Origin of the sequence: Paenibacillus sp. PK1-4R (genome assembly GCF_030369595.1) — a bacterium.
Classification (GTDB): domain Bacteria; phylum Bacillota; class Bacilli; order Paenibacillales; family Paenibacillaceae; genus Paenibacillus.
In genome coordinates this window covers 5,881,509-6,112,194 of sequence record NZ_CP126535.1, presented here as the reverse complement: position 1 = coordinate 6,112,194, position 230,686 = coordinate 5,881,509, and the positions used below count along the sequence as shown (strand labels likewise).

Here is a 230,686-nt window from a genome sequence, read left to right as displayed (position 1 = left end):
GAGCGCAGGTTTTCTATACAACTAACCATCCGGATAACGAAGGTTTGGCTAATCTGCTTCAACAAGAGATGGTTCGTAATCTGGAGAATACAGATCGAATCGCAAAAACGGTGAATACGGTTTATCTGTTACAGGCTCTGAAGATCCCTTCAGCGTTGGTAGAAGTGGGTTTCCTTTCTCATCCGGAAGAGGCACGTATGCTTGCCGACGAAGCTTATCAACGCAAGGTAGCTGCTTCGATCTATAATGGAATTCTTAGATATTCCTCAGGAGAACGGCCTAAAAGTTAGTCAGAACAAGAAAGGTAATGATATAATTGGATCAGCATACCTAATTACATGCCAATAGATAAAGCTGAGGTGCTGTCTGATGTTATCAAAAGAACAGATACTTGAACTATTACAGCCATTACAAGAACCGCAATTGGGAGTAAGTCTGACCGAACTGGAATGGGTTCGAGATATTATGGTGAAAGAAAATCATGTGGCTCTGACCATAGTGACACTGGAAAATCGACCTGAGGATACAACAGCCTTGAGTGATGCAGCGCGTAATCTGTTGTCCCAGCACGGACTGAAGGATGTACATATTCGTGTGCGTGCAGCTTCTGAGCATGATCGTGAGAGCCTGAATATGGGACAACCCGATGATGAGCCAGATCGGGAAGAAGTGCTCGTAAAAGGTCACGCAGCGGGTCTAGATGGACATGAGTTGTTAAGTCCTGAATCAGGTGTTCGTTTTATTGCTGTGGCCAGTGGTAAAGGTGGCGTTGGTAAATCAACGGTAACCGTTAATCTCGCTGCAGCATTGGCACGACAAGGCAAGAAAGTGGGCTTGATTGATGCGGATATCTATGGCTTCAGTGTACCCGACATGATGGGGATTGAAGAATATCCGGTCGTTGAAGATGGCGTTATTCAACCGGTTGAACGTTTCGGCGTTAAAGTCATGTCGATGGGCTTCTTTATTCGGGAGAATAATCCGGTAATCTGGCGTGGACCCATGTTAGGTAGGATGTTGCGTCAATTCTTTACGGATGTCCAGTGGGGCGAATTGGATTATATATTACTGGATTTGCCACCAGGAACGGGAGATGTTGCTTTGGATGTGCATCAGATGTTGCCACAGAGCAAGGAAATAATCGTTACCACGCCGCATGCAACAGCAGCTTTTGTCGCAGCGCGTGCGGGTGCGATGGCCATTCAGACCGACCATGAGTTACTTGGTGTGGTTGAGAATATGGCTTACTATGAGTGTGGCAGTTGCGGAGAGAAGGATTATGTCTTTGGTCGTGGAGGCGGGGGAAGACTTGCGGAAAGTCTGCATACAAGCTTGCTTGCCCAGATTCCATTAGGCACACCGGATAATCATCCTTCCGAGCCTGATTTTTCACCTTCTGTATACAAAGCAGGTTCCCGTATAGGGGCTATCTACGATGAAGTTGCCCGGTCCATTGAATCCAAATTCTAATGGTATGAGTGTTATAAATACAAATAAAGCCTGCGTCCACCATTCGGATGCAGGCTTTTCAGTTTCTGTAATATACCAACATCTACTGTTTATGAACCTCCACCGCTGCCAGAATCTCCACTTCCACCATCTCCGCCATCACTACCACCTTCGCCCTGACCCTCTTGCTGTCCGCCTTGCTCTTGCCCTTGTTGTCCGCCACTTTCTACTTTGGGTTGCAATTCCTCCTGCACTACCTTCTTGAGCAAAGTGAGTACTTCCATGCGGAACAACGGGTTTTGCATCACTTCCTGCATGACAGTCATCGTCTGTTTACGATAATCCGGAGTCTTCGTCATATCCATGAACATCTTGGATACCTCAGGTGACTTCATGATGTCTTCAACAGATTTTTGATATGTGGGATCTTTAATTAATTGCATATGAAGTTGTTTGCTTTGTGCGTTTATCACTTTGGCAAATTCACCCGCAAACTGCGGATCAGTCATGATCTTTTCGAACTCCTTCTTATATTCGGGAGCTGTGATGGTATCTTTTACTGCAATACGTATTTGTTCCGAAGATTGCACAGGCATTAACATTTTCATACCAATGGATCCTGAAGCGCCACCCGAACCGCCGCCTTCTTCAGAACCGCTGCTTCCGCTGGATGAGCTTTGACCTGTAAGAGCTTCCTCCACCGCTTTCTTGCCTTCGTCACTTTTCAAAATATCTACAACCATTGTTTTCATCTCTTTATAACTGCCCTGAGGAGGCGAAGAACTCTGATCTGAACCGCAGCCGGCAAGCATGACGGATAGCCCCAGTACGACACAGCATAGCTGCCACAAAGGCCGTTTCATGTGTACAATCCCTCCTTGATTAGATACTGGATGTAGTATGTGATGGGAAAGGGGGAAATATGTTGAGCAATGATGGTTTTTTGCTGAGAAGGTTGGTAAAATAAACACTCGGGGGTGGAAAACTTTTGAATTTACGTAGATGGTTTTTCCTGTTTTGGACAGCCTTGCTTATCGGGGCCGCGGGAGCATTGGGTACAGGATTGATTATGATGCTGGTGAACGGGGAGAAAACAAATGGATTAAATGATTTTCTTCTGTATCTTTTGATCCTATTTGGATCAGGAGTTATGATCAGCGTGTATTCACAAATGGGTTTCTTTGCATATCTGATATTGAATTATATGGGTAAAGGTGTATTTCCAAAGCGCGGTTGGCAGATCGTGCAGATTGTACTAACGGTGTTAGCCCTGCTTGACGTGATGTTTTTACGCCTGTTTGTTGGGGGAGACCGGGAGCGCATATCGGATATTGTGTTAGGTATCATTATTTTGGCAGCCGCAATTGTTACCGCTTACGTTAAAGTAAAGCTCACTCATATCTCCGCGCTTGTACCTACACTCTTTTTCATGATTGCCGTCACCATAGTGGAGACGATTGGCGTATTACGTATTGATGTGAATGCTGCAACCATATTTATTGTGGTTCCTTTGCTCTTATGTAATGCATACCAAATGCTGATATTGCACAGGCTGGTGGATGTATCTACGAACCGGAGTGCAAGTGGAAAGGCAGAACAGTTGAAAGAAAGCCGAGCATAGTATTCGTTTTGCATAAAAACATACCAAAAAGAGCTAACCTGGTTAGCTCTTTTCAACTTTTACACTCGTATTTGAGCTGTAGCTCAAGCAATCTACCAATTATTGACCGCTGGCTTGATCACGAACTTCCTTACCTTCTACACTGGAATGGTTAAGCAACTCAGACACGGTTACGAATTCATAGCCCTGGTTTTTTAATTTGTCGATAATGACAGGGAGTGCCTCATGAGTTTGTTTAGAAGAATCGCTTGCATGCAGCAGTACGATGTCCCCTGGATGTGCCTTGCTTACTACGCGATCAACAATCGTCTGTACACCCGGGTTTTTCCAATCCAAGGAGTCGGTATCCCACTGCACAACCTGATAATTCAGACTATTGGCTACCTGAAGCACTCGCTTGTCAAAGTCCCCGTTGGGCAGACGTATTAATTTCGGTTCTTTTCCCGTTAAATCGGTTAAAATGCTATGAGCTGTCGAAATTTCTTTGCGAATTTCTTCCTCGGTCAGGCTGCTGTAGTTCTCATGTCTGTGACCATGGCTGCCAATTTCATATCCTGCCTCTTTGATTGCAGTGACAATTTCGGGGTGAGTCTTGCTCCAGGGGGAGGAAAGGAAAAAGGTTGCCTTCTGCACTTTATTCTCCTGAAGAACTTTCAGAATCGGCTCTGTCCGTTTATCTCCCCAGCTAATGTCAAAGGTAAGTGCAATGACCTTCTTCTCGGTTGGAACGCTGTAGACTGCTGAAGGTGCTTCCTCCGAGAATACGGAGACATTGCCACTCTCCAGATAAATAATACCGATCGCAAAGATGGCAGCAACGAGGACAATCAGGTACCGTTTAATCTTTTTGCCGCTAAATACATAGAACGAGTTCATTTCAATAAGCGCCCCTCTCCCATAAGAAATGCTTGTTTACTCTCCAATGTATGCTCGTACTCCCCAGTTATTCGTAACGGAACCTTGTTTGTCCATCATTTTAGATTCTACAGGAGGTTATTATGTTAAAATTCAGTACATTTCTTAGAGGTCTTGGCTCCATCCGCAGTGCATTAATCTGGTCCATTGTATTGTTTGCTGTTGGTATAGGGGCAGGATGGGTGAGTACAGGGCCACTGGAAGAACTATTGTTGAACCAAATCGGAGGATTACGTGAAGTCAGTAAACGGCTGGAGCAGGGGGGCAATGTGCAGTGGAACTTCTTCCTGTTCATCTTTTTCAATAATGCCATCAAAAGTGTACTTGTCATCTATGCCGGCATATTTTTCGGTATTCTGCCTGTTATCTTCCTGCTGATCAATGGGATGGTCCTTGGATTTGTGGTGCACACCACGATGAATTATGGGGCAAGCTTCTATGATATTGTGGTTAAAGGTTTACTTCCGCATGGCATTATTGAGATTCCGGTCATTATTATTGCTTGCGCCTTCGGACTGAAGTTTGGTGGTCTGGTTATCAAAAGCCTTGTACAACTTGGAAGTGACAAGCGAAATACGATGGGTACCCGGTGGAGAGCATTCATGAATAGGACGTTAACGGCATCTTTCTGGGTTGTCATCTTGCTTCTGGTTGCAGCAATCATCGAAAGCACACTTACGTATACTCTGGTGAGAGGATAAAATTTTGTGATGGTTGGCATTCATAAATTTTCAGAAAGTTGACCATAACAATAAAACGGGTTCCAGTAGCACTACAAAAAGCGAATGCACGAGGTGCTGCATGGAACTTCTGTAAGTGTGATAAAGAGGCTATGCACAAAAAGGAGAACTCTAATGCTGGGTATGTTGTTTAACGAGAAGGAATGCAAGGAACTAGACTATGTGCTGCGTAAAGAATTAGATGAAATGCTGTTCGATCTGAGTGATAATCGTCTTGACCAAGAGATCAAATATGCTATCGCGAGCCGATATAAGACTGTGTTCCGCATGTATGCACGCTTTGCCCCGCCAAAAGAGTTGTCCAAGTATGCAAGAGGTGGGAAGCTAAAAAAGTCGAAGCCGTAATGCTGAAGTTGGTCATATATTCGATTTACAATAGTGGAAGTGAGGTGCGGCTCTTAATAGTGGGTGCTGTACCTCTGAACCATGAGAATGTGAAATTGTTAAGGGGTTCATACTTTTTGTCGAAAAAGGGTTGACCTATCTGATTTCATATGGTAAATTAATTTTCGTTCCTTTTTTAGGAGCGGTTCACTGAAACAAGCACGAAAATAAAGCGATTGAAAATAATCGAAAAAATAATGCTTGCAAAGAGAACTTCAACATGATATATTATAAAAGTCGCCGCTGAAACGACGACAACATGAAAAACAGCACAAAATTGAATGTTTGATCTTTGAAAACTGAACAACGAGTGAGTAAACATTCTGCTTGCAGAATGAACGCGAAAGTTGGAGACAAGCCTTGGCTTGAATCGACTAGAGCACAAATGAGATTTTTAATCTCGTCAGATTCAAAATGAGCTTATCGCTCTTTTCAATACTTTATTGGAGAGTTTGATCCTGGCTCAGGACGAACGCTGGCGGCATGCCTAATACATGCAAGTCGAGCGGACTTGAAGAGAAGCTTGCTTCTCTGATGGTTAGCGGCGGACGGGTGAGTAACACGTAGGCAACCTGCCCTCAAGTTTGGGACAACTACCGGAAACGGTAGCTAATACCGAATAGTTGTTTCCTTCGCCTGAAGGAAACTGGAAAGACGGAGCAATCTGTCACTTGGGGATGGGCCTGCGGCGCATTAGCTAGTTGGTGGGGTAACGGCTCACCAAGGCGACGATGCGTAGCCGACCTGAGAGGGTGATCGGCCACACTGGGACTGAGACACGGCCCAGACTCCTACGGGAGGCAGCAGTAGGGAATCTTCCGCAATGGGCGAAAGCCTGACGGAGCAATGCCGCGTGAGTGATGAAGGTTTTCGGATCGTAAAGCTCTGTTGCCAGGGAAGAACGCTTGGGAGAGTAACTGCTCTCAAGGTGACGGTACCTGAGAAGAAAGCCCCGGCTAACTACGTGCCAGCAGCCGCGGTAATACGTAGGGGGCAAGCGTTGTCCGGAATTATTGGGCGTAAAGCGCGCGCAGGCGGTCATTTAAGTCTGGTGTTTAATCCCGGGGCTCAACCCCGGATCGCACTGGAAACTGGGTGACTTGAGTGCAGAAGAGGAGAGTGGAATTCCACGTGTAGCGGTGAAATGCGTAGATATGTGGAGGAACACCAGTGGCGAAGGCGACTCTCTGGGCTGTAACTGACGCTGAGGCGCGAAAGCGTGGGGAGCAAACAGGATTAGATACCCTGGTAGTCCACGCCGTAAACGATGAGTGCTAGGTGTTAGGGGTTTCGATACCCTTGGTGCCGAAGTTAACACATTAAGCACTCCGCCTGGGGAGTACGGTCGCAAGACTGAAACTCAAAGGAATTGACGGGGACCCGCACAAGCAGTGGAGTATGTGGTTTAATTCGAAGCAACGCGAAGAACCTTACCAGGTCTTGACATCCCTCTGACCGGTACAGAGATGTACCTTTCCTTCGGGACAGAGGAGACAGGTGGTGCATGGTTGTCGTCAGCTCGTGTCGTGAGATGTTGGGTTAAGTCCCGCAACGAGCGCAACCCTTATATTTAGTTGCCAGCACTTCGGGTGGGCACTCTAGATAGACTGCCGGTGACAAACCGGAGGAAGGTGGGGATGACGTCAAATCATCATGCCCCTTATGACCTGGGCTACACACGTACTACAATGGCCGGTACAACGGGCTGCGAAATCGCGAGATGGAGCCAATCCCAACAAAGCCGGTCTCAGTTCGGATTGCAGGCTGCAACTCGCCTGCATGAAGTCGGAATTGCTAGTAATCGCGGATCAGCATGCCGCGGTGAATACGTTCCCGGGTCTTGTACACACCGCCCGTCACACCACGAGAGTTTATAACACCCGAAGTCGGTGGGGTAACCGCAAGGAGCCAGCCGCCGAAGGTGGGATAGATGATTGGGGTGAAGTCGTAACAAGGTAGCCGTATCGGAAGGTGCGGCTGGATCACCTCCTTTCTATGGAGAATTGTTTCCTGCAACGGAAACATTCAAATACAAAATCTAGCCAGGTCGGCTAGTTACTCACTCGTTGCTCAGTTTTGAGAGTTCAAACTCTCAAACGTTTGGTGGCGATAGCGAAGGGGTTCCACACGTTCCCATCCCGAACACGACCGTTAAGCCCTTCAGCGTCAATGGTACTTGGACCGCAGGGTCCTGGGAGAGTAGAACGCCGCCAAGCGTAACCCATTTTGGGTTCAAATAGTATATATAATGTGGGCCCTTAGCTCAGTTGGTTAGAGCGCACCTCTGATAAGGGTGAGGCCGGTGGTTCGAGTCCACCAGGGCCCACCATCTATACCTTTAAACTTTATATGGGGCCATAGCTCAGCTGGGAGAGCGCCTGCCTTGCAAGCAGGAGGTCAGCGGTTCGATCCCGCTTGGCTCCACCAAAAATGTTTTACAAGTTTGTTCTTTGAAAACTAGATATCGAAACGAAACAAACGCGAATTAGAACATTCCTTTAAGCTGAACTTGTGCAAACAAGTCAAGTGTATAAAGGTAGTTAAATTGCTTTTGTGATGGTATCGGATGAGAGTGACTTTTGGATTTGGACGCAGTTCAAACCAAGGGAAGCGAGCGACCGAAACCGGAACAAAATGGTTAAGCTACTAAGAGCACACGGAGGATGCCTAGGCGCTAGGAGCCGATGAAGGACGTGGCGAACAACGAAACTGCCTCGGGGAGCTGTAAGCAAGCTTTGATCCGGGGGTGTCCGAATGGGGAAACCCAGCTGGGGTAATTTCCAGTTACTCATAACTGAATACATAGGTTATGTAGAGGCATACCAGGGGAACTGAAACATCTAAGTACCCTGAGGAAGAGAAAACAATAGTGATTCCGTCAGTAGCGGCGAGCGAACGCGGAGAAGCCCAAACCAGAGAGCTTGCTCTTTGGGGTTGTGGGACGTCTCACATGGAGTTACAAAGGAACCGGTTAAGCGAAGAGGTCTGGAAAGGCCCGCCAAAGAAGGTAAAAGCCCTGTAGTTGAAAGTCTGTTCCCTCCGAGACGGATCCCGAGTAGTGCGGGGCACGTGAAACCCCGTATGAATCCGGCAGGACCATCTGCCAAGGCTAAATACTTCCTAGCGACCGATAGTGAAGCAGTACCGTGAGGGAAAGGTGAAAAGCACCCCGGAAGGGGAGTGAAATAGAACCTGAAACCGTGTGCTTACAAAAAGTCAGAGCCCGTTTTAGGGGTGATGGCGTGCCTTTTGTAGAATGAACCGGCGAGTTACGTTCCCGTGCAAGGTTAAGGTGAAGAGCCGGAGCCGCAGCGAAAGCGAGTCTGAATAGGGCGACATAGTACGTGGACGTAGACCCGAAACCGGGTGATCTACCCCTGTCCAGGGTGAAGGTGCGGTAACACGCACTGGAGGCCCGAACCCACGCATGTTGAAAAATGCGGGGATGAGGTGGGGGTAGCGGAGAAATTCCAATCGAACTCGGAGATAGCTGGTTCTCCCCGAAATAGCTTTAGGGCTAGCCTCGGAAAACAGAGTCGTGGAGGTAGAGCACTGATTGGGTGCGGGGCCCGCAAGGGTTACCAAGCTCAGTCAAACTCCGAATGCCATAGACTTACTTCCGGGAGTCAGACAGTGAGTGCTAAGATCCATTGTCAAAAGGGAAACAGCCCAGACCATCAGCTAAGGTCCCCAAGTGTGTGTTAAGTGGGAAAGGATGTGGAGTTGCACAGACAACCAGGATGTTGGCTTAGAAGCAGCCACCATTGAAAGAGTGCGTAATAGCTCACTGGTCGAGTGACTCTGCGCCGAAAATGTAACGGGGCTAAACACACCACCGAAGCTATGGCTTGATGCTTTGCATCAGGGGTAGGGGAGCGTTGTATAAGGGTTGAAGGTGTACCGTAAGGAGCGCTGGACATTATACAAGTGAGAATGCCGGTATGAGTAACGAAAAGATCAGTGAGAATCTGATCCGCCGAAAGCCTAAGGGTTCCTGAGGAAGGCTCGTCCGCTCAGGGTAAGTCGGGACCTAAGGCGAGGCCGAAAGGCGTAGTCGAAGGACAACAGGTCGAAATTCCTGTACCACCGTAAGCCGTTATGAGCAATGGGGGGACGCAGTAGGGTAGTGACGCGGACTGATGGATGTCCGTCTAAGCAGTAAGGCTGATGTGTAGGCAAATCCGCACATTGTAAGGCTGAGCTGTGATGGGGAGCGAAAATTGTAGTAGCGAAGGTCATGATCTCACACTGCCAAGAAAAGCCTCTAGCCAGGTGAAGGTGCCCGTACCGCAAACCGACACAGGTAGGCGAGAAGAGTATTCTAAGGCGCGCGGAAGAACTCTCGTTAAGGAACTCGGCAAAATGACCCCGTAACTTCGGGAGAAGGGGTGCCCCGGTAGTGTGAATAGCACGAGGGGGCCGCAGTGAAAAGGCCCAAGCGACTGTTTAGCAAAAACACAGGTCTGTGCGAAGCCGTAAGGCGAAGTATACGGGCTGACGCCTGCCCGGTGCTGGAAGGTTAAGGGGAGTGGTTAGGGAGCAATCCCGAAGCTGTGAACCGAAGCCCCAGTAAACGGCGGCCGTAACTATAACGGTCCTAAGGTAGCGAAATTCCTTGTCAGGTAAATTCTGACCCGCACGAATGGCGTAACGACTTGGGCGCTGTCTCAACGAGAGATCCGGTGAAATTTTAATACCTGTGAAGATGCAGGTTACCCGCGACAAGACGGAAAGACCCCATGGAGCTTTACTGCAGCTTGATATTGAATTTGGGTACGATCTGTACAGGATAGGTGGGAGCCTTTGAAGCAGGAGCGCAAGCTTCTGTGGAGGCAACGTTGGGATACCACCCTGATCGTATCTAGGTTCTAACCTGGTACCGTAATCCGGTGCGGGGACAGTGTCAGGTGGGCAGTTTGACTGGGGCGGTCGCCTCCTAAAGAGTAACGGAGGCGCCCAAAGGTTCCCTCAGAATGGTTGGAAATCATTCGAAGAGTGCAAAGGCATAAGGGAGCTTGACTGCGAGACCTACAAGTCGAGCAGGGACGAAAGTCGGGCTTAGTGATCCGGTGGTACCGCATGGAAGGGCCATCGCTCAACGGATAAAAGCTACCCTGGGGATAACAGGCTTATCTCCCCCAAGAGTCCACATCGACGGGGAGGTTTGGCACCTCGATGTCGGCTCATCGCATCCTGGGGCTGAAGTAGGTCCCAAGGGTTGGGCTGTTCGCCCATTAAAGCGGTACGCGAGCTGGGTTCAGAACGTCGTGAGACAGTTCGGTCCCTATCTGTCGTGGGCGTAGGAAATTTGAGAGGAGCTGTCCTTAGTACGAGAGGACCGGGATGGACGTACCGCTGGTGTACCAGTTGTTCCGCCAGGAGCACCGCTGGGTAGCTATGTACGGACGGGATAAACGCTGAAAGCATCTAAGCGTGAAGCCCCCCTCAAGATGAGATTTCCCAGTATGTAAGACCCCTTGAAGACGACGAGGTAGATAGGCTGGGGGTGGAAGTGCAGCAATGCATGGAGCTGACCAGTACTAATCGGTCGAGGGCTTATCCAAATATGCAAGTTGTAATTCGCATGTTTCGTTTCGAATCTAGTTTTCAGAGAACAACACTCTGAAATGTAAGCTACGCGTTTGGTGGCGATGGCGGAGGGGTTCCACACGTACCCATCCCGAACACGACCGTTAAGCCCTCTAGCGCCGATGGTACTTGGACCGCAGGGTCCTGGGAGAGTAGGACGCCGCCAAGCGAACTCTTTCATCATACATAGAAAACAGGCTCTGCATGTGGACGTTGTACGATGAATTGCATTTGCCCTGCAAATGCATATTATTCCCTGATAGCTCAGTTGGTAGAGCACTCGACTGTTAATCGAGTTGTCACAGGTTCGAGCCCTGTTCGGGGAGCCATTTGCTCTCATAGCTCAGTAGGTAGAGTGCATCCATGGTAAGGATGAGGTCACCGGTTCGATCCCGGTTGAGAGCTTTGGAAATGGGGCCCGTTGGTCAAGGGGTTAAGACACCTCCCTTTCACGGAGGTAACAGGGGTTCGAATCCCCTACGGGTCATATAGTTGGAGGCTTAGCTCAGCTGGGAGAGCATCTGCCTTACAAGCAGAGGGTCGGGGGTTCGATCCCCTCAGCCTCCACCATATTTTTTATTGGGGATTAGCCAAGCGGTAAGGCAACGGACTTTGACTCCGTCATGCATAGGTTCAAATCCTATATCCCCAGCCATTTTAGTATGAGTCATTAGCTCAGTTGGTAGAGCACCTGACTTTTAATCAGGGTGTCGAAGGTTCGAGCCCTTCATGACTCACCATCATATGCGCGTGTGGCGGAATTGGCAGACGCACTAGACTTAGGATCTAGCGTCTTTGACGTGGGGGTTCAAGTCCCTCCACGCGCATCCTTTATTTGCGGAAGTGGCTCAGCGGTAGAGCATCGCCTTGCCAAGGCGAGGGTCGCGGGTTCGATTCCCGTCTTCCGCTCCAATATTTTGCGCCCTTAGCTCAGCTGGATAGAGCGTTTGACTACGAATCAAAAGGCCGGGAGTTCGAATCTCTCAGGGCGCGCCATTATTTTTTTAGTATCGGGATGTAGCTCAGCTTGGTAGAGCACCTGGTTTGGGACCAGGGGGTCGCATGTTCAAATCGTGTCATCCCGATTTTTTTGTTTATGCGGGTGTAGTTCAATGGTAGAACTTTAGCCTTCCAAGCTAATAGCGTGGGTTCGATTCCCATCACCCGCTTACAGGATATAATGAAAGAGCCTTTGCAGATGCAGAGGTTTTTTTATTTTTATTAACGTAATAATTAGTAGTTATTTTATATAATATTTTATGTAAGGTACAGTGCAGGTTTATTCAAAAAGAGCCAAGACCCCTTTGCAATCCAAATAGGGAGGTCTTGGCTCTTCTGTTTATCTCTGTGGATGAGCTGCTTCTAAGACGTAGCAGCTATTGTAACGTGACGTGAGTACAATTTAACGTTCGTTGTGATCCGTCACTCTTCTACGCATGCCCGCTAATCCAAGCAGTCCCAGCAAACCGAGCCAGCCCCAATCCATGCCGTTATCACGGTCGGTTGTTGTGGCGTTTGCACGAACACTGTTGGTACGATAGTCACCATTGTTGCGGTAGTTTCCATCCATATTCAGGTTGGTGTTTGTGCGATCCATGTAGTTGGTGTCCTGATAAGACCGGACACGTGATCCATTGGTGTTGGTATCCATTCCTTTGGACATTTGACCATCAGCTGCAGCAGGGCCAGCCATCGCGGCCACCAGAAGCACGGAAGCAATAATTGTTGTACCTTTCTTCATCATTTAAATTCCTCCTTTTTGGTTAGAGCTATAGATTAATCTGCCCAAAAAGCTAAGAACATTATGTAGAAATGGTCTGTTAAGATATCCCTACAATTACAGTAGGTTAGGAACATACATAAGAACCTCCCCTAATAAGCAGACTTGTAGTGGGAAGAAATTTATAATTACATCTTTAATTTATTGCGTCACTGTGGTAAAGTATACAAAAGCTTGCTTTGCCGGTCATGTTTCTTTGTATATCATCTGTTCTCAAACAATGAAATTATGCGGTTTAACCTTACAATTAGGTACATGGGATCATATCTAAAAGAACTGTATATTTATGAGTTTTTAAGAATAGGTATGAGACTTTTGATTTATCTAAAGTACGTGAAAAAGGTATCATGCGACAGTATATGACCATTAATTGAAGCAGAACAAGAAAATGAATAAAAAAGCGTGTTTTTTTGCTGTAAATCGGGGATAATCCCCATTTTTTCTAGTAGAAAAATAAAGATTTTCGTACCATTTTATTGTATGATGTTATGAAGGTGTCAAATTTACGTGTACGAATGGAACGATCAGATGGGAGGATAAGCATGACTGAAACTATGGTAACCGCCAGCAAAAGCCAATCCAACAACCTGCTTCGGCGAGACGTGCGGTTCCTGGGCAATATACTCGGAGAAGTTCTTGTCCATCAAGGCGGCACGGAGCTTCTAGATATCGTTGAGAAGATTCGGGAAACGAGCAAATCGTTGCGTGCAGAATTTCTGCCAGAACTCTATGCAGAGTTCAAAACGATGATCCAGGAATTAGACTCGGACAATCGTCACCAGGTTATTCGGGCTTTCGCTATTTATTTTCAATTAGTTAATATTGCTGAACAAAACCATCGGATCCGGCGTAAACGGGATTATGAACGTTCTGCAGGGGACGCTGTGCAGCCAGGATCGATTGAGAAAGCAGTACAGGATCTTAAGGAACGTGGACTGTCTCATACAGAGGTGGAAGAGATTCTCGATGATTTGTCGTTGGAACTCGTCATGACAGCTCACCCAACCGAAGCCATGCGCCGGGTTATTCTGGACATCCACAAGCGGATATCCGAAGATGTCATGTCACTTGATAATCCTACGCTGACGTTGCGTGAACGTGAACAGTTGCGTGAGAAACTGCTGAATGAGGTTATTACACTCTGGCAGACAGATGAACTTCGCGACCGTAAACCGACTGTACTCGATGAAGTGCGGAACGGGATGTATTACTTTCATGAAACGTTGTTCCACGTACTTCCGGATGTGTATCAGGAGCTGGAACGCTGCCTGAACAAATTTTATCCTGACCATGACTGGCATGTGCCGACGTATTTGCGGTTCGGTTCCTGGATCGGTGGAGACCGGGATGGAAATCCTTCGGTAACTTCAGATGTAACATGGCAGACGCTGTTGATGCAACGCAAGCTCGCTTTGCGTGAATACCAACGGATTATGATTGAACTTATGGGCCATCTCAGCTTCAGCACAAACATCATCCATGTATCGGATGAGCTGGTGCAGTCGATTGAGCAGGACCGTAATTCTGTTACATTGAAAAAAGTGGATATCTGGCGGAATGAAAAAGAGCCATACCGCATCAAATTGGCCTATATGATTGCCAAGCTGAACAATGTACTGGATGAGAACAAATTAGGTCAGCCTGACCGTTATCATAGCGCACAGGATTTGATTGATGAACTGATGATTATTGATCGAAGTCTGCGCCATCATTTTGCCGATTACGTAGCAGATACGACCATTCGCAAAATGATTCGTCAAGTCGAGTTGTTTGGTTTCCATACCGCAGCATTGGATGTGCGTCAGCACAGTAAGGAACATGAAAATGCGATGTCGGAGATTTTGGCGAAAATGAACATTGTAGAGGATTATGCGCGTCTGACTGAAGACGGTAAAATCGATCTGCTTGCTCGTTTGCTGGATGATCCACGTCCGCTTACTTCTCCTTATCACCAATACACGGAGGGAACCAAAGAGTGTCTGGATGTCTTCCGTACCATTAAACGTGCCCAGAACGAATTTGGGGACGGCTGTATCACAAGTTACCTGATCAGTATGACGCAGGGCGCAAGTGATTTGCTTGAGGTTATGGTATTTGCCAAGGAAGTGGGCTTATTCACCAAAGGTCACAACGGTGACGTTGTATCTACACTTCAAGCGGTACCGCTGTTTGAAACGATTGATGATCTACATGCGGCTTCGGACATTATGGAGAAGCTGTTCAACCTTCCTGTATACCGCGCAAGCGTAAAAGGACGGAATGAACTGCATGAAATCATGCTTGGTTATTCAGACAGTAACAAGGATGGCGGAGTGGTTACAGCCAACTGGGAACTGCGCGTAGCAATGAATGCCATCACGGCTGTAGGTAATGAACACGGCGTTAAGCTGAAGTTCTTCCATGGACGTGGCGGGGCTCTTGGACGTGGCGGCATGCCACTCAACCGCAGTATTCTTGCTCAACCACCACATACCATTGGTGGAGGCATCAAGATTACGGAGCAGGGAGAGGTTATTTCTTCCCGTTATTCCCTTCAGGGGATTGCATACCGCAGTCTGGAGCAAGCAACTTCGGCTTTGATTACAGCAGCACTTAATGGGCTAGAGCCTCAGGAGTCAGCATCCGAGCGCCATTGGGACAGCATCATCAAAGAGATTTCGGAAGTATCTCTGACGAAATATCAGGACCTGATTTTCCGTGATCCAGACTTCTTTACCTTCTTCAAAGAATCAACGCCGCTTCCGGAGGTTGGTGAACTGAATATTGGTTCCCGTCCATCCAAGCGTAAAAATAGCGATAAGTTTGAAGATCTGAGAGCGATCCCTTGGGTATTCGCATGGACTCAAAGTCGATATCTGCTTCCGGCATGGTACGCGGCAGGAACAGGATTGCAAAGTTACTATCAGGATAAAGAGGAAAATCTAATTGTCCTGAAAGAAATGTATGCAAGCTTCCCATTCTTCCGTACATTAATTGATACGGTACAGATGGCCGTAGCCAAGGCAGATCTGGTGATTGCCAAAGAATATTCAGCAATGACTTCGAACAAGGAAGCCCGTGATCGCATATACGGTCAGATCGAAGCCGAATTCAAGCTCACAAAAGAGCTGATTCTGAAAATTACCGGAGAAGCTGAAATTCTGGATGATGTACCGGTTATTCAAGAATCCATTCGTCTTCGTAACCCTTATGTAGATCCGTTGTCCTACATGCAGGTTCAACTTCTGAGCGAGCTCAGAGATATGCGTGAACGTGGTGAGGACGATACGGAGCTGCTTAGAGAAGTGTTGTTGACTATTAACGGTATTGCTGCAGGGCTGCGTAATACAGGTTGATGCCTGAACTGATGCATATGAATAATTCATATGTAACAAAGTACTCATTACTTTGTTAACTAAAAAGCTCCATTCTCTGCTCTACGGAGTGAGAGATGAAACGGGACTCCTGCTGGAGTTCCCGTTTTTACTGTTTTTGGCGGATATTTGTCATACAGTCTTGATTTTTGACCAAAGTTGATTTACGATTTGATTGGTGAATTACAAGTGTGGACGGGTATCAGAAGACGGAAGACCCATCAGCATGTCTGGGGGAATAAGGGTGGACAATTTGGAGAACAGGCTTGTGAAACTGGTGCTCAAGGGCGACCAGAGAGCCTTCGCAGAAATCGTTGAACTATATAAGGACAAGCTATTTCATTTGGCATACCGGATGCTGAACAATCGTCATGAAGCTGAAGACGTTGTGCAGGAGACGTTTTTGCGTGTGTTTCGTAATATGGAGAAGTACGATCCGAACCAGAAGTTCTCAACCTGGATCTACCGGATCGCGACAAATCTGTGTATTGACCGACTGCGCAGAAAGAAACCTTCATACTCTTTGGATGCTGAACTGAATGACCAGGAAGGATCTGATGGTTATGCGATGCTCCCGAGTGATGATCGTACACCGGAGAGTGAAGCGCTCCTGTCAGAAACGCAGACACTCATTCGTGAGGCCATTGACAGTTTACCAGCTAAGTATAAGTCCGTTATGATTCTGAGATATTTACAGGACTTGTCGCTACAGGAAATCAGTGACGTGACAGGTATGCCCGTAACAACGATCAAGACACGCGTTCATCGGGGCCGTGATTTTCTACGTAAAAAATTGGAGTATAAGTTATAAATGTTAAACGCCTTTAAATATGGGCGAAATTATTTGAAACATATCCGAAACGGATGCGTATGTAATGTATGCAAGTCTTATGCGTGCTTTTTAATGGCACATGGACTAAGTGATTTAAGAAAGGATTGGCTCTCATATGGATTGCAACTCGGCCGTCTCTTTAATGCATGAATGTTTGGATGAGTCGTTGTCCCCGGCCCAGAAGGTTGAATTGAAAAGTCACCTTGTGATCTGTCCGGATTGTCGCATGCGCTTTAAAGAGTTGGAACAGACGGAAATGTTACTCTTTGCCATGAAACACTATTCACCGTCTGCCTCTGATGAGCTGACCAATCGAATTATGAATGCTCTGCCCCAGCCCAAGAGACAGCAAGCATGGCTCAAATGGGTCAAAGGACATCCCGCGCTGACGGCGGCAGCCTTCTTTTTGGTCGTGATGCTCTTTAGCGCCTTGAATTTCTGGAATCAGAATAACGAAATGGTTGTTAAGGGAAATAATCTGGACCAGATCGTGATTCAGGGTAACACGGTTATTGTTCCTGAAGGTAAGTCAATTGCTGGCGATCTTACGATAGAAAATGGAACCGCACAAGTATATGGTGATGTGAACGGCAATCTGACGGTTATCGACGGACAACTGTTTCAGGCTTCAACGGCGCATATTTCAGGTCAGGTGAAAAGTATTGATCAGGCGCTGGACTGGTTCTGGTACAAAATAACCAATATGGTAAATGAAGTGGCTTATCGCTAGAACAGGGTAAAATCTTCAATGGTATATACCAAGCAGGGTACCTCCAGATTGCATGGGGTACTCTTTTTTTATACGCAAACTTTGTAATTCATGGTAAATGTGATGTTTATGTGCAGTTTGAGACTGCCGTAACTTGCAACCTGAACGTTAACGTTATAACCTAGATACTAAAGAGAACATACTACTACATATAGATACGCATTTTGCACAAATTGAATGATGCAGAAATGCGGAGACAAAGGATTATATAAAATCCTAATGGGTTAATATGAGATCAGGGTTTACTCATCAATGGGGATAGCGGGGGCTGGCTTATGAATTATTTTGCTGACTTAACGTGGACAGAGTCCATTAAGGACGTTATCGATATATTGATCGTTACCTATATTATGTACAAACTGATTTTGCTTGTGCGAGGGACACGTGCGGTTCAGCTCCTGAAAGGAATTCTGTTCCTTGTGCTGATCTGGGCATTAAGTACGTGGCTAAACCTGTATACGCTCAAATGGTTAATGAACCAGATGTTTACGTTTGGTGTTGTTGCGGTGTTCATTATCTTTCAGCCGGAACTGCGTCGTGGTCTGGAGCAATTGGGACGCGGTAAGCTGTTTGGACGTTCAGCGGCAGCGAGTGATGAAGAATTAACGGTTTTAATTGGTGAGATTATTAAGTCAGTTAATTATTTGTCACGGCGTAAAATTGGCGCATTGGTCGTATTTGAACGTGAAACGGGTCTGAACGATTACACGGAATCGGGCATTAAGATGCAATCTCTGGTCAGCTCGGAGCTGATGATTAACATCTTTATTCCAAATACACCGCTCCATGATGGAGCCGTTATTATACAGGGAAAACAGATTTCGGCGGCAGCTTGTTATTTGCCATTATCGGAGAATCCTTTTATCAGTAAGGAACTGGGAACACGTCACCGTGCAGCAATCGGGATTACCGAAGTTGCAGATGCGATCTGTTTGGTTGTCTCTGAGGAGACAGGACAAGTGTCACTTGCAATGAATGGACAGGTCGTTCGTGATATTAAGGAAGAATCGCTGATTGCCAAACTGTATGAGGAGTTGCGCCCTACATCCAATCTGAAAAAGAGTGGCTGGACAACCTTCTGGAAACGGAAGGGAGGACGTAACAATGGATAAGTGGTTTAACAATAATAACTTTGCCAAAATACTTGCGCTTGCGGTGAGCCTGCTGCTCTGGTTCATGATTCATCTGGATGAAGTACCAACCACCCCTACGATTACAACAGGGACAACCAACAAGGTTGTGGAACGTACGGTGCCTGTTCAACCTTATGGATTAGACAGCAACAGCTATGTGCTTACTTCATTAAGTACGGATGAGGTCCGGCTGGAGATCAAAGGACAGCGCTCGATGCTAACATCAATTTTTACGAATGACGATTACAAAGTACTGGTCGATCTGAGTCAGGTGAAAGATGGGTCCAATACACTGCCACTTGTACCTGATTTGCCTTCCGGGGTAGAAGTGGTCAGCATGGAACCTTCCATGGTTACGGTGAATGTAGAAAAATTGGGCACCAAATCCTTCAATGTGAATATTGTACCCGAAGGGGAACCATCCGCCGGATACAGCGCTGGAACGCCCGTAATTGAACCTTCGACGCCGGTTAAGGTAACTCTGCCCGAAGGACAACTCGAGGCTGTAGCGAAGGTTCAGGGCAGTGTGAGCGTGAAAGATGCCAAGGAAGATGTCATACAGAAAAAAGTGAAACTTCAAGCATACGATGCTGAAGGCAAGGTCCTTGAAAATGCGATTATAACGCCTCAAACGGTTGAAGTCCGAGTTCCGGTCAATCAGCCCTATACATCTGTACCCTTAAGAATCAAATATTCGGGACAGCTTCCGGAAGGCCTGGTACTCTCCACGGTAGAGCCAAGCGTGAAAGAAGTCTCGGTTTATGGATCAGAGGATGCGCTTGCGGGTATACAGGCCTACGACCAAGTAACCCTTGATCTTACACAGTTTGATCAGTCGGGTACATCGACAGTTAACGTGGACTTGACGCCGCCTTCCGGTTTTGAGAAAATCGAGCCTAGTTCGATTCAGATCAAGGTAACCATATCACCATTTGACGAGGCAGAGGAGACAACCAAAGTCTTTCCGAACGTCCCCATCACACTTACCGGTGCGGGGAATGGACTGGAAGGGACGCTGGTTACGCCTAGAAGCGGCGGTCTGAACCTTACACTCACAGGCTCAGCTAGTATGCTTGAGGGTCTAAGTAGTGATGATCTCACGTTGACCGGGGATCTCACTGGACTTGCGGTCGGAACGCATGAGATCAAGCTTGAAGCCGAACTGCCCCGTTATGCCAAACTGGATGAATCATCCAATGCTCTGAGTGCAACGGTCAAAATTAGCGAAAAGGCTGAAGACACCACAACTACTCCTAGCGAAGATCCGACTGAAGAGGGAACGGTAGCACCTGACCCTTCACCAGCCGAGGTCGAAAATGGGGAAACGGAGCCTGTTCCTGATGAAGAAGAAACGGAATCGAATACGGATACTCAGGATCAGGGTCAACAGGGGAGCACAAGCAGTCGAGGTAATTTAAATAATAATAACAGCGGTACTGGCAGTAAAAGTGGCGCGAATCCGTAAACGTTCTAATTTTAAAATTCTCAAAAAATAATAATAGTGCTCGTATATGATGCGAATAGAAGGAGTTAAATCATGGGGAAATATTTTGGTACAGACGGTGTAAGAGGGGTTGCCAATAAAGAGTTAACGGCAGAGCTGGCTTACAGCATTGGACGTTGTGGTGGTTACGTGCTTGCAGGTGGTGTGGAAAGACCAAAAGTGGTTATCGGCATGGATACTCGTATCTCGGGATTGATGTTGGAATCCGCACTGGTTGCAGGCCTGTTGTCCATTGGCGCTGATGTGATCCGTCTGGGCGTTGTATCCACTCCGGGAGTGGCGTATATTGCACGTTTGTTGAAAGCTGACGCGGGCGTGATGATCTCGGCTTCCCACAATCCGGTTGAGGATAACGGAATCAAGTTCTTTGGTGGAGATGGCTTCAAGCTGTCTGATGAAACAGAGAACCGGATTGAAGAACTGATGGATGCGGAGACAGATCAATTGCCACGGCCAGTTGGTGGCGGGCTGGGTACTGTAACGACAGATGAAGAATCCCGTTATCGTTACCTTGATTTCCTGAAAACGACTGTAAATGAATCGTTCTCTGGACTTAAAATTGTTTTGGACTGTGCAAACGGAGCAGCTTATGAACTGGCACCAAAATTGTTCAGTGAACTAGGTGCAGAAGTCATTGCCATTGGCGCTGAGCCTAACGGCCTGAATATTAATGAGCAATGTGGATCAACTCATCCAGAGAACCTGAAACAAGAAGTGCTCAAACATAAGGCAGATCTGGGTCTTGCTTTTGACGGGGATGCGGATCGTCTTATTGCTATTGATGAGACAGGCGCTGAGGTGGATGGAGACTTCATTCTGTGTATCTGCGGTGATGCGATGAATCGTGCAGGCAAGTTGAAGGACAGTACCGTTGTATCGACCGTTATGAGTAACATCGGATTCTACAAAGCAACGGAGAAACTTGCACTGAAAACAGCTAAAACGGCAGTAGGTGACCGTTATGTGATGGAGGAAATGCGTCGCGGCGGTTACAACTTGGGTGGAGAACAATCTGGCCATGTTATTTTCCTGGATTACAATACAACTGGAGACGGTATGCTGACTGCGATTCAACTCGTGGATACGCTCAAGGCTTCCGGTAAAAAACTGAGTGAACTAAAAGCGCTAATGACCCAGTACCCACAAGTATTGGTGAATGTGCGTGTTGAAGATAAGAGCAAATACGAGGGCAATGCTGCAATCGAGCAAGCTATTGCTACAGTAGAACAACAACTCGGTGATAATGGACGTGTACTCGTTCGTGCTTCAGGTACTGAATCTCTTATCCGTGTTATGGCGGAAGGACCAGATAAAAACGAACTTGAACAATTTGTGTCTCAAATCGCAGATGTAGTGCAAAAAGAACTGGTATAGGACTGAAAGAAATCCCTTGTGCATACGGTTTTCTAAAGGGAATTGTTGTGTATAAAGGGTATGATATAACAGGATTTAAGACATATAGTGCGTGTTCAAAAAGTCTGGTTTTCAGTACCGAGAAGATGGAATGAAGATAGAAATGGAGTAGCGGAGCGTAGGGAAACTACGTGAGCAACGGACATTTCGGCTGAATTTCATATTCGATGCTGATTATGCCAATAGGCATGATTCGTAATCAAAAGCGGACTTTTTGAATTTCCTCTAAAGATGAATATTCCTGCGTCCCGGCCTGATGAGACCATAGGTCCGTTTATCCGGTCGGGATTGTAGGTAAATATGCTAAAATTGTCACAGGTACTTTGCTCCATTGCAAAATGGACCTGACGTGCATATAATGAGTGGAGTCGTCATTCAGACACAGAAAGTGAGGAACGTAAGGTTACAGTTACACAAGCGCCAGAGCTTGGAGTTGCGCGGGATGATGTTGATCAGGATTTCTTCGGGTTGAAGAACGGCTGATTAAGATCAACGGCAATCAAGCTGACGAGGTGGAGGTGTTCGGATTGTTCGGCGGGGACCTCCCGGTGAAGCACCAGAGCCGTAAACCGGATTGCGGAAAATGGATAGGTGACTGTCCACACAACGCGCCGGTGCAGGTGCAAGAGTTAAATTAAAATTCAAATGAATGTGCGTGAAGAGCGTAAACAGTACGCGGACGGGAAAATGATGTACATTCATGATTGCATTCATAACAGCTTATGATGACTGCGGGGCGACACGAGGTCGCTCTGATCATTGATAATTGAATAAGTCCCAAGTATTCATGAAACGCTAGGCAATCACTCATTTTTCCGATATGCCGCCTCTGCCTGTTTCTCTTCGTGACACAGTATTCATATACAAACGGAGGAAATAAACTATGTGCGGTATTGTTGGATATATTGGTAATAAGAACACTCAATCGGTATTGGTCGAAGGATTGAAGAAACTCGAGTATCGTGGTTATGATTCTGCAGGTATCGCGGTATTTACACCGGAAGGTCTGCAAATCACGAAAGCTCTTGGTCGTCTTGCGAACCTTGAAGCCAAGCTGGATGGTGCACCTCTGGTAGGTAATGCCGGAATCGGACACACACGTTGGGCAACTCATGGTAAACCATCGGATGAGAACTCTCATCCACACACGGATGGAAGCCAGAAGTTCTCTGTTGTGCATAACGGTATTATTGAGAACTACCTGGATCTGAAGGACGAATTGATGGCTCAAGGTCACACGTTCACTTCCGAGACAGATACTGAGGTTATCTCTCACCTGATCGCACGTGAATACAATGGTGATATCGTCAAAACAGTACAAAAAGTGATCACGTTGTTGCGTGGCGCATTTGCACTGGGTGTATTGACAGAGCATGAGCCTGAGAAACTCGTAGCTGTGCGTCAAGCAAGCCCATTGATTATTGGTATTGGTGAAGGCGAGAACTTCATTGGTTCCGACATCCCTGCAATTCTGGAACATACACGTAACGTGTACATTCTGAATGATGGTGAAATGGCTGTTTTGACACATGATGCTGTCGAATTGATGACGATTGAAGGCAACTTTATTTCTCGGGAAATGATTCGTGTCGATTGGGATGCTGTAACCGCAGAAAAAGGCGGATTTGAGCACTTCATGCTGAAAGAAATTCATGAGCAACCAAAAGCATATCGTGATACTATGCTGGGTCGCATCGATAATGAAGGCAAAAAAGTTCAACTTCCTGAGTTGAAAATGACTGAAGAACAAATTAAAAATATCCGTAACGTTCAAATCATTGCATGTGGTACAGCGTACCATGCAGGTCTGGTTGGACGTACAGTGATTGAGCAATTGGTACGTATTCCGGTTGAAACAGATGTGGCTTCCGAGTACCGTTACCGTTCCCCAATCGTGCACAAAGATACACTTGTAATCGTAGTGAGCCAATCCGGTGAAACTGCCGATACGCTTGCTGCATTGCGTGAAGCACAATCCAATGGTGCACATGTACTGGCAATCACAAATGTAGTGGGTAGCTCCATTGCACGTGATGCAGATGATGTTATCGCAACATTGGCAGGTCCTGAGATTGCAGTAGCTTCTACCAAAGCGTATACTTCGCAGTTGATTGCTTTCAACTTGCTTGGTCTGTACCTTGCACAAGTTCGTGGTACTCAATCTGCAGAAGAGATTGCACACACGCTGGCAGCAATGCAAGCATTGCCTGAGCAAGTGGAATCCATGTTGGAGCAAGCGGAGGCAATCAAAGGGTATGCAGAGCAAATCTCCAAACATGAACATCTCTTCTTCATTGGTCGTGGTCTTGACTATGCAGTAGCTCAAGAAGGATCTTTGAAGCTGAAAGAGATTTCTTATATTCACTCCGAAGCGTATGCTGCGGGTGAGTTGAAACACGGTACGCTTGCATTGATCGAAGACGGTATCCCTGTTATTGCCCTGGCAACGCAGGAGAACGTACTTGAGAAAACAGTGAGCAACATTAAGGAAGTAAAAGCACGTGGCGCAGATGTATTGGCAATTACGTACGAAGAGCACGTAGCACCATTGCTGAAATCCGTAGACCAAGCGTTTGCGATTCCTAAGACGTTGCCACTGCTTAGCCCTGCTTTGTCTGTAGTTGCTCTGCAATTGCTGGCATACTATGCTTCCCTGGCACTGGGTCATGATGTGGATAAACCACGTAACCTGGCGAAAAGTGTAACGGTTGAGTAAGGTATTCTGTACAAATTAGTTTATTGTCCAATGATAAATAAGTATAGAACCATTAACAAAAGTATGGAACTACACGAACTAATGTCCAATGACATGGATAAATGGGTTAATCAATAGATTCAGTAAACTAATAAAGTATGAACAAAATAATGGTCCTGATGACTCTAAGTCGTCAGGACTTTTTTGATGTTTCAGGAGGGTGGTTCTGAATATTAGAACCATCTTATTTGTGTTTTTGCATTATAAATTGCGGTCATTCATTGAACGAAAATTCACCAGATTATAGAGTACCTTAGGAAGAGTATCTTTTTGTAATTCTCACATTTGAAATATTCTTCGTGCACGAATGGAATCAACTTCTTAAAGAGAGTCATGAACATTCGCAACTCGTAAGTGCCAATATATCCTCAAGCAGGATGCAGATCGGGCATATGAGATCATTTGAACAATAAAGAAAGGTGATTAAACGTGACTGGTACATCCTTCAGCGACTCACAAAATGGTATGCCAAGCAGCAACAATGCGCACGATGAAGGAGCTTATTGCGCGAAGTGAAATCATTGCCCGTTCAACTCGGATTCAGAACGCTATTGTAATCTTCATGTAAATGAGTGAAGACATCGGATAGTGTATAAGGGAAAACCTCACGTACGGTTTGATGAGGAGGAGCAGAGAAGAAGGCGTGATACAAAACTATGTCGGCTGCCATCCGTGCGGACGCTGTGGCCAGTTTCCAACCAGGCTTTCAGAAATTGGTCAGGTAATCATGTTAAGTTATTACAAAGTGCAAGGAATCGGAACACCGGCAAAAGAATATCTTAAGGGAATATATACCAAATTTACCTGTTCAATGGCTGAATGTCAACACTCGTCTAATTCCTCGATTGATGTCAAATCATTCCCAACGTTTCTTCTCCATTCACTTTTTTTAACGAAAAATGTTAACACATTATGTTTTACGAACCAAATTTAACAATATAATGACTATATTTAACAAAAAAATCACTATACATTCTTGTAAATTTTGATATAATTCAACCTAGGTCTTATTCCCTATTATTCTAATAAATGGAATTGTAGGGTTTTTTATACCCATCCAAGCTGTGTGCGAGAGACCAGTATACTGGCTAACCAACAAGCCGGCATGCGGGGACCAACAATTGTGGAAAATGACAGCCTAGAATATGTTGCTCCATGACGTCAGAAGGTTCAGAAAGGAAGGTTCAGAAAGATGGGGCCAACCTTATCCCAATTCCGATGGAGGATGAAGTGAGTGAGCATTTTTGAAAAGCTGGAATCCAACGTAAGATCTTACTGCAGAAGCTTTCCGGTGGTATTCGACCGGGCCAAGGGAGACCTTTTATATTCTGAGGACGGAAGAGCATATATTGATTTCTTTGCAGGTGCCGGGGCACTCAATTACGGCCATAACAACGATTATATTAAAGACCGGGTTCTCGATTACTTGACCTCCGACCGGATTATGCACGGTCTGGATATGTATACAATGGCCAAGCGTGAATTCATCCAGAGCTTCTCTGAGCGGATCCTGGAGCCAAAGAAGCTGAATTACAAGCTTCAATTCTGCGGTCCAACAGGGACGAATGCGGTGGAAGCGGCCCTGAAGCTCGCACGCAAGGCGAAGAAGAGAAGTGGAATATTCGCATTCATGGGTGGCTTCCACGGCATGTCGCTCGGCAGTCTGTCGGCGACAAGCTCCAAGTCTATGAGAGAAGGGGCGGGGCTTCCTCTGGACGGAGTTACGTTCATGCCGCACCCGAGCGGGGCTTTCGCAGAAATGGATACGCTCGGCTATATCGAGAATATCCTGACTGATTCGCACTCCGGAATCGACAAGCCGGCCGCGATCCTGCTTGAAACGGTACAAGCCGAAGGCGGAATTCACGTTGTCGACGTGCAGTGGCTACGCGAGCTGCAGCAGCTTTGCCGCAGGCACGATATTCTGCTCATTACAGACGAAATTCAAGTAGGATGCGGGCGGACAGGCGAATTCTTCTCCTTCGAACGAGCGGGGATTGAGCCGGATCTCATTACCCTGTCGAAGTCGATCAGCGGATACGGCCTGCCAATGTCCCTGCTGCTGCTGAAGCCCGAACTGGATATCTGGACGCCGGGCGAGCACAACGGCACCTTCCGCGGCAACCAGTTGGCTTTTGTGGCCGCGAAGGCTGCTCTCGAGTTCCGGGACAGAACCGAATTGGAAGCTAAGGTGAAACAGAAGGAAGAGTTTGTACGCTCGTTCCTTGATCAAGAAATCAAGCCTCTGCATCCGTCCATCGCCATCCGCGGACTCGGCCTGATCTGGGGCATTGACGTCTCGGGGTTCATGGATGAAGCCGGGGCGAAGCGGGTGACGGATTTCAGCTTCGACAACGGGCTCATCATTGAAAGAGCTGGCAGAGGAGACAGTGTGCTGAAGATCATGCCTCCGCTGACCGTCTCGATGGAGCATCTGGCTGCCGGCTGCGACATTATCAAGTCCAGTATGCAGCAGGTGATCTCTCAGGAGACCAAGGATTTGCTAGTTACGACCTAAGCTTGGCCAAGCCGTTGGCCGCCCCCGACAAGAGGCACGAAAGTGCCTTCTGGAGGGCGTGCGGACTTGATGTTAAGGTAGCGCTTTCACCTCAGTGGAAGACTTTCTCCTCATGCTACCTGCGGTAACGTCAATCAACATGGACTTCTCCGCCAAGGGCAGTCCCGTTCATGCCATACAAAGCATTCCTTGAGTCTCATGCAGTACCCTCGTTAAATTTAATCGTCAGGAAAAGCTCACAACCCCGCAGCCGAATCTTTACTTATCCACACCAGGGCTGTGGGGGAATAAGCAAATCGTACATAGAGTGTATCAATACCCCTTAAACATAGGCTTCGTCAAAGGCAGCTCGGGTGCCAAATCAGGAATTACGGTCGACTTCCTGCTGGACGGCCGGAACCCTGCGGCAAGCCTTACATCGACAGGAGGAACATTCCTTGTCGTTTATCCCCAAATCCAGTTCCGAACCCCATGTTAAACCAAATCCCGTCTTCGGGTGGCTCGTCCGCAGCAATCATATTGAAGCAGAGGAGTCCGAAGCAGCCGCATCTCTTGCGTAGAACGATGCTTGTTGTTGTCCTTTACGCATGGGAGCCGAGGGGGACAGCTGCTAGGCAGAGGATTGCCGCATGCGATCAACTGGGCAATCCAAGCGGTGACATGGCGCAAGCCATTGATATTGTTGTCAGATGTTTGAAAAGGAGATGAGCGAGGCTGGAGCGTTGCTTTGGCATATGCTCCGCCGGATTGCTTTTACCGATGAAGAGAGGGGAACGATCCAGATGGCTTTTGAAAAAGAAACGTTGTTTTGGAACGAAAAATTCGGTAGTGACGATTATACCTTGACGCGGTTGCCTTACAGCAAAGCTCCAAACTCCCTGGTGCCCAATGTGAAAACCGTTGGTGGTTCGCTTTCGGAGGAAGCGGCGCAGCGCGTCCTTCAAATGAGCAAGGGTGCTCCGCTGGCTGCTTTTATGATTTTGCTCGCTGGTGTTCAGGCACTCTTGCATAAATATACAGGAGTTTCAGACATTCTGGTCGGCATGCCAGTTGTGCGGAAAAAGGCGGAGACGCGTCGATCCGTTAATCATACGGTCATTTTGAAAAACTCGCTTTCGGTGGGGGCAACTTTTAAAACGCTGCTGAGCGAACTGAGGACTTCCTTGCCGGAAGCCATTCAGCATCAACATATTCCGTTCTTGAAAATGACGGAGAAGCTGGATCTGCAATATGCAGAAGGGATACCCTTCGTCCATACGCTAGTATCCCTTAAGGAGTTGCATCTGGACGAAATTGGGCAAAACGTGGTCACGGACTGTTCCTTTGAATTCAGTTTAACCGGCGGGACGATACAGCTAGCGCTGTCATATAACGAGCACTTATATGACTCCGAGTTCATGAATCGGGTCGTCGGCCATCTGAATCGCCTGCTGTCCGTGGGGCTTCATGAGCTGGAGCTGGACATCGTGCGAGCGGACATGCTGTCGGAGGACGAAAAATTTCAATTACTGCAAAGCTTTAACGATACCGAGAAGGACTATCCTCGTGATCAGACGATTCATCAGCTTGTGGAGGAGCAAGCGAAGCGTGTGCCCGAGGCGACGGCGGTTGTTTTTGAGGGGCAGCAGCTTTCATATGCAGAGCTGAACGAACGGGCGAACCAGCTGGCGCGTACGCTACGATCGGTCGGCGTGCTGCCTAATCAGTTGGTAGGCTTGATGGTCAGGAGATCGCTGGAGACGGTCATTGGAATTCTGGCGGTTCTGAAAGCTGGTGGTGCCTACGTGCCGATCGACCCGGAGTACCCGGAAGAACGTATCCGCTACATTCTTGAGAACTCAAACGCGCAGCTGCTGCTGACTCAAAGAGAGCTGTTACAGCAAGTCCCGTTCGAAGGGACCGTATTGGCGCTAGATGACAAGCAATTCTATAGCGACGATGGTTCCAACCTGGAGGCGGCCAGCGGTCCAAACGATCTTGCTTATGTCATTTATACGTCAGGTACAACGGGCAAACCCAAAGGGGTCATGCTGGAGCATCGTGGTTTGGTCAGCTTGAAGCTGATGTTCGCAGACAGGCTGGGCATCACGGAGCAAGACCGGATCGTTCAATTTGCGAGCTTGTCCTTCGACGCATCCTGCTGGGAAGTTTTCAAAGCACTCTATTTTGGCGCGGCTTTGTACATCCCGACGGCAGAGACAATTCTCGACACTCGTCTGTTCGAGAGTTATATGAACGAGCATGCGATTACGGCGGCGATTTTGCCTCCGACGTACAGCGCTCATTTGAACCCAGATCGTCTTCCCAGCTTAACAAAGCTTGTAACGGGAGGTTCGGCGGTATCAGCCGAATTCGTGCAGCAGTGGAAAGCGAAGGTTCACTATTTCAATGCTTACGGCCCTACCGAGGCTTCGATTGTTACGACGCTTTGGGATGCGGATGAGCAGCAGCCGGAGCGCAGAGTTATTCCGATTGGGCGCCCGCTGGCTAATCATCAGATTTTTATTTTGGATGCCCACCTGCAACTTGTGCCTCCGGGAGTGGACGGCGAGCTGTGCGTGGCAGGCGTGGGGCTTGCGAGAGGTTACCTGAACCAACCGGAGCTGACGGCAGAGAAGTTCGTGGAACATCCGTTTGCGCCGGGAGAACGTCTATACCGGACAGGAGATCTCGCCCGCTGGCTGCCGGACGGTAATATGGAGTACTTGGGCCGGATCGACCATCAGGTGAAAATCCGTGGATTCCGAATCGAGGTCGGTGAGATTGAAGAGCAACTTCTGAAGATCGACTCGGTGCAGGAGACGATTGTGATCGCGCGGGAAGGCAAAAGTGGGCAAGAACTGTGCGCTTACCTGGTCGCGAGCCTCCCTCTTACGCTCGGCGAGCTGAGAAGCGCGCTGGCGCAAAAATTGCCGAATTACATGATTCCGGCGCATTTTGTTCAGCTACCGCGGATGCCGCTCACGCCGAACGACAAAATCGATCGTAAGGCTTTGCCTGCCCCGGAAGGCAACGCACTGACCGGTGGCGCGTACGTAGCTCCCCGCAATGAAACTGAGCGAACGCTTGCTGATGTGTGGCAGGCGGTATTGAACGCCGATCGTGTTGGGGTAACGGATCATTTCTTTGAGCTGGGCGGAGACTCGATCAAGTCCATTCAAGTATCTTCGCGGCTTCATCAAGCCGGGTACAAGCTGGAAATCCGGGATTTATTCAAATATCCGACGATTTCACAGCTCAGCCTGCATGTGAAACCGATCAGACGTACCATCGATCAAGGCGAAATAACGGGTGAAACGGCTTTGACACCGATTCAGCATTGGTTTTTCGAGAGTTCCTTTGCGTACCCGCATCATTTCAACCAGTCGGTGATGTTTTATCGGAAGGAACGCTTCAACGAAGAGACAGTGTATCAGGTGCTGCAAAAGCTGGCCGAGCATCATGATGCCTTGCGCATGGTGTTCTGCAAGACGGAACAAGGGTTTAGTGCGTTAACCCGAGCGATTCAGGATGGTGGGCTGTTCACGCTGGACGTGTTCGACTTTAAGGATGCGGAGAATCCCACGCAGGTTGTGGAAGCGAAGGCAACGGGCATTCAAGCAGGCATCGATCTGGAGAACGGGCCCCTCATGAAGGCGGGACTGTTCCAGTGCGAGGACGGAGATCATTTGCTGCTCGCGGTTCATCATGCTGTGGTAGACGGCGTGTCTTGGCGCATTTTGATGGAGGATTTCGCTCTAGGTTACGAGCAGACTGGAAAAAGCGAGGAAATTCGTTTCCCGGCGAAAACAGATGCGTACCGCACTTGGTCCGAGCAGCTGGCTGCTTACGCGCAAAGTCCGGAGATAGCGAAGGAACGGGCCTATTGGCAGGCCGTGGAACAAATGGAGGTTCTGGCCGTGCCGAAGGATATGGAGGCGGACGTTACGACGCAGTATGACAGCGAATCGCTGTTTGTCCGTTTGACTCCTGAAGAAACGGAGCTACTACTGAAGCGGGTTCACCGTGCCTACAACACTGAAATGAATGATATTTTGGTAACGGCGCTCGGAATAGCCTTACACAAATGGACGGGGCACGAACGGGTGCGGATCAATCTCGAAGGACACGGACGTGAATCGATCGGAACGGATATCGACATCACGCGTACAGTTGGCTGGTTTACGACCAAGTTTCCGGTCGTACTGGAGCCGGAAACCGACCGAGATTTGGCATATCAGATTAAACAGGTCAAGGAAAACTTGCGTCGCATTCCGAACAAGGGGCTTGGGTACGGTATATGTCGCTATCTCTCGAAATCGGAGGATGGATTGGTTTGGAGCGCAGAGCCGGAAATTAATTTTAACTACCTCGGTCAGTTCGACGATGATGTCAACCAAGACGAGATCGGCATATCTTCTTATTCCAGCGGCAGCCCGGCTAGCGACCGGCAGGCCCGCAGCTTTGTGCTGGATATCAACGGTATGGTGCTGGACGGCGCTTTATCGCTCGATCTCAGCTACAGCCAGAAACAGTATCGCAAGGAAACGATGGAAGCCCTCGCTCAGCAACTTGAGCACAGTCTCCGAGACCTCATTATCCACTGTGCAGGCAAAGAAAACACTGAATTGACGCCTAGCGACGTTCAATTTAAAGGCTTGACCATTGCAGAATTGGAGCAAATCGCCCAGCGCTCGGGCCATCTCTCGGAAATCGAAAATATTTACTCACTTACGCCGATGCAGAAGGGAATGTGGTTCCACAGCGCGCTTGACCGGCAAACGTCAGCTTACTTTGAGCAGACGCGGTTTACGATGCGGGGAGCGCTCGACGTCAAGCTTTTTGAGAGGAGTTGGATGGAGCTTGCGAAACGTCATCTGGTGCTGCGGGCGAATTTTGTGAAAGGACCGGCGGGCGAGCCGTTGCAAATCATATACCGCGACAAGCCGGTCGGTTTTGAATATGAAGAGCTGCTTCATTTGCAGGTGGACGAGAAACAAGCTTACTTGGATAAAAAGGCCGAGGAGGACAAGCTTCGCGGCTTCGACATGGAACATGACGCGCTCGTTCGGTTCACGATCCTGCGCACCGAAGAGCAAAGCTATCATGTACTGTGGAGTTTCCAACATATTTTGATGGATGGCTGGTGCCTGGCTCAGCTGACACAGGAGCTGTTTGAGGCATACTCGGCCTTGACATCCGGCGAGCAGTCAGCGGGAGATAAGGGATCGGATTATGGGGCCTATATCGAATGGTTGGAGAAACAGGACGATCAGGCGGCATCAGCCTATTGGATGGGATTTCTGGCAGGTTATGAAGGGCAAACCGTACTCCCGGGACAAAAGGAACTGGCGCCCAACGGCAGATTTACGGCTGATCACGTCACCGCCGAGCTGGGCAAGGACTTGAGCGAGCGGATGGACCGGGTGGCGAAACAGCGCCTGGTTACGGTCAATACACTGTTGCAAGCTATCTGGGGCGTGATGCTGCAAAAATATAATGGAACAAACGATGCCGTATTTGGCAGCGTCGTGGCCGGAAGACCGGCGGAAATCCCGGGCATTGAGTCCATGATCGGGTTGTTCATCAATACGGTGCCGGTCCGGGTCACGAGCGAAGCGGACACCGTGTTCGCCGACCTGATGGCGAAGCTTCAAGAGCGGGCGCTGGAGTCCGGGCGTTATGATTACTATCCGCTGTATGAAATTCAGGCCCGCAGCGTGCAAAAGCAGAACCTGATCAACCATATCATCGCTTTTGAGAACTATCCGGTGGACGAGCAGATGGAGCAGGCGGGGGACCAGCAGCACGGCGACCTGACGATTGCTGATGTTCAGATGGAGGAGCAGACAAACTATAACTTCAACGTCACCGTCGTGCCGGGAGACGAGATTGAAATTCGGTTCGACTTTAACGCCGAAGTGTTTGATAAAGATAGTATTGAGCGGCTCAAGGGGCATCTCGTTCATTTGCTGGAGCAGGTGGCGGATAACCCGGAAATTACCGTGGGCGAGCTGGAACTTGTGACGGAGGAGGAAAAGGCTGATCTTCTCGGACGTTTTAACGACACCACCACGGAATTTCCACGCGGGAAAACGCTTATTCAATTGTTCGAAGAGCAGGCGGCGCGCATCCCGGATGCAGCTGCCATCTCCTTGAATGGGCAAGAGCTGACCTACCGCGAGCTGAACGAACGCGTTAACCGTCTTGCTCATACCTTGCGTAGCCACGGGATATCCAAAGACCGTCTGGTAGCTATTATGGCTGAGCGTTCCATCGAAATGGTGGTGGGTATGCTGGCGGCACACAAAGCTGGTTCGGCTTACGTACCGATTGACCCGGAATATCCCGAGGAGCGTATCCGTTTCTTGATCGAGGATTCGGGTGCGCAGGTCATGCTGACGCAAAGCCGATTGCGCGAGCGTCTGGCGGGTTCGGACTCCGTGATTTTCCTGGATGACGAGTCCTTCTATCACGAGGACCGCACAAATCTAAATCCGGGCAACGAAGCGACAGATCTGGCTTGCATCATCTATACGTCAGGCACGACGGGCAAGCCAAAAGGCAACCTTGTTTCGCACCGCAATATCGTGCGGATCGTGCGAAATACGAATTATATCGATATCACTGAGCGGGATCATGTACTCCAGCTTTCAAGCTATTCGTTCGACGGAGCGATTTTTGATATTTTCGGCGCTTTGACCAACGGTGCACGGTTGGTGCTGGTTCCCCACGAGACTTTGCTGGAGATCGGCCAGCTGGCGGATCTCATCCAGCGCGAGCGAATTTCGGTCATGCTGATTACGACGGCTTTCTTCAACGTCCTTGTGGATGTGAACGTCGACTGCCTGCGGGATGTCCGGGCGATTTTGTTCGGAGGAGAGCGCGTGTCGGTTGGCCATGTGCGTAAAGCGCTCGCTCATATCGGACCGGGCAGGCTCAATCACCTGTACGGCCCATCGGAAAGCACGGTTTATACCACGTACCTTCCAGTCGACTTTGTCGATGAGTCCGCGGTTACCGTACCCATAGGACGGCCGATCAGCAATACGACGGTGTATATCGTCGACAGCCAGAATAAACTTCTGCCGATCGGTGTGGCCGGGGAGCTGTGCGTCGGCGGAGAAGGCTTGGTAGGGGGCTACAATAACCGGCCGGAGCTGACGGCGGAGAAATTTGTGGACCATCCGTTTGTGCCGGGAGAGCGCATGTACCGGACAGGGGATTTGGCGAAATGGCTACCGGACGGCACGATTGAATACGTGGGGCGGACGGATGATCAAGTGAAAGTCCGCGGCTTCCGTATTGAGCTGGGCGAGATCGAAGCTCAGCTTCAGAAAGTGGAGGGAATTCGGAAAACGACGGTATTCGCGCGGGAAAACACCTCCGGAGAGAAGCAGCTTTGCGCCTATTATGAAGCGGACCGTGATCTTCCGGCGGCTGAGCTGAAGAGCGTGCTTTCCCAGGAACTGCCGGCCTATATGATCCCGGCTTACCTGATCCAGTTGGAGCGGCTCCCGCTGACGACGAACGGCAAGGTCGACCGCCGCTCCCTCCCGGCACCTGAGGAGAGCCTGCAGCCGGGCGAAGGACGTACTCCGCCTCGGACTCCGTTGGAAGCCAGCTTGGCTGAAATATGGAAAAGCGTGCTTGGATTGGAGCACATCGGAGTTCATGACAACTTCTTTGACTTGGGCGGCCATTCCCTGCGGGCAACGACACTGGTGAGCAAGGTGCATCAGGAGTTGAACGTCGAGTTGCCTCTGCGCGACGTATTCCGCTACTCAACGATCGAAGAGATGGCTCTCGCCCTCTCCCGGATTGAAGAGCAGTTGTTCTCGTCGATTCCGCTGGCAGACGAAAGAGCGTATTATCCACTTTCCTCAGCTCAGAAGCGGCTGTTTATCCTGAATCAGCTGGAAGGAGCCGATCAGAGCTATAACATGCCGGGAGTGCTGTTGCTCGAAGGATCGATTGACCATAGCCTGCTGGAGAAAGCTTTCCGCGGATTGATCAAACGTCATGAAACGTTGCGAACCGGATTTGAGATCGTACAAGGCGAAGCGGTACAGCGTATTTACGAAAGCGTTGATTTTGCCGTCGAGTGCCGTCATGCGAACGAGGAAGAAGCGTCTGCAGTCGTGCAGGCTTTTATCCGACCTTTCGACTTGGCGAAGCCACCGTTGCTGCGTGCCGAGCTCGTAGAACTGGCAGCCGATCGTTATTTACTGATGTTTGACATGCATCATATCATCTCCGACGGGGTTTCGATGGACGTGTTCGTTGAGGAACTCGTTCGTCTGTATGGCGGTGAGTCATTAGAGCCTTTGCACATTCAGTACAAGGACTATGCGGTATGGCAGCAATCGGACGAGCAAAAAGTGCAATTGAAACGTGAGGAAGCTTACTGGCTGGACCGTTACCAGGGCGAGCTGCCGGTTCTGGAAATGCCAACGGACTATCCGCGTCCTGCTGTACAGAGCTATGAGGGACATACGCTGACGTCCTTCGTGGATGAGGCAACGAACGAAGGCTTGAAGCAGCTGGCCGCTCAAAGAGGAGCGACGCTATATATGGTGCTGCTTGCCGCATATACCGTGCTTTTGCATAAATACACAGGTCAGGATGATTTGATCGTTGGCACGTCAATTGCGGGCAGAACGCACGGCGACATGCAGCCTTTGATTGGAATGTTCGTCAACACGCTGGCGATCCGCAATTATCCAGCTTCGGAGAAGACCTTCCTGTCGTATTTGGAAGAAGTGAAAGAAACGACCTTAGACGCTTACGAGCATCAGAATTATCCGTTCGAAGAACTCGTCGATAAAGTGCAGGTTAGCCGGGATTTGAGCCGCAACCCGCTGTTTGACACGATGTTCTCCCTGCAAAACCTGGAGGAGTCAGAGTTTGAGCTGGAAGGGCTGAAATTGTCCCCGTACCCTAGCGAATATGGTATGGCCAAGTTCGACCTGAGTGTGGATGTTACGGAAGAAAATGGCGGGCTGGAGTGCAACTTTGAATTCGCAACGGCTCTTTATAAAGAAAGCACGATCCGGCGGCTGTCGATTCATTTTGGACATTTGCTTGCGGCGATCGTAAGCCGTCCAGATGCGAAGATTGCCGAGCTGGACTTGCTGACGGCAGAGGAAGAAGAACAAGTTCTCAGTGCGTTTAATCCAGCGCAGCTAGAAGCGGCTCCTGCGGCTACGTTCCACCGGCTGTTTGAGAAACAGGCGGAGAGCACTCCGGAAGCTGAAGCTGTCGTGTACGAAAACGATCGGCTGACCTACACGGAGCTGAATGAGCGGGCGAACCGCCTGTCGGCAACGCTGCGCGCAAGTGGAATCGGCCGTGAGGAGATTGTTGGCATTCTCGCCGAGCGTTCGGTGGACCTGCTGGTGGCCGTGCTGGCCGTCTGGAAAGCGGGAGGGGCGTATGTACCGTTCGATCCTGATTATCCTGCAGACCGCGTGCGGTTCATGCTTGAAGACAGCGGAGCGAAGGTGCTATTGACGCAAACGCCGCTGCGAGAGCGTGCTGAAGCCTGGCTCAGCGAAGAGGAACTGGCACTGGCGACGGTGCTATATCTCGACGACGAAACGTCATACAGCGAAGACCGGGAGAATGCACCGCTTGACTCCAGCATGGTTTCCGGTAAAGTCTCCGGCGAGCTGACGGGTGCTGTGAACGGTGGTGGCGAAAGTCATCCAACTGATGTTGATGTTGTCGGTATGGACAGTTTCCATGAAGCCCGTCCTGAGGATTTGGCGTATGTCATCTACACATCGGGCACGACGGGCAAGCCGAAGGGTGTAATGATTGAGCACCGCAGCCTGGTGAACACGGCGGCGGGCTACCGGCGGGAATACCGGTTGGATCAGTTCCCAGTTCGGCTACTGCAACTCGCCAGCTTCTCGTTTGACGTGTTCGTGGGCGATATCGCACGGACGTTGTACAACGGCGGTACCATGGTCATTGTACCGAAGGACGACCGGATCGATCCGTCTCGTCTGCATCACTGGATAGAGCGGGAGCAAGTGACGATCTTTGAATCAACACCAGCACTGATCGTACCGTTTATGGAATATGTGCACGAACAGGGGCTGGATATAAGCGGGATGGAGCTGTTGATCACAAGCTCGGATAGTTGCAGCGTGGCGGATTACCGGACCTTGCAGGAACGTTTCGGCTCGTTGTTCCGCATCATTAACGCCTACGGCGTGACGGAAGCAGCAATCGACTCCAGCTTTTATGACGAGCAGTTGGCGAAACTGCCGCAGACAGGCCATGTGCCGATTGGCAAAGCGTGGCTGAATGCGAAACTCTACATTGTGGATGCGCATCTGAACCCTGTGCCAGTCGGCGTGCTGGGCGAGCTGGTCATCGGCGGCGTTGGGGTAGCACGTGGGTACTTGAACCGTCCAGAGCTGACGGAAGAGAAGTTTGTAGACAGCCCGTTTGTCGCGGGCGAACGGCTGTACCGCACGGGAGACTTGGCGCGGTGGATGGAGGACGGCAACGTGGACTTCATCGGGCGGATCGATAACCAGGCAAAAATCCGGGGTTACCGGATCGAGACAGGTGAGATCGAGTCGCAGCTGTTGCGGGTGGAAGATGTGCGCGAAGCGGTGGTGCTGGTTCGAAGTGATGCGAACGGGCAGAAGGCGCTGTGTGCGTATTACACACCAGATACCGGTGCGGAGCTGTTAGTGAACGATCTGCGCAGTGCGCTGGCGCAGGAGCTGCCGGGTTACATGATTCCGTCGTACTTCGTGGAGTTGGAGAGTCTGCCTCTGACACCGAACGGGAAAATAGACCGGAAGGCGCTGCCAGCGCCGGAAGGAGAAGCGGGAAGTGGAACGGAGTATGTCGCACCGCGGAATGAGCTGGAAATGAAGCTGGCGGTAATTTGGCAGGAAGTGCTGGGGCTTGCGAAGGAGATTGGTGTTCACGATAACTTCTTCGACATCGGCGGCCATTCCTTGCGGGCGACAACGTTGGTCAGCAAGATTCATAAAGAAATGAACGTGGATTTGCCGCTGCGCGACGTGTTCCGCCATTCCACGATCGAGAGCATGGCGGCCGTCATTTACCGGCTGGATGAGCAGACATTCGTTGCTATTCCGGTGGCGGATGACCGAGAGGTATACCCGCAATCTTTTGCTCAAAAACGTCTCTTTATCCTGAACCAGCTGGAAGGTGCGGAGCTTAGCTACAACATGCCGGAAGCGATGCTGCTGAAGGGTGCTTTGGACCGGGCAAGGTTTGAAGAAACGTTCCGTAAGCTCGTGGCGCGGCATGAAATGTTGCGCACAGGGTTTGAAATGGTGGATGGAGAAGCATCACAGCGGGTTTACCAGGACGTGAATTTTGCGGTGGAGTTCTATCAAGCGGATGAGCAAGAGGTCGAAGCGGTAATTCACGGTTTCGTCCGTCCGTTTGACTTGGCTAAGCCACCGCTGTTGAGGGTAGGCCTTGTTGAGCTGGCTCCGGAACGCCATATTCTGATGTACGACATGCATCATATTATTTCTGACGGCGTTTCGATGGAAATCCTTGTTGAAGAATTCGTGCGCTTGTATGGTGGAGAGCAATTGGAGCCGCTGCGCATTCAGTACAAAGACTACACCGTTTGGCAGCATTCGCAGGAGCAGCAGGAACGGCTTCAGCATCAGGGGGCGTATTGGCTGGACATGTTCCAGGGCGAGCTTCCAGTGCTGGAAATGCCGACCGACTATCCACGTCCGGCTGTACAGAGCTATGAGGGCCAAACGATGGAGTTTTTCTTCGACGCTTCAAAAACCGACGGCCTGAAACGGTTGGCTTCGGAAACGGGCACGACGCTGTTTATGGTGCTGCTTGCGGCGTATAACGTGCTTTTGCACAAATATTCAGGTCAGGAAGACGTGATCGTTGGTACGCCAATTGCCGGAAGGAATCATGGAGATGTGCAGCCGTTGATCGGGATTTTCCTAAACACGCTGGCAATTCGCAGTTATCCGTCTTCGGAAAAAACATTCCTGTCATATCTGAACGAAGTCAAAGAAACAACTCTGCATGCCTTTGAGCATCAGAACTATCCGTTTGAACAATTGGTGGACAAGGTGCAAGTCACCCGTGATTTAAGCCGTAATCCGCTCTTTGATACGATGTTTACGATGCAAAATACGGAGAACGAACAATTTGAGCTGGAAGGGCTTCGCCTGATTCCTTATCCGAGCGTACTGGATACTGCGAAGTTTGATATCAGCTTGGATGTGGGCGAGGAGAACGGCGGGTTGGATTACAGCTTTGAATATGCGACGGCTCTTTACAAAAGGGAGACGATTGAACGGCTGGCAAAACATTATGAGCAGCTGCTCGTGACAATTGTAAACCGTCCAGATGCGAAGATTGCCGAGCTGAACTTGCTGACTGCAAAGGAAAAAGAACAAGTTCTCGGTGCGTTTAATCCAGCGCAGCTAGAACCGGCTCCTGTGGCGGCGTTCCACCAGCTGTTCGAGGAACAGGCGGAACGCACACCGGAAGCGGAAGCTGTCGTGTACGAGAATAACCGCCTAACGTATGTGGAGCTGAACGAGCGAGCGAACCGCTTGGCGGCTATGCTACGCACAAGCGGCATCGGCCGGGAGTCAATCGTTGGCATTCTCGCCGAGCGTTCGGTGGAGTTGCTGGTAGCCGTACTGGCCGTCTGGAAAGCGGGCGGGGCCTATGTACCGCTCGACCCGGATTATCCGGCGGACCGGGTGCGGTTTATGCTCGAAGACAGCGGAGCGAAGGTACTGCTGACACAAACGCCGCTGCGAGAGCGTGCCGAATCCTGGCTCGGCGAAGAGGAACTGGCACTGGCGGCGGTATTGTATCTCGATGACGAAACGTCATACAGCGAAGACCGAGCGAATGCACCAATGGACTTCGGACAAGGCTCCAACAGTGCTTCCGATCGAGTCTCCGGCGAGCTGACGGGTGCTGTGAACAGCGATGATCCGAGTCATCTGAAGGTTGCTGGCTTGGACAGCTTCCATGAAGCTCGTCCAGAGGATTTGGCCTACGTGATCTACACGTCAGGTACGACGGGTAAGCCGAAGGGTGTAATGATCGAGCATCGTAGTCTGGTGAACACGGCAGCGGGTTACCGACGGGAATACCGATTGGATCAGTTCCCGGTAAGGCTGTTGCAACTCGCTAGCTTCTCGTTTGACGTGTTCGTGGGTGATATCGCGCGGACGCTGTATAACGGAGGCACGATGGTGATTGTGCCTAAGGAAGACCGGATTGATCCGTCTCGTCTGCACCACTGGATGGAGCGGGAGCGGATCACCATCTTTGAATCGACGCCGGCACTGATCGTACCGTTTATGGAATATGTGCACGAACAGGGGCTGGATATAAGCGGGATGGAGCTGTTGATCACAAGCTCGGATAGTTGCAGCGTGGCGGATTACCGGACCTTGCAGGAACGTTTCGGCTCGTTGTTCCGCATCATTAACGCCTACGGCGTGACGGAAGCAGCAATCGACTCCAGCTTTTATGACGAGTTGTTGGCGAAACTGCCGCAGACAGGTCATGTGCCGATTGGCAAAGCGTGGCTGAATGCGAAATTCTACATCGTGGATGCACATCTGAACCCTGTGCCAGTCGGCGTGCTGGGCGAACTGGTTATCGGCGGAGTCGGCGTGGCGCGCGGGTATTTGAACCGTCCAGAGCTGACGGAAGAGAAGTTTGTAGACAGTCCTTTCACCGCTGGTGAGCGGATGTATCGCACGGGAGATTTGGCGCGGTGGATGGAAGACGGCAACGTGGACTTCATTGGCCGGATCGACAACCAGGCAAAAATCCGGGGTTACCGGATCGAGACGGGTGAGATTGAGTCGCAGCTGCTGCGGGTGGAAGGCGTGCGTGAAGCGGTAGTGCTGGTTCGAAGTGATGCGAACGGTCAGAAGGCGCTGTGTGCGTATTACACACCGGATACCAGTGCGGAGCTGTTGGTGAACGATCTGCGCAGTGCGCTGGCACAGGATCTGCCGGGTTACATGATCCCGTCGTACTTCGTGGAGCTGGAGCGCTTGCCTCTGACGCCGAACGGAAAGATGGACCGGAAGGCGCTGCCAGCGCCGGAAGGGGAAGCGGGAAGTGGAACGGAGTATGTCGCACCGCGCAATGAGCTGGAAATGAAGCTGGCGGTGATTTGGCAGGAGGTGCTGGGACTTGTGAAGGAGATTGGCGTTTACGACAACTTCTTCGACATCGGCGGCCACTCCCTGCGAGCGACGACACTAGCGGGCAAGGTATTTAAGGAACTAAACGTCAACCTCCCGCTGCGCGACGTATTCCGTCACTCCACGATTGCGGCGATGGCCGATGCGATTGCCCGGATGGAACGGCGGGAGCATGAGGCCATTCCTCAAGCGGAAGAGAGAGAGTACTACCCTCTGTCCTCCGCGCAGAAACGGCTGTTTATTCAGCACACGCTGGATGGAGCGGATCAACTTTACAACATGCCGGAACTGGTGCAGGTGGAAGGCAAGTTTGATTTAGACCGGTTGGAAGCCGCATTGCGGAAACTGATAACACGGCATGAATCGCTGCGCACCGGTTTTGAAATGGTGAAGGGCGAAGCGGTTCAGCGGATTTACCCGCAGGTCGATTTTGCTATTGAGCATCATCAAGCGGATACAGAGGATGCAGCTCAAGTTGAGCAGATCGTCCGCAACTTCGTTCGTCCGTTTGATCTCGGCAAGCCGCCGCTGCTGCGCGCCGGAGTCGTCGAACTGGAGCCGAACCGGTATATTCTCCTTTTCGATATGCACCATATTGTGTCGGACGGCGTATCGATGGCGATTGTGATGGATGAGTTCTCGAGTTTATACGCCGGGGAAGAACTGCCGCCACTACGCATTCAATATAAGGATTATGCCGTTTGGCAGCAGTCGGAGGACCACCGAGAGCGGATCGGAAGGCAGGAAGCGTACTGGCTGCAAACCTTTGAAGGCGAGCTGCCGACGGGGGATCTGCCGATGGACTACGAACGTTCTACAGTTCGCAACTATGAAGGCGCGCATCTGGAGTTCGATGTCGATGCTTCTCTCTCTGCGCGACTGCGTGAATTGGCGGCCGAGCGTGAAAGCACGCTGTACATGATACTGCTTGCGGCATATACCGTGATGCTGTCCAAGTACAGCGGGCAGGAAGACTTAATCGTGGGCACCCCGGTGGCGGGAAGAACTAACGCCGATTTGGAGCCGGTCATCGGCATGTTTGTTAATACACTGGCGCTCCGCAATCGTCCGTCAGGCGAAAAAACTTTCCTGTCCTACCTTGATGAAGTGAAGGAAACGGCGTTGGGAGCTTTTGAGAATCAGGATTATCCATTCGAGGAGCTCGTGGAGCGTTTGAATGTTAAGCGGGAGCCTGGCCGCTTCCCACTGTTTGATGCCGTTTTCGACTTGCAAAATATCGAAGAACGAGACGCCGAACTGGAAGGGGTCAGCCTGAAGAATTACGAGCTTGACCAACTGGAAGAAGCGAAGTTTGATCTGACGTTGTTTATGTATGAAAACGAAGGGGCGCTGAGCGGGGGCTTTTTCTACGCCACCAAACTGTTCAAAGAAACGATGATCCGCACCTTAACCGAGGATTACCTGCGGGTACTTTCTCAAATTGCGGAAAATCCACAACTTGAGCTAAGCCGGATTGAATGTCATAAACCGGCGGCAGGCGCAAAGAGTGCCGTCGATACGATCGAATTCGCGTTTTAATATTACAAGCGCGCTCCGCCGTCAAGCGAAAGTGGTGCGCATCCCAAGGAAGACGTCGAACAACTTGCAAGTCCGTAAATCAAGCCCGTAAACGCGCAGGCCGAAAGCAAGCTCTTTAGGACCTGCGCCGGGGCATGCGGTCACTTCATTTTTAAGGGAGGTACGAATGAAATCTTTATTTGAAAAGGAAGAACGTTACTGGAGCAGCAAGTTTGACGACGATGACAGCCTGAGCTTCCTTCCCTACAGTCAATCCTCCAAATTATCTGCGGGCGGCGAAGCTGCGGCAGAGCCGGCCTTGCTTCACCGTACCCTGCCGAGTGAACTCTCGGAGAGAATCATTCGCCTCGCCAATGGTTCGGATCTGGCTTTGTACATGATTGTTTTGGCAGGAGTAAAAAGCCTGCTGTTCAAATATACAGGGCAGGATCAAGTACTGGTCGGCATGCCTTCTTATAGCGCGGACCCGGACGTGACTCAGCCGCCGCAAGACATCCTGGTGATCAAAACGTCCGTAAGCAGCCAGACTACGCTGAAAACGCTGCTCGGGGGCATCAAAGCTTCCATCGGCGAGGCGCTGGAGCATCAGCATCTGCCTTTTCGGAAAATGGTGGAGCCGCTCCATCTGGACTATACAGGGGAAGGAGTCCCAGTCGTCAACACCGTCGCATCCTTCGCCCCGATTCATCCTGAACCGCTGGGTAACCGGGTGGCGGCCGATACGGATTTTCGATTCGACCGCCAAAACGACTCTATCGAGCTAGAAATAAGCTTTGACGGGAATCGATACGAGCGTGCATTTGTGGAACAGACGGCCGACCACCTTGTTCGGCTTCTGTCCGTGCTTGTATTTCAGCCGGATCTGGAGCTTGGACAAGCCGATGTGCTTTCCCCGGACGAGAGGGAGACGTTGCTGAATCGATTTAATGATACCGAAACCGGGTTCGAGCGGGGGAAAACGATTCACGGTTTGTTTGAAGAACAGGCGGAGCTTTACCCGGACAACGTGGCCGTTGTCATGAACGAACGGCAGCTGACCTACCGCGAGCTGAACGAGCGATCCAACCGTCTTGCGCGCAGGCTGAGGGAGACGGGAGTCGCAGCGGACCAGCTGGTAGCGATTCTGGCCGAACGCTCACTCGATATGGTTGTCGGCATACTGGCGATTCTCAAAGCGGGCGGGGCCTACGTGCCTGTAGATCCCGACTACCCGGAGGAGCGCATCCGCTTCATGATCGAGGATTCGGGAGCACCGTTATTACTGATTCAAAAGCATCTGCACGGTAAGACCGACTTCGCAGGAACGCGCCTTGAAATAGATGATTTCGTTTGGGGCGACAGCGGGGCGAACTCGGAAGGTGCGCTGGACGCTTCGAATCTGGAGCCAATTTCCGGTCCGGAGAACCTGGCATATGTCATCTACACATCGGGAACGACTGGCAAACCCAAAGGCACGTTGATCGAGCATAAAAACGTTGTGCGCCTTTTGTTCAACGACAAGAACCTGTTCGACTTTGGGCCGTCCGACACGTGGACGTTATTCCATTCGTTCTGCTTCGATTTTTCCGTCTGGGAGATGTACGGAGCGCTTCTAAATGGAGGAAAGCTGGTTATCGTACCGCCGCTTACGGCGAAAAATCCGGCCGAGTTCCTGGCACTGCTGAGCCGCGAAAGTGTCACGATTTTGAACCAGACGCCAACATATTTCTACCAGCTGCTGCGTAAGGTCTTGGCGGATCATCCATACGATCTGCGGATTCGCAACGTCATTTTCGGCGGCGAAGCGCTTACTCCGCTTTTGCTCAAGGGCTTCAAGACGAAGTACCCGGAGACAAAGCTGATTAATATGTACGGAATTACCGAAACGACGGTTCACGTGACGTATAAGGAAATTACGTGGGTCGAAATGGAGGCGGCGAAGAGCAATATCGGCAAGCCAATCCCAACACTGAGGGTTTATGTCCTGGATGAAAACCGCCGCCCTGTGCCGATTGGCGTAGCGGGCGAAATGTACGTGGCCGGGGAAGGGCTTGCGAGAGGATACCTGAACCGTCCGGATTTGACGGCGGAGAAGTTCGTTGATTCCCCGTTTGCGGATGGGGAAAAACTGTATCGCTCAGGCGACTTGGCGACTTGGCTGCCGGACGGCAACATTGAATACCTCGGCCGAATCGACCATCAGGTCAAAATCCGCGGATACCGGATCGAGCTGGACGAAATTGAGACGCAGCTTCTGAACGCCCGGGGCGTGGAAGAAGCGGTGGTACTCGCCCGGGACGACGCGAACGGCCATAAGCAACTTGTTGCTTATTACGTCGCGGAAACAAAGCTGGCGGCGAATGAACTCAAGGAGCAGCTCGCCCAGCAGCTTCCGGGGTATATGATTCCTGCGCATCTTGTGCAGCTTTCGCAGATGCCGCTGACTGCTAACGGAAAAATCGACCGCAAAGCTCTGCCGGTGCCGGAGGAAGCTGCGGCTGTAGGAGCGGAATATGTTGCGCCGAGAACACTGCTCGAGATGAAGATCGCCCGTGTCTGGCAGGATACACTTGGCATTCCACAGGTCGGCGTAAAGGATAACTTTTTTGAGCTGGGCGGCAATTCCTTAAGTCTGATGAGGCTCGTTCAAGCCGTTTACGATGAAACGGGCATCGAGATACCGCTGAATCGCCAATTCCATCATGTAACCGTTGAAGCCATGGCTTTTGGAGAGGAGGATCTGGGCCTGGATAAAGGGGGAGATTCCTTCATTAAGCTGAATAAAACAGGGGATCTGAACGTGTTCTGCTTCCCTCCAGGCAGCGGCTTCGGCATCGGTTACCGAGAGCTTGCAAGCAGGCTAGACGGCCGATTCGTGCTTTACGGCATTGATTTTATAGACGATGTCATCGATTACGAGGCCATGCTGAACCGTTATGTGGATGAGATTGTTCGCATCCAGCCGGAAGGACCTTACGTGCTGCTCGGTTACTGCTTCGGAGGCAACCTGACGTTCGAAGTAGCCAAAATTATGGAAAGAAGAGGGTATTCCGTAACGGACTTGCTCATGGTGGACTCGTGGATTAAGGACACACTCACACCTTATGAAACGTCTGAGAAAGAGCTTGAAGAAATGCTTGCGGATTTCGACGAAGAAGAAAAGGAATTAATGAGCAATCCACTCGTGCGGGAGCGTGTTCATCGGAAAATCAAAGCCACCTTGACGTACGAAGCGCAGCTTATTAATTCAGGCACGATAACTGCCCGGATTTACGAACTGATTGCGAAGGACAGCGAAGCGTTCCGCCTGGAGCACCAGTTGCCCTCCTGGCAGAGGGCAACGACGCAAGCTTACGCCGATTACCGGCTGGAGGGCGCACACGAGGAGTTACTGGAACTTGCGCGTGTGGACGAAACGGCCGTTGTCATCCGTGACATCTTAGTGCAAATCAAGCGGCAGATCAAAGCGGAGGCCGGGGTCCTGCATGGGAGCTGACCGGCAGACGTCTGTTCAAGAACAAGGCACAGCGGCGCCTTCCAAGCGCCGAACCGCTTATGCCACCTGGAAAGCGTTCCGCTGGCTGATGTCCTATGTAAGCCGTCACAAAGGCTGGATGATCGTCGGTATCCTGTCCGCAATTGCCGCCGCGGTTATTGAGATATGGACGGGGCGTTTGGTCGAGCAGCTGACCACACAAGCCGAGAATGGGGCGGGGCCAATCGTTTTGCAGATCGTGTACACGGTCTTTGTGGTCATCTTGATCGGTGTGCCGGCGAAGTTTTTCATGAGCTTTGGTGTGGAGCGAAGCAGTGCCTCTGCGGTGCAGGATATCCGCAACCATGTCATGCGTCATATCGGCAAACTTCCGGTCCCCTATTTGGAAAAGCAGCACTCCGGCGACGTATTGTCGCGGATCAACAACGATCTGCAGCTCATCCAGCAATTTATGATTCGGGACCTCGCCCAGTGGTTTTATCATCCGCTATTATTTATCGGCTGTTTCGCTTATTTGATGTATCTCCAGTGGGAGCTGATGCTGTACAGCCTGCTGTTATTTCCCGTGGCACTGCTGGTTTCCCAATGGATCGGCAAGCAGTTGGAACAGTTGACAGAGGAAGCCCAGGCGAACATGGGCCGAATGAACGTCAACCTCCAGGATACGCTTGGGGGGATGCCTATTGTGAAAAGCTATCTGCTATCTGGTATGTTATCTCGCTCCTACCAAGTGTTGCTGCAATTGACGGCTCAAAAAAAGCTGGCCGTGAAAAAGCGGGAAGCCTGGGTCAATCCGCTGCTTTCTACGCTGATGATCAGCCCGATCATTTTCGCCGTCAGTTACGGTAGCTATTTGATCTACAACGGGCAGTTAGCCGCGGGAGAACTAATCGCCTTCCTGTACTTGCTTAATCTGTGCCTGGAGCCGCTGGAGCATATTCCCGAGCTCATCACGCGCACGTTCGAAATGACCGGTGCCCTGAGAAGGGTCTCCGAAATCGTCGAGCAGCCGACCGAAACGGAGAATGGCCGTTTGCTTCCAAAAGCGAGCGCCGCTCCCATCCAGTTTCAGAACGTAACCTTCGGGTATGAAGAGAGTTCTCCAATTCTGCGGAATGTTAGCTTCTCGGTGCCGGAAGGCAAGACGATTGCACTTGTCGGAGCGAGCGGCGGAGGGAAGAGCACGGTGTTTAAACTGGTATGCGGCTTTTATCCACTTCCGGAGGATAAGGGTGAGATCCGCGTGTTCGGAAGCCTGATCCACGGCGCTGATCCAGAGCAGCTTCGGTCGCATTTTTCCGTGGTAACCCAAGATTCATATTTGTTTAGCGGTACAATCGCCGAAAATATCGGCTATGGGCGGGAAGAAGCGTCGATGGACGACATTATCGAAGCCGCCAAATCCGCTCAGGCTCATTCTTTCATTATGCAGCTTAAGGACGGTTACCAGACATATGTCGGAGAGCGCGGCGGGTTTTTGTCCGGTGGGCAACGCCAGCGCATTGCAATGGCCCGGGCTTTTCTGAAGGATGCTCCCGTTCTGCTGTTGGACGAGCCCACATCGGCACTTGATCCGGAGTCGGAAAGCGCGGTTCAGGAAGCGCTGGGCGTATTGATGAAGCAGAGAACAACCATGGTTATTGCCCACCGGCTTTCTACGGTACAAAACGCCGATGAAATCTGGGTTATGGAACAAGGAAGTATTATCGAAAAGGGCACTCATGAACAATTGCTCGAGAGGAAGGGACTGTACGCCCAGTCGTACTACCAGGAGTTTACCGAGTCTGCCGAACGCAGGGAGGTGTCGTACACATGAAAAAGGGCGGATGGCTCTCGCAAGTGAAAGAACTCGGCTACTTGCTGACGTTTATGAACCGCAAGCGCAAAACCCAGTACGCGATTGGCCTTGCTGTAACGGCGCTCACCCAGACATTGTTTCTGGTCGCCTTCAGCATGGTCGTACATAACTTGGTTGATTTCGCCGTTTCCCGAGATACGTCCTTGATGGTGGAAGCCTTTATTATTTTGGGCGCGGCCCTGTTCCTGGAAAATATAATTTCTCCCTGGTTCATTTACTTATACCAGCGCAGTGTCGAGCTGACTGTGCTGAATATCCGCAAACGTCTTTATGACAAGCTGTGCCGGGTGCGGCCGAGATTCCTGGAGCAGACGCACCATGGGGACTTGCTGTCGCGGGTGAACAACGACGTAACGACCGTTGAGTTTACATTCTCGCAGGTTTACTTCGTTTTGCTGCTTCAAGTTGTCTTCTGCATCGGCTCTATTGTCTCCATGGTGGTGATCGATTGGCGGTTTGCCGGCGTATCCTTCGTCATTCTGCTGCTGTCCTCTCTGGTCAGTCTGAAATTTGCACGGGATATTCGTGCCTTGTCCGAACAAGGCTTGCAAACGCTCGGTAAAATGACCGAAAAATTCAAAGATTTTATGGGCGGCATTCAAATTGTGAAGCTGTTCCGCATCCGCACGATTTACGGCCAGTACGAGGCGTTGAACGAACAAATGACGCAAACGCTTCGGCAAACGGCGAAAAAGAACGGTATGCAGGCTGCAGTGAACCATTTTATCAGCTACGTCACGTTCTGCGGCATCATCGTCATCGGCAGTCTTCTTTATGCCTACGGATTGATGGGAATGGGAAGTGTCGCCGCTCTGGCAGTTTTGCAAGTGAACCTGACGCACGCCTTGTTGAACTTGGGGATGGTTCTGTCGATGACCCAAAATTCACTCGCGGGCGCTCACCGGATTCAAGAGGTACTAAGCGAGGAAGAGGAACCGGAGCGTCTGGGATCTTCTCGTAGCGAGCTTGTATCGGAGGCTGCGGTGGAGTTTCGCGATGTGGAATTTTCCTATCAGGCGGATAAAAAGGTACTTGTCGACATGTCCATGCAAGTGTTTCCTGGTCAGGTCGCTGCAATCGTAGGAGCCAGCGGCAGCGGCAAAAGTACACTGATCAAGCTGCTGCTCGGCTTTTATCCTGTGGACAGCGGAGATATCCTGCTCCAGGGCAAACCGTTCGGACATTACACGCTGGACGAAATCCGCAGGCAGATTGCATACGTTCCGCAGGAGCCGTTTTTGTTTACCGGCACGATTGAGGAAAATATCCGGTATGGCAATCCGGATGCAACGGATGAAGAAGTGGTTGAAGCGGCCAAAGCGGCGTACGCTCACCATTTCATTCAGGAACTTCCTGAACAGTATAAAACGCCGGTGGGAGAGAGAGGAGCATCGTTGTCAGGTGGACAAAGGCAGCGAATTGCGATCGCCCGGGCGATTCTCAAAAACGCCCCGATTCTGCTGCTGGACGAAGCAACTTCTGCATTGGATAACGAATCCCAGCATTGGGTACAGCAAGCTCTGAACGTATTGATGAAGGGGCGCACCACCATTCTGATTGCGCATCGTCTCAGCACGGTGGAACATGCGGATTTGATTACGGTCATGAATCAAGGAACGGTCGTCGAACGGGGCCGCCATCAGGACCTGTTGGCGCTCGGAGGTTATTACGCGCGGCTGTACGGATAGACCCGCTTTACGGTGGGCGGCTTCCTGCTGATATCCAGGTACAAAGCCTAACTACAAACAATCTCTAATACGGGAGTGTATCGATGTGAGAGAGAATACGAACAAGCAATATGGATTAACGCAAGCCCAGCGCCGGATATGGTTCATGGAAATTATGAATCCGGGCACATCCATCACGATGCTTTCCGCGACCTACCAGATTACGGGCGAGATCGACACCAAGCTGCTGGAGCAAGCGGCGGCAGAGATTGTCAAAACCTACGACGCTTTCCGAATCCGCATTGGCGGGGATTTGCAAAATCCAACGCAGTGGTTCGAAGTGACGGAGAATGTCCAAACCAGGATAAGCCACCTCGAAATAGGCACAACCGAACAATTCTATGCTTGGGTGAAAGAAGTAACCGAAAAACCGGCCAGCGTGTTCGACGAACACCTCTACCAATTTACGATGATACATTTTGCGAACGGCCAAGTATGGCTTAATTTGACTGTAAATCATATCATTGCTGATGGTTTGTCCGTCACTGCTTTGCTGCATGCGGTGATGGAAAAATACCTGGAACTGCGCAAAGGCATCTTCACCAGTTACCAGGCCCCTTCCTATCTGGATTATATTTCAACTGAGCATGAATATGAGCAATCGCAGCGTTATCAAAAAGGCAAGGAATACTGGCTGACCAAGTACAACACTTTGCCTGAAACGAGCGGCATTAAATCGGTTCCGCCATTCTCGATTGGCAGCGAATCGAATAAACGTTCAATCACTTTGGATGCTTCCCGCTACGACCGCATTCTGGCTTTTAGCGAACAATATCAGGTCAGTTTATATACGTTATTTTTGTCCGCCATGTACGTTTTATTGTATAAGCTGACTGACAGCACCGATGTGCCGGTCGGCACGGTTTTTGCCAATCGCACCAGCAAGAAGGAAAAAGAAACGATCGGTATGTTCGTCAGCACCGTGGCTACGCGGATTAGTCTGAATCCAGATGGGTCCGTGCTTTCCTTGATCCAAACGGTTTCCAAGGAAAATACGGCGGATCTGCGGCATCAGAAATATCCTTATAACCAATTGATCCAGGATTTACGTGAACAACACGGCCGCAACGATCTTTCGGAGCTGTTCCGCACGTCTCTGGAATATCTGCCTTTGAAAATCGTGGAGTACGAAGAAATCAAGGTACGTCTGGAGGCTCACTTTGCTAGGCACGAGATGGACGATTTACTGCTGCGCTTCGACCATATGCTGAATGAAGGCCATGTTATTCTCCATGCTTCCTATCGTACCGGCCTGTTCGAGACGACCGAGATTGATCGCATTATAGAACAGTATGTAACCGTTTTGGACCAGTTTCTTGAGACTCCCGAACTGCGAGTACGCGAGATTTCTCTACTGAGCGATGAGGAGAGACGCCGAATTCTGGACGTGTTTAACCCGCCGGTGGCAGCACTGAACGAGGGAATAGCGTTTCATCGGTATGTCGAAAAGTTTGCCCGAGACATTCCGGATCACCCGGCAGTTGTTTACATGGACAAAAAGCTGACTTACGGCGAATTGAACAAACGCGCCGAGCTTCTGGCTTCGCTCCTTCGTGAACAGGGCGTGGGAAGGGAGACGATTACGGGGATCTGGGCGGAGCGTTCCGTGGAACTGCTGGTCGGTGTGCTCGCTGTATGGAAAGCTGGCGGAGCTTATGTACCGCTGGACCCCGATTATCCGGCGGAACGTATTGAGTACATGCTCAGCGATAGCGAAGCATCGGTGCTGCTTACGCAGCGTCATCTGTTGGAGGGGGCCGGAGGTTGGTTGGCCGATGACCGGCTGAAGCTTCAAGCTGTCTATGCGATGGACGATGAACAGATATATAACGGGGATACCTCAGCAGCCGTGGCATTTGAATCTGCTGATAGTGCCCCGCAAGACTTGGCTTATGTGATTTACACCTCGGGTACGACGGGACGCCCAAAAGGCGTCATGATTGAGCATGGTAGTCTCATGAATACGGCGGATGCGTACCGCCGTGAGTACCGGTTGGATCAGTTCCCGGTGAGGCTGCTGCAACTGGCAAGCTTTTCGTTTGACGTGTTCGTTGGAGACATCGCGCGGACGCTGTATAACGGAGGCACGATGGTAATTGTGCCAAAGGATGACCGGATTGATCCGAACCGCTTATACGGCTGGATTCGGGACCAAAACATTACGGTATTTGAATCGACACCTGCGCTCATCCTACCGTTCATGCAGCATATTTATGAAGAAGGGCTAGACGTTAGCTCCATGCAGCTGCTGATTACCAGCTCCGATGCTTGCAGTGTCACCGATTACCGATTGCTGCAGGAAAGATTCGGCGGACAATTCCGCATCATCAACAGCTACGGCGTTACCGAAGCGGCCATTGACAGCAGTTTTTACGATGAGCCGCTGGACAAGCTGCCATCGTTGGGTCATGTGCCGATCGGCAAAGCCTGGCTGAACGCCCGGTTTTACATTGTCGATGCCGGGTTAAAGCCGGTTCCTGTAGGGGTTCTGGGTGAGCTTGTCATCGGCGGCGCCGGGGTGGCGCGCGGGTATTGGAACCGTCCGGACCTAACCGCCGAGAAGTTTGCAGACAGCCCGTTTGTGTCCGGCGAACGTCTGTATCGGACAGGAGATTTGGCCCGCTGGCTGGAAGACGGCAACGTTGACTTCATCGGCCGGATCGACTATCAGGTGAAAATTCGCGGGTTCCGGATCGAACTCGGCGAAATTGAAACGGCCCTGTTGCGTTTCCCGGGGATCAAGCAGGCTGTGGTGACTGACCGTACGGATGAGCAGGGGCAAAAGTATTTGTGCGGTTACGTGGCGGGGGATGTTTCCTTACAGCTGAGCGATCTGCTGTCCCAATTGAAGCAAGAGCTGCCTGCGCATATGGTTCCGGCCCGGCTGGTGTCTCTTGATCAGCTTCCGCTCACACCAAATGGCAAGATTGACCGTAAAGCGCTGCCTGAACCGACCGGAGAGGTAGAAGCGGGCCGTGAGTATGTGGCTCCTCGCACAACGCTGGAAACAAGACTTGCTCTTATTTGGCAGCAGGTGCTGGGTGTTGCGCGAGTTGGAGTCCAAGACGATTTCTTTGACCTGGGTGGTCATTCCTTGCGGGCCTCCGCGCTTGTTTCCAAGATTCGAAAAGAGCTGCAAGTCGAGGTTCCGCTGCGGGACGTTTTCCGCTACACCACGATCGAACAGCTGGCCCAAAGAATCGGCGGTTTAAAGCAGCAGGAGACGTATGAGATTACAAAGGCGGCAGAGGCCGAGTATTATCCGGTTTCATCCGAGCAAAAGCGTCTGTACGTCCTGCGCCAGCTTGACACGGCCGAGCGTAGCTACAATATGTCGGCGGCGCTTCTTCTCGAAGGCAAGCTGGACCGCACGCGCGTAGAGTACGCGTTCCGGGCGCTGATTCAGCGCCATGAGACGCTGCGTACCGGGATCGAGCAGGTTCAAGGCGAGCTTGTGCAGCGCATCTATGACGAGGTGGAGTTTTCTGTAGACTATTTCCAGGCGAGCGAGCGAGAAGTGGACCAAGTGGTGGAAGCATACTATCACCCGTTTGATCTGACCAAGCCGCCACTTCTACGCATCGGCCTGATCGAAGTCGCCGAGGATCGCCACATTCTGCTGTTTGATATGCACCATATCGTCTCGGATGGCATCTCGACAGCGCTGCTTTTCGATGAGTTCAGCCGCCTGTATCGGGGTGAGGAGCTGGCTCCGTTGCGTATTCAATACAAAGATTATGCCGTTTGGCAGCATTCCGAAGCCTACGGGCAGTTGATCCAGCCGCAGAAGGAGTACTGGCTGGAACAGCTGTCGGGCGAGCTGCCTGTATTGGAACTGCCGACGGACTTCCCGCGGCCTGCGGTGCAAAGTTTTGACGGCCGGACCGTGAAGTTTGATATTGGGAAAGAACGGACGGAGAAGCTGAAAGAACTGGCCGCACGGACGGGCACGACCCTGTACATGGTGCTGTTGTCTGCTTACTCGATCCTTATGCATAAATATTCGGGTCAGGAAGATCTGATCGTGGGAACGCCGATTGCCGGAAGAACGCAAGAAGAAGTGCAGCCAATCGTAGGTATGTTTATCAACACGCTTGCCATTCGCTGCCATCCGGAGCGTTCCAAGCCGTACCTTAAGTACCTGGAAGAAATGAAGGAAATCGCACTCGGGGCTTTTGAACACCAAAATTATTTGTTCGAAGATTTGGTGGAAAGTCTTCACATTCCGCGCGCGACCGGCCGGAATCCGCTCTTTGATACGTTCTTCTCCCTGCAAAATACGGAGAATGAGCAAATTGTCATCGAGGGGCTGGAGCAATCGTTTTATCCGTTGGAAAACCGAACGTCCAAGTTCGAGCTGCTTCTGGATATTTCGGAGCTGGATGGTCAGCTCGAATGCCGGTTGGAGTACGCTACGGCTTTATATAAACAGGAGACTGCGGAGCGGTTCGCCAGACATTATGACAAGCTACTCGAAACTATCGCAACAGCACCCGAAGGGGATATTGCTTCACTGGAAATGCTAACGGAGCAGGAAATCCGTGAACTGGTGCGCGGTTTCAACGATTCGGAGGCAGATTACCCACGGCAGCAGACGATTCATGGCTTGTTCGAAGAGCAGGCGAAGCTTTACCCGGATAACGTGGCCGCCGTCATGAATGAGTGGCAGTTGACCTACCGCGAACTGAACGAACGATCCAATCGGCTTGCACGTAAGCTGCGGGAGACGGGAGTCGAAGCGGATCAGTTGGTAGCAATTCTGGCCGAACGTTCGCTTGATATGGTCGTCGGCATTCTGGCGATTCTCAAAGCGGGCGGAGCCTACGTGCCTGTTGATCCCGACTACCCGGAGGAACGCATCCGCTTCATGATTGAGGATTCAGGCGCACCGTTATTGCTGATTCAAAAGCATTTGCATGAGAAGACCGACTTTGCAGGAACGCGCCTTGAATTGGACGATTTCGTTTGGGTCGACAAAGGGGCGGACTCCGCTGGTGCGCTGGACGCTTCGAATCTGGAGCCGATTTCCGGGCCGGGCAACTTGGCTTATGTCATCTACACATCGGGAACGACCGGCAAACCCAAAGGCACGTTGATCGAGCATAAAAACGTCGTGCGCCTTTTGTTCAACGACAAGAACCTGTTCGACTTTGGGTCGTCCGACACGTGGACGTTATTCCACTCGTTCTGCTTCGATTTCTCCGTCTGGGAGATGTACGGAGCGCTGCTAAATGGAGGAAAGCTGGTTATCGTACCGCCGCTTACGGCGAAAAATCCGGCCGAGTTCCTGGCACTGCTGAGCCGAGAACGGGTCACGATTTTGAATCAGACGCCAACATATTTCTACCAACTGCTGCGTGAGGTTTTAGCGGACCATCCGTACGATCTGTGGATTCGCAACGTCATCTTCGGCGGCGAAGCGCTCAGCCCGCTGTTGCTCAAGGGTTTTAAGACGAAGTACCCGGAGACAAAGCTGATCAATATGTACGGTATTACCGAAACGACGGTTCACGTGACGTATAAGGAGATCACATGGATCGAGATGGAGGCGGCAAAGAGTAATATCGGCAAGCCAATCCCAACGCTGAGCGTGTACGTTCTGGATGAAAACAATCGTCCTGTTCCGATCGGCGTAGCAGGCGAAATGTACGTGGCCGGGGAAGGCCTGGCGAGAGGATACCTGAATCGCCCGGATTTGACGGCGGAAAAGTTCGTTGATTCTCCGTTTGCGGAGGGGGAGAAACTGTACCGTTCGGGTGACTTGGCGGCCTGGCTGCCGGACGGCAACATTGAATACCTCGGCCGAATCGACCATCAGGTCAAAATCCGCGGGTACCGAATCGAGTTGGACGAAATTGAGACCCAACTGCTGAACGTGGAGGGCGTGGAAGAAGCGGTGGTGCTCGCCCGTCAGGACAGCGGGGGCGAAAAGGCGCTTGTTGCCTACTTTGTGGCGGACCGGACGCTGACGGTTAGCGAAATGAGAACCTCGCTGGCCCAGGGAATGCCGGGATACATGATCCCGTCGTACTTCGTGCAGCTGGAACGCATGCCGCTGACGTCCAACGGCAAAGTGGACCGCAAAGCACTGCCGGCGCCTCAAGGCGCCTTGCAAACGGGCGTCGAATACGTAGCGCCGCGTAACCTTACGGAGTCCCAGCTTGTGAAAATTTGGGAGGAAGTGCTGGGTTACTCCGGCATTGGAGTCCTGGACAATTTCTTCGAGCTCGGAGGGCATTCCTTACGGGCGACAAACCTTGTCAGCAAAATTCGGAAGGAAATGAACGTTGAACTTCCGCTGCGCGATGTGTTCCGCTATATGACGGTAGAGTCGATGGCTGGGGCTATTGCCAACTTGGAAGAATCGCAGCACAGCTCGATTCCAAAAGCGGAAGAGAAAGCATACTATCCGGTTTCCTCTGCACAAAAAAGGCTATACGTCCTGCACCAGCTGGATAGCTTGGAGCTGAATTATAACCTTCCAAGCGCCTTACAATTGGAAGGGGTTTTGAACGAGGCCAAAGTAGAAGATGTGCTGACTACTTTGATGGCCCGGCACGATATGCTTCGCACCGGTTTTGAAATCATGAATGGGGAGCCGGTTCAGCGTATTCATCCGCTCGTCGCTTTCAAGGTCGAGAAGCTTCAAGCAAGCGAAGATCAGGTTGTAGCCATTCTAGAAGGCTTCATTCAGCCTTTTGACTTGACCCAGCCGCCTTTGCTGCGCGCCCTGTTGATTGAATTGGAGAAAGAAAAATTCCTGCTCGCGCTGGATATGCATCACATTGCTTCCGACGGCCTTTCCATGGATGTGCTGCTACGCGAATTCGTGCGGCTGTACAATGGGGAAGAATTGCCGGAGCTGCGGATTCAATACAAGGATTACGCCGTTTGGCAGCAATCCGAGGAACAGCGTCAACGCATCAAACGACAGGAGGAATACTGGCGCGGGGTATTCAGCTCCGAGCTTCCGGTTCTTGAGCTGCCTCTTGATTACTCCCGTCCAGCCGTTCAGCAGTTTGACGGTCAAACGCTCACGTTTAGTCTAGATGCGGAGAAAGGTGAAGCTCTCAAACAGCTTGCCAGCGATTCGGGGGCGACGTTGTACATGCTTCTGCTGGCTGCGTACTCCGTATTGCTTCATAAATATGCGGGACAGGAAGATATCGTGGTCGGTACTCCGATTGCCGCTCGTTCTCACGCCGACTTGCCGCCGATTATCGGCATGTTTGTCAATACGCTGGCCCTTCGCTTGGGTCCGACGGCAGAGCTGACGTTCATGGATTACTTGCAGGAAGTGAAGGAAACGACGCTTGGAGCCTACGAACACCAGGACTATCCGTTTGAGGAGCTGGTAGAAGCTCTTCAGGTGAGCCGGGATTTAAGCCGGAATCCGCTGTTTGATACCATGTTTTCTTTGCAAAAGCACGAAAGCCTGGATTTAACCCTGGAAGGCCTGGAATGGTCGCTGTTTGACATCGAGGAAAAGACGGCGAAGTTTGATCTTAGCTTGGATATCGTGGAAGAGGGTAACGAGTTGGTTTGCAAGATCGAGTACGCTACCTCGTTGTTTAAACAGGAAACGATGGTACGGCTGGCGGGTCATTACGAGCAACTTTTGGCGTCGATCCTGGCTCAGCCGGGTGCGCAGATTTCAGATTTGGACATGTTAACAGACAGCGAAAAGGATAATTTATTGGTTGGGTTTGACGTGTCTTCTTCGGCTCTTGCAAAGCAATCCGCCACAGAGGATACAGGTTTGGAAGCAGAGGAGTCTTGGAGAGAGAGTACGTTCCACGAGCTGTTCGAGGAGCAGGCGGAGCGCACTCCGGGAGCGCTGGCGGTTGTCTACGAAGACAACAAGCTGACGTATGCGGAGCTGAACGCCAAAGCGAATCGTTTGGCGTATGTACTGCGGGCACGCGGGGTGAATCCGGAACAGGTGGTCGGCATTCTGGCCGGCCGTTCAGCGGAGCTGTTGATTGGGGTACTCGCCGTATGGAAAGCTGGCGGCGCTTATGTACCGCTTGACCCCGACTATCCAGCGGAGCGGATCGAATATATGCTCGCGGATAGCGGTGCATCGGTGCTGCTTACGCAGACCTGCCTGTTGGAGCAGGCGGAAGCTTGGCGCAGCGACGGAGCTCTAACGCTGCAAACGGTGCTTGCACTTGATGACGTCGCGGCGTACAGCCTCGGAGCGGCAGAAACGGCTGTGGGCCTACAAGCTTTAGGCGAAGCAGGCGCGGAGGCGGAGGCTTTGGTGCAAGTGGCAATGGCTGCTGTCGAAACATCTGCCACGGCAGAAGCTGAGCAGAACGTACAAGCGGCGGATCTCGCATCAAATCCGGTAAATGTAAACAAGCCGGGCGATCTGGCTTATGTCATCTACACCTCCGGTACGACGGGCCGTCCGAAGGGCGTGGCAGTGGAACACCGCAGCTTGGTGAACACGGCGGCGGGCTACCGGCGGGACTACCGTCTGGATCAGTTCCCGATCCGGCTGCTGCAACTTGCCAGTTTCTCCTTTGATGTGTTCGTTGGTGACATTGCACGGGCGCTGTACAACGGTGGCACGATGGTCATCGTGCCGAAGGAAGACCGGATTGATCCAAACCGCCTCTATGGCTGGATTCGCGACTACGCCGTGACGGTGTTTGAATCAACTCCTGCGCTGGTCGTACCGTTCATGGAGCATGTGTATGCCGAGGATCTGGATCTTAGCTCGATGCAGCTGCTGATCACAAGCTCGGATGCGTGCAGTGTAGCGGATTACCGCACCTTGCAGGAGCGCTTTGGCTCGCAGTTCCGTATTATTAACAGCTACGGCGTAACAGAAGCGGCGATTGACTCCAGCTTCTATGACGAGCCGCTTGAGAAGTTGCCGAAAACGGGCAGCGTGCCAATCGGGAAAGCATGGCTTAACGCCAGATTCTACATCGTGGATACAAATCTGAAGCCGGTGCCGATCGGGGTGCTCGGCGAGCTGGTTATCGGCGGAGTGGGTGTGGCCCGCGGTTACTTGAACCGCCCGGATTTAACGGCGGAGAAATTCGTAGATAGCCCGTTCACCGCTGGGGAGCGGTTGTACCGGACGGGTGATCTGGCACGCTGGATGCCGGACGGCAACGTAGATTTCATCGGCCGAATCGACAATCAGGTGAAAATTCGCGGTTACCGGATCGAGCTTGGTGAGATTGAAGCGGCCATGAAAAATGTTGCCGAGGTGCGTCAAGCGCTTGTCATCGACCGGACGGACGAGCGGGGGCAGAAATATTTGTGCGGGTATATCGTAGTGGATTCCAGCTTTGATCTGGAAGGGCTTGTGGCCCATCTGGACGCAGTACTGCCTTCTCATATGGTGCCTTCACGAATCATGCGTCTGGATCAACTACCGCTTACACCGAACGGCAAGATCGACCGTAAAGCGTTGCCTGTGCCGGAAGGAAGCATTCGTGCCGAGGCTGCATACACGGCGCCGCGTACTCCTGCCGAGAAAGCACTCGCGTTGGTCTGGCAGTCAGTGTTAGGCGTGGATCAGGTTGGCACCATGGATAATTTCTTTGCGCTTGGTGGGGATTCAATTAAAGCTTTACAGGTATCTTCTCGTCTTTTGCAAACGGGGTACAAGCTGGTCATGAAAGATTTGTTCCATTACCCGACGATTTCCGCCCTTAGTTTGCGGTTGCAAACGGCGGAGAGAACGGCAAGCCAGGCCGAAGTGACGGGAGAGGTTATCCTGACTCCAATTCAGCGCTGGTTCTTTGAACAGAATCCGGCCGATGTGCATCATAACAATCAGGCATTCATGCAGTTCTCCAAGCAAGGCTTTGATGAAAAAGCTTTACGCCAAGCGGTGCATCAGCTTATCGTGCATCACGATGCTCTTCGTACGGTTTATCGTCAAACCGAGAATGGTTGTTATACCGCCTGGAACCGAGGCGCCGGGGAGAACGAAGTGCTGTTCGATCTGGAGGTTGTCGATTTCAAGGGAGCCAGCGACGTGAAAGAAGCGGTAGAGGCTAAGGCAAATGACATTCAAGCAAGCATTGATCTGGAAAACGGTCCGCTGGTGAAGCTTGGCTTGTTCCGCTGTGACGACGGCGACCACCTGCTCATCGCAATCCATCACTTGGTCGTAGACGGCGTATCCTGGCGGATTCTGCTTGAGGATTTTGCTGCCGCCTATGAGCAGGCGTTGCAAGGGCAACCGATTCGCCTGCCGCTCAAAACCGATTCATTCCAAACGTGGGCGAAACAGCTCGCTGATCATGCGAACGGGCCAGCGATGGAAAGCGAAAGAGAGTACTGGCAGCATATTGAGCAAATGACCTATGAGCCGCTTCCAAAAGATTTTGAACAAGGCAGATCCAAACTGAAGGACAGCGGGCTCGTAACCGTTCGATGGACAGCGGACGAAACTGAACAGCTGCTGAAGCAGGCTCACCGTGCTTACCATACGGAAATGAATGATTTGCTGCTTACTGCGCTGGGCCTCTCCGTACAAGCTTGGAGCAGTCAGGAACGCGTGCTGGTGAATCTCGAAGGCCACGGCCGGGAAGAACTTTTGCCAGATGTGGACATTACGCGCACGGTAGGTTGGTTTACAAGCCAATTCCCTGTTGTTCTGAAGCTGGGTCACGCTCAGGCACTCGGTCATCAGGTGAAACAGGTGAAAGAAAACTTGCGCCGCATTCCGAACAAAGGAATCGGCTACGGCATCCAGCGTTATTTGTCGGCGCCGCGTGACGGAGAGAGCTTCGTTTTGGAGCCGGAGATCAGTTTTAACTATTTGGGTCAGTTCGATCAGGATTACGAAAGCAGCGGCTCGCAGCCGTCTCCGTTCAGTCCGGGCTCCGATTCAAGCCCAAATGCTGTGATGGATTATGTCCTCGATATCAACGGTATGGTGTCGGAAGGCGTGTTGGAACTCACGATCCGTTATGGGGAAACCCAGTATCAACGGGAGACGGTTGAGCGCCTGGGCACCCTGCTTCAATCGAGTTTGCGTGAAGTCATCAGCCATTGCGTATCCAAAGAGCGGTCGGAGCTTACGCCTAGTGACGTACTACTTCAAGATATGACGGTGGAGGAACTGGAGCAGCTGTCCGAACATACGGCGGCACTGGGCGAACTGGAGAATGTATATACCCTGACTCCGCTGCAAAAAGGGATGTTGTTCCACAGCTTGCTGGATGCCGATTCGGAAGCTTACTTCGAACAGGTGACCTTTGATCTGTACGGAAGCCTGAATGTGGAAGCCTTCACTCGCGGATTGGATACGCTGGTACAGCGAAATGAGGCGCTGCGGACCAATTTTATTACTGGCTGGAGAGACGAGCCGATTCAAGTGGTATTCCGCGAGCGGAAGTGTGAAGTGTATTTTGAAGATATTTGCTCGGCAAGAGATGAACACCCGGAGAAGACAATAGCCGATTTTGTCAGCGCGGATAAAGCGAACAAGTTTGATTTGGCCCAAGACTCTCTTATGCGTGTGACCGTTTTGCGCACAGGCGACGAGTCTTACCATGTGATTTGGAGTCATCATCACATTTTGATGGATGGCTGGTGCATGTCCTTCATGATCAAGGAAGTGTTCAACACTTACTTTGCGTTTCAGGAGAAGCGAGCGCCAGAGCTTCCTCCGGTTACCTCGTACTCCCGGTATATCGAATGGCTGGAAGCTCAAGATGTAGTGAAAGCTTCGGATTACTGGTCGGAGTATTTGGCGGGTTACGATCAGCAGACCAAGCTGCCGCAGGAGAGAACGCAGCTGAAACAGCATGCTTTTGAAATGGCTGAAATCGATGTGGAACTCAGCCAAGGACTGACTGGGCAAATTGAGCGTGTGGCGCGCCAGCAGCAGGTGACACTCAACACGTTTATGCAGACTGTATGGGGAATGGTTCTACAGATATACAACAACAGCGAGGATGTTGTATTCGGCTCCGTTGTATCCGGGCGTCCGGCGGAAATTCCGGGCATCGAAAGCATGATTGGCCTGTTTATTAATACGATCCCGGTCCGTATTCAAGGTAAAGCCGAGGAAACGGTAGCCGATATTTTGAGAAAAACCCAGGATCAAGCGCTGGCATCGGGAGTTTACGAAACGTTCCCACTGTTCGAAATTCAGTCGCTGAGCGAGCAAAAGCGCGACTTGATCAACCATATTATGGTCTTTGAAAATTATCCGATGGAAGAACAGATTGAGCAGGTTGTCGGCGGAGGACAAGAAGCGCTGAAAATCGCTAATATTCAATCGCCGGAACAAACGAACTACGATCTGGACATTACCGTCATTCCGGAAGAGCATATTTTGCTGCGGTTTACGTACAATGCACTGACGTTCAGAGAGCATGACATCAGGCAGATCCACGGTCATTTTACCCGTGCATTGGAGCAGGTTGCGGCTAATCCGAATGTTCGTGTAAATGAGTTAGAGCTTATGACGGCGGCGGAAAAAGAAGAAATTGTCGGCGCGTTTAATCCGGTACAGCCGGAAATGGCTCCTGTGGCAGCGTTCCATCGACTGTTCGAGCAACAGGCGGAGCGCACACCGGAAGAGGAAGCCGTCGTGTACGAGAACGATCGGCTGACGTATGCGGAGCTGAACGAGCGGGCGAACCGCCTGTCGGCAACGCTGCGTGCAAGCGGCATCGGCCGGGAGGAGATTGTTGGCATTCTCGCCGAGCGTTCGGTGGATTTGCTGGTGGCCGTGCTGGCCGTCTGGAAAGCGGGAGGGGCGTATGTACCGCTTGATCCGGATTATCCGGCGGACCGCGTGCGGTTCATGCTGGAAGACAGCGGTGCGAAGGTGCTGCTGACACAAACGCTGCTGCGAGAGCGTGCCGAATCCTGGCTTGGCGAAGAGGAACTAGCACTGGAGACGGTGCTGTATCTCGATGACGAAACATCATACAGCGAAGACCGAGCGAATGCACCAATGGACTTCGTCCAAGGCTCCAGCATGGTTTCAGGTCTGGTCTCCGGCGAGCTGACGGGTGCTGTGAACGACCGTAATGAGAGTCACCCAAATGATGTTGATGTTGTCGGTATGGACAACTTCCATGAAGCCCGTCCAGAGGATCTGGCGTACGTCATCTACACGTCGGGAACAACGGGTAAACCAAAGGGTGTAATGATCGAGCACCGCAGCCTGGTGAACACGGCAGCGGGTTACCGACGGGAATATCGGTTGGATCAGTTCCCGGTGCGGCTGCTGCAGCTCGCCAGCTTCTCGTTTGACGTATTCGTGGGCGATATCGCGCGGACGTTGTACAACGGAGGCACGATGGTGATTGTACCGAAAGACGACCGGATTGATCCGTCTCGTCTGCACTACTGGATAGAGCGGGAGCAAGTGACGATCTTTGAATCAACGCCGGCGCTGATTGTACCGTTTATGGAATACGTGCACGAGCAAGGGCTAAAGTTGAGCGGGATGGAGCTATTGATCACAAGCTCGGACAGCTGCAGTGTGGCAGATTACCGTACCTTGCAGGAACGGTTCGGCCCGTCATTCCGCATCATTAACGCCTATGGCGTGACGGAAGCAGCAATCGACTCCAGCTTTTATGACGAGGAGTTGGCGAAACTGCCGCAGACAGGCCATGTGCCGATTGGCAAAGCGTGGTTGAATGCGAAGTTCTACATCGTGGATGCACATCTGAACCCGGTGCCAGTCGGCGTGCTGGGCGAATTGGTTATCGGCGGAGTCGGTGTGGCTCGCGGGTACTTGAACCGTCCGGGGCTGACGGAAGAGAAGTTTGTAGACAGCCCTTTCACCGCTGGTGAGCGGTTGTATCGCACGGGAGACTTGGCGCGGTGGATGGAAGACGGCAACGTGGACTTCATCGGCCGGATCGATAACCAGGCGAAAATCCGGGGTTACCGGATCGAGACGGGCGAAGTCGAAGCGAAACTGCTGAGTGTAGGTGGCGTGAAGGAAGCAGTCGTTGTTGTCAGGGAAGATCAAGAGGGGCAGAAAGCGTTGTGCGCTTATTATACAGTGGAAAAAGACTTGACGGCGGCAGATTTGAAACGTGCGATCTCCAGCCAACTGCCGGGATACATGATTCCATCGTATTTCGTCGAACTGGAGCAATTGCCTCTAACGCCGAATGGGAAAATTGACCGGAAGGCGCTGCCAGCGCCGGAAGGGGGAGCAGGCGGAGGCCGCGAATACGTGGCGCCGCGCACCGAACTGGAGGCAAAGCTGGCCGCCATTTGGCAGGAAGTGCTTGTTCGGGAGAAGGCGGTAGGCGTAACGGACAACTTCTTCGACCTCGGAGGACACTCCCTGCGGGCGACAACACTTGTCAGCAAAATGCATAAGGAGCTGGGCGCCCAATTCCCGCTTCGCGACGTATTCCGCTACTCGACAGTTGAGGAAATGGCTGTGGCTATGGAGCGTTTGGAGATCGGCTCGTTTACGGCTATTCCGGCTGCGGAACCTAGCGAGTATTATCCTCTCTCTTCCGCGCAAAAACGTCTCTATATCTTGAACCAGCTGGAAGGAGGCGAGCTGAGCTACAACATACCAGGAGCTATGCTGCTCGAAGGGCAGCTCAACCGGCAGCGGTTTGAAGAAGCGTTCCGCGGGCTTGTAGCTCGTCATGAAACGCTACGTACTGGCTTTGAGATGGTTGAAGGCGAAGCAGTTCAGCGGATCTACGAAGAAGTCACCTTCCAGGTGGAATATGTGCAGATCAGCGAGGAGCAGGCGGAAGAAACGGTGCGCCAATTCGTTCGTGCGTTTGATCTAGCGAAGCCGCCACTTCTGCGGGTGGGCATTGCCGAACTCGCGCCGGACCGGCACATCCTGATGTTCGATACACATCATATCGTATCTGACGGCGTTTCAATGGACGTACTGATCGAAGAGTTCGTGCACTTGTACAGCGGGGAGCCGCTCAAGCCACTCCGCATTCAGTACAAAGATTATGCAGTATGGCAGCAATCGGACGAGCAGAAAACGCAGCTTGCCAAGCAGGAAGCCTACTGGATTGACATGTTCCGCGGAGAACTGCCAGTTCTGGAAACGCCGACGGACTATCCGCGCCCGGCTATGCAGAGCTACGAGGGCCGCACGCTGCAATTGTTTATGAATATTGAGAAAAGCGAAGGTCTGAAACGGCTTGCAGCTGAGAACGGCGCAACGCTTTACATGGTTCTGCTTGCGGCGTATAAAGTACTTCTGCATAAATATTCAGGTCAGGAAGACGTGGTGGTTGGGACGCCGATTGCGGGCAGAAATCATAGCGACGTTCAGCCGCTGATCGGGATGTTCGTTAATACCTTGGCCATCCGCAGTTACCCGGCTGCCAGTAAGACGTTCCTTGACTACTTGAAGGAAATCAGGGAGACAACGCTGAGTGCTTTTGAACATCAGAATTATCCGTTTGAGGAACTGGTGGATAAGGTAAACGTGGCTCGTGATTTACGCCGTCATCCACTGTTTGATACGATGTTTGCTTTGCAGAATACAGAAAATGTGGAAATCCAGCTTCCGGGCCTTCATTTGTCGACGTATGCCAGCGAAGAAATTGTTTCCAAATTCGATCTCAGCTTGGACGTTACGGAGATTGAGGACGGCTTGGAATATCTGTTTGAATACGCCACGGCTCTATATAAAACCGAAACGATGGAGAAGTTGGCTGCCCACTACTTGCAATTGCTTGAATCCATTCTCCGCAACCCGTCGGCGACTATTGCCGAGCTGAACTTGTTAACGGCAGAGGAAAAAGAGCAGATTGTCGGCGCGTTTAATCCTGCGCAGCCGGAAGAGGCTCCAGTGGTAGCGTTCCATCGACTGTTCGAGGAACAGGCGGAACACACGCCGGAAGCGGAAGCCGTCGTATACGAGAACGATCGGCTAACGTACGCGGAGCTGAACGAGCGGGCGAATCGCTTGGCGGCTACGCTACGCGGAAGCGGCATTGGCCGTGAGGAGATTGTTGGCATTCTCGCCGAGCGCTCGGTGGACCTGCTGGTGGCCGTGATGGCCGTCTGGAAAGCGGGCGGGGCCTATGTACCGCTCGACCCGGATTATCCGGCAGACCGCGTGCGGTTTATGCTCGAAGACAGCGGAGCGAAGGTGCTACTGACGCAAACGCCGCTGCGAGAGCGTGCCGAATCCTGGCTCGGTGAAGAGGAACTGGCACTGGAGACGGTGCTGTATCTCGACGATGAAGCGTCGTACAACGAGGAACGAAGCAATGCGCCAATGGACTTCGGCCAAGGCTCCAGCAGTGCTCCCGATCCAGTCAACGGCAAGCTAACGGGGGCTGTGAACGGTGGTGGCGAGAGTTATCCAAATGATGTTGATGTTGTCGGTATGGACAGCTTCCATGAAGCCCGTCCGGAGGATTTGGCGTATGTCATCTACACGTCCGGAACGACGGGCAAGCCGAAGGGCGTGATGATTGAGCACCGCAGCCTGGTGAACACGGCGGCGGGCTACCGAAGGGAATATCGGTTGGATCAGTTTCCGGTAAGGCTGTTGCAGCTCGCCAGCTTCTCGTTTGACGTGTTCGTGGGTGACATTGCGCGGACGTTATACAACGGCGGTACTATGGTCATTGTACCGAAGGACGACAGGATCGATCCGTCTCGTCTGCACTACTGGATAGAGCGGGAGCAAGTGACGATTTTTGAATCAACACCGGCACTGATCGTGCCGTTCATGGAGTACGTGCATGAGCAGGGGTTGGAATTAAGCGATATGGAGCTATTGATCACAAGCTCGGACAGCTGCAGTGTGGCAGATTACCGTACCTTGCAGGAACGGTTCGGCCCGTCATTCCGCATCATTAACGCCTACGGCGTGACGGAAGCAGCAATCGACTCCAGTTTCTATGACGAGGAGTTGGAGAAACTGCCGCAGACAGGCCATGTGCCGATTGGCAAAGCGTGGTTAAATGCGAAGTTTTACATCGTGGATGCACATCTGAATCCTGTTCCAGTCGGCGTGCTGGGCGAATTGGTTATCGGCGGAGTCGGTGTGGCACGCGGGTACTTGAACCGTCCAGAGCTGACGGAAGAGAAGTTTGTAGATAGTCCGTTTGTCGTAGGTGAGCGACTTTATCGCACGGGAGATTTGGCGCGGTGGATGGAGGACGGAAACGTGGATTTCATCGGCCGGATCGACAATCAAGCGAAAATCCGGGGCTACCGGATCGAGACGGGTGAGATCGAATCGCAGCTGCTGCGGGTGGTAGGTATACGCGAAGCGGTTGTGCTGGTTCGAAGTGATGCGAACGGTCAGAAGGCGCTGTGTGCGTATTACACAACGGATATCGAACTGACGGCGGCCGATCTGAAACGAGCGATCTCCAGCGAGCTGCCGGGTTACATGATCCCGTCGTACTTCGTGGAGTTGGAGCATTTACCTCTGACACCAAACGGGAAAATCGACCGGAAAGCGTTGCCGGCGCCGGAAGAGGGAGCAAGTGCAGGGCGCGAATACGTGGCGCCGCGCAACGATCTGGAGACGAAATTGGTCTCCATCTGGCAGGACGTGCTTGGGTCAGTTACGATTGGTGTGACGGACAACTTCTTCGACCTCGGCGGTCACTCGCTGCGGGCGACGACGCTGGTCAGCAAGGTGCACAAGGAGCTGCACGTGGACCTGCCACTGCGCGATGTATTCCGGTACTCGACTATTGAAGCGATGGCTGAAGTGATTAGCCGATTGGAGCAGCAGGAATTCCTCTCCATTCCGGTTCTGGATAAAAGGGAGTATTATCCGCTTTCCTCTGTGCAAAAACGGCTGTACATCCAGCAGCAGATGGAAGGTGCCGAGCTTAGCTACAACATGTCCGGCATGACGGTTCTCGTCGGGCGCTTGGAGCAGAATCAATTCGAGGCGGCGCTCAAAGGATTAATCGCTCGTCACGAAGTTTTGCGAACTGGCTTCGAAATGGTCGACGGTGAACCGGTACAACGGGTTTATTCGGACTTAGAGTTTGCCGTCGAGTATACAAAAGCGACGGAAAGTGAAACTAAAAGCATTGCGGATGCCTTTGTACGTGTCTTTGATTTGGAGCGGCCGCCGCTGCTGCGTGTGGGCTTAGTTGAATGGGAAGCGGAACGTCATCTGCTTATGCTGGACATTCATCATATCGTCACGGATGGCATGTCTATGGGTATCTTCATCGAAGAGCTGCTGCGCCTGTATAACGGTGAGACACTGGAACCGCTTCGGATTCAATACAAGGAATTCGCCGCTTGGCAGCAGTCCGAACCTGTAAAAGAACGGCTGAAACGCCAGGAAGCCTACTGGCTGGACATGTTGGAAGGCGAACTGCCAACGCTTGAGTTGCCTACGGACTTTGTCAGACCTGCCGCTCGCAGCTTTGAGGGAGATGTGTTGCCTTTCAGTATCGACAAGCAGATGACTGAAAGCTTACAGCGCATTGCCGATGAGAACGGTGCTACCCTATATATGGTGTTATCGGCTGCCTATTCCATCCTGCTCAGCAAGTACTCGGGACAAGAAGATTTCATTGTAGGCACACCGGTTTCGGGCCGCACACATGCTGACCTGGAGCCGCTCATCGGAATGTTTGTCAACACGTTGGCGATTCGCCATTATCCATCCGGGGAGAAGACGTTCCTCGCTTACTTGAACGAAGTCAAAGAAACGATGCTGGGGGCCTACGACCATCAGGATTATCCGTTTGAAGAACTTGTGAAAAAAAAGCAGGTGCCGCGCGATCAAAGCCGCAATCCTGTATTCGATGTCATGTTTGCGCTGGAAACGAAGGAAGATAACGTTCAAAGCTTCGGGGATATCCAGATCGAATCTTATCCAGAAACGCATGCGGTTTCCCAGTTTGACCTTACCTTGGTCATTTCGTTGCTGGATGAGGGAATGAACGGGCAGTTTGAATATGCAACCAAGTTGTTTACGCGCAATCTGATCGACAATTTCGCTCAGGACCTGCTCGTGATCATCACCCAAATTTGCGAACAGCCTTCGGTGCTGCTCAAGGATATTTCTCTGAACGGCCAATCCGAACAGGAGCAAGATGAGCTAGAGGCTATTGATATTATTTTCTAATCCTTTATCCGGCTTGGGTGAAGATGGATCATTTAAGCACGTTATATGCGACATTCGGTATATTGAGAAAAAGTGGTAATGGAAATTTGTGGTGGTTTCACGACTTTTTTATCACCTGACAAAAGTATTTAAGTTATGTAACAAAGGGTCCTGATGACAGTTGTCATCAGGACCCTTTGTTTATGAACGTATAATTAATGTTCCTATGTCCAAATCAGTATGAGGCTATTATAATGAGGGCCTTTAACTGATATAGGATGAGTACTCTGGTATTATGGGATGCACAGTGATTTTCATCTATTTTTCAGACTTAGTATTTACTATAGCATCATCCATAGTCATTTTAGTCTTGAGAGTAGCTGTTGGTTACGCCCAAGTTGTAATCGTTTCAACCGGGAGACGATAGGAAGGATAGCCATCTTTTGCTGCTTTACCTATGGAGATCAACATCACGGGCTGGAACCGTTCTTTATCCAGGCCGAACGCTTCGGCGATCTGACCTTTGTCATAACCAGCCATAGGGTTCGTATCATAGCCATGAGCACGGGCAACGAGCATGAGTTGCATGGATATGAGGCCTGAGTCAATGAGGTTCATGTCACGCAGTTCGGATGCGTTTATGTTCGCATAATAAGGTTGTACCTGCTGCATCTGCATATCCATGATGTCTTGTGGCATGTATCCAAGTTCCACTGATTTGCTGAAAATCTCTTCCATGTATTCAACGTTGTAGGCATCGTAAAACACGGCAATGACAGCGGAAGACGTTAGTGCCTGTGTCTGGTTAAAAGAGGCCAGTGGTGCAAGCTTCTCTTTGCCTTCAGCACTGTCGATAACAAGAAAACGCCAAGGTTGCATGTTAATGGCCGAAGGGGCACGGGAAGCTTTCGCCAGTATTTCGGTCATCTCCTCGCGACTGATTTTCACTTCAGGGTCGTAGACTTTAACGGAATGGCGCTCCAAGACGATGTTATCAAAATCATTTGTTTTGTTGAATTGACCGGTAATTGTGTTCATATTGAAATCTCTCCTCATATCTATATTGGTGAGAGTAGGGTATAAATTATATCTCCATCTGTCTCACTATGAGGATTGTAAACTATGAAGTATACTTTATAGCAAGAAGAAGAAACGGGGGAAATCCATATGAAGATTAGTGAAGTAGCGAACCATGTAAACCTTCCGATATCCACGATTCGTTACTACGAGAAAATAGGTATTATCCCGGATGAACATATGCTGAGAGATCATAATAACTATCGAATATATGCGCAGAGCATTATTCAGCATCTGGACGTGGTCAAACAATGTTTAGCTGTTGGTTTTACGATCCATGAGATCCAATCTATGATCTCTAAACATGGGTTTTCAAGTAATGATCAAGCAAGCATTATCCAAGCGAAAATATCAGAAATTGAAGAAACACAAAAACAATTAGAGAATTCCAAACAAAATCTGTACGAAATTCTTAAATCGGATATCACGTGTGAGGAAGGTTTTGGTAAGTATTAAGCCGGAAGTCCCTCTTGAGGTTTTCATTCAGTACGTTCTTACATCATATCGATTCAATCGTATACATATCGTCCTGTATACGCAGATTACCGGGCTGCCCAGTTTCCACCTTCACCTCTGTAGCAAATACACCAGGCATACGCCCGTCTGGGAACCAGGGCATCTGTTTATCAATGACAATAAACATGCCTTCTGCATCACCGGTGGGGGAGAATTGTTTTCCGTCCCCGGCAAATGGTTCAAGTTGATAATGCTCATTCAATGTGTTCATTGTCTCAGGAACATCATCGACAGGTAGACCGATTTCACTAATACATAACAGATGCTTCGCTTCGAAAGCTTCATCAACTGCATTATCGAGTGAATGGTGAGCGATAAATTCCATCAAGTTGCCGCTTGGATCATAGAAATAGAAGGCTGTTGCATCCCAGTAGGGGAAATAATATTCATCCTGTCCATCTTTGGAGAGCAACGGAATGTTACGGTCTTGAGCCCACCTTTTCGCATCAGCAAGTTTATTCGTTGGAATCGTAAATGCTACATGATAGTAGGGCTTCTCTTGTTCTGCCGCCTTCTTGAAAGATAGTACCGAGTTCCCCGCACGAAATGAAACGCATGTTGCATTATCCTCCACAAGCTCCAATTCCAGTAGTGTACCGTAAAACTCCTTTATGGCATCAATTTGATGTGTCAACAAACCAACTTCTCTTATTATCATTTCAATATCCTCCTTTTAATCTCACCTTTGATTGAAATACTCGATTGTTTTCTCAATAAATGCCTTGGCCGATTGCGTCAGGTAACGGTCGGAGCGATGGATAATCTCAAAGTGTCGGTATGGCGGATCGTCTGTAATTCGGATGCAACGTAGCGTGGGCTCATTCATGGCTTTGATCAGAGGATAAGGCAGCAGTGTTCCTCCGACGTTGGCTTTGACCAAGCTAATGATGGAGGTTGCCGAACTGGTCTCCATGATGGTATTTAGGGTGAATCCATATTTACGGCAATAGCCATCGACCAATTCTCTGCCCGTAAATCCTTCGGGGAACATCACCGTTTGGATATCACGTAGCTCCTGAATTTCAATTGTGCTTCGTTCAGCCCAATCATGATTCTCGGAAACGACGAGTACATATTCTTCACTGCACAAAGGAATGCGCACAAGCCGCCTATCAGGGGCAGACGTGATCTCGATGCCGATGTCGACTTCATTTTCCAACACTTGATTTACGACATAGATCGAAGAGATAACCTTCAACTGCACCTTGGGGAATCGAGCATGAAAATCAACGAGCAGCGGAGTGATACGGTAATCCAAATCGGATGGAAGAACACCAATAACCAATCGTCCCCGCTGATCATTGCGAAATTCAGCCAACGCATCTTGGGTATTCTGTAAATGCCGGATCATCTGTACACAGTGCTCCAGAAACAGAGTGCCTGCCTGGGTCATCACAATTTTTTTGCCAACACGGTCAAACAAAGGAACACCAAGTTCATCCTCTAACCCACGTATTTGTTGACTCAACGTAGGTTGAGATATGCCAAGTTTCTCAGCTGCCCGTGTAAAATGAAGCTCCTCACACACTGTAATAAAGTTTTCCATTTGACGAATCTCCATAAATTCACCTCTAATCATTGGTTTTAGTAATCATTTTAATAGAAACAATAGTATTGTTCAATCATTCTAATGATCCTATACTTAATCGTGTACCACCCGAAGATCTTGTCATTAACAATTGGGATCTTTGGTGAAGGCAACGATACTACTACCATGAGGTGATCCATAATGAAACTTTTTTATATTGTATTGGCGCTTATTCTTGCTTCACTGAACTTAAGACCACCGATTACTTCCATTTCTCCTCTGATGAGTACCATACAGAATGATCTGGGTTTGAGTGGCATGACCGCCAGTCTGTTAACTACACTACCGGTATTATGTATGGGCATATTCGCTCCATTCTCTGTAAGACTAAGTAGAAGGTGGGGGAACGAAGGTGCCATTGTGCTGGCTTTAATCCTTATTGGGATAGGTACGGGATTACGATTGTTCGTAGGCGCAACTCCGTTGATGATGTTCACTTCTTTTCTGTCAGGTGTAGGGATTGCATTGGCAGGGCCGCTGTTGTCAAGCTTCATTAAGCAGTATTTCCCTAACCGAGTGGCAGCCATGGTCGGCATCTACTCTACAGCGATGGTGATGGGGGCCAGCATTAGTGTGGGATTATCGGTTCCGCTCCAGCATACGCTAGGTGGATCTTGGAAAGGTTCTTTGGCTACATGGGCATTACTTGCAGCCATTGCATTGCCGATCTGGTTAAAATTAGCTTGGTCTGCGCGTACAGAGCGACAATCCGGACAAACTTCGTCTGTCATTCATGCAACACTTCCGGTGAAGAACAGGCGTGCATGGGTGCTGACACTGTTCTTCGGACTGATGGCCGCGATCTTCTATTCATTAACCGCCTGGCTTGCGCCAGCCATTCAAAGCCATGGATATAGCCAAGAGACTGCTGGCAACATCCAAACGTTATTTACATTGATATCACTGCCCTCAACGTTATTCATTCCCATGCTTGTACACCGATACCAAAAACGTGTCTTCTGGCTTGTTGGATGTGCGATGTTGGAGTTAACAGGTGTCCTGATGCTGAATCTCTCTGTCAGTCCGTGGCTCGCGGCGATTCCGCTCGGGATTGGTGCAGGTGGACTGTTCCCGATTGCACTTATGTTGCCGATTGATGAGACAAACAATGCTCAGGAAGCGAGTAGCTGGTCCGCTATGACTCAATCTGGTGGCTACATTCTTGGAGCACTTGGGCCGCTGGCGATTGGTTGGCTCCGCGATCTAACAGGCAGCTTTGTGCAAGCATTTTATGGTTTGGCTATCATCATCGTGTTGCAGATTATCGTTCAATTGGCTATTGGCAATAAAAAAAGCTTAAAAGTTAGCCAGGAGCAGAGCTAAAAGGCATGTGAAGTAAAATGGATATAGAAATATGATCTTTATACATGATCCAACAAGTCCAGATAGTACTGCCTTAATGCTTTCTGTAAGATGACGGGCTCTATAATCTTAATCGATTTACCATAGCCCGCAAGGTATCTCACTATGAAATCAAGCTCGTGAGGTTCATACGAACCGACAAGATACATGTATCCCATCTTCTCGATGATCTGCATAGATGGGAAATGTTCTTGCTGGAATAGCTCCATCCCGGCTTCATCAATCAGGCATTTGAATGGAATTGCTTGTTCCGATGGTTTCCATAGAGATTGGGCATCCTGTGAATAGAGTTCCTTTACATGAGTTAAAGGTTCAATCTCTGTTGTTTCGGCTGAAATGATGCGGTCGCAGCGGAATACACGATAAGCTTGTTTATGCAGATCATAGGCCTGACAATACCAATAGCCTTTCCTGGCATAGAGTGTGATGGGTTGAATGGTGCGGATATTGGTGTTTGCAGAAGATGGCCTTTGATCAGAGGATCTACGCTGATTAGCGTACGTAATCTGGATCACTATATTCTGAACAGCAGCCATCAACAGAAACTCCAAATGTGCACTGTCGCGGATCTGCTCGGTATGTTGGAAGTAAACCCGGTGTTGGATGTTTTCAATATCCTGTCGTTGCTTGTCGGATAACGCGCTCATAAATTTCTCATGAATGGTACGGAAAGAGACTTGAAAGGGTAAGCTGGAGAAGCTGCGGAGAGCCTGCATCGCAAAATAAAGGGCATGAAGCTCACCCGTATTAAACGAAATGGGAGGCAGCTGCATCTGTTGCAGCAGTCGATATCCGCCGTAGCGTCCATATTCGACATAGATGGGCGCACCTAACTCTTCCAATGAAGTGATATCTCTTAACGCGGTTCGTTTGGAGATCTGGAACTCCTGCATGAGATCTTGCAGAGTGAACTGTTGTTTTTGATTAATGAAGCGCAGCATCTGGTTCATACGTTCTGATTTTTTCATATCAAACCCTCTTAATGGTGCCATGGATTGGCACCTTTCGTTGTTATAGTGATAAGTGTAATCCAATAGGAACAAGGAGGCAATATAATGAATTTTGAAGTGATACCATTTTTGTCGATGAACGGGGATGCGGCGGCAGCCATTGCTTTTTATGAGGAGTTTCTGGGCGCTAAGGTGATATTCAAGAAAAGTTATAAAGAGATGAAGGAGATGAACCCAGGTTTCGAGTACCCTGCCGGTCAAGATGAGTATATTACACATTCGGTGCTGGAGATTGGGGTCAACAAAGTCATGATTGCGGAAGAAGCAATGGACACGGAGAGAGCATGGCAGCTGGGGAACAGCACTTCACTATGTATTCAATCCAAGGATAAAAATACAATCGATCAACTGTATCATTCTCTGATGCATCATGAGGGCGTGAAGGTACTGGTACCTTACGAGCAAAATGAATTCAGCCCAGGTTATGGCATTGTACGGGACCCATTTGGCATTGCGATTCAGCTGTGTGTAACTGTGCACGATTTTTAAAATGAGTTCAGGCCCCCGGTTAAGCACTTGGTATGTAAACCTGTAACTAACTTAAAAACATCAAAAAAAGAAGAGCCATGGATATCATGCGCTCTTCTTTCTTCGGTTTCTATGCAAGGTCGTTTGAACAGCCATCAGGATAAGTGAGACAGCTCGATGGTTATAGCAGACCTCTTTTCGTGTAAATCATATAGGTACGGATGTCGCCGTGTACAAGCAAGTTTAATGGATAAAGGAAAGAAGGGATAACATGATTACGAGAGGAATCGACCATATTGGAATAACTGTACCGGATATGGAGCAGGCGACACTATTTCTACAACAGGCGTTTGGAGCTCAACTTGCCTATGACCATATAACGCCGGATGATCCCCCACAGGAAGGACCTGAGGCAGAGCGTAAATTAGGACTGCGTTCAGGAGCAAAGGTTATTCATATTCGGATGTTATCGCTCGGGGAGAGTGCCAGTATAGAGTTATTTCAGTACGCGAATACAGCGCAATCAGAGCCAGTTAGGGCATCGGATTACGGATTGCAGCATATGGCGTTGTACGTGGACGATATGCAAGAAGCTGCACGACACTTCAAGGAAGCGGGCGGGGTGTTGCTAACAGAGCCTGGGGCGTTGACCGGTTATATTGAAGGCGGAGAAGGCAATCAGTTTGTGTATGGAAGGACACCTTGGGGGATGCTGATCGAGCTGATCTCCTATCCTGCGGGCATTCAGTATCCGAATCACAGTGAAGCGAAGCGCTGGACACCACGAAAAAAATAATAAAGATGAGACTGGATAAGAAACAGGACGATGCACGACAAATCGTTCTGTTTTTCTTGTATATAGGGGCTAAACGGTTACTAAAAAAACAGAAATTATGTTACAAATACTGAAGTGTATACCTCTTTGCCTTATGTTACGATACGTACAAGTAGATACAGAGATATTTTACGGATAAGATAGTTAATAACGTCTCTTTTCTGGACGATGAACATGCTCCGAAAGTATGTTGATGGAAGCCTTTTATCCAGGATATTGAAGAAACATTGAAACGAAGGAACAACTATATATTTTGACTGAACAGGTTTGCAATAAAGTGCAGGGATACTACTACAGCAAGCCATTGTCAGCGGATGAGGTGGAGCAGATTTTCTTTTGAAAAAATAAATAACAACAGGTGATCCAAAATGCTGCAAATCGGGTATCAATAGTAGAGCCATCTAGAACCTGATGGATACATATTTTATTGTGATCGTTGTTTGCTAGTTAAAAGGCTGTCTATTATGGAATGAACTGTGGGGGTTATCAAGTGCCTATATTAGCTATGGAAAAGAAAGATGTTGTCACCGATGCACTGGTCATCAAGGCGATGGAGAAAAGTCTGGCTATTATTCGATTCGATCTGGATCGACGGGTAACTTATGTGAATGAAGTTTTTGCCCAGACCATGGGATATACGGTAGATGAGATGTATGGAATGAAGCATCAGCAACTATGCTTCGGTAATTTTGCGAATACCCCGGAATATGATGCTTTTTGGAATAGTATATTAAATGGTGTCAGCTTCCAAGATAAGGTTGAACGCAAGGATGCAAAGGGGAATTCCGTATGGCTTGAGGCGACGTATATGCCGGTGTACGATGAGATGAATCAGAAGATACTGGGTGTCTCCAAGATTGCCACCAACATCACCAACCGTCAGAACAACATTTCGGTCGTAGTGAATGAGCTGAAAACGATGTCTCATGAACTAAATGGGCAGGCAGATGTAGGCATTGAACGCAGTCAGGAGTTAATGTCCAGTATCTCCTATATCTCAGAGGTGTCGGCTACTAACCGTGCAACGCTGACTCATTTGCAGGAACAGGCCGGATCGATTCAGGGTGTGGTACGAACGATACGCGAGATTTCGTCTCAGACGCAACTGCTCGCGTTGAATGCTGCCATTGAGGCTGCACATGCAGGAGAATTTGGACGAGGATTCGATATCGTGGCCAAGGAAGTTAAGAAACTATCCGCAATGGTGGAGAGTTCGATTAATGAGATTCGTGATAGCGTTACCGGAATAACGAAGGAGATTGGTAATATCACAGGCGGTACCAAAAAAGTAGAAGAATATGTGGAGCAGAGCCAGAAGCAGATTGAGATCGCATTGAATGATTTTACAGCAATTGCTGCTTCAGCTCACTTGTTGGATGCCAAAGCGGAGCATGTGACCAGAATCGTATAATTATAGAGCAAATAGTGGTTCCTAATACAGGAACCGCTTTTTTTTGTCGTTTAGTACACAAAAAAACGGGAATTATTGTGATCAAACGGGGACACAATACTTGGGAATACCTGCAGCTTCATCATGCAGAGAAATGTTGGGGTGGGAACATGTGGTCAACAATTGTATCCTACGTGCCGGATTGGTCCATATGGATTCAGGCATTCTTGGTCTTCATCATTCCAATTGGTATTACATTGAGCACACGCTGGATCAATGCTGCCATTAAGCGCGGAAGCTTCTCTCGCTCGAAGCAATCGTCCGTATCCTCGAAGGATATCTCGCCAGCAGCCAAAGGGCAGGGTGAAGGGACCGAAACAGGCCACTATGCCAATATTAAATTAACCGAAAAGTACAGCATAAATCTGACGAGTGTGAAAGAAAGCTTTGGTCTCAATGCAGACGTGCATATTCGGGAATTTATTATTAGGGGAACGAATACACGGGCTGCGGTGATCTATACCGAAGGCCTGGTAGATCAGGACTTAGTTGATGATCACTTGATTACACCGTTGATGTTCGAAGGTGTTCCTCTACTTAAGCAGGAGGGTTTCCTTCATCCAGACAACGCACACTTACTGTCGGCATATCTGCAAGATCAATTACTTCCTGTCAGTCTGGTTGAGGAGACGAAGTCCCTCCAAGAACTCGCAGTTGGTGTGTTGTTTGGGAAAAATGCACTGCTGGTTGATGGTTTGCCGGGTGCTTTATTAATTGGAGCTCATAAGATCAAAACACGTGGTGTAAATGAACCCCTGTCAGAGGGGCTGCTTCGTGGGCCACGTATTGGTTTTACAGAGCAATTAAGCGATAATACAGGCATTTTGCGTCGTTATGGAAGTGATCAGAGCCTGTTTATTAAGAAGTATGAAGTGGGTTCACGGATCAAAAAAGATTTGGCGATAGCCTATATTCAGGATATTGCCGATCCCAATCTCGTGGCTGAAGTATGCAAGCGAATTGAAGAGATGGATATGGATTCGATGTTGGAATCAGGTTATGTGGAACAACTCATCGAAGACAGTACCCTGAGTCCTTTTCAACAGGTACTGAATACGGAAAGACCTGACCGGGTGATGGGTGCCCTTCTGGAAGGTCGAGTGGCAATTTTGTTGGATGGAACGCCGTTTGTATTAATCGTACCAGTGACCTTTAGCATGTTGCTTCAGTCTCCCGAGGACTATTATGAACGCTGGATTCCCGGAACATTTTTGCGAGTGCTACGTTTTATGGCCGCGATGCTGGCATTGCTTGCTCCTGCGCTCTATATCTCGTTTATCTCGTTCCATCCGGGTCTTATTCCAACGAAGCTGGTATTGACGATTATTGAAACGCGGACAGGCGTGCCGTTTCCTTCGATCATTGAAGTACTGATCATGGAACTTTCGATTGAGATTCTGAGGGAGGCAGGGATACGGCTGCCTAAACCAATTGCGCCAGCGATGGGTATCGTAGGAGGTCTGATTATTGGCCAAGCAGCGGTGCAAGCGGGAATAATAAGCCAATTCCTGGTCATTGTCGTTGCGGTAACAGCCATCTCTTCCTTTACGATTCCGGTCTATAGTGCGGGATTAACGCTAAGAATTCTGCGATTTGCCGCTATGTTCAGCGCAGCCGTACTTGGATTGTTTGGCGTGGTTATGTTCTTTCTGCTTGTGTGTACACATCTGGCACGACTCTCAAGCTTTGGCGTACCTTATGTTGCACCAGCGGTACCTTATCACATGAATGAATGGAAGGATTTTGTTATCCGTGCACCGCTAAATATGATGAGAATGCGTCCCAAGATGACTAATCCGATAGATGATGATCGGAAAAAATAAATGGAATTGCATCTACTGAAGGTCTGGAGGTGAACTAAAGTGAATGGCTCCCAAGGAAAGCTAACCACGACACAGGCCGTTGTAATTATTGTCAATTACATGCTTGGTGCCGGGATATTGACGTTGCCTCGAACGACTAGCAAAGCTGTCGGAACACCGGATGTCTGGATTTCCATTATCCTATCTGGATTCATTATCATAGGTGTCGGAATAATTCTGGTTACACTGTGTCGCAGATTTCCGGAGAAAACCGTCTTCCAGTTCACTCGTGAGATTACGGGCAGCTGGATTGCTTACATACTGGGATTGTCTATGATTATGTATTTCATAGTGATTGCCGCATTCGAAATCAGAGTTATGGCTGAAGTAACCGGGATGTATCTACTCGAACGCACCCCCACCTGGGCAATTGTGATGGTCTTCATGTGGATCGGTGTATATATGATCTCAGGCGGGCTTGGCGTTATCGTACGCGTGTTTGAGATCATCCTTCCGATTACGATTATTATATTTGTGATTGAAATTTTGCTTAGTAATCAGCTATTCGAGATAGGCAATTTGAGACCCGTGCTCGGTGATGGGCTTATGCCCGTTTTCCATGGGTTGAAGCCTTCACTATTATCTTATACAGGCTATGAGGTGATGTTAATCATGACTGCCTATATGAAAAATCCGAAAAAGAGCAATAAAGCGATGACCTGGGGGATACTCATATCCACTATTATCTACTTGATCACGGTGGTGATGGTTATAGGCAGTTTATCGCTCGATGGCATCAAAACTCGAACTTGGCCAACGCTGGATTTGGTAAGGAGCTTCGAAATTCAGGGTCTGATATTCGAGCGTTTTGAATCCTTATTGCTGGTCATCTGGATTATGCAAATCTTTTCGACTACAGCTATTACACATTACTGTGCTTCGGTGGGTATTCGTGATTTGTTTCGTTCCAAAAAAATCAAAGGCATCATGTACGGCCTGCTTCCGTTCATTTATCTGACAGCAATGATTCCCAAAACCGTGGATGATACCTTCAAACTAGGAGATATGCTGGGCAATGTGTCCGTATTTTTGTTTGGCATTTTACCTCTGGTACTACTGTTGTTAAGTCTGATTCGCAAAAAAGGAGGCAAGCATGCATGATTCCACTCCGTATGTTGTTACGCTTAGCCACTGTATTATGCATTCTCTTAACGATATCCGGATGTTGGAGCAGTCGGGAGATAGAGGATCTAAGTGTCTACGTCGGTCTTGGGATCGATATCGGCAAAGAGACGGAATTTGAGAAAGACATCGCTAATCAGGGAGGAGCGTATTCCAAGCAGAACAATTTGACGGCCACGGTACAGATTGCTCCCGGTAATTCCAGCAGTCAAAAGAGCCAACAATCCGGTTCGCCTTCTTCTGGTAAAACGTCCTATTCCAATGAACAGCTTACCGGAGATTCCTTGCTGCAAATCTTTCGTCAGTTTGCACTGAGGCGAGATCATCCGCTCATCGGACATCATCTGAAGGTCATCGTTGTGTCCAAGGATATTGCCAAAAAGTATGGTCTGGATCAGCTGCTGGATTTTGTACTTCGGGATAACGATATTCGCCCTAACTGTCTGGTGTTGATTAGCCATCATCGCGCTGTTGATGTACTGACTTCAGATGATCCTTCCCGGATTCCAGCATTTTATCTGACAGGCATTACCGGTAATTCGTACTTGTCCAACAAAATCCTGGACCCTGTTCTACTCTCCAAATTAGATGCACAAATGCAATCTGGTTCCAGCTTCTTGCTCCAAAATGTACTGAACTCCAATGGAGAGGACAAATTCTCCGGTGCCAGTATCTTTGATGGGAAAACGACAAAATTCATCGGGGAACTCAGCCAAACGGATCTAGAAGGGCTATCGTGGATCAGACCTAAAGAAAAAGGAGGCATCTTGAAGACATACAATAAAGCGGGATTCACCGTGGTATATGAAATGAAAAAGAAAAAAACAAAAATAATTCCAAAAGTGGTTGGCGATGATATTTCATTCCATGTGAAGACTGAATCCGAAGGTTGGTTGATGGAGGATTGGCGTGCTCCCGAGGAAGAGGAAAAAGGTGCTTATCTCAGAGAATTGGAAAAAGAATTTGCTGAACTGGCCGAACAACAGATTCGACAGGTGTTATACAAACTTCAGCATACCTATAAAGTAGATGTTGCGGATTTTCGGGATAGCTTGCGTATCAAAGAACCCAAAACATGGAAAAAAGTCAAAGACGATTGGGATAAAATTTTTAGCACCGTGCCGATCACGTATGAGGTAAAGACCACCATCACCAATCCGGGGTCTTCCACCGAATAGCGAGGTGTGCCATTTATTATTTAAATGTTGACACATTCATGATAGATCGCTATATTAGTAAAAAATCATTTTCTTATCCAGAGAGGTGGAGGGACTGGCCCTTAGAAACCTCAGCAACAGATCTGAAGGATACTGTGCTAATTCCAGCGGGTGAAAGCCTGATAGATAGGAGCGTTTGTTTTTATTTGTCAGTAACGGCGCACTCTTTAGGCAGAGTGGGTCTTTTTTGTTTTTTCTGGATGAAGAAGTAGGGGAGCAGCAGGTATGGAGAACAACAACGACAAAGGGCATTTTCAGCGGAAAATGCAGGCACGGCATGTGGTCATGCTCTCTCTAGGAGGAGTCATTGGAACGGGATTATTCCTCAGCTCAGGTTACACCATTCAGCAAGCGGGACCACTGGGAACCATTCTGTCCTATCTGATCGGAGCCATTGTTGTATATCTGGTGATGCTCTGTCTTGGTGAACTGTCTGTTCATATGCCAGAGACGGGAGCATTTCATAGTTATGCAGCCAAATATATCGGACCGGCAACAGGCTACACGGTGGCTTGGTTATACTGGTTAACCTGGACTGTTGCGCTTGGCTCCGAATTCACAGCCGCCGGATTGCTGATGCAGCGCTGGTTCCCATCGGTCAACGTATGGATATGGAGTGCGCTCTTTGCACTGATGATCTTTCTGTTCAACGCTTTAACAGTGAAATTATTTGCGGAATCCGAGTTCTGGTTCTCATCTGTAAAAGTAGTGACGATCGTAATCTTCATTATTATCGGTGGCGCAGCCATGTTTGGTATCATTCCCATGGCGGATTCTGAACCGGCTCCATTTCTATCGAATATTACCGCATCCGGGTGGTTCCCTCATGGGGCTACAGCGATATTGATGACTATGCTTGCTGTAAACTTTGCCTTCTCAGGCACCGAGTTAATCGGCATTGCCGCAGGAGAAACGGAGAATCCGGAAAAGACGATTCCAAAAGCTATTCATACAACGCTGTGGCGTTTGGTTATTTTCTTCATCGGAACGATTATTATCTTGTCGGCCTTGCTGCCCATGTCGGATGCCAGTGTACTGGAAAGTCCGTTTGTAGCGGTAATGGAGCGGGTGGGAGTACCCTATGCAGCAGACATTATGAACTTTGTTATTCTAACGGCGATTCTCTCTGCTGCCAATTCGGGCCTATATGCATCTTCACGGATGCTCTGGTCTCTGGCTGATAAAAAAACAATCTCTCCGTGGTTTGCCAAACTGACCAAACGCGGGGTACCGCTGAATGCACTTCTGATCAGTATGGTGGGTGGTGCACTAGCTTTGCTGTCCAGCATCATTGCACCAGGTACCGTGTATATTACTCTGGTCTCCATCTCAGGTCTGGCTGTCGTTGCGGTATGGATGAGCATCAGTGCCTCCCAATACATGTTCCGCAGACAATATATCCGGGAAGGACATGCGGTCAAAGATCTGGTCTACCGCACACCACTGTATCCGGTGGTACCAATTGTTTCATTTATATTATGCCTGGCTTCATGCATAGGTATTGCCTTTGACCCGACACAGCGAATTGCGCTGTATTGTGGGGTTCCGTTTATCGCAGTATGTTACGCTGCTTATTATCTGACAGAACGTGTGAATAAGAAAAGAGGACAAGTACATGACGCAAGCACAACAGACTAACCCCATAGAACAGATCCTGCGTGAACATCCGGTCATGATTCTGGATGGAGCGCTGGCAACGGAACTTGAACAGCATGGATGTGATCTCGATGATCCACTATGGTCTGCTCGTGTGTTGCTTGAGAATCCGGATGTTATTGTTCAGGTCCATGCAGATTATTTTCGAGCAGGAGCCGACTGTGCGATTACATCCAGTTATCAGGCGACGGTGGATGGTTTCCGCAAGAGAGGGATTGATGAACAGGCAGCACTGGAGCTGATCCGCAAGACGGTGGAACTGGCTGCACAGGCGAGAGATGACGTGTGGGCAGAAGTGCAGGACGGTTTAGTAGGGAGAGAAAGCTCGACAGGTCAGCTTATAGGAGTTCCTTCGGTACGTTCCGAGACCGTGGAGAATGAGGAGCATATAACAGATCGTACAGGGGATCGCGAAGAAGACAGTCTTCGTCCACGTCCAATTATTGCCGGGTCCGTTGGACCGTACGGCGCCTATCTGGCGGATGGTTCAGAGTATGTGGGACATTACGGCGTGTCGGATGAGACGCTTGCCGCATTTCACCGTCCACGTATGGCGGCGCTGATTGAAGCGGGTGCTGATATTCTGGCGTTTGAGACGATTCCTTCCCTGCAGGAAGCACAGGTGCTGGTTGATGTACTGAAGGAGTTCCCTCATGCGTATGCTTGGTTATCTTTTTCTTTAAAAGACGGGACAAGCATCAGCGAGGGCACACCGCTTGAGGTATGTGCACAGACGTTTGGCTCCGAGCCGCAGATTGCAGCGATTGGCCTGAATTGTGCTCCCATGGAAGTGGTGACGGAAGCAGTGGGTATTTTGAGCCGTACCAGCGATAAACCTGTTATTGTGTATCCGAACTCGGGAGAAGTATATGATGCAGCAACGAAGACGTGGAGCGGACAGGGTACATGTGGCAGTATGAGTGATGCTTCGGAGCAGTGGGTTGCTGCGGGCGCAAAAATTATTGGTGGCTGTTGCCGTACTACGCCACATCAGATTGGTGAACTTGCGAAGAAGTGGCGGAATTAAAAGACTTGATGTAGGGTTGTACCCACTAGAGTACAACTAAATATGAAGAAGCCCACACGATCCATTAACTGGATTGGTGAGGGCTTTTTTTAGTGATTTAGCGTAAACATTAACATGAGGGAGGACATTCCTCGTCTGCTGCTTCTGATTAAGCTATTTAATTAACTGAGTGCTAACTAAGGTACGACCTTCGTCGCTTAGGATGTACAGACCCGTTGTGTTATTTAAAAATAGACGTTCCTTATTAAAATCAAATTCGCCATTTTTGTAAGTGTACAAAACGTTCAGGTTGCTTGTGTCCATAATAATTAGTTCTAGTTCATCTTCGTCATTCTTTTCAGATGTAAACATCAAACTTGTGCCATCCAAAGCCATATTGGGATATGATACTGGCAGGTATGCCTTCTCAGCAATTAATCTACCTGAAGATGAATATAGCTTGATTCGTTTATTTTTATAATCCACAAATATAAACCGATCTTTCAATGCAAAAAGCTCTGTTGAATTTTCTTTATAAGGAAGTTGTTTTGTCCACTTTAGCTGCCCCGTGCTGTTATAGCCTTTAAGCGTTAATGTTTTTTTGTAGATATTATAATATAGTAATGTGCCGTCAGATAGACTCTTAATCCCATTGTAACCTCTACCACCAGTGATCGTTTTAATTTTTTTTCCGGTTGTCAGGCTAATCAAGTATAAATCGGGATGATCGCCAAATGTACTGCCGACAATCACATCACCATGAATCTGTTGCATAAAATATGGAACCTTGAACTTTCGGCTTAAATTTCCGTTGGTATCATAATAGTAGAGTGTACTGCTTTTTGAATCATCAGAGTCTGCAATCACATACAAACTTCCATTTTCGCCTGGAATGGCTGACTCAGCCGAGTATAGTCTCCAATCTTCTGGCGGTCCGGGCAGAGAAGCTGTCCAACGGATCTGGCCCGTAGCTATATGCTTGGCATTGACTTGATTATCGTGGAAAATAAACATATATCCATCATCGGATAGCGTGTACTCGTTGTCCGTTGGAATCGACCAAAGTAGCTCCCCTGTTTTGGCATCCACACTGTCGATATAATAATCATTATTCTTGTCTACTTTAGTTACGAGCAGACTTTCATTCCCCATGGCATCTGTAACACTCTTCATTGAATATGAGCTTGTTGCACTCTGTCCACCGTTGGTAATATCATACCCCCATTGCAATTGCAGCAGATCTTTAGCCAGAGCTGGCTCGGATGGGATTGCAAGGAAGAAGCATAGGCTGGCTATAAGCCAATAGTTGATTCGCTTTAAACTCATGATTGGTAGACTCCTTATGTAATGTTCTCTGGATTATGGAAGTAACTGATACTTTCTTATCGTCTGCCCGTCAGAAGGCAGGAAAAATAATTCATTTTGCTTATTGAGGAACAATTCATCTCGATTAAACCGTACATCGTTCCAATCGTTCTGTGACACCCGATAGAGCTCTCTCAGATTATTTGAATCTCTAATCACGAGTTCTATTCCCTGTTCGGTGTATTGGATATACATAAAACTCTGTAAATCGATTGCCATTTTTAGAGGGCTATTTGGCTCACCTTGCATGTAGAAGGAATTTTCATTGACTCCTGTAATGAATTTTCCATCCGAATTCATAAGCATGATATTGCCTGCGGTTTGTTCCAGATACAGCACACGATTATGGATGATAAATATCTCGGGAGGCCCCTTTTTAAAAGAAAAATCATACTTCCATTTCAAAGCTCCCGTAGGCGAGTACGCCCTCAACTCAAGTTCACGGTTATTGATAAACTTCCGGGTTATTAGGGTTCCATCGTCCGTAACCCTATTCCCGTAGGGCAAGGTTGTTTCATTGGTCAGCACCGTTAGCTTCTTACCTGTAGAAAGATTAAAAACATGAGTATACGGACTTTTGTTGCCCGGTTGACCTAAAATAAAATTGCCTTCTATTGTGTAATATTGCATATAGGGGAGAACAAGCTTTTTGCTTCGATGTCCCTGTTCATCATAATAATAAAGAGTTACATATTTGTTTTTGTGATAAGTGAAAGAATAAACTGTTCCGTTTTTGGTGAAATCTGAGGACTGACCTTCACGAAAGTAAGGGTTTATTGAGGACCATATCGGTTTACCGGTTGTCAGATCCGAGACCGTAATAATATCATCTAATCTATTTTCATAGTCATCAGTTTCAGCAGGTTTGAAAGTATACATGTAACCATCACTAGTTGAACCATAATCAGATTCTGGCTTGGACCATCGGATGTCCCCGGTTTCGCCACTAATGTTCTCCACATAAATGAGGTCCTCATTCACAACCTTTCTCACCAGAATGTTTAGGTTGCCGGACGAATCCAGTCTGAAGTAATGCGGAGTGAATCCATCCCCCCATTGGCCAGAATCGACCTGCTTGACCCATTCAAGTTGTGGCACGGTCCTAGCCCAGGCCGAAGGCGTGCCAACCGACAACAATCCTACACTCAGGATGCTGATCAATAAACAAAATCGAATACAAAACCATTTCAAAATAAACAGCTCCTTAACAAAAATCGAGGTCAAACTTAATCTGGACCTACCGTTTCATTTTTAATATCCTGCACCAACCGTATGATCTCCGCAACACCTAGTAACAATAGTCCTGCTACAATACCGTTCATCATAACTGGAAGAGTCAAAGACCATTGAAAGCCATTGAACTCATTTTGCCCAACGAGGATACCGACAATAATGGATAGAATGATGCTAATCCAGGCTATCCACTTCAACAATTTACTCGTTTTATTTTTGTTGTACAAAGAAATTAACTCCTTTACCATAGTATGCCATTAAGTCTATCATATCTATCATTGCTAGGTATATAGGACTATTTCTGTGTCGGATTTAGAGTTTTGTTGAAATATATTGTCATGTATTTTAATGTCTGTCTGCTGCATGTTATTCAATAACAAGAATGCGCGGGGATGCCTGACGAATTACCTTGGATGATCTCCAGGAGCCAAAAGCTGCTGCAAGGGTACTCAGAGAAGAGAAAAGTATAATCCCCCACCAATTCAGAACCAACGGGATTTGTACAATACCGTATCCGGAGAGTACCTTTTCAAGCAACAACGGAAGAAGGTACACGCCAGCAATAACGCCAAACATCGAACCGATCAGGGATAACAATACGACTCCCAGTGTAATAGAGGACCGAATACTACCGGATGTCATTCCAATCGACTTATAAATGCCATACGTCTTGCTCTCTTTGCGAATACTGATCCGGCAGGTGCTGAAGATAATGATAAATGTAACCAAAATGAACAGCAGACCAATTAGAGCCATGGGGTACACAAGAATGCTTGCAGCTTCTGCATAAACGGAATCCAGCAGCGTTTTTTGCGTGACGATGGAAGCAGAGTCTTTGAACCGCTCATTCAATTGGTTAGCAATGGCTCCTGCCTGTGAAGGATCGTTGACATTGATAAACGCCACATTTACATCTCCGTAATCCGGATTCACGCTTCGAACCGCTTGAGCTGTGATTCTTCCGGATACCGACAAGTCGGAGATGGCCTGATAGATGCCCGAAATCATGAACGTGCGCTTCTCTCCTTCAATGTAGAGATCAATGAGATCTCCCATATCCTTGTTTAACATCTTGGCAACACTAACCCCGATTGAAATTTCATTTTCGAGTTCCGGATTGTTTCCTCTCAACGTCTCAAAACCAAGATCTTGATAGCTTCCATCCAGTACTCTTAGATAAAGACTGGTAGACTGGCTGGCCACGTCGGTTGAATCATCTGGAAGGATAACTCCGGTGATGTTCCCTTGCCAGCCCACATTTTTGATGCGAGGGTCTTCTTCCAATGCGCTCTGCAGCTCTGCTCTCGGAAACGTAGTTTTGTTCACAACAACTGCAGCAATGTTAGCATTGTCATAACCCCATTTGGCTGCCGTCTGATAGATTCCGGTAATGCTGGTCAGTACAACATAGCCGAGGACAAGTACGGAAGCAGCCATCGTTGTGAGCAATAACATCAGAACCGAGCTTTTGCTGTTTTTGATCAAATTGCGTATGCCGATTACAAAAGAGACGGGCAATCGTCCAAACAAGACCCGGTTTGCGAGCGGTGAATTCATTCGTCGCGCCATGCGTACATTGTCGCTCTCCGACATACCATACCGAATGGCCTGAACAGGCTCGATCGTGCGAGCTTTTCTGGCGTATAACACAACAAATGCAATAACCAAGACGAGTAACAGCAGCCCTACAACAATAGCAGCTCCAATGCCCTCAATTGGAAGATCACCCTGGCCAGTCCGCAGGGACGATACGGAGATGTTGATGATGAATTTGGAGACGAATACGCTAAGTACCAGCCCGGGAAGAACGGCGATGATGGACAGCAGGGCATATTGAATGACGTAGGTACCAATGGTGCCCCGGGAAGTGATTCCCAGCGATTTAAGGATACCTATCGTTTTGTAGTTGGCCAGAATGACATCGGATATGGTGAAGCCAATCGTAATGAGGGCAATAATCATCATGACGGCCCCTAAGAATATCATAATGAACCCAACGATCTGATTGATGATCAGATAAAAGGATGAGATACTTTCAAATTCCATTTTGGTTTCCAGAAATGGGGCACCTGTCTCGCTTGTATAACGATCCCAGTAGCTGGAGTTCGTACTGTAATCATCAAAATGGATGCCCATCATGTGAATATCTTTTCCTGCAAGCGTACTAAGATCATTTTGGTAATCCGTACTGTTCATCCAAATTCTTGCCGTATTGGTGAACGGTGCTCCATAAGGAACATCCACAACAATAGCTGAGACTGCGAGGTCAAGTGTGGAATATCCCGTTTTGAATTGAATGGTATCACCAACAGTGATGTTATAGCCATTCGCCATGGAAGTTGGGATCCATACGCTTCCTTGTTCAGGAGCCGAATGCTGTGTACCACTTGCAAATACAAGTTCATCTACACTCCACGGAGGAGGCGGGGTATTCATCATGTACAGATAAAGGTTAGGGATGTCAGTGCCGCCAAAAGTGATGCCCGACAAGATGCGGTAAGTAAGCAAAGGTGAGACTTGAACACCGTTCTGGGAAGCCCACCAGCCATGCACAGTTTGGGGATCATTCAGTCCTTTGTCGAACGTCAAGATCTGATGGGACCCGTTGGTCCGACTATGCATTTCCTTGAACTGGTTACCCGTATTGGCCAGAATGATGACAGATGTGGATACCAGTAGGGTAGACAGCAAAATAAGCAGCGCAATCAACGCATTTTGTATTTTGTTCCTACTCAGATACGACAAGCTAAGTTTAAACATGACTGCCATCGTTATTCCTTCCCCGTAACCAAAGCGAAGATAATCGCTTCACGATCCTGAATTTGATGTTCGTCATAGGTGTCAAACTCAAGGATTCCGCCAATCTTGCCGTCCAAAATGTAGATCAGGCGATCTGCCCGACAGGCGGCCTTGATATCATGCGTCACCATAACAACGGACTGTCCTTTCCGGTTGAGGTCTGTAAGGATATCGAGAACAGCTGTGCCGTGTTCCATATTCAAGCTTCCGGTCGGTTCATCCGCAAAAATGATATCCGGTGAATTGATCAAAGCCCGTGCAATCGCAGCTCGCTGCTGCTGTCCTCCGGAAGTTTGGGAGGGGAGGCGGTTACGCTGTCCATCAATATCCATGGCATTCATCAGCTCAGCAGCGCGGGATTGGATGTCCTTCTTTTTGTTTCCTGCGATATATCCCGGTAAAGCAATGTTCTCTTTGATGGAAAGGTCTGGGACCAGATTGATACTTTGATAGATATAACCGATCCGGCGGGTGCGGAAGTCGGACATTTGGCGTTCACTGTAAGCGTCAATCCGCTGGTCGCGAAAATAGACCTCACCTGCTGTAATCTGATCCAGTCCGCTTAGCAGATATAAGAGGGTTGATTTGCCAGAGCCAGAGTTACCCATGATGACTGTGAATTCCCCTTCATAGATGTCAAGATCAACATTACGGATGGCATGATGTTGTTCACTTCCGCTGTTGTATGTTTTGCACAGATTCTGTGCACGGATAATCACTTTTTTGGACAAGTCGAATCACTCCCGAGTGCAGTATAGGATTCATTCTAGAGGAGGGATGTTGAGGAAGCCTTATCAAATTATGAATAAAGTATTACAGCTGTGGAGGGTGCTCAGCAGATCGGCAGATAGAACCGGAAGGTTGTACCTTGGCCTTCTTTACTAGTAAAGGAAATATGGCCTCCATGTGCTTCAATAATGCTTTGGCAGATGGAAAGACCCAGCCCTGTACCTTCCTGCACATGTTGGTCTGCATGACTCGCCTGGCCTTTGAAATAACGTTGGAAAACAAACGGCATGTCCTGTACACGTATGCCCTGACCCGAGTCGGTGATGGTCACTTTCAAATGCCCAGATTCCAGTTCCGTGTCTATACGTATCGTATCTCCCTGAGCTGTATGTTTGAGGGCATTGGCGACAAGATTGGAGATGACTTGTTCAATTCGAGTGGGGTCGATAGCGATTAACACATTGGGGATGTAGTTGGGTCCTTTATAGATAAGCCCCTTTGTTAGGACAACATGTTCAATAGGTTTCAACATCGTCTCCAGTATAGGCCCACTGTACATTTCACGGGTTTCCACCGAAATCTGCCCCAATTCCCGAAGTGCATGAACCAGCAGATCCTCCACAAGGCGTGCCGTTTTATCCGTATGGGTCCGCATGACTCCCATATATTCCATCAGCGTCTCCTGATCGTTGCATAGTCCTTCCTCAATAGCTTCTATGTATGCTTTTATTGTGGTAATTGGTGTTTTAATATCATGAGATATATTGGTGATGAGTTCTTTTTGTGCTTGTTCCTGCTGAATACGCTGCTCGCTCATATGTTTAATCTCCGTGCGCATTAGATCAAACATGGCATATACTTCGAGCAATTCATCGTTCCGGTTGTACTGAATTTTTTCTTCATAATTGCCTTTAAGCATGGATTCCGCATGTTGCTTCAATTGATGGATGGGAGAGAGCAGGTGTTTGTCCAGTTTTTGTTTCATCCAGAATAGAAATAAGCTCAGAATCAGTGACAGGAGCATGAGTGCGCTAATCAATATAACCGGAAAAGTCATCGATTGCTGAACCGTAACCATGGCTTGGGGGATGGAAAAGATGGCATTACCGATCTGACTTCCCATCGGTCCGTCCATCACGGGAAACGCAATATCAAGCAAATCATTACCGTCCGCGGCCTGCGTGGCATGATGCAGATCATAATGAAGAGCTGTACGCAGATTAACTTGCGTTCCTTCAGAGGTGGGGTCGGAGGACAGAATGACTTTTCCATCCAAGTTTAGATAGGTAAGTAGAACTCCGGTCTCTCTGGCGGTGGAATGTATGTCTTCACGAATATTTTGTTCATTAAGATGCTGATGATTTTGCTCCAAAGCGAGTAAGATCGGATTGACCTTGAGTCGAACCTGATTCAGGGACAGATTGGATTCGCCTGAATTTCGATCTTGTAACAGCATCATCGACAGTGCAAGGATACTTAAAACGATAATAATGAGAAGGCCAAGTGTTGTTAACAACCAGCGTTTGGACCAGCTGTTCAATGACATGTGGGAGCCTCCAATCTCACTTATTCGTAATTGAATTTGTAACCGACACCCCATACCGTCTTCAGAACGGTCGGATGCGAGGCATCTGCCTCGATTTTTTCACGCAGTCTGCGAATGTATACGGTTACGGTATTTTCATCGCCGTAGGTTGCATATCCCCAGATGGCGTCAAGCAACTGGGCTTTGGAGAACACCTGATTCTTATGGCTTGCCAGATAATGAAGTAATTCGAATTCCTTGGCGGACAGAGAAACTTCCGATCCGTTCAAAGTAACTTTATAGGCTTTTTTATCAATCACCAGGTTTCCAAGATGCAGTAGATCTGTTCTGTCCCGATCTGATGTCATGCTGTCATAACGCCTGAAGTGGGCATTAATCCGTGCTAACAATTCGCTGAGCGAAAAGGGCTTCGTCATATAATCGTCTGCTCCAAAGCCAAGACCAAGTACCTTATCGGTATCACTGCCTCTGGCACTTAGAATGAGGATGGGGATATTGTTGCGCCGTCTAATCTCTCGACAGACCTCAATCCCGTCCATGTCCGGAAGCATAATGTCCAGAATGATGTAGTCTGGTTTAATAAGCTCCATAATCTGAAGTCCATCTTGGCCAGTGGCTGCCACGGCGGCTTCATATTGATTTTTGGTTAAATAATCTCGCAGAATGCGCGAAATATCTGATTCATCCTCGATGATGAGGACTTTGCGCTGGTGGGTTAGCATATGTATCGCTCCAGTATGATAGATGTTAATCGAATATATATGTATGAATTTGTAAAATGACTGTCTCTATAATTGTACAGTCTTGTTCTGTGGGAGTCACATAAAAAAATATTGAATTGAACTTCATTCTTATAAAAATGGTCTGACTTCTATTCGCACTAAAAGCTGATTACAGTTTACTGTATCAAAAATAACCCATGAACCTCTTTAAGGTCATGGGTTTCTGATCTGATACTGCTCGTCACACATGCTCCAGATCATCGATAGGCTCATGCTGTCTGGATTTGAGATACTCCGCCGGAGACACACCGAAGTGCGCCCGGAATACCCGGTGGAAATAGGAGTAACTTGCAAAACCGCAGGATTCGGCAATATGCTCCAGTGTCATTTCACTGTATTTCATTCGTTCCAGCGCCGCATTCAGACGGATCTCAATCGCATATTGAATCATGGTCTGATTGTAATGTTCCTTAAATAAACGGACTGCACGTGACAGACTGAGTCCTGCATAACGTGCCGCTTCATCAAGCTTGAACGTAACCGTGGCATGCTCCTCAATAAAACGTTTTAACTTCAGCGCAGAGGAAACTGCCCGATCGGTCTGAATATTCTCTTTAATTGCCCGGTCAATATACAGACATAATCCGCGCAATAACGCATCCTTTAGCTCCGCATTTTCCTCAAGAGGTCCGCGACGTTTCTCAAGTAACATATTTCTCCACAGGCTGATGAGTTTATCATCAAGTCCAATTCGGCTCACGGTAGATCGATGCTGCCTTTTCCACCAGTTCTCGATCCAGCTGCCCTCGCAGAACAGATAATAATCTCCGCTGGACAAGCGTCCTTCCTTATGTGGTTCATCTACAACGAGATGGTAGTCATCACCAGGCTTTAAGAGCAGCAAGTCCCCGCTTGTCATCCTGAATTCCTCATCCTGTACATACACCTTGCACGAGCCTTCAGTCTGCAGACGGAACAGATAGGTTTGCAGCTCGCCCTTCATATTATGTGTGAACGCCTTATAGTGGTATGAGTAGTCACAGATCAGTACAGATGTCTCTAACGTATCCAAAGATAAAATCCCCCAATATGTACATCCTGCATGCATTCAAATGGGCTACATTCAATAGATGCAAAATGATGGAAATAAAATTTGATCAGATAGTTCATGTTCTGACTATATTGTATATGTTCATTCTAGCCTGTTTTGCGTTAGGATGATACCAGATAGAGCAATGAAAGCAAATTTGAGAACAGAGGTGTATCCTACATGAAAAAACTTAATATTGGTTTGCAATTGTTTACACTCCGTGATGAAACTGCAGCAGATTTTCGTGGTACGTTGCGTAAGGTAGCGGCCCTTGGATATGAAGGTGTGGAGTTTGCCGGATATGGTGATATTCCAGCTGAGGAAATGAAAGCGCTACTAGATGAACTTGGACTGAAAGGATTCAGCAGCCACGTTTCACTACATGCGATGCGCGAAGACTTGCAAAAACAAATCGATTACCTGAAAACAATTGGTGCACAATATATCATTTGTCCTTACCTGATGCCAGAAGATCGTCCTGAGAATGCAGAAGGTTGGACCAAGCTATTCGCTGAGTTACAACAATATGGAGCTGAAGCAGCGAAACAAGGATTGATCTTCGGATACCATAACCATGACTTTGAATTCCACGGCCAGGTTGGCGATGCCAATGCCTTTGATGCCATGTTCGCTCAAACATCACCGGAAGCGGTAAAAGTGGAAATGGACGTATGTTGGGTACAATTTGCGGGACAAAATCCGATCGAGTATATTAATAAATATGCGGGTCGCTTGCCGCTGCTTCATCTGAAGGACTTCAGCAAAGACGAACAGGGCCAGATGAAAACACTGGAATTGGGACAAGGTTCGGTTGACCTGCCAGCTGTTATTGAAGGCGCTACGAATGCAGGTGTAGAATGGCTGATCGTGGAACAAGACGTATGTCAGAACCCTCCGCTTGAGAGCGTATCCAACAGCTACAACTGGTTGAAAGAAAACTACCTGAACCAATTCTAATGGGCCATCGAACCATGAAAAATGCTAATCTATTTGTCAAAGGAGACTTATGTACATGAGTAAAATTAAAGTTGCTGTATTCGGCTGTGGAGCCATTGCCGAGCGCAGACATATTCCAGAGTACGCTGCCAATGAGAACGTAGAACTTGTCGCTTTTGCCGATCCGATTGTGGAGCGTGCGGAGAAGATGGCCGAGACTTACGGCGGTAAAGCGTATTCCAATTACGAGGAATTGCTTGCAAACGAAACGGTGGATGCCGTTAGTGTGTGTACACCGAACTATCTGCATGCCCCAATGGCGATTGCTGCTGCAAATGCAGGCAAGCATGTATTGGTTGAGAAACCAATGGCAGTATCCACTGAAGAAGGCGAGCAAATGATCGAAGCTGCCAAGAAAAATGGCGTGTATCTGATGGTTGGACACAACCAGCGCTTGATGCCTCCTCACGTAAAAGCAAAAGAAATTCTCGACTCCGGCAGACTTGGAAAAGTTCTGAATTTCCGTACATCATTCGGTCACCCAGGTCCGGAAGGATGGAGTGTGGACGGAGCTGAAAGTTGGTTCTTCCGTAAAGAAGAAGCTATTATGGGCGCTATGGGTGACCTGGGCGTGCACAAATCAGACTTTATCCGTTACTTGCTGAATGATGAAGTATCTGAAGTGGCTGGTTTCATCAGCACACTGCACAAAGAAGGCACTAAGGTTGACGATAACGCAACTTGTTTGCTGCGTATGAAGAGCGGAGCGATCGGAACGCTCGTAGCGAGCTGGACACAATACAGAGCTGGAGACAACAGTACTGTTCTGTGGTGCGAGAATGGTGTCATGAAGATCGGAACAGTTGAAGGCGATGAAGTTATCGTTGAACTGACCAATGGCACAGTTGAGACGTACAAAGTTGGTGCCATGGCTACCAACGAGAAACAAGTACCGAGTGGTGTAATTGACGCATTTGTAGAGTCGATTGTAACCAAAACACCTCCAGCGATTTCCGGGGAAGAGGGCTTGCGTTCCCTGCAAGTGATCTTGGCAGCATTCGAATCCGAGAAAACAGGTCAGATCGTTAAACTGTAATCCATACAAATGACAGTGCAATTTCTAACATTCTATATGGCTTAATCTATGATATAAGGGACTTATCTTCAGAGAAGTGTTCTGGGATAAGTCCTTCTTTATTTGTTCCCGGGCAAGTGGGGGGAAAGTGAACAGGGATACGGTAATTGTGCAATAGGTTTTACAATAGTGGATCGCTTTTGCATAACAGAAAAGGCTGATATTATGCGCTATCGCGTAATATCAGCCCCTTAGAGTCATTAAAATTAATGATATAATGATTAACTTTCTTTAGATGCCAGCCGGTACATCACTGCCCAGATCCAGCCATGTTATTTCAGCAGGAGTAAGCGTGATGCGGGAACCTTCGTCACAGGACAGCAGCTCCGCCTGATTCTGGGCACCGATCAGGGCACAGGTTGGGAAAGTCTGATTCAATACATAGGCGAGTGCAATCTGAATAGGTGATGTTTTCTTCGAATTAGCCAATTGTTCAGCCCGGCGCAACCGTTCCCAGTTGCCATCACTGTAGAATACACGCACCAGGTCTTCGTTATCCCGAACTTCAGGTGTGAATCGTCCAGTGAAGAAACCACGCGCTTGAGAGGACCAGGATAGCAATGGCAGCTTGGTTTGGTCATGCCATGCCAGCGTCTCTGCATCTGCTGACACACAGCCTTCCCAGAACGGTTCGTTTGCTTTGGCGAGACTGAGATTTGGACTGCTGAATGTGAAGCCCTTCAGGCCATTTGCCGCAGCATATGCATTAGCTTCCTCGAGCCGCTGCCAAGTCCAGTTGGAGGCGCCAATTGCGCCGATTTTGCCGGATTCAATATGTTCGTTCAATGCTTCAAGAATAACACTCACAGGAGTATTTGGATCATCCCGGTGCAAGGCATACATCTCTACGTGATCTGTCTGAAGACGCTCCAGACTTTCCATCAAGTCACTGCGGATGGCATCAGCGTTCACGCGTGGCCCATTCTGGTCATGATGTGCGCCTTTGGTGAGAATGACGATCTGGTCGCGGTTACCACGTTCTTTCATATAACGACCAAGGACTTCTTCACTCTGTCCACCACAATAAATATGTGCTGTATCTACGGTGTTACCGCCAATCGACAGAAAAGCATCCATGTTCGTAGCTGCTTTATCGTAGGCATCATGCACGAAATAATCGGTTCCTTTAATCAATCTGGAGACACGTTTACCTGCACCAGCAATTTCGATATATTCCATAAGTCAGTTCATCCTCTCAATTATAGTGTAATTCGTGTACGTTCTTCCGCTGAACGAAGACAAGCTTCCAGCACTTTCATATTAGCTACCGCATCGGAAGGGGAGAAGCGCAGATCCTTACCCTGAAGTACAGCACGTGCCATATCATCTCCCTGTAGAGAGTAGTGGTTCACTTGTGGGACTTCAATCTCTCTGCGTTCACCACCAGCCGTTACATAGAAGTTGGAACTGCGGTCCTGTCCGCTGACAAATGCCGAAGGGACTTCGATAATCCCGTCGGATCCCAATACCTCCAGCGTGTTGCGGAAGGCTGCCCACATGCTGCTGTCAAACGTCACGCCAATGTGATTATTGAATTCCAGCAGTCCGGAAGCCATCATATCGACCTGATCATGCTGTGGGGAGAACATGCCAATAACGGTAACGGCATTTGGTTCTTGACCAAGCAGCAGACGTGCTACGCTGATGGAATAACATCCGACATCATACAGTGCACCTCCACCCCACTCTTTCCGAAAGCGGACATTGCCGGATGCATTGGAGTTATTAAATGAAAATGTGCTGTGCATACCACGAATCTCACCAATCTCACCGCTGGCAATGATATCCCTGATCTGCTCATATCGTGGATGATGGCGGTACATGAATGCTTCAGCCAGATGTACACCTGCATCTGCACAAGCTTGAACCATCTCCTGAGCTTCCTGTTCTGTCAGAGCCAGTGGTTTTTCGCACAAAATATGTTTGCCTGCTTCAGCAGCACGGATCGTCCATTCCCGATGCAGATGATTCGGCAGTGGGATATATACGGCATCAATGGAATCATCAGCGAGCAAAGCTTCATAACTGCCATAAGCCTTGTCGATCCCAAGTTGTTCAGCCGTTTGCTTGGCTTTATCTTCGTCTCGACTAGCAATCGCGGTTACTTCATTCAACTCGGATTGCTGCAGGCCTGGAATGACGGATTCCACAGCAATGCTAGCGCTACCAAGAATGCCCCAACGCAATTTTTGAACTGAATTCATGTGTTGTATCCTCCTGTGTATGAATGTATATTGTGATTATAAAGAATAGATCAATGAATTAAAATGATAATATATTGAGGTTAGTTAACACAATATTGTTGATCAAGGAGAACCGGCTATGATGAGACAAACCGTATTGCTTACCCTGCAGGATATTCCATATTTTTGTTATCCCGAGTCCGTTGGACATTATATGGACCACGTCCAGCATTCCGTGTTGCGGGAGGCAGGAGCACTGAACAACTTTAATATTCACTACGTCGCTGCGGGCAAAGGGTACGTGGAAGTGGACGGGGTGGTGCATGAGCTTCGCGCAGGTCAGGCCGTACTCTATTTCCCGCAGCAGCGACAGCATTATTATAGTAGTGAAGATGATCCGTGGGATGTACGATGGGTTCATTTTTACGGTGAACGTCTGCATGATTATATGATCGAGCGGGGGTTACATCGCAATCTATTATGGACACTGCGGCAACGCAGCTCTTGGGAAGAGGCTCATCTGGCCTTGCTCACTGAAGCGGAACAGAACACGATGCTGCGTCCGGCTCAACTATCCACATTGACCTATGCCGTACTCGCCGAGTTCGTGCAGCATGCAGTACCTTTAAAGAGTACACGTACCACAAGTAAGGCGGAGAGTCGGGTTCTTGCACTTCTTCCACAGATGCAGCAAGAGGCCTGTCAACCTTTCCTGTTACAGGACTGGGCGGATCTTGCAGGTGTGAGTTCGTATTACTTTTGCAAAATGTTCAAGAGTGCTGTGGAGATGACGCCTATGGAATTTATCACTCGTTCACGACTACAGATGGCGAAGCAATGGTTACTGGAACGGCCTGCGGCCAACATTGGACAGATTGCGGAGGAAGCGGGGTATCCCAATGCCAGTTATTTTAACCGCCAGTTCATGGCCCATGAGGGGATGACACCTACGGATTACCGCGGATTGTATCACAATTAACCCGTATCCTTTCGATGTTGCCAGTGTTTGAAATGTAGTGGTTTGACAGAGAACTCAATCAAGTCTATTATGGATAAATTAAATCCGTGTATAATGAGGTGCCCTCATGAAATATTCAAAAGCGACAAATTATGCTTTGCATACGATGCTTCATCTTGTAAGCACTGCTCCTGAGCAGCTGGTTAGTGTACACCAACTTGCAGAATTGCAGAAGGTATCACCAACCTACCTGTCCAAAATTTTGACCAAATTGGTTAAGGCGGGCATGATTGAATCTACTTCTGGTGCCAATGGTGGTTACCGACTTAGTCGTAAAAATCCGGACCCTTCTTTCCTGGAGATCATTCATGCGATTGAAGGTCAGGCGTCCCTGTTCGAATGTTCCCAGAATCATAACGCAGGCTGTTTGATCCAGCAGGTGATGGTGCAGGCGGAAGAAGAGATGGAAAGTTTTTTGAACAATAAAAAAATGTCAGAACTGGCTTCCCAGATGAAGGGTGCACATTCCCTGTAACTTGCACTAGAAGTGATCTTTCCCCAACCTCGCGAGAGGTAAGGAAAGATTTTTTTGTATCGTTGTACCTAATAGAAGGCGAATGGTACAATAAGGAAGGTATAGTATGCATACATACATGATCCTAATCTTACATCACATTTTACATCTCTGGAGGGACAACACATGAGCCAATCAACGATCACAGGACTGGAACAATTGCTCGCGCTTGAAAACATTCGGAACACCAAGGCGCGTTATTGCCGCTATATTGATACGAAGCAGTGGGATACCTTGGGTGATGTGTTTGCTCCGGATGCAGTGGCCGATTTCAGCACAGAGGGCAATCCAATTCCGGTATTAACAGGCCGTGATACGATCGTACAAGTATTCCGTGATCTTGTGGATGTTGCCGTAACTGTGCATCATGTTCATAGCGCCGAAGTTGAATTTGTATCTGAGAACGAAGCAAAGGTCATCTCCCCAATGGAAGATTGGGTCACGTTCCCGGAGGGCAATGAGAACAAATCCTTCCACGGATTTGGGCACTACCACGAGACTTTTGTCAAAATCGACGGCCAGTGGTACATCAAACATACAAGTCTGAAACGTCTTCGTTTGGACCTGTTTGAATAGTATAATCAGTGTAGAAGAATATAGAATTTGATCAACCGTAAAATAATAGCCCCGAGGAGCGTGATGAACGCATTCTTGGGGCTGTTTTGTGTTTGTGGGAGAGGGCAGCTGACACATGCACAGAAAAATGGGATAGAAAAAAGCCAGGTTCAGAACCCGAGGGTCCCTTCCTGACTTCTTTTGCTTAAATGAGATGTTAGATCCGGTTACTTGTTTCCGTAACTTTCCGTGACTGCATTCTCAGATACACCTGAGAGAAAATAACGGATGCCAGTGCAACTACGGTCATACCCCAGAAAATATTGGTGTACGCCGAGGATAGCGGCATGTTTTGCATCGCAGTTAACGCTACACCAGTGACAGCAACGCTGAAGGCACCGCTGAAGAACTGACTAAGTTGGAACAGTCCCATACCTGCGCCCACCTGATCCATGGTCAGATTGCCAGACAATTCATTGGACACGCTGGTGGTTAGGGAAGAGAAGCCAACGCTGAGCAGGACATAAACAGCCATAATGGCGTAGATGTTATTGTCTGCAAATAAGGCGAACAATCCGGCAGCAGCAAGTAGCAACCATGGTGCAAATTTCAACAGCAACGTATTGCCATGTCGGTCAATCATGCGGCCGATCCGGTTGGACAGCAGCATGGACACGACTGCACCCGGGAAGATGACTAGCCCGGATTGAGCAGGGGTCAGTCCATATAGATGTGCCAAAATTTGCGGCAGCAGGAACAACGTTGAGAAGTTATTGATGTACGATACAATCCCCAGCGAGCTGAGCATCATATATTTTTTGTCTTTGAACAAAGCAGGTTGAACAAATGGATCTGCCGCGCGCCGAATTCGGAGCCAGAACAGAAGCAGTGCTGCAGCACCGATAACAAGTGTGTACCACTGACGGGAAGTCAGGAATAACAGTACACCCGTAGTACCGATGGCAAGAAGCACGGCACCCAGCAGGTCAAATGAACCTTTTTGCGGTGTTTCCCGCGGAAGCAGTTTGAAGAATACAGGAATCAAGAATAACGTTAACCCCGTAACGATAAACAGATCATGCCATCCCAGGAACTGGGTAATACTTCCGCCGATGACGGGACCAAGTCCAAGACCCAGTGAACTGGCGGACATGATGACAGCCATCGATTTACCCCGGCGATCATGTGGAATGTACCGGGTAATCAGCACAATGGCGAGCCCCGGAACTGATGCAGCACCCGCAGCCTGGATCAGACGTGCAATGAGCAAAATGATGAAATGATTACTGAAGAACCCGAGAACGGATGCCGCACCAAGTAACGTAAGCCCGGTCGTGAATAATGTACGAATAGGTATGAAATCCGATAGACGTGAGAACGTAATCGAGGAAATGGCAAATACAATGGAATACCCTGTAACAATCCATGAGGAAGCGACGGATGTAAGCATAAATTCGGCTGCAATTTTGGGCAGGGCCAGATTAAACATCATTGTATTCATAACAACGAGTACAACGGTGAAACCAAGCAAGCTTACAATTAAACCTTCCTGTATTCCGGTCCGTTCCCCTGATGATGCGGTTGCGGTGTTGTTCATAAAAACCTCCTAAAGTGATGATGTGTATTTCGCAACATTTCAGAAACGGTGTGTAACATTTGCAAAATGTAGTATGATGTCAATCCCGTGCCTAACAGCAGGGGTTACATAACGAAATCATTAAAGTTCGATTGGTGTCGAACATTAGAAATATATCATGGATCTGTGTTAAAATACAATGGATAGTCTGATAAAAGGAGACTACAGTATGAAAATTTTACATCATCCACAGGTGTCAGATATTGAACTTTCCTCCGTATTGTATGCGTTAAGCGACCCGACCCGTCTTGGGATTGTTGCGGAAGCAGCGAGAAGCGGGGAGCAGCCGTGCAGTCATTTTCATGCACCTGTTGTGAAGTCAACGATGTCGCACCACATTCGCACACTGCGGGAAGCCGGAGTTATTCGGGTCAGAGTGCAGGGCACACAGCATTTTCTCACCCTGCGATCCGATGATTTGGAAACGCGCTTTCCAGGACTCCTGCAACCGTTATTGCAGGCCGCAGCTCAGTCGAGCACAGATCCTTCCTAAATGTTGTCCTTTCTTCAGGTCGAAGAGGGGACATTTTTATTTTCTGATACTGCATGTTCAAAAAGTTAACGATTCAGCACCGAGAAGGTTACGAGAACCTGAAGGAGGAGGAGCGGAGTGTAGGCAAATCTACATGAGCACCGGACTCCGAAGGTGAACGCAAGATTCGATGTCGAGTTCGCTTCGTGGTCTACTTCGTGATCAATTGGGGACTTTTTGAAATACTTCTAATACTGATGCGACATTCTGTGTCGTACCATGCCCTATATAATAACGGTGAACACACAAACCATATCGAAAAGAGGTTCACAACCATTGGCAAAAACCAAAAGAGGACGCGTCTTGTGGAGTCTTCCTTCCAGAGGCCGGGGAACATGCCCGGTGTGTAGCAGTACCCGAATTAAATTGTTGTATACGCAAACAAAAACAGACGGTACAAGTCTGAAAGTATGCAAGAAATGCTTCAAAGCCGTGCAATCCAGAGTGGATAAGGCACATGTATAACATAACTGGCCTGTTCTTCGGAACGGGCCATGTCTTTTGATATAATCGAATATATTAGGAATGGATGAGATGAGGGCGGGAAGATGAGTAACATGCATCGGATTCACTGGTTTGACGAACAGATTCGGGGTGGACGTTTTCCGAATAGCAGCTGGCTTGCCCGTGAGTTTGAAATCTCCCGTCGTCAAGCTCAGCGTGATATTGAATATATGGCAAGTTCCCTGCGAGCCCCTTTGGTGTATATGGCAAAATATCGGGGCTATTGTTATGAGGATCAGACTTTTCGATTGCCCCATTTGTATATGACCGAAGAAGAGCAGCGTGTGCTGAAATATCTGGCCCATCGCTATCGACATTACGATTATGATCAAGCAGACGCGGTGAAACGTGTAGCGCATTTGCTGGAGCGTTTTACGTTGGAGGAACAACAGATGGGAATTAGCGAGCTTCCGGTATTTTCGGCGCAACCGAAGCAACTGCAATTCTTTGAATTATTGTCCCATGCCATAACTGACTTGCGCAGAGTACATATTCATTACAGGGATCACGATGGAGAACGGCAGTTTTCCTTGTGTCCATTAAAGATGATATCCCAGTATAACGCCGATTACGTGGTGGGTTATGAAGCAGACCCTGTACAACAAGTGGCAATTCGCTTGGAAGGCATTGTTCATGTATCGATCTTGGATGAGAGATTTGAGTACAGGTCAGATGCTCTCCTAGGTGGATGGGAAGAACCACTGCCTGTGCGTAAACCGTTTGTAGCTGAGATTCGCTTGAAGGAATTGCAGCAAATGGACCTATGGCAAGGGTATCGTATCCAGGCTAGGCAAGATCAGATTTATTCAATTGAATTTTATGACACGGACGCTTTCTTGCAGCATTTGTTTATTAGCGAATGGGAGGAACTTTTGTCTCCTGGGTGGCTTAGACGCAAGCTTCAGCAAAGCGCAGAAGGATTAATTAACAGGCTCGCGATACAAAGTAAGATGGAATAAAGCAGCATAGAGAGGAGAAGATCCGTCCTTGGCTGAGAATATTTTAGATAACCTCATTATGAAGCGGGAGTCCAAATCGTACGTGGATAGTCTGCATGCGATACTCACCCATACAGGCCAGTTTAAAGGTTCCAAGGTTGTACTTGCCGGATATACGGGCATGGCTTTCAAGCTGTCGATACATCGCAGACTACTTCCCATGTCGGTTACAGCGTATGGACAATGGGGGGAGGCACATCGTCCCGGAGTCGATAACCTGGGGATATTCACGATTTGGGATGGGGGACGTACACGTCATTCCACGTTTGGTTATTACCAGCAGGATGCAGTGAATTGGGTGAGACGGAGTATTGATGAAGGCACTGGTGTGATTTACTGGATTCCTGAGTTCGGTGTTATTCATGGATATGATGACAGTGACCGCATCTTTTATGTGCAAGACGGATGGAGCAAGGAACCGCAGATTCTGTTGTATGACAATTTCGGCTTAAACTTTACCGGATTTTGGTATTGTCAGGTGTTTGGTGATCAGGTCCGCATTCCTGAACAGCAGATGCTGCTGGAATCCCTGCGACTGGCGATTGAGGATTGGGATATTCCCTATCGTCTGTTACCTGATCAGAATATTGCCTCAGGTAAAAAGGCATATGATGTGTGGGTGGAGGCCCTGCGGAGTGGGGATTTCGATGAATCCGGTGCAGGTTATATTTTGGAATCCTTCTGCCATTCGCGAACCGAAATAAGAATGTATTTGCAGGGTGTTCGAGGGATATGGAACGAACTGGACCAGGCTTGTGCATGTTATGAAAAGCTTGGAACGTTAATTGACCAAATGAAAGGATATATAGTTCAGCAGGAAAATAGACGTGTCTTGCGATCAGATACGACAGAAGATCTAGCACAGGTACTAGTGAAGGCGAAAGCATTGGAAGAGCAGGCTATTGATTATTTTCGAGTGATATCCCGGAAGTATCCTGACCGTAAAAGGTCCACTATACCACGGTGGGGAGCACATTCCGCGCGATAGGATGAGAGAGGAAGGGAGTGAAGGATGATGGCGACAAAAGTAGTATTGCAGGACTGGATTCAATCCCCGCAAGCTGTGAATTTTGCTGATGAATATAGATCATGGAGCGGTATGAGCGCGTATACAGATGCGTTGTATCGCATTTTATTACATAAACAGTGGACGGTTTTCCCACACCACATGATTGCAGGTATGACAGCAAGTGCATTCAGACTAGTGGTGGATCGGTGTCTGACGGCAGAGTCAATCTCCGCATACAACTGGATGGCAGAGAACTTTGTCGCAGCCGACTTCATTGGCGTGACGGCGAGCCAGGCAGCGGGCTTTTCGTTCGAACCGACTTTTCCGCTCTATCAGAAGCAGGCTCTGCTGGATATCAAAGCTTCCATTGACCGGGGCGTAGGTGCGATTCTTTGGCACGATCAATTTGTCATTGTTACTGGATATGATGAGGTGGAACGTGTGCTGTTCATCTGTGAAAGTAAAGGTAATGAAATCATTCGTCTGCCCTATGATTCGTTTGGGAGGGACAGTACACCCTACTGGTACTATCAGGTAATGGAAGCCTGTGCACCTATAGATCTATGGGAAGTCTGCAAGGAATCGTTAATACAGGCCGTCTACAAATGGGAAACCCATGACTATATGCTGCCGCCCCAAGATTATGCCTGTGGGGCGGCTGCGTATGCCGCTATTGCTGGTGCTTTGCAGTCAGGAACATATGACGCAGAACAAGCGGCAACAGTTCTTCGCTATTATGCCAAATCAAGATGGGATATTGCCTCTTATGTGGCAGGACTTAAGCATCTGTCCATTCAAATGGATCAGGTCATAGACGAGTATGAGCTACTCGCAAACCTGTATACAATGATCGTTGAGGAAATAGACAACTCCATCTCTTGGGATGCGAGAGAACCGGAATGTGTGCAAAGCTTGATTGAGCTTATCCGGAAGGCAGGGGCTACGGAACAACGTGCCATTGATGCCATTAAACTTGCCTTTCCAGAGACGATAGGCAATCGGTTTAAGGATGTTGGATTAAGATGAATATAACAAGTAGTTTATCTGATGTGATACCCCCCGGGTCGAAGTTCCATTTGATGCTAGAAGCGCAGTTTAAATATTTCTCACTTAACTTGGCGGGGTAACCATGCTGACCGCATTCTCAAATTCCACCTGCCAGTCGCCCTTGATGATGCTGCCGATGTAACCATCGGGTCGAATCAGTACCAGCGTGTCGCTGTGAATGCCATAGATTTCGGTCAGTTTTTTGGTGGTATCGTTGATAACATTCTGTTCGGCTTCATTGCCGGTACTAACGATGTATCTGTGCAATTCGGCACCGCTGGTTGGCCAGATCAACTCTGGGAGAATATGAGCGGTATTGGCTCCAAAGGCAAGCAATGTGAATTGTGGTCCACGAAGGATCTCAAATAGTCGTCTTACACCGCCTGGGCCGATGCATGGAGCATCAGGTGCTCGGTCTCCGACCTGAAGTGACTTGGTCGCTGATGCATGCTCAGAGCTAAGTGGACCACCATGATACGATAGTGCGAGCTGTCGTTCTTCGTCACCGCGTTTGAGACTGGCGAGACGTTTATTATCGAGCTTGGCGTACAACTCGCTGGATTTCCCAAGAACGCGTGCGGCAACAGGTTGACGTTCAGCTTCATAGGTGTCAAGCAGGCGATCGGGTGCGCCAGCAATGACCTGACCTATCTTCCAGCCGAGGTTGTAAGCGTCCTGTACACCGGTATTGAGCCCTTGCGCACCGGCTGGGGTATGGACGTGGGCTGCGTCGCCTGCAAGGAAGACATGGCCCGACCGATAATGCTCAGCAAGTCGCACGTTGGGACGGAATACGGAACTCCAGGTAATGTCGTAGAGTCGTAAACCAGTGAGCTTGTAGAACTGAGCGGCAAGTACAGCCTCGTCCAGATATGGGTTCTCGTCTGCTCCCAACCTGATCATGACCTGGAACTGGTCGGAGCGTGGCAATGGGCATGCTCCTACAAATTTACCTTTTGTGCGGGGCCACATATGCCAACGATTGCGAGACAAGCCATCGATTGTACCATCAATGATGAGCATACGATCTGATTCGTTGGTCTCTCCAACAAATCGAATACCTGTACCTTTACGAACGGTGCTGGAACCCCCGTCTGCCCCCACCAGATATCTGCTGCGAATCTTTTCCCCTGAAGAGAGCGTCACCGTCACCCCAGCGGCATCCTGTTCAAAAGTATCTACCGCGTTGTTAAATCCAATATTCAGCCCCTGACGTTCGAGTAGGCGGTGCAGGATGGCATCCGTGCGGTGTTGAGCCAGCAGAAGAATATTCGGATAGGGCAGATCTGGTGTAGGTTTATTTCGCTGCTGCATGCGCCACGGCACAGTGATCGGACCTAGATGGATACCTGCGAGCGGGTAAGAACTTCCCTCTGTGTGAGCATCACTCAGCACGCCTAGATCTTCAAAAACCTCCTGGGTTCGCGGCTGTACCCCCTTGGCACGAGAACCCTTAAAGGCATGGGGAGCCTTATCGACCAGCCGGACACGAAGGCCGCGGCGCAACAGATCTGCTGCTAATGTAGATCCGGTCGGGCCAGCACCTGCAACCAATACGTCGATATCGTAATCTTCCCTTGATGGACTCACATCCGGTTGTTGCTTCTCTTGCGATGGCTTGAATCGTATATCTGTCATTTGTAATGTTCCTCTCTGAATTATATAAATTGAACTAAAGATTATTTACACAGGCACTACGATGACAGAACAACCTTCCAATCGCTGTTACCCCGGATTTTTTCGATTCCCTTTCTCAAGGGGAAATCTGGTGATAAAGAAGAAGCGTATGCTTCCGAAGTAGCTTTCTTGCAGAAAGTTTTTAGCTTCGCTTTTTCAGGTTTTTTCTGTCCTCTTCGTTATCGTGTAAATGATTAGTTCAACTTATTGTTTCTTAGAAACAATAAGTTTCCTTGCAACAATAGTAATTTAAATTCTATTCTTTTGTCAATATTGTTTCCTGGAAACTTTAATTATGAACCTGTCCTTGATATACTGGGATGAAGTTCATTAGTGTTGGAGGAAAAAGGATGATCAAGCCATCAAACTATCACAATAAAGAGCACCTGATTGATGAAGTGCTGGAAGCTGTGAAAGACATACAGATTAAATTCCAAGCGGAAGATGACGAAGAGAAGGAATGGCTGCTTAAGCACAGCCCTGATCCGGAAGTTCAAGAGTTAATCGAAGAAATGACGGTTACGATGTTACATGTGCTGGATGCTATCGGAACACTTGAACCTGTAAATGGGATAACCATTTCAAAGCAATTTGGCTTTTCCAAAGGCACGGTTTCCAAAATCACCAAGAGGCTGGTACAGAAAAATATCATTTTGCCTGAATACCTGCCGGATAATAAAAAAGAAGTATTGTTTCGCATGACAGAACAGGGTCAAGACATCTATCGTTTACATCAAGCCATGCATCAACAAATTGATCTTGGCGCAAATCGTTTTTTGCAGCGATATACCGAAGATGAATTGCAGTTCTTAGCGCATGCTCTCCGTGATACGGCACAGGCGTCCTGGTTCAATTCGGAAAAAGATGGGCCATCCATCGTTTCTGGTGATGGGGGGGCTTATCCTGAAGAAGACTCAGAACTTAATGAGACCACAGGGGAGTTAACCGTTAACGAGGAAATGAATGAAATTATGGGGATGCTTCATACACTGAATACCCGTGATCTGAAGAAGGCCAAGGCCGTTCTTGAGGATGTTTTCTTTACGAAATATGAGGATTAACGTAAGTAAGCTGTTGAGCCTGCTCATATTCATCTCGGCATACGAAGTTGTTCTGCAATAAATAAACGCTATAAAACCGGACAGGCTGCAGCCGATCCGGTTTATTTGCTTTGAACATATATGCACATCAACTCATGTGATCCACGCTAATCATAACTTTTACAAGAAAAAGTAACCAAAATTTTAATTTTGGGGTAATCCAAATCCCCTCTTGTTCCGAATATTATATTAGATGGTCTTTTTTGGATGATGATATTCAAGGACAACAGGGGGCGGGAGTATGGTACATAATCCGGAAACCATTCAGGAATGTATCGAACATGCACGGCAAAGGCTCTACCAGATTGCAGCTCAATACCCGGAACTATGGCATCCAGAGGTTATTCGCCAATCCATGGTGCTGGATGAGTTAATTAATGAATATAACAACGCAACTCGCGGGAGAACGAACTCGAAACAACTGAAATCATGACCTTTCTGAACAAAGAATTTCATGTAGGGATTCCGTGTGTTTGCCTTACTCTTTTACCGCCCCGAGCACAATCCCCTTTACGAAGAAACGCTGCAAGAACGGATATACGAGCAGGATTGGCAGAGCGCCGATAAAGATCTGAGCCGCGTTCACCGTACGTTGAGACATGTTCTGGAGCTGCGTTGCATCCACGTTCATGTTGGAGAAATCTTGCTGTACGATTATGGTCTGCATTAACGTGGCGAGTGGATATTTGGAAGCATCATTCATATAGATCAGCCCGTCGAACCAGGAATTCCATTGACCTACCATCGTGAATAAAGAAATCGTCGCAATGGCGGGCATGGAAACAGGCAGATAGATTTTGAACAGAGTTGTGATATGGTTGGCTCCATCAATGAATGCGGCTTCTTCCAGCTCTTTTGGCACGTTACGGAAAAAGTTCATCATCAGAATCAGGTTCCAGACAGCCACCGCTCCTGGCAAAATCAGAGCCCACATCGTATTAATCAATCCAAGCTTCTGAATCAAAATATAGGACGGAATCAATCCCCCGCTGAACAGCATCGTGAAGATGAAAAACCATGCATATAACGAACGTCCCTTGAAGTGCAGACTCTCCTTGGATAATGGATAAGCCGTCAGGAAGACAAGTGTCATACTGAGCAAAGTACCCAAAACCGTACGCTGGACTGAGATCCAGAGTGCACTGAGAAAGTTACTGTTACCAAATGTTTTGGTATAAGCGTCCACCGTAAAATCAATCGGCCATAGTGTCACCAGATTGGCGGATGCTGCCGCTTTACCACTGAAGGAAACGGCCAGAATATGGACCAGCGGCAGGATGCACAGGATCGAGACGGCCGCGATGAATATCAGGTTGAAACCATTAAATATACGGTACCCGGTTGTTTTGTGATACACCTTGATTCCTCCTTAGCATTTTGCATAATTCGATTTGAATCGCTCGCGTGTACAAGATATAGACGAACTAAACCATTTCGATCTATATCTTGCTGATTGAAAGTCGCTGTCTGGATGTATGCAAAATGCCCCTTAAAAAATACGGTAATTGGCGATTTTGTACGCCATCCGGTACGCAGAGATGACCAGGAACATCGCGACAAATGATTTGAATAGTCCAACGGCAGTCGCAAAGCTCATTTTGCCATTCAGAATTCCCATCCGGTAGACAAAGGTATCGATAATATCACCTTTCTCATATACCAGCGGATTGTACAGATTGAAGATCTGGTCAAAGCCTGCATTCAGGATATTGCCCAGCGATAACGTACCTACCACGATAATCATCGGCACAAGTGCAGGCAGGGTAATATGCAGTGTCTGTCTAAGTCGTGTTGCTCCATCTACCTCCGAAGCCTCATATAATGCCGGGTTTATACCCGCAAGTGCTGCCAGAAATACAATCGTTCCGAATCCAAACTCCTTCCACACATCACTGACAACCACCGTTACACGGAACCAGTCTCCATCTCCCAGAAAGAAGATCGGTTCAACGCCAGCCGCCGCTAACACCTGGTTTACCAGCCCGCCTTCCGGTGATAACATATCGAGCAGAATGCCGCCCAGGACAACCCAGGACAGGAAATGGGGCAGATACACCAAGGTCTGTGAGAAACGTTTGAACGTAGAGTTCCGAACCTCATTCAGCAGAATGGCGAATACCACGGGGGCCACAAGTCCGGCCACAATTTTCATCGAAGCGATCAGTACCGTGTTCCAGATGACCTGAACGCTGTCGGGATATTCGAACATGAATTGGAAGTTGTCCCAGCCGACCCATTTGGAGCCAGTGAACCCCAGCCACGGTTTGAAGTCTTGAAAAGCAATGATAATGCCGCCCATGGGCACATAGGCGAACAGCAATGTGAGCAGTACAGCAGGCAGCAGCATCAGATGCAGCGGCCACGTGCGTTTGAAATTCCAGCGGGTACGTTTGCGTGGATGGGGTGTCATTTTTCGCACCGGCGTATTGGTTGTTAACGGTTGTTCCATAGCCATCAGGGTCCCTCCTTTATCTCGTCCAACCCCGACAACATGAGGCGAGTTAGCCTCTGCACAGAGTGGAGCAACTGAATTATAGCAACGGAAAAGGGCGGACTATAGAACAACATTTCAATGCGGATGTTGAAATATTAACTTGTTGATGGAAACAGCAAAAAAGAGCATCCGACTGTAAAGTCCAATGCCCCTGTCTTCAGGTTGTGCTCCTGCCATATGTTATTTTGCTTCCGATATGCCCTTCATGCTGAACGTGCCTATATTATTTCACAATCGAGCCATCATACTGCGCATCAACGGTATGAACCGCTGACTGCACCTCGGCCACTAAACGTTCCCGTTCTTCATAGAGGGGGGATTCCTCTGCCTCAAAATCAAACTGAATCGCTCGTACGCTACCTTGTGGCAACGTTAATCCCTGAAGCTGTAATTCAAACAATAATGAAGCATCAAAGGCCATGCCATCCAGGTCCCTGTAACAGTATAAGCTAGAAATATCATCTTCTTTAATATGCAAAATGCCTTGTTCTGTCAGTTGCATCACAGAGCCCCCTCACGAAATGTTGATTCACTCCCAGTATAAGGGGATTACAAGTTGCAGGAAAGCAGGCGAATATAAAATCATATAGAAATGTAAGGGTTTTCAATATAAAATAGGACTTCGGTGTAGAAGGACTTCAAATTCAGGAACAGGGTGAAACGATGAAATTCACAGTATTTGCGAAGACGGTCATTCTTTTAATCTGCCTGCTGGTACCCATTCTGCTGCTCTATACATACGCGAACCAGGCAAATGTGGACATGGTCGTTGAAGAGAAACAGCAGTCGAGTCTGAACCAGTTCAATTATTTCAGCTCCCAGGTGGATAAAAATATCGAGCAGCTCTCGCTGTATGGCCTGACATTGCTGCGAGATCCGAGTATTCTGCATTACCGTTACATGACGGACTCCACCAGCCAATATGAGAAAAACAGCATCTATCTGGATATTCTCGACAAATTATCATTGTACCAGTCCACCAGCCGCTGGAAGAACGATATTACGATTGTCCTGCCACAAGCGGAACTGGTGTTATCCACCATGTCCAGCCGGACAGTCTACGATGAGAAAATGTTGACGTTTCCGCAACCTGGACAATGGCAGCTGGAGCAGGGGAGTTTCACCTACTTTTTCACAGATAACTATGAGTGGAATGAAAAACCGGTGAACACAGGTGTGCGAACCGTGATGGAGATTAATTTTGACCCAATGAACGTGGTTGCCATGTTGGATGATTTTAAAGAAACGCAGGGAGGAGATCCTTTCTTGTTAGTACCGGGCAATGATCCGTTGCTGAACCGTACGGCAGACCCCGAACTGGTCGAAGCGATTATGCGTGATATGCCTTTTAACGGGTCGGAGAGGGAAGGTAATCATCAGCTTGAGGTAGGCGACAAGCAATATCTGGTCAGTTACGTGCACTCCAAACAACTGCAAGCGGTATACGTGAACCCGGTGGTATTAGATGATTTGTTAACCCCGATGGACAAGAGTCGAAATATGTTTATTACCTCTATTCTGTTATTGCTCGTGCTGAGTATCGGGGCCGCACTGCTTTTGTATCGAAAAGTTCAGGTGCCAATCCATCGCTTGATGAGAGGGCTGCAACAGATTCGCAAAGGGCAGTTGTCCACGCGGATTCCAGTCGATCACTCCCGTGATGAATTCGCGTATCTCACCCAGAGCTTCAACCATATGGCGGAGCAGATTCAGGAATTGATCGAGAAGGTATACGAGGAACGTATCCGCTCACGGGAAGCCACACTGAAACATCTGCAATCACAGATCAATCCTCATTTCCTGTACAACTGCCTGTTTTATATCAAAAATATGACCCAGCTTGGCAACCGCGAAGCGGTTATTGCCATGTCGCTAAGTCTGGGAGACTACTATCGCTACATTACGCGGGGCGAGAATGACATGACAACGGTGGAAGAAGAGATCCGGTTACTGGACCATTATCTGTCCATTCAACAGATGCGGACCAACCGGCTGACCTACGAGATCGCCGTACCGCAGCAACTGATGTTGCTTCACATTCCGCGGCTGCTCATCCAGCCGATCGTAGAGAATGCGGTGATCCACGGCATCGAGCCGATGGAAGGCAGTGGGCATGTCGTCGTAACGGGGATGGCGGTACCCGAACATATTGAGGGACGAAAATATACAAGATACAGCCTGTTTGTGGACAATGACGGTGTCACGCTGACAGCGGAAGAGATTGCCGAATTGGAACGGGAGATCAATGAACCGATGGGCGAGGAGATTGGAACAGGCACGTGGAATGTGCACCAGCGTCTCGTTACGCGATATGGGCTGTCGTCCGGGCTTCATTTTGGAGCGATTCCCTATGGTGGACTTAGTGTAGAAATTCGATGGTTTGAGGAGGAACAAATGTATGATGAATCTGATGGTCGTGGATGATGAACATTCCGCAGTAGAGTCGATTGCCGTCTCGATACCGTGGAGAGAACACGGGATTGGTCAGGTATTCAAAGCCTATTCAGTCAAAGAGGCCCTGGAACATATGGCATCACATCAGGTCCATATTATTATCACGGATATCCGCATGCCGGGTCTGTCCGGTCTGGATCTGGTCAGTCACATCAGGCAAAAGTGGGAACAGACGAAATGTATTATTTTATCGGGGCATGCCTCCTTCGATTATGCGAAGCAGGCGCTCAAACATGGGACGGTTAGTTATCTGCTCAAACCGGTCCGTGATGAGGAACTGATCGAATCCGTGCAGCAGGCTGCAGTACAGATTCGCCTGGAGGGTGAGAAACAATTGCTGCATCAGCGGGCCATGTATTCGGTAAGGGAACATCTGCCTGAGAAGCGGGCGGAGCTGATGAAGGATGTACTGTTAGGGCATAAATTTGCGGATGCTGAACTCGAAGGCAAGCTGGAGCAACTGGAGATCGGGTTCCGTCCACAAGATAAAATGCAACTGCTGCTCATCCGGTATGATGACCATCAACCCACACATAAAGCGTTTCGACTGATGAAGTACGCCATCTCAAATGTGGTGGAAGAGATCTACGGCAGTACCTATCATCTCTGCCATACAGATGACGCCTATGATGATCTGGTCTTCATGGCCAGTCCCAAACAAACCCAAGCCGAACCGGAAATGTTAATGGGCCGACTTGGAGAGCGGTTAATCCACAGTGTGAGGCAGTATCTGAACGCGACCATTTCCCTGTCCGTTAGTCGTATGGGGCGTTTCCCAGATCAGGTGCCGCAGCTATATCATCAAGCCGTGAGTGCGCTTCGAAAGCAAGCCGAGGCTGGAAAAGGATTACATCTGAATGCGGCGGCAGGAACCAATGGGGCCACGTTGAAGTCTCTTGCAGCTCTGTATGAACCGCCGGGTCTGACGACGTTACTGGAAGCCGGGCGCATGGAGGATGCACACCGTAAGATTGATCAGATCTTTGCCGAACTGTCAAACAGTGTGTTCCCGGAGCATGTGTATGTGGCTTTTCATTATTTGGCGGCGGCATTCTCCTATATGGCTCATCGGGAAGGAAGGCAGTTAACCGAAGTGCTTGGTGAGCAGTACCAGCAGTTGCTTAAAGACGGTTATGGCATCTCACTGCGTAGTCTGGAAACGTGGACCAGAAGTGTGATGCAGCAGTGGGAAGAGAGCACAAGCGATGCGGGACAGGATGCCGGATCATCGCTGATTCGGCAGGTGCAGCAATGGATTGACCATCATCTAGGCGAGGATCTATCGTTGCAGGTCATTGCTGGAGAGGTGCATTTGCACCCCGTATATCTGTCGAAAATGTACAAACAATCCACAGGTGAAGGCATTAGTGATTATATTATCCGTTCCAGAATGGAACGTGCGGTTCATTTGCTCAAGCATACGGCAATGAAGATCTATGAAGTCGGTCAGGAAGTGGGGTACAATAACACGCCTTATTTCATTCAGGTGTTCCGCAAACATTATGGACTGACCCCGCAGGATTTTCGGAACGGTTAACAAATCAATATGAACATTGAAATTGTGATATATGTTTGCCTCCCCGGCTGCACTATCCTTTTCATGTAAGGTGCATAATGCCACATGCAGAGGTGCATTTGGCATATAAGGGTATCCAAGTTACCTGAGGAGGGGTTAGTTCATGTATAGAAAAATGATGACGGCATTACTCGCAATAACGATGGTTGCTGTAACGGCATGCAGTTCGGGGGCCAAGGAAGAACCGGCCAAGGAAGCCGCTGCACCACTTGCTCTGCAAGACGGGAAATATGAACCGGCGGTACAGATGAGTTATTTGCGGGCCTGGAATGATGATACGAAATTCAAGAATGGGGAAACGGCACAGAACAATGTGCATACCAAATGGGCCAAGGAACGACTTGGCATCGATCTGACCACGCCGTGGGCTGTATCGGTGACCAATGATGCATTTTACACGAAATTACGCTTGTCGCTGTCTGCTAACGAAGAACTGCCGGATATCGTATCCATTCGGGGAGACTACAATCTGGTACGGGAATTAATTGAGTCCGGCAAGTTTGCGAATGCAGGCGAGCTGTTTGACAAGTATGCTTCGGACACATGGAAACAGGCATCTGAATCGGCGCCGGAGGAATGGTATCCGTACATGTATGAGGGCGAGCGTTATGGCATTCCAATCTTCGATTATGCCTACAACGGCGATTCGGTCATGTTCATTCGGGAAGACTGGCTGAAGAAATTGGGACTGGAAGAACCAAAAACCATGGATGAGCTGGTTATGGTCATGGATGCTTTTACAAATCAAGACCCGGATGGGAACGGCAAGAAAGATACGTATGGTCTCACTGTCGGCATGAAGAATGCGCTCAATACGTGGATGACGGAATCGGGCTGGATCTTCGGCATGTACAACACGATGCCTGGACAGTGGAATGATGCCGGAGACGGAACACTGCAATATGGCTCCATCCAGCCAGGTGTGAAGGAAGGCCTTGCAACGATGAAAGATTGGTTATCCAAAGGTTACCTGCCGAAAGAAGCAGGCGTCTATGACGAGATCAAGGCAGCAGAACTGTTCACCGCAGGTAAAGCTGGCATTATCGTAGGGCCGCACTGGATGCCAAACTGGCCGATTGATGATGTGAAGAAAAATGTGGATGGTGCCACGTATAAGGCCATTGCCTTACCTACAGGACCAACAGGCGAGAGCCATCAACATGGTTCTGGTGCAAGCAACGGGGTGGTGCTGATTAACAAAGACATGGCGAACCCGGAAATTTTCTTCACGTATCAAAATTATCTGTTCGACAACTTTGCCAATCCGGAAGTGGGCAGCGAGTTCGAACATGGCTTCGCGCAAGGATATGACTATGATATTGTGGACGGTGAAGTGGTTGGTGAAGCTGAAGTGAAGGATGGCGTATCACCACTCAAATATACAATTACGTATGATGGTGCCCGAATTCCGAATCTGATGATGGAGACGCTGGCGGAACTTGCGAAGGGCAAAGAGCCGGAGACTCCTTTTGAGAAAAATACGAAAATTGCCAACAAACCGGAAGTGTTTGTAGCCGCTGAGGTGGTCGTTGCGAATAAAGATAATGCCATCAAGAACAAGTTCACGGGAGCACCAACCGAGACGATGAAAATGAAGAAGGACGCGATCGACAAGCTGGAGAAGGATACGTTCAGCAAGATCATCTATGGTCAGGTGGGCATTGAGGAATTTGATGCGTTTGTGACGAAGTGGAAATCCATGGGCGGGGATGATATTACCGCCGAAGTGAACGAGTGGTATAAGACAGTCAATTAATAATCAAAGCAGGGGAGAACTGATGAATTCATCAGTCTACCCTGCTTTTTATGTAGACATTTTAATGACAAAAAACAACAAGGATAAGAAAAATAGAGCCTTTGAGGTGGATACCAATAATCTATATAAATTGAACTAAAACATTCACAAGAGAACGAAGAGGGCAGAAATAACCTGAAGAAGCGAAGCGATCGCCTTTATCCCTGGATTTTCACCTTTGTAAGAGTGAATGAAAAAAATCTGGGGATAACAGCGATCGGAAGGTTGTTCTGTCATTGGAGTTGTAAGTGTGAATAATCTTTAGTTCAACTTATATAGTACATGATCGACTATGACTCGCAGCGCACAAAAGTTACTTGTTTTCCTAGAATTACATTCTCAACCTTCCATCCGGCATTTAACCAGGATAGTGCCTGTGTATGATTCATGGAATTATTCACCCACCATTGTTCGCGATTATACGCTGTAGGGGGTAACGTAAATCCGAGAATTTCCTCAAGCTCTGCGTATGTAAGGGTGATCGAAACCTGATTCAAATAGTTTTCCAAGGGGAAGTATTTGCTGTAGCTCATTTATTCGAACCTCCTGAAAAGGAATACAATGATTATACAACGTCGGGATGATGATAGCGAGGGCAAGCCGAGAGCGTACATAGATATGAAAAAAAAGGAATCCGTAGATCTCTCTTACTAGCAAGCAACCGTGCGTAAGCCTTATTGTTCCGATTGTACTTGAGAGAGTAAAATAATAGGTAATATACGAACATCAATACGTATTTATAACATAGATGTCCCGGATTGATCCGGGATTCATAGAGGTTCAAGTGTGGTTGATGAATATCATAAGATGCATGGGGAGGCAGGAGATTAGATGAGTACACTTTATAACCAGGCGATGGAAGAGATGATCACGACGATCCATGAATGGTTTGATGAACAGGAAAAGCGGGATGATTTGGAAAGTGTTGTGAAGCGAACCACGCTGCAAATGGGTATTTTTAATGATATTGTACTGGATTACAAACCTGGACGGACCACGGTAGACAGCCTGGATCTGGGTTTGGATGATGATGTGAAATCAAAGCAGGCAGGAGCCTTTACCGAGGAACAGGTACGTAACGAGATTGGGCCTAAGCTTGTAGAGGTTGTTCAGGGAAGATTGGACAAGCTGGCAGATACTCCGTTGATTGACTACCGCTTCACCTTCCGCGGGAAATTTCCAACAACCGAAGGCAAGCTGCAACTGACTTTATTGGAATGGATAAACGATGAGAAAAGACATCTGCTCCTTGAGCGTATTCATACCTATGTAGACAAGAAGCTAGAACACGGTACATATCCAACGAAGCCATTGGAATCCTTCTTTTTGACGAGTCATCTGCTCGATCCAAAGCTGTTCCCGGAGTTGGATGTAGCATGGACCATCAGGCAGTATGACCGGATTCAAGAGTTGAATCAGGGTCGTCCGGAGGCACTTGCGGAACATCGTGGTGAGATCACTCGTGCAGTGACGGCATGGGCGGAGAATCAGTTTTTGCCACAGTATTATGATGTTCAGTCTTCGCCTTATCGTACCAATGAATACTCACTAAAACCAGGAGCAACGCTGGAGTCGAACGTTGAGACACAGGCAGTCCAACGTTTGGACGAGCATGAGAAGGCGCAAACATCCGGGACTCAACCAATCGATCTGCTGTTATACGCGGCGGTCATGATTCTGCGTTTTGAGCCGAGTTATAGCAAATCCAAAGGTGTGACTTTTCTGGAGCTCGCGAAACAACTCGGTAGCAAACGTGCAGCAAGCATGATGACAGAAGGTAGCGGAACGTATGCGAAGGACGATATTCATGTGAAAACGGAAGAAGTGGAATGCAAAGCAAATGATGTATTTGCTCTGATGACCATTCACATTCGCAAGGAAGAGCCGGGTGCCTATCAACAGGCACTTACCTTTATCACGCATTTATTGAAACAGGGATTTCCAAAAGGTTATAAGATCAAGCTGAAATCTGCCGTAAAGCAGTATTTGCCGATCAAGGGACTCGCGAAGTCGGATACCCACCGATTCTTTGCGAATGCACTGGAATACCCGGAGCTGCATTCACTCCTGGAAAAGTATGCGCGTGAGGCTATCCAGGAGTTTGAGTTCTACGAGGATACCGAGGGAGAGAAAAGCTGTATGCCAGGCAGTTATGCAACCTTTGGACTGGGGCTCGTGGATGAGCGGTATTTCCCGCTGGTTGAATTTTACATGGGTGAAGTGGATGATGAGCATCAGTTAATTCAGGACAAGTTTATTGCGGCATTTGTAGAAAAACAGGGTGTAACGGTTCAAGCCATACCTGCGTTAGTCGCCAGCTTGCGTCGTTCGACGGATAGTCTGAAGCTTAAGATTCAGACTGAGCTTGAGAGTGAGGAAATACTCGAACAGTTGGTTAGACAGATTCAAGAACTTGAGCATTATGAAGCGGAACGTGTACTCTATCCGATCTTTGGCAAGGTGGAGAAGCTCACAGCGCTCACTCGTAAAGCGGAGGGAAGACGGAAGGAATTATTGCTGGAACTGTTGCAAGCCGCAGGGAAATGAAGATGTACACAAGACAAATAAGATTGTGATGTGCGAGTCAGTAGAGCATTTTAGAGAAGTGAAAGTGTATAAGGAAAGGTGGGGAGAGTCATGGAGGCATTGAGACGAGACATGTGGCAGGGGTTGAATGCTCAGGACAAAGAGGCTTGGATGCGTAAGCTCGTTCGTCAGTTACCAGACGGTATGGTATATGAGGGTCTCGAGACATTTGAACGATTCGGTCAGCGGATGGAGACGGGTGTCTTTACGGAGGATGGGCTGAGATTTGTGTTTGTGCCTGGGGATCGGGTAACGCTCGGCTGGGATCGTTGGCAGCATGGTATGAACGAAGAGACATCAGCCGACCTGCATGAAACGGTCAGTGAGTATGGTGTGGAGGACGTAGATTCGTTTCTGGCGAGTCAAATGTCACCTGTAAGAAAGATCAACATTGCGCCGATGCTTGTGGAATGCGAACTGATTTCACTTGGTTGGATTGAAGTATCTGAGGAGGAAGCATTTGCACAGGAAAATCCTGATTTCCCGTCAGCCCTGGAGCAATTTAAGCAATCGGTAATACGTGAATATGAATTGCATCAACAATTTCGTCTGATTCGCCAAAGTGAGAATGGAGTCCGAATCCTGTGGTTCAACGAAGGAATCGAGTTGGAAGACGTCGTGAGGGAGGAAGCTGCGGCGGGTTTTGGTTTGCTGACCGAAGACGAATGGGAGTATATCTATGGCGGCGGTTGTCGCACGTTATTTCCCTGGGGTGACAGCTTCGACTATACGATGAGATTGAAGCACTTTGGAAGTCTGGAAGACGTGGATGAGAATGTGGATGAATCGATAGATCTAGACTCTACACGGGTTGAAGAAAAGGATGATCGTCCTTATGATCTGGCACTGCCGAATTTCTTCGGAGTGCAATTTGCCGGTGATCCCTACAAGTATGAGCTTACACTAGATTCGGCTGGGGATGTGATGCCCAAAGGCGGAGACGGCGGAAGTCTCATTTGCGGTGGTACAGGGCCGCTGGTTGGTTTCTTGCCTGCTGCTGCGGTATATTATCGAGACATTAATGCCAGTGAACTCGACTGGGAGGATTTGATGGATGCGATGTACTATCGCAGGGTTGTTCGTTTAACGGAACTGGCATTGAAGTCATGACGAAACGTATCTATCAAGGAAGAGTTATAATGGCGAACAATAAACGTTCAAATCCGTATGAGGATTCACCTTATGTCATCTATGCAGTAGATAGTATTCGGCTGAGTGCAGGCATACTTGTCCTGTTTTTTCTTAACGTATTTCTGCTTATTCCCGTGTTCAGTGTCCCGTTCCAATCACTGTATGCGTATATTCTCGTGCCACCGCTAGCCTTTATGAATATATGGGCGATTGCCCTGATTGCTGCCCCACGTAGACTCCAACTGAATTATGTATTGTTCCGAGGCGTATTTGGCATCGTTTGTTCTGTGGGATTTATGGTGATTATACAGAAGTTTGCTTACGGGACAATTGGTCTGACAACACCTTGGTACGCCATTGGATCATTTGCGGTATATAGTTTTGCTTTGTTCCAATACGTGAAGTTTCGTTTGCGTAAGCTGCAGCAGCCCCCTCAGCGTAAAAAAAGAGATAAAAGCACAGGTATGCCTGTTGCCACATTAACGATGATTACGGGCGGAGCATATCTTCTGGCCAATATTTCACTGGCCTTTGTTACACAGCAGACTGTGGCTGTTGTGCTAATGTGTGTATACATTATGTTGGCTTTTGTGGTGTTTCATTTTATCATGGACTTGCATCGGTATTACTGGCTTCGCCAGGTCATGAATAAGTCAGAGAGTTAATTGCAGGATAGGGACAGACGAACAGGAAGAGGTCTTTGCAGCAGAGTTTGAGCATACAAAACACACATCAAATCAGCCCCAGCTCATAGAGCGGGACCGAAATGATGTGTGTTTATTTTTGTTTATTTCACTTTTTGTACGGAGACCGCCATTTGCTCCAGTTGAGTGTGAGTCAATTGGTTATTTGGCGAGCTGAGTGTTACATAACGATCATCCAGCTTGAACGTGAGCATATCCGTTTTGTCTGGTGTGTACCATTTGGCTGATACGCCACTAGGCAGTTTTACCGTTTTGCCATCATAGCTGAAAGAGTAGTCTTTAGGGGATACCGTGACATTCATACGATTGAAAACAAAGTTTACACCATCACCGCCTGCACCTACGCTTTTGAACGTATCTCCAGCAACCATATGTTGTGGAGCATAGGCTGTGGTGAAACCGTCAAACTTCGCAAATGCCTTACGAATGTTATCCAATTGTTGTTTGCTATAATTCACATCTGCAAATGCAGTGATCCCTTGATCGTTGTTGCCAGTTGCCTTCTGAACAGAGACAGCGACTTGTTGCAACTGAGCTTGGCTCAGCTTATGATCCGGTGAGCTTAGGGTAACGTAGCGATCATCCAGTTGGAACGTGAGCATGCCCGTTTGATCTGGTGTATACCATTTGGCGACAACACCATTGGACAGTTTCACGTCTTTGCTTGTATAACCGTCCGAATAATCTCTTGGAGATACATCCACTTTCATATGGCTAAAAATAAAGCTAACACCATCGCCACCCGCACCTACACTTTTGAACGTGTCACCTGCGATCATCTGCTGAGGGGCATAAGCGGTCTCGAACCCATCGAATTGTGCAAAAGCCTTTTGAATGGCCTCTTTTTGTGCTGCACTATACGTTACATTTGTCAGAGCTGATGGATTGCTCGTAGCTTGGCCGATAATGACCTGTCCTTTTTTGCCGTCATAGGATACTGGTACATGCAGTGCATCGGCAAGCGCACGTACAGGCAGATAAGTGGAGTTGTTATAGGTAATTGGCGCAAGTTTGTTGCCATTGCCATCCGTTGGTGAGTAAGCCGCGCCATCAACATTAAAGCTGATTCCATGGTTAAGATATGCGGAGATTTTCTCCAGCTGCGTTCCGGCGAATACGCCCGTTGCTCCAGTTAATGTCATGCCCAGTACCATCATCGTTGCTACGGATTTCTTCATGTTTTTTTTCATCATATATCTCTCCTTCAAGTTGGGGTTTGGTTTGTTTAATGGGCTCGCTGTCCCTTATGGCTTTATATTAAACCCCGAACATATCCAGAATAATTCTGAATTATCTCCAACTTGTAAACATGTGTATATATACGGAGAATGTAAAACGAAACATGAAGCTGCTTGGCGTGTTTGAACGTATTCTTTGCCGAATCGAATAATTTCAGTTAAAAAGATAGAGGATTAGTCCGCCAAAACCAAGGACAATCGCACCAACGTATACATAGGAAAGTTTACTGAGGTTTTGCTTTGTGCGGCGGTCATATTCGGGGTTGCTGGTCTGATTGGCTTTGGAATTTCCGATGATCATGGTAGCAATACCTCCAAATAAGGCGATTCCCACAATTAAAACATAAGGCAACCAGGTCATGAATGGACCTCCTTCGCGAATAATATGATAATGTCTTTATTGTACTTCAAGTTAACCTTTGATGTAAGCTTCATTTGAGAAAATAAGGGAAATGAAGTATCTGTCTTACAGTATTTATGTAGTCTTGGATCGGAAAGATCACTATAATTTTATTATTTTTTAATATTAAAAAACCTTGATACAACAGGCATTCGCAGCTTTCTTCACTGAAGGTTGCGAATTTTTTTGCCCACAGAGTGATCCAGAATAGAGAACCCTGCGTTACACCCTATGAAGACAACGACGAGGAAAGAAATTATACACAAAACATAATCGAGGAGTGAACACGTAATGAAAATGAAAATGAAGAAGTTTATTGCACCTGTACTTAGCTTGACACTGTTGATGCCGGGGATCGCTGGAGCAGCTTCTGCACCACAGACACCAATGACAATGATGAAAGCATCCGTGAACACACCTGCGGCTGACCTGAGAGCAAACCTGGACCACCTGCTGTCCGAGCACTTTGCACTCGCAGTAACGGCAATGGCAAAAGCATATGACGGAGCAAAAGATGCAGATGCAGCCTACAAAGCACTCGACCAGAATGCACTGGATATGCAACCAGCCATCGCTTCCCTATACGGTGATGCAGGTGCCAAAGAATTCGAACGCATCTTCCGCGCTCATAACAAATACACAGATGATCTGGTGAAAGCAACCAAAATGGGCAACCAGGCTGGGATCAAACAAGCACAAGCAAACATCAACGGTTTTGTGGATGAGTTCTCCACATTCCTGAGCACAGCTACCGAAGGCAAGTTGCCAAAAGCAGCAGCCAAACAGGCGCTGCAAGTACATGAAGATCTCGTGCAAAAAGTATTCGATGAGTATGTAGCTGGAGATTACGCTGATGCATACAAGGCTTACCGTGAAGGTTTCAAAGAAATGTTCGACGTAAGTAAGGCACTCTCCACAGCCATTACTACACAAATGCCTGAGAAATTCGAAAATACCAAAGCGGATACAAAAGCAGCCGATCTGAGATCTGCACTCAACCACTTGGCTTCCGAACACTTTGCGCTTTCGGCTCTGCAAATGCAAGAGGAATTTGATGGACGTACACTCGCTTCCAACGCACTGATTACAGCTGAAGCTGGAAACACAGCTGACTTCAAAGCAGCGATTGCTTCCGTTTACGGTAACGATGGTGCCAATGCTTTCGAGAAAATTTGGGTAACGAACCACGTTAATGCGCAAAGCGACTATGTAAAAGCTGTTAAAAACAACGATGCTGCGGCTCGTGCGGCAGTAGAGAAACGTATTGATGGATTTACAACAGAGTTCGCTACATTCCTGGATTCGGCAACAGCTGGCAATCTGCCAAAAGCAGCAGGACAACAAGCACTAACAACGCATGAAAATCAAGTGCAAAACGTATTGAATCAATATGCAGCAGGTAACTTTGATGCTTCTTACACAACAAATCGTGAAGGCTTCAAAGTGATGTTTGGTGTAGGTCAAGCTCTGGGTAACGCTATTGTGACTCAATTCAATGACAAATTCCAAGAGTCAGCAACACCTGCACCAGCGCCAGAAATGACAACGGTGTGGATGCAACTGAACAGCAAAATGCTGAAAATTAACGACAAAACAACCAACATGGACACCACACCAGTGCTTTGGAAAAACACAACATACATTCCACTGCGTTTCTTGAGTGAAGGTATTGGCGCAACGGTGAAATGGGACAAAAAAGCACAACAAGTAACGGTAATGGCTGGTGATGATACCCTTGAATTCTGGGTGAACAACAACGTTATGGAAGTGAACGGCGTGAAGAAAAACGTGGGTGCAACTGTATTTGTAAATAAAGATGGACGTACGCAAGTGCCTCTGCGCTTCATTGCTGAACTTCTGAACTGGGACGTGAAATGGGCACAAAAAGATGGTTCCATTACGCTGACTAAATCCATGTAATAGTAAAGTAAAATAAGATTAAAACAAAAAGAGCTGCCCCATACGGCAGCTCTTTTTGTTCATCATAAGTGGGTCAGTGTGTTTCGATACATAATTTGATGAACGGGGTGACGTACCGTTTGATGTCCATTTTTCGTACCTTTACCAAGAGCGATCAGCATGACATCCAAGTATCTATCAGAAATATTCAAGCTTGCTTTTAATCGAGCGGAATCATAACCTGACATCGTGATGGTTTCGAAACCAGCCTCATTGGCGAGCAGAATGAATGACATGGATGCTAGACTTACATCTCGGGTTAATTCCAACTTCAGCTCTTCATCGGATTTATTTGCATAGTATTGTATTGCAGCATTCGCCAGATAATCTCTGAGTGATGCATCAAAATAGCCCGACTGAAAGCCTTCTTCGTGAATGTTGATAATATTATCCGCTTCAAATGCTCGATAATCCCCTAACATGACGATCAAAGCGGAAGCATCCATCACCTGTTGTTGATTGTAAGCTATAGGTAGTAATGCGCTCCGTAAATCAGGGTCATCAATAATAAGATACCGGGTCGCTTGAATATTATTCCCATTAGGTGACTTGCTTGCAGAAGCAATGAGTGAAGTCAAAGTCTCTGGCTGTATCGTATAATTTGAATCAAAATGTCGAACGGAACGCCTTTGTTCCAAAACGGATTGTACACTCATGGGATCATCTCCATCGTTGTTATTTAGGACTCCCTTGAATTATAGTAGGCATTAACAAATGAGAAAATAACGCACAAAAAGGTGGGATAGCCACTTTAAAGTATCTATTGGGGAGGGACGGCACATTGGTTAAATATAATACCGGAATAAATATTTTCATGGATATCGCTGGCGGGAAATGGAAGTGTCTTATCCTTTTTTTTCTGAGTCAACAATCGGTTCGAACTAAGGAGTTCTATGAATTGATACCTGGAATTACACAAAAGGTCTTAACCGACCAATTGAAACAGTTGGAGAGTGATGGCCTCGTTCATAGGGAAATATTCAAGGAAGTCCCGCCAAAAGTAGAATATAGTTTAACTGATCTCGGAAGATCCTTCGTTCCGGTCTTGAACACGATGTGCGACTGGGGCAATACGTACGCAAGGACCAAAGGTATGGAGCAGGATGAACATATTCAATGTGACCATGAATGAACCCAAAAGTTCAAATATTTGGTATAATCATCGGGTAATGACCTACATAACAGCTGGAATAGCCGATGGAGTCTAGAATGAGGTATGATAATTTGGTATAAGCAAAATGAAGAGGGGGGACATAGGAATGAGTACATCATCAAAATCGGAGCGTCCAGCGAGAAATGTGGATACCCGGTTATTTGTTGCTTGGGCCGTTTCCGTTATTGCAACAGGGGGGAGTCTCTATTTCAGTGAGATTAAGGGATATCTTCCATGTGATCTATGCTGGTACCAGCGTATATTCATGTATCCACTAACCATCTTGCTGGGCATTGCCTACTTTAAGGATGACGTGGGCATCACCAAATACGTACTCCCACTTAGTTTCGTCGGTGGCGGCATTTCGTTATATCATGTAACAATCCAGCGTATTTTTTCGGCTACAGGGAATGCCGTCGCGTGCGGTAAGGTTCCATGTTATACCGACTATTTGAATTGGTTTGGTTTCATCACGATTCCATTACTGGCACTGATCGCCTTTATTATCATCATCGTGATGCTGTGGGGTATCGGCAAAACACCAAAATCTTCTTAATAAGAAAGGATAGATGGTGATGAGCGGACAAGCTCGTTGGTTCATGCCCTTCATAATTCTGCTCCTCCTGACGGTGGGATGCTCTTATGAGGAACAGTCACAATCAGGCGAGATGCCAGAGATGATTAAAGTGAAACTTGACGTTCCAGAGAAGACTTCTCTTCATAAACCAACACGGTTGCAGGTGAAGCTTACACAGGGAGATGCACCGTTAAGTCAGGCTGACCATGTGCAATTCCAGATCTGGAATGAGCTTGATGATCCGCCTTCTGTATCTCCGGAACAAGGTATGATGACAGCGGACGAACTGGAGAATCAGGGGGCTATTACTGCCAATGAGTCAGAGGAAGGGCTGTATGAAATCCAGCATACCTTTGAAGAACCAGGTACGTATGTGGTACAGGTCCATGTTACGCACGGAGCTATGCATAGCATGCCGAGAGCGAGAATTGTAGCGGAATGAAGCAATGGGCGGGTACCAGGGTTTGGTTCAGGGTTAGCAATGGGTTTATAATGTTAAAGGTATGAAGAATGTTGTAGGAAAAGAGGGTGTTATGGCAACTATTCATGATGTTGCACTCAGGGCAGGAGTTTCTGTAACTACCGTCTCGCGTGTATTAAACAACCGGGGATATATCAGTCAGAAGACTCGGGACAAAGTGTATCAAACCATGGACGAACTTAACTATCGACCCAATGAAATTGCCCGTTCTCTTCTGCGTAAGCAATCCAATGTTATAGGCTTGATTATTCCTGATGTATCCCATCCGTTTTTTGGAGAACTGGCTAGCTATGTTGAGTATCATGCTTACCAGAATGGATTTAAAATTATGTTATGCAATTCCCACATGGACCCTTCCAAAGAGCGTGAATATGTGGAAATGCTCAAGGGTAATCGCGTGGATGGCATTATTATGGGAAGCCACACACTGGAAGTTGATGAGTACATGAATCTGCATTCCCCAATCGTGACCTTTGATCGTAAGATCGGTGAAGACATCCCGTTTATCTCATCTGATAACTATCAGGGAGGGGTCATGGCTGCTGAATTGCTGCTCTCGAAGAACAGACGGAATCTGGCACATATCTGCGGTAATTTGGAATTGCAAATGCTGTCCAATCGCCGGACGACAGGTTTCGTTGATACATTGCAGGCTCATGGAGTCAAACCGGTCATGATTCATGAAACCGATCTGAATGTGTTTGATCAGCATCAGTATACGGAATTGGTGGATAAGCTACTTGCACAACACCCCGAGGTGGATGGGCTCTTTGTAACGAGTGATCTGATGGCGGTGCATGCGCTGAAGCAGATCGTGTTAGGTGGGCGCAAGGTACCCGACGATATTGCTATTATAGGTTATGATGACAGTCGTGCGGCAGCGTATACGGTGCCTGGCATTACAACGATCAGGCAGCCGGTGGAGGCCATGGCTAAACTGGCGATTGATCTGATTCGGCGCCAACTCGCGGAAGAGAAGATCGAAATGGAGCATATTTTGCCGGTTACCATCGTGGAGAGAGAGACGACCTGATACAGGTCGTTTTTTCATATTCGTCCTTTTGCAATGTAAAAATCAAGGCGCGATATTTTTTTAAAATGGTATGTCAAACGATTGACATGTCAAACCTTTGACATTATAATTCGACTTGTAAGCGTTTCCTTTTAAACTATTGATCGGGGGACATAACAAGATGAAAAGAGAACAGAGATGGATGAAATTATTGGTATTGTCATTGATTATGATGCTTGTATTGTCGGCATGTGGAAGTAAAGCAGCGACGGAGTCCAACTCCTCCTCGGAGGGGAGCAGCAGTGAGAGTGTCAAAATCACGATGCTCAATTCCAAGTCGGAAATTAACAATCAGCTGGAGCAAGCGGCTAAAGACTTCCATGCCGAAAATCCAAATATCACACTCGAAATTGTACCTGTAGGCAGTGGACAGTCTCCGTTTGAAAAAGCGTCTGCTTTGTATGCCTCCGGCAGCCCTACAACGATGATGATGCTAGACACAGGGGATGTCGAGAAATTCAAGGATCGTGTTCTGGATCTCACATCCGAGTCTTGGATGAAGGATGCTGTGGAGAACAGCACAGCGGCTACAACGTTTGATGGCAAAAATTATGCCTTCCCGTTCTCTATTGAAGGATATGGATTCATCTATAACCAGAATGTATTGGATCAGGCAGTAGGTGGGACATTCGATCCCAAGTCTGTACAGACCACTGCACAGCTTGAGGAGCTGTTCCAAAAGATTGCTGCTACTGGAAAATCACCTTTGATTGTATCTCCGATGGATTGGTCGCTTGGTGCGCATTATCTGGGGCTTGCATATGGTGGGCAGTCGGCGGACCGTGCGAAGGTGGATCAATTCATTACTGATCTGAAGGCTGGTCAAGTGGACCTTGCTTCCAACGCCGTGTTTAATGGCTTGTTAGATACATTTGATCTGATGAAAACCTACAATATTGACAAGGCTTCTCCATTGTCCGGAACTTATGAGCGTGGACCTGAGGTGCTTGGCAAGGGTGAGGTTGGCATCTGGTTCCAGGGTAACTGGGCATGGCCACAAATTTCAAGCTTTGATACAGCAGATGGAAAATATGGCTTCCTCCCAGTACCTGTGAGCAATAATCTGGATGATTTCGGTAATACGCAAATCTCTGCTGCTGTATCCAAACGAATATTGCTGGATAAGGAGAAGAGCACACCAGCGCAGCAGGAAGCAGCGAAGAAATTTTTGGACTGGATCGTTTATAACGAAAAAGGTCAGGATTTCCTGGTGAATCAAGCCAGTATTATTCCGGCATTCAGCAACATTACATTGGAGCCAACCGATCCACTTGGCAAATCCATTAGTGAATACATTAAGGCAGGCAAAATCGAGGAATCAATGAGTACACTTCCTGCGGATCACTGGTCCAAACTGGGTGCATCCATGCAGAAATATTTGGCTGACGTCATTGACCGTGCCGGGCTTGCCAGCGAAATTCAGGCATACTGGAGCAATGTGAAATAAAGGAATTAATCTTAGCCCTGCGCAGCACATAGAGAGAGACTTGCGGTAGCCGGAGATGATGAATGTACAGCTTCCACATGAGGTCTGTTCAACTTGTTTCCGGCATAACCGTTAGGCTAATCATTTGGATAGAGTGGAGGTTGACAATGCTGACCGAAAAAGGATTATGGACACGTCTGCGCACCCGCCTGATCTTTACTGGCCCGACATTATTTGCGTTTGCTACAGTGATGATTATTCCATTTTTGTATGGTATTTATTTGACGTTTACGAACTGGGATGGCATTGCCATCGATCAAAGCTTTGTTGGCTGGGATAATTATATCAGTGTGTTCAAGGACACCGTGTTCTGGAAATCATTCGGGATGACGCTGGAGTACGTATTTATTACCGTTGTGCTGACCAATGCGGTTGCCTTCCTACTCGCTTACGCTGTAACTCGGGGAATGAAGGCACAGGGCTGGTTTCGGGCCGGATTTTTCCTGCCGAATCTGGTGGGCGGAATCGTGCTTGGTTTCATCTGGCAGTTTATTTTTAATCAGGTACTCGTTTTTGCAGGACAAAAAATGAACCTTACTCTGTTTTCCACCTCCTGGCTGGCTGACCCGGATAAAGCGTTCTGGGCACTCATTGTGGTGACCGTTTGGCAGTATGCCGGCTATATGATGGTTATCTACATTGCAGGACTAATGAATGTGCCGAAGGATGTTATGGAAGCAGCCAGCATTGATGGGGCAAGTAATCGCAAAATGTTGGCGCGCATTGTATTGCCACTGATGGTTCCTTCGTTTATTGTATGCATCTTTTTGTCACTGCAACGGGGATTCATGGTGTATGATCTGAACGTCTCCCTGACCAGTGGCGGGCCCTTCAAGAGCACAGAGATGGTATCCATGCATGTTTATGAGCAGGCATTTCTTGCTCGTGACTACGGATTGGGTCAGGCAGAAGCCTTTGTTCTGTTTATCCTTGTAGCCGCCATTACATTGCTCCAGGTCTATTTCAGCAAAAAACTGGAGGTCGAGGCATGATGGCTGGACAATCACGCATTCTCAACTGGATGAAGTTTATTGCATTAATCGTTGTGATGATTTTGTTTGTATTTCCTTTTGTACTTCTGATCGTCAATTCGTTCAAGGCTAACCAGGCAATTACCTCCGATCCGCTGGGCTTGCCAAGCTCCTTTCAATTTGATAATTACGTCAATGCGTTTGACAAAATGGGATATGTATCCGCCTTCAGCAATTCGTTGCTCATTACAGTTGCAGGTGTATTACTGATTGCTCTTTTTGCGGCGATGACAGCACATTACTTTGTTCGTCACAAAAGCAAAATGAATCAGTATCTCTTTTTCCTGATGGTAGCTGCGATGATTATTCCGTTTCAGGCCATTATGATTCCGCTGGTTAAAATATACGGCTCGCTCAGCCTGCTGGATAACAAGTGGTCGCTGATCTACATGTATATTGGCTTTGGCAGTCCGCTTGCCGTATTTATCTACCATGGCTTTATCAAAAGTATTCCCTTGGAGCTTGAAGAAGCGGCTTTAATGGATGGCTGCGGCAGAGTGCAAACCTTTTTTCGCATCGTACTGCCGGTGTTACTGCCAACAACCGTAACGATTAGCGTGCTGAATGTATTGTGGATATGGAATGATTTTCTGTTGCCTTCCCTGGTGTTGACTTCATCCGAGCAGCGAACGCTGCCGCTGTCCACGTTTTATTTTTATGGGACATACACCGTGGATTACGGCCCATTGATGGCTGGTCTGGTGTTGACCCTGCTGCCTGTCCTGATCGTTTATCTGTTTGCGCAGAAGTACATTATTCAGGGGGTCATGCAAGGGGCTATCAAATAAGTTCAGTTGGGTGATAGAGAGAGAGACAGGAGTGAAGGACATATGAATCAGGAACGATACGAGAAACAGGAAATAGACACAAGGCAAGAGACAGACCTTGGACTGACGAGTTCTTCGGCTCAAACGAAGGAGAGTTATACACTCGCCCGGGCCAACGCATATATCAAGGAGCATCGACATCAGGTTGATCCAACCTATCGAATGGCCTATCATTTGATGCCAGAGGTGGGCTGGATGAATGACCCCAACGGCTTCATATACTTCGGTGGGATGTATCATATGTTCTATCAGCATTATCCCTACGAACCGGTATGGGGGCCGATGCACTGGGGCCATGCGGTGAGCCGTGATTTGGTTACGTGGTCTTATCTGCCTATTGCACTGGCACCTGATCAGAGCTACGACAGTGGAGGGTGTTTTTCCGGAAGTGCAATCGTGCAGGATGGCAAGTTGGTGCTGATGTACACGGGGCATGTCGTGACTGGACCCGACAAGGATAACGATTACTTGCAGACACAGAATATCGCTGTCTCGGACAATGGGATTGATTTTGTCAAAAGCGCGATGAATCCGGTTATTCGGCTGGATCAAATCCCAGCGCATACCAGTCCCAAGGACTTCCGTGATCCAAAAGTGTTTGAACGAAACGGTGTGTACTATTGCGTCCTTGGCTCGAATGATGCTGCGGGCAAAGGTGTCATTCTGTTATACCGTTCAACGGACTTGCTGGATTGGAGTTATGTTAACATTATGGCCCAGAGTGACGGGACGCTTGGTGACAATTGGGAATGTCCCGATCTGTTCACACTGGATGGCCGAGATGTGCTGATCATGTCTCCGCAGCGCATGCCTGCTCAGGGAGATAACTATTGCAACTTGCATTCGACCGTTTATATGATGGGAACGCTGGATGAAGACCAAGGTGTGCTGAAGTACGAGCAGTACGTTCCGCTGGATTGTGGCTTCGACTTTTACGCGCCCCAGACGATGGAGGATGCACAGGGACGACGAATCATGGTGGCCTGGATGGATACGTGGGAAACGGAAATCCCGACACAACAGTCCCATGCCTGGGCTGGAGCGATGACGTTGCCGAGACAACTCATTCGCAGGGGAGAACGATTGATATTCCAGCCGCTTCCCGAACTTACACAGTACAGGTTGGAAGGCACCGAGCAGTATGATATACATTTAAATGGTGATGAACATGATTTTGATCTTGGAATCAGCGGAGACCGTTATGAACTGTATGCTGTATTCGAAGCGGAACAGGCACGACACTTCGGGTTGAAGCTGCGCACGGGTGAAGATGAAGAAACTGTGATTTCCTATGATGTAGAGCAGCGTCGTTTATGTTTAAATCGCGAGCAGGCCGGACAAGGGCCGGGCGGAGAACGAGCTGCGACAGTGGAACTGCTTGACGGGAAACTGGAACTTCATATTTTTATGGATGTCAGCTCCGTTGAGGTGTTCATTCAGCAGGGAGAGCAGGTAATGACAGGGCGAATATATCCTGGGCCGAACTCAACAGGTATTAAGGCTTTCTCGTCCGGGACGTGTACATTGACCGAACTTTGCAAATGGGATATACGAATTCCTTGATAAAATGTTTTCTATAATACAGCCTTGACCTTGAAGTATACTTCAAGGTTTATTCTTGATTCATCAAGGAATATTGGAGGCTGAATGATGAAATTAATGGAATGGATATTGGTACTTGTAACGATTGCCGCAGCGGCGTGTATACCCATGTATTCGAAGCGTCGGAAGCTCGTGGCAGGCATGTTTGCTGCCATGATATTGGCAGTGGCACTTCACGGCATACTGGATTCGTTTCGCGTGATGCTGCTGCCAACGTATCTTGTTGCAGGCATAATCTTCATCGTATTAATCATTAAGTTAGTGAAAGGGTATCGTAACAGAGTCACTGGGCAATTTGCAGAGAAGCAGAAACCGAAATGGCGTTCGTGGCTTCAACTCACGCTGGTTGGGATGCTGGCTCTGGTCTCTGGCGCCGGATCAGGACTGCTCACTTGGTATTTTCCAGCTTTTACAATGCCTGAGCCTACGGGGAAGTTTGCTATCGGTACGTTTTCGCAACAATTGGTGGATGAAACCCGTGAAGAGACGTTTTCTCCCGAAAGCGGGGACAAACGGGAACTGATGATTAACGTGTGGTATCCGGTAAACCCGGAGGATGCGAAGGAGGTATCTCCTGAGTCTTACCCGTCTGAACTCGGAGAAGCAATTAGTCTGGTATTTGGCATCCCGCCTAAGGTGTTCAGCTACCTCGATACCATTCCGACACATGTGGTTAAAGGCGCAGCCATGTCAGACGCAAGCCGTTCTTATCCGGTGGTGCTGTTCTCTCCCGGTGTCCGCTCGGCCCGTTATCAGAGCATGACTGCCATTGAAGAACTCGTAAGCCATGGCTATATTGTTGTAGGTATGGATCATCCTTATACCTCAGCTCGCGTTACCTTCCCCGATGGGCGTAAAGTGTCTTATGAAGCCGGGCCTGAATTTGCAACGTCAGAAGAACTGTATCAATATAATGTGGAGGGGGTAGGTATTCGTGCAGCAGATGCACGTTTTGTACTCGACACGCTTGAACAGTGGAACCTGAATGATCCCAATCAGGTGCTGGAGGGCAGGCTTGACCTGAATCATACAGGCATGATGGGGCATTCTTATGGCGGGGCTACAACAGCCGAAGCACTCGCACAGGATGAACGTTTACGTGCAGGACTCAGTCTGGAAGGCGGATTCTGGGGATCGGTATCCACGACAGCCCTGAAACAGCCGTTTATGTATATCATGTCTGGCGAAACGGCTAAAAGCTTCGATCCGAATGCTTCAGCCAAAGATAACGTGTTCTACCCTGAGTTTAAGCCTGATCTGGATCGAGTAATGACGAGTAGTCTTAATGATACCTATTATCTGACGGTGGAGAATTTCTTCCATCAGAGCTTTACGGATATTTCATTAATCTCACCGAAACTATTTGCCAGAGGCATGACGCCAGAACATAATGTGGATATAACAAGATCCTATGCGCTGGCATTCTTTGACCGTTATCTGAAAGGGGAAGAGCAGCCATTGTTGCAAGGATCTTCAGCACAATTTCCCGAGGCCACCTATGATGCCACATATACCAAGATACGCAACGAACAAACACAATAAATCCGCAGAAGGGTGGAGGAGTAGGCATGGAAACCATGACAAGAGGAACGTTGGCTAAGCGTACTGGTGTGAGTATGGCAACCCTCCGTTATTACGAAGATAGTGGAATTCTGCCTGCTCCCCGTCGTTCCTCCAACGGATATCGGGTGTATACCGAGGATTATCTGGTCAAAATTAAGTTCATTAAGGATGCCCAGTTGCTGGGTTACTCCTTAAAGGACATACAAGAGACGCTGCAACTGCTCAGCCAGGAAGACATGGAAAAGGATACGTTAAAAACCCTTGTACGCGAACGCATCGCTGACATTCAGAAGCATATTGATCACCTGGAACAGATGCAGATTCATCTGGCACGACTGTTGCATACACCAGAGGACGATATCGACAATTATATTCAATCGTTCAGGGTGCAAAAGAAAGAGCCGTAATCGCGGCTCTTTTCCTGTTTAGGAGAAAACAGGCGTGGGATATTGAGCAGGGAATCGGAGATTTAAAACGAATACATAGTGTAGTTTGCCAATACATAATGATGGTTAACGTGATTTCAATAATTTCAATAATGAACTCACACCACAAAAGGAGTAACATTTTCTATGAGGGATTTACAAGGTTTTGTATCCGATTACATTAAGGGCAAGAAACATCTGCATCTTGAGATTGGCGTTATTACAAAGGAAGATATCGAATATCATTCATTAGGCAATCCCAAAAAGAAGAGCGCGGCTGCTCCTGAACACAGATTGTTTGAAATCGGCTCTGTAACCAAACTTTTTACATCGATCCTTCTGTTAGAATTGGAACGTGAACAGCAGCTTTCCACGGATGACACAGTTGGCAAGTACATACACAACGGTAAAAACGATTATTTGAATAAGGTTACCTTAAAAAGTCTTGCGACGCATACCTCTGGATTACCCGGAGTTGCCACAAACCTGTCCTCGAAGAAAAACCGATACAATCCGTATTCAAATTATACGGAGGATGATTTACTTGCTTTTTTATCGGATGCTGACTTTACGGATCAGATGGGTTCATTTGAGTATTCCAATACCGGCGTAGGCTTACTTGGCTATATCCTATGTAAAGTATCAGGAAGTACATATGACGATCTGCTGAAAAAATATATCACAGGTCCATTAAACATGACGGAGACAGCTGTTATGCTGAATGCAGACCAGAACGGCAGATTTGTGGATGGACATACGTCAACGGGGAAAAAGATGCCTCACTGGGATACTGGTGTACATGAAGGGGCAGGAGCGATCAAGTCATCTCTTCACGATATGTGTTTATTTGTACAGGCCAATCTGAATGAAGATCATCCGCCAGCCTCTGCAATACAACAAAGTCACATGCCTGTGATGATTGGAGATTCAACCCATCATTACGCCTGGTTTAGTGATCATATCTCAGATCAGAATATTCTCTGGCATAACGGTGGCACATTTGGTTTCTCCAGTTATTTGGCTATAAATAAGGAACAGAGTATAGGCGTTGTACTATTGTCCAATTATTGTTTTGGATCAGCCTCTATTGTGGATGAGTATCTGGATGCAATATTCAAGTTTATAACTAAAAAAGACCTTTATCCACTCATGCCGCTAGACCCTGTGGGTAATAAAATACTGGAAGTCATGATGCAGAGATAAAAAAAACACCACGAACAGAGAGCACCTGAGGATGTACTTCGGGCGTTCTCTGTTCGTGGTTTCTTTTCGTTCTATTTTAATGGTCTTGATCATGACATACCCGCTTCACGCAGAAAATGGTGCACAATCTTCGTCTGATACTTGATACGGGTTGAGCGTTTCAGACTCCAACAGGTCTCCACCGTGACGGAACGGGCTTGTAATAGTCTTGAAGCCGCTGTACGGGCAGATCCCGGCAATTCATGTTGTTTGAGGTTAAAATGACGATCACGAATGGCAATCGACCGATTCATCCGTTCGATAACTCTTCTGCAAGCTGGAATCGTCCGACTGCCGGGATTAGTGATCAACGTCTGTCCAAGCACCCGTGAACTCAGTTGAGACAGGCCGTTGGCTTCATGCAGATCGAGCCACCAGTCGGCCCGATGTTCACGCGCCAGCTGAAAAACTGCCGCAGCGAGCGGATGTTTGGCCTTGCCTGACATACGGCGTGGAAACGTACGATTCAGATCTGGCTTGCCTCTGATTTTCTTTGCGTAGGCTTGCTGGTTCACGCGTGGCACGATAATTAACAGCCCTCGCTGAATGGCGTGACGATCTGTCGCAATATCATCTGCGAGTTTTTGCGCAGCGGCCATACTCGCCGTTTCATTCCCGTGAACCCCGGATGTAATGAACATCACGGGTCCCGGCATCATGCCACGTACGATGAAGTAGGGAGTAGCGTGTACGCTGGATGCTAGAAGGACATGTTTGGTCACAAGCATGACGCTTCACCTCCGTTATTACAGTACGCCATGTCCCTCTTTCATGTAACGGCGTAAGAACAGGTCTTCATCCTATTTACTCACAAAATGGGCCGACTAATACACCCGATGAATGATATCTTCGAAATCGGGTTCTTTCATCTCTACATCTTCAATCTCACCCCAGTGCTCCAACTGTTTCAGAATGTCCATTGTGCTCCATTCCTTCCGGTTCACTTCCACGGTGACAATCTGCCCTTCCACTCCTGTAATGTGTATCGCGGACGACACAACATCCGGGATGTGAAAAGCTCCTCGGAACGTTACCCGTATCAACGTAGGCAGTCCGATGGTTTCGCGAAGTGATGAGATCGTGCCGTCATATGTCAGTTGACCATGGTTAATCACCATGACCCGGCTGCATAACTGCTCAATGTCGTCCATGTCATGTGTGGTCAGCAAAATTGTTTTGCCAAACACTTCATTTAATGTACGTAAAAATTGACGAATATTCCGCTTTGCGTTCACATCCAGTCCAATTGTTGGTTCATCGAGAAAAAGCAGTTCGGGATCATGCAGCATGGAAGCTGCGAGATCCGCACGCATGCGTTGTCCAAGCGAGAGCTTGCGGACAGGCGTGGCCCAGAACGATTCAAGGTCCAGCAGCTCGGCGAACTGGGACAGCCGTTTCTTTTTATCCTCGGTACGGACGCCGTACATCTCGGCCAGAATATCATATGAATCTTTCACGGGCAGATCCCACCAGAGCTGGCTGCGCTGTCCAAACACAACGCCCAGTCGACCAACGGTTCTGCGCCTGTCCTGATGCGGGTTCATACCGTCAAGCCTTACCTCACCCGAGGTTGGGTGCAGGATACCTGTCAGCATTTTGATCGTGGTAGACTTGCCAGCTCCGTTTGGACCGATGTAACCCACAAACTCACCTGGGCCGATATCAAAACTGATATCGCGTACCGCTTCCTTGGACACATACTCACGTGAAAATAACGTACGTAACCCAGAGAAACGTCCTTCGCGAATAACAGGGGTCTTGAATTCCTTTTGCAGATGCCGTGCTGTAATCATGTTCATGATTCGTTACGCCTCCTTAGCTACCTGTACTTTGATATTTGGTCATGCCGAATTGCCAGAAACGCAGACTTGCAGCCAAGCTCAGTACGGCAACCGCCGCAACAGCAACAAGAATCCACGCTCCTCCTTCACCCCGTAGCAGGTAAAGTGACGGAATGTAGTTGACGAATCCCACGGGAATCACCGTCAGCAGAATGCCAGACATCCATTTGGGATATAACGTTAGCGGATATTGGGCAGCCGTTCGTGCGGCATCTTCAGTGATCGTCTGTAATTCCTCGATACGTGTGGTCCAGAATCCGAGTGTGGCGGTAGCAAGTCCGATGGAAAAGAGAATGACTGCGCCCGTCAGGATAATGAGCAGGGAGAAGGGAATGGTTATCCAGCCAATCTGTCCGCTGTGCATCATGCCTGCCAATGACCAGCAGAGAATGAACCCGCCTTGCAGGACTTCCCCAGCCATGATGCGGAAGTTTTGCGGCAGCAGTGCCAGCAATACGGGCATGGGACGTGTTAACAGTTGATCAAGCTCACCATTAACCAGATATTTTTCCAGATGATGAACTTCGTTTCCGAATGTTCGATACAGTGTTTTGGATAACGTCATGATGGCAAAGAGATAACCGATCTGATGGAGGGACCAGCCTTTAATGGCTCCGAATTTGTGCAGCACCAGAGCAACCATCAGAAACTCGGAGATCTGAATTAAAGCGGCCAGTACGGACGCCATGATGAAATTGAACTTGTATTGCATCCGGCTGCGGATGCTTGTTCGAATCAGCATTTTATATAAATTGAACCAGGAAGTTCGCTTCATCCGCCTTGTACCTCTACTTTACGACGTAACACTTGGGTAATCGCAAGACAGATCAGCGTCATAAAGACACACCAAAGCAAGGTTCCCCATAACAAGGGGCCATCTTCGAAACCAAGATAGATTCGGGTAGGTACATAGAGCAGGAATGGGTAGGGTGATATCCAGGCAAGTTGTTCAAGCCAGTTCGGTAGCCATTCCAGCGGAATGAAAAAACCAGCCAGCAGATTCATCATCGCGTGATTGCCCCAGTGAAGCCAGGAGGACTCCGTGGTCCACATCGACGTGGCACCAATGATGTAGTTCATACAGATGGACAAGTATGCGGCGCCGGCAAGACCAAGTGCGGCATAGAATAGTGTTGAAACGTCTGAGGGCCAATGTAGGGAAAAGACAATGGAGAAGAGCAGGTAGATCGGAATACTTTTGTACACGAACTGGTAGGCAATCTGCCCCCATTCGCGTGCCATCAGGTGGGTGAACAGATGAACAGGCCTCATCAGGTCCAGTGCGATCTGCCCTGTCCTGACGGATAGGGGAATACCCAATCCATTCGTGAGAAAACCCGAGATCCAGAGAGAGGATTGCGTGAACGCAATGTAACTGATCATCCCTTGTGTCCCGTATTCCCCGAGCGTATGGTCGGCCCCGATGCCGATCCAGAGGCAGGCATACATGTAACCAAACATGGCGCTTGCCAAGTTATGTACCATGTGTGCCCCGCGGTATTGCAGATTCCGGGAGTAGGCTTTGGAAGCCAGAGTGAAATAAAGCATGTGACACCTCCGATAAGTGGATTGAACGGCGTTTCCGTTCACTTCAGTCAAGGCGAAAAAGAGAGAAGGACAACAGCATACCAATTTATTCCTTCACAGGCAAGACATTTTTTTAGCTAATAATGGTATTAACAGGGGTGTTCATGATTGCGCCACAAGACAACGCTCTGTCCGTTCATTTATAATTGAGAGGTAGTATCGCAAACGTTTACAATGTGAAATATTCAAATTTTAAATAAACCGCCGGGCTTGTGCCTGACGATTGAGGATACAGAACGAACAATCCGGCAAGAGAGAAGGATGTCATGAAGAAAATTGCATGGGTCACCGATAGTACCAGTACACTGGATCCCGTTTTTGCGGAGCAAAATCATATCTACATCGTACCGCTGCGCATCGTATTTGGAGAGGAATGTTATCGGGAGACCGATGACATTACATCTGAAATGTTCTATGAGAAACTTGCGGAGGCTTCACGTGCGAGCAGTTCGCAGCCACCCATTGGCGAATTCATTGAACTGTATGAGTCGCTCAAAGACAAGTACGATGAGATTATTACGATTCATTGCTCTACAGAGCTTAGCGGAACGCTGCATACGTCTATGCAGGCTGCAGAGATTGCAGGAGTGACGGTGACCGCAATTGATTCAAAGGCAGGTGCTTATCCTCACCGTGAGATGATTATGCAAGGACTGGAATGGCAGAAGCAGGGATGTTCAGCTGCCGAGATCAAAGTAAACATTGAACAGATGATTGATAACATGTCCTTTTACCTCATACCGGCCAGTCTTCAACATCTTCATCGCAGTGGACGGGTGTCCGGCACACAGCTGATCATCAGTCAACTGCTTAAGATCCATCTGCTGCTTCGATTTGAAGAAGGTAAAGTGGTTGTGAATGAGAAGATTCGCACGTTCAAGCGGACGAAAGATCGCATGCTGGATATGCTCAAGCTGGATATGGAAAAAGTAAAGCATGTGTGCATTATGCACGCGAACAATCAGGAAGAAGCCATTACAATTAAAAAACAAATTGCAGCTCTGCTGCCTAGATTAAAGACCGAAATCATGCCGTTTATCCCTGTGGTGAGTATCCATGCAGGTGCAGGAACCATTGGACTGTGTTGGATTCACAGTGAGAACGGATATAGAGAATAGAAGCACCAGCATTTATTTACAGACACTCATAGACCTGGCAGGAAACACACTTGGTGTCAAAGTGTTGCTCCTGTCAGGTTTTTTCGTATGTCATTGCCAATTCAAACAAACTGTGAGGTAATAAAGAAAATGTTCATGTGGGAGGGAAACATGTGTTAAGTCACCGCTTGTTGCTTGTTGAAGATGATCGTTCAATTAGTGAGATGGTCGGGCCATACTTGGAAAAAGAGGGCTACGACGTCACTTATGCATATGACGGCTTAGAGGCAGAACGTCAGTTCAGCCAGTCACAACCGGGGTATGATCTGGTTATTCTGGATCTGATGCTGCCCCGCAAAAGTGGGATGGATGTGCTGCAAACCATTCGGGCAGTCAGTCTGGTGCCTGTGCTCATTCTGTCTGCGAAGGATGGGGAGGTGGACAAAGCGTTAGGTCTGGGCTTCGGCGCAGATGATTACTTGAGCAAACCTTTCTCGTTAATCGAACTGACTGCCCGCATCAAAGCTGCGATTCGCCGCGCCAATTATACCACTCCGCCTGTGGCTGAAGCGGCTAAAGATCAACGTATTCACATTGGAGGACTCGTAGTTGACATGGAGACGTACGAGGTGGAACGTGAAGGTACACCCGTCAAGCTGACATCCAAGGAATTTGGCATCCTGAAGCTGTTCGTTACCCATCCTGGCAAAGTGTTCACGAAGGCTCAGATCTACGCTTCCGTCTGGAACGATCATTATTATGGAGACGAAAATATCATTAACGTACATATGCGTCGTCTGCGTGAGAAACTGGAGGTAGATCCTTCGGCTCCCCAGTATATCAAGACACTCTGGGGCATCGGGTATAAGCTGGAGGCGGAGCAGGGATGACACTGATTTTTGCCATCACAACGGGTATTCTGGCCATTGCCTTCATTGTATTGTGGTTGAAATTCCGGAAACGCAGTCAACACTTGACCTATATTCATCAGAAAATATCCGATATTTTGGATCAAGGCACCTTTGAGCGCTTGCTCGTATTTGACGGTGATGATCAAGTTAGCCAGCTTCTGAAAGATATGAACCAGCTACTGGACTATGCGCACCGCGCGAAGGCTGGTTATGCAAACCAGGAGAAGGAGATGCGCAATATGCTCTCCAACATTTCTCATGATCTGAAAACGCCGCTTACGGTTGTGCTGGGTTATAGTGAGACCTTGCTGCACAGTCCATCACTGACCGATCAGGAACGGAAGATTATGACGGAGAAAATACAAGATAAAGCACAGGAAGTATTGCGTCTAATCCATTCCTTTTTTGACTTGGCGAAGCTGGAATCTGGGGACACAGAGCTGGTGCTTAGTCGAGTAAATATAAGTGAATTAAGCCGGTTGAAGATGCTTTCCTTTTATGAAATGTTGACGAATATGGGGTTGCACGTGGAGCTAGAGATACCTGCGGGTGATATCTTCGTGCAAGCGAATGAAGAAGCTCTGGACCGTGTGTTGGATAATCTAATTACCAATGGGATGAAATATGGAGCAGAGGGTAAGGTGCTGGGGCTGTCGCTCGAACATTCGACAGGTGGATCTGTGACGCTACACATCTGGGACCGGGGAAAGGGGATTCCTGAAAGTGAACATAGTCGTGTGTTCGAACGTATGTATACACTGGAGGATTCTCGCAATCGACTCTATCAGGGCAGCGGACTTGGGCTGACAATCACGAAGCGGTTAGTGGAGCGGATGGGTGGAACGATTCATTTACATAGTGTGCCACATAAAAGGACTGTATTTTCGGTTACCTTAAAGGCCTGGTAGGAGGACCTATTTTGGCGTTTTTGGTCAAGCTTAAGGTTTTTGTAAGATTTGATTAATAAAAAAGCAGACTTTTCTCTTTACAATACAGATATAGGAACCCGGACAGGGGACGTAAAGGAGAACAAGACGATGACTTATATCGCACGAACGATAGATGTGACCAAAGTATATGAAGGGGTAGAGGTTGTATCCAACGTCAATATGAATATTAAGCAAGGTGAGATCTATGGGTTTCTCGGTCCGAATGGTGCAGGCAAAACAACCATCATGAAGATGCTGACCAATCTCGTCAAACCAACAACAGGGGAAATTGAACTGTTTGGGGAAAAGCTCACGCCGACCTCCTATGAAGTACTGAAACGAATGGGCAGCATTATTGAATATCCTTTTTTCTACGATAGATTATCTGCTCGCGAGAATCTGGAGCTTCACTGTGAATACATGGGATTCTATAACAAAAAGATCATCGACAACACGATGGAAACGGTAGGGCTGAAGGATACGGGCAAGAAACCGGTCAAGGACTTCTCCCTGGGTATGAAGCAGAGGCTGGGACTGGCTCGTGCACTTATAACTACACCTGAACTGCTCATTCTGGATGAACCCATCAACGGATTGGACCCTGTAGGGATTCGGGAAATGCGAGATTTGTTCAAGCGCCTTAGTAATGAGTATCGCATCACCCTGTTGGTCTCCAGTCACATTCTTGGTGAGATAGAGCAGATTGCTGACACGGTTGGTGTCATTCGCGGCGGTCGCTTGGTGGAGGAAGTGTCGATGGAGAGCATTCGGGGAAGTCAAAATGAGTACATTGAGTTACAGGCGGTAGATATTCGCAAAGCGACCTATGTCATTGAACATCAGCTTGGTTTGAGTAATTATAAACTGGTTGATGACCATACGTTACGAATCTATGATCTGGGAATCATTCCATCAGAATTGAACACCAAGCTGATCCAACACGGCATTGAGATCGAATCCATATCCAAACGGGCGCATTCCCTGGAAGAACACTTCATGAAGCTGGTGAAAGGGGATGAAGACGTTGCTTAAACTGATCAAGCTTGAGATGCGGAAGCACCGCTTTGCACGTAATTTTGCAGGTGCAGGTATTGCCAACATAGCCATTCTTCTTTTCCTGATTATGATTGGATTCATGGATGTGGGAGCAGAAGATTATGCCTATGCCGATTACCAGACCGCCTTTATAATTATCGATACATTTGTGAGAGCGACCTTCATCATATTTGCAGGAGCTTTATTATCCAAGCTGGTGATCAGTGAGTATCGAAATAAAACCATGAACGTCATGTTCACCTATCCCATCCAGCGTCATAAAATCATCGCGGCCAAATTGATTATCGTGTTTGGTTTTACATTTGTGATGATTATGGTTACCGATCTGTTGATGGGTTCACTGCTGTTGATTGTTAATCAATTCTACTCCTTCATTCCTGAATCACTGAGCAATCGGGATATGTTGGGACTTCTGGTGAAGTACAGTATCAGTTCTTTATCGGCTGCGTGTATGGCACTCATTCCCCTATTCTTCGGTATGCGTAAGCATTCTGTTACAGCGACAATGGTCTCGTCCATTTTGCTGGTTTCGATTGTCTGCTCCGGATTCAACGGGTCGGAAGTTTCCATTCATTCGCTTATTATTATCCCTCTGACCCTTGGAGCAATAGGGATATGGATTGCTTCGATGTCCATGGTTCGTCTGGAGACAAAAGATGTGAACTGAATCATTCGGAAAACCATGCTCTGTATGGCTTCAGATGCCATTGACATCCGCTCGTACAAGGGATAGGATAATGTCAACTGAGACACGAAGGAGAATGCAACTACCATGACGATTCCAAAAACATTAACAATAGCTGGTTCGGACACGAGCGGCGGTGCAGGTATTCAAGCTGATTTGAAAACTTTTCAGGAGCTGGGTGTGTATGGCATGACCGTACTGACTACGGTTGTGGCAATGGAGCCCGAAACATGGGATCACCAGGTCTTTCCTGTTGAATTAAATGTAGTTGAAGCGCAGCTTCGCACTGTTCTGGACGGTATCGGTTTTGATGCCATGAAGACAGGTATGCTCGGTTCTGTAGATATTATTGAACTGGTAGCAAAACATATTCGCCGCAGCGGTCTGCCACAGATCGTTATCGATCCGGTAATGGTCTGCAAAGGTACAGATGAAGTACTGCAACCGGAAAATACGGAAGCGATGATCGAATTCCTGTTGCCAGGTGCCGATCTGGTTACACCTAATTTGTTCGAAGCATCCCAACTGGCGAAGAGTGGACCGATTCGCTCCAAGGAACAGATGGAAGCAGCGGCAGCAGCAATTCATGCCCATGGCTCGAAACATGTCCTGATTAAGGACAGAGGTGTCATTAGCCCGGGTAAAGCAATGGATCTACTCTATGATGGAACCAACTACGAATGGTTTGAAGCCGATGTTGTCGGCTCCGGATATACGCATGGTGCGGGCTGCACAACGTCTGCGGCGATTACCGCAGGATTGGCTCGTGGTCTTTCAGTGAAAGAGGCTGTTCGTGAAGGTAAAGCCTTCGTGACCAAAGCGATTGCTGGCGGATTCCCGCTGAACCGTTTTGTTGGTCCGACACTGCATGTGGCACACCGTCTGGAGCAACAACGTTAAGTGTTGCCAGGGAGCGCGCAGTAGCGCATCAATTCTGGATAACACACTTCGATTTCATTCAAGTAGCTGTCAATGAGCAGGAGCTTGCTCGTTGATGGCTTCTTTTTTATGCGAATTTTTATAAAAATTAGTAACTTTTGGCTTATATTAATCGTATATATCATGGGAGCATTCCAAAACATGTATGGACACATGAACGACACATGGAATAGGTATGTTATCATCAGAAATCTAAAAAGGAGAGTCGGCCATGATCAGAACAGTGCTTCTGGTGGAAGATGAAAGCCGCATTCGTGAGATTGTGGCCGATTATTTCATAAAAGAACAATGGAACGTCATAGAAGCAGAACATGGAGTACAGGCATTGGAACTGTTGGCTCTGCATGAGGTGGATTTGGTTATTCTGGATGTTTTGATGCCTGAAATGGATGGATGGACGTTATGTGGGCATATTCGATCCCAATCCACCGTACCTATTATCATGCTGACTGCACGGTCCGAGGATGACGATAAAATTCATGGATTTCAGCTGGGCGTAGACGATTACGTTACCAAGCCGTTTAGTCCACGTGTGCTGGTTGCACGTGCAGAGACATTAATGAAGCGTGTTGAAGGTGCATTTGGACGAGAGCAGGGTGTGATTCGCTTCGGACAGGTAACCCTTGATCCATGGGCCAGACGCCTGGAGAAGGACGGAATTGAAGTGGAACTTGCACCAAAGGAATATGATCTTTTGCTTTATTTGGTACGTAATGCAGGCATTGTGTTGTCCCGGGATGCCATTTTGAATCGGATCTGGGGATTTGATTTTGAAGGGGACTCACGTGTTGTAGATACTCACATCAAGAAGTTGCGCAGCAAATTGGGTGATGAAGCCAGGTGTATCCGGACGGTGATTGGTACTGGATATCGTTTCGAGGCAGAAGCATGAGAAGAAATGGCGTAACGATGAAGCTTTTCCTGGTCATGGCAGGATGTCTGGTTCTTCTATATGGGACGACGGTTTTTGCCCAGTTGGTCTGGTTCCCCGACTTCTATCAGCATCAAAAGGTCAGCAGTATGAAGAAAAAGCTGTCCAAGTTCGAACAGCAATATTCCAATGGACACTGGAGTGATTTACAGCTAGCCAAGGAGACCGGGAAGTTCATGCGTCAGAATCAGTCACATCTGGTCATTCTGACGAATACCGGAAGACTGGTTAATGACCCGTTCCACATTACGTTGCTTCAAGAAGATGGAAGTCACGTAAAGGTGTCCTTGTCCTTGTTTATCAATAGTGAGAATGCTGGCTGGATTACATCCCATCTGAAATATGGGCAAGAACTGACGGTGAGAGGTCCGGCCAGCGAGTCCATGGTCTATCCATTCAAAATTCAGGATGCCACTTCTGCCGCATGGGGAACAGAAAGCTTTCAGGAATCAATTGAACCGGTAAAGGAATGGTCCGGGGTATTAACCGAGGTAGTTCTTCCCAATCTGGCAACGTGGAGTCAGAGGCAGGGACTGCTGGTGCAAGCACTGGATAGCCGGTTCCCGTTGTCCACCGAAGACCAACTGGCCTTGGCGAATGGCAAAATGCTCAATGAAGAATGGATGGATAGCTGGAGCGGTGTTCGCAATGTCATCACCATTGCTCCAGTGCATCGTTCCGGACCCGAGCAGCAACTGATCTTCTCGCTCACCTCTCTACAGGAGATGAGGGAAGCGAATGAGGCAACACGTTTGTTCTATGCGTATTTTGGCATAGGGGCATTTATATTGATTCTGTTGCTGGCGTTACTCCTGTCCCGAATTGTAACGAAGCCGCTCTTGGCCTTGAACCATGTCGCGAAGAAAATGTCTACGCTGGATTTCACGGTGAAATCACCCATCCGGCGTAATGATGAAATCGGCAGTTTGTCTAACAGCCTCAATGCCTTATCGGGAACCTTGGGTCAGACACTGGAAGAGCTGAGGCAGGCCAACACGCAGATGCGTACAGATATGGAAATGAAGCAGGAGATTGAACAGCGTCAGCGCAAGTTTTTTGCCGATGCATCACATGAACTTAAGACACCAATCAGCATTATTAAGGGATATTCTGAAGGGCTGAAGGATGGCGTGAGTGAGAGCAAACGGGAGCGTTACATTGAGATCATTGCCGATGAGGCGATCAAAATGGAAACGATGGTTGAAGAGATGCTGGATCTGGTGCGACTGGAATCCTCAGCGGTTCAATTGAATACGGATGCTGTTGCACTGGCTGACATGATTGAAGATATCGCCGGCCGTCTGGGTCCGCAACTGAAGGACAAAGGATTGGATGTGGTGCTTGTATCCACAACAGAACAGACGGTTGAGGGTGACCGAAGCAAGCTGGAGCAAGTTATTTTCAATATCATGATGAATGCTATACGTCATGCGATACCACATACCGATATAACTATTGAGATCAGCAGGCGTGAAGGTTTTGTCCATATTTCTATTGAAAACAAGGGCGAGCACATTGCTGAAGCTGAGCGGCAGTATATATGGGAGAGGTTCTATCGGGTAGAGCGCTCACGTAATCGTAAAATGGGGGGGACCGGGCTTGGTCTGGCCATTGCGAAGCAGATTCTTGATCTGCATGGGTGCAGTTATGGAGTGGAGAATACACCGGATGGAGTCCGTTTTTATATTATTTTTCCTAAAGCCTAGTACGAAAGGGAGTCAACTCTTATGAAGTCTTTACCATCGATTTTAACCTTGGGGAATCTGAGTTCAGGCATGCTGGCAGTCATTATGGCTATTCATGGTGAATTTGCCCTGGCTGTGATGATGATATGGGTAGCGATGTTCTTTGATCTGTTTGACGGATTTGCAGCTCGTAAATTGCATTGTGAGGGTGAGTTCGGCAAGTCCCTAGACTCGCTTGCGGATGTAGTTTCATTCGGAACAGCACCCGTGCTGATTCTGTACCTGAATTCCATGCTTGAAGTGAGTGTGCTGGGGATGGCACTGACTGCATTGTTTCCGGTTTGCGGTGCTTTGCGTCTGGCCCGTTATAACTGTCAGAAGACAGCAAGCAGTGGTTTTGTAGGGATGCCGATTACATTTGCGGGAGGTCTGATGTCCTTTTTCGCGCTCTGGAGTCCTTATTTCACACATGGTGTAGCCTATCTTGTCATTATTGTATTATCCGGTCTCATGGTGAGCCAAATCCGATTCCCGTCTCTAAAACAAGTGCTAGCCTCACATGAGAAGGATATTGTGGAACCGAAATAAGGAGCGAGTCAGTATGGAATTTGCAAAAGAATTTATTGGTCAATATGGTTATTTCGCAATATACGGACTACTGGCTCTTGGCGTTATTGGCATGCCGATTCCGGATGAGGTGATGATGACTTTTGTCGGTTATCTCGCCTCCATCTCGGTATTGAATTACTCCGTATCCATCGCCGTCAGTTTCGGTGGCGCATTTACCGGAGGGCTGCTTAGCTACATGATTGGGAAGAAAGCGGGCAGGCCGCTGGTTGAAAAATACGGCAAGTGGGTCGGCGTGAATGCCAAACGATTCAGCAGGGTGGAGTCGTGGTTCCTCAAATATGGGTATTGGTCCATCATCCTGGGTTACTTCATTCCAGGCATTCGTCATCTGATGTGCTGTTTCTCCGGGATTAGCAAGATGGCAATGGGCAGGTACGTTCTCGTATCGGGCATTGGTGCATTTGTATGGTGTGTTGTCTTTATCTCGATTGGTTTTTATGTTGGCGTGTTAACTTAAAATGGGACAGCCTGTTGTAACAACAGGCAAGGATGGAAGACCTCTTGAGTGTAAGGTGGTCTTTTTTTGTTTTTCTATGAAATCGAATGAGTAACGAATAAGGATTACTTTATAAAAACACAAAAAAAAGCCGCTCTGACCATTTCCAGCCTTCGTGTTGAAGGAGAGAATGAATCAAAGCGGCGTGTACTTCACTACCGATATATTACATTTCTAGATCAAGTATAGCTTTAAATACGGAATGATTTCAATACTTTACCCGTTCAAATAGGATTCCTCAATCCCTTTTTCAACTTGCTTTTCCCCTTTTTTTCGTGCAAAGGTGATTTTGAGGAGTGGTGGAGTAACCAGTGTTGTCACAATAACCATGATCACAACGCTGGTAAAGTACTCCGAATCGAGCAATCCTGAAGCAAGCCCCGTTGAAGCGATAATCAGAGCAACTTCCCCTCTGGAGATCATGCCTGCCCCGATAGCCAGCGAAGAGGAACGGTTGAATCCCGTCAGTCGTGCACCGGCTCCTCCACCGATAAGTTTGGTTACAATAGCGATGATACTGATAACAACAATGAACCAAATTTGTGAACCCACACCATCAAAGGTGACATTTAAGCCGATACTGACAAAAAACACTGGAACAAAAATTCCGTAAGCAATCGGCTCGATTTTAGTTTCAACCTCATGTTTGAAGTTAGTTTGGGAGATTGCGATACCAGCGGCAAATGCTCCAATAATTCCAGCAACACCCATCCACTCTGCAAAGTAGGAGAAGCCAAAACAAATAATCAGTCCCGCAGTAATAACGGTCTCCGTTACCTTCAGTGGTGCCATCCACTTCATGATGCGTGGAACAAGGAACCAGCTGGCAGCGATAATAATAACAAAGAATAACAGCTTCTTGCCAATAAGCAGAGAAATCGAAGTGTCTCCTCCACCTGTGCCGAGCAAGCTCATCATGACGGCGAGCAGAACCACGACGAGCACATCATCCACAACGGCTGCACCCAGAATGGTGGTACCCTCCCGTGAACTCAGCTGATTCATATCCTTCAACGTCTGAACTGAGATACTGACGGAAGTAGCACAGAATAAAAGTCCAAAGAACAGCGCGTGTGTCTGTGACATACCAAATGCTATGGCCGAACCGTATCCCCCGACAAAAGGTAAAATAACACCACCGACGGCCACAGCAAAGGCCGCCTTCCAGTTTTTCTTTAACTGCTCCAGATCCGTTTCCAATCCGGCGATGAACATCAACAACAGTACCCCGATCTCAGCCATATAATGTACGAAATCACTTTGCTGAACCCAACCGAGCAGGGCAGGGCCGAGGATGACACCCACAATCAGTTTCCCCAGAACCGATGGTTGACCCAATCTTACGGATAGATCACCAGCAAGTTTGGTAAAGATTAAAATAAGTGCAAGAACCAAAATAAATTCCATAGGTGTTCTTCCCTCCAGTAATAGCGTCTATAGGTTAACCAACCCAAGGGCGATCCATCCTCTGCTTCAATCAGACAAAAAGGCACAGAACGGCATCTGGAAAAGTGCCGTTCTGTGCCTGAAAAAGACAAAGAGGGGCCCTTGGTGACAGGCTCCTCCAGTTTCAACGCGTATGTGATTAATTGCATTAATTATACCACAAATGTGGACTCGGGTAAATGGGAGCCGGTTTGAATTTGATTGAAAAAGGCCGTAAAGGGGCATTTTATAGGGGAGTGCAGCGGTTTTTGTTCAGAGTGTTGTCACTTAACAGCCCGGAATTGCCGAGATATAATGATATAGAACATAGAAGTTAGGATATGAGGAGGATTTTGCATTGGGCAAAAATAACAAAGGGGAGCCGAACATTCCATCCCCGACGAGTAATAAAAATTTCGCAGGCATCATTATCACGATTTCCATTCTCGCTAATGTCATTATTTTATTATTGTTCTTCGCACCGTCGATTGGTTACAAAGGTGATGTAACCTTTGATATTACGGTGTTGCCGCGGTTTAATGCCGTGTTTAACAGCTTTACCTTCATCTTCCTGCTCGCAGCGCTTATTGCTATTATCAAGCGGAATGTGAAGCTGCACAAACGATTTATTCTTGCTGCATTCTCAACAACACTGTTATTCCTCGTGACCTATCTGACGTTTCATTACCTCTCACCAGAGACGTCCAAATACGGCGGCGAGGGCATCATTCGTTCGATCTATTTCTTCATTCTGATTACCCATAGTATACTGGCAGCCCTCATTGTCCCATTGGCGTTGTTCACACTTGTGTGGGGTTGGACGAATCAATTAAAGAAACACCGCAAAATTGCGCGTTGGACGATGCCAATCTGGCTGTACGTCAGTTCTACAGGTGTCGTAGTATACCTGATGATGGCACCATATTATTAATGTGATGAACGTTTCACTGTGCTAATTAGTTTGACTTGCGGGTAATGTTTCCATGGAAGGAGGGTTCACTTTTATGTACAGAGTTGTTTTGATTCGCCATGGACAGAGCATGTGGAATGTAGAGAATCGTTTTACCGGATGGACAGATGTGGATCTGACGACGGATGGTTACTCCGAAGCTCGTAAAGCAGGGAAGATCATGAAGGAACAGGGATTTGATTTTGATTACGCCTATGCATCCGTGCTGAAACGTTCTATCCGGACACTCGATATTGCGCTGGATGAAATGGACCTCATGTGGATTCCCATTACGAAGACTTGGAAGCTGAATGAACGCCATTATGGTGCGCTGCAAGGACTGAATAAACAGCAGACTGCTCTGAAGTATGGGGAAGACCAAGTAAAGGAATGGAGACGATCCGTTAACGTATCTCCCCCGGCACTGGAAGAAACCGATGACCGATATGTGCAGGATCTGGACAAGTACAAGCGGCTCGGATGTACCATCCCTTTTACGGAGAACCTGATGGATACCTCGAAGCGTGTACTGGAGTACTGGAATGCGGAGATTAAACCGATGGTGTCTGCTGGCAAAAGAGTGCTGATCTCTGCGCATGGTAACACGCTCCGTTCACTCGTCATGCATCTGGACCAATTGTCCGAAGCAGACGTGATGGCGCTCAATATCCCGACAGGCATTCCGCTTGTCTACGAATTGGATGAAGATCTGCATCCCATCGGACACTTTTATCTGACCGCCGATGGTTCGACCTACAAACATGAAGAAATGACCCATGTCGCAACGCCGTCCGATTAATTGGATGGTGAACGTCTAAGCCTCAACAGAGCAAGTGAAAGATGACCGCTGAATTGAATTCGGAGGTCATCTTTTTTTCTGCGATCAAGCCTGTACATCGTTTCGTTTTGCTCCCACAGGGTAATTGTCAAACAAGACACGATGTACATTTATCCTGAAGGAGGAGAAGCACATGTCTAAAAGAAGAGGAATTATCATGACGGCTATCGGCGCAGGTGTGACTTATCTGATGAGGAACAAACAAGCAAGAGATAAGCTGTTTAGCACTGTCTCGGGTATGATGAAAAGCTCCAATTCGTCCAATGGAGCAAGTAAAACCAGACCACGTGTGGAAGTGAAATAGATTGCGATAGTTCGTTTATCGCTTGAATTAAAATGATGATCATGAGAAACCTGGAGATGAAGTCGTTCCAGGTTTTTTTGTGCAGTTGAAAACTACCTTTTGTTTCCGTGAGGCATGCGATTTTTGGCAGCAAGAATGATACAATGGATACTTGCAGAACGTATGGAGGGAGATGCACATATGAAGAAAAATCGTCTGGGTACATCCGAACTGATGGTGTCTGAGATTGGGCTGGGATGTATGTCACTTGGAACTGAAATGGAGCACGCTGTGGGCCTGGTTCATGAGGCTCTGGATCATGGGGTCAATCTGCTGGATACAGCCGATCTGTACGACGCAGGGCGTAATGAAGAGATTGTAGGACAAGCTATTAAAGGGCGTCGGGACCAAGTCATTGTGGCAACCAAAGTAGGTAATCGTCGTATCCCCGGCAATGAGGGCTGGTCATGGGACCCGTCCAAAGCCTACATTAAGCAGGCTGTACATGAAAGTCTGAAGCGGTTGCAGACTGATTACATCGATCTGTATCAGCTGCATGGCGGGACCTTGGACGACCCCATCGAAGAGACGATCGAAGCGTTTGAGGAACTGAAGAAGGAAGGACTTATCCGATATTACGGAATTTCCTCCATTCGTCCCAATGTGATTCGGGAGTATGTAAAGAGGGCATCCATCGTCAGTGTGATGAACCAATACAGCATTGCTGACCGCAGAGCGGAAGAAAAAGTGCTGCCTTTATTGGAACAAAAGGGGATCAGCGTAATTGCCCGTGGGCCCGTAGCTAGCGGTGTGCTTGCCGATTCCGGATCTGCCAAGGCAGACAAAGGTTATCTGGACTATACGCCAGAGCAACTATATACCATTCGGCAAGGGCTAAGTCGTCTTGTTACAGACCAACGCAGTATGGCTCAGACGGCTATTCGCTACGCGTTATCCCATCCTGCCGTAGCAGCTGTTGTCCCTGGTGCCAGTTCAAGAGAACAGTTACTGCACAATATTGCTGCTTCGAATTCCCCTGAACTCACCGCTGCGGAAATTCAGGAAATACGAGAGCTCTGTCCCGCTAATCTGTACAAGCAGCATCGTTAACTCTATTAAGCCTATTTTCAATTGTAACTATACGAGGTACAATGAAGATCAGCCAAAAAAGGAACATATAAGGGAGAGAAGACATATGGAAAGAATTCAAAGTGAACAACAGTATTTGGATACAATTAACTCTGATGGTTTTACCGTCATTAAATTTGATACAACCTGGTGTCCGGATTGCAAAAACCTGGATCGTTTTATCGGGGATGTTATCGATCAACATACGGACAAAACCTTCTATGCCCTGGATGCAGAGAAGTTCCAGCCGTTTGCCGAAGAGAACGGTGTACGCGGCATTCCAAGCCTGCTCGTCTTCCAGAACGGCAAGAAAATCGCACATCTGCATAGCAAATGGGCTAAAACACCTGCTCAAATCTCCGAGTATCTGGAGACGCTTGAATCCAAAGTTTAAGCGTACGAAGGCTCAGCAGTTTGGTTAATTAACTTAGCTAAGAAGACCCCTTCTTGTCCTGTGACAGGAAGGGGTTTTTCTGTTTCATTCCAGCACGCATGATGTGCATTCAAATGTGCATTCGAAAAACTGAAGTTGAGAAACAACGCTTGTTTAGAATTTGTTCAGTGCTCCCATGTATACTGTGAGAACAAACTGAATATTTGGAGTGAACAAGATCCGTATGAAGAATGAAATTTTTGAAGAAATGCACCAATTAAGTCACAATGATGACCGGAGATATCGATTGTTGATGATTGGAGTGAAACAACTGCTGCAGGAACAAAAGGAGAATAGATATAATCTGCGTGAGAGATTGAAGAGTCGAAAGAAACTCCGGAACATTCAAGTAAAAGAGTGGTACTAGCCAGACTGCTTTTCAGAAGTGAACATAAATATGAATGTCCATGATACATAGTAAACCTATTCGGTATCACTGATGATCCAACTCAGCAAAGAAGGAAGTAATGAAGAGTTAGACTTCTTCTAATTACAGATATTCCTGTCTCTGAAGCAGCAACAGAATCGTGAAGCAACAGAAACATAGCCCAGAATATAAAATATGGCGGCCTCGCTTCCCAAGGGAATGTGAGGCCGCCATTGATTTTGCCTGTCTAATTACTTGAATTGTAATGCTTACATCAAAATAATAAAGAACACGGCTGCCAAGACAAAGCGATACACAGCAAAGACGGTCAGGCTCAATTTTTTCAAAATGGACAGGAACGTCTTGATCGCGAGCATGGCGACGATGAAAGCAGCGATGAATCCAATCGCAAAGATTGGGAAATCACTGCCGTTCAGGTGATCGATACTTTTGTACAGGTCATATCCCGTAGCACCAATCATAATTGGCACAGACACAAGGAATGTGAACTCCGCAGCGGCTACACGGCTTACCCCTGCAAAGAGACCGCCTGAGATCGTTGACCCGGAACGAGAGAAGCCTGGCCACAATGCCAAGATCTGAAATATACCCACCGCGAATGCCTGTTTGTAGGAGATATCATCGACATCATGGGTAGTAATCCGCCCACTCTTACGGCTCCAGCGTTCGGCCACGATCATTAATATACCACCTATAACGAGGCTGTACAGCACTGTTTCCGGACCAAACAAATGTGCTTTGATCCAGTCGCGGAATACAAGTCCGATGACTACGGCAGGAACCATCGCCAGGAAGATATGTCCCAGATTGAGGCGGCGGGAGTAAGGTCTGCTCCCTCCGGTGAAGCGGAACATATCAATGAATTTGTTCCAGTACAGTACAACAACAGCAAGTACAGCTCCGAGTTGAACAACCACCTCAAACGTTTTGACTGACTCGTTGTCCTCCGATAAACCCAGCAAGTGGGCAGTCAGAATCATGTGTCCAGTGGAGGACACGGGCAAAAACTCAGTCAAACCCTCGATGATGCCCATAATAATGGATGATATAATGTCCAATTCTCTTCCTCCTTGAAATGCAGGTGACAGCACAGGCTGTCCTGCTTGACCATGCCTGTTCATTTGAACAAGTCTATCACCTATTATGATCACAAATGCACTCAACTTCAACTTATGCTTGTAACCATTTGTTTAAAACTATATTGACAAAAACCTAGTTATCCCATAGGATATAACTTAACTGACTGACTGATCAATCGGGAGGGTTACGTGAATGACCAAAATCAACGGTTTGGAACCCGGTGAAGAACGCCGGGACCAAATAATACGCATAGCGATGGAGCGTTTTGCAACCCAAGGCTACCATCAGACGAAAATTTCCGATATCGTCCGCGAGGCTGGTGTGGCGCAAGGGACGTTCTACTGGCACTTCAAGAGTAAAGAAGCCATTGCTTCGGAGATTGTCTTAACGGGCAAGGAGGAGTTGCTTGAGGCGATTGGACAAGGGTACCGCAAGGATGCCGGATCGGTAGAGGATATGGTGAAAGCATCGGAAAGGCTGTTCACCGACATGTTTTCTTTTGCTGCAAAGAACCGTTATTTTATGGAACTGTTGCTCAAAGGTATCGTGACGGAAGAATCCGTACAACGCCTGGTCGAGGAGACACGTAATGCTGTCGAAACGGCGTTTCGTCACAATATGGAACGTGCCATCGAACTCGGCATGTTGCCTAAGGGCATGGATGTACCGCTTCGAGCAGCACTACTGGTAAGCATGATTGAAGGCATGATATCACGCTGGTTGTTCGGTTCCGATGAGTTGCACAGCAAGTTCTCAGCCATGACAGCTTCATCGCTGGCAGCTGAGGCAGCAAGCTTTGAGTTTTACGGACTGCTAGGCACATAAGATTCACATGATTAAACAAATAGCAGGGAATAATGGGTACAACTGCGGTTTAGTCACAATAAAGTAACCAAATGTACACCCAGATTAATACACGACTGAGAGGAAGTTAACGTAATGAACAAAACATATGGATCGAAAACTCGTAAAGGCTGGTCTTTGACAGCAATTCTGCTGATGACCGTGCTGGTACTTAGTGCTTGTGGAAGTAAGGCAACAGATGGTGGAAGCACAAATGGTGCACAGGCAAGCAATGAACTGGAGCAGATCAAGTCTGCTGGCGTTATCAAAGTGGGCATGATGGGCACATACGCACCGTACAACTTCCTGAACGATAAGAAAGAAATGGACGGCTACGATGCCGATATCGCACGTGAAGTTGCGAAGCGTCTGGGTGTAGAGGTTGAGTTTGTATCCCAAGAGTTCTCCGGTCTGACACCAAGTCTGCAAGCGAAGAAGCTTGATGCCATTATCAGCCAAATGACGATTACCGATGATCGTAAGAAAGTACTGGATTTCAGTGATCCGTATATTACGAACCAAGTTAAAATTATTGTAAAAGAAGACAATAACGATATTACCAAGCTGGAAGACTTCAAAGGAAAAACGATTGGCGTAGGTCTGGGTACAAATGATGAATCATATCTGCGTAATGAAGTGTTGCCAAAAGTGGGAGACTTCACGATCAAAACTTATGACGATGTCATCTCTTCACTCAAAGACCTGAATGCTGGGCGGATTGACGCAACAATTAACAATATGTACGCTCTGAAACCGATTGTGGATGCCAACGGATTGAATATCAAAGCTGTAGGTGAAGCTATTAAGAGTGACCAGGCAGGTATTGCTGTTCGCAAAGACAATCCGGAACTCGTAGCAGCACTGAATGATGCTCTCAAAGGCATGAAAGATGATGGCACGTACAATACCATTTTCAAAAAATGGTTTGGTGAAGAGCCTGCGCAATAATGAACCTGCAAGGCGAAGGGAAGATTTGACCCATGGAACTGGTATTTGAGAATATCCCCTTCTTTCTGAAGGGGGCTTACTATACGCTGTATGTAACTGTGATCTCTATGTTTTTTGCGTTCATCATCGGGGTGCTTGTTGCGATTGCTCGTCTGAAGGGACCGATGTGGCTTAGGTTGATCGCAAGGTTTTATGTATCCATCATGCGGGGAACCCCGCTGCTGGTGCAATTATTCGTTATTTATTACGGATTGGTCGATTATGGAGTGACCTTGGGATCACTCACGGCTGCCTGTTTGGGACTGAGTCTGAACGCAGGTGCATTTCTCTCAGAGACCTTCCGTGGAGCTATTCAGGCTGTACCAAAAGGACAGACAGAAGCTGCATATGCAACGGGAATGACCCCGGCTCAAGCAATGAGACGGATTATCTTCCCGCAGGCTGTGCGTATTGCCATCCCGCCGATGGGTAACACCTTTATTGGCATGTTGAAGGAAACATCACTTGTGGCGGCCATCGGTGTTACCGAGTTGTTGCGTTCAGCACAGCTGCTGGTATCACAATATGCATTGAATATGCCATTTTATCTGGCAATTGGTGTGATCTACTGGATCATGAGTATCGGCTTCTCGGCCATTCTGGAACAAGTGGAGCGCCGGTTGGCCCGGGCTTACTGATAGGAGGAGAGAACCGATGATTACAACAACTGGGCTTACCAAACGTTTTCAGAAAAATGAAGTACTTACGAACATCGATCTTCATGTCGATGCCAAAGATATTGTTGTATTGCTCGGACCGAGTGGCTCCGGCAAGAGTACCTTACTGCGCTGCCTTAATGGACTGGAAGAGTTGTCTGGAGGACAGATTGAAGTGAACGGTGTTGTGGTTAACAGCGCAGATCCGTTGCGAGTCCAGCGTGCCCGGGTACTGGAGATTCGTCGCCAGACCGGCATGGTATTCCAGCAGTTCAATCTGTATCCGCACAAGACAGTGCTGGGCAATGTGATGGAAGGTCTCGTTACGGTGAAAAAAATCAAGCGTGACGAAGCGGCTGAACGCGGTCGGATTCTGTTAGATCGGGTGGGCTTGTCGGACAAGCAGGATGCGTATCCATCCCGATTATCCGGTGGACAACAGCAGCGGGTCGCCATTGCACGTGCACTTGCAATGGAGCCGGAAGTGATGCTGTTTGATGAGCCCACTTCAGCTCTTGATCCTGAGTTGGTCGGAGAGGTGCTTTCCGTCATGAAGGAGCTGGCAGAGGAAGGCATGACGATGCTGGTCGTGACGCATGAATTGAAGTTTGCCCGTAATGTGGCGAACAAAATCGTCTTTATGGCGGATGGATCAATTGTGGAAGAGGCGAGTCCACAGGCGTTCTTTGAACATCCAACGCAAGAGCGCACCCGCCGTTTCTTGCAACAAATTACTGAATTTTGATAAAGATAACAGCAATCGGAAGAACGAACGTACCCGGAGCGGGTATTTAAGGTCGTGAACGATATCAGTTCAACTAAACTTTTTGCACAAGAACGGAGAGGACAGAAGAAACCTGAAGAAGCGGAGCGTGCGCCTTTATCTCCTGATTTTCCCCTTGAAGAAGGGAATCAAAAAAATCTGGGGATAACAGCGATCGGAAGGTTATTCTGTCATCGGAGTGGCAAGTGCAAACCTTTTTCGCTTGAACTTAAACTATTGTAAGAAAGAAGGATAACATCATGAATGTAACAACCGTATGGAAAGGCAAACGCGCGTTTACTTCCGAAGGACCCTCTGGCTACGCTGTTGGCATGGATGCCACTGCTGCTTATGGTGGTGACAGCAAGGGTGCGACCCCGATGGAATTGTTACTGGCTGGTCTCGGCGGCTGTATGGGAATCGATATCACAATGATTCTGGACGCTTTCCTGGACAAAATTGAGTCGATTGAGATTGAAGCGCAAGGCACACGCAGTGAAGAGATGCCTAAAGGTTTCACATCCATTGATTTGATCTTCAAAGTCGATGGGGATATTCCGGATTATCGCATCTGGAAAGCCATCCAGATGGCTGAGGAAAAATATTGTGCAGTCTCCGCTTCGCTGAGTGCCGATATTCATCCTAAACTGATCCTCAATGGGGTAAGTACACCTCGTCCTTAATAGCACACATACAGATTCTATTCTGAGAAGGCACTTCCAATCGTGGGAGTGCCTTTTTTTTGGCTTTTCTAACCTATCAAAAGTTCGTAGGTTTAAGTCAGGCTGGATGTTGAACAAGGTTCCAGATGCCCATGAATTCCGTGATAGCCTGATCGATCGTTGCATGAGGAACACCGTCGCGGGCTTGTGTAGATATGCCTTGCATAAAGGTATCAAATACGGTGGTCAGCATGTGTACATTCGTGGAAGCAGGAATTTCACCGACATCCACAGCACGCTGGATGCAATCCTGCAGGCGGTTGCGAGTCAGCTTTCTTTTCTCAGCGGCAATGTCACGGATATGATTGTTTTTGGAAGAACATGTGCTGGCTGACAGCACAATTAAACAACCAGATGGATGTGTGCTGTCTGTTTGCATTTTTGCGGTACTTCTTAAAGTTGTTTCGATTGCTTCTCTGGGTGACAGCGTGAGATCCGAGAAACTTTCCGTCACACGTCCAAACGTATCCATATATCGTTCTACTGCTTCTTTATACAGCGCTTCTTTGGATTCAAAGGCTGCATAAAAGCTGGCTGCTGAAATATCCCCCATGGCTGCTCGAAGCTGAAGTAATGAAGTGGCCTCGAAACCTTGCTCCCAAAAGAGCATCATCGCTTGTAATAGGGCCTCATCCCGGTCGAAAATGCGCGGACGTCCCGTTCTTGCCATAAGAGTTCCCCCCTCTTTTTTCTTAATTATATACTAATCGATCCAAAAGTCATTGACAAGGTGAGACGGTCTGAATAATATAAGGAATGATCGATCCATAATTCGATTACTTGTTCTACACTATCTTAAAAGGAGCTGCACAGATGTCGGATATATCTTCTCATCGTTTTCCGTGGTTGGGGTTGCTGGCCCTGGCTATGGCGGGTTTCATAGCCATTATGACCGAAACACTTCCTGCGGGGTTGCTGCCGCAAATAAAAAAAGGGCTGCAGATCTCTGAGGCAGGGGCGGGGCAGCTTGTCACCTTTTATGCTGTTGGGTCGCTGGTTGCTGCCATACCTGTGGCGGTTCTGACAAAGGGTTGGCGGCGGCGTCCGCTTTTACTTCTGTCTATTATCGGTTTTCTTGTCTTCAACACCATTACTGCCCTCTCATCAAACTATGTACTGACACTGTTCGCTCGTTTCTTGGCCGGTGTTGCAGCAGGTGTCTCCTGGGGCCTAATTGGTGGTTATGCATTACGCATGGTACCTGATCATCTCAAGGGAAGAGGCATGGCTGTGGCTATGATTGGAACGCCGATTGCCTTATCATTTGGTGTTCCGGCAGGTACGCTGCTTGGTTCATTTATGGGCTGGCGCTCAGTGTTCTGGCTGATGTCGTTGCTGGCGTTTGTACTGATTTTCTGGGTGCTCTGGAAAGTACCCGACTATCCGGGGCAGTCAGCGGATAAGCGTATCTCTGTCAAGCAAGTACTGTTCACCCCCGGTGTAATACCCATTTTAACTGTCGTTTTGGCCTGGATGTTGGCTCATAATATTTTATACACGTATATTGCTCCTTTTCTCGCCGATGTTGGTTTGGAATCCAAGGTTGGACTCATTTTACTTGTATTTGGCCTGATGGCATTGGTGGGCATCTGGATTACAGGTATTTTCATTGATCGGTGGTTGCGTATGCTGGTTCTCATGAGCCTTGCGGGCTTTGCCTTGATTTCCCTGGTATTAGGTCTTTGGAGTGAGCACATTGTTGTCGTCTTTGGTTCTGTTGCGCTGTGGGGTCTGACATTTGGCGGTGCGGCTACCCTGTTACAGACTGCACTTGCTCAAGCTACTGGGGAACAAGGTGTGGATCTCGTCATGCCGATTAATACCACCGTTTGGAATCTGGCTATTGCCCTTGGGGGAATGGCGGGAGGTGTTCTTCTGAATCAATGGGGAGCTTCGTCATTTAACTGGGCCATCTTGGCTTTAACATTGGTGGCATTGATTGTTGCATGGCGTGCCAAAGGATATGGATTTCGCCCATCTAGGAGTCACTGAACTTCTGTCAGTAGAAAATAATTCGGTAAGCCCGGTCGCCATGTTAATGGCGGCCTCTTCTACTAGAGATAGGCTGGCTTGTTGCCTGGCAATATATTACCCATTGGAATGACAATCCGAATTCTGGCGGTTATGTGGTATGATTAATTCTGAGGACAGTACATCCTGATCCTGCTGTTTATATGTAAGCGCTTATACAGATGACGGAAGGTGCAGACATGTTTAAAAGGCTGATACGAACCACTAATAATCTCAAATTAAAGCATAAATTGCTCATTTCCTATGTACTGGTTGTCATGATTCCGGTCCTGATTGTTGGTCTTGCTGTGACCAGTTATTTTCGCCAGCAAGCCCTGAACAATGCAATAGGACAGACGATCATCAATGTGGACAAGATCAAGAGCCAGACGGCAACCATGCTGCGTGTACCAACCGATATATCCAATCTTTTAATGTTTAATGCTGATCTCAAGGAGATCGTGAATAAGCGGTACAAGAGCGTTGTGGAGTTAACCTCAGCGTATCTTGCATACAAAGACTTTCAGGAGTACAGGCGTTTGTACCGTGAGATAGCGGGCATTCGTTTTTACTCAACTAACCCAACATTGATCAACAACCTCGAATTCATCCCGGTAGACAAGCAGACGGAAGAGAGCTACTGGTACCAACAGGCACTGAAAACAACCAGCATCGGGTGGTTCTACATTCCGGACAAGGAAGATAATCCTGTACACAAGCTCAGCCTGGTGCGCAAAGTACCTTTTGCCGAGTATCGGACAGAGGGCGTATTGATGATTGTGATCAATCAGGATGAGCTGAATGGATTGTTACGTCAGGAACAGTTCGAGACGATGATTACGGACGAGCAGGGGTATGTGGTTGCAGCCAAGAATACCGAGCTTGTGGGTAAAACGCTGGATGAGCTTGATTTTGGCGTTGATCTGCAGAATCAGGCAAAAGGCACCATAGAGGGTGATTTCCGGGGGGAACCATCTAATATTGTTATTGATGAGCTGGGCCCTGGATCGAGCATGAATAGCCTGAAGGTGATTTCGGTTTTTGCCACCAAAAATATCGTCAAAGACGCCAACACCGTCAGCATGATCGGCATGATTTTCATTATCCTTGTGCTGGTTATCGCCCTATTATTCGTATATATCATCTCGTTCCTCACTTCGAACCGATTGCTCCGGCTGAGTAAACACCTCAACAAGCTTGCATTAGGAGACCTGAACGTGACTTCGCGGATTGATGGAAATGATGAGATTGGGCAACTGTCACGACAGTTCAACTATATGGTGAAAAGTATCAATGAACTCATGACGCAGGTGGTAGAAGCGACCGAACAGAACAATCAATTGGAAATCGCCCAAAAAGAGATTAAACTGAAAATGATGGCGAGCCAGATCAATCCACATTTCTTGTTTAATGCACTGGAGTCCATTCGGATGAAAGCGCATATTAAGGGAGAAGCAGAGATTGCCAACATCGTCAGGCTGTTGGGCAAGCTGATGCGCAAGAGTCTGGAGATTGGCAGTGGAAAAACAACCTTCCGGGCTGAACTTGAAATGGTACGTTCCTATTTGGAAATTCAGAAATTTCGTTACGGCGACCGCCTTGCATTCCAGATCCATATCGATCCCGAGGTGGAGAAGATGTACATTCCGCCTTTGATTATTCAACCTTTGGTTGAGAATGCGATTGTCCATGGTCTGGAGAACAAAGAGGGTACAGTCCGTGTTCATATAAGTATTCGTTTAGTAGAGAACATTGTGCAGATCCGTGTGGATGACAATGGTGCAGGCATAACGCCAGAACGACTGGCTGAGGTGATGCAGTTTATCTGTGGACCGGAGGAACAGGAGAAGAGTCGGATCGGCATGCGTAATGTACATCAACGCTTAACATTGACGTACGGGGAGCCATATGGATTGCAGATTAAGAGTGTATATGGGGAAGGAACCGAGGTTTCTTTCACTTTGCCAGCAGGAGGGGACCAACATGTATAAAGTGTTTTTGGTGGATGACGAACCGAGCATACGTGAGGGACTGACAACCATTATCGAATGGGAAAAATACGGATTCCAGGTCATTGCTACAGCTGCCAGCGGGCGTGAGGCCATCTCTCGGTTTGAGGAATTGGAGCCTGATCTGACGATTATTGATATTCGCATGCCCGGTATGACCGGGCTGGATGTGATTGAAGAAGTGCGCCGGAATCATCCGGATTCGCACTTTTTGATATTGAGTGGTTATGCGGATTTTGATTATGCCAAGAAAGCCATCAGTTTTGGTGTGGATGGTTATCTGCTCAAACCGGTGGATGAAGAAGAGATCATTGGTGAACTTGAGCGGATTGCTACGATCCTGACCCGTGAACGGGAGACAATGGCACGTCAAGCTGGTGAGGATACCGTCTATCGGGAGCATCAGATTGAGGCTTTGCTCTTTGACAGTCTGGAGGGTGCGGGCAGCATGGAAGAAGATAGCCTGGGGCTGCACTGGCCTCACTATCAGATTGTACTGTTTGAGATGCATGCGGCCCCCGACCTGCAACGGGGAAGTGTTATGAAACGCAAACTGATTGAAGCATTTGACCAGAACGAACGAGGCATTGTATTCTCGTTCCATTCAGGTCTGGGACTGTTAAGTAAGGAAACAATCACATCCGAGTCATCTGCAAGAAATCTGTATGATGAGCTGGAAGGACTTCTTGGAGAATGGGAGGTTCACATGTATGGTGCTGCAGGTGAACCCGTACATTCCACTTCTGAAATTGCCCGGTCATACACGCAGGCGAATCGTATACTCGGTGAACGCTTTTTGTTCACGGAGAAACGGATCATGTTGTGGACTGAAGGTAGCGAAGGCGAAGACGTTGTTAAGCCAGGAGTTGAAGCTGTGGACGGAACACATGAGCCAGTTGAGGACGAACTCGCGGACAAGCTGTATTATGCGTTAGATATCCGCAGTAGTGAGTCAGTCATGCGGGTACTGGGTGAGATGGAAGAGCGCTTGGTCCCATATCACCGAACAGAGCAAGCCATCAAAACGGCCTTCTCACAGGTGTTCTCTCTAGCGTTCAACAAGCTTGCAGCGACGAATCAACATATGCACTCCATTATGCAGGAACATTCGGTTCTGATTAATGAAGTCTATCATCAATTGACGATGTCTGATCTCAAAGTTATAGCAGCGGAACATTTTAATCGACTTATTCAACGTATGGGTGGGGGAAGCAAGGATACTGTATTGAAACAGATGATTGAATTTATCCAGCGTAACCCTGGCGAAAATCTCAAGCTAGAGGTACTTGCTGAAGTGTTTAACTATAACAGCAGTTACTTGGGTAAGTTGTTCAAGAATCATACAGGAGAGTATTTCAATGCATTTCTGGACAAGGTTCGTATGGAAAAAGCCAAGGAATTGCTGGATGAAGGACTAAAGGTCCATCAGGTCGCGGCTAGAGTGGGGTATGCAAATGTGGACTACTTCCACGGTAAGTTCAAGAAATATGTAGGGGAATCCCCTTCCGCTTACAAACAGGCCAGAACCCAATCTTCGTCGAAAGGAACGGCTACGGATACAAACGAGGAATAAGTAAGGAGTGCTGGGCCTTGCCCTTGCCTCTTATGTAAAACGTTTTCGGTATTGCAGAGGAATTCCAGATTCATCATATTGTCCATGCACTTCCCATGATAAGCAATGGTCACGGAATGTTTCACATCTTAGACTGGATTTACAAGAATCCAGATGAAGGGATGGTTGTACGATATGAATTTGTCTGATACAAGTGCTGTACGTCATACATTGAACTTAAAAGGAACATGGCAGTTTCGTTTGGATCGGGAGTCCGATGAACTCGTTGAACAAGAGATATCACCGCCTTCACAGTGTGAAAATACATTATGGGAGACCATTCAGATTCCCGGTTCATGGGAAGAGCAAGGATACGGAGATGAGCCTGAATATGAAAGGCTCGATACCTGGACCAAGGTTCGCGAGTATGAAGGCTCAGCCTGGTATGCTCAGGATGTTCATGTTCCATCAGACGACCCCGGATGTCACTATGTATTCAGATTGGAAGGTGTCCGATGGACAACGAATCTCTGGATCAATGGACAGTATGCCGGGCAGCAGGATAGTCTGCTGAATCAACAGAAGTGGGATGTTACCTCTCTGGTGAAGCAGGGAGAAGTGAATCGGGTGGAGATCTGCGTGGATAATACGATGAAACTTCCGCTGGCTGGTAGCCATATTCATTCATTGCATACGGCCACAGCCTGGGGGGGAATCACAGGTGGTGTTTATCTGGATATTCTGCCCCCATGCCGATTACAGACATTACGGATTCAACCAGATGTTGAAAATGGAACCCTTCTGATTGATTGTACTGTAAGCGCTCCCTCAAATGAATCAGCCAGATCAATGCAATTACATGTGGATATCCAGCATCCAGACGGCACATGGCTTGATCGATCTAGTTGTAATGTGAATCTGAGTGTTCAAGCGCATGTGGATATAAGCTCAGCAGGTGTAACTGAAAGCAACGCTTTAATAGATCAGTGGCGATTGGAACTGGGGACAGGCAACTCTATCGCAAGATGGTCGGACGAATCCCCTGAATTATACAAGGCAGTGATTCGTCTGTGTAACGGTGAACAGGAACTGGATCGGCTGGAGCAATCATTTGGTGTTCGCTCCTTTGCAACAAACGGGAAGCAGCTTGAATTGAATGGGACACCAGTATATCTGCGCGGGTACGTCGATTGCTGTATCTTTCCACTGACGGGTTATCCCGTCTGGGACAAGGGGCATTATCTTCAGCAATTTCGAATCGCCAGATCGTATGGCTTCAATCATGTCCGACTGCATGGGTGGAGCGCGCCGGAGCCTTTCTGGGAGGCGGCTGATGAAGCGGGCATGTTGGTACAGGCAGAACTTCCACATTGGTCTCGTTTCTTTGAGCAATCGGATCAGTCTGCGCCAGCTGAAGTGTTGTCCTATCTGACACAAGAACTGGACAGGTTGCTCCAGTCGCTGCATAGACATCCTTCATTTGTCATGTTCTCCATGGGGAATGAACTCATTGGTCCGAATGGCCACCCTGAACTCAATGCATTAGTATCGAGGGCAAGGGATATGGACCCAACCCGGTTATATACGGACAATACAGGTTTTGGACAGCTTCCGGCGCAAGGGCGGGAAGGTGATTATTATATTCAGTCATTGAACTGGCATCCCCCGTTGGAATCCGCATATTCTGCTGTGCCGGATACCACGCTGGACTATCATTCAGTCACCCGGCTTGCGGAGCATCCCGTCATTGGGCACGAACATGCACAGTACACCATGTATGTGCGTCCCCAAGAGCGAGCCAAGTATACGGGCGTATTGCGTCCTAGCTGGTTACGACCAATCGAAGAATCGTTAACAAACAAAGGCATGATGGAGGACCTGGAGCATTTTCAACAGGCCAGTGGTACCCATCTGGTACGTTCCTTAAAAGAAGCCATGGAGCGGATTCGGCGAACACCGGACGCTGCGGGCGTACAGCTGCTGGACATTCGCGATTTTCCAGGGCAGGGACATGCTACGACGGGTATTCTGGACGTATTTTGGGATGATAAAGGCATTACAACACCAGATGAATTCATGCGATTCAACGCAGATGTGGTGCTGTTGTTAAGCTGCAAGGAGCGTACATTTTACGCTGGAGAACCCATTCATGTTGATGTACGCATCTCTCACTACGGTAAGGAGCCGCTTGAGGACGCGGTCATTCAGTGGAGGTTAATAAGCAATGATGTGATACTTAATGAAGGGGAATGGAAGACCGGAAATATCCAATGTGGGTCTGTCATGTCACTGGGAAGCATCGTCGCTACCGCTCCTCATGAAGGGGCAGCAGCTTTTCGGATCGAAGCGGAGCTGAAATCAGGCGATTTGGAAAGAACTGTAGCGAATGTATGGCATGGCTGGTCGTTTCCTTTTTATCAGTTTCATCCGAGTTCGAATCGGTTCTGGAATACCGTGGCAGAGTTGAAGCCATTCCTGGGTGAAGCGCATGATGATAGCGTAGATCGTATCGATGGATTTCAGTTGTTGAAAAATCGGGAGATTGACTTGGTTATCGTTCAGTCGTTAACACCCAATGTCGTTGATTATGTGGTCAACGGGGGAAGTGTTTGGCTACAGCCGACCGCAGAAGGGTTATATGATTCAGTGGAGACCAAGTATCTGCCTGTATTCTGGAATTACCTGATGTTTGCTACGCAGCCTGGTGCAACGATGGGCATGTATCTGAGAGATCGGCTAGCACTACTAGGCTCCTTCCCGCATGATGGGGCTTCGGACTGGCATTGGTATCACTTGGTGAACGGTACACCAGCGATATGTTTGGATACGTTGCCCGGGGTTGAGCCGCTGATCGAAGTGGTGGACCATTTCCATCGGGCCAAACGACTCGCTTATGCCTTTGAGGCAAAAGTAGGGAAGGGCAAGATTTTGGTATCCTCACTTCCGTTTGCCAATCTGGCTGTAATGAAGCGTCCGGAAGCCGCCTACTTATTTAAGGAGATACTTGCCTATCTGAATGGAGATCAATTCCGTCCAGCAACCTCCATATCCGTAGCGCAACTACTCGGCATCGTTAAACTGCAAACCATTCAATTTACATTGTAATCATAGGGACCCGAAAGGGTCCTTTTTGTATGACATGTAGTTGAAGTAAACGATTACTATAAAACGTTTTCGATATTTACCACTTTAGATAATATCTTACCTTAATATTACTCTTATTTCATTTAAAAGTAGGATTTATCACTGATTTTAACGAATTAATGTCTGATTATATATGTCTATATCTAATTTTTATATGATTTTCTCTAAAATCCAGATGGTATTTTGAAAACGCTCTATCGAGTATGATTATTTTATAAAACAGAGGAGGGGGAACGGAGATGGAAACGCTAACAAAAAAATCCGCTTCCGCGAACAGAAGCAGTGACCCCAAACCGCCTTTAAAGAATCGGCGGAACGGAATTTGGGACAGAATGAAACAGCAGAAATATCTCTATCTCATGTCATTGCCATTCGTAGCTTGGGTTTTCGTATTTAACTATCTGCCACTATGGGGATGGACGATGGCTTTCCAAAATTATAAACCTGCCAGATCATTTGGTGATCAAGAGTGGGTTGGTTTTAAACACTTTGTAGAGCTGTTCAGTGATGATCGTTTCTATCTGGTACTTCGAAATACGCTTGCAATGAGCCTGATGGGACTGGTTGTCGGTTTTATCGTGCCGATATTCTTCGCTATTCTCCTGAATGAAATGAGAGGCATGTTCTTCAAACGTGCCGTGCAAACGGTATCATATCTGCCTCACTTTGTATCATGGGTCGTTGTGGCAGGGATTATCACCAAGATGCTCTCCACCGACGGCGGGATTATCAATGATCTATTGGTAGGACTGAACATTATCGATCAGCCGATCCAATTCATGGCCAAGGGGAATTTGTTCTGGTACATTGTAACCGCTTCAGATATGTGGAAGGAAACCGGTTGGAATGCCATCATCTATCTGGCGGCGATCACGGGTATCGACCAAGAGCTGTATGAAGCTTCCCGTGTAGATGGAGCTAACCGCTGGAGACAAATGTGGCACATCACGCTGCCTGGCATTCGGACTACGATTTCCGTACTACTAATCATGTCTATTGGGCATCTTGTTAGTATTGGAATGGAGAAACAGTTGTTGCTGGGCAACAGTCTTGTTACCGACTACGCGGAAGTCCTTGATTTATATGCGCTCAATTATGGTTTGAATTTGGGGCGATTCTCATATGGTACAGCCATAGGTATATTCAACTCCGTTGTCAGTATCATCCTTCTGTTTACTGCTAACGGCTTGTTCAAAAAAATCACCAAAGAAAGCATCATGTAGAGAGGGGAGTCACTATGGCGAACAAAGCATTTAATGCTACTCGGGGCGATAAAGTGTTCGATATATTCAACATCCTTGCGATGACCTTGGTGCTGATCGTAACGCTTTATCCATTCCTTAACGTACTTGCGATCTCTTTAAATAACTCAGCTGATACGGTACGCGGTGGAATATACCTATGGCCCCGTGAGTTCACGTTACAGAATTATAAAACGATTTTTCAATATGAAGGGTTACTGCAAGGTTTGCAAATTTCCATTCTGCGTACGATTGTAGGTACCGTGCTCGGATTGATCAGTTCCTCAATGATCGCATTTACACTGAGCAGACCTGATTTTGGTCTAAGAAAGTTCGTTTCTACAACGCTTGCACTCACGATGTATTTCTCCGGTGGTCTGATTCCGGTGTACCTCTTGATGCGTGACCTGAATCTGATCGGTACATTCTGGGTATATGTATTGCCAGGCATGATCAGTGCTTTTAACGTATTCATCATCCGTTCATTCATTGATGGTCTGCCGTATGCCTTGCAGGAATCGGCGAAATTGGACGGAGCGAACGACTTTACAATCTATTACAAAATAATTTTACCACTTTGTAAACCAGTGCTCGCAACCATCGCTTTGTTCCTGGCGGTAGGCCAATGGAATGCATGGCTTGATACTTATCTTTACAATGGTTCAAAAGCACATCTCACGACACTTCAGTACGAGCTGATGAAAGTACTGCAGAGTACACAGCAAGGCTCAGGTGCTGGACGGAATGCCAATGATATGGCACAGCAAATGACACAGATTTCACCGGAATCGATCAAGATGGCGATTACAATCGTTGTAACGGTTCCAATCCTGATTGTATATCCGTTCCTTCAGAAGTATTTTGTTGGCGGTATGACACTAGGCGCAGTAAAAGCATAAGATAGCTGGTACAGGCAGCTACAAATGAAGCATCAGGATACCCGAAACGCAGCCATTTGGTCTGCGCTTCACCGTATATGGCTGCGGTGTGGTATTCATGAATCTATAGACAGGGATAAAAAGTCCCGGACAAACAGACATATGAAACAGGGAGATTACCATAATAGCAAGTTCCAAATTGAAGATTGCAGCGGCACCAGTGTTTGCATGTCTTTACTCGCAGGTTGCGGTGGAGGAAACGGCGGTGATACGTCGTTCAGGGATACAAGCGCATAGAAACTCCACTTACTTTTGATTTCTTCAGCATTGATCCCAGTCCGCACTGAAATGGCATGAAGGATGAGTTGGTAAAGTCCTTACAGTAAAAAAGGGATAACCCTTAACGGTGAATTTTGCCGTTAGTAGTAGTCAGGATAAAATATCCTTAATGGCGGCGAGCGGAGACTATCCGGATATCGTCTCACCCAGAGGAAAGCTTAGCAAACTGGTGGATGCCGGAGCAATGCTCGATCTGACAGATCTGGATCGACAAATATGCTCCCAATCTGAAGAAGCTACATGGTAGTTACATGGACCGGTTGAAATACAGCAATGAGGATCAGGCTATTTATGTGCTGCCGACGTATTATGCTGTAGACCAGAAGTACTTTGACGCATTGGTGTATTTGGGATTTAGCACCGCGTACTGAAAGAGCTCGGATACCCGGAAGTGCGTACACTTCAGGATTACGAGAATGTACTGAAGGCGTATAGAAGCACCCAACAATTGAAGGTCAGCCAACTATCCCGTTAACACTGGACGCGGATGATTGGAGAATCATGATTACCGTAACGATCCTTGCCTTCCAGGCAACAGTTGCTCCGGGTGACGGTGATCCAGAGGCCTATGAAGTAAGTCTTCATTACAGAACTTCCAGAGGAAGCAAGAGTACTTCCGCTGGTTGCACCGTATGTATAACGCTGGATTGCTAGATTAGGACAGCTTCATCCAAAATACAGACCAATACAAATCCAAAATTGCAAGTGGGCTTGTTCTTGGTGTCATTGACCAGGATTGAGGATATTCCGATGCAGAGAAAGAAACACTCAAAGCTTACGGTGCTACTACGTGGAAAGATCTGTTCCCGAGTGAAGACGAGTTCCCAATCAAACCATGGGGAGCAGCATACAATCTGCCAACACCAGGTGACTCCAACTACAACGTTATCTTCAAGAAAACATAGGATATCATCCGGAAGCGTATCCCGGAAGCCATTCTGAGTACTCCTGAACAGTTCGATGCGATCTATGACGGCATGATTGCAGAAGTGAACCAAGCAGGAGCAGAGGATATGGAGAAACGATATACTGAACTCGTTCAAAACCGTGTTCAATTGTGGAGCGGTGAAGAGGATAAATAAACGATTAGCCAGTCAGATTTAAAACGAAAAAGAACCCAGATATTCTGAGTTCTTTTTTATCTAAAACGTTTTCTAAAAAACGTTTTCAATTTTAGAAAATCACTATTGACAAGGGATATAGGAGAGATTATTATTCAATTATGAAAGCACTTACATTTGCTTTTGAATCACGTGATATAGACTTGAATCTCAAGGTAAACACGTGCAGGAATGAAGAGGAAGTAAGGAAAGAGAAGAACATTTTTTTATTTTTCAGAAAACGCTTCTAATGTTATAAAAACAAGAAAATTACATTCGTTTCATCTGGTCACGGTATGTGCAGGTCAGCCTGTTATACAAATATACAGCTTCATTATATCCATAAGGGGGATTACACATGAAGGGCAAAACACCAAAAACATTCGCAATGCTTCTGTTAGCCAGTGCACTTGCAATTACCGCAGGATGCAGTGGAAGTGGAGGAGGAACTAACGCTTCAGAAAAGCCGGTTGATTCTGGAGATACAACTAGCCCAATAACCTTTACATTCTTTGGTGCAGATGCAAGTCCAAACTGGAATAACATGAAAGATGCTGTCGGTCAAGAGATTACCAAGGCAACAGGGGTTACAATTGAGGCTGAGTATGATGTGAATAACGGAGGCGATCAGAAGATTCCTCTAATGGCTGCGAGTGGTGATTACCCTGATATTGTCTATCCTAAAGCAAACTTGTCGAAGCTTGTAGATGCAGGCGCAATGCTTGACCTGACGGATCTAATTAATGAGCATGCTCCGAACCTAAAGAAGATTTATGGTGACCAGATGAACCGTTTGAAATATAGCTTAGAAGACCAAGCGATCTATACGATTCCGACAAACATGGGTGTAGATAACGTTGCTTTTGACGCAACTGGCGGATTTGAAATCCAGCAAAAGGTGTTAAAAGAGCTTGGTTATCCTGAAGTAAAAACACTTGAGGATTATGAAAACGTACTGAGAACTTATTATGAAAAACATCCAACCATTGACGGTAAACCAACAATTCCACTGACATTAAATGCAGATGATTGGAAAATCATGATCACCGTAACGAACCCGGCCTTTCAGGCAACGGGTGGACCAGATGATGGTGAGTACTATATTAATCCTCAAACATACGAAGCAATACTACACTACAAACGTCCGGAGGAGAAGGAATACTTCCGCTGGTTGAACAAAATGTACAATGAAGGTCTGCTGGACAAAGATACATTTGTTCAAAAGGATGACCAATACAAGTCCAAAATTGCCAGTGGTCGTGTACTCGGTTTGATCGACCAAGAATGGAACTATGGTGAAGCTGAGAATGCGTTGAAATCAGTTAACAATGGTGAGCATACGTACGCTCACTTCTCTGTATCCTTGAACGAGGATATTGTGGATCACACGTTTCAACCAACGGGTTTTGACGGTTATGGCATCGGCATTACTACATCCGCGAAAGACCCGGTACGTATCATTAAATTCATGGATTGGCTTGCTTCCGATGAAGGTCAAATTCTGAGAAACTGGGGCCTTGAAGGTCAGCATTATAAAGTTGAAAATGGAAAACGTATTGTTCCGGATGATATTCAGGAGCGCAAAGTGAATGACAACTCTGCCTTTACGAAAGAAACAGGAATCGGTATGTATAGTGTTTTTAGTGCAAGATATGGCGACGGCGTGAAAGATTCCACAGATAACTACTACACAACTAACTTTCCTGAGCAAATTCAAGCTGGTTATACCCCTGCCGAAAAAGAGACGTTGAAAGCCTATGGCATTACCACTTGGAAAGAATTTTATCCATCTGAAGAGGATCTGCCAGTGAAAGATTGGGGCGCAGCATATAATATGCCAGTACCTTCGGATACAGAATATGAAGTGACGTCTAAAAAAACACAGGATATCGTACGTAAACGGATCCCGGAAGCTATCCTTGCCAAGCCTGAGAACTTTGACAGCGTGTATGATAGTCTTCTGACTGAACTTGATAAAGCTGGTGCAGTAGAAATGGAGAAACAATACACGGTATGGGTCAAAGAACGTGTCTCCCTTTGGACTGGAAAAGATGTGAAATAAATTTGAAACAAGGCATAAAAGCTATTGATTTTCATAACAAAAAAAGCCCTTAAGAATGGGCTTTTTTTGTTATTGACGTAGGGTGACGGATAGCATATAATCTATCATGTAAGCACTTTCAGTAGTTGTATATAAATTGTTACGAAAACGTTTTATGCTTGTTAGCTAGTTTTACAAAAGGTCAGAATGGATTGAATCGAAAGCGCATTCAATGAAAGTGGTATCCTCAGGCCTTAAGGCTTGTTATACAGATAAAACCTTCATAAATTATAGGGGGAACTAGACAATGAGAGGCAAAATGAAAGGTAATACACCCAAGACGTTTGCTATGTTGATGCTAGCAAGTGCGATGTTGGTAACAGCTGGCTGTGGGGATTCGGGAACCAAAGAGACTAAAGAGTCCAGCGGAACCGAACCAATTACAGTCACGTTCTTCGGGGCGGATGCTAGTCCAACTTGGAACAAGATGCAAGATGATGTTGGTAAAAAGATCACGGAGCAAACAGGCGTTACAATTGAAGCTGAGTATGATGTAAACAATGGCGGCGACCAGAAGGTAGCACTTATGGCTGCAAGCGGTGATTATCCTGATATAATTTACCCTAAAGGTAACCTATCTAAACTTGTGGATGCAGGCGCGATGCTGGACCTCACCGATTTGATTGAGGAACATGCTCCTAATTTGAAAAAAATCTATGGAGAACAAATGAACCGTTTGAAATACAGTCTGGAGGATCAAGCAATATATACCATTCCGACTAATATGGGTGTTGATAATGTTACGTTCGATGCTACAGGTGGTTTCGAAATTCAACAAAAAGTATTGAAAGAGCTCGGATACCCTGAGGTGAAGACACTTGAAGATTATGAAAATGTGCTGAAAGCCTATTATGAAAAACATCCAACCATTGATGGTCAGCCAACAATTCCATTGACGTTGAATGCGGATGATTGGAAGATCATGATTACGGTAACGAACCCGGCCTTCCAAGCAACGGGTGCACCAGATGATGGAGAATATTACATTAATCCTGAAACATACGAAGCGATGCTTCACTATAAACGTCCAGAGGAGAAAGAATATTTCCGTTGGTTGAACAAAATGTATAATGAAGGACTTTTGGACAAAGATACATTCGTCCAAAAGGATGACCAATATAAATCCAAAATTGCCAGTGGCCGTGTTCTAGGGCTGATTGACCAAGAGTGGAACTATCAAGAAGCGGAGAACGCGCTCAAATCATCGGGCAAGGATGATGCCACATACGCTCACTTCTCTGTATCACTTAACGATGAAATTGTGGATCACACGTTCCAACCAGCCGGATTTGACGGTTATGGCATCGGGATTACAACTTCGGCCAAAGATCCAGTGCGTATTATCAAATTCATGGATTGGCTTGCTTCCGATGAAGGACAAGTTCTGAGAAACTGGGGTATCGAAGGTGAACATTACAACGTAGAAGATGGTAAACGCGTGATTCCAGATGATGTACAGGACCGCAAAACAAATGACAACTCCAATTTCAGTAAGGAAACAGGAATTGGGATGTACAACGTATTTAGCGCAAGATACGGTGATGGTGTAAAAGATTCTACGGATAACTACTACACAACGAATTTTCCTGAACAGATTATAGCTGGTTACACAACTGCCGAGAAAGAAACGTTGAAAGCCTATGGCATCACAACATGGAAAGAGTTTTATCCATCTGAAGAAGATCTGCCAGTCAAAGACTGGGGGGCAGCATATAATATGCCAGTACCTTCAGATACAGATTATGAGGTGACATTCAAGAAAACAGAAGATATCGTTCGTAAACGGATTCCAGAAGCTGTTCTTACTACTCCTGAGAATTTTGACAAAACATATGATGCTTTCCTGGCTGAATTGGACAAAGCTGGTGCAGTTGAAATGGAGAAACAATTTACGGTTTGGGTTAAGGAACGTGTCTCACTGTGGACAGGAAAAGACGTAAAATAATATGGATGGTTTGCAATCCATGGTTACACAAGGAAAGGCCCTATATGGGGCCTTTTTTTTGTGGAATGCTGTGATGATTTGCATTGACGCAAATTTTGAAATCACATATAATTTTATTATTGTAAGCACTTACCGAAAACGTTTTATGTCATAAGAAATATACAGCTGATTCAGGAACAGGAGCTAATCATGTCCCAACACAATAACCAAACTAAAATCAATCGTCTATGGTATCGACAACCGGCGCAACGCTGGGAAGAAGCACTGCCTATCGGAAACGGCCGTCTTGGAGGCATGGTGTACGGTGGCGCAGCAGATGAACGAATTCAGCTCAATGAAGATACATTATGGTCAGGGTTTCCACGGGACACGATTCAATACAGTAGCCAACGGTATTTGAAACAGACGCGAGAGTTGATCATGTCTGGGCAATATGGTGAAGCTGAGGATTTGTTGAACCGTGAAATGCTTGGTCGTGATGTAGAGGCCTACCAGCCGATGGGGCATTTTCTATTGCACCATGAGGGTCTGGATGATCTTTCATATGATGCATTTGAACGGGAGCTTGATCTGGAATCGGGTATTGCAACCACAACCTACTCATTAGAAGGAACTCAATACGTACGTGAAGTGTATTCCAGCGCTTCGGATGATCTAATGGTCTGCACATTGACTGCTGATCAGAAGGGCGCTGTGAGTGTAGGTGTTACGCTAGACAGTCCCCATCCTTATCGCGTTGAGACTTCGGGAGATGCTCTAACCATGTTCAGTCGGTGCCCAAGTCATGTGGAGTCCAATTACTTCAGGGATCACCCGGAATCCGTCCTCTATGAAGAGGATCGGGGGACGGCTTATGCTGTCCGTGTAGCGTTTACGGCATCTGGCGATCAGGTGAAGGTCTCCAATCTGGAAGGCAGGTTACATATTCAGGGGGCTGATCAGGTTGTGTTTTATCTGGCAGCAGCTACGTCCTTTGAAAGTTATGATGTTTTGCCTGTGAAGGATCATCTTGTATTGGAAGAGGAATGCAAGGAGATGATCTTCAAAGCGACCACACATGACGCGGAAGCGCTTCGTGACCGACATATTCAGGATCATAGCGCGTTGTTTAACAGAGTCTCTATTGATCTAGGGGTATCGGCTAACGCCGAATTACCTACAGATGGGCGGCTGCAGGCTTATCAGGCAGGGCAACAAGACTCTGGACTGGAGGCACTTTATTTTCAATATGGAAGATATCTGTTAATGGCTAGTTCGCGTCCGGGCAGCCAGGCTGCCAATCTGCAGGGAATCTGGAACCATCAGGTGGAGCCGCCATGGCATAGTGATTACACAATCAATATCAACACGGAGATGAATTACTGGCCGGCAGAAGTCTGCAATCTCAGTGAATGTCATGAGCCGCTGTTTGATATGCTGACCGATCTAAGTGATACAGGACGAAGAACGGCGCGGATTCTGTATGGAGCTCGTGGATGGACTGCTCATCATAACGTGGATATCTGGAGAACCTCTACACCGACAGGTGGAGATGCAAGCTGGGCTTTCTGGCCGATGGGTGGCGTATGGTTAACCTCGCATCTATGGGAGCATTACCAATTTACCGGGGATCAGCGTTTTCTTGAGGAACGTGCGTATCCCATCATGAAAGAGGCGGCGCTATTCTGTCTCGATTGGCTGGTGGAAGGGCCCAATGGTTATCTGGTTACGATTCCATCCACTTCACCTGAGAACAAGTTTCTCACAGATGCTGGGGAGGCACGCAGTATATCCATGGCTTCAACGATGGATATGACGTTAATTCGTGAACTGTTCAGCCGCTGTATTGAGGCCGCGAAGCAATTGAATCTAGATGAGTCATTGGCGAGCGAGTGGGGTGAGGCTCTGGACAAACTCTATCCATTCCGAATTGGAAGCGAAGGACAATTGCTGGAGTGGTTTAAAGATTTTGCTGAATCTGAACCAGGACATCGTCACGTCTCCCATCTGTATGGACTGTATCCGGGGGAGCAGATCAATCGATTACACACACCGGAATTGGTAGAAGCAGCACGGGTATCACTTGAACGTCGTATCTCACAAGGTGGCGGGCATACAGGATGGAGCTGTGCATGGTTGATCAATCTGTATGCACGACTGCTGGATAGCAGCCAGGCACATCAGTTTGTGCGCACGTTGCTGGCTCGATCCACACATCCGAATCTGTTTGATGACCATCCACCATTCCAAATTGATGGTAATTTTGGAGGCACGGCTGGAATCGCGGAGATGTTATTGCAGAGCCACTTGAACGAGTTACATTTACTGCCTGCACTGCCTGAACTCTGGACTCATGGTCGTGTTGAAGGGCTTCGTGCAAGAGGTGGTTATACGGTAGCAATAACGTGGACGGACAACAAGCTTGTGTCAGCGGTTATTAAGGCAGATCGAAATGAGTCGCTGACCCTTCGCAGTGTTTATCCGCTGCGTGTGGAAGGAAACGAACAAGCCAAGGCAGAGCTTACGCCTCAGGGCGATTATGTAATTATTTTAACCATGACCGCAGGACAGACGATCCGCGTGTCATCATGAGACGGAGGAGCCAACCATGACCATTTTTAAATTTCCGCAAGATTTTCGCTGGGGTACAGCAACAGCTTCCTATCAAATAGAAGGAGCGGCACAGGAAGGTGGACGCGGGGTATCCATCTGGGATACGTTTGCGCGCACACCTGGCAAAGTATATAACGGAGATAATGGAGATGTCGCGTGTGATAGTTACCATCGGTATGAGGAAGACATCGAACTGATGAAGAAACTCGGGATTAATACATACCGGTTCTCCATTGCCTGGCCACGTATTATTCCTGACGGAGATGGTGAGATCAATCGGGAAGGTCTGGACTTCTACCACCGCTTCGTGGATGCATTGATCGAGGCTGGAATTGAACCATTCCTCACACTGTATCACTGGGATCTTCCGCAAACGCTGGAGGATGACGGAGGCTGGGGCAACCGCAGAACTGTAGACGCTTTTGTGAAATATGCCGAAGTGATCTTCAAAGAATTCTCTGGCAAAATCAACTTCTGGCTGACATTCAACGAACCATGGTGCATCGCGTTCCTGTCAAACCTTCTCGGGATTCATGCGCCAGGAAACAAAGACTTGCAGACGTCAATCAATGTTGCTCATGGATTGCTGGTCGCTCACGGTAAAGCCGTTCAATCCTTCCGTCGCTTGGGAACAACGGGTCAGATTGGTATTGCTCCGAACGTATGCTGGGCTGAGCCGTACAGCAAATCTCCTGAGGACCAAGCTGCGTGTGACCGATCGATTGCACTTAATACCGATTGGTTCCTTGATCCAATCTACAAAGGTTCATATCCGCAGTTTATGGTGGATTGGTTTGCAGAAGCGGGTGCTACCGTACCAATTCAGGAAGGTGATATGGAGATCATCTCACAACCGATCGATCTGCTCGGCATTAACTATTACACGATGGGGATCAATCGCTTCAATCCGGAGGCAGGTGCTCTGCAATCGGAAGAAGTTGATATGGGCCTCACCAAAACCGATATTGGCTGGCCCGTGGAATCACGTGGTTTGTATGAATTTATGCATTACTTGCAAAAATACGGCAATGTGGATGTATATATCACAGAGAATGGTGCTTGCATCAATGATGACCTGGAGAACGGAAAAATCAACGATGATCGCCGGATTTCATATTATGAACAGCATTTGGCTCAAATTCACCGCATCATTAATGACGGCATTAACCTGAAAGGGTACATGGCATGGTCACTGATGGATAATTTCGAGTGGGCAGAAGGCTACCGCATGCGTTTTGGTCTTGTTCACATGGACTATCGTTCACTCGTGAGAACACCAAAGGAGAGTTATTACTGGTATCAGAACGTCATCAAGAATAACTGGTTGGAGACACGGAACGAACATAATCCCCAATAGTTTGGGTGGCAGGTTTTAAGGGTAAAGCAGGTCCTCATTATATATGGTTCCCTTATTGAAGTTGAAAAAGACGGTAACATTGGAGTATTCCAATGTGCCGTCTTTTTTGTATTTTTACCGTTGGAAATGAGTAGTTCATAAAGGTTTCATAAGGTCAAGTGCAGTTCCTGTTATGAAGAGACGTTTTTTGGGTTATAAGAAGTATAAGTGAATTGAAAAATGTTTTGTCAACGGTTGAAATTAAAATAAAGTGTCCAAATTGCGAATAAAATTTGAACATTTGTTGACTAAAAATCATACTGATGTGGTATATTGGTATAAGGAAAGCACTTACAAAAAGGGAAAAGGAAGTGTTTACTATGGCATCGAAGACAGCAATGGTCAGCCAATTGGAGCGCAAAGACAAAAATATGCGGCGCGCCGTCTTGACGATGACAGTTCTGGCATGGGTCGCACTCATTACGGGAGTGGTCATGTGTCTGATCAATCTGAACGACTTTAATGATCGTAATCTTGGCTTGATGGTTGGTATTGGATTCCTTGTAGGTAGTGTGTTTATTTACGTTATTGCCAAAGCAATTGGCCTTGTTCATACACGCCGGGAAGACGAAGGCGCCGATTGATTATAATCCTGCGTTAATTCGTTCATAATAAGACTGGATAAGTTCCCGGAATCCAGTCAATAAAGCCCTTTGCGGATTCGTTGACACTGTTCAACGGGACTGCAAAGGGTTTTATTTTGTGACTTGAAGTGTAAAGATTACAATGTGCAAATATCAACCATGCAAGCGATTTGTGAGAAAAAATTCACACATTTAAGGTGTAAAATCGACAAATTTGTTAACAAGAACAAAAAAGTTGTTCATTTCTGATATCTTTAGTAGGAAGAGAGTAGTATACTGATTTTTCAGTATGAGCGAATTTAAGGAGAGGGGATCAAAATGAACAAGAAACCTAGGTCGCTAATCCGGATTATCATTCCGGTTGTCCTGACGTTGGTTACAATTGCATTGATTGTCTGGCCAATGCTGGCAGGCGGGCAGTACGTTGTTCTGGATCCGAAGGGGCCAATTGGCGCTTCGCAGAGAGATTTGATTGTCATCTCGACAATTTTGTGTGCTGTCATCATTGTGCCAGTACTCATTTTGTCTGCCGTAATCGTATGGCGTTACCGCGACAAGCCGGATAACAAAGCTGCTTATGAGCCTAACTGGTCTCATAGTACGAAGGCGGAGGCAATCTGGTGGACGGTTCCAATTATTATTATTGGAATACTTGCAATTGTAACGATTCGTTACACGTATGATCTGGAGCCTTCGAAGCCGTTGGCTCATGAGAAAGAACCAATTACCATCCAAGTGTCTTCACTGGACTGGAAATGGCTGTTTATGTATCCTGAGCAAGGGATTGCAACGGTCAACACGCTGAATATACCGGCAGACCGGCCCGTGAAATTTGAACTCACTGCGGATTCACCGATGAACTCATTCTGGATTCCGCAACTTGGAGGACAGATTTATACGATGTCGGGTATGGCGATGACCTTGTATCTGCAGGCAGATCATGAAGGCAAGTACTGGGGTTCAGGCGCTAACTTCACAGGTGAGCATTTTGGAGAAATGCGTTTTGATGTGAATGCTACATCGGACGAAGATTTCGACAATTGGGTAGCTGAAGTGAAACAGAGTTCTCAGGCGTTGACTACAGAAGGTTACAAAGCACTGGCTGAACCAGGAACAAGCAATGTTGCTTATTATTCTGCCTTCCCAGAAGGATTGTTCCAAAATATTGTGACCAAGTATGTTGTAGATGGTCAAAGTGCTCACAGTAAGCATGGAAGTTCAAGTGAAGCTTCTGGAGCCATTCAAAGTGCAACTGACAAGTCCAATCAAGACGAGGACAAGAGTGCTAACTAAAGATTCGAAAGGAGGCCCCCAATGTTAGAGAGACTTAAAGAGTTTGCATCGGAGTTTTTCGTAACTGGCGACCCGCTGATCTATGGAGCAGACGTGGCCATCGGTATTACGATGATTACTATCGTAACGGTGCTGACTTATTTCAAAAAATGGGGCTGGCTCTGGCGTAACTGGTTAACTACCGTCGATCATAAAAAGATCGGTATTATGTATATCATTGCTTCCATTATCATGTTGTTCCGTGGTGGTGTGGATGCATTGATGATGCGTCTGCAGCTGGCTATGCCTAACATGGATTTCTTACATCCTGAACATTATAATCAGGTCTTTACAACTCACGGCACGATCATGATCTTGTTCATGGCGATGCCATTTATGTTTGGTTTATTTAACGTTATCGTGCCATTACAGATCGGAGCAAGGGACGTTGCATTCCCGTTTCTGAATGCATTGAGCTTCTGGTTATTCTTCCTGGGAGCAATGCTGTTTAACCTGTCCTTCGTTATCGGTGGTTCACCGGATGCGGGATGGCTGAGTTATCCACCTCTATCGGAGCTGTCACACAGTCCGGGGGTCGGACAGAACTTCTATATATGGGGTATACAGATATCGGGTATCGGTTCCCTGGCTACCGGTATCAACTTCCTGGTTACCATCATTAAAATGCGTGCGCCAGGCATGAGATGGATGAAAATGCCGATGTTCACATGGTCGGTATTCTCCACTTGTATCATTATCTTGTTTGCTTTCCCGATCTTGACCGTGACACTTGCATTGTTATTCCTCGACAGGTTTGCCGGGGCGCATTTCTTCACACTTGATCTGGGCGGTAACCCAATGATGTATATCAACTTGATCTGGATGTGGGGTCACCCTGAGGTATACATTGTCGTCTTGCCGGCATTCGGTGTGTTCTCCGAGATTGTAAGTACCTTCTCTCGGAAAAAACTGTTTGGTTACAAGTCAATGGTATTTGCAATGTTAATTATCAGCTTCCTGTCCTTCTTCACATGGGCGCATCACTTCTTCACGATGGGTTCAGGAGCGGACGTGAATGCCTTCTTCGCCGTAACTACGATGTTGATTGCTATTCCAACAGGGGTTAAAATATTTAACTGGTTGTTTACCATGTATCGAGGAAGGATTCGCATGGCGACTCCGATGATGTGGACACTTGCCTTTATCCCGTGCTTTATTGTCGGGGGTATGACAGGCGTTCTGTTATCCGTTGCTCCTGCTGACTTCCAGTTCCACAACAGTTACTTCCTGATTGCCCACTTCCACCAAGTATTGATCGGTGGCGTTGTCTTCGGATACTTCGCTGGTCTGTATTACTGGTGGCCTAAAATGTTCGGTTTCCAACTCGAAGAGAAACTGGGCAAATGGGCATTCTGGACTTGGAATATTGGTTTCTATGTCTGCTTCATGCCGCAGTACGCTGTCGGTCTGATGGGTATGACACGTCGTCTGAGCACATACGGCTGGGATACTGGCTGGTGGGAACTGAACTTCGTATCCACAATCGGGGCATTCCTGATGGGTGTCGGATTCTTGTTCCAAGTTGCACAAATTGCAGACGGTATTCGCAAATACAAAACACTTAAAGCTTCCGGCGATCCATGGGATGGTCGTACGCTCGAGTGGTCGATTCCTTCACCAGCTCCTGAATATAACTTCGCTGTTACACCGCGCGGAGATGATATCGATGAGTGGTGGGAAGAGAAAGAACGTCGTGCCAAAGGCATCTATCCGCCTGAGCAACCGCTTGAGCCGATTCACATGCCGAAGAATTCCTCGATTCCGTTCATCATGTCTGTCTTCTGGTTCGTTGCTGGTTTCGGCTTCGTATTCGGTTGGCTGTGGATGGCGATTCTCGGACTTGCTGGCGTAGGCATCTGTATGATCGCCCGTTCATTCTCTTACGATACGGATTATTACATTCCGGTCGACGAAATTAAGCGTACCGAAGCGTCGTTAAGGGGGTCGGTATAGATGGCTCAAGCAGCCGCTAAGCACGGTGAGAATCATGCGCATGGTCATGACCATGGCCACCATGATCCACAGGAAATGAAAATTCTCGGATTCTGGTTCTTCCTGATTTCCGACGTTATCTTGTTCTCCGTATTGTTCGCAACCTTCATTGTGTTGCGTGACAATTCGGCGGGCGGACCGATTTTGTCCGAACTGATCAAAATGCCTGGCGTTATCGCCGAGACATTCATCTTGCTCACGAGTTCATTTACAAGCGGACTTGCCGTTCTGGCAATGAACCAGGGTAAAGTAAAACAATTGATTAACTGGCTGATTGTTACAGCTGTTCTGGGTGCAAGCTTTATCGCTCTGGAGGTTTACGAGTTTGTTGAGATGGTTCACGAAGGTTTTAGTTACACGACGAGTGCAGCTTCTGGTGCATTCTTCACCCTCGTGGGTACTCACGGACTTCACGTATCGCTTGGTCTGATCTGGATGATCGGACTCATGTTCCAACTGAAAAAACGTGGGATTACCGACGTTACTCGCGGTAAGATCAACGTCATCAGCTTGTACTGGCACTTCTTGGACGTCGTATGGATCTTCCTCCTGTCGATCGTCTATCTCATGGGGGTGATGTAGATGGCAGAGCACAACTCACATGATTCCCACGGCCATGAACAACATGGCTCACTGAAGTCTTATGTCATCGGCTTCATTCTGTCCGTCGTACTGACAATCATTCCACTTGTGGTGGTTTTGAACGACATGATGGGCAAAACAGGTACACTCATTGTGATTCTTGGTACAGCAGCACTTCAGTTTGTGGTTCAACTCTTCTTCTTCATGCATATCCGTGAAACAGAGAAACCACGCTGGAATGTCATGGCCCTTATTTTCGGATTACTGATTATGATGACCATTGTAATTGGTTCAATCTGGATCATGCTTAACAATGCTGTTGCACATTAATATGTGAAGCAAAGAAGATCTCCCGGTCTGTTTTACAGACTGCGGGGATCTTTTTTTTGCTTTTATTTAAGAAATAAACATCGTTAGTGATTAATGATATGAATTATTTTAAAAATAAAGGTACACAAAAGATACATAATGAACTAAAATGAACTTATATGAACATTATCAAACTCAATCCCAACTAATTTAAATGACGAAAGGAATGGATTAATAATGGAAAATCGTTATGCTGCACATCCCAATGAAGTGAAAACGTATGATACATCTCGCCTGCGTGAGGAATTTTTGATGGAGCAATTGTTTGCAACCGATGAATTGGTAACGGTGTATTCTCATGTGGATCGTTATATTGTGGGAACGGCTGTACCTGAGAGCAAGGACATTACCCTTGAAGTGAACCTGAAAGATATCGGAACGAACTTTTTCCTGGAGCGTCGTGAAATCGGTATCATTAATGTCGGTGGTCACGGAACAGTGACAGCGGACGGACAAGGTTATGAGATTGGAGCGAAGGAATGTCTCTACATCGGTAGAGGTGTGAAGGAAGTTGTGTTCACGAGCAGTGACAAGGCTCAACCTGCCCAATTCTATTTTGTATCCACACCGGCTCATCACACCTATCCAACAGTAAAAGCAACGCAAGAACAAGCTCAGCCGAATCATCTGGGCAGCATCGAAACTTCCAATGAGCGTACGATCTATCGTTACATTCACCAAGGAGAAGGTGGAATTCAGAGTTGTCAGTTGGTGATGGGCATTACCGAACTCGACAAGGGTAACATGTGGAACACGATGCCTGCACATACCCATAACCGCCGTTCGGAAGTATACTTGTACTGGAACTTGCCTGAAGACGGTGTTGTATTCCATATGATGGGTGAGCCAAACGAAACACGCCATCTGGTTGTACGTGATCGCCAGGCGATTATTTCCCCAAGCTGGTCCATTCACAGTGGTGTGGGTACAAGCAATTACACCTTCTGTTGGGCGATGGCTGGCGAGAACCAGACGTTCGAAGATATGGACGGCGTAGCCATGAAAGACCTGAAATAATAAATTACAGATGTCTGAGTTAAATTGACAGGGTAGACACTAGAACGGAGGGTACAGAAAGGACCAGAAGAAGCGAAGCTAAAAGCTTTCTGGAAAGAAAGCTGCTTCGAAAGCATAAGCTTGCCTTTATCACCAGATTTCTCCCTTTAAATAAGGGATCAAAGGAAATATGGGGATAAGAGTGATCGGAAGGTTTTCTGTACCCGAAGTGTACGTGTGAAACTGCTATTTGACTCAGGTGATATAGGAAGTTGATTATGATGAATCCATTGAAAAGACATGAAAAAATTATGGAGGCTCTGCTGGAGCGTCAGGAAGTAACCGTCAGTGATCTGAGTGAGTTGCTGCAGGTGACTGGGAAAACAGTGCGAGAGGATCTCGACAAGTTGGAGAGTATGGGACTGCTCGTACGTGTCCACGGTGGTGCTATGCTGGCTCAGAATGATCAGTATGGCATCTTGAATAGCCGCGGAGTTACCGAGAAGCATCATCCGGAGAAGACGGAGATTGCTGAACGTGCCCTTACTTACATTCGACCTGGAGATATCGTTGCCCTCGATGGTGGCAGCACCACGCTGGAGATGGCCAAACGTCTCGATAATCAACCACTGACGGTGGTGACCAATGACCTGTTCATTATTGCGGAGTTGACCAAAAAGGAGCAAGTGCGACTGGTTGTGCCTGGCGGGGCGCGTGTACGGAATATGTTGGTTGGGGATGATACGGCTGCGTTTATATCCAGTCTTAACATTCATAAAGCCTTTATATCCACGACAGCCCTTCATCCCGAATTTGGATTATCCATATACACGGGAGATCTGGTTCCTTTGAAAAAAGCAATGATATCTGCCTCGCAGCAAGTATACGGCGTTGTGGATCATTATAAATTTGGACAATTTGCACTTCGGACTTTTGCCCAGTGTTCGGAACTGGACTACATTATCAGCGATAGTCGTTTGGATGAAGAGACGGTGGCCTTATACGAGCAGAGCGGTGTCACAGTGGATTATCAAAGTTAACCTCATTCATTATTCATGGGATTAAAGAACGGACGGCTCTAAGGATTGCATATCAAAACCATGCGGAGGAATCATTCATGAACCCATTTGATTTAAGCGGACAAGTTGCACTGGTGACAGGTACCTCGGGAGGACTTGGACAAGGGATGGCCATTGGTTTGGCAGAAGCAGGTGCTGATGTGGTGCTGGTCTCTTATTCCAAGCCTGCGGAAACGGCAAGTGCCATTGAAGCACTCGGACGCAAGGCTTATGTGATTGAAGCGGATTTAAGTCGTGAAGATGAGTTGTCGGCTGTGTTCGAACAGGCGCTTGCGTTCCAGGGCAGAATTGACATTCTCGTCAACAATGCCGGAATCATCCGTCGCACACCTGCGGCTGATCATGCAGGGCAGGACTGGCATGATGTAATTGGTCTGAACCTGAACACTGTATTTTTCCTAAGCCAATTGGCAGGCAGACATATGATTGAACGCGGAAGTGGCAAAATCATTAATATTGCTTCCATGTTGTCCTATCAAGGTGGGATCAACGTGCCAGGATATACAGCCAGTAAACATGGCGTTGCCGGTTTAACCAAAGCACTCGCCAATGAATGGGCAGGTAAAGGAATCCAGATTAACGGTATCGCACCTGGTTATATGGAAACCGATAATACTACTCAGATCCGTGCGGACGAGAATCGTTACCGGGATATTACAGCCCGTATTCCTGCGGGGCGTTGGGGAACACCAGAAGATCTGAAAGGCCCGGTTGTCTTTCTGGCATCTGCCGCTTCGGATTATTTGAATGGTCATGTGCTGAATGTCGATGGAGGCTGGATGGCACGTTAATCGTTTGATAATCGGATTAGCATAAGGAGGCAGTGAGATGAAACTTGGTATTCTGGCACATACATTTGGCAAACAGCCTACAGCACAGCTTGCACAGACGATTGCGGATAACGGATTTAATTCCGTACAGCTGGCGCTGGCCAAAGCATTATCAGATGTGGACTCATCAAATGGCAAGCTGAGCCCCGGACTGGCAAATGAGATCGGAGATCAATTTGCACAGCGCGGGGTGAAGATTGCAGTACTGGGCTGTTATATTAATCCGATTGACCCTGATCCAGTAAGACGACGTGCGGACATTGATCGATTCAAGGAGCATCTGCGTTATGCCCGGGATTTTGGTTGCAGCATGGTAGCAACGGAGACCGGGGGCTTGGACACCTATCAGGATACACATCCGGATGGATATGAAGAGAAGGCGTGGAGTGTGCTGAAAGAAACGGTTGAGGAGTTGGCTGAGGAAGCGGAGAAATGGGGCGTGCATGCGGCGATTGAGCCTGTGTCCACACATACTCTTCATACCCATGAACATATGACACGTTTGTTTGAAGAGATTCCTTCATCGAATCTGGGGATGCTGTTCGACCCGTGTAATCTGATCAAGCAACCACATGCTGCAGATCAAGGGGCTTTCTTGCGCGAGGTGATGGAATCGCTGTATCAGCGCATGATTGTGATCCATGCCAAAGATGTAGCCTTTGATGCACAGGGAGAGAAGTTCAACCCAGTACCTGGGGCAGGAATACTGGATTACCCGTTATTTTTTGAATTGCTAAAAACGTATAAGCCACATATCGATATTTCACTTGAAGGCGTAACTGCGGAGGAAGCTGTACCTGCAGCCAAACATTTGCGTGAAGTATGGAGTGCAGTTCGGGTCTAACCAAACCCTGGCTTCGGTATTGCATACCTAAGCCAAAGTAGCTGAAAAACCTTTGCGAGGGCAAAGGTTTTTTTAGTACAGAAATAAATAGTGTACATATTTAATTTTTCTTATCGGAACAATCGGAAATAAGTCTTTTCAAATACGACATCTTGTGAGAGAATATGGAAAACATATGCCACCATGTGAAGACATCAGGAACTTCAAGAACGTATATATCGAGGGAGGATTCAGATTTATGTCAAACGAACGTGAGCTTTCATTTGAAACATTGGCAATTCATGCAGGCCAGGAGATTGATCCAACCACCAACGCACGAGCTGTACCCTTGTATCAGACAACATCCTATGGATTCAAGGACACCGAGCATGCAGCTAACCTGTTTGGTTTGAAAGAGTTTGGCAACATCTATACCCGTTTGATGAATCCAACAACCGACGTGTTTGAGCAACGGATTGCAGCGTTGGAAGGCGGAGCTGGCGCGCTGGCTACAGCTTCTGGTCAAGCAGCCATTACGTTTTCACTTCTGAATATTGCTGGTGCAGGTGATGAGATCGTGTCTTCGGCGAGTTTGTATGGAGGTACATACAATCTGTTCTCGACAACTTTGCCGAAACTGGGTTTGGACGTGAAATTTGTGGATTCCAGTGATCCTGAGAATTTCCGGGCAGCGATTACGGAGAAAACGAAAGCATTGTATGCCGAAACGATCGGTAATCCAAAGGGGAATGTACTGGATATTGAAGCGGTAGCAGCTATCGCTCATGAACATGGAATTCCTTTGATCGTGGATAATACGTTCCCAAGTCCGTACCTGCTTCGTCCCATCGAACATGGCGCAGATATTGTCGTTCACTCTGCAACGAAATTTATTGGGGGTCATGGTACATCCATTGGTGGCGTTATCGTGGATAGCGGAAAATTTGACTGGAAAGCAAGTGGCAAGTTCCCTGGATTGACGGAGCCGGACTCCAGTTATAACGGTGTTGTATATACGGAAGCGGTTGGACCGATTGCTTATATTATCAAAGCTCGTGTACAGCTATTGCGTGACCTGGGTGCAACGATCTCTCCATTCAACTCCTGGTTGTTGCTGCAAGGACTGGAGACGTTACATTTGCGCGTAGAGCGTCATAGTAGCAATGCCCTTGCAGTTGCGGAATTCCTTGAGAAACATGAGGATGTGTCATGGGTAAGTTACGCAGGTCTGCCGAGCCACGGTTCTTACGAGCTTGCACAGAAGTATTTGCCAAGAGGGCAGGGTGCCATTCTGACCTTTGGAATCAAAGGTGGTGCGGACGCGGGGCGCAAATTGATTGAAAGTGTCAAACTGTTCTCTCACCTTGCAAACGTGGGCGACTCCAAGTCACTGATTATTCACCCGGCAAGTACAACTCACGCACAGTTGACTGAAGATGAACAAACTGCAGCAGGGGTTAATCCGGAATTGATTCGTCTGTCTGTGGGTACGGAGAACATTCAAGACATTATCTATGATCTGGAGCAAGCCATCAAAGCAAGTCAGGGAGCAAGTGTAGGCGCGTAAATGGCATTGGGTGGATGTGCGAACAATCACTTAAGTGATATGCCATAAACAGGTCAAATGAATGTAAATAGATGGTTAAAGCCGTTGTCCTCTGGGACAGCGGCTTTTTGTCTTTTTGAACACGTATTTATGAGTAACCATTGAAAAAGGCCATTTACAAATGAGGACCGCGGGCATATACTGATTAAAAGTTGTATTGGGTAAAAATAATTGCATAAGTACAAAAATGATTATCATTCTCATTCGAAATTTTTGTAAAATCATTCACAAAACCATGCTGCTGCGGGATTCCCGCAGCAGCATGTGTCATTTTTAGGGCATTAACAATGGCTCTCATTCTCAATACAACTTCATTTCTGGAAGCGGAACTTGAGCACATTCACTATCCGCAAACCTACCATTCGAAAGGAACGTGATTCATATGCAAGCGATACATCAACCTCTACACAGACAGAAACAAGCAGAACAACGCTCATCCCAAACACCCGGCCCCAATCGGGGCAAGAAACCTGATTTTAAAGCCATGATGCAGAATAAAGAGATGCAATCTGCATTGGGCAGCGGGCTGTTGATGCTGATTGCCTGGGGAACTGCACCGTATTTTGGTACCTTATCCATCATGCTCTACATTGTGGCGTATGCCGTGGGCGGTTGGACCAAAGCGAAGGAAGGTATCGAGACACTGGTTAAGGACCGTGATCTGGATGTAAATCTGCTGATGATTGCCGCATCCCTTGGGGCAGCAGCCATCGGTTACTGGAATGAAGGCGCGATGCTTATCTTTATTTTTGCACTCAGTGGTGCGTTGGAAAGTTATGCGACAGAGCGCAGTCATAAGGATATCTCATCGTTGCTCGCACTTAAGCCGGAGACTGCACTGCGTATTGAAGATGGACAGATGAATCTCGTGGCTATTGATGATCTGCAGCCGGGTGATCTGCTGTTGGTCAAACCGGGAGAACTGATTCCTGCGGATGGCGTGGTGTACCGGGGGAGTTCTTTTATCAATCAGTCGTCCATCACCGGAGAATCCCTGCCTGTGGACAAAGTTGCGGGGGATGAAGTCTATGCAGGTACGGTAAACGGGGAGGGGGCCTTATACGTAGAGGTCACAAAATCGGCTGAAGGTTCAGTGTTCGGCAAAATCATTAAAATGGTGGAAGAAGCGCAAGCGGAAGTACCGGATTCCCAGCGCTTTATGGAGCGGTTCGAAGGAATATACGCACGCATTGTTGTAGGGGTGACTTTACTTGTCATTGCAGGAACTCCACTGCTGCTTGGCTGGACATGGAATGAGGCATTTTATAAAGCGATGGTATTTCTGGTTGTTGCTTCGCCTTGTGCACTGGTGTCTTCGATCATGCCTGTCATGCTGTCCGCGATGTCCAGCAGCGCCCGCCGTGGTATTCTCTTTAAGGGAGGTGCCCATATGGAGAATATGGCTCGCACGCGGGTCGTGGCTTTTGACAAAACAGGTACATTGACCATGGGCACCCCGCAAGTCACCGATATTATTACGGCTGAAAATATAGATCGCACCCAGCTGTTAGCTGCGGTGGCAGCGATTGAAAACATCTCCATGCACCCCTTGGCTCGTGCTATCGTAGATCAGGCGAACAAGGAGAACATTACCCTTCAGGAAGCGGAGCACGTACAGGCTCTAACAGGCTGGGGTATCGAAGGAACGGTAAACAATGTGGTCTGGAGCATTGGCAAAACTAATGTAATGGAATCGATGCAGTCAGAGAAGATAAACAGTGGTAACGTTGATGATCCAGATAAACAGGGTGTTAACCCTGTGAAGGTGTCTTCTGAGTGGGACGATGTACGCTCTCGTCTTGAGGGGGAGGGAAAAACCGTATCCGTTGTGATGGCTGATGGTGAATTGGTCGGGCTGATCGCCATGCGGGATACGGTACGACCTCAGGCAGCAGCCGCAGTGAAAAAGCTTGAAGTGATGGGCGTTAAAGTTGCGATGTTAACAGGAGATCGAGTCAGATCAGCTTCTGTGATTGCGCGTGAAACGGGGGTAAGTATGGTCTATGCAGACTTGCTGCCAGAAGATAAAGTGAAGCAGGTCCAAACGCTCCGCAAACAGTATGGTCCTGTACTGATGGTAGGGGATGGTGTAAATGATGCACCAGCACTTGCAGCAGCTACTGTGGGTATGGGGATGGGATTGTCCGGCAGCGGAACTGCACTCGAGGTCGCTGATGCGGTACTCATGAACGACAACATTGAAGAGATCGCTTGGGTGATTGGGCAGGCTCGTCGAGCACAGCGCACGGTGAAGCAGAATATGTTCTTTGCCATCACCGTTATTCTGGCTTTAATTGCGGGTAACTTCCTCCAAGACGTCGCATTGCCTCTAGGTGTGGTAGGTCATGAAGGCAGTACAATTCTGGTTATTCTGAATGGGCTTAGGCTGCTGCGGTAATCAGATTTGGAGAGGAAAATAGTTAATTGGTTTCGCCTGTAGTATGCGGCTGATTGAACGGCTCACGTTTGAACCTTGGGTCAGCGGGTAATGTTTCGAAGAGACGATTCGATAATAAGGGAGCTGTGAAATATGGGACGTTATGTACAAGTGGAACCAAATGTAAAAGTATATGTTGAAGATATTGGCGAAGGAACCCCGGTTGTCTTTTTGCACGGCTGGCCTGTTAATTATAAAATGTTTGAATACCAATTGAACGTACTGCCGAACCATGGCATTCGTGCCATTGCGATAGATTTTAGAGGATATGGCTTATCGGATAAGCCATCCACAGGGTATGATTATGATCGCATGGCAGACGATGTTCGTGCCGTTATCGATGAGCTGGAGCTGACAGACGCGGTACTCGCAGGGTTCTCCATGGGTGGAGCGATCGCAGTTCATTACATGGCTCGCCATAAGGGACATGGTGTCTCCAAGCTGGCCTTGTTATCTGCGGCAGCCCCTGTGTTCACACAGCGTGAAGGTTATCCATATGGATTGACTCCAGAGCAGTTGAACGAGCAGATCATTGAGCCGATCTTTGCAGATCGTCCGAAGTTGCTGGAGACGTTTGGCGGCATGTTCTTTGCGAAGAAACACAGCCAGCCATTCATGGATTGGTTCCACGCGCTTGGCATGGAGGCTTCATCCTATGGTACCATTCGCAGTGCAATTGCGTTGCGCGATGAGGACTTGCGAGGTGAACTGAGTTCCATTCAGGTGCCGACAGCCATTTTGCACGGGAAAAAGGATGAGATCTGTCCGTTTGAATTCGCCGAGCAGATGCACAAGGGCATCGCATCGTCTCAATTGATTGCTTTTGAAGAGAGCGGTCATGGTGCATTCTATGATGAATTGGAAAAATTCAATTCTGAACTGATACGTTTCATCCAATCCTGATCAGGAGAGGGCATAATGCCTCTGACAGGCGGTTCCAGTAATTTCATGGAATCTTCATTTGTGGCTAAACAAAGAACCCGGTCGACAGTCTTGGACTGTTCGCCGGGTTCTTTAGTCTTCAATTAAAACAGTTCGGTCAGACCAATCATCGTGATGAGCCCGAGCAAAAAGGACATCGTCGCCACACGTGCATTGCCATCGCCGTGACTCTCGGGAATAAGTTCCTTATAAACAATGAACATCATCGCACCGGCTGCAAAGGCCAGACCATAAGGCACAAGACCAGCTACGAGACTGCTCAAGGTGTAACCAATCATAGCTGTAATAATCTCTACCGCTCCGGTCAGGGTGGCAATACCCAGTGCTTTGAAGCGGCCAATGTTCTGGTTCACAAGAAAGAGGGCCACCAAGAATCCTTCCGGTGCATTCTGCAATCCGATGGAGAAGGCAATGAGATTGCCCAGGTTCTCATCCGAGCTTGCATAGCTGACGCCAACGGATAACCCTTCCGGCAGGTTATGCATTGTGATGGCTGCAATAATCATGAAGGCTTTGGTTTCAATTTTAAAAGGCATTTTCTCGGGATTCTCCAGATCGACGTGTGGAATCTTCATCTCCAGCACCAGTAGAACCAGGCTACCAAGCATAATACCAAATGCAAGTACAAAGAGATTCGATTGGCCAAGCGCTTCCGGAATAAGATTATAAACCGAGGCCGAGGTCATAATACCTGCGGCGTATGCCAGCAAGATATCACGTAGACGGTGCGATATTTTGCGCATAAATAGAATTGGTACGGCCCCTAGGCCGGTAGACATGGCTGATATAAAACTGCCAATGAGTGCATCGTTCATGCTTCCATTTTCCCTCCTGATGAAGACTTCTTCATAATCGCTGCCGAGCATTGACACCGTACATAAAAGAGATCATAATGAACAACAGATTAGAATGATTATAAATTAGAATTCCGTTTCTGCATAGGGCCATTGTCATTTCACAGGCAGGTCTTGTGGACATGATGTAGGCTTTTCGTTCTAGTGTATGCAAAAGCCTAAGCTTTTGATGCCGGAGGGTCTAACCTTTTTGCAGAACCCGGGGGAGGAACTATACATGTATAAATCAATTATTATTGGAACAGGCCCTGCAGGGCTGACAGCAGCAATCTATCTGGCACGTGCCAACTTGAACCCACTCGTTATTGAAGGACCACAACCTGGTGGCCAACTGACAACAACGACTGAAGTGGAGAACTTCCCAGGTTTCCCTGATGGTATTATGGGTCCTGAACTGATGGATAACATGCGTAAACAAGCCGAGCGCTTCGGTGCTGAATTCCGCACAGGCTGGGTGAACAACATCGACATGAGTGAACGTCCATTCAAGATTCAAGTTGAAGGTATGGGTGAACTCGTATCCGAAACATTGATCCTGTCTACAGGCGCATCTGCTAAATATCTTGGTATTCCTGGCGAAGAAACGAACGTGGGGCGCGGTGTCAGCACATGTGCAACATGTGATGGATTCTTCTTCCGTAACAAAGAAATCATCGTCATCGGCGGTGGCGACTCTGCCCTTGAGGAAGCAAGCTTCTTGTCCCGTTTCGGTTCCAAAGTAACACTGGTACACCGTCGTGAAGAACTGCGTGGCTCCAAAATCATGCAGGATCGTGCACGCAGCAACGAAAAAGTAGAAATGGCTTTGAACCGTACACCACTCGAAGTACTTGCTGGCGACAACGGCGTAACCGGATTGAAAGTGTTGAACAACGAAACAGGTGAAGAAGAAGTGATTCCAGCAAGCGGCGTATTCGTAGCAATCGGTCACACACCAAACACTGGTTTCCTTGGCGGACAGATCACTACGGACGAACATGGATATATCCTGACTACACCAGGTACATCCGAGACAAACATCCCAGGCGTATTTGCATGTGGTGACGTTCAGGATACACGTTACAAACAAGCGATTACAGCTGCAGGTAGCGGATGTATGGCTGCCATGGACACAGAGAAATACATTGAGAGCTTGGAGCACAGCGCAGTTGTTCTGTAATAGAATGAGCTGATTCCAACCAAACTATAGATTAATATAAAACCATATGAGGTGAATTAAACATGGAAAACGTAATTGTATATACATCAACGAACTGCCCGAACTGCAAATCCGTAAAAACGTTCCTGGCTGACAAAGGTATTTCTTATGAAGAACGCAACATCGAAACAAGCGATGAATTTGCACAACAAGTATGGGACATGGGTGTACGTGCCGTGCCATTGACTGTCATTGGTGAACACCGCATTCTGGGTATGAACAAAACTCAATTTGCCAAAGCATTGGACGCTTAAATCAGGCTGATTATCTGAATCATCATATGTTGAAAGAAATTTTCGATTCATATGCAATTCCGGTTTTCGCGAGCCGTTAGGATATAGAAAGAACCGTACCCGGAAGGGTACGGTTTTTTGTGCGTTCTCTTTGAGTAAATCGGATAGCTTGGTATCTGGTCACAAGCATCATTCGGAATTGTCCGATGCACAGAAGTGCGATATCATTTTCTTAAGTCGCAGAGCATAATTGAGGTGAACAAGCAGCATGATTATAGATCAGGAGGAGCATTTTCGCTTCTGGGAACAGGCGAGTATACGAGATATTCATGTTGAAAGAGCTATTCTTGCAAAGGGTGAAAGAGCATTATTCACGATGCAGTCCTGCAGTTTTTTCTGTATAAAGAGGGGGAACTTACTGGTATTGCTCAATCAGAAGACCTATTCCATCCATCCTTTTGAGATTATTCATGCTCCTTCCAAGAGTCTGTTTGAAGTTAACGCAGGTTCAGACGGAGCAGAGTATATACTGATTTCGTATAAAGCAGAACGGCAGTCAACGTCCAGCGATGAGCCGCTGTTTGTAGATGAACACAAAGATCCAACTCACATTACATATCGTGTGACACTAACGCAGCCAATGATGTTATATGAAATTGCAGATCGTATGTTAGAGACCCGGCAGCAGGAGGGCCCTGCGGTTCCGCTTCAACTTAAGGCATCTTTCTATCAATGGGTTTATCACATGGTGGAACAATACTATTTACAGTCTCCGGTCGTCAAAACGGCTAGTCCAGTCGAGTTGGTCATACAGACTCTGGAGTACCTGTTGCAGAACTATGCAAAATCGCATACGTTGGATTCTTTGGCTGGAGTGATGGGGCGAAGTCCGGGTCATCTTTCGAATTGTTTCAAACAAGTGCTTAATCGTGGACCGATTGACTGTTTAATCCGTCTACGTATGCAAAAAGCATATAAACTATTGGCCGAGACGAAGCTTCCGTTACGAGTAATTGCATCATCTATCGGGTATCAGGATGCATATTATTTCAGCAATGCCTTTAAAAAGTACAGCGGAATTTCTCCACAGATGTATCGGAAGCAAATCAAGGAGGAAGATGTTATATCCTTAGAAGGAAGAAATCATATTGTAGGCTTTCCAGACCCGTGTTATATTCCATCTTATGATAATGATAATTATTATCAATATTTGGATGGAGGGTCTGAAGACATGTTAAGAAATATAAAGAGAGTACCGATCACACTGCTCATGGCATTTGGATTACTGCTAAGTGCATGCAGTGGGGGTTCTTCGGTACATACGGGAAGTGCAGCAGGAGATGGTAGTACGGCTCAATCGGAAGCAACGGCTGGTGAGGCGAGCAATTCAAACGAAAATAATACAAATCAAAATAATCAGGCGACAAAACGCATAGTTAACACATCTATGGGTGAGGTAGAGGTACCAGCGAGTCCTCAACGTGTCGTAACGGACTTCTTTTTGGGGCATATTCTGGCACTGAACGTTAAGCCCGTGGGTAGTAATGGCTTGTTCATGCAAAATCCTTATTTAGAGGGACAAGTCTCCGGTATCGAAGATGTTTCGGACAATCTGGAAGCAATCACGGGCCTGAATCCGGATCTAATTGTTACAGGTGATGCCCAAAGTTACGAGGCCTATTCCAAAATTGCACCAACCGTTTATCTGGACAACTCAGCACCGGTTCGTGATCAGGTGAAGGAACTTGGAGTTATGCTTGGTAAAGAGGCGGAAGCATCGGCATGGCTTGTCGAGTTTGAAAAGAATCTGGCTTCAGCCAAGGAACGTTTGAGCGGTATTATCAAAGAGGGAGAGACTGCTACGGTCTTTGCCGGAGGGATTGTCAAAAACATTACGCTCTATGGTAATGCATATACAGGCAGAGGTATTCATGGCGAATTGGGTATTCCCATGAACGATAATGTGCAACGCGAAATTGATCCGAAAGTGGGTTGGGCTACAATCTCAAGCGAGATTGTGGAGACATACGCCGGTGATCGTGTGTTTATGGCCGTGGATGCCAAAGCGGAATCGTTTAACTATGCAAGTGATCCGGTATGGGGAACGCTAGACGCAGTCAAAAACAATGAGTTATACGAAATTGATGGTTACAAATTCTATTTCTCCGACCCGATCTCCGTGATGGGCCAGATTCAGGATATTGTCGACATGATGGAAGAACGCGCTCTACAGAATTCTAAAAAATAGTGATCTAACCTAGGTAACGTGAAAAATCCCCTTACCGTTGTAATGTGGAGCACATGGTAACATGAACTCCGGGAATTACTGCGAAAGGGGATTTTGCATTTTATACAGGTGAGTTTACTTTAGAAAAGAGTAATTTGTAGTAATCTGACAGGTTCACATACTAGTTAAGGCGATTGGAATTAAGGCCATTATAATAATAACCGACATTACTATTTTTTTAGTTCGGGATTTAATCATTATTTTTCGTGAGGTATACCAATTTCCAAAATTATAAAATCTAGAATGAATAAGAAAAGTTATCAAACAATTAATTACAAAGAATATCAAAATATAATCTTTTGGATTAACACTCATCATAGGATAAACTTGCAGTTCTATACCCCATAGTAGGGTTATACCAATAAAATAAAGGATAGAACAAAGTATAAAATCAAACAGGAATCCAGATGTCTGTTTGAGCATATTAAAGCTCCTCTCTGATCAAGTGCAAACAATATTAAATTCTAATTAACGATAATTTTACATTAAAAAGTAAAAAAACATACTGGTTTAACTACTTTTGTTCCGTTAACTAGGATTAAAGAGTAAGTCAAAAAACTCCGTTGCCTACCTTCTTCAGAGGTCGGATCTCGAAACAAGGTAAAAGTATTAAATATATAGGTACCCAACCTCAAAGATTGAAATTGTAAATCCTGCATGGATCCAAGATAGCATTTATATGATGGAAGAACGAAATTAAGAGAATTTGATTTGTCCATAATTCAACATCCATGTTGAGAATGGACTCATGGCAGCTGAAAAATCCCCTTGCGTAGATAATTCAGAGTACATGATAACGTGTACCCATGAATGACTGCGAAAGGGGATTTTGCATGAAAACAAATAATTACATCTAGAAAAAAATACTCATGAAAGTCTGAAATACAACATACACCAGCAATCCTGACAGCATGTACATGAAACCAGCCTTCTTTTTGCTCTGGAACAATCGGAGTATGCCAAGGCTGAACAGGGGCGCAAGCACAATCAGGAACAGGAGGACGGTGACAAACATTTGCGCCGAGATATCTGAAGTATCCACGTAGGTCACGCTTTTTTTCACTCCGTTTCGTTATCGGAATTAACACAGCTTGATTCACACAGCCATGACAAAAATCACATAACCCCATTATACATCTGGATTTCTTTAACAAAAAGGGAGGAAATGGGGCGAAATGATGTCAATTTTCATCTGTTATTAGACAGATACCCTAATTTTACCTAAAAACTGGGATATCGCAGAGTAAGCGGCACCAACGCGGGTGGAACGGCTGCCCAGAGCTGCCCATTCAATCTGCAAACTGCGGCGATGATAAGGTAATGTACGTTCCTCGACAACTTGTTTTAACGCTGTTTCAATCCAAGGACCTGCTTCAGAGAGCGGACCGCCAATGATAATACGTTCCGGATTGAAACTGTTAACGATATTGGTAATGCCAATCCCCAGTTTGCGTCCAATCGTGTTGTATAATTCCTGAACAGCATCGTGGCCTTGCTCCGCATAATGAATAAGCTCGCGTGTGGTATGAGCAGGTAATTTTAGCTGATGGTCCGGGTGCTCGTAGGCTTTTTCCGATGCGTATAACTCCCAGCAACCACGATTTCCGCAGGAACAGGGAAGACCTTCCGCTTCAATGGACATATGGCCTGTTTCCCCTGCGTAGCCCCACGCGCCCTTGTATAATTCACCATCTACCATGATGCCTGAACCAATCCCCATGCCTGCACTGATGTAGATCATGTGACGGACACCGATACCTGCCCCAAAATTCAACTCTCCATGAGCACCAGCATTGGCTTCATTATCAATCGTTACAGGCAGTTGAAATTCTTCTTCAAGCATCGAGCGCAGAGCTACCTTCTCCCATCCCAAGTTGGGTGCAAACAGGACCGTTCCTGCCTCATCCACCATGCCGGGCACCCCGATGCCAATACCAATGACTCCATGAGGGGAAGCAGGAGCTGCTTCAATGAGCTGTTTTGCTGCCAATTTCAATTGCTCCAGTACAGAGGACACGTCATGATGTTCCAAGGTCACTGCGTACTCTGTAATGATGTGTCCTTCGAGATCTGTAAGCACGCCTTTCAAATGGGTCACACTGAGTTCCAGACCGACTGCATAGCCTGATGTCCCTCGGAACAGCAGCATAAGTGGTTTACGTCCGCCGCTGGATTCCCCAGGGCCGATCTCCTGCACCAGGTCATCACTGATCAGATCAGCAACCAGGTTGGATACCGTTGCTTTGTTCAGCCCCGTAACCTCGGACACTCGTGCGCGAGAAAGAGGGGCATGGCGCCGGATCGTATCGAGAACGATCGACTTGTTTATTTTTTTGACCAGCATCTGGTCTCCGGTAATTTTCATATGGTTAAGGCACTCCTATTCTTCTGATAAAAGGGTTCTGACCCACATCCGAAACAAGTTATTCGACTATTATAGCGTAAACAAACATGTAAAAAACAATTTTATTTTACTTTGTTTAACCAATAGACAAAGTTTATTTGATGTGATAGGATAACGGTGTAAACGATTTCTTAAAACTATTGAGGAGGCATTTTACACATGGCCTATTTTGAATCCGTTAATAAAATTGCATTCGAAGGTAAAGATTCCAAGAATCCTTTTGCTTTTAAACATTATAATCCGGAAGAAGTGGTAGCAGGCAAATCGATGGAAGAACATTTCCGTTTCGGCATGGCTTACTGGCATACATTAACTGCAGGCGGCAGTGACCCGTTTGGTGCGGAGACAGCTGTTCGTTCGTGGGATAAATACTCGGGTCTGGACCTCGCGAAAGTACGCGTGGAAGCGGCATTTGAATTTTTGGAAAAAATGAATCTCCCGTTCTTCTGTTTCCACGATGTGGACATCGCACCAGAAGGCAACAACCTGCGCGAGTTCTACAGCAACATTGATACAATCGTTGATCTGATTGAAGATCATATGAAATCCAGCGGCAAAAAACTGCTCTGGAACACAGCGAACATGTTCTCGAACCCACGCTTCATGTTTGGTGCAGCTTCCACTTGTAACGCAGACGTGTATGCCCACGCTGCAGCACAGATCAAAAAAGGTCTGGAAGTGGGTAAACGTCTGGGCGCTGAAAACTATGTATTCTGGGGCGGTCGTGAAGGTTACGACACATTGCTGAACACAGACATGCAACTGGAGCAAGACAACATTGCTCGTATGTTCCACATGGCTGTAGACTACGCGAAGGAAATTGGCTTTGACGCACAATTCCTGATCGAGCCTAAACCAAAAGAGCCAACGAAACACCAATATGATTATGATGCAGCAACTTCCATTGCTTTCTTGCAAAAATACGGTTTGGACAAACACTTCAAACTTAACCTGGAAGCGAACCATGCTACACTGGCTGGTCACACATTTGATCACGAAATCCGTGTTGCTCGTACAAACGGTATGCTTGGTTCCCTCGATGCGAACCAAGGCGATATGTTGATCGGTTGGGATACAGATGAGTTCCCGGTTGACATGTACGATGCTACGTTGACAATGTATGAAGTATTGAAAAACGGCGGTATCGGCCGCGGTGGTGTGAACTTTGACGCAAAAGTACGTCGTGGTTCCTTCGAAGCAGACGATCTGTTCCTGGCACACATCGCAGGTATGGACACGTATGCAAAAGGTCTGAAAGTAGCAGCAAAACTGATCGAAGATCGCGTATTCGATGACTTCATCGAAAAACGTTACAGCAGCTTCAGCGAAGGTATCGGTGCAGATGTGGTTGCAGGTAAAGCAACACTTGCTTCCCTTGCTGAGTATGCACTCAACAACGAAAGCCCACGCAAAAACCAATCCGGACGTCAGGAATTGCTGAGAGCGCAACTCAACCAGTACATCCTGGCTGACTAATATAGGATAGGCAGGGTGGGTGCATGTCAACCACTGATGGTTACTCAACTCATATGTGTTGGACATTAGTATCCAAACTAGCCTATGCACAAGATTAGCTTGTACCATGGAACGCCTGAACAAGCATGACATTCGGACCGTCCCCGACTTTCCCTTGGGAAGACGGGGGCGGTTTTTTGATTAAACAAATAACGCGTTTTTTAAATTTTTGATATAAATGTTTGTCTAAGATGGTGCATGCAAAACGGAGTGAGAAGAAAGGACTCGAGGAAGCAAAGCGTTCGCTAAGAGCTTTCTGAGAGAAAGCTGGCTTCGAAAGCATAGGCTTATCCCCGGATTTCACCCTTGCTAAAGGGTATAAAGGAAATCCGGGGGTAACGGCGATCCGAGTGTTTTCTGATCACGGAGTGACCACATGAGAATCAAGGTCATTGGATCAATCTTTCTGTTATAAGAACGAGTACGTTTTACTCGTTTCATATCCATGTGTGTCCAGGATCATGCATGCAAAACGGAGTGAGCAGAAAGGACCCGAGGAAGCGAAGCGGTCGCATTTATCCCCGGATTTCTCCCTTGCCAAAGGGTATGAAGGAAATCTGGGGGTAACGGCGATCCAAGGGTTTTCTGATCACGGAGTGACTTTCATGCGTACTTGGATCTTTCGTGGATATAACCTGTGATAAACGAGAGGAGTTAACCTATGAGTTACGTAATTGGTGTCGATCTTGGAACCAGCGCGGTCAAAACCGTGTTGGTCAATCGTGAAGGAAAAGTGGCATTTGAAGCATCCGAGGCATATCCGTTGTACCAGCCCAAGGCTGGATACAGTGAACAAAATCCCGAAGATTGGGTAGAGCAAACCATTCTTTCCTTGCGCAAGTTGCTGGAAGTGTCTGGCGTGCAACCTTCGGAAATCGAAGGATTGAGCTTCTCGGGCCAGATGCATGGACTGGTCTTGGTGGATGCAGAAGGTAAACCGCTGCGGAATGCAATCCTGTGGAACGATACACGCACAACGGCTCAGTGCCGCCGGATCGAAAAAGTACTGGATGGCAAGCTGTTAAGCATTGCCCGGAACCGTGCATTGGAAGGCTTTACCTTGCCAAAAATTTTGTGGGTTCAGGAAAACGAGCCTGAATTGTTACAGCAAGCATCCTTGTTCTTGTTGCCAAAAGACTATGTGCGTTATCGCCTGACCGGGGATTACGCTATGGATTATTCGGATGCAGCGGGTACCTTGCTGCTGGACGTTGCAGGCAAACAGTGGAGCAACGAGATTGCAGAAGCATTCGAGCTGCCAATCTCCCTCTGTCCACGTCTTGTGGAGTCGTTTGATGAAGTGGGCACGTTGCTGCCTGAGATTGCAGATCAAACGGGTCTGGCAGCTGCGACGAAAGTATACGCAGGGGGTGCGGATAATGCTTGTGGTGCCATTGGCGCAGGTATTCTGAGTGAAGGACAGACGATGTGCAGCATCGGAACGTCCGGGGTTGTGCTTTCCTACGAAGAGCGTAAAGATCTCGACTTCGAAGGCAAAGTACACTTTTTTAACCACGGAGAGAAAGATGCCTTCTATATTATGGGGGTAACGCTTGCCGCAGGATACAGCCTGTCCTGGTTCAAGGATACATTTGCAGCGGACAAATCATTTGATGGGCTCTTGCAGGGCATTGATCAGATTCCGGCGGGCAGCAACGGCTTATTGTTCACACCGTATATCGTTGGGGAGCGTACACCTCATCCGGATGCGAATATCCGTGGCAGCTTCATCGGTATGGATGCGGGGCACAAGCTGGAGCACTTTGGACGCGCGGTGATGGAGGGCATTACCTTCTCGCTGCGCGAGTCCATTGATATTCTGCGTGGTGCAGGCAAAACAGTCAATGAAGTCATCTCCATTGGTGGCGGTGCCAAGAACGAAGCTTGGTTGCAAATGCAGGCGGATGTCTTTAACGCCACGATTGTGAAGCTTGAGAGCGAACAGGGTCCTGCGATGGGTGCAGCAATGCTGGCTGCCTATGGCTGTGGCTGGTTCCCGTCATTGCAGGAATGTGCAACAGCGTTTATTCGTCCAGCGAAGTCCTATGACCCGAACCCGGAAACGGTTGCCGTCTATGATGGACTGTTTGCACTGTATCAGGAAGTCTATGGACAGACACGTAGTCTCAATGATCGTTTGGCTGAATACCGTTAATTCATTTATTTCACTACATTAATCTTGTGATTACATTAAAAGCATCCGCGAAGGCGGGTGCTTTTTTGTCGTTCATCAAGATTAACCCCATGAAAGGTTTACTTGGCCTGCATATCCGCATTCCGGCTCTGCATAGATTGAGAATAGAGGATTGTGATCCGTCCACGCATCGTGTGTCCGACGATTTTAATAGGTAGAAGCTTGAGCATGGGGGTGAAGCTTTGGATGGACATGAGGAACATGGAAGACCACATATTACCTTGTCGATGATCGTTCGTAATGAAGAGAATCGCTATCTCAGGCAGGCACTGGAGAGACATCGCCCCTGGATTGATCGGGCGGTAATCATTGATGACGGAAGCACGGATGGAACGGTCGCGCTGTGCAGGGAACTTCTGAACGGTATTCCACTCGTATTAGTGGAGAACGCTGCTTCACGTTTTGCAGACGAGGTAAGCTTGAGAAAACAACAATGGGAAGAGACGGTGGCGACCAATCCGGAGTGGATTTTGAATCTGGATGCGGATGAGATTCTAACCAGTGACTTTGGGGTGGTACGGGATCTGCTGCTCAGTGGCAATGAAGATGCGATCTATTTCAGATTGTTTGATATGTGGAGTGAGACGCATTACCGGGAAGATGAGTTCTGGCAGGCGCATGCCTATTACCGGCCATTTCTGATTCGTTATCACCCGGGGATGAGCTATGAATGGAAGGAGACACCCCAGCATTGTGGTCGTTTTCCGTTAACGATCCAGCATTGGTCCTATGGATGTCATGCTCCCCGGGTGAAGCACTATGGTTGGGCGCGGGAAGAAGACCGCATCCGCAAATATGAACGCTATCAAGCACTGGACCCTGAAGCAAGATACGGTTGGAAGGAACAGTACGAATCGATATTGGATCAAGAGCCACGACTGTTGGCATGGTTCGAGTAAGGAGAGGGGGAGTGAGCACGTTGAAGAAAGACCCGTTACGCAAATCGCAAGAAGAATCCCAACCTCTAATAGAGCTGAATTCACATGAGAAAGAGAATCAGAATGAGAAGCAACCTGAGAGCGAGAAAGAGAGCCAGAGTAATCATCGACCGTCCAGACGTTCTGATAAATTGCTGGAAACCCGCCAATCGGAAGAGCATGAAGCGTTTGAGCAAGAAAGAATACTGATCGCCAGCCCGGTTCGCCAGACAACTCCGGTGCTCCGTGAATTTCTGGATTCTCTGCATGCATTGGAACGAACAACAGTAAAGACGGATTATCTGTTTGTTGACGATAACGTGGAAGAAGCTGCATCAAATATATTGCGTGAATTTGTGCTTCAGCATGAAGGGACGGTTATTCATGCAGATGAACATGGTAGCGGTAGTCCTGACAACAAAGGGATGTACAGCAAGGATGAGGGAGGACATTATTGGCAGGATGAGCAGATTTGGCGTGTAGCCGGTTTGAAAAATCGCATATTGCAATATGCACGCGACAATCACTACGATGCGGTTTTCCTGATTGATTCTGACTTGGTGCTGCATCCGCGGACGCTGGAGCAACTTGTATCGAGTGGCAAAGACATTGTATCCAATATCTTTTGGACCCGCTGGCAGCCGGATGCCAGGGAAATGCCGCAGGTATGGCTGCAAGATGAGTATGCTTTATATCGCCGCGGTGGCAAAACAGTAGACGGAACCGAGACGGAGGACGAGGGCACGCAAACGACTGCTTTTCTAAATCAGCTACGGATCCCGGGTTGTTATGAAGTTGGAGGGCTGGGGGCATGTACCCTTATTCGCAAAAATGTTCTGGCAGCAGGAGTTTCATATGACCAGATTCCCAATGTATCCTTCTGGGGTGAAGATCGTCATTTCTGCATCCGTGCTCAAGCACTGGGTTTTCGTTTGTTCGTTGATACTCATCTCCCCGCATACCACATCTATCGATTGTCCGAACTGCCGGGGGTTTCCGCCTTTAACCGCAGGGCCAGACGAGGCGAAGAGACGATCAGTATTACCCTGTGTATGATTGTAAAAAATGAAGAAGCTTCCCTTGCCAGATGTCTGGACTCGGTCAACGGTATTGCCGATGAGATTGTAATCGTGGATACCGGATCAACGGATCGCACTCGTCAGATCGCTTCCAGATATACGGATCGTATCGTTGATTTTGAATGGGTGGATGACTTTGCAGCAGCACGCAACTATGCCTTCGATCAGGCAAAGAGTGAATATATTCTTTGGCTGGATGCCGACGATGTGTTTGAACCGGAAGATCGGGCGAAACTGATCGCGTTGAAACGTTCGCTGGACCCGGATGTTGATAGTGTCACGATGGATTACAATCTGTCATTCACAGCAGATGGCAAGGTCGCCTACAGCCTGCGCCGGAATCGTCTGGTGCGTCGGGATCGGCAATTTCGCTGGATTGGCGCGGTGCACGAATACCTCGCTGTAGCGGGCAATCTGCTGCATAGTGATATAGCGGTTACCCACAAGAAAGATAAAGAGTATACCGATCGGAATCTGCGGATCTATCGCAAAAGGGAACAGGCCGGAGAGGAATTCGGGCCGCGTGACTTGTACTATTTCGGTAATGAACTGAAGGACCATGGACAGCATGAGGATGCGGTGAAGTACTATGAGAAGTTTCTGGATACCGGGCTGGGCTGGGTGGAAGATCAGATCGCTGCTTGCCAGAAAATTGCGGATTGTGAAGCTGCACTTGAACGTCCGGAGCAGGAAGTCACGGCGTTGTTCCGATCATTTGCCTATGATTTGCCAAGAGCGGAGATTTGCTGTCGATTGGGTGGTTATTTTGCCGACCGTGAAGATTATCGCAAGGCCCTGTTCTGGTACGAACAGGCGACTCGTGCTGTACGCCCTGATGATCCTATGGTAGTGCTGAATGAAGCAGCCTGGACCTGGATGCCGCATCTGCAATTATGTGTGTGTTATGACCGGATGGGTAACCGTGCCAAGGCCCGAGAACATAATGATATCGCACTCGCCTATCATCCAACACATCCAAGCATGTTATATAACGATCGATACTTTAAAGATTTGGAGAAGGATAACGTATTGGAAAACGCTTAGGTTTCCGACGGAAATGATGCCTCTTTTGTGGAATTGAATGGGTGAATCAGCCCATGTTCCATGGAGAGGTTTTTTGCATTGTGATAAAAGCACATCATAGAGTTGGTGACAGACGCATTCACATTGAAATGGATTAATGTATTTCATCCAGGGGAGGATATGCTTTACAATAATGAATAACGGAAAAGCGGTGACCATGATTGCCTGTCTTCGGCTGCCGAATTGATGAAGCAAGGGGAACTGGATATGAATCTGATGGAAGTTCTATTAGAGTCGAGGCTAGTCGCGATTGTGCGAGGTATAAGCCGTGAGGCGGCAGTAACAGCTGGACAAGGTATGACGAATGGTGGCATCCGACTGATGGAAGTCACACTGAACACACCTGGAGCACATGATATTATTGCAGACTGGCGTGAGCGGCATGAAGGAAAGGCTTTTGTTGGAGCGGGTACGGTACTGAATGTGCAGATGGCAAAGGAAGCGGTCGCTGCAGGCGCACAATTTCTGGTGTCTCCTAATGTCGATCTGTCTGTCATTGAATATGCTGTAGAACATGGTGTCGAGATCTGGCCTGGAGCCATGACACCCACGGAAATTGTCGCTGCCCATGAAGCGGGAGCACGAGTTGTGAAGTTGTTTCCGATGGCGAGTCTGGGTATACCGTATCTGCGGGAGATCAAAGCTCCACTGAATCATATTCCACTGCTGGCAACAGGTGGTGCCACACTGGAGAATATTGCTGATTATTATGCAGCAGGCGCTGCTGCAGTGGGTCTGGGAAGTGCACTTTTACCACGAGAAGCCCTTGCCTCAGGAGATCATGAGCAGATTGCAGCATGTGCACGGAGATTTGTGGAAGCAGCCGAAGCCTAGGATTCCAGCATCAGATGAGGAATATGTATATTTGGGTATATATATGATGGTTCCTTTAAATTAGTTGTTGGATTAATCTTTATCATAAAAACCCATGTCGCTTAACGTGCCGTTCATTCTATTGTTTTATGATGGATGTATGCCAGAATTCGGAGAGGAGAGATGCCCTGTGAAAGCTAAAACAATGATAGGCGGCATGCTCGCCGTGGCCGCAGTAACGGCAGGTGGATTATGGAAGGCGGCGGTAAAGAGCCAGACACCCAAGAAGATTCCAATCACACTGACACCCCCAATGCCATTTGAGGATGTGACCTTTGAAAGTGGGGGAGGTCGGGTGCATGGCTGGTTCATCCCGGCCAGAGCCGACATTCCAAAACCATGGCCGCTCGTTATTATTGCACATGGCTGGGGCTCCAATCGCTCCCGTGTTCTTCGTTACGCACGTCCGATCTGGGAAGCAGGATATGCCTTATTTATGTATGATGTGCGTAGTCATGGGGCCAGTGATCCGGTTCGTGCTGCATCTGCCTACCTGTTCCGGGATGATCTGCTCGCGGCATTGCAGTATACGACTGCACGACCAGAGATTGATGCGGATGCCATCGGAGTGCTTGGACATTCTTTGGGTGGACTGGGTACGATTCTTGCAGTGACGGAGGGAATTCCTGTATCAGCAGTGATTACGGACTCGATGCCTTCGCAATTTGAGGTGATCGTCAGTTCAGAGCTGAGACGCCGGCGTCTGCCCTTGTTTCCACTGGCCCAGTTAATTCCGAGAATCTGGTTCTGGCGACTGGGTGAATCTCTGAAATCCTATCGTCAGCGTGATCCGGTGATGATGCTGAATGAACGGCGCAGGGGGATGCAACTGCCGATGCTTATGGTGCACTCCAAGGGAGATAATTTCATTCCCCCGAGTGAGCTTGAATATTTTATGTCCAAAGCCGATCCGCCTGTTGAACATTTATGGGTCAACAGCGGAGGACACAGTTGCTCCGAGGAAGATCCCGCCTTCTGGGATACCGTTATTCCCTTTTTGAAAACCCATGTCCAAGGTCAGGCGAAGTCGAATGATTCGTCTATAGCGGGTAGTTGATAAGGTAGAATCAGCCTACATAAGAGTGCAGGCTAACAGAGAAAACGCCAACGTGGTTGGCGTTTTTTTGCTGTTATTAGCAATATGCAGAAATTCACATTTGTAAAATTGCCCGGAAAACGACGATTAAAAAGGAAGCTTATGGTATCATAGAATAGACTGGCAATATTCATGCGAGGTTATTTGTTATGCTTCTTTGTATGAAATTGAAGGGAGAGGTCGAGATTTGAGTTTGAATTGGAAGTTTAATTTACGTTTGAAAATGTTCGCAACCAAAGCAACAACCGCAGCGATGGCAACACTGCTGCTTGCTTCGCAAACACCAGGTTTTGCAGGCAGTGCATCAGCCGCGCAAGCAGAGCAGTTGACCGAAGCGACAACGGGGGAAAATGAACAACTAGACGCAACGAGCAATGACGTGCCTGAGGGAGCGAAAATCTCATCCAGGCAAGCCAGTGAAAATATACTGAAATTATTTCCATTGTTAAAAAAAGCAACAATCTCATCTGCACGATTCGATTCACCTAATTCCTATCCACCGCCAGACTACAAGGCATGGGAGATCGGGTTTCAGATTACACAAGGAAATCATACGTCGGGATTCAGTGGAACTGTACATGCAGGCACAGGGGAAGTGTTAAGTGTACATTTGCCGTCGGATATCCTGGATAAACATGTCTCGGAATCGGATGTGAAGTTAACCAAAGCTGAAGCTGAAGAAAAGGCCGTGGCATTGTTGTACCAAGCGATTCCAGGTCTTAAGGATAATGAATATGCTCCGCTTGGAGATCTGTATTCTTCCATTGAACAAGAGTCATTGTTTGGCAGAACAGAGTATCGATACGGGTACCAGTTAAAACATGATGGATTGTTATCTGACGCAGAGACAGTCTACATTAATGTGGATGAAAGTGGTTTGGTGACAGGTTACTCACGAGGTACGATCGAAGCTAAGTATCCCTCATCGAAACCGGCAGCTTCAGAAGAGAAGGCCAGACAGCAGTTTGAAGAACAGTTCGATGTGGAACTGGCTTATATCGCCAAAGATCGTTTATCTTTCAAACAGGGTCAGCAGTATTACCTTGCATATACACCCAAAAATATCAGTATCGTTCCGATTGAAGCCAATACGTTGGAACGGATTAATACATTAACAGGTAAAGCTGTAGATGAAGATTCTTTGCAGCAGGATACGAAGTTGAAAGGTGATGTAACGCCTTTTGCCCCGGTCAATGGTACGAGGTTAAATGTTCAGCAGGCCGCCACTCGGGTCGCAACAAACTTTGATATTCCCAAGGGTTATAAGCTGGAACATAGCCAGTTGGGCAAGGGATATTACTCAAGTCCGAACAGTCAGGTATGGAGTCTGAGCTGGAGCGACCGAAGTGCGAATATGTCCTATATGTTCATGCGGGATATCTCAGCACAGGTAGATGCAGTTACCGGGCAGATCTACAGTTATACGATGATGCAACGAATGGGACCGGAGATGGAACAGGAGAAGCCGGCTGAGGAGAAGGCAGGCAAATCGTTAACCCGGAAGCAGGCTGAGAAACTGGCGATGGACACGGTGATTGCGCTAGTTCCAGACGCAACGGAGCAGTTCCGACTGGCTAACGTGATTGAGGTGGATGATGCTCGCACATTTTTGTTCCAGCGTTATCTGAACGGAATTCCGGTTAAGGAAGATACGGCACAAGTACAGGTGTTGAACAACGGGACGATTAACGAGTTCTATACGCGTATTGCGGCAACGCCTGAACAACTGCCGGCAGATGTTAAGCCAGCCATCAGTTATGAAGAGGCCAAGGCACTCTATCTGGAGGAGTTCAAGCTGATCCTCGCATATTCCCGTTATGGCGGATATGGTATGAACGGTGGTCAAGTCATCCCAGCGGGGGTGAATCTTGCTTATATGCCTACACGTGATGAGAATTCGATCTATGGCAACTATGAAGCGCTGGATGCGAACACAGGGGACTGGAAGCTTTTATACGGGGACACAAGCTCTGCAACCAAGGCTGAACCTACGGATATCTTGGGTCATGTGGCCGAAGCAGCTCTACGCAATATGACACAGCATGGCGTATTGCTTGCTGATGAGCAGGGACGCGTATTCCCGGATCGTGTGATCACCCGAGGAGATTGGTTTAACTATCTGGCAAGAGCGATTAATCCAAATATGGATCTGTACTACAGTGGGGACGGAGATGACAAGTTATACGCTGATGTGACACCTGACAGCCCTTATTATAAGGCAGTTCGGGCATTAATCGATCAGCGTTGGCTTGCCGGAGCGGACCCTGAACAGAATTTGAATCCGCAAGAAGAGATGACACGTGAAGAATTGGCAGTGTTACTTGTACGTATTTTACGCTATGAGAAGCTGGCCGGATTCTATACGTTGCCATCGGATCTTCCCAACATCGCGGATGCCAGTGCCATTACGAGTAAGGGAGCGGTTTCCCTGAGTCTGAAGCTGGGATTGCTTCCTTCGATTGAAGGAAGATTCATGCCTGCACGTAAAGTGACGGTAGCTGAAGCATCACAAGTATTGGAACGGCTGGCGAAGCTTCAAGGTAAGACAGATACGTTTATGAGTGGTAATCGTCTGTATTAGATGATGAACCACTCATATCGTGACCAAACGAATCATAGGATGAAGATAACGGGTAATCGTGATTCAATGAACTGAAGATCAAAGAGACCTTCCCTAGAAGGTCTCTTTGATTTAATTTTTACAAAAATTATATCATTTCAACTAACATTTACACGATAACGGAGAGGTCAGAAATAACTTGAGGAAGCGAAGCGTACGCATTTATCACCGGATTTCCCCATTTGAATAAAGGATCAAAAAAATCTGGGGATAACAGCGATCGGAAAGTTGTTCTGACATCGGAGTGTTCGTGTAAATATTCTTTAGTTGAAATGATATAGAAGAATGACGACAGAGCCTTTTGTGATACAATAGGGCGTGAGAACTTTGCAAAGAAGGGTGGGTTCCTTTCATGGGTAAGAACGGGAAACGAATTATCACCATACTGCTGGCAGGCTGTCTGATTGCTGTAGCGTTACCACGTACGGTTGATCTGGATCAACTGTATGCTGCATCAGGGACATCAGATATATCCACGGCAACAGATTTGCGCCAGACCTTGCTTACCGCAATGTCACAGCGAACGGAGGAACTTGTTTTTACATACAAAGGTAATGTGAAAGGCCTCAAAAAACAGTTACAAACCTCCATCGATGAGGCAATGAAGAGTGACCCTTATATCCAATATACCGTTAAAAGTTATGCATTCAATTATAAAGGCTCCAATGTGTCGGCCGAGGTCCATGTGACTCTCTCCTATCGGGAGACCAAGGAACAGACCGATTATGTGAATCGTAAAGTCACAAACGTGTTGAAAGAAATCATCAAACCAGGCATGACGGATCATGAGAAGGTCAAGGTCATCCATGATTGGATTGTGCTTAACCTTTCTTACGATACTTCGTTGAAGAAATATACGGCCTACGACGGGCTTGTTACAGGCAGTACCGTCTGTCAGGGATATTCACTGTTGGCATATCGAATGCTGGAGCGAGTAGGTATCGATAACCGGATTGTGGAAGGTACAGCAGGTGGGCAGCTTCATGCCTGGAATATCGTGAACCTGGACGGCAAGTGGTATCACATGGACACGACCTGGGATGATCCTACCCCTGACCGCAAAGGTAAGGTTAGCCATAGCTATTATTTGTTGAGCGATGATGAGATGGCACGTGACCATATCTGGACAGGCAAAAGCAAGTACCCCGCTGCGCCAGCCCCATATCGAGAAGCTTTATTAAAGCTGGTGAAGGCCGGAGATAGCAAAAAAGCCGCTTATCAGAAGCTGTACCATGCTCTGGACTATTCCCTGTATGATGAACAGGATGCCATCAAAGGCCATGCTGCGCTGAAGACCAAGGTTCAAAGTACACTGAAGGAAGGCGGAACCTCGCTCACGTTCAGGTACAAGGGTACGGAGTCTGGACTGATTGAAGATTTGCAGGATTTGTACCAGCTTGGCATGAAATCGATATCTTATTATGTGTCCAAAATGGAAGGTACTACGGATCTGCGCGTCAAAATTAACTGGACAATATAACAACCGATTGAACAGGATACTCCGCTTGAGGAGTATCCTTTTTTGTGTTCAATTTTGTGTTCAAAAACGAGGATTTTAGTGTTGTCTATTTTTTGTATATGTCGCTTTGCTATTCTAATCTTCGGCGTATGCCAACACTACGTACGAGGAGGATATGCAAACAATGAGGAAAAAAGTGAGCATAGTGATCATTGCTCTGTTACTGGTCACGCAAATGATGCAGGGTTGGATATTTACACCAACAATGCATGCTCAGGATGAATTAACTAATTTGCCAGCCAGTGCAATCAGCGATACAGCGTCAGAAGAAGGTTTGGCAAGTTCGGAAGAGGTGAACAACGTTGACGTTGCTGCCACTCCGGAAGAAGAGGGGGAGGGAAATCTCAACCAGAGCAGTTTAGCAATGGCAGCTGCAGGTCCGGTAATTACAGATCAATTGATTACCAGTGTGCAGATGTACAATCAGGCACCAGAAGACAACGGGAATGGCACGATTGAAGTCAAAGGAGATATGATCAAAGATATTCGACCACTCATTCAGGATGAGGTGGCCGTAGTCTTTACATGGGGACTTGCAGATGACAACCACAACTACAGCGATGGCTCTACGTTCACCTTTAACTTGCCCGATAAATTCATCATCGGATCGCAGCTTAAGGGTAATCTGGATGGCGGTGTTGGGGAGTATGTGGTGAATCCAGATGGCACAATCATCTTTACTTTTAATGAATTGATCGAGCATGCGAAGCTGGAAGGTAACTTCTACGTGTGGATTAAGTTCGATGAAAGCAAGATGGAAGATGGCTTGAAACAACAGATAGACTTTAGTTCCGTAGGGCAGGGCATCATTGATGTACATTTTGCCAACACAGCCGTAGATAAGTTGAAGAAATCGGGAAGCGCGAACAAAAATAACTTCAACTCGGATGAAATTATATGGACCGTAGATTTTAACCAAGGCGAGAAGGCTATGAAAAATGCTGTTCTTGCAGACACGTTCCCAGCAGAGCTGGAGCTCAAGGGCGATATCGAAATTCGCGAATTGGAAGTGCAATTGAATGGATCTGTAAAAGAAGGCCCAGTAATTAAAACGGAACCACAGTTTCCAATTCAATTGGGAGACACAGATAAGGCCTATCGTGTAACCTATACGACAAGTGTTAAAGCACCAACCACTGCTCCGTTCACCAACGTGGAGTATCAAAACCAGGTTGCGCTTACAACGGATCAGAGCGAGCACGACGAAACAGATATTGGCCGAGTTCGTGTGAGTTTTAATGAGCCTTTGAACAAGTCAGGGCAAGATAGTGCGTATGATCCGGTGACACAGACGATCACATGGAAAGTGCAATATAACTACAATCAGCAAGAAATCATGCAAACGAATGCATGGATTGAAGACCGCTTTGATACGGCAAAACAGCAACTGATCAACAATTCCGTCAAAGTGTATCAAGTGGACATTAATGCAAGCGGAGCGGCTTCGAACAGAATACTGATCAATCCGAATGAATACACACTCGAAGCGATGGGTACAGGGTTCGATGATGGCTTCAGATTACATTTTAAGAACGATATTACAAAGGCCTATGAGATCGAATATGATACACAATCCATTCATCGTGTTTATACAAACGACACCATTACGAACACAGTGAACATGTATGATGGTACTTCCAAAACAGGCCGAAGAGACATTCAGGAAGTCATTTTTGCAAAAAGCGTGAAAAGTGAAAACTTCAACACAAAAGAAATCGAATGGCAGATTGTTTTGAACCGTGATTTGCAGGACATGACGGATATCATCATCACGGATAATTACGAAGGCAGACACATGAAGCTGATTCCGGGTAGTCTTCAAGTGAGTGGGGTTAACAAAGAAGACTTCGAACTGACTCCAGACCCGGCTGATCCAACCTATGAAAAAGGATTCTCCGTTCGCCTGAAGGACGGCGTTACAATTAACACGGAACATGTCATTACCTATACAACAAGCTTTGACCCGACGGCAGGTATGCCAACGGATAATGAATATCGCAACTCTGCCAAGATCGATTGGGAAGAATCCAATGTAGCACAGACTGCGATTACCAAATCTGCTGTTGTCAAACCTCAAGAGTACACCATTCAAAATGGTAACAAAAAGGGCGAATACAGCGCCAAAGACAAAAAGATCACATGGACAATTGATGTAAACTACAACTTGTTTGATATTCACGAAGCCATCCTCAAGGATGCCTACACGGGTAACCAATCTTTTGTAGACGGTTCATTAAAAGTTCATGAGTTAGAGTTACAGGGAGCCAATAACGTTACTGCTGTAGGTAGCGAGGTTCCGCTCATACCTGGTCAATTCCAGCTGAACCCGGACGGTAAAGGTTTTACATTGGATCTGGGTAACATCGGCAAAACAGCTTATCGCATTCAGTATCAAACGAGCCTGGATGGACCTTATTCCGTCGAAGGCACGTATGCTAACCAGGCTGTTCTAACCGACGGTGAGGATGGTGAGGTACGCTTTAATCGATCAGCGAGCGTCACGCCAGTTCACGGTGGTGTGTATGTACAAAAAACAGGTCAACAGATCGGTACAACGGATAAAGCATCATGGACGGTAAATATCAATCCAAGTCAATCTTATATTCCAACGGGTTCTCAATTAACAGATACCTTGTCGGAGAACCAAATTTTATTGGCTGATTCATTGAAATTATATGCAACGAACCTGCCTGCCAACAATTCAGGCAATGTATCCAACAAAGCTGGGCTGGTTGATCCGGCTGATTATGAATTGAACGTGGAGGGCAATACATTTACCTTCACCTTCAAGAAAGATATCCATACTGCATTCATTTTGGAATATCAGTCCTATATTAATGCCGATCATGGCGCCCGAATTGAAAATAAGGTTGAATTTGCAGGCCAATCTTCTTCGGTGGTAGGGGAAGGCAATCAGGCGGGGATTAAAGTTTCATTAGCTGGAGCAGGTGGAGGTGCCTCCACAGGTTTAGGCAAAATCAGAATTCACAAAGTCAGTGATACAGGGGTTCCGCTGGAAGGAGCCATATTCGCAATCTATAATGCGTCTGGAACTACGCTTCTGGAAACATTGAAACCAACGGACGAGAATGGTGTGGTTGAAAGCTCCAGAAACTATCGATTAAACAATCTGACCAATGGTGTACCTTATAAGTTAAAAGAATTATCTGCACCTGCAGGATACTTGGTTGATCCTGAATATGGCTCTGTCTCAGGTAAAACGATTGAATTCAAGGATGCGGATATCGCTTTTGAAATTGAAAATAAAAAGATTCGTCAAGGCTTCGAATTAACCAAGGTGGATGCTGCTGACAGCACGAAAACGCTAAAAGGTGCAACATTCGAACTGTACCTGAAAAATGGTCAAACCAGCCAGTTAATCGATACGATAACTTCGGGTGAGGATGGAAAGATCGGAGCAACAGATCTGGAGCCAGGGGATTATGAGTTGATTGAGGTCGAGGCACCTGAATTCTATCAATTGGATTCAACGCCCATACCTCTTACCATTGTAACCAATCAAACTCAGATTGTTACGCTCACACATACCAATACGCAGGGCACAAATGCCAAGCTGGTGGTGACCAAAGTGAACGCCAAGGATCAATCCGTGTTAGCTGGAATTGAATTCGAACTGCGTAATGGTACAAATGCGGTGGTTGACACACAGGTTACGAATATCAATGGGGTCATTGAATTTGATAACTTGCCGTATGGCCCATATACATTGGTTGAGACCAAGGCAGAAGGCTTTGTTATTGAACAGCCGGAGACCCTAGTATCTATTATCAAACCGGAAACTCAATTGACCATTGAAAATAAAAAAAATGATCGTTCTGTGAAATTGATTAAAACCAATGCGGGTCGAACTCAGCACCTTCAAGGAGCTGTATTTGAATTACGGGCTCAAACTGCATTGATGGATGCAAATGGGAATTGGGAGTTCCACAAGGTAACAGGTCTAGATGAAGCTTCACTGACAACCAATCAACAAGGTGAAATTGTACTTAAAGACCTGGATATCAATAAATATCAGTTGGTTGAAATAAAAGCGCCTAACGGATACATGTTGGAAACAACACCAGTACCATTTGAAATTACGAACATACAAACCGAAGCCGTAGTTGTGGAAAAAACAAATCAGGCTATCCCGGTATCGGGTGGTGGGTCTAGTGGACCTTATAATCCGGGAACACCTACTACGGGTGTAACACCAGATCCGGAGAAACCAGTAACCCCGGAACCAGGAACGCCAAATCCATCGGTTCCAGGCACGGTTGTAACTGAACCTACAGAGTCTGGGGGAGGAACCGAAAGTCCGACAGATGAAGAATCCGGGGTAGTGCCACCGACACCAGGCGATTCCAACGGGGACGACACTGCACCTCCAGTTGGGGATACAGATGCACCGGATGGTGATGGTACACTTGCACCTCCTGCTGGAATGGATACAGATGGATCACAGGGCAATGGAAATTCTGCATCACAGCCAAACGGAAATTCTGGATCTCAGGGAATGCTTCCACAAACAGGTGAAGAGAGCACAATGGCTTACACTGCTGTGGGCATGATGCTGATGGCGCTAGGTAGCGCGGGATTCATGTACTTCCGCCGCAGACAACAGCTTCAACGCTAGATCAAAACACGCAGTATCTAAGATTCGTCGTGTGTAGATAAAAATACCCTTCTAGCAATCACTACGAAGACTTAGCGTCGACGTGTGAATATGCTAGAGGGTATTTTTTAGTGATATTTAGGAAGGATCAGGTCCCCGTAACATTTGGTTTCACTGCAATAGCTCTTACAATTAGGCGATGTGTTGGATTGACGAGTGGATCACAGGTAATCAAGGTAAGGACCTGTCCAAGCCCGGGATCCTCCAGCACAGATAAGTCAGTTGGCTCCACAACGGATATCTGATCTACCTTGTATTGGATAATCGTTCGATCTGCCAGGGTGACTTCCATTGAATCACCAATCTGGAGTTCTCCCAGACGATTGAACAGCCGGCCTTTTTTATGGGCGCGATGAGCTGCTATGGCAGCATTACCTTTGTTCCCGATACTGGTGGTTTCGACAAGATGGGTTGCAGCTACCTTCATATTGTCCTCCGTTGCACCCTCCAGAATCGGTAAGCGGACATCAATCTTGTCAATCGATAGTACCCCCAACGTATCCGAGGAGGCCTCTTGTACTGTACCTATATTGTCAGTAGTCGGCTCTGCAGAAGCTGCATCCTGTATGCCTTGTTCGAAGGAGTGATTAAGCTTAGACAAGCCGTTTTGCAATTGCTCCAGATCGTTCATGACACGGGTTTGCTGCCAGTCATAATACGTTTCCCGTAGGAAAGGAAAGCTGATGATCAGGATGCCCAGTAGAACGAGCAGAATAGAGAATTTTTTCATTATACATCAACTCCCGTTGTCTAAGAAAAATAGTATACCTTTCTCTATTCTACTTAAGGATCTATACAAAATATGGACAGGGACGAAAGGACGTACAGAAATGTTCGAAGGGGGAAGCCGCCCCAAAACAAAATATCCCCGTTTCGCCACAGTAGGAAAACTGCAACGCCACGGGGAGGTTTTTTAATATGTTAAATCGTATCCGCTGTATAAGTTGATAACAGCGATCGGAAGGTTATTCTGTCATCGAAGTGGCAAGTGTAAATATTGCTTCGTTAGTGCTTGTCACTTGGTGAATCGGTAGGTGTGAAATCACATTCCTTCAGCGGCACCACTTTGGTCTTTTTGATCCATTTGTAACCGAGCCACAACACCAGGAACAGGGGTACGCTCAGGTAGGCAACGATGGCTCCACTCCAGTCGATCTCGTCACCCGTAAATGCCTGGTAGTTCTGTCCGATGATCACGATGATACACAGGACAAAAGCAAAGATCGGCCCAAAAGGGAACCAGCGTGCACGGTAAGGCAGATCGCTCAGATCCCTGCCTTGTGCAACGTATGCACGACGGAAGCGATAATGACTGATAGCGATACCCAGCCAAGTGATAAAACCACACATACCGGATGCATTCAACAACCAGGTGTACACAATCCCATCGCCGAACAGGGAGGCAAGGAATGCCAACATACCAACAGCTGTTGTAAGCAAAAGTGCATTCATTGGAATGCCTTTTTTATTCAGCTTACCCAGGAAACGAGGGGCTTTACCGTCTCTGGCAAGGGCATAGAGAACCCGACTTGAAGCATACATGCCTGAGTTACCGGCAGAGAGTACAGAGGTTAAAATAACGGCATTCATCACGGAAGCTGCAATGGCGAGGCCAGCTTTCTCAAACACCAGTGTGAACGGACTGACACCGATATTTTCCAGATCACCTTTAAGCAGATTCGGATGCGTATACGGGATGATCAGACTGATCACGGTAATCGCCAAGATGTAAAAAATCAGAATGCGCCAAAATACCTGACGAATTGCACGAGGTACATTTTCGCGCGGGTTTTCACTTTCACCGGCGGCTACCCCGATAAGTTCGGTACCTTGGAATGAGAATCCAGCAGCCATGAACACACCAAGCACAGCGAAGAATCCGCCATGGATGGGCGCATCACCGATGGTGAAGTTGCTGAAACCAACCGCTTCTCCACCCATAATACCAAAGATCATGAGCACACCAACGGCCAGGAAGATGATCACAGTAGCGACTTTGATAATGGCGAACCAGTACTCGGACTCTCCATAGCCTTTAACGGACAACACGTTCAAGGCAAAGATCAGTACGAGAAACAATAAGCTCCATAACATGGACGAACTGTCGGGGAACCAGTATTTAATGAGTACAGTAGCGGCAGCAAGTTCTGCTGCAATGGTTACCGCCCAGTTGTACCAGAAGTTCCAACCCATGGCGAACCCGAGAGCAGGATCGACAAAACGTGCGGCATACGTATTAAATGAACCGGAGTCCGGCATAAAGGTAGCAAGTTCACCAAGGCTGGTCATTAGGAAATAAACCATGATGCCAACGGCCGCATAGGCAATTAATGCTCCACCAGGGCCTGCGGTTGAGATGGCGGTACCACTTGCGAGAAACAGCCCGGTACCAATCGAGCCACCGAGGGCGATCATCGTCATATGGCGTGCGCGTAATCCTTTTTTCAGGGAAGGTCCAGTTGTTGTTGGGTTACTGCGGTCTTGCATGGAAACACTCCTTCATTCGATATACTGATGTTTGCGATACTTGAATTCATAAACAAAAAGACCACAGGCATCAGCCTGCGGTCTTTAATATTTCAATGTCCGCACCATGTCCCAGATGATTAAGATAGCTCAACACAGAAGAATTCATACCTTTATATAAAGGAAATGTACTTCCGTGACAGTTCTGCGCCTTTCGACAGCAGCCCCAGCTCACCGGACCGTATAAGGAACGTCCAGTAAGCTTCGGCGGGTACACCTTTCGGCTGATCTCATAAGCGGCTCCTTAGCGCCTCCATCAGCGTACTGATCGCACCCGCGACCTCTACCTCACCATCAATGGATGAGGTGTATCTATTGTCTATGAAATTATGAACAACACAACTTAACACCGTGTGTCCTGTTTAGTAAACAGACAATCAGTATAACGCGCATGGTTTTCCAGTGCAATAACAATTGTTGGATGTGAGGTCTGAGAGAGGACTATTCCTCTTTTTTGTTACGGCCAGCCATCTGCTGCCATACCGTTCCAGCGGCCTGTTCGCCCGATTCGATCCGCTCCAGAGCCATCTTGGCTTGTAGGCTGACTTCAAATTCAGGATCATCGGCTGCAACTCGCAACGCTTGCTCTGCTTCTTCAGTTCCCACCTCATAGAGAAAACGTGCTGCACGCCAGCGTACAAGTTTACTTTTATCGGATAACGTAGCTGTCATTGCTGGAGTGGCGGCAGGATCACCGATATCAGACAAGGTATCCCCAGCAGTCCGGCGTACCGCAGGAGAACTGTCCTGAAGCGCTTCATACAGCAGTTCCATCGCTTCCGGTGTACGGATGTCACCCAGGTATACCACGGCCAAGCGACGTATCTGCATTTTGTTGTCATGTAAGGCATGGGCTACGAGAGGCAGTCTTTCTGCCGTAGGCTCCATGCCGTCAAATGCCGCATAGCGAACATTCCAATCCTCGTTTCGCAGAGCCTCTTCAAGTTCGGCTCCATCCAATTCACGGCGGCGCTCGACGAACTCTTCGGATTTGGTACCATGTTCAATGGCCTGTTTGATAACCTGCTCGAGTCGTTCCGGGGGATAAGCGGCTTCCAATTCCTGTTCGACTTCACGTGCGATGTCCGGTAACTCGCCATATCGAACACCGTAATCACTCAGTTTGCGTTCTTTGATCATCGTTGCACTGGCGACTTCCGTCACTGCTTTGACAAAGCGGTCCGACAACGAGATTCGTTCTTCCTTGACCCCGGCCTTGACCCTAATTTGCATCGGTACACCTCGGAAGAATTGTACAAATACCTGTGCTTCTCCGAAGTGCTCGCCTGAACCATCTTCGGATTCAATCCAGTCCAGATCAATGCCTTGCTGTCCAAGGCGATTTTGGACTTCGCCCAAGATAACGGACCAGTCGGCATTCCCTTTACGATCAAGTGCGACAAAGTCTGTTGTGTGGAACACACTCTTTACACCGGGAATATGAAGCATCTGGCGAATGAACGCCGGAGCAGATCGTTCGTTGTCCAGGGTATATGTTTTGCGAATTCCGTCCTCCAGACGTTCATCGAGATGTAGCATCATCGTATTTGGACTCGGTGTTGGTTCAATGGAAACAATATTCATCAATGTAACCTCCTATAGTACCAGATTCATCTTTCACTTCCCGTAAATTAAATCACACGGGTATTTCTCTATTTTACATCAATGTGTGGAATCTGCGAAATCATCCAGAAATGAAGTGGACGTGTCTAACACTTAATGTGAAGAAGTACGAAATTTGTTAACACTTCTTTCATGTTCACGCACAAACATTTTTAAACGAAAATTGGCACAATAAAGATAAGAATCAACTGGAGGTTATACCTATGGAACCCATTACCGTGCTCTCGGATGGAAAACGTCGTATTGCATATGAGAATATTATTCAATTGTTCAGGAACTGGATTGAGGACTCAACATCCGGTTCTGCGATAGAAACACATCGGGGAAGTTGGGAAAATGCCCGTTATTGTATTGTTGACTATCAGAATGCCGAAGAAGCGGTGTCAGCAGCAAATGCCATTCGGGCTTTTATGCCACAACTTCCGTTACTGGTCATTACGGATTTCCATTCCCTAATTCGGAAGCGTCACCTGCAACAGATTACAGGTACAGGTGAGATGAAGATGATTCTCTGGAACGAGCAAGACCCGAATCAACTAATCAAGGATATGGAAAATTGGTTGTATTCTTCGTCTATCCATAAATCAGAAATAGCCATACCACCCATCTTATCCATGAGATAAAAGAGGGATATGGCCAAAAGTGTTTAACTTTTTAATCGTTACGATCGTATTAGATCACATATTTATAGCCTGTTCCCCAAACCGTCTTAATATAACGTGGGTTCTTGGGGTCAGGCTCAATTTTTTTACGCAGACTTGAGATATGAACATCAATGGTACGATCCAAATAGGCGCGTTCGGAGCCTTTGATGCGATCCATCAGCTCATTGCGGGTGAACACTTTACCCGGATTGCGGTACAATTCCTTCATAATCTCAAACTCAATATGAGTGACCTCGATTTCAACACCATCCACAAACAGGGTTCTTCTGTACTCATTCACATTCACATGTCCAGTAACCTCTGCCTGCTTGTCTTCTTTTACCGGTTTATCCTTATAGGAAATGATTGATCTTCGCAGCAGTGCTTTAATCCGGGCATCCAACTCTTTCAAACTAAATGGTTTGCACAGAAAGTCATCCGCACCATTATGTAATGCACGAAGTCGATCATTCAGCATGGTGCTTGCCGAGATCATCAGAATGGGCACAGTGGAGTGCTGGCGAAAGGCTTCTACGAGATCATTTCCATCCATTTCAGGAAGCATGAGATCAGTTACAACAATATCCGGCTGGAATTGTGGAAACAGTTGAAGTGCCTCGCGGGCATGATGAACCCGTTCAGTGATGTATCCTTCCTCCTCAAGAAAGAAAGCAATCATGTCGGCCAGATTTTTCTCATCTTCTATAAGAAGTACTTTGATAGTCATAGGGTCACACTCCTGGTGAAAATAATATGTTAAGAAAATGCTAAAAAAACAAGGTGAATTGCGAATAAATGCCGCAAATTTTTTAATGTTTCTATCCCAAAATATAGGATGTATATGTAGAGAAAGAATACGCTTTTTGAATGAACTTCAATATTCTAGCATGAATGCAGTTTGGTTGCCGATCAATCAGAATTTCCCAAAGCTACACCAAGTATTAATTACAGTATAATGGATCAGAACGAGTTAAGGGGAAAAAAAGTAATATTGTATCCGCTTAAGTTTATAGGGGGAACCAACGTTGTTGTTGAAAACAGAAGAAAAAATGATCCATGAGGGCAAATGCTTATGGATCGTATAAAGGCAAGACAAATGCTGGATTGGGTCGTGTTGAAGCTGAGAATACCCTGGATTGGGACCAGCATTCTGATCATTCTGGGCTCACTAAGCACCATTTTTCCGTTTACTTTATTCTATGGTGTACAGTTTATGATTGGGAGCGCGGCAGCACTCGTTGCTCTTCGTTTGCATGGGGCCATCTATGGATTTGTCACCCTTACAGTCATCCATCTGCTGAATACTGTCTTTGTCGGCTTTGTGCCGCACAATCTAACTGTCATGCTTGCCCACTTCATGGAATTAATCTGGATGCTCGTTTGGCAGATCCGCTGGAAGAATGGCAGCTTAATCAAGGCTAATGCTGTCTTTTGGGTAGTCATGTTACTTCCTGTTATCTATACCGGGCATTTTATGTTGGGTTTAAATATAGACGATTTGAAGTATGAGTATATGTATATTGCTGTGATTGGTATGGTGAATGCGCTGATTGCGGGAATTGTAGTTGATTTTTGGATCACTACGGGTGAACACAAATCAAAACGCATGGGAACCATCCCATTAACAAGAATTGCGTTTAAATATGTAGTCGCCTTTGTGGTATTTGTTTCTCTCGTACTGTTATCCGCAGATAGCCGCAGACAATTGGATCAAATGAATGATGCCATATTACGTGATATGAAATATGCAGCGACTGCGGTTGTTCAGGATATTGATGAAGAGTATGTTACCTCCGAGAATATGGATCAGAATATGGCGCGTTATCATCATCTACTAGGCGTGAATGTGATTCTGCTGGATCGGAATGATACGGTCGTCGCTTCTGGATTGAATACACTTCAGGCAGGCGATTACCTGGACATGGACAGATTCCGTCTTCTGAAATCAAGGGATAATCTCTTTCTGTTAAGTTCCGCAAATATCCATTACAGCGATGTATTGAATCACTGGAAACAAGCCTCTTTTATCTATGAAGCAGAAATGACAAGGTTAACACCTTATCGGGTATTCATTGTGACCGACTCGTCCGAGTATTACCCCCGAATCGAATCCATTTACCTGACCACGCTGCAATCCCTGTTCATCATCATCGTGGCTTCCATGATCGTAGCGGCTCCTCTCAGCAGTAAGGTTGTTAGCCCGTTGTTAAGACTGACTAGGATGACAGGCTCTCTTCCGAGACTGCTGTTTCGAAATGGGAAGATGGAGTGGCCAACCAGCCATGTAACCGAAGTACAGATCCTGATTGGCAATTTGCGCAAAATGGCTGATGTGCTGCTGGAACAATTCGAACAGATTCGTCACGACAAGTTAACGCTGGAGGACAGGGTTATTGAGCGTACCAAGGAACTCAAGAATAGTGAAGAGGTCAAACGTGCCATTATTGAATCCTCTATTGATGCGATTATCGCTGTGGACTCCAATGGGTTGATCGTTGAGTTTAATCCGGAGGCTGAAAGAATGTTTGGATTGCGTCGGGAAGAAGTGATTCTGCACAAGGAAGCGCCGACTCTTTTTCAAGGGGCCAGCTGCAAGGAGATCAAGAATTTGCTGGAGCGATTTGAATATGTTGAAGGTAAAAGATACACCATCGTTGAAGAAATTTCAGGTATTCGACGGGATGGTTCCGTATTTCCGATTGAGTACAAAATTGTTGAGATCCAGTTGGGCAAAAATGAGACATTATATAACCTGTTTATTAAGGATATTACAGAGCGGACCAGAGCAGAAGAAGATCGTGTACGTCATGCCCTGGCGCTGGAGAAGCTGAACTCAGAGTTGTTCAATGAGAAGATTGCCATTCAGGAACAGCGAGATATCAGTGAGCAATTTATTGAATCCGTACGAGAAGGGCTTGTGATGTCTGATCGATCAGGGACCATAACCATCGTCAACCGAAGGATAGAAGAGATGTTTGGTTTGGGTGATTTTATGGGCAGATCCATTGAAGATTTGGCGCAGGCGATTGATACGATGGTATTAACGGACAACTTCAATCTGATGGAACAGACGAGAGCATTCCTGAATGGAGAAACAGCGTTTATCGAGACCGAATTTATATTCAATAATGTGGATAAAAGTGTATTTTCCTTGTACATGAAGCAGATGGATGTCCCGGGTAAAAACCATGGGTTTCTGCTAGTGTTCCGTGACCGGACAGGAGAAGAACGGCTGGATCGGATGAAAAATGAGCTGATCAGTGTGGTATCTCATGAGCTTCGAACGCCTGTAGCCACCATTATGGGATATGTGGAATTAATGATGATGTATGACCTTCCGGCAGCTCAGCAGCGGGAATTCATGCAGACCATCTCTTCGGAGGGCAAGCGGCTGAGCAGTTTGCTCGATGATGTACTCGATATTCAGCGCCTCGACAACGAAGGTATGACTTACCACATGACGTATGTACCGCTGGTTGAGTTGGTAGAAGGGGTTGCCGAACAGTGGAATATGAAGTCTGCCCAACGTATCTACGTGCATACGTTTAATGGAGACTTTTTTGCTTATGCTGACCAGAACAGGATGGTTCAGGTTCTGCATAATCTGGTGGGCAATGCAGTCAAGTATTCTCCGGGAGCCGATCGTATCGATGTGACGTTATGGGAAGAAGAGGAATGGTTATGTCTTGATGTGCGTGACTACGGAATAGGCATTGCGGAGCAAGAGAAGGACATGCTGTTCAACAAATTCTATCGGGTCGATAATTCAGATCATCGGCAGATTGGTGGAACAGGAATTGGGTTGTACATTTCCCGTAAAATTGTAGAGGATCACAAGGGTACACTGACCTTTATATCTGCACCGGACAAAGGAAGTACGTTCAAGGTTCGACTGCCCAAGCAGGACGTATTGGTGTAAATTTAATGATGGATGAAGAAATGTATTTCACTTTTTTATAAATAATAATTATTTACGAGACCTACGGATAGAGCCTTTGCCCTTCAGCGCGTGAGCGTGATAAGGGGAAAGGCTTTTTTTGTTTTTCAATTTCCCCGGATAAAAAAACAACTTCTTTTGCAAACTGTCTATAGAGCCATAATTTGCATCCCATGCAAAAGGAGGACGGCAGGTATATGTTCCGTAAACAAGAGAAAACACTCATTATCGTCTGTCTGGTTGCAGCTGTGGTTGTGCTGTATGCCGTTGTGAAGAGCATCATCCGAATCATGAGTTATTAGATACATGTTCAAGCAGAGTAACTGCTGTCGTACATAACGATTATGTGAAAGAGGAGTGTAACCATGTCATCTCTGGACCCTGTTTTGCTCAGCCGGATACTAACCGGCCTTACCCTGTTTGTGCACATTATTTTTGCATCTATTGGTGTAGGTGTTCCACTCATGATTGCCTTGGCCGAGTGGCGAGGACTACGAACCAATGATATGCATTACACCCTGCTGGCACGCAGGTGGGCGCGAGGTTTTGTCATCACCGTTGCCGTGGGCGTCGTTACAGGCACCTCGATCGGATTACAGCTCAGTCTGCTGTGGCCGATGTTTATGCGGGTCGCGGGTCAGGCGATTGCGTTGCCACTGTTTATGGAGACGTTCGCGTTTTTTATAGAGGCGATCTTTCTTGGGATTTACCTCTATACGTGGGATCGTTTCAAAAAGAAATATACGCATATGCTGCTGTTGATTCCGGTAGCTCTCGGCTCATCTGCATCTGCGATTTTCATTACAACGGTGAATTCCTTCATGAACCAGCCTCAGGGATTCACCCTGATTAATGGCATCATGAAGGACATTCATCCGATTGCTGCCATGTTGAATCCGGCAACGCCAACCAAAGTGTCCCATGTACTCGCCTCATCCTACACCTTGAGTGCAGGTATCCTGGCGGGGATAGCCGCCTTCAGTTTGCTTCGGGGACGGGATCATGTGTATTACAAAAAAGCACTGAAACTCACGACGGTATCTGCGCTCGTATTTGCCGTCAGTACCGTCATGATCGGCGATTCCTCCGGTAAATTTCTGGCGAAGTATCAGCCGGAGAAGTTGGCTGCCGCAGAATGGCATTTCAAGACGATGAAAGAGGCACCGCTCGTTTATGGGGGGATTTTGGATGAAAATAATGAAGTGAAATACGCGATTGAGATTCCTTATGCCCTTAGCATTTTGGCGGGTAATCGTCCAGATACGGAAGTGAAGGGTCTCGAAGAATTTCCGGCGGATCTGAGACCACCACTATCCATTCATTATATGTTCGATCTGAAAGTCACAACGGGAGTGATCATTCTGATGATTCCTGTGTTATATGTACTGCGGCGGTGGTTGCCAGGGCGCAAGCCGTATCCCAAATGGCTGCTGCTTGGCATTGTCTTGCTGGGGCCTCTGGCCATGATTGCCATCGAGCTGGGGTGGATGTTCGCCGAAGTTGGCAGGCAGCCTTGGATCTTACGCGGTTATATGAAGGTGGCGGAAGCGGCTACGACGTCAACTTCGGTAGGATGGATGCTGGTGTTGTTCATCTTGCTGTATCTGATCCTGTGTTTCTCGTGCATTCGGGTACTCAGCAAGCTGTTCCGTAACAAGGAAGCAGAGAAGGAACTGGAGTCTCTGGGGCTTGAAGGAGGGATCGTGCATTGAGTTTCGAAATTGCAGGCATCGCGATATTGTGGACGTTTTTGTTCGGTTATTTGATCGTCGCTTCGATTGATTTTGGCGCCGGGTTCTTCAGCTTTTATAGCATTTTGACCGGGCATGAGAACAAAATTCATAACATCATTCAGCGCTACCTGTCTCCCGTGTGGGAAGTGACGAATGTGTTTTTGATCTTTTTTGTGGTTGGTCTGGTCGGATTTTATCCGGACAGCGCCTTTTATTACGGGACAGCTTTGCTGGTTCCGGGTTCCCTGGCTATTGTACTGCTTGCGATCCGGGGCGTATATTACGCCTATAATACCTATGGCAACCATGGGCAGAACAGCCGGATCTACATGGCATTGTACGGGGCGACGGGATTGCTGATTCCGGCGGTATTCTCCACCATTTTGGCGATATCCGAAGGCGGGATCATTGAGCAGGTGGGCGATCAGGTGTTTTTTCGCTGGCGTGAATTTTTGACGAATCCCTATACCTGGTCGGTCGTTTTGCTTGCACTGGTTAGTGTGCTCTACATCTCGGCGATGTTTCTATCCTATTATGCAAAACGGGCTGGGGATGAACCGGCATATGAGGTGCTTCGGGAGTACGCGCTGCTCTGGAGTTTGCCTACCATTTTTGCGAGCTTTCTGGCTTTTCTGCAGATTAACAAACAGAATCCCGCACACTTTGAGCAGATGGTGGATATTTCGTGGATGTTCATCGCTTCGTTTATTTGTTTTGTCATTGCGGTGTCGCTGGTGTGGAAAAGTAAATATCTAGGTTGGTGTTTTGTCGCTGTCATGCTTCAATTTGCCTTTGCCTGGTATGGCTACGGGCGATCCCACCTTCCGTACATCCTGTATCCTTACATCAATATTTACGACAGCTTTACGAATCGGACGATGGGGATTGCGCTCATTACAGCGTTTAGTCTGGGGCTACTCGTGCTCATTCCTTCGCTTGTGCTGATTATGAAGCTGTTCCTGTTTGATGCCAATTATGTGCGCGGTAATTCTGGTAAAAAGAAAGGATGAGTCTGTTCATGCACCCAAACATGTTCTTACTCATGACTCCCTTGCTGGATCCACTATCTACTGAGGGAGTCACGGGGATACCCGGTATAACCGGATTGAGCTTTTTTGAGACATTCACCATTATGTACGCCCCTCCACTGATCATTGCGGCTGCTATTGTCTTTCTGTTTGTATATCTGGCTGTATGTAAGAACCCAAAGGATTGATTGGTTGGTACGTCCATTCCCGTTTGGGGTAATCTTTTGTTAAGAAATGAGGAAGGGAGGAGGGCCCTTTCATGCCGAAAATCCGTTATAACAATATCGATAATGTAAGTACGGACAAAACGCTGAAGGAATTCAAACAATGGAGGGAGCAGCGGCGCAATAAAGTGAAGGACTACTCCTACACCGTGCCCAAACACCCGCCTGAACTGGATTATCTGCATGCCAACCGGGAGGACACAAGTATCACCTGGATTGGTCACTCCACGTTTTTCATTCAATATTATGGATTGAACATCGTGACTGACCCGGTGTGGGCCGAAAAAATGGGATTTCAACGAAGGCTCGGTGCCCCCGGCATTCCGATTCAGGATATTCCACCTTTGGATGTGATTCTGATATCCCATTCCCACTATGATCATCTGCATCTGGCTTCCTTGCGTAAGCTGATTACAGCCAAGACATTGCTCATCGTACCCGATGGTCTGAAGCGCAAGATGATTCGCAAAGGATTCCATCGATGCCAGGAGATGAAATGGTGGGATCATATGACACTTGGCGGAGTCAAAATAACTTTTGTCCCTGCACAGCACTGGACGCGCCGAACGTTGTTTGATACCAATACGTCCCATTGGGGCGGTTATGTATTGGAATCGAACCATCCGGCAACGACTTCAGCAGCGGAAAGTGCTGCAACAACGAACAATCAGGATGAATCATCCACGGAATCAGGGAAGAACGAAACATCCAAAACATCAGGCGGTCCGCCTGTGTTGTATTTTGTGGGTGATACAGGTTACTTCCAGGGTTTCAAAACGATTGGAGAACGCTTTGACATTGGTGTTACCCTGATGCCCATCGGTGCCTACGATCCGGAATGGTTCATGACTTCTCAGCATGTGACACCCGAAGAAGCGCTGCAGGGGTTCGTTGAATCCGGTTCACAGCTCATGGTGCCAATGCATTACGGCACATTCAAGCTGGCGGATGATACGCCCAAGGAAGCGCTGGATCGGCTGGAAGTTGAACGTGAACGTCTAGGCATTGGTAAAGAGCGGATTCGGGTGCTTGGTCATGGCGAGACGCTCCGCATTCACCACGAGGAAGGCAAACAGGGCTAACAAAAATGAGTCAAATATGTTAATGTAGGGGTATGCCTGCATGAACAGTGTATTTACCAAATCTTTAATAAGTAAAAAGCGGCCAATTTTCGAATTTGCCGCTTTTTTGTGTTATAATATGGTGCCAGAATAGGCATCGGGATATTGAATCCATGATTTACGCAACTTGCTATTCATGCAGTATGCAGATTAACCAATAAAGGATGGTATGCTTAATGATCAGTACAAGCGGCATCACGCTCCGCTACGGAAAACGTGCACTTTTTGAAGATGTAAATATCAAATTCACACCAG

Annotated in this window: 161 protein-coding genes, 13 tRNA genes, 4 rRNA genes, 2 pseudogenes and 2 riboswitches (2 of these 182 only partly in view); of the genes and pseudogenes, 140 read left to right on the top strand and 40 right to left on the bottom strand. The window is 47.5% G+C overall.

What is annotated here, in order from left to right:
• Together cwlD and salA are read left to right on the top strand one after the other, a co-directional pair.
• Nucleotides 1-290, top strand: partial view of an N-acetylmuramoyl-L-alanine amidase CwlD gene (gene cwlD, locus QNO02_RS26590; protein WP_133387520.1) — the 3' end only. Its footprint begins 466 nt before the window's first position; only the last 290 of its 756 coding nucleotides appear in the window; its start codon lies off the left edge, out of view; it ends in the stop codon at nucleotides 288-290.
• Between the two features lie 79 nt (nucleotides 291-369).
• On the top strand, nucleotides 370-1,470 hold the full coding sequence (gene salA, locus QNO02_RS26585; RefSeq protein WP_091039175.1) for an iron-sulfur carrier protein/transcriptional regulator SalA: 1,101 nt from the start codon (nucleotides 370-372) through the stop codon (nucleotides 1,468-1,470).
• Nucleotides 1,471-1,559: 89 nt separating this feature from the next.
• On the opposite strand, the gene gerD is transcribed toward salA, so the two are convergent.
• Nucleotides 1,560-2,312 carry a spore germination lipoprotein GerD gene (gene gerD / locus QNO02_RS26580; protein WP_289390450.1) on the bottom strand — a complete coding sequence of 251 codons (753 nt, stop codon included), beginning with the start codon at nucleotides 2,310-2,312 and terminating at the stop codon, nucleotides 1,560-1,562.
• Between the two features lie 125 nt (nucleotides 2,313-2,437).
• On the opposite strand from gerD, the gene QNO02_RS26575 reads away from it, so the two are divergent.
• On the top strand, nucleotides 2,438-3,070 hold the full coding sequence (locus QNO02_RS26575) for a KinB-signaling pathway activation protein (protein ID WP_133387518.1): 633 nt from the start codon (nucleotides 2,438-2,440) through the stop codon (nucleotides 3,068-3,070).
• A gap of 99 nt (nucleotides 3,071-3,169) precedes the next feature.
• Here the strand turns inward: QNO02_RS26575 and pdaB are convergent, their stop codons facing one another.
• Nucleotides 3,170-3,946: a polysaccharide deacetylase family sporulation protein PdaB gene (gene pdaB / locus QNO02_RS26570; RefSeq protein ID WP_124118831.1), complete on the bottom strand. Its 777-nt coding sequence runs from the start codon at nucleotides 3,944-3,946 to the stop codon at nucleotides 3,170-3,172.
• A gap of 122 nt (nucleotides 3,947-4,068) precedes the next feature.
• On the opposite strand from pdaB, the gene QNO02_RS26565 reads away from it, so the two are divergent.
• From QNO02_RS26565 to QNO02_RS26475, 19 genes are all read left to right on the top strand, one after another.
• Nucleotides 4,069-4,686, top strand: a complete 618-nt coding sequence (locus QNO02_RS26565; RefSeq protein ID WP_289390449.1) for a stage II sporulation protein M — start codon at nucleotides 4,069-4,071, stop codon at nucleotides 4,684-4,686.
• A 153-nt stretch (nucleotides 4,687-4,839) separates the two neighbouring features.
• The gene (locus QNO02_RS26560) at nucleotides 4,840-5,070 is read left to right on the top strand and encodes a hypothetical protein (RefSeq protein WP_017692114.1); all 231 of its coding nucleotides are present in this window, start codon (nucleotides 4,840-4,842) and stop codon (nucleotides 5,068-5,070) included.
• Between the two features lie 479 nt (nucleotides 5,071-5,549).
• A 16S ribosomal RNA gene (locus QNO02_RS26555) occupies nucleotides 5,550-7,102 on the top strand.
• Nucleotides 7,103-7,208: 106 nt separating this feature from the next.
• A 5S ribosomal RNA gene (rrf, locus tag QNO02_RS26550) occupies nucleotides 7,209-7,325 on the top strand.
• A 36-nt stretch (nucleotides 7,326-7,361) separates the two neighbouring features.
• Nucleotides 7,362-7,438 (top strand) — tRNA-Ile (locus QNO02_RS26545).
• A 22-nt stretch (nucleotides 7,439-7,460) separates the two neighbouring features.
• Nucleotides 7,461-7,536, top strand: a tRNA-Ala gene (locus QNO02_RS26540).
• Between the two features lie 209 nt (nucleotides 7,537-7,745).
• Nucleotides 7,746-10,673 (top strand): 23S ribosomal RNA (locus tag QNO02_RS26535).
• A 77-nt stretch (nucleotides 10,674-10,750) separates the two neighbouring features.
• Nucleotides 10,751-10,867 (top strand): 5S ribosomal RNA (rrf, locus tag QNO02_RS26530).
• The 16S, 23S and 5S rRNA genes sit together here with 13 tRNA genes alongside, the layout of an rRNA operon.
• An 84-nt stretch (nucleotides 10,868-10,951) precedes the next feature.
• Nucleotides 10,952-11,027: transfer RNA gene (locus QNO02_RS26525), tRNA-Asn, on the top strand.
• Between the two features lie 3 nt (nucleotides 11,028-11,030).
• Nucleotides 11,031-11,103 (top strand) — tRNA-Thr (locus QNO02_RS26520).
• A gap of 10 nt (nucleotides 11,104-11,113) precedes the next feature.
• A tRNA-Glu gene (locus QNO02_RS26515) sits at nucleotides 11,114-11,185 on the top strand.
• Nucleotides 11,186-11,192: 7 nt separating this feature from the next.
• Nucleotides 11,193-11,268 (top strand) — tRNA-Val (locus tag QNO02_RS26510).
• A 10-nt stretch (nucleotides 11,269-11,278) separates the two neighbouring features.
• Nucleotides 11,279-11,353 (top strand) — tRNA-Gln (locus QNO02_RS26505).
• A gap of 9 nt (nucleotides 11,354-11,362) precedes the next feature.
• Nucleotides 11,363-11,438 (top strand) — tRNA-Lys (locus QNO02_RS26500).
• A 6-nt stretch (nucleotides 11,439-11,444) separates the two neighbouring features.
• A tRNA-Leu gene (locus QNO02_RS26495) sits at nucleotides 11,445-11,525 on the top strand.
• Nucleotides 11,526-11,535: 10 nt separating this feature from the next.
• Nucleotides 11,536-11,610 (top strand) — tRNA-Gly (locus tag QNO02_RS26490).
• A 7-nt stretch (nucleotides 11,611-11,617) separates the two neighbouring features.
• A tRNA-Arg gene (locus tag QNO02_RS26485) sits at nucleotides 11,618-11,694 on the top strand.
• A gap of 15 nt (nucleotides 11,695-11,709) precedes the next feature.
• Nucleotides 11,710-11,783, top strand: a tRNA-Pro gene (locus tag QNO02_RS26480).
• A 13-nt stretch (nucleotides 11,784-11,796) separates the two neighbouring features.
• Nucleotides 11,797-11,867, top strand: a tRNA-Gly gene (locus QNO02_RS26475).
• 233 nt (nucleotides 11,868-12,100) lie between these two features.
• Here QNO02_RS26475 and QNO02_RS26470 read toward each other — a convergent pair.
• On the bottom strand, nucleotides 12,101-12,442 hold the full coding sequence (locus QNO02_RS26470) for a WGxxGxxG family protein (RefSeq protein ID WP_091038383.1): 342 nt from the start codon (nucleotides 12,440-12,442) through the stop codon (nucleotides 12,101-12,103).
• A 578-nt stretch (nucleotides 12,443-13,020) separates the two neighbouring features.
• Between QNO02_RS26470 and ppc the strand changes: the two genes are divergently transcribed.
• From ppc to QNO02_RS26400, 14 genes are all read left to right on the top strand, one after another.
• Complete coding sequence (gene ppc / locus QNO02_RS26465) at nucleotides 13,021-15,813, top strand: phosphoenolpyruvate carboxylase (RefSeq protein WP_091038385.1); 2,793 nt, start codon at nucleotides 13,021-13,023, stop codon at nucleotides 15,811-15,813.
• Nucleotides 15,814-16,075: 262 nt separating this feature from the next.
• The gene (gene sigW / locus QNO02_RS26460) at nucleotides 16,076-16,642 is read left to right on the top strand and encodes an RNA polymerase sigma factor SigW (RefSeq protein WP_017692117.1); all 567 of its coding nucleotides are present in this window, start codon (nucleotides 16,076-16,078) and stop codon (nucleotides 16,640-16,642) included.
• Nucleotides 16,643-16,778: 136 nt separating this feature from the next.
• Nucleotides 16,779-17,393 (top strand): zf-HC2 domain-containing protein, encoded by a 615-nt coding sequence (locus QNO02_RS26455; protein WP_036614042.1) that lies wholly within the window; start codon nucleotides 16,779-16,781, stop codon nucleotides 17,391-17,393.
• A gap of 314 nt (nucleotides 17,394-17,707) precedes the next feature.
• Nucleotides 17,708-18,544, top strand: a complete 837-nt coding sequence (cdaA, locus tag QNO02_RS26450) for a diadenylate cyclase CdaA (protein WP_289390448.1) — start codon at nucleotides 17,708-17,710, stop codon at nucleotides 18,542-18,544.
• On the top strand, nucleotides 18,537-20,030 hold the full coding sequence (locus QNO02_RS26445) for a CdaR family protein (protein ID WP_289390447.1): 1,494 nt from the start codon (nucleotides 18,537-18,539) through the stop codon (nucleotides 20,028-20,030). Before cdaA ends, QNO02_RS26445 begins: the two co-directional genes overlap by 8 nt.
• A gap of 72 nt (nucleotides 20,031-20,102) precedes the next feature.
• Nucleotides 20,103-21,443, top strand: coding sequence for a phosphoglucosamine mutase (glmM, locus tag QNO02_RS26440; RefSeq protein ID WP_133387215.1), 1,341 nt, complete (start codon nucleotides 20,103-20,105; stop codon nucleotides 21,441-21,443).
• Between the two features lie 922 nt (nucleotides 21,444-22,365).
• Nucleotides 22,366-24,198 carry a glutamine--fructose-6-phosphate transaminase (isomerizing) gene (gene glmS, locus QNO02_RS26435; RefSeq protein ID WP_076217241.1) on the top strand — a complete coding sequence of 611 codons (1,833 nt, stop codon included), beginning with the start codon at nucleotides 22,366-22,368 and terminating at the stop codon, nucleotides 24,196-24,198.
• Nucleotides 24,199-25,471: 1,273 nt separating this feature from the next.
• Complete coding sequence (gene ectB, locus QNO02_RS26430) at nucleotides 25,472-26,755, top strand: diaminobutyrate--2-oxoglutarate transaminase (protein WP_289390446.1); 1,284 nt, start codon at nucleotides 25,472-25,474, stop codon at nucleotides 26,753-26,755.
• Nucleotides 26,756-27,192: 437 nt separating this feature from the next.
• The gene (locus QNO02_RS26425; protein WP_256332438.1) at nucleotides 27,193-27,315 is read left to right on the top strand and encodes a hypothetical protein; all 123 of its coding nucleotides are present in this window, start codon (nucleotides 27,193-27,195) and stop codon (nucleotides 27,313-27,315) included.
• A gap of 129 nt (nucleotides 27,316-27,444) precedes the next feature.
• Complete coding sequence (locus tag QNO02_RS26420) at nucleotides 27,445-42,492, top strand: non-ribosomal peptide synthetase (protein ID WP_289390445.1); 15,048 nt, start codon at nucleotides 27,445-27,447, stop codon at nucleotides 42,490-42,492.
• A gap of 166 nt (nucleotides 42,493-42,658) precedes the next feature.
• Entirely contained in the window at nucleotides 42,659-45,967 is a 3,309-nt protein-coding gene (locus tag QNO02_RS26415; RefSeq protein ID WP_289390444.1) for a non-ribosomal peptide synthetase, read from the top strand.
• Nucleotides 45,957-47,783 (top strand): ABC transporter ATP-binding protein, encoded by a 1,827-nt coding sequence (locus tag QNO02_RS26410; RefSeq protein ID WP_249913249.1) that lies wholly within the window; start codon nucleotides 45,957-45,959, stop codon nucleotides 47,781-47,783. Before QNO02_RS26415 ends, QNO02_RS26410 begins: the two co-directional genes overlap by 11 nt.
• On the top strand, nucleotides 47,780-49,513 hold the full coding sequence (locus tag QNO02_RS26405) for an ABC transporter ATP-binding protein (RefSeq protein ID WP_289390443.1): 1,734 nt from the start codon (nucleotides 47,780-47,782) through the stop codon (nucleotides 49,511-49,513). Before QNO02_RS26410 ends, QNO02_RS26405 begins: the two co-directional genes overlap by 4 nt.
• Nucleotides 49,514-49,598: 85 nt before the next feature.
• Entirely contained in the window at nucleotides 49,599-68,615 is a 19,017-nt protein-coding gene (locus tag QNO02_RS26400) for a non-ribosomal peptide synthetase (RefSeq protein WP_289390442.1), read from the top strand.
• A gap of 366 nt (nucleotides 68,616-68,981) precedes the next feature.
• Here the strand turns inward: QNO02_RS26400 and QNO02_RS26395 are convergent, their stop codons facing one another.
• Entirely contained in the window at nucleotides 68,982-69,632 is a 651-nt protein-coding gene (locus tag QNO02_RS26395) for a nitroreductase family protein (protein WP_091038400.1), read from the bottom strand.
• A gap of 129 nt (nucleotides 69,633-69,761) precedes the next feature.
• Here QNO02_RS26395 and QNO02_RS26390 point away from each other — a divergent pair, with 129 nt between their 5' ends.
• A complete protein-coding gene (locus QNO02_RS26390; protein WP_165980421.1) occupies nucleotides 69,762-70,127 on the top strand; it encodes a MerR family transcriptional regulator in 366 nt (121 codons plus the stop codon).
• A 43-nt stretch (nucleotides 70,128-70,170) separates the two neighbouring features.
• Here QNO02_RS26390 and QNO02_RS26385 read toward each other — a convergent pair whose 3' ends face one another.
• Nucleotides 70,171-70,845 (bottom strand): VOC family protein, encoded by a 675-nt coding sequence (locus tag QNO02_RS26385; protein ID WP_133387208.1) that lies wholly within the window; start codon nucleotides 70,843-70,845, stop codon nucleotides 70,171-70,173.
• Nucleotides 70,846-70,866: 21 nt separating this feature from the next.
• Nucleotides 70,867-71,733, bottom strand: coding sequence for a LysR family transcriptional regulator (locus QNO02_RS26380; RefSeq protein WP_249913244.1), 867 nt, complete (start codon nucleotides 71,731-71,733; stop codon nucleotides 70,867-70,869).
• 183 nt (nucleotides 71,734-71,916) lie between these two features.
• On the opposite strand from QNO02_RS26380, the gene QNO02_RS26375 reads away from it, so the two are divergent.
• Nucleotides 71,917-73,098 (top strand): MFS transporter, encoded by a 1,182-nt coding sequence (locus tag QNO02_RS26375; protein ID WP_289390441.1) that lies wholly within the window; start codon nucleotides 71,917-71,919, stop codon nucleotides 73,096-73,098.
• Nucleotides 73,099-73,136: 38 nt separating this feature from the next.
• On the opposite strand, the gene QNO02_RS26370 is transcribed toward QNO02_RS26375, so the two are convergent.
• Nucleotides 73,137-74,105: a helix-turn-helix transcriptional regulator gene (locus QNO02_RS26370; RefSeq protein ID WP_091038408.1), complete on the bottom strand. Its 969-nt coding sequence runs from the start codon at nucleotides 74,103-74,105 to the stop codon at nucleotides 73,137-73,139.
• 87 nt (nucleotides 74,106-74,192) lie between these two features.
• Here QNO02_RS26370 and QNO02_RS26365 point away from each other — a divergent pair, with 87 nt between their 5' ends.
• From QNO02_RS26365 to mmuM, 8 genes are all read left to right on the top strand, one after another.
• Complete coding sequence (locus tag QNO02_RS26365; protein WP_091038410.1) at nucleotides 74,193-74,636, top strand: VOC family protein; 444 nt, start codon at nucleotides 74,193-74,195, stop codon at nucleotides 74,634-74,636.
• A 250-nt stretch (nucleotides 74,637-74,886) separates the two neighbouring features.
• Nucleotides 74,887-75,411 carry a VOC family protein gene (locus QNO02_RS26360; protein ID WP_206105822.1) on the top strand — a complete coding sequence of 175 codons (525 nt, stop codon included), beginning with the start codon at nucleotides 74,887-74,889 and terminating at the stop codon, nucleotides 75,409-75,411.
• A 529-nt stretch (nucleotides 75,412-75,940) separates the two neighbouring features.
• Nucleotides 75,941-76,861, top strand: coding sequence for a methyl-accepting chemotaxis protein (locus tag QNO02_RS26355; protein WP_289390440.1), 921 nt, complete (start codon nucleotides 75,941-75,943; stop codon nucleotides 76,859-76,861).
• 149 nt (nucleotides 76,862-77,010) lie between these two features.
• Nucleotides 77,011-78,723, top strand: a complete 1,713-nt coding sequence (locus QNO02_RS26350; protein WP_091038413.1) for a spore germination protein — start codon at nucleotides 77,011-77,013, stop codon at nucleotides 78,721-78,723.
• Nucleotides 78,724-78,762: 39 nt separating this feature from the next.
• Entirely contained in the window at nucleotides 78,763-79,863 is a 1,101-nt protein-coding gene (locus QNO02_RS26345; RefSeq protein WP_289390439.1) for a spore germination protein, read from the top strand.
• Nucleotides 79,860-81,062 carry a Ger(x)C family spore germination protein gene (locus QNO02_RS26340; RefSeq protein WP_289390438.1) on the top strand — a complete coding sequence of 401 codons (1,203 nt, stop codon included), beginning with the start codon at nucleotides 79,860-79,862 and terminating at the stop codon, nucleotides 81,060-81,062. The genes QNO02_RS26345 and QNO02_RS26340 overlap by 4 nt, the downstream gene beginning before the upstream one ends.
• A 70-nt stretch (nucleotides 81,063-81,132) precedes the next feature.
• Nucleotides 81,133-81,234: riboswitch (SAM riboswitch) on the top strand.
• A gap of 92 nt (nucleotides 81,235-81,326) precedes the next feature.
• Nucleotides 81,327-82,739 carry an S-methylmethionine permease gene (gene mmuP, locus QNO02_RS26335; protein ID WP_289390437.1) on the top strand — a complete coding sequence of 471 codons (1,413 nt, stop codon included), beginning with the start codon at nucleotides 81,327-81,329 and terminating at the stop codon, nucleotides 82,737-82,739.
• Nucleotides 82,717-83,784 carry a homocysteine S-methyltransferase gene (gene mmuM, locus QNO02_RS26330; protein ID WP_289390436.1) on the top strand — a complete coding sequence of 356 codons (1,068 nt, stop codon included), beginning with the start codon at nucleotides 82,717-82,719 and terminating at the stop codon, nucleotides 83,782-83,784. Before mmuP ends, mmuM begins: the two co-directional genes overlap by 23 nt.
• Nucleotides 83,785-83,937: 153 nt before the next feature.
• Here the strand turns inward: mmuM and QNO02_RS26325 are convergent, their stop codons facing one another.
• The 8 genes from QNO02_RS26325 to QNO02_RS26290 all read right to left on the bottom strand — a co-directional run bounded on the left by QNO02_RS26325 (nucleotide 83,938) and on the right by QNO02_RS26290 (nucleotide 93,229).
• The gene (locus QNO02_RS26325; protein WP_289390435.1) at nucleotides 83,938-85,089 is read right to left on the bottom strand and encodes an outer membrane protein assembly factor BamB family protein; all 1,152 of its coding nucleotides are present in this window, start codon (nucleotides 85,087-85,089) and stop codon (nucleotides 83,938-83,940) included.
• Nucleotides 85,090-85,122: 33 nt separating this feature from the next.
• A complete protein-coding gene (locus QNO02_RS26320; protein WP_289390434.1) occupies nucleotides 85,123-86,088 on the bottom strand; it encodes a hypothetical protein in 966 nt (321 codons plus the stop codon).
• Nucleotides 86,089-86,354: 266 nt separating this feature from the next.
• Nucleotides 86,355-86,588 (bottom strand): hypothetical protein, encoded by a 234-nt coding sequence (locus QNO02_RS26315; RefSeq protein ID WP_289390433.1) that lies wholly within the window; start codon nucleotides 86,586-86,588, stop codon nucleotides 86,355-86,357.
• Nucleotides 86,589-86,727: 139 nt separating this feature from the next.
• Nucleotides 86,728-89,130, bottom strand: coding sequence for an ABC transporter permease (locus tag QNO02_RS26310; protein ID WP_289390432.1), 2,403 nt, complete (start codon nucleotides 89,128-89,130; stop codon nucleotides 86,728-86,730).
• A gap of 2 nt (nucleotides 89,131-89,132) precedes the next feature.
• Nucleotides 89,133-89,891, bottom strand: a complete 759-nt coding sequence (locus tag QNO02_RS26305) for an ABC transporter ATP-binding protein (RefSeq protein WP_249913235.1) — start codon at nucleotides 89,889-89,891, stop codon at nucleotides 89,133-89,135.
• A 101-nt stretch (nucleotides 89,892-89,992) separates the two neighbouring features.
• Nucleotides 89,993-91,435 carry a HAMP domain-containing sensor histidine kinase gene (locus tag QNO02_RS26300; RefSeq protein ID WP_289390431.1) on the bottom strand — a complete coding sequence of 481 codons (1,443 nt, stop codon included), beginning with the start codon at nucleotides 91,433-91,435 and terminating at the stop codon, nucleotides 89,993-89,995.
• A 20-nt stretch (nucleotides 91,436-91,455) separates the two neighbouring features.
• Nucleotides 91,456-92,157 carry a response regulator transcription factor gene (locus tag QNO02_RS26295; RefSeq protein WP_289390430.1) on the bottom strand — a complete coding sequence of 234 codons (702 nt, stop codon included), beginning with the start codon at nucleotides 92,155-92,157 and terminating at the stop codon, nucleotides 91,456-91,458.
• Nucleotides 92,158-92,398: 241 nt separating this feature from the next.
• Entirely contained in the window at nucleotides 92,399-93,229 is an 831-nt protein-coding gene (locus QNO02_RS26290) for a helix-turn-helix domain-containing protein (RefSeq protein ID WP_076253526.1), read from the bottom strand.
• A gap of 198 nt (nucleotides 93,230-93,427) precedes the next feature.
• Here QNO02_RS26290 and QNO02_RS26285 point away from each other — a divergent pair, with 198 nt between their 5' ends.
• Entirely contained in the window at nucleotides 93,428-94,204 is a 777-nt protein-coding gene (locus tag QNO02_RS26285) for a sugar phosphate isomerase/epimerase family protein (RefSeq protein WP_036606781.1), read from the top strand.
• 55 nt (nucleotides 94,205-94,259) lie between these two features.
• The gene (locus tag QNO02_RS26280; protein WP_289390429.1) at nucleotides 94,260-95,279 is read left to right on the top strand and encodes a Gfo/Idh/MocA family protein; all 1,020 of its coding nucleotides are present in this window, start codon (nucleotides 94,260-94,262) and stop codon (nucleotides 95,277-95,279) included.
• Between the two features lie 270 nt (nucleotides 95,280-95,549).
• On the opposite strand, the gene QNO02_RS26275 is transcribed toward QNO02_RS26280, so the two are convergent.
• Both QNO02_RS26275 and QNO02_RS26270 read right to left on the bottom strand, forming a co-directional pair.
• The gene (locus QNO02_RS26275; protein ID WP_289390428.1) at nucleotides 95,550-96,497 is read right to left on the bottom strand and encodes an aldo/keto reductase; all 948 of its coding nucleotides are present in this window, start codon (nucleotides 96,495-96,497) and stop codon (nucleotides 95,550-95,552) included.
• Nucleotides 96,498-96,517: 20 nt separating this feature from the next.
• On the bottom strand, nucleotides 96,518-97,522 hold the full coding sequence (locus QNO02_RS26270) for a Gfo/Idh/MocA family protein (protein ID WP_289390427.1): 1,005 nt from the start codon (nucleotides 97,520-97,522) through the stop codon (nucleotides 96,518-96,520).
• A 118-nt stretch (nucleotides 97,523-97,640) separates the two neighbouring features.
• On the opposite strand from QNO02_RS26270, the gene QNO02_RS26265 reads away from it, so the two are divergent.
• The 3 genes from QNO02_RS26265 to QNO02_RS26255 all read left to right on the top strand — a co-directional run bounded on the left by QNO02_RS26265 (nucleotide 97,641) and on the right by QNO02_RS26255 (nucleotide 99,609).
• Entirely contained in the window at nucleotides 97,641-98,480 is an 840-nt protein-coding gene (locus QNO02_RS26265) for an AraC family transcriptional regulator (RefSeq protein WP_091038433.1), read from the top strand.
• Between the two features lie 106 nt (nucleotides 98,481-98,586).
• A complete protein-coding gene (locus QNO02_RS26260) occupies nucleotides 98,587-98,994 on the top strand; it encodes an RrF2 family transcriptional regulator (protein ID WP_017692155.1) in 408 nt (135 codons plus the stop codon).
• A gap of 165 nt (nucleotides 98,995-99,159) precedes the next feature.
• Nucleotides 99,160-99,609 carry a nuclear transport factor 2 family protein gene (locus tag QNO02_RS26255; RefSeq protein ID WP_074096526.1) on the top strand — a complete coding sequence of 150 codons (450 nt, stop codon included), beginning with the start codon at nucleotides 99,160-99,162 and terminating at the stop codon, nucleotides 99,607-99,609.
• Between the two features lie 196 nt (nucleotides 99,610-99,805).
• Here the strand turns inward: QNO02_RS26255 and QNO02_RS26250 are convergent, their stop codons facing one another.
• Nucleotides 99,806-101,185 carry an MFS transporter gene (locus QNO02_RS26250; RefSeq protein ID WP_289390426.1) on the bottom strand — a complete coding sequence of 460 codons (1,380 nt, stop codon included), beginning with the start codon at nucleotides 101,183-101,185 and terminating at the stop codon, nucleotides 99,806-99,808.
• Nucleotides 101,186-101,393: 208 nt separating this feature from the next.
• On the opposite strand from QNO02_RS26250, the gene QNO02_RS26245 reads away from it, so the two are divergent.
• From QNO02_RS26245 to QNO02_RS26225, 5 genes are all read left to right on the top strand, one after another.
• Nucleotides 101,394-101,717 carry an ArsR/SmtB family transcription factor gene (locus QNO02_RS26245; protein ID WP_036606795.1) on the top strand — a complete coding sequence of 108 codons (324 nt, stop codon included), beginning with the start codon at nucleotides 101,394-101,396 and terminating at the stop codon, nucleotides 101,715-101,717.
• A 315-nt stretch (nucleotides 101,718-102,032) separates the two neighbouring features.
• Entirely contained in the window at nucleotides 102,033-102,221 is a 189-nt protein-coding gene (locus QNO02_RS26240) for a hypothetical protein (RefSeq protein ID WP_074096524.1), read from the top strand.
• Nucleotides 102,222-102,304: 83 nt separating this feature from the next.
• Entirely contained in the window at nucleotides 102,305-103,219 is a 915-nt protein-coding gene (locus QNO02_RS26235) for a helix-turn-helix transcriptional regulator (protein WP_133387202.1), read from the top strand.
• A gap of 28 nt (nucleotides 103,220-103,247) precedes the next feature.
• A complete protein-coding gene (locus tag QNO02_RS26230; protein ID WP_240768313.1) occupies nucleotides 103,248-104,246 on the top strand; it encodes a cysteine peptidase family C39 domain-containing protein in 999 nt (332 codons plus the stop codon).
• A gap of 24 nt (nucleotides 104,247-104,270) precedes the next feature.
• Nucleotides 104,271-105,293 (top strand): hypothetical protein, encoded by a 1,023-nt coding sequence (locus QNO02_RS26225; protein WP_289390425.1) that lies wholly within the window; start codon nucleotides 104,271-104,273, stop codon nucleotides 105,291-105,293.
• 84 nt (nucleotides 105,294-105,377) lie between these two features.
• On the opposite strand, the gene QNO02_RS26220 is transcribed toward QNO02_RS26225, so the two are convergent.
• Nucleotides 105,378-106,952: an FAD-dependent monooxygenase gene (locus QNO02_RS26220; RefSeq protein WP_289390424.1), complete on the bottom strand. Its 1,575-nt coding sequence runs from the start codon at nucleotides 106,950-106,952 to the stop codon at nucleotides 105,378-105,380.
• Between the two features lie 389 nt (nucleotides 106,953-107,341).
• Here QNO02_RS26220 and QNO02_RS26215 point away from each other — a divergent pair, with 389 nt between their 5' ends.
• Nucleotides 107,342-108,052, top strand: coding sequence for a MarR family transcriptional regulator (locus tag QNO02_RS26215; protein WP_091038442.1), 711 nt, complete (start codon nucleotides 107,342-107,344; stop codon nucleotides 108,050-108,052).
• Between the two features lie 280 nt (nucleotides 108,053-108,332).
• The gene (locus QNO02_RS26210) at nucleotides 108,333-108,524 is read left to right on the top strand and encodes an aspartyl-phosphate phosphatase Spo0E family protein (RefSeq protein ID WP_249913223.1); all 192 of its coding nucleotides are present in this window, start codon (nucleotides 108,333-108,335) and stop codon (nucleotides 108,522-108,524) included.
• A 45-nt stretch (nucleotides 108,525-108,569) separates the two neighbouring features.
• Here QNO02_RS26210 and QNO02_RS26205 read toward each other — a convergent pair whose 3' ends face one another.
• The 3 genes from QNO02_RS26205 to QNO02_RS26195 all read right to left on the bottom strand — a co-directional run bounded on the left by QNO02_RS26205 (nucleotide 108,570) and on the right by QNO02_RS26195 (nucleotide 111,087).
• Nucleotides 108,570-109,448, bottom strand: coding sequence for a carbohydrate ABC transporter permease (locus QNO02_RS26205; protein ID WP_017692164.1), 879 nt, complete (start codon nucleotides 109,446-109,448; stop codon nucleotides 108,570-108,572).
• A gap of 132 nt (nucleotides 109,449-109,580) precedes the next feature.
• Nucleotides 109,581-110,501, bottom strand: a complete 921-nt coding sequence (locus tag QNO02_RS26200) for an ABC transporter permease (RefSeq protein ID WP_091038596.1) — start codon at nucleotides 110,499-110,501, stop codon at nucleotides 109,581-109,583.
• 307 nt (nucleotides 110,502-110,808) lie between these two features.
• A complete protein-coding gene (locus tag QNO02_RS26195) occupies nucleotides 110,809-111,087 on the bottom strand; it encodes a hypothetical protein (RefSeq protein WP_249913222.1) in 279 nt (92 codons plus the stop codon).
• A gap of 161 nt (nucleotides 111,088-111,248) precedes the next feature.
• Here QNO02_RS26195 and QNO02_RS26190 point away from each other — a divergent pair, with 161 nt between their 5' ends.
• The 3 genes from QNO02_RS26190 to QNO02_RS26180 all read left to right on the top strand — a co-directional run bounded on the left by QNO02_RS26190 (nucleotide 111,249) and on the right by QNO02_RS26180 (nucleotide 116,371).
• Nucleotides 111,249-113,009, top strand: coding sequence for a sensor histidine kinase (locus tag QNO02_RS26190; RefSeq protein WP_289390423.1), 1,761 nt, complete (start codon nucleotides 111,249-111,251; stop codon nucleotides 113,007-113,009).
• Nucleotides 112,984-114,576: a response regulator transcription factor gene (locus QNO02_RS26185; protein WP_289390422.1), complete on the top strand. Its 1,593-nt coding sequence runs from the start codon at nucleotides 112,984-112,986 to the stop codon at nucleotides 114,574-114,576. Before QNO02_RS26190 ends, QNO02_RS26185 begins: the two co-directional genes overlap by 26 nt.
• Nucleotides 114,577-114,718: 142 nt before the next feature.
• On the top strand, nucleotides 114,719-116,371 hold the full coding sequence (locus tag QNO02_RS26180; protein WP_289390421.1) for an extracellular solute-binding protein: 1,653 nt from the start codon (nucleotides 114,719-114,721) through the stop codon (nucleotides 116,369-116,371).
• Nucleotides 116,372-116,700: 329 nt separating this feature from the next.
• Here QNO02_RS26180 and QNO02_RS26175 read toward each other — a convergent pair whose 3' ends face one another.
• Nucleotides 116,701-116,943 (bottom strand): DUF7662 domain-containing protein, encoded by a 243-nt coding sequence (locus QNO02_RS26175; protein WP_124118181.1) that lies wholly within the window; start codon nucleotides 116,941-116,943, stop codon nucleotides 116,701-116,703.
• A gap of 298 nt (nucleotides 116,944-117,241) precedes the next feature.
• Here QNO02_RS26175 and QNO02_RS26170 point away from each other — a divergent pair, with 298 nt between their 5' ends.
• The 3 genes from QNO02_RS26170 to QNO02_RS26160 all read left to right on the top strand — a co-directional run bounded on the left by QNO02_RS26170 (nucleotide 117,242) and on the right by QNO02_RS26160 (nucleotide 120,792).
• Entirely contained in the window at nucleotides 117,242-118,957 is a 1,716-nt protein-coding gene (locus tag QNO02_RS26170) for a DUF6138 family protein (RefSeq protein WP_289390420.1), read from the top strand.
• Between the two features lie 90 nt (nucleotides 118,958-119,047).
• The gene (locus QNO02_RS26165) at nucleotides 119,048-120,106 is read left to right on the top strand and encodes a hypothetical protein (RefSeq protein ID WP_289390419.1); all 1,059 of its coding nucleotides are present in this window, start codon (nucleotides 119,048-119,050) and stop codon (nucleotides 120,104-120,106) included.
• A 29-nt stretch (nucleotides 120,107-120,135) separates the two neighbouring features.
• Nucleotides 120,136-120,792, top strand: a complete 657-nt coding sequence (locus QNO02_RS26160; RefSeq protein ID WP_289390418.1) for a hypothetical protein — start codon at nucleotides 120,136-120,138, stop codon at nucleotides 120,790-120,792.
• Nucleotides 120,793-120,914: 122 nt separating this feature from the next.
• Here QNO02_RS26160 and QNO02_RS26155 read toward each other — a convergent pair whose 3' ends face one another.
• Nucleotides 120,915-122,024, bottom strand: coding sequence for a stalk domain-containing protein (locus QNO02_RS26155; RefSeq protein ID WP_289390417.1), 1,110 nt, complete (start codon nucleotides 122,022-122,024; stop codon nucleotides 120,915-120,917).
• Nucleotides 122,025-122,223: 199 nt separating this feature from the next.
• Nucleotides 122,224-122,430 carry a hypothetical protein gene (locus QNO02_RS26150; RefSeq protein WP_017692174.1) on the bottom strand — a complete coding sequence of 69 codons (207 nt, stop codon included), beginning with the start codon at nucleotides 122,428-122,430 and terminating at the stop codon, nucleotides 122,224-122,226.
• Between the two features lie 336 nt (nucleotides 122,431-122,766).
• Between QNO02_RS26150 and QNO02_RS26145 the strand changes: the two genes are divergently transcribed.
• On the top strand, nucleotides 122,767-124,389 hold the full coding sequence (locus tag QNO02_RS26145) for a copper amine oxidase N-terminal domain-containing protein (RefSeq protein WP_289392900.1): 1,623 nt from the start codon (nucleotides 122,767-122,769) through the stop codon (nucleotides 124,387-124,389).
• A gap of 62 nt (nucleotides 124,390-124,451) precedes the next feature.
• Here QNO02_RS26145 and QNO02_RS26140 read toward each other — a convergent pair whose 3' ends face one another.
• Nucleotides 124,452-125,084, bottom strand: a complete 633-nt coding sequence (locus QNO02_RS26140) for a nitroreductase family protein (RefSeq protein ID WP_105601928.1) — start codon at nucleotides 125,082-125,084, stop codon at nucleotides 124,452-124,454.
• Nucleotides 125,085-125,209: 125 nt separating this feature from the next.
• On the opposite strand from QNO02_RS26140, the gene QNO02_RS26135 reads away from it, so the two are divergent.
• From QNO02_RS26135 to QNO02_RS26085, 11 genes are all read left to right on the top strand, one after another.
• On the top strand, nucleotides 125,210-125,560 hold the full coding sequence (locus QNO02_RS26135; protein WP_091038462.1) for a winged helix-turn-helix transcriptional regulator: 351 nt from the start codon (nucleotides 125,210-125,212) through the stop codon (nucleotides 125,558-125,560).
• Between the two features lie 127 nt (nucleotides 125,561-125,687).
• Nucleotides 125,688-126,137 (top strand): disulfide oxidoreductase, encoded by a 450-nt coding sequence (locus QNO02_RS26130; RefSeq protein WP_124118173.1) that lies wholly within the window; start codon nucleotides 125,688-125,690, stop codon nucleotides 126,135-126,137.
• Between the two features lie 19 nt (nucleotides 126,138-126,156).
• A complete protein-coding gene (locus QNO02_RS26125; protein WP_165980420.1) occupies nucleotides 126,157-126,600 on the top strand; it encodes a FixH family protein in 444 nt (147 codons plus the stop codon).
• Nucleotides 126,601-126,691: 91 nt separating this feature from the next.
• Nucleotides 126,692-127,672 carry a LacI family DNA-binding transcriptional regulator gene (locus QNO02_RS26120; RefSeq protein ID WP_091038467.1) on the top strand — a complete coding sequence of 327 codons (981 nt, stop codon included), beginning with the start codon at nucleotides 126,692-126,694 and terminating at the stop codon, nucleotides 127,670-127,672.
• Between the two features lie 160 nt (nucleotides 127,673-127,832).
• Nucleotides 127,833-129,158, top strand: coding sequence for an ABC transporter substrate-binding protein (locus QNO02_RS26115; protein ID WP_289390416.1), 1,326 nt, complete (start codon nucleotides 127,833-127,835; stop codon nucleotides 129,156-129,158).
• Nucleotides 129,159-129,304: 146 nt separating this feature from the next.
• Entirely contained in the window at nucleotides 129,305-130,189 is an 885-nt protein-coding gene (locus tag QNO02_RS26110; protein WP_076319689.1) for a carbohydrate ABC transporter permease, read from the top strand.
• Entirely contained in the window at nucleotides 130,186-131,016 is an 831-nt protein-coding gene (locus QNO02_RS26105) for a carbohydrate ABC transporter permease (RefSeq protein WP_445259866.1), read from the top strand. Before QNO02_RS26110 ends, QNO02_RS26105 begins: the two co-directional genes overlap by 4 nt.
• 42 nt (nucleotides 131,017-131,058) lie before the next feature.
• Nucleotides 131,059-132,618 (top strand): glycoside hydrolase family 32 protein, encoded by a 1,560-nt coding sequence (locus tag QNO02_RS26100; RefSeq protein WP_289390415.1) that lies wholly within the window; start codon nucleotides 131,059-131,061, stop codon nucleotides 132,616-132,618.
• Between the two features lie 84 nt (nucleotides 132,619-132,702).
• Nucleotides 132,703-134,199 (top strand): alpha/beta hydrolase family protein, encoded by a 1,497-nt coding sequence (locus QNO02_RS26095; RefSeq protein ID WP_289390414.1) that lies wholly within the window; start codon nucleotides 132,703-132,705, stop codon nucleotides 134,197-134,199.
• Between the two features lie 26 nt (nucleotides 134,200-134,225).
• Complete coding sequence (locus QNO02_RS26090) at nucleotides 134,226-134,627, top strand: MerR family transcriptional regulator (protein WP_289390413.1); 402 nt, start codon at nucleotides 134,226-134,228, stop codon at nucleotides 134,625-134,627.
• Nucleotides 134,628-134,792: 165 nt separating this feature from the next.
• Nucleotides 134,793-135,848 carry a serine hydrolase domain-containing protein gene (locus QNO02_RS26085; RefSeq protein ID WP_249913211.1) on the top strand — a complete coding sequence of 352 codons (1,056 nt, stop codon included), beginning with the start codon at nucleotides 134,793-134,795 and terminating at the stop codon, nucleotides 135,846-135,848.
• Nucleotides 135,849-135,937: 89 nt separating this feature from the next.
• Here the strand turns inward: QNO02_RS26085 and QNO02_RS26080 are convergent, their stop codons facing one another.
• The 4 genes from QNO02_RS26080 to QNO02_RS26065 form a co-directional block, all read right to left on the bottom strand.
• Complete coding sequence (locus QNO02_RS26080; RefSeq protein ID WP_289390412.1) at nucleotides 135,938-136,615, bottom strand: succinylglutamate desuccinylase/aspartoacylase family protein; 678 nt, start codon at nucleotides 136,613-136,615, stop codon at nucleotides 135,938-135,940.
• Between the two features lie 96 nt (nucleotides 136,616-136,711).
• Nucleotides 136,712-137,680: an ABC transporter ATP-binding protein gene (locus QNO02_RS26075; RefSeq protein WP_289392898.1), complete on the bottom strand. Its 969-nt coding sequence runs from the start codon at nucleotides 137,678-137,680 to the stop codon at nucleotides 136,712-136,714.
• Nucleotides 137,681-137,702: 22 nt separating this feature from the next.
• Nucleotides 137,703-138,503 carry an ABC transporter permease gene (locus tag QNO02_RS26070; RefSeq protein WP_289390411.1) on the bottom strand — a complete coding sequence of 267 codons (801 nt, stop codon included), beginning with the start codon at nucleotides 138,501-138,503 and terminating at the stop codon, nucleotides 137,703-137,705.
• A complete protein-coding gene (locus QNO02_RS26065; protein ID WP_289390410.1) occupies nucleotides 138,500-139,276 on the bottom strand; it encodes an ABC transporter permease in 777 nt (258 codons plus the stop codon). Before QNO02_RS26065 ends, QNO02_RS26070 begins: the two co-directional genes overlap by 4 nt.
• A gap of 305 nt (nucleotides 139,277-139,581) precedes the next feature.
• On the opposite strand from QNO02_RS26065, the gene QNO02_RS26060 reads away from it, so the two are divergent.
• From QNO02_RS26060 to QNO02_RS26015, 10 genes are all read left to right on the top strand, one after another.
• Entirely contained in the window at nucleotides 139,582-140,433 is an 852-nt protein-coding gene (locus QNO02_RS26060) for a DegV family protein (protein ID WP_133387181.1), read from the top strand.
• A gap of 203 nt (nucleotides 140,434-140,636) precedes the next feature.
• Nucleotides 140,637-141,302 carry a response regulator transcription factor gene (locus QNO02_RS26055; protein ID WP_371129107.1) on the top strand — a complete coding sequence of 222 codons (666 nt, stop codon included), beginning with the start codon at nucleotides 140,637-140,639 and terminating at the stop codon, nucleotides 141,300-141,302.
• Nucleotides 141,299-142,231 carry a sensor histidine kinase gene (locus QNO02_RS26050; RefSeq protein ID WP_289390409.1) on the top strand — a complete coding sequence of 311 codons (933 nt, stop codon included), beginning with the start codon at nucleotides 141,299-141,301 and terminating at the stop codon, nucleotides 142,229-142,231. The genes QNO02_RS26055 and QNO02_RS26050 overlap by 4 nt, the downstream gene beginning before the upstream one ends.
• A 129-nt stretch (nucleotides 142,232-142,360) precedes the next feature.
• Complete coding sequence (locus tag QNO02_RS26045) at nucleotides 142,361-143,284, top strand: ABC transporter ATP-binding protein (protein ID WP_289390408.1); 924 nt, start codon at nucleotides 142,361-142,363, stop codon at nucleotides 143,282-143,284.
• The gene (locus tag QNO02_RS26040) at nucleotides 143,277-143,975 is read left to right on the top strand and encodes an ABC transporter permease (RefSeq protein ID WP_289390407.1); all 699 of its coding nucleotides are present in this window, start codon (nucleotides 143,277-143,279) and stop codon (nucleotides 143,973-143,975) included. Before QNO02_RS26045 ends, QNO02_RS26040 begins: the two co-directional genes overlap by 8 nt.
• 105 nt (nucleotides 143,976-144,080) lie before the next feature.
• A complete protein-coding gene (gene thiD / locus QNO02_RS26035; RefSeq protein WP_017692191.1) occupies nucleotides 144,081-144,893 on the top strand; it encodes a bifunctional hydroxymethylpyrimidine kinase/phosphomethylpyrimidine kinase in 813 nt (270 codons plus the stop codon).
• A gap of 250 nt (nucleotides 144,894-145,143) precedes the next feature.
• Nucleotides 145,144-145,824 carry a response regulator transcription factor gene (locus tag QNO02_RS26030; protein ID WP_105601904.1) on the top strand — a complete coding sequence of 227 codons (681 nt, stop codon included), beginning with the start codon at nucleotides 145,144-145,146 and terminating at the stop codon, nucleotides 145,822-145,824.
• Nucleotides 145,821-147,569, top strand: coding sequence for a sensor histidine kinase (locus QNO02_RS26025; RefSeq protein ID WP_091038487.1), 1,749 nt, complete (start codon nucleotides 145,821-145,823; stop codon nucleotides 147,567-147,569). The genes QNO02_RS26030 and QNO02_RS26025 overlap by 4 nt, the downstream gene beginning before the upstream one ends.
• 21 nt (nucleotides 147,570-147,590) lie before the next feature.
• A complete protein-coding gene (pssA, locus tag QNO02_RS26020) occupies nucleotides 147,591-148,136 on the top strand; it encodes a CDP-diacylglycerol--serine O-phosphatidyltransferase (protein ID WP_124118155.1) in 546 nt (181 codons plus the stop codon).
• 13 nt (nucleotides 148,137-148,149) lie between these two features.
• The gene (locus tag QNO02_RS26015; RefSeq protein ID WP_062836407.1) at nucleotides 148,150-148,635 is read left to right on the top strand and encodes a DedA family protein; all 486 of its coding nucleotides are present in this window, start codon (nucleotides 148,150-148,152) and stop codon (nucleotides 148,633-148,635) included.
• A 255-nt stretch (nucleotides 148,636-148,890) separates the two neighbouring features.
• On the opposite strand, the gene QNO02_RS26010 is transcribed toward QNO02_RS26015, so the two are convergent.
• Nucleotides 148,891-150,081 carry a cation:proton antiporter gene (locus QNO02_RS26010; RefSeq protein WP_289390406.1) on the bottom strand — a complete coding sequence of 397 codons (1,191 nt, stop codon included), beginning with the start codon at nucleotides 150,079-150,081 and terminating at the stop codon, nucleotides 148,891-148,893.
• A 376-nt stretch (nucleotides 150,082-150,457) separates the two neighbouring features.
• On the opposite strand from QNO02_RS26010, the gene QNO02_RS26005 reads away from it, so the two are divergent.
• The 6 genes from QNO02_RS26005 to QNO02_RS25980 all read left to right on the top strand — a co-directional run bounded on the left by QNO02_RS26005 (nucleotide 150,458) and on the right by QNO02_RS25980 (nucleotide 154,097).
• Nucleotides 150,458-151,030 carry a DUF420 domain-containing protein gene (locus tag QNO02_RS26005; protein ID WP_017692198.1) on the top strand — a complete coding sequence of 191 codons (573 nt, stop codon included), beginning with the start codon at nucleotides 150,458-150,460 and terminating at the stop codon, nucleotides 151,028-151,030.
• Between the two features lie 73 nt (nucleotides 151,031-151,103).
• Nucleotides 151,104-151,847, top strand: coding sequence for a 2,3-diphosphoglycerate-dependent phosphoglycerate mutase (gpmA, locus tag QNO02_RS26000; RefSeq protein WP_249913203.1), 744 nt, complete (start codon nucleotides 151,104-151,106; stop codon nucleotides 151,845-151,847).
• A 172-nt stretch (nucleotides 151,848-152,019) separates the two neighbouring features.
• Complete coding sequence (locus tag QNO02_RS25995) at nucleotides 152,020-152,190, top strand: hypothetical protein (RefSeq protein WP_249913202.1); 171 nt, start codon at nucleotides 152,020-152,022, stop codon at nucleotides 152,188-152,190.
• A 180-nt stretch (nucleotides 152,191-152,370) separates the two neighbouring features.
• On the top strand, nucleotides 152,371-153,279 hold the full coding sequence (locus QNO02_RS25990) for an aldo/keto reductase (protein ID WP_289390405.1): 909 nt from the start codon (nucleotides 152,371-152,373) through the stop codon (nucleotides 153,277-153,279).
• 85 nt (nucleotides 153,280-153,364) lie between these two features.
• Nucleotides 153,365-153,691, top strand: a complete 327-nt coding sequence (locus tag QNO02_RS25985) for a thioredoxin family protein (RefSeq protein WP_017692202.1) — start codon at nucleotides 153,365-153,367, stop codon at nucleotides 153,689-153,691.
• A 223-nt stretch (nucleotides 153,692-153,914) separates the two neighbouring features.
• Entirely contained in the window at nucleotides 153,915-154,097 is a 183-nt protein-coding gene (locus QNO02_RS25980) for a hypothetical protein (RefSeq protein ID WP_091038496.1), read from the top strand.
• Nucleotides 154,098-154,366: 269 nt separating this feature from the next.
• On the opposite strand, the gene bacA is transcribed toward QNO02_RS25980, so the two are convergent.
• The gene (bacA, locus tag QNO02_RS25975; protein ID WP_017692204.1) at nucleotides 154,367-155,176 is read right to left on the bottom strand and encodes an undecaprenyl-diphosphate phosphatase; all 810 of its coding nucleotides are present in this window, start codon (nucleotides 155,174-155,176) and stop codon (nucleotides 154,367-154,369) included.
• 214 nt (nucleotides 155,177-155,390) lie between these two features.
• Here bacA and QNO02_RS25970 point away from each other — a divergent pair, with 214 nt between their 5' ends.
• From QNO02_RS25970 to QNO02_RS25950, 5 genes are all read left to right on the top strand, one after another.
• A complete protein-coding gene (locus tag QNO02_RS25970) occupies nucleotides 155,391-156,023 on the top strand; it encodes a TetR/AcrR family transcriptional regulator (RefSeq protein WP_091038498.1) in 633 nt (210 codons plus the stop codon).
• A gap of 114 nt (nucleotides 156,024-156,137) precedes the next feature.
• Nucleotides 156,138-156,989: a substrate-binding periplasmic protein gene (locus QNO02_RS25965; RefSeq protein ID WP_091038500.1), complete on the top strand. Its 852-nt coding sequence runs from the start codon at nucleotides 156,138-156,140 to the stop codon at nucleotides 156,987-156,989.
• 32 nt (nucleotides 156,990-157,021) lie between these two features.
• Entirely contained in the window at nucleotides 157,022-157,666 is a 645-nt protein-coding gene (locus QNO02_RS25960; protein WP_017692207.1) for an amino acid ABC transporter permease, read from the top strand.
• 16 nt (nucleotides 157,667-157,682) lie between these two features.
• Nucleotides 157,683-158,429 carry an amino acid ABC transporter ATP-binding protein gene (locus tag QNO02_RS25955; protein WP_133387173.1) on the top strand — a complete coding sequence of 249 codons (747 nt, stop codon included), beginning with the start codon at nucleotides 157,683-157,685 and terminating at the stop codon, nucleotides 158,427-158,429.
• Between the two features lie 278 nt (nucleotides 158,430-158,707).
• Entirely contained in the window at nucleotides 158,708-159,130 is a 423-nt protein-coding gene (locus QNO02_RS25950) for an OsmC family protein (protein ID WP_036606882.1), read from the top strand.
• A gap of 97 nt (nucleotides 159,131-159,227) precedes the next feature.
• Here QNO02_RS25950 and QNO02_RS25945 read toward each other — a convergent pair whose 3' ends face one another.
• A complete protein-coding gene (locus QNO02_RS25945; protein WP_091038503.1) occupies nucleotides 159,228-159,839 on the bottom strand; it encodes a TetR/AcrR family transcriptional regulator in 612 nt (203 codons plus the stop codon).
• Between the two features lie 143 nt (nucleotides 159,840-159,982).
• Here QNO02_RS25945 and QNO02_RS25940 point away from each other — a divergent pair, with 143 nt between their 5' ends.
• The 23 genes and pseudogenes from QNO02_RS25940 to QNO02_RS25830 all read left to right on the top strand — a co-directional run bounded on the left by QNO02_RS25940 (nucleotide 159,983) and on the right by QNO02_RS25830 (nucleotide 193,009).
• The gene (locus tag QNO02_RS25940; RefSeq protein ID WP_289390404.1) at nucleotides 159,983-161,161 is read left to right on the top strand and encodes an MFS transporter; all 1,179 of its coding nucleotides are present in this window, start codon (nucleotides 159,983-159,985) and stop codon (nucleotides 161,159-161,161) included.
• Nucleotides 161,162-161,379: 218 nt separating this feature from the next.
• On the top strand, nucleotides 161,380-163,170 hold the full coding sequence (locus QNO02_RS25935) for a sensor histidine kinase (RefSeq protein WP_289390403.1): 1,791 nt from the start codon (nucleotides 161,380-161,382) through the stop codon (nucleotides 163,168-163,170).
• On the top strand, nucleotides 163,163-164,761 hold the full coding sequence (locus QNO02_RS25930; RefSeq protein ID WP_289390402.1) for a response regulator transcription factor: 1,599 nt from the start codon (nucleotides 163,163-163,165) through the stop codon (nucleotides 164,759-164,761). Before QNO02_RS25935 ends, QNO02_RS25930 begins: the two co-directional genes overlap by 8 nt.
• A gap of 174 nt (nucleotides 164,762-164,935) precedes the next feature.
• Nucleotides 164,936-167,845 carry a glycoside hydrolase family 2 protein gene (locus QNO02_RS25925; protein WP_289390401.1) on the top strand — a complete coding sequence of 970 codons (2,910 nt, stop codon included), beginning with the start codon at nucleotides 164,936-164,938 and terminating at the stop codon, nucleotides 167,843-167,845.
• A gap of 278 nt (nucleotides 167,846-168,123) precedes the next feature.
• A complete protein-coding gene (locus QNO02_RS25920) occupies nucleotides 168,124-169,107 on the top strand; it encodes an ABC transporter permease (RefSeq protein ID WP_289390400.1) in 984 nt (327 codons plus the stop codon).
• A 14-nt stretch (nucleotides 169,108-169,121) separates the two neighbouring features.
• Nucleotides 169,122-170,024, top strand: coding sequence for a carbohydrate ABC transporter permease (locus QNO02_RS25915; protein WP_289390399.1), 903 nt, complete (start codon nucleotides 169,122-169,124; stop codon nucleotides 170,022-170,024).
• Nucleotides 170,025-170,165: 141 nt separating this feature from the next.
• Nucleotides 170,166-171,424 (top strand): annotated as a pseudogene (locus QNO02_RS25910) (extracellular solute-binding protein).
• 376 nt (nucleotides 171,425-171,800) lie between these two features.
• Entirely contained in the window at nucleotides 171,801-173,504 is a 1,704-nt protein-coding gene (locus QNO02_RS25905) for an ABC transporter substrate-binding protein (protein WP_289390398.1), read from the top strand.
• A gap of 286 nt (nucleotides 173,505-173,790) precedes the next feature.
• Nucleotides 173,791-175,488: an ABC transporter substrate-binding protein gene (locus tag QNO02_RS25900; protein ID WP_502921842.1), complete on the top strand. Its 1,698-nt coding sequence runs from the start codon at nucleotides 173,791-173,793 to the stop codon at nucleotides 175,486-175,488.
• Nucleotides 175,489-175,677: 189 nt separating this feature from the next.
• The gene (locus QNO02_RS25895; RefSeq protein ID WP_289390397.1) at nucleotides 175,678-178,059 is read left to right on the top strand and encodes a glycoside hydrolase family 95 protein; all 2,382 of its coding nucleotides are present in this window, start codon (nucleotides 175,678-175,680) and stop codon (nucleotides 178,057-178,059) included.
• Nucleotides 178,060-178,075: 16 nt separating this feature from the next.
• Complete coding sequence (locus tag QNO02_RS25890; RefSeq protein ID WP_091038517.1) at nucleotides 178,076-179,437, top strand: GH1 family beta-glucosidase; 1,362 nt, start codon at nucleotides 178,076-178,078, stop codon at nucleotides 179,435-179,437.
• 359 nt (nucleotides 179,438-179,796) lie between these two features.
• On the top strand, nucleotides 179,797-180,060 hold the full coding sequence (locus tag QNO02_RS25885) for a hypothetical protein (protein WP_091038518.1): 264 nt from the start codon (nucleotides 179,797-179,799) through the stop codon (nucleotides 180,058-180,060).
• A gap of 318 nt (nucleotides 180,061-180,378) precedes the next feature.
• A complete protein-coding gene (gene cyoA / locus QNO02_RS25880) occupies nucleotides 180,379-181,353 on the top strand; it encodes a ubiquinol oxidase subunit II (RefSeq protein WP_091038520.1) in 975 nt (324 codons plus the stop codon).
• Between the two features lie 21 nt (nucleotides 181,354-181,374).
• Entirely contained in the window at nucleotides 181,375-183,345 is a 1,971-nt protein-coding gene (locus QNO02_RS25875; protein WP_091038522.1) for a cbb3-type cytochrome c oxidase subunit I, read from the top strand.
• Nucleotides 183,346-183,966 (top strand): cytochrome o ubiquinol oxidase subunit III, encoded by a 621-nt coding sequence (gene cyoC / locus QNO02_RS25870; protein WP_091038523.1) that lies wholly within the window; start codon nucleotides 183,346-183,348, stop codon nucleotides 183,964-183,966. It abuts the gene before it with no gap.
• Nucleotides 183,967-184,296 (top strand): cytochrome o ubiquinol oxidase subunit IV, encoded by a 330-nt coding sequence (cyoD, locus tag QNO02_RS25865; protein ID WP_091019256.1) that lies wholly within the window; start codon nucleotides 183,967-183,969, stop codon nucleotides 184,294-184,296.
• Nucleotides 184,297-184,512: 216 nt separating this feature from the next.
• Nucleotides 184,513-185,352, top strand: a complete 840-nt coding sequence (kduI, locus tag QNO02_RS25860; RefSeq protein ID WP_036606918.1) for a 5-dehydro-4-deoxy-D-glucuronate isomerase — start codon at nucleotides 184,513-184,515, stop codon at nucleotides 185,350-185,352.
• 260 nt (nucleotides 185,353-185,612) lie between these two features.
• Nucleotides 185,613-186,371, top strand: a complete 759-nt coding sequence (locus QNO02_RS25855; protein ID WP_289392894.1) for a DeoR/GlpR family DNA-binding transcription regulator — start codon at nucleotides 185,613-185,615, stop codon at nucleotides 186,369-186,371.
• Nucleotides 186,372-186,448: 77 nt separating this feature from the next.
• Nucleotides 186,449-187,201: a 2-dehydro-3-deoxy-D-gluconate 5-dehydrogenase KduD gene (kduD, locus tag QNO02_RS25850; RefSeq protein ID WP_062836432.1), complete on the top strand. Its 753-nt coding sequence runs from the start codon at nucleotides 186,449-186,451 to the stop codon at nucleotides 187,199-187,201.
• Between the two features lie 37 nt (nucleotides 187,202-187,238).
• Complete coding sequence (locus QNO02_RS25845) at nucleotides 187,239-188,084, top strand: sugar phosphate isomerase/epimerase family protein (protein ID WP_074096473.1); 846 nt, start codon at nucleotides 187,239-187,241, stop codon at nucleotides 188,082-188,084.
• 238 nt (nucleotides 188,085-188,322) lie between these two features.
• Nucleotides 188,323-189,630 carry a homocysteine synthase gene (locus QNO02_RS25840; protein ID WP_036606925.1) on the top strand — a complete coding sequence of 436 codons (1,308 nt, stop codon included), beginning with the start codon at nucleotides 188,323-188,325 and terminating at the stop codon, nucleotides 189,628-189,630.
• Between the two features lie 421 nt (nucleotides 189,631-190,051).
• Nucleotides 190,052-192,067, top strand: coding sequence for a heavy metal translocating P-type ATPase (locus QNO02_RS25835; protein ID WP_289390396.1), 2,016 nt, complete (start codon nucleotides 190,052-190,054; stop codon nucleotides 192,065-192,067).
• A gap of 132 nt (nucleotides 192,068-192,199) precedes the next feature.
• Nucleotides 192,200-193,009: an alpha/beta fold hydrolase gene (locus tag QNO02_RS25830; RefSeq protein WP_289390395.1), complete on the top strand. Its 810-nt coding sequence runs from the start codon at nucleotides 192,200-192,202 to the stop codon at nucleotides 193,007-193,009.
• A 122-nt stretch (nucleotides 193,010-193,131) separates the two neighbouring features.
• On the opposite strand, the gene QNO02_RS25825 is transcribed toward QNO02_RS25830, so the two are convergent.
• Nucleotides 193,132-193,863: a ZIP family metal transporter gene (locus QNO02_RS25825; RefSeq protein ID WP_036606933.1), complete on the bottom strand. Its 732-nt coding sequence runs from the start codon at nucleotides 193,861-193,863 to the stop codon at nucleotides 193,132-193,134.
• Nucleotides 193,864-194,119: 256 nt separating this feature from the next.
• On the opposite strand from QNO02_RS25825, the gene trxB reads away from it, so the two are divergent.
• The 3 genes from trxB (at nucleotide 194,120) to QNO02_RS25810 (ending at nucleotide 197,581) form a co-directional block, all read left to right on the top strand.
• Nucleotides 194,120-195,061, top strand: coding sequence for a thioredoxin-disulfide reductase (gene trxB / locus QNO02_RS25820; RefSeq protein ID WP_036668032.1), 942 nt, complete (start codon nucleotides 194,120-194,122; stop codon nucleotides 195,059-195,061).
• A gap of 62 nt (nucleotides 195,062-195,123) precedes the next feature.
• Nucleotides 195,124-195,354, top strand: coding sequence for a glutaredoxin family protein (locus QNO02_RS25815; RefSeq protein ID WP_036668031.1), 231 nt, complete (start codon nucleotides 195,124-195,126; stop codon nucleotides 195,352-195,354).
• Between the two features lie 403 nt (nucleotides 195,355-195,757).
• A complete protein-coding gene (locus QNO02_RS25810; RefSeq protein ID WP_289390394.1) occupies nucleotides 195,758-197,581 on the top strand; it encodes an AraC family transcriptional regulator in 1,824 nt (607 codons plus the stop codon).
• Between the two features lie 892 nt (nucleotides 197,582-198,473).
• Here QNO02_RS25810 and QNO02_RS25805 read toward each other — a convergent pair.
• Complete coding sequence (locus tag QNO02_RS25805; protein WP_017692236.1) at nucleotides 198,474-198,671, bottom strand: hypothetical protein; 198 nt, start codon at nucleotides 198,669-198,671, stop codon at nucleotides 198,474-198,476.
• A 147-nt stretch (nucleotides 198,672-198,818) separates the two neighbouring features.
• Nucleotides 198,819-199,985 (bottom strand): ROK family transcriptional regulator, encoded by a 1,167-nt coding sequence (locus tag QNO02_RS25800; RefSeq protein WP_289390393.1) that lies wholly within the window; start codon nucleotides 199,983-199,985, stop codon nucleotides 198,819-198,821.
• Nucleotides 199,986-200,183: 198 nt separating this feature from the next.
• On the opposite strand from QNO02_RS25800, the gene xylA reads away from it, so the two are divergent.
• From xylA to QNO02_RS25755, 10 genes and pseudogenes are all read left to right on the top strand, one after another.
• Nucleotides 200,184-201,500 carry a xylose isomerase gene (gene xylA, locus QNO02_RS25795; RefSeq protein ID WP_036606941.1) on the top strand — a complete coding sequence of 439 codons (1,317 nt, stop codon included), beginning with the start codon at nucleotides 200,184-200,186 and terminating at the stop codon, nucleotides 201,498-201,500.
• Between the two features lie 700 nt (nucleotides 201,501-202,200).
• Nucleotides 202,201-203,694: a xylulokinase gene (xylB, locus tag QNO02_RS25790; protein WP_289390392.1), complete on the top strand. Its 1,494-nt coding sequence runs from the start codon at nucleotides 202,201-202,203 to the stop codon at nucleotides 203,692-203,694.
• A gap of 221 nt (nucleotides 203,695-203,915) precedes the next feature.
• Nucleotides 203,916-204,632: a glycosyltransferase gene (locus QNO02_RS25785; RefSeq protein WP_289390391.1), complete on the top strand. Its 717-nt coding sequence runs from the start codon at nucleotides 203,916-203,918 to the stop codon at nucleotides 204,630-204,632.
• Nucleotides 204,620-205,261 (top strand): annotated as a pseudogene (locus QNO02_RS30430) (glycosyltransferase family 2 protein); the annotation flags it as partial. The gene QNO02_RS25785 and the pseudogene QNO02_RS30430, both read left to right, overlap by 13 nt.
• Nucleotides 205,262-205,702: 441 nt before the next feature.
• Nucleotides 205,703-206,773 (top strand): glycosyltransferase, encoded by a 1,071-nt coding sequence (locus QNO02_RS30425; RefSeq protein ID WP_206105823.1) that lies wholly within the window; start codon nucleotides 205,703-205,705, stop codon nucleotides 206,771-206,773.
• Nucleotides 206,774-207,019: 246 nt separating this feature from the next.
• Entirely contained in the window at nucleotides 207,020-207,646 is a 627-nt protein-coding gene (locus tag QNO02_RS25775; protein ID WP_289390389.1) for a bifunctional 4-hydroxy-2-oxoglutarate aldolase/2-dehydro-3-deoxy-phosphogluconate aldolase, read from the top strand.
• 169 nt (nucleotides 207,647-207,815) lie between these two features.
• Nucleotides 207,816-208,742: an alpha/beta hydrolase gene (locus QNO02_RS25770; RefSeq protein ID WP_289390388.1), complete on the top strand. Its 927-nt coding sequence runs from the start codon at nucleotides 207,816-207,818 to the stop codon at nucleotides 208,740-208,742.
• A 226-nt stretch (nucleotides 208,743-208,968) separates the two neighbouring features.
• On the top strand, nucleotides 208,969-211,362 hold the full coding sequence (locus QNO02_RS25765; RefSeq protein ID WP_289390387.1) for an S-layer homology domain-containing protein: 2,394 nt from the start codon (nucleotides 208,969-208,971) through the stop codon (nucleotides 211,360-211,362).
• Between the two features lie 391 nt (nucleotides 211,363-211,753).
• Nucleotides 211,754-212,881, top strand: a complete 1,128-nt coding sequence (locus tag QNO02_RS25760) for a transglutaminase domain-containing protein (RefSeq protein WP_091038543.1) — start codon at nucleotides 211,754-211,756, stop codon at nucleotides 212,879-212,881.
• A gap of 163 nt (nucleotides 212,882-213,044) precedes the next feature.
• Nucleotides 213,045-217,556, top strand: a complete 4,512-nt coding sequence (locus QNO02_RS25755; RefSeq protein ID WP_289390386.1) for a collagen binding domain-containing protein — start codon at nucleotides 213,045-213,047, stop codon at nucleotides 217,554-217,556.
• A gap of 127 nt (nucleotides 217,557-217,683) precedes the next feature.
• Here the strand turns inward: QNO02_RS25755 and QNO02_RS25750 are convergent, their stop codons facing one another.
• From QNO02_RS25750 to QNO02_RS25740, 3 genes are all read right to left on the bottom strand, one after another.
• Complete coding sequence (locus QNO02_RS25750; RefSeq protein WP_289390385.1) at nucleotides 217,684-218,325, bottom strand: class D sortase; 642 nt, start codon at nucleotides 218,323-218,325, stop codon at nucleotides 217,684-217,686.
• A gap of 275 nt (nucleotides 218,326-218,600) precedes the next feature.
• Nucleotides 218,601-220,082, bottom strand: coding sequence for an amino acid permease (locus tag QNO02_RS25745; protein ID WP_289390384.1), 1,482 nt, complete (start codon nucleotides 220,080-220,082; stop codon nucleotides 218,601-218,603).
• Nucleotides 220,083-220,199: 117 nt separating this feature from the next.
• Nucleotides 220,200-220,415: riboswitch (Lysine riboswitch) on the bottom strand.
• 147 nt (nucleotides 220,416-220,562) lie between these two features.
• The gene (locus tag QNO02_RS25740; protein WP_047841582.1) at nucleotides 220,563-221,705 is read right to left on the bottom strand and encodes a virulence factor; all 1,143 of its coding nucleotides are present in this window, start codon (nucleotides 221,703-221,705) and stop codon (nucleotides 220,563-220,565) included.
• 242 nt (nucleotides 221,706-221,947) lie between these two features.
• Here QNO02_RS25740 and QNO02_RS25735 point away from each other — a divergent pair, with 242 nt between their 5' ends.
• On the top strand, nucleotides 221,948-222,367 hold the full coding sequence (locus QNO02_RS25735; protein ID WP_249913181.1) for a hypothetical protein: 420 nt from the start codon (nucleotides 221,948-221,950) through the stop codon (nucleotides 222,365-222,367).
• 49 nt (nucleotides 222,368-222,416) lie between these two features.
• Here QNO02_RS25735 and QNO02_RS25730 read toward each other — a convergent pair whose 3' ends face one another.
• Nucleotides 222,417-223,115 carry a response regulator transcription factor gene (locus QNO02_RS25730; RefSeq protein WP_036668013.1) on the bottom strand — a complete coding sequence of 233 codons (699 nt, stop codon included), beginning with the start codon at nucleotides 223,113-223,115 and terminating at the stop codon, nucleotides 222,417-222,419.
• A 345-nt stretch (nucleotides 223,116-223,460) separates the two neighbouring features.
• Between QNO02_RS25730 and QNO02_RS25725 the strand changes: the two genes are divergently transcribed.
• The 6 genes from QNO02_RS25725 to QNO02_RS25705 form a co-directional block, all read left to right on the top strand.
• On the top strand, nucleotides 223,461-226,307 hold the full coding sequence (locus QNO02_RS25725; RefSeq protein ID WP_165980413.1) for an ATP-binding protein: 2,847 nt from the start codon (nucleotides 223,461-223,463) through the stop codon (nucleotides 226,305-226,307).
• Between the two features lie 383 nt (nucleotides 226,308-226,690).
• The gene (locus tag QNO02_RS25720) at nucleotides 226,691-228,037 is read left to right on the top strand and encodes a cytochrome ubiquinol oxidase subunit I (protein WP_091038553.1); all 1,347 of its coding nucleotides are present in this window, start codon (nucleotides 226,691-226,693) and stop codon (nucleotides 228,035-228,037) included.
• Nucleotides 228,034-229,068 carry a cytochrome d ubiquinol oxidase subunit II gene (locus tag QNO02_RS25715; protein WP_091038554.1) on the top strand — a complete coding sequence of 345 codons (1,035 nt, stop codon included), beginning with the start codon at nucleotides 228,034-228,036 and terminating at the stop codon, nucleotides 229,066-229,068. Before QNO02_RS25720 ends, QNO02_RS25715 begins: the two co-directional genes overlap by 4 nt.
• Nucleotides 229,065-229,274, top strand: coding sequence for a cytochrome bd oxidase small subunit CydS family protein (gene cydS / locus QNO02_RS30420; RefSeq protein ID WP_502921841.1), 210 nt, complete (start codon nucleotides 229,065-229,067; stop codon nucleotides 229,272-229,274). Before QNO02_RS25715 ends, cydS begins: the two co-directional genes overlap by 4 nt.
• A 71-nt stretch (nucleotides 229,275-229,345) precedes the next feature.
• Nucleotides 229,346-230,392, top strand: a complete 1,047-nt coding sequence (locus tag QNO02_RS25710) for an MBL fold metallo-hydrolase (RefSeq protein ID WP_091038557.1) — start codon at nucleotides 229,346-229,348, stop codon at nucleotides 230,390-230,392.
• A gap of 215 nt (nucleotides 230,393-230,607) precedes the next feature.
• Nucleotides 230,608-230,686, top strand: the start of a protein-coding gene (locus tag QNO02_RS25705; RefSeq protein ID WP_091038559.1) for an ABC-F family ATP-binding cassette domain-containing protein. It continues 1,547 nt past the right edge of the window; the window shows 79 of its 1,626 coding nt (coding positions 1-79); it begins with the start codon at nucleotides 230,608-230,610; the stop codon falls past the right edge of the window.

Bases quoted from the DNA above. Each gene is read 5' to 3' on its own strand.
- salA (WP_091039175.1), top strand. From the start codon at position 370: ATGTTATCAAAAGAACAGATACTTGAACTATTACAGCCATTACAAGAA.
- gerD (WP_289390450.1), bottom strand. From the start codon at position 2,312: ATGAAACGGCCTTTGTGGCAGCTATGCTGTGTCGTACTGGGGCTATCC.
- pdaB (WP_124118831.1), bottom strand. From the start codon at position 3,946: ATGAACTCGTTCTATGTATTTAGCGGCAAAAAGATTAAACGGTACCTG.
- QNO02_RS26565 (WP_289390449.1), top strand. From the start codon at position 4,069: ATGTTAAAATTCAGTACATTTCTTAGAGGTCTTGGCTCCATCCGCAGT.
- QNO02_RS26560 (WP_017692114.1), top strand. From the start codon at position 4,840: ATGCTGGGTATGTTGTTTAACGAGAAGGAATGCAAGGAACTAGACTAT.
- QNO02_RS26470 (WP_091038383.1), bottom strand. From the start codon at position 12,442: ATGATGAAGAAAGGTACAACAATTATTGCTTCCGTGCTTCTGGTGGCC.
- ppc (WP_091038385.1), top strand. From the start codon at position 13,021: ATGACTGAAACTATGGTAACCGCCAGCAAAAGCCAATCCAACAACCTG.
- QNO02_RS26455 (WP_036614042.1), top strand. From the start codon at position 16,779: ATGGATTGCAACTCGGCCGTCTCTTTAATGCATGAATGTTTGGATGAG.
- cdaA (WP_289390448.1), top strand. From the start codon at position 17,708: ATGAATTATTTTGCTGACTTAACGTGGACAGAGTCCATTAAGGACGTT.
- QNO02_RS26445 (WP_289390447.1), top strand. From the start codon at position 18,537: ATGGATAAGTGGTTTAACAATAATAACTTTGCCAAAATACTTGCGCTT.
- glmM (WP_133387215.1), top strand. From the start codon at position 20,103: ATGGGGAAATATTTTGGTACAGACGGTGTAAGAGGGGTTGCCAATAAA.
- glmS (WP_076217241.1), top strand. From the start codon at position 22,366: ATGTGCGGTATTGTTGGATATATTGGTAATAAGAACACTCAATCGGTA.
- QNO02_RS26420 (WP_289390445.1), top strand. From the start codon at position 27,445: ATGTTTGAAAAGGAGATGAGCGAGGCTGGAGCGTTGCTTTGGCATATG.
- QNO02_RS26415 (WP_289390444.1), top strand. From the start codon at position 42,659: ATGAAATCTTTATTTGAAAAGGAAGAACGTTACTGGAGCAGCAAGTTT.
- QNO02_RS26410 (WP_249913249.1), top strand. From the start codon at position 45,957: ATGGGAGCTGACCGGCAGACGTCTGTTCAAGAACAAGGCACAGCGGCG.
- QNO02_RS26405 (WP_289390443.1), top strand. From the start codon at position 47,780: ATGAAAAAGGGCGGATGGCTCTCGCAAGTGAAAGAACTCGGCTACTTG.
- QNO02_RS26395 (WP_091038400.1), bottom strand. From the start codon at position 69,632: ATGAACACAATTACCGGTCAATTCAACAAAACAAATGATTTTGATAAC.
- QNO02_RS26390 (WP_165980421.1), top strand. From the start codon at position 69,762: ATGAAGATTAGTGAAGTAGCGAACCATGTAAACCTTCCGATATCCACG.
- QNO02_RS26385 (WP_133387208.1), bottom strand. From the start codon at position 70,845: ATGATAATAAGAGAAGTTGGTTTGTTGACACATCAAATTGATGCCATA.
- QNO02_RS26380 (WP_249913244.1), bottom strand. From the start codon at position 71,733: ATGGAAAACTTTATTACAGTGTGTGAGGAGCTTCATTTTACACGGGCA.
- QNO02_RS26375 (WP_289390441.1), top strand. From the start codon at position 71,917: ATGAAACTTTTTTATATTGTATTGGCGCTTATTCTTGCTTCACTGAAC.
- QNO02_RS26370 (WP_091038408.1), bottom strand. From the start codon at position 74,105: ATGAAAAAATCAGAACGTATGAACCAGATGCTGCGCTTCATTAATCAA.
- QNO02_RS26365 (WP_091038410.1), top strand. From the start codon at position 74,193: ATGAATTTTGAAGTGATACCATTTTTGTCGATGAACGGGGATGCGGCG.
- QNO02_RS26360 (WP_206105822.1), top strand. From the start codon at position 74,887: ATGATTACGAGAGGAATCGACCATATTGGAATAACTGTACCGGATATG.
- QNO02_RS26350 (WP_091038413.1), top strand. From the start codon at position 77,011: ATGTGGTCAACAATTGTATCCTACGTGCCGGATTGGTCCATATGGATT.
- QNO02_RS26340 (WP_289390438.1), top strand. From the start codon at position 79,860: ATGATTCCACTCCGTATGTTGTTACGCTTAGCCACTGTATTATGCATT.
- mmuP (WP_289390437.1), top strand. From the start codon at position 81,327: ATGGAGAACAACAACGACAAAGGGCATTTTCAGCGGAAAATGCAGGCA.
- mmuM (WP_289390436.1), top strand. From the start codon at position 82,717: ATGACGCAAGCACAACAGACTAACCCCATAGAACAGATCCTGCGTGAA.
- QNO02_RS26325 (WP_289390435.1), bottom strand. From the start codon at position 85,089: ATGAGTTTAAAGCGAATCAACTATTGGCTTATAGCCAGCCTATGCTTC.
- QNO02_RS26310 (WP_289390432.1), bottom strand. From the start codon at position 89,130: ATGGCAGTCATGTTTAAACTTAGCTTGTCGTATCTGAGTAGGAACAAA.
- QNO02_RS26300 (WP_289390431.1), bottom strand. From the start codon at position 91,435: ATGTCATTGAACAGCTGGTCCAAACGCTGGTTGTTAACAACACTTGGC.
- QNO02_RS26295 (WP_289390430.1), bottom strand. From the start codon at position 92,157: ATGCTAACCCACCAGCGCAAAGTCCTCATCATCGAGGATGAATCAGAT.
- QNO02_RS26285 (WP_036606781.1), top strand. From the start codon at position 93,428: ATGAAAAAACTTAATATTGGTTTGCAATTGTTTACACTCCGTGATGAA.
- QNO02_RS26280 (WP_289390429.1), top strand. From the start codon at position 94,260: ATGAGTAAAATTAAAGTTGCTGTATTCGGCTGTGGAGCCATTGCCGAG.
- QNO02_RS26275 (WP_289390428.1), bottom strand. From the start codon at position 96,497: ATGGAATATATCGAAATTGCTGGTGCAGGTAAACGTGTCTCCAGATTG.
- QNO02_RS26270 (WP_289390427.1), bottom strand. From the start codon at position 97,522: ATGAATTCAGTTCAAAAATTGCGTTGGGGCATTCTTGGTAGCGCTAGC.
- QNO02_RS26265 (WP_091038433.1), top strand. From the start codon at position 97,641: ATGATGAGACAAACCGTATTGCTTACCCTGCAGGATATTCCATATTTT.
- QNO02_RS26260 (WP_017692155.1), top strand. From the start codon at position 98,587: ATGAAATATTCAAAAGCGACAAATTATGCTTTGCATACGATGCTTCAT.
- QNO02_RS26255 (WP_074096526.1), top strand. From the start codon at position 99,160: ATGAGCCAATCAACGATCACAGGACTGGAACAATTGCTCGCGCTTGAA.
- QNO02_RS26250 (WP_289390426.1), bottom strand. From the start codon at position 101,185: ATGAACAACACCGCAACCGCATCATCAGGGGAACGGACCGGAATACAG.
- QNO02_RS26245 (WP_036606795.1), top strand. From the start codon at position 101,394: ATGAAAATTTTACATCATCCACAGGTGTCAGATATTGAACTTTCCTCC.
- QNO02_RS26235 (WP_133387202.1), top strand. From the start codon at position 102,305: ATGAGTAACATGCATCGGATTCACTGGTTTGACGAACAGATTCGGGGT.
- QNO02_RS26225 (WP_289390425.1), top strand. From the start codon at position 104,271: ATGATGGCGACAAAAGTAGTATTGCAGGACTGGATTCAATCCCCGCAA.
- QNO02_RS26220 (WP_289390424.1), bottom strand. From the start codon at position 106,952: ATGACAGATATACGATTCAAGCCATCGCAAGAGAAGCAACAACCGGAT.
- QNO02_RS26215 (WP_091038442.1), top strand. From the start codon at position 107,342: ATGATCAAGCCATCAAACTATCACAATAAAGAGCACCTGATTGATGAA.
- QNO02_RS26210 (WP_249913223.1), top strand. From the start codon at position 108,333: ATGGTACATAATCCGGAAACCATTCAGGAATGTATCGAACATGCACGG.
- QNO02_RS26200 (WP_091038596.1), bottom strand. From the start codon at position 110,501: ATGACACCCCATCCACGCAAACGTACCCGCTGGAATTTCAAACGCACG.
- QNO02_RS26195 (WP_249913222.1), bottom strand. From the start codon at position 111,087: ATGCAACTGACAGAACAAGGCATTTTGCATATTAAAGAAGATGATATT.
- QNO02_RS26190 (WP_289390423.1), top strand. From the start codon at position 111,249: ATGAAATTCACAGTATTTGCGAAGACGGTCATTCTTTTAATCTGCCTG.
- QNO02_RS26185 (WP_289390422.1), top strand. From the start codon at position 112,984: ATGATGAATCTGATGGTCGTGGATGATGAACATTCCGCAGTAGAGTCG.
- QNO02_RS26180 (WP_289390421.1), top strand. From the start codon at position 114,719: ATGTATAGAAAAATGATGACGGCATTACTCGCAATAACGATGGTTGCT.
- QNO02_RS26175 (WP_124118181.1), bottom strand. From the start codon at position 116,943: ATGAGCTACAGCAAATACTTCCCCTTGGAAAACTATTTGAATCAGGTT.
- QNO02_RS26170 (WP_289390420.1), top strand. From the start codon at position 117,242: ATGAGTACACTTTATAACCAGGCGATGGAAGAGATGATCACGACGATC.
- QNO02_RS26165 (WP_289390419.1), top strand. From the start codon at position 119,048: ATGGAGGCATTGAGACGAGACATGTGGCAGGGGTTGAATGCTCAGGAC.
- QNO02_RS26160 (WP_289390418.1), top strand. From the start codon at position 120,136: ATGGCGAACAATAAACGTTCAAATCCGTATGAGGATTCACCTTATGTC.
- QNO02_RS26155 (WP_289390417.1), bottom strand. From the start codon at position 122,024: ATGATGAAAAAAAACATGAAGAAATCCGTAGCAACGATGATGGTACTG.
- QNO02_RS26150 (WP_017692174.1), bottom strand. From the start codon at position 122,430: ATGACCTGGTTGCCTTATGTTTTAATTGTGGGAATCGCCTTATTTGGA.
- QNO02_RS26145 (WP_289392900.1), top strand. From the start codon at position 122,767: ATGAAAATGAAGAAGTTTATTGCACCTGTACTTAGCTTGACACTGTTG.
- QNO02_RS26140 (WP_105601928.1), bottom strand. From the start codon at position 125,084: ATGAGTGTACAATCCGTTTTGGAACAAAGGCGTTCCGTTCGACATTTT.
- QNO02_RS26130 (WP_124118173.1), top strand. From the start codon at position 125,688: ATGAGTACATCATCAAAATCGGAGCGTCCAGCGAGAAATGTGGATACC.
- QNO02_RS26125 (WP_165980420.1), top strand. From the start codon at position 126,157: ATGAGCGGACAAGCTCGTTGGTTCATGCCCTTCATAATTCTGCTCCTC.
- QNO02_RS26120 (WP_091038467.1), top strand. From the start codon at position 126,692: ATGGCAACTATTCATGATGTTGCACTCAGGGCAGGAGTTTCTGTAACT.
- QNO02_RS26115 (WP_289390416.1), top strand. From the start codon at position 127,833: ATGAAAAGAGAACAGAGATGGATGAAATTATTGGTATTGTCATTGATT.
- QNO02_RS26110 (WP_076319689.1), top strand. From the start codon at position 129,305: ATGCTGACCGAAAAAGGATTATGGACACGTCTGCGCACCCGCCTGATC.
- QNO02_RS26105 (WP_445259866.1), top strand. From the start codon at position 130,186: ATGATGGCTGGACAATCACGCATTCTCAACTGGATGAAGTTTATTGCA.
- QNO02_RS26100 (WP_289390415.1), top strand. From the start codon at position 131,059: ATGAATCAGGAACGATACGAGAAACAGGAAATAGACACAAGGCAAGAG.
- QNO02_RS26095 (WP_289390414.1), top strand. From the start codon at position 132,703: ATGATGAAATTAATGGAATGGATATTGGTACTTGTAACGATTGCCGCA.
- QNO02_RS26090 (WP_289390413.1), top strand. From the start codon at position 134,226: ATGGAAACCATGACAAGAGGAACGTTGGCTAAGCGTACTGGTGTGAGT.
- QNO02_RS26085 (WP_249913211.1), top strand. From the start codon at position 134,793: ATGAGGGATTTACAAGGTTTTGTATCCGATTACATTAAGGGCAAGAAA.
- QNO02_RS26080 (WP_289390412.1), bottom strand. From the start codon at position 136,615: ATGCTTGTGACCAAACATGTCCTTCTAGCATCCAGCGTACACGCTACT.
- QNO02_RS26075 (WP_289392898.1), bottom strand. From the start codon at position 137,680: ATGATTACAGCACGGCATCTGCAAAAGGAATTCAAGACCCCTGTTATT.
- QNO02_RS26070 (WP_289390411.1), bottom strand. From the start codon at position 138,503: ATGAAGCGAACTTCCTGGTTCAATTTATATAAAATGCTGATTCGAACA.
- QNO02_RS26065 (WP_289390410.1), bottom strand. From the start codon at position 139,276: ATGCTTTATTTCACTCTGGCTTCCAAAGCCTACTCCCGGAATCTGCAA.
- QNO02_RS26060 (WP_133387181.1), top strand. From the start codon at position 139,582: ATGAAGAAAATTGCATGGGTCACCGATAGTACCAGTACACTGGATCCC.
- QNO02_RS26055 (WP_371129107.1), top strand. From the start codon at position 140,637: ATGGTCGGGCCATACTTGGAAAAAGAGGGCTACGACGTCACTTATGCA.
- QNO02_RS26050 (WP_289390409.1), top strand. From the start codon at position 141,299: ATGACACTGATTTTTGCCATCACAACGGGTATTCTGGCCATTGCCTTC.
- QNO02_RS26045 (WP_289390408.1), top strand. From the start codon at position 142,361: ATGACTTATATCGCACGAACGATAGATGTGACCAAAGTATATGAAGGG.
- thiD (WP_017692191.1), top strand. From the start codon at position 144,081: ATGACGATTCCAAAAACATTAACAATAGCTGGTTCGGACACGAGCGGC.
- QNO02_RS26030 (WP_105601904.1), top strand. From the start codon at position 145,144: ATGATCAGAACAGTGCTTCTGGTGGAAGATGAAAGCCGCATTCGTGAG.
- QNO02_RS26025 (WP_091038487.1), top strand. From the start codon at position 145,821: ATGAGAAGAAATGGCGTAACGATGAAGCTTTTCCTGGTCATGGCAGGA.
- pssA (WP_124118155.1), top strand. From the start codon at position 147,591: ATGAAGTCTTTACCATCGATTTTAACCTTGGGGAATCTGAGTTCAGGC.
- QNO02_RS26015 (WP_062836407.1), top strand. From the start codon at position 148,150: ATGGAATTTGCAAAAGAATTTATTGGTCAATATGGTTATTTCGCAATA.
- QNO02_RS26010 (WP_289390406.1), bottom strand. From the start codon at position 150,081: ATGGAATTTATTTTGGTTCTTGCACTTATTTTAATCTTTACCAAACTT.
- gpmA (WP_249913203.1), top strand. From the start codon at position 151,104: ATGTACAGAGTTGTTTTGATTCGCCATGGACAGAGCATGTGGAATGTA.
- QNO02_RS25995 (WP_249913202.1), top strand. From the start codon at position 152,020: ATGTCTAAAAGAAGAGGAATTATCATGACGGCTATCGGCGCAGGTGTG.
- QNO02_RS25990 (WP_289390405.1), top strand. From the start codon at position 152,371: ATGAAGAAAAATCGTCTGGGTACATCCGAACTGATGGTGTCTGAGATT.
- QNO02_RS25985 (WP_017692202.1), top strand. From the start codon at position 153,365: ATGGAAAGAATTCAAAGTGAACAACAGTATTTGGATACAATTAACTCT.
- QNO02_RS25980 (WP_091038496.1), top strand. From the start codon at position 153,915: ATGAAGAATGAAATTTTTGAAGAAATGCACCAATTAAGTCACAATGAT.
- QNO02_RS25970 (WP_091038498.1), top strand. From the start codon at position 155,391: ATGACCAAAATCAACGGTTTGGAACCCGGTGAAGAACGCCGGGACCAA.
- QNO02_RS25965 (WP_091038500.1), top strand. From the start codon at position 156,138: ATGAACAAAACATATGGATCGAAAACTCGTAAAGGCTGGTCTTTGACA.
- QNO02_RS25960 (WP_017692207.1), top strand. From the start codon at position 157,022: ATGGAACTGGTATTTGAGAATATCCCCTTCTTTCTGAAGGGGGCTTAC.
- QNO02_RS25955 (WP_133387173.1), top strand. From the start codon at position 157,683: ATGATTACAACAACTGGGCTTACCAAACGTTTTCAGAAAAATGAAGTA.
- QNO02_RS25950 (WP_036606882.1), top strand. From the start codon at position 158,708: ATGAATGTAACAACCGTATGGAAAGGCAAACGCGCGTTTACTTCCGAA.
- QNO02_RS25945 (WP_091038503.1), bottom strand. From the start codon at position 159,839: ATGGCAAGAACGGGACGTCCGCGCATTTTCGACCGGGATGAGGCCCTA.
- QNO02_RS25940 (WP_289390404.1), top strand. From the start codon at position 159,983: ATGTCGGATATATCTTCTCATCGTTTTCCGTGGTTGGGGTTGCTGGCC.
- QNO02_RS25935 (WP_289390403.1), top strand. From the start codon at position 161,380: ATGTTTAAAAGGCTGATACGAACCACTAATAATCTCAAATTAAAGCAT.
- QNO02_RS25930 (WP_289390402.1), top strand. From the start codon at position 163,163: ATGTATAAAGTGTTTTTGGTGGATGACGAACCGAGCATACGTGAGGGA.
- QNO02_RS25925 (WP_289390401.1), top strand. From the start codon at position 164,936: ATGAATTTGTCTGATACAAGTGCTGTACGTCATACATTGAACTTAAAA.
- QNO02_RS25920 (WP_289390400.1), top strand. From the start codon at position 168,124: ATGGAAACGCTAACAAAAAAATCCGCTTCCGCGAACAGAAGCAGTGAC.
- QNO02_RS25915 (WP_289390399.1), top strand. From the start codon at position 169,122: ATGGCGAACAAAGCATTTAATGCTACTCGGGGCGATAAAGTGTTCGAT.
- QNO02_RS25905 (WP_289390398.1), top strand. From the start codon at position 171,801: ATGAAGGGCAAAACACCAAAAACATTCGCAATGCTTCTGTTAGCCAGT.
- QNO02_RS25900 (WP_502921842.1), top strand. From the start codon at position 173,791: ATGAGAGGCAAAATGAAAGGTAATACACCCAAGACGTTTGCTATGTTG.
- QNO02_RS25895 (WP_289390397.1), top strand. From the start codon at position 175,678: ATGTCCCAACACAATAACCAAACTAAAATCAATCGTCTATGGTATCGA.
- QNO02_RS25890 (WP_091038517.1), top strand. From the start codon at position 178,076: ATGACCATTTTTAAATTTCCGCAAGATTTTCGCTGGGGTACAGCAACA.
- QNO02_RS25885 (WP_091038518.1), top strand. From the start codon at position 179,797: ATGGCATCGAAGACAGCAATGGTCAGCCAATTGGAGCGCAAAGACAAA.
- cyoA (WP_091038520.1), top strand. From the start codon at position 180,379: ATGAACAAGAAACCTAGGTCGCTAATCCGGATTATCATTCCGGTTGTC.
- QNO02_RS25875 (WP_091038522.1), top strand. From the start codon at position 181,375: ATGTTAGAGAGACTTAAAGAGTTTGCATCGGAGTTTTTCGTAACTGGC.
- cyoC (WP_091038523.1), top strand. From the start codon at position 183,346: ATGGCTCAAGCAGCCGCTAAGCACGGTGAGAATCATGCGCATGGTCAT.
- cyoD (WP_091019256.1), top strand. From the start codon at position 183,967: ATGGCAGAGCACAACTCACATGATTCCCACGGCCATGAACAACATGGC.
- kduI (WP_036606918.1), top strand. From the start codon at position 184,513: ATGGAAAATCGTTATGCTGCACATCCCAATGAAGTGAAAACGTATGAT.
- QNO02_RS25855 (WP_289392894.1), top strand. From the start codon at position 185,613: ATGAATCCATTGAAAAGACATGAAAAAATTATGGAGGCTCTGCTGGAG.
- kduD (WP_062836432.1), top strand. From the start codon at position 186,449: ATGAACCCATTTGATTTAAGCGGACAAGTTGCACTGGTGACAGGTACC.
- QNO02_RS25845 (WP_074096473.1), top strand. From the start codon at position 187,239: ATGAAACTTGGTATTCTGGCACATACATTTGGCAAACAGCCTACAGCA.
- QNO02_RS25840 (WP_036606925.1), top strand. From the start codon at position 188,323: ATGTCAAACGAACGTGAGCTTTCATTTGAAACATTGGCAATTCATGCA.
- QNO02_RS25835 (WP_289390396.1), top strand. From the start codon at position 190,052: ATGCAAGCGATACATCAACCTCTACACAGACAGAAACAAGCAGAACAA.
- QNO02_RS25830 (WP_289390395.1), top strand. From the start codon at position 192,200: ATGGGACGTTATGTACAAGTGGAACCAAATGTAAAAGTATATGTTGAA.
- QNO02_RS25825 (WP_036606933.1), bottom strand. From the start codon at position 193,863: ATGAACGATGCACTCATTGGCAGTTTTATATCAGCCATGTCTACCGGC.
- trxB (WP_036668032.1), top strand. From the start codon at position 194,120: ATGTATAAATCAATTATTATTGGAACAGGCCCTGCAGGGCTGACAGCA.
- QNO02_RS25815 (WP_036668031.1), top strand. From the start codon at position 195,124: ATGGAAAACGTAATTGTATATACATCAACGAACTGCCCGAACTGCAAA.
- QNO02_RS25800 (WP_289390393.1), bottom strand. From the start codon at position 199,985: ATGAAAATTACCGGAGACCAGATGCTGGTCAAAAAAATAAACAAGTCG.
- xylA (WP_036606941.1), top strand. From the start codon at position 200,184: ATGGCCTATTTTGAATCCGTTAATAAAATTGCATTCGAAGGTAAAGAT.
- xylB (WP_289390392.1), top strand. From the start codon at position 202,201: ATGAGTTACGTAATTGGTGTCGATCTTGGAACCAGCGCGGTCAAAACC.
- QNO02_RS30425 (WP_206105823.1), top strand. From the start codon at position 205,703: ATGATTGTAAAAAATGAAGAAGCTTCCCTTGCCAGATGTCTGGACTCG.
- QNO02_RS25775 (WP_289390389.1), top strand. From the start codon at position 207,020: ATGAATCTGATGGAAGTTCTATTAGAGTCGAGGCTAGTCGCGATTGTG.
- QNO02_RS25760 (WP_091038543.1), top strand. From the start codon at position 211,754: ATGGGTAAGAACGGGAAACGAATTATCACCATACTGCTGGCAGGCTGT.
- QNO02_RS25755 (WP_289390386.1), top strand. From the start codon at position 213,045: ATGAGGAAAAAAGTGAGCATAGTGATCATTGCTCTGTTACTGGTCACG.
- QNO02_RS25750 (WP_289390385.1), bottom strand. From the start codon at position 218,325: ATGAAAAAATTCTCTATTCTGCTCGTTCTACTGGGCATCCTGATCATC.
- QNO02_RS25745 (WP_289390384.1), bottom strand. From the start codon at position 220,082: ATGCAAGACCGCAGTAACCCAACAACAACTGGACCTTCCCTGAAAAAA.
- QNO02_RS25740 (WP_047841582.1), bottom strand. From the start codon at position 221,705: ATGAATATTGTTTCCATTGAACCAACACCGAGTCCAAATACGATGATG.
- QNO02_RS25735 (WP_249913181.1), top strand. From the start codon at position 221,948: ATGGAACCCATTACCGTGCTCTCGGATGGAAAACGTCGTATTGCATAT.
- QNO02_RS25730 (WP_036668013.1), bottom strand. From the start codon at position 223,115: ATGACTATCAAAGTACTTCTTATAGAAGATGAGAAAAATCTGGCCGAC.
- QNO02_RS25725 (WP_165980413.1), top strand. From the start codon at position 223,461: ATGGATCGTATAAAGGCAAGACAAATGCTGGATTGGGTCGTGTTGAAG.
- QNO02_RS25720 (WP_091038553.1), top strand. From the start codon at position 226,691: ATGTCATCTCTGGACCCTGTTTTGCTCAGCCGGATACTAACCGGCCTT.
- cydS (WP_502921841.1), top strand. From the start codon at position 229,065: ATGAGTCTGTTCATGCACCCAAACATGTTCTTACTCATGACTCCCTTG.
- QNO02_RS25710 (WP_091038557.1), top strand. From the start codon at position 229,346: ATGCCGAAAATCCGTTATAACAATATCGATAATGTAAGTACGGACAAA.